The organism is Duganella hordei (assembly GCF_040369125.1).
Lineage (GTDB): Bacteria > Pseudomonadota > Gammaproteobacteria > Burkholderiales > Burkholderiaceae_D > Rugamonas > Rugamonas hordei.
Genome location: NZ_BPWI01000003.1, coordinates 1 through 225966 on the forward strand (window position 1 = coordinate 1; position 225966 = coordinate 225966).

Here is a 225966-nt window from a genome sequence, read left to right on the forward strand (position 1 = left end):
GCGCTGCTGCGGGCGCTGGCCGCGCGCGACGACCTGCCGGCCGACGACGCCGCGCTGCAGCAGCTGGCCGCGGCCATCGCCCGCGCGCCGGACGCCACGCTGCCGCGCCAGCTGCTGGTCGACGTCACCGCGATCGCCCGCCACGACCTGAAGACCGGCATCGAGCGGGTGGTGCGCACCCAGGTGGCCGAGCTGCTGCGCGAGCCGCTGCCCGGCTGGCGCGTGGAGCCGGTGTACCTGAGCGACGAAGGCGGCCGCTGGCACTACCGCTACGCGCGCCGCTACACGGCGCAACTGCTGGGCATCGCCACCGAGCTGCAGGACGCGGTGGCCGACACCAGCGCCGGCGACGTGTTCTACAGCGCCGACTACTCGCCGGGCGCGGTGGTGGCCGCGGCCCGGGCCGGCCTGTACGCGCACTGGCGCGCGCGCGGCGTGCACGTCAATTTCCTGGTGCACGACCTGCTGCCGGTGCTGCGGCCGGAGTTCTTCCCGTCCGGCGCCGCGCTGACCCACGGCGGCTGGCTGGCCTGCATCGCCGCCCAGGCCGACCGCGTGATCTGCATCTCCGACGCGGTGCGCCAGGAATTGCGCCAGTGGCTGCGGCAGCAGGACGCCGACGCCGTGCCGCCTAAGCTGGCGGTGCTGCACCACGGCGCCGACATCGGCGCCGCCGGCGGCGCGCCGGCCGCGCCGAACGCCGAGCTGGCGCGCTTTGCCGAACTGCCGAGTTTCCTGATGGTGGGCACGATCGAGCCGCGCAAGGGCCATCTGCAGGCGCTCGACGCCTTCGAGCAACTATGGGCCGGGGGCGTGCAGGCCAACCTGGTGATCGTCGGCGCCGAGGGCTGGAAGCCGCTGCCGGCGCAGGAGCGCCGCACCATTCCGCTGATCGTGCAGCGCCTGCGGCAGCACCCGCAGCTGGGCAAGCGGCTGTTCTGGCTGCAGGGCCTGGATGACGACGCGCTGCGGCAGCTGTACCGCGATTGCGCCTGCCTGCTGGTGCCGAGCGAAGGGGAAGGCTTCGGCCTGCCGCTGATCGAGGCGGCCAGCCACCAGCTGCCGCTGCTGGCGCGCGCGCTGCCGGTGTTCCGCGAAGTGGCGGGGGCGCATGCGCACTATTTCGACGGCGCCGACGGCGCCGCGCTGGCCGAAGCCGTGCGCGAGTGGCTGGCGCTCGATGCGCAGGGCAAGGCGCCGTCGTCGGCCGGCATGCCGTGGCAGACCTGGGCCGACAACGCGGCCGAGCTGCTGGCCGTGCTGCAGGGGCGGCGCGACGGCGCTTGACGCCGATCTCGAGGCCGCCGGGACCGCCGGTCCCGGCGGCGCCCGTTCAGGGCTTTTCGTGGAAGCGTTCCAGCCCGTATTGCAAGGTGCCCGTGGTGGCGCCGCCGTCGTGGTACAGGATCAGCAAGTCCATGTTCTCGCGGTCGCGGAACAGGTACTCCTTCAGGCGCCGGATCTGGTCCGTGCTCAGCTGCGAGATGTTGTTGGTCGCCACCTGCTCGACTTCCGAATAGTAGCGCGCATACCAGCCGGAGATCTTGGAGCCGAAGGAATCGGTCAGCATCACCAGCCGGCGCTTGGGCGCCTTGGGATTGCGGAAGCGCGAAATGTCGTACAGCGTCTCCGCGTATTCCTTGAATTCCGGGAAGCAGCGGCCGCCGTAGCAGGACTCGACGCCGGCCGCCGCGAAATCGGCCTCCTCCACGGTCCCCATCAGGTTCAGCCCCTCGAACAGATTGTGCACGTCCGAGCGGAACTCGGTCTTGACCACGCCGAACGCCGGCGCCGGCGTGCCGAGCGGCTTGCCCCACATCGGCAGCGTCAGCTGCGCCACCTCGTCCAGGCCCGGACCGTTCCAGTGGAACCAGTGCTTCGGGAACACCATCTTGCGGGTGCTGATCTCGCGCATTTCCGTGAGCGGATAGATGGTCGACCGGCGCACCAGCGGATCGAGCTCGTTGCCGCGCAACAGCCTGGCCATCGGCGTGTCGGTCGAGGCGCAGCGCGCCGAGATCCATTGCGGCAAATCCTGGTACTGCACCACCGGCCCGGACGGCACGATGATCATGCGCGGATCCAGGCCCTGGGCATGGAAATCGCGGAACAGGCGGTTGATGTATTCCGGCGTGCCGGCGCGCACCACGCCGTCGCCGGCGCACACCGACGTCACCGCCGAATACGGCGGCGAGTTGAGGTTGTGCGAGGTCAGGAACATGCGGCCGTGGCGGCCGGCCGTCACCTGGATCGACGGGAACTCATGGAACAGCCGGTAGCGCAGCCTGTTGTGGGCGCGCAGCAGCGCGCCGCGGAAACCGAAGTTGTCGTTGATCCAGGCGTCGAGCTTGGCCGGCAGCGCCAGCGTGGCGGGCCAGTCGGTGGGCCGGTCCGGCAGCGAGGCCAGCACGCGGTTCTCGCCGCGGCTGTCGGCCACGGCGCGCATGGCGCCGACGATGGCCGGGATGGACAGCAGCGCGACCAGCGCGATCTTGGCCGCATGGCGGCGCAGCGGACTGGTGGGGAGTGAGGACGTCATCATCAGAAACGGAAATAAATAAACGGGTTATAGGTGCCGGCGGCCATGTTCAGCACGCACAGCAGGAACGCCGCGACCAGCGCCGCCGACCGCAGCGGCGCCGCCTGCAGCAGCGCCGCCGCGCGGCTGCGCAGCGTTTGCGGCGTCAGGCGCACGGTGGCGATCAGCGTGCCGAGCACCAGCGCCGTGGCCGACGAGACGGTGAAGTCGATCTGCCACGGATGCGGCGTGGCCGCCGCGTCCTGCAGGCCGGCCATGGTGCGCAGGAAGGACAGCGCGTGCGGCACGCTGTCGGCGCGGAAGAACACCCAGCCCAGCATCACCATCAGCAGCGTGTAGGCTTGCGCCAGCAGCGGCGGCAGCCTGGCCAGCGCCGCGCCCAGGCCCAGCCGCTCGAGCACCAGCAGGGCGCCGTGCCACAGGCCCCAGATCACGAAGGTCCAGGCGGCGCCATGCCACAGGCCGCACAACAGGAACACCAGCCCCAGGTTCAGGTAGGTGCGCAGCGGGCCATGGCGGTTGCCGCCCAGCGGGATGTACAGGTAGTCGCGGAACCACGAAGACAGGCTGATGTGCCAGCGGCGCCAGAATTCCGTCATCGACAGCGACGCGTACGGCCGCTGGAAGTTGGGCGGGTAGCTGAAGCCGAGCATGTGGCCGATGCCGATCGCCATGTTGGAATAGCCGCCGAAGTCGAACAGGATCTGGATCGTGTAGCAGGCGATGCCGATCCAGGCGCCGGCGGCGGTCAGCTGGGCCGGGTCCTGGGCGAACAGGCGGTCGGCCGACAGCGCCACGGTATTGGCGATCAGCATCTTCTGCGCGAGGCCGACGACGAACTGGCGGAAGCCGGCCCAGATGCGCGCGTTGGGCAGGTCACGGTGCTCGATCTCGTGGGCGATCTGGCGGTAGCGCACGATCGGCCCGGCGATCAGCTGCGGGAACATGGCCTTGTACATGGCGAAGCGCCAGAAGCTGCTCTGCACCTCGATGTCGCGGCGGTACAGGTCGATCAGGTAGGAAATGCCCTGGAAGGTGAAGAACGAAATCCCCAGCGGCAGCACCACGGCCGGCACCGTCACGCTGTGGCCGAACGGCAGCGCCAGCTGGTTGAGCACGCCGGCGAAGAAGCCGATGTATTTGTAATACATCAGGAACGCCAGGTTGGCCGCCACGCCCAGCGCCAGCATGGCCTGGCGGCGGCGCGCGCCCCGCGCGGCGTTGATCAGCCAGCCGACCCCGTAGTTCAGCAGCGCCGACGCCAGCAGCAGCGGCACGAAGCGCGGCTCGCCCCAGGCGTAGAACAGCAGGCTGCCGACCAGCAGCACGCCGTTTTTCCACGGCAACAGGTAATATAAAAACAGGAACAAGGGGAAAAAATAGAATAAGAACGTGGCGGAACTGAAAACCATGAATAACCTCGAAGAGACCGGCCGCAATCGCTGCAATGGCATTTATATAACAAAGGGGGGCTATCATAAACCAAAACCCCCGGCGCGCCGCCAGCAGGACGAAAAAATTGCTGTGGTGAACATTATCTCAGACCTGCCGTATAATCACGTCCAACTATACTTGCCTTAAATGTAACGGGCTGTAACGACGCTTGCCGCCCGCCGGGCTGCCACTTACCGTACAGCCCCCCACCGCTTGCGCCACACATTATCGAACCCTATGCAGCCAACCAAAGCCCCCTCCATCGCCGTCGTCATTCCCAGCTATAAGGTGACCCGCCACATCCTCGGCGTGCTGGCCGCGATCGGCCCCGAGGTGGACCGCATCTACGTGGTCGACGACCGATGCCCCGACCAGTCGGGCGCTTTCGTGCGCAGCCATAACACCGACCCGCGCGTGGTGGTGCTGATGCACGAGGAAAACCAGGGCGTCGGCGGCGCCGTCATGACCGGCTACCAGGCCGCCATCGCCGACGGCGCCGACATCATGGTCAAGGTCGACGGCGACGGCCAGATGGATCCGGCGCTGATCCCGGCCTTCATCGCCCCCATCGTGGCCGGCGAGGCCGACTATACCAAGGGCAACCGCTTCTTCGACCTGGAGCAGATCGGCAGCATGCCGCCGATGCGCCTGTTCGGCAACGCCATGCTGTCGCTGCTGACCAAGCTGTCGTCCGGTTACTGGGACTTGTTCGACCCCACCAACGGCTATACCGCGATCCACCGCGACGCCGCGCGCCACCTGCCGTTCGGCAAGATCAGCCGGCGCTACTTCTTCGAGACCGACATGCTGTTCCGCCTCAACACGCTGGGCGCCGTGGTGCACGACGTGCCGATGGACGCCGTCTACGGCGACGAGGTCAGCAACCTGAAGATCTCCAAGATCGTCACCGAGTTCATGGCCAAGCACGTGCGCAACTTCTTCAAGCGGGTGTTCTACAACTACTACCTGCGCAATATGTCGCTGGCCTCGATCGAGCTGCCGCTGGGAACGCTGATGGTGGTGCTGGGCACGGTCTACGGCGGCGTGCACTGGATCGACTCGGCCCGCGCCGGGGTGCCGACGCCGGCCGGCACCGTCATGCTGTCGGCCATGCCGATCCTGATGGGCACCCAACTGCTGCTGGCCTTCCTGGCTTACGACATCGCCTCCGTGCCGCGCCGCCCGCTGCAGAAACGCAGCCTGCCGGCGCGCCGCCATGCTTAAGCGGACCTTCCTGACGCGCCAGTTCCTGCTGTATGTCAGCGGCGGCGTGCTCAGCGCGCTGGTCGACATCGGCCTGCTGCAGCTGCTGCTCACCGCAGGCGCCGGCGTGCTGGCCGCCACCAGCGGCGGCTTCGCGGCCGGGCTGCTGGTGAACTACGCCTTCCATGCCAAGCTCACCTTCCGCGACGGCGGCGGCGGCTCCGCCTTCCTGCGCTACCTGTGCGTGGTGGGACTGAACTACCTGCTGACGCTGGGCTGCGTCAGCGGCGCCAACACGCTGTTCGGCCTGCCGTTGGCGGGCAAGCTGCTGGCGCTGCCGCTGATCGCCGCCAACGGCTATGCGCTGGGTAAATACTGGATCTTCAAACGGGACTGACTCGAGCATGACCCTCTTCAAACGCACCCTCCCCACGCCGCCGATGGCGGCCATGTTCCTGGCCGCGCTGCTGGCCGTCTTCGGCTACATGACGCTGCGCAACGTCGGCATGTACCCGACCGTGTTCGGCGACGAATGGACCTACAGCAGTTTCGCAAGGCTGATGCCGTTCCGCGAGACGCTGATCCCGAACTACCTGTACTACACGGTGTACGGCCTGACCAGCGCCTGCGGCGACGGCTACCTGGAATGCGCGCGCCTGATCAACGCCGCCTTCGTGGTCGGCGCCGCCCCGCTGATCTACCTGATCGCCCGCCAATACATGACGCGCCAGGCGGCGGCCGTCGTCGCCGTGCTGGCGGCGCTGGCGCCCAGCAACACCTATACCGCCTACTTCATGCCGGAAGCGATGTATTTCTGGGGTTTCTGGCTGTTCAGCTGGAGCGTGCTGCGCGGCCACGGCCGCGCGGGCGTGCGCGCGGTGGCCATCAGTTCCGCCCTGCTCGGCCTGCTGGCCCTGGTCAAGGTGCACGGCCTGTTCCTGCTGCCCGGCTACCTGGTGTACCTGGTCTACGCCGCCTTCGCCCGGCGCGGCGCGGCCGGCGGCCGCCACTGGCTGCGCCAGGCGCTGCTGCTGGTGGCGGTGGCGCTGTTGACGGCGGCCGCGGTGCGCTTCACGGTCGGCTACCTGTACGCCGGCCGCCAGGGCCTGTACCTGCTGGGCACCATGTACGCCAACCAGGCGCAGACCCGGCCCGGCCTGGGCGTGCTGTTGCGGCTGGCGCTGACCAACCTGGAAGGCCACCTGATGGCGCTGGCGCTGATGTTCGGCATGCCGCTGGCGGCCGCCGCACAGCACTGCATCAGCCGCGCCCAGCGCGGTGTCGCGGCGCGCGGCAGCAGCACGCTGCTGGCCTACGCGGCGCTGATGATCCCGTCGCTGGTGGCGGTGACGGCGCTGTTTACGGCGCTGGTGGCCGGCGGCGGCGCCGAAAGCGGCGTGCGCCTGCACATGCGCTACTACGACTTCACGCTGCCGCTGTTGCTGATACTGGCCGGCGTCCAGCTGGCGCCGTCGCGCGCCGGCCCGGGCTGGCGCGCCAGGCTGCTGGTCGCCGTGCCGCTGCTGCTGGTCATGGGCGCCGCCTGCCGCTACCTGATCCCGTTCTACACCCCCAACCACATCGACAGCCCGTCGCTGTTCGGCATGATCCACGACCCCGGCAGCTACCAGGCGCTGATCGGCTTCAGCCTGGCGGCGGTGCTGCTGTGGATCGCCCGCCCGCGCAAGGCGGCGCAGCTGTTTGTCTACATCTGCACGCCGGTGGCGCTGGTGGTTTCCGGCGCCAACGTCAACCTGTACGCCCGCATGGCGCAGCGGCCGGACGCCTGGGTCAAGGCCGGCCTGTTCGCGCACCACTACCTGACGCCGGCCGAGGCCAGCCGCCTGACCATCGTCGGCGACGACATCCTCAACCTGTTCAAGAGCCGCTTCTTCCTCGACAACACCAACGTCGCCCTGCTGCAGCTGCCGCACGGCCAGCCGATCACGCTGGCGTCGCTGCCCTACCCGAACGGCTGGCTGCTGGTGGTCGGCGATTATCCGTTGCCGGAGGGCGCAGTGCGCCACAGCGGCCTGCGCGAGTACACGCTGGCGCGCGTCAAGCCACCGGCCGACGCCAAGCTGCACCGCTTCGCCGAGACCGAGGACGACAGCATGCGCAGCACCGGCTTGTCGGGCATCGAGGATTGGGGCCGCTGGTCCGAGGGCGGCCAGGTGACGCTGACGTTCGACCGGCCGTTGCCGAAAAAACTGCTGCTGCGCCTGGACGTGGCGGGCTACGGCCCGAACGCCGGCCAGGACATCCCGGTGACGGCCGGCGGCCAGACGGTGGCGCTGCGCGCCGACGGCAAGCATGGCGTCCAGGACCTGCGCTTCGACACCGACGGCAGCGTGCGCGTCATCACGATCAAGGTGCCGCAGCCGACCTCGCCGCACGACCTGGGATACGGCGGCGACCAGCGCAAGCTGGGCGTCGGCCTGTACAGCATGGAAGTGATCGATGCGGCCGCGCCGCGCCAGCCCCTGCCCCAGCCTTGACCGCGGCGGCCCTTATTTCCTGATCACCGCGCAGAACTGGTAAGGCAGGTAGTTGCGGCCGATGTAGGCCGGGTACACCCGGCAGCCAGTGGCCGGATCCAGCATCAGGCCGTGGCGCTCCAGTATCACGGCCGCCTCGGCGCGCACCGCGGCGTCGGCTTCCTCGCCCTGGCGCCGGCGTTCGGCGCGCGGCTTTTCCGCCGGGTCCTGCTGGATCGAGGTCAGCAGCACATAGAACGGTCCGCCGCGGTCGGCCATCATCGCCGCCACACGCTGATCATACAGCGCCGAACCCGGGAAGCCCCCGCTGATCGAGACAAACGCCAGCGGCGCCGGGAAACCTGCCGTGTACCAGCCGACCGGCGCCTGCGTGGTCAGCACCAGGCTACGCTCGGGATGGACCATGGGCGGCGTCTGCACCCGGAACGCCTCGGCGCTCCAGCGCGCGCGGCCCCAGTGCGGGGTCGGCAGGGCCAGCAGCACGGCCAGCAGCACGGCGCCGCCGGCCACGCGGCGGGCGGCCAGCGGCGCCAGCAGCCGGTGCGCCAGCAGCCACAGCACCAGCGGCGCCAGCAGCTCCAGCGGCACCAGGTAGCGGTAGATGCTGAACAGCGCCTGCCAGCCCAGGTAGGACAACACGAAGAACGCCAGCACAAAGCGCGCCTGCGGCGGCAGCTGCGCGGCGCCGGCGCCGGCGCGGCGGGCGCGCCAGCCACGCCAGGCCGCCACGCCCAGCAGCACGAAGCCCAGGTAGAGCAGCGGCCACAGCAGCAAGCGCATGCGGATCTCGGTCACCCGTTCCGGATGCAGCGCGAAGATGATGGGCCACAGCAGCTTTTCGGTCCAGCCCTGGGGCAGCCAGTGGGTGTCGCCGATGCCGATCGGCGCGGCCAGCGGCGCGTGGAAGATGTCGTTAAATTGCGGGAACAACGGATTGCCGAACTGCTGCCACATGCGCCAGTACCAGTGGCCGGCCGTCAGCGCGATGCCGGCCAACACGCCGGCGCCGAACACGAACGCGCGCGACACGGCGCGCCACCAGCCGCCCGGCAGCATCAGCAGCGCCACGCACAGCGCCAGCGCATAGGTGGCGTTGGTCAGCTTGAGGCCGGTGCCGACGCCCATCGCCAGGCCGGCCAGCAACGCCAGCGCCAGGCCGCGCGCCTGTGCCTGCGCCAGCGCCTGCCAGTGGCGCAACGTCAGCAGCAGCGCGCCCAGCACGGACAGCGCGGTCAGGTTGTCGCCCATCGAATTGCCCAGCTGGCTGAAGAAGGCGCAGCCCATGCAGCCCGCCAGCGCCAGCAGCAGCGGCGCGCGGATGGCCGGGGTGGCCGGCGTTGCTGCTGGCGCAGCCGCCGCCAGCAGGCGGCGCGCGATAGCCAGCACCAGCAGCGCGTTCAGGCCGTGCAGCGCCCCCATGACGAAGCCGCCCAGCGGCGCCGGCAACGCCCGCATCAGGCCGTAATAAACCAGGTCCAGCGTGGGATTGAAGTAGCTCTGCCACTGGCCCGGCGCCAGGTCCACGCCCAGCTTGCCGTTGACCAGCGCGTACGGGTTGTACAGGTGATAGTTGCGCAAGTCCCAGTTGTCGTCCTGGCCCAGCGCCAGCGACAGCAGGCCGAACAGCAACGGCAGCAGCCAGGCCGCGCGGCGGGCCGCCTGCTGCGTATCGAGCAGGCTCCAGTATCGTGCCGCAACGGCGGACAGGGCGTTAAACGGGCGCGACAACATAATCATGGGCAGTAGTTGATGGGCTGTAGTATCAGCGTTGAAAGACGAGGAATTTGGCGCTCAGGAAGTTCAGCACCAGGCCGGCCAGCGTGCCGCAGCACACCGCCAGCAACGGTGCGGCCGGCAGCAGCGGCGCCGCCGCCGGCCAGTGCGCCAGCAGCGCCATGACGGCGGCCGACACGGCATAGTTGACGGCGCCGCCGAAGGCCATCGCGCCCAGGTAGCGCCACCACTGGCGCCACGGCGAGGCGTCGACGGCGTCGAAGGTGTAGCGGCGGTTGATCTGCCAGGTCACCCACACCGCCGACAGGAACGACAGCAGGCGGCCGGCGTGGAAGCCGGTGCCCAGCGCCAGCGCCAGGTACAGCACCAGCACGTCCGCGGCCAGGCCGGCCAGGCCGGCGCCGGCAAAGCGCAGCAGCTGGGTGCGGGTCTGCCGCTTAATCATGCGTCATGCGGCGCCGGCGCCGGCACGGCCAGGTAGGCAAAGCGCTTTTGTTCGATGCGGCCCTTGGTGACGGTGTCGAGTATCAGTCCGCATGACAGCGACAGCACGCTCAGCATGACCAGGCCGGTGCACAGCACGGCCGTCGGCAGGCGCGGCACCAGGCCGGTGGCGAGGTAGGTGGCCAGCAGCGGTTCGGCCAGCACCAGCGCCAGCAGCGCGCTGGCGCCGGCGCCGATGGCGAAGAACGGCAACGGCTTCTCGTTCTTGAACAGCTTGACGATCATCCACAGGATGCGCACGCCGTCGCGATAGGTGTTCAGCTTGCTGACCGAACCTTCCGGCCGCGACTTGTAGCGCGTCGGCACCTCGGCCACCGGCATGCGCAGCTCCAGCGCGTGCACCGTCAGCTCGGTTTCGGTTTCGAAGCCGGCCGAATGGGCGGCAAAGGACTTGGCGTAGCGGCGCGAGAAGATGCGGTAACCCGACAGCATGTCGGTGAAGGTGTTGCCGAACACGGCGGCGACGCAGCCGGTCAGCAGGCGGTTGCCGAAGCGGTGGCCGAAGCGGTAGGCTTCCTGTTCGTCGGTATGGCGGGTGCCGACCAGCATGTCGAGGCCCTCGTCGAGCAGCTGGCGCACCATCTGCGGCGCCATGCCGGCGTCGTAGGTGTCGTCGCCGTCGACCATGACGTAGACGTCGGCATCCACGTCGGCAAACATGCGGCGGATCACATTGCCCTTGCCCTGCTGGCGCACGCTGCGCACGATGGCGCCGGCGCCGCGCGCCACCGCCTGCGTGTCGTCGCTGGAATTGTTGTCGAACACATAGACCGGCGCGCCGGGCAGGCAGGCGTTGAAGTCGCGCACGATGGCGGCGATGGTCAACGCCTCGTTGTAGCACGGTACCACGATGGCGATGCGGTGATGGGCGGCGGTAGTCAATTGGATCTGTCGTAGCATGGGGACGCGAAATTGTACATGAGAACCATGGCAGCGGACACCGCCGCAGAAATCTCTGGCCTTCGCGGCAATCTTGCCATATATTTCATGGCGATCTTCCGCAGCCATCCCCGCTTGTCGCCTGGAGCCGTTATGAAATGCCTAGTATGCAGTCACGCCACCGCCCCCGGTCTATCCTCCTGGCACCGCAGCTGCCCCAACTGCGGTTATGAAAGCGCGGCGCTGCAGCCCACGATCAACGACGCCGACGCCCACACCCAGCTGAACGAGGCCGACCGCGAGGCCGGCCTGAAAGCGCTGCGGCTGGAAAATTTCAAGACCATCGTCAACTGCGCGCTGCAGCTGACACCGCCCGGCGGCAAGCTGCTCGACGTCGGCAGCGCCCACGGCTGGTTCCTGGAAGCGGCCATGCCCAGCTTCGAGGTGCTGGGCATGGAGCCGGACACCGCGGTGGCCAACGCCACCGCGGCCAAGGGACTGCCGGTGCGCCAGGGCTATTTTCCCGATGCGCTGCAGGCCGACGAGCGGTTCGACGTCATCGTGTTCAACGACGTCATCGAGCACATTCCCGACATCAAGTCGGCGCTGGCGGCCTGCCGCGAGCGGCTGACGCAGAACGGCATCCTGATCCTCAACCTGCCCAGCAGCCGCGGCCTGTTCTACCGGCTGTCCAAGCTGTTCGCGCGGCTGGGATGGCGCGGCCCGTTCGAGCGCCTGTGGCAAAAGGGCCTGCCGTCGCCGCACGTGCATTATTTCGAGCCGGACAATCTGGCGGCGCTGGTCGGCCAGCAGGGCTTCGCCTTGCAGCGCAACGCCGAGCTGCCGGCGCTGCGCGCCGCCGGCCTGCTGGCGCGCCTGCGCTGCGCCGGCAAGCGCAGTGCAGTGGCGCTGTACGCGCAGTATGTGGCCATCCTGCTGGCGATCCCGGTGCTGCGCGCGTTCCGCAGCGACATCGTGCTGTGCGTATTCCGCCGCACCTGACCCGGCGGCCCGCGCGCCGGTGACATTTGGAGAGTTTGTGGCGCCGCCCAGCGGTTAGAATGGCGGCCCGCTCGCAAACCGAAAGTCAACGCCCGTCATGAACCACGATAGAAACCTGCACTGGATCCAGCTGCTGCGCGGCGTTGCCGCGCTGCTGGTGGTGCTAACCCATGCCAGGTATGCGCTGCTGGACACGCCAAGCTGGCCGCTGGCCGATGCGCTGCTGGGACCTGGCGGCATGGGCGTCGACCTGTTCTTCATCATCAGCGGCGTCATCATGTTTCACTCGACCGCCGGGTCCGACGGCGGCCCGGGCGACGCGGCGCGCTTCCTCATCAAGCGCTGGGCCCGCGTGTGGCCGGCCTACGCGGTGGCGACGCTGGCCTCGGTGTTCGTGCTGGGCGGCGGCATCGAGTATTTCCACGCCGCCGCCAACCGGCTGGCCTTCTGGCATACGCTGGGCATGCTGCCGGCCGATCCGCGCAAGGCGCCGTATTTCGCGCTGACGCTGCCGGTGGCCTGGACGCTGCTGTTTGAAATGTATTTCTACCTGAGCTTTGCCGCCAGCATGCTGTTCAAGCGCTGGCGCTGGGCGGTGCTGGGCGCCTGGGTGCTGCTGACAGTGATCCTGTTGCCGCTGGGACGGCGCGGCGTCGACATGAACGTCAGCCGCGACCCCGGCTATGCCATCGCCTACCTGAGCATCGTCACCAGCCCCTTCGTGCTGGAGTTCCTGGCGGGCGTGCTGATCGGCTGGCTGTACCGGCAACACTGGCTGCGCGTGCGCAGCCGCCAGGTGGCCCGGCATATGCTGGGATTGGCTGCGGCGTTCGCGCTGTGCGCGGTGTACAGCCTGGCAGTGTCGGGCAACGGGCCGACCAACTACGGCTGGCCGATGGCGCTGCTGGTGCTGGCGATGGCCGTGGCCAGCAAGACCGTCCAGATCCGCGTGCCGGCGCCTTGCCTCTGGCTCGGTTCGGTTTCCTATTCGCTGTACCTGTTCCACCTGATCGCGCAGGGACTGGTGCTGCGGGGACTGCAGATGGCGGGCCTTGAGAGCCTGTATCACAGCTGGTCGTACGTCGTGCTGTCGACCGCGTGCGCGCTGTCGCTGGCGGCGCTGTCGCACCATTACCTGGAGCAAGGGCTGTCGAACATCGTGCGCAATCACCTGCTCGGGCTGATAGCGAAACGGCCGCCGGTGCAGCCGGCCGGGGCGGCGACGGTCCGGCAAGCACGCAGGGCCTGAGGCCGGCGAAAAAAAACCGGCCAGGCCGGTTTTCGTTTTACTGCTTGGGCGCGCCGCCCAGCAGGAAGGCGATCTTCTGCTTGGGCTTGGACGCGGCCGCGCCGCCCAGCGTGACCGACGGCGCCGGCGCGGCGGCCTTGGCCGGTTCGTAAGGCTTGAGGAACCACGGGTCGACCTTCTCGCGGCGCGAGCCGTACGAGGAGGCGCCGGCGGCGCGCGGCGCGGGACGGTCGCCCCGGTCGCCACGGTCGGATGGACGGCCGGCCGACGACGAGGCGCCGCGCGGCGCTTCGTCGCGGCGCGGACGGCGTTCGCCGCGCTCGTCGCCGCCGTACGACGGCGCCGGGTTGAAGCCGTCCAGCTCGCCGCGGCGGATGGATTGCTTGATCAGTTTCTCGATGTCGGTCAGCAGGCGCTCGTCCTTGTCCGAATAGATCGAGATGGCGTCGCCGGAGGCGCCGGCGCGGCCGGTGCGGCCGATGCGGTGCACATAGTCTTCGGCGTTGTACGGCAGGTCGTAGTTGATCACGCACGGCAGGTCGGTGATGTCGAGGCCGCGCGCGGCGACGTCGGTGGCGACCAGGATGTCGATCTCGCCCTTCTTGAACGATTCCAGCGCGGCCATGCGCTCCTGCTGCGTCTTGTCGCCGTGGATGGCGACCGCCTTCATGCCCTCCTGCTCCAGTCCCTTGGCCAGGCGCGAGGCGCCGATCTTGGTGTTGGAGAAGATGATCACCTGCTTCAGCTCGCGCTGGCGCAGCAGGTGGGCGGTCAAGGCGTGCTTCTGGTTTTCCGGCACCTTGTACACCACCTGGGTGACCTTGTCGGCGGTCTGGTTGCTGCGCGCCACTTCGATCGTCACCGGGTTGCTGAGGAAGGTGTTGGCCAGTTTCTTGATCTCGGGCGAGAACGTGGCCGAGAACATCAGGTTCTGGCGCTTGGCCGGCAGCAGGTTGATGATGCGCTGCAGGTCCGGCAGGAAGCCCATGTCGAGCATGCGGTCGGCTTCGTCCATGACCAGCATCTGCACCTGGCCCAGGCTGATGTTCTTTTGTTCGACGTGGTCCAGCAGGCGGCCCGGGGTGGCGATGACGATCTCGACGCCGGCCTTCAGGATCACGGTCTGGCCCTTCATGTCCATGCCGCCGAACACCACGGTCGAGCGCAGCGGCGTGTGCTGGGCGTAGGCCTTGACGTTCTCGGCCACCTGCACCGCCAGTTCGCGGGTCGGGGTCAGGATCAGCGCGCGCACCGGGTGGCGCGCCGGCGAGGTGCTGGTGCTGGCGTGGGCCAGCAGCATCTGGATGATGGGCAGCGCGAAGCCGGCGGTCTTGCCGGTGCCGGTCTGGGCCGCGCCCATGACGTCGCGCCCCTGCAGCAGCACGGGAATCGCCTGCGCCTGGATCGGCGTCGGGTGCACATAGCCCTGGCCGGTCAGCGCGCGCAGGATGTCCGGCGACAGGCCGAAATCGGCAAAGCGGACTTGGGCGACGACTGGTTCGGCAGGCGCGGCGGCCACGGCAGGTTCGGCGGCAGGTTCGGCCACGGCTGGGGCTTCGGCGGCTGGCGCGGGAACGGACGGGGTGATGATCTCGGTTTCGGACATAATGTGTGCGGCGGCCCGCAGCGGACAGCCAAGCTTTCTTCAATTAACGACGTATTGTGCGCTGCCCGCCCGGACGGAGCTACAACTTGGAGGAAGTGCGGAAGGACTGACGGGGCGGCAGCGCGGCCACAGCAGGATACAATGAGCGCCGTAAACTATACCCTAAATCGGGGCAACTGCGCTAAAAACCAGCACTTATATACGGAATCAATTGCATCAATGGCATGTATAATAGCCATTCTGTACAGAAACTGCACGCCATCGGAAATCCCCACATGCCCCCGCTCTTGCCGGTTCTACGCCGCTTCCTGCCGCTATTCCTGTTGCTGATTTCGCTGTTCTCCCAGGCCACGCCGGCGCCGTCGCTGCGCTTCAAGAAGCTGGGGCCGCTGGGCGGCGACGAGCCGTCGATGCTGTCGCTGATGCAGGACCGCAAAGGCTTCGTGTGGGTCGGCACCCACACCAACGGCCTGTACCGCTACAACGGCTACCAGGCGGTCAAGTACATCAACAACCCCAACGACCCGGCCAGCCTGCCGCACGACCGCGTGTCGGCCATCTACGAGGACAAGCAGGGCCGCATCTGGGCCGGCACCCAGAACGGCCTGGCCCGCTTCAACCCGGAGAGCAACAACTTCACGCTGTTCGCGCCGCCGGGCAAGGCGCCGAAGAACCACCGCATCATCAAGAACATCATTTCCGACGGCAAGGACGGCATGTGGGTCGGCAGCTGGGGCGGCCTGCAGCACTTCAATCCCAACACCGGCAAGTTCACCGTCTACGCCCATGACGAGGCCGACCCGGGCAGCCTGGCCAGCAACGACCTGAACGCGCTGGCGCTGGACGCCAGGGGCGGCGTCTGGATCGGCACCTGGCCCGGCGGGCTGGACTACCTGGCGCCCGGCGCCACCACATTCCAGCACCACCAGGTCGACCCGGCCACCAAGCCGGACGCGCGCGTCAACATCGTCCGCGCGCTGCAGTTCGACAACACCGGCGCGCTGTGGATAGGCACCGAGTCCGGCGTCATCCGCTGGGACGGCAAGAGCGACTGGGACACGCGCAAGGCCGTGCCCTCGCCGTACAGCCGCATCACCAACTTCAACATCGACAACAAGGGCACCCTGTGGTGCACCACCCTGTCGGCCGGCCTGCTGCGCTGGAACGAATCGACCGGCGAGTTCGACCAGTTCGTGCACGCGGCCGACGACCCCTACAGCCTGCCCGGCGACAACCTGCGCGCCGTCATGCAGGACCGCGGCGGCATGCTGTGGATCGCCTCCTTCACCGACGGCATCAGCCTGGCCAACCTGTCGAGCGAGGGCTTCACCCGCCACGTGCCGTTCCGCATCGACAGCCGCTCGGCGCCGGCCAGCAACGCGCTGCTGAGCCTGGCCCGCGCGCCGGGCGGCCGCGTCTGGCTCGGCGGCAATGTCGGCATGAGCTTGTACGACCCGGCCACCAGCACCGTGGTGCGCAGCTACCACGCCGACGACAAGACGCCGGGCAAGCTGAGCCATTCCATCGTCTACAGCATGTACCAGGACGACGAGGGCAAGGGCCCGCTGTGGCTGGGCACGTCGAACGGCCTGAACCGCCTGGACACGCCGGACAGCCCGTTCCAGGTGATCCACTTCGGCAACACCGCCAGCGACTACATCAACGCCATCGCGCCCGGCGCCGGCGGCGTGCTGTGGCTGGCCACCGGCAACAGCCTGATCCGCTACGAGATCAAGACCGACGCCCGCAAGATCTATTACAACGACGCCCAGGACCCGACCACGCGCAGCGTCAACGGCACCTCCGCCGTGCTGGAGGACAAGGCCGGCCGCGTCTGGGCCGGCTCGGAATGGAACGGCGGCGGCCTCGACCTGCTGGACCCGGCCAGCGGCAAGTTCCGCCATTTCCGCCACGCCGGCAACGATACGGCCAGTCTCAGCGACGACAACATCGCCAGCCTGCACGAGGATGGCCAGGGCCGGGTCTGGGTCGGCACCAGCAAGGGCCTGAACCTGGTGGTGTTCAAGCCGGACGGCACGGTCCGTTTCAAATCCTACGCGGCGGCCATGCGTGCGCCCAAGATCCTCGCCATCGAGCACGACCTCGACGGCAAGATCTGGTGCAGCACCATCGCCGGCCTGTACCGCCTCGACCCGGCCACCGGCCAGGTCAGCCATTTCTCCGCGTCGGACGGCCTGACCGAGGGCTTCACCGTCAACTCCTCGTCGATGGACGCCAAGGGCGTGCTGTACTTCGGCGGCGTGCACGGCATGACGGCGGTGACGCCGGGCGCCGTGCGCTCGAGCTCGGTCGCGCCGCAGGTGGCGATCACCGACATCACCGTGTTCAACCACTCGCTGCAGGACGGCAAGCCGGGCGAGAACGTCAAGGCCGAGGGGCCGGTGACGTCGCCGACCGCGCTGACCTTGTCGTCGCAGGCGTCGGTGTTCTCGCTGGAATTCGCCGCGCTGCACTACACCGAGCCGGCCGAGAACCGCTATGCCTACCAGCTGCAGGGCTTCGACCGTGACTGGGTCGAGACCGACGCCGCGCACCGCAGCGCCAGCTACACCAACCTCAATCCCGGCCACTACGTGTTCCGGGTCAAGGCCGCCAACCACCTGGGCGTGTGGAATCCCGAGCCGGCCACCCTGCGCATCACGATCACGCCGCCGTTCTGGCAGCGCTGGTGGTTCCGCGCCGGCGCGGCCGCGCTGGTGCTCGGCTCGCTGCTGCTGGCCTACAAGATCCGCATCGCCCGCCTGACGCGCACCCAAGCCAAGCTGGAGCAGCTGGTGGCCGCGCGCACCGGCGAGCTGGAGGAATCGAACCGCAAGCTGGCCGCGCTGAGCACCACCGACGGCCTGACCGGCGTCAGCAACCGCCGCGGTTTCGACCTGGCGCTGGAAGCCGAATGGCGCCGCGCCGCGCGCACCGGCCAGGCGGTGGCGCTGCTGATGCTGGACGTCGACTACTTCAAGAAGTACAACGACCATTACGGCCACCAGGCCGGCGACGCGGCGCTGCGCACGGTGGCCGAACTGATCACCGCGCACGGCCGCCGCACCAGCGACCTGGTGGCGCGCTACGGCGGCGAGGAATTCGCGCTGCTGGCGGCGGCCACCGACACGGCCGACGCCTTCGGCATCGCTGAGGAAATCTGCGCCGAGCTGGCGCGCCGCAAGATGCCGCACCAGCAGTCGCCGTTCGGGCATCTGACGATCAGCGTCGGCGTGGCGGTGATGGTGCCAACCGAGGACAGCTCGCCGGAACTGCTGGTGCAGGCGGCCGACCGTGCCTTGTACCGCGCCAAGGAAAAGGGCCGCAACATGGCGCTGCTGGCCATCGCGGAGGAGTAGGCGGGAATGGACGGGCAGACCACGCCGGCGGCCGACGATCCGATGCCGGTGCCGCCGCAGCCGCCGCAGCCGGGCGACTGCTGCCACAGCGGCTGCACCTTCTGCGTCGAGGACATGTACCAGGATGAGCTGGAGCGCTACCACGCGGCGCTCAAGGCCTGGCGGGAGCGCCAGCCGGGCGGCGCCTAGAAGGTTTCCCAATCGTCGCCGGCCACGCTTTGCTTGACCGGGTTCTTCAGCGCGGGCCTGACCACGGCCGTCGCGGCGCGCGTGACAGCCTTCGCTGGCACAGCCGCCGGCTTGCGGCGCGGCGCGGATGGCGGCTGCGCCGTGCTGCTCGCCAGCAGCTTGAACACGCTGACCACCTCGCTCAGCCTGGCCGCCTGCTCCTGCATCGACTCGGCAGCCGCCGCGGCCTGCTCCACCAGCGCCGCGTTTTGCTGCGTCACCTGGTCCATCTGCACGATCGCGGTGTTGACCTGCTCGATGCCATGACTCTGCTCCGTGCTGGCCGCCGTGATCTCGCTCATGATGTCGGTCACCCGGGTGATGCTGCTGACGATCTCGCCCATCGTCGCGCCCGCCTGGCCGACCAGCTGCGAGCCTGCATCCACCTTCTCGACCGAATCGCCGATCAGCTGCTTGATGTCCTTGGCCGCCGCCGCCGAGCGCTGGGCCAGGTTGCGCACCTCGCTGGCGACCACGGCGAATCCCCTGCCCTGCTCGCCCGCGCGCGCCGCCTCGACTGCCGCGTTCAGCGCCAGGATATTGGTCTGGAACGCGATGCCGTCGATGACGGAAATGATGTCGACGATCTTGCGCGACGATTCGTTGATGGATGCCATCGTCACCACCACCCGCTCCACCACGTCGCCGCCCTTGACCGCGATGCCGGAGGCCGACTGCGCCAGCTGGTTGGCCTGGCGCGCGTTGTCGGCGTTTTGCTTGACGGTGCTGGTCAGCTCTTCCATCGACGACGCCGTTTCTTCAAGCGAACTGGCCTGTTCCTCGGTGCGCGACGACAGATCCTGGTTGCCGCTGGCGATCTGCGACGACGCCGTGGCGATGGTATCCGTGCCGCTGCGCACCTGGCTGACCAGGCCCTGCAGGTTGCTGGTCATGTCCTTCAGCGCCTGCATCAACTGCCCCGTTTCGCAGGCGGACCTGACGTCGATGCTGCGGGTCAGGTCGCCGTCGGCCACGCCGCGCGCCAGCGACACCGCCTCCCGCAGCGGCGCCGAAACGATGCGCGCCACCCACATCGCCAGCGCCATGCCGATGCCGATGCTCAGCACAAGGAACACTATGGCCGTCGTGCGGGCGCTGTTGTAGGTGGTGGTGGCAAGCTCGCTGGCGGCGTTGCCGCCGTCGGTATTGAGTTTGACCAGCTTGTTGACGGCAGCCGTCATGTCGCTGAGGAACTTGGCCGACTGGCCGCTGGCCACGGCGCGCGCCTCGACTTTCTGGTTGGCGCGCGACAGCGTCATCATCTTGGCGTGCTCGGCCATGAACGAGGTCCAGCCGGCATCGAATTCGCCGGCCAGCGCTTTTTCCTGCGGGCTGGAGATCAGCTTTTCGTAGCCGGCGCGATGGGCCTTCAGCGTGGCCATGGTGTCGTCCATGCGCTTCTCGTAGCCGGCCATGCCTTTTTCATCGTCGTTGAGCAGGTGGGCCAGCTCCCAGCGGCGGTAGTCGCCGACGTCCGCGCGCAGCTCCAGCACGGCGCGCACGCTGGGCATCCAGTTTTCCGCCAGGTCGGTGGAGGACTGGTTGACGCGCGCCATCGAGACGATGCCGCTGATGCCCATCGCCAGCGTCAGCGCCAGGACCGCGCCAAAGGAAACGATCAGCTTGGTGGCGATTTTCAGGTCATAAAACCATTTCATGGCGATCTCCTCAACGCGGCACTGGGTCAGTCAGTATGCAGCGTTGTGGAGCGCGGGGCAACAATGTCAGCGACGGGCGTTGGAAAAGTCAAACAAATTCATCAAATCGCCGATGGCCGGACGGTTGACCGGCACGTACGGGTCGGCCTTGCCGTGCACCGGGTTGGGCAGGTTGTCGCGGCTGCGCGGCGAGATCGGCGGCAGCGACCAGTTGCGCTCGATGAACTTGGCGATCGACGCGTGATCGTAGTAGGTGTGGTCGACCGCGCCTTTTTTGGCCCACGGCGAAATGGCGATCAGCGGGATGCGCGTGCCGTCGCCGAAGAAATCGATCGCCTGCACATAGCCTGAATCGTAGTAGCCGCCGCCCTCGTCGAAGGTGACCAGGATCGCCGTGCTCTTCCACAGCGCAGGATTGGCCTTGACCCGCTCCATGACGCCGGCCACCAGTTCGTCGAAGCTGGTTTCCATCGCATAGCCGGGATGGCCGGAGACGCTGTCGTACGGGGCGATCACCGCCACCGCCGGGAAGCTGGCGGCGTCCTTGACGTCGATATAGAACTGCATCAGGTCGACCAGCTTGTCCTTGTCCGGTCCGTTCATCGTCGAGCTGAAGAAGGTCGGCGTGTCGCACATGCCGCAGTATTCCTTGTCGAGCTTCTTGCCGTCGTTGCGGCCGCCGCTATACCACTTCCACGACACGCCGCCGGCCGTCATCGCGTCGCCGATGTGCGGCATCGACTGCGGCGGCAGCAGGAACTTGTCCGGGCCCAGCGGCAGCGGCTCGCCCGACGGCGCGTACGCCGGATCGAGGTTGTTGACCATGTAGTAGTGGCCGGGCGCGCAGTTGCCGTCGTTGAAGGCGCGGTAAGGCAGGCCGGCCAGCAGGGCGCGGATGCCGGCCACGCCGGGCTGTTCCGGGTCGGCGCAGTTGACGTAGGTGCCGCCGCGATAGCCGTCCTCGGTGTACCAGTTGTTGGTGCCGGGCTGGGCGTCGGGATTCTCGATCAGCTTGGCCGGCGGCACGGCGGCCTGGCCGTTTTCCGTGTAGTAGCCGACGTCGGCCGTCGCCAGCGCGAAGTAGTTGGCGGTGGTGCCGCCCATGATGGGCTGGTGGTAGTTGTCGGCGATCGCGTACTGGTCGGCCAGGCGCCTGAACAGCGGCGCGTCGCCGGTGGACATATTGTAGAAGCCCATCGCCACGCCGCCCTGCAGCGTCTTGCCCGGCGTCATCGGCGTCGGATAGGGATTGCTGGGGCCGGGACCGGTCTGGTCGGCCACCCAGACGAAGTAATCGTTCTTGCCGCCGTCGACCTGCTGCCACATCTGGAAGAAGCGGTGCGTCGGGTCGCCCGTGTGGGCGCCGTAGCTGACGTGGTGGGTGATCTGGAACGGACCGTTGGGCAGGTTGGACGGGAAGCGCGCGTCCGGCACGTCCTGGCGCTGGCCGAAGGCGCCGCCGGCCCAAGGCTGCGGCAGGACGCCGTAGACGCCGTTGAATTCCGGCGTCGGCGTGTAGGCGCCGGCGGACAGGCCCAGCTTCTGGGCCGCGTCGGCAAAGCGCGGACCCGGCGTGCCGTCCTTGTTGACGATTTTCTTCGACAACAGGTTGGACACCGTCTGTCCCTTGCGCGGCTGGTACACGCCGTACAGGTTGTCAAACGTGCGATTTTCGCCCACCAGCACGATGACGTGCTCGATAGGCGTTGTGCTCGCACCGGCCGCTGCGGCGGCCGAGGATATCAGGGCACCGCAGCAGGCCAGCGCGAGGCGGCGCATTACAGCTTGCCGTTCAAGGTGACGAACAGCTGGCGCGGCGCGCCGGTCAGCAGCGTTTGCGCGGTGCCGGTCGGGTCGCTGGCCTGGAAGCCGTTGGAACCGATGGTGCTGATGTACTGCTTGTCGAACAGGTTGGTGACGTTCACTTGCAGCGACAGGTCTTTCAGCACGCCCAGGTTCTTCATCTTGTAGCCGGCCGACAGGTTGGCCAGCCAGAACGATGGCACGCCGCCGTCGTTCAGGTAGGTGTAGTAGCGCTTGCCGGTGTACTTGCCGCCGACGCGGGCGAACCAGGTGCCGCTTTCATACGACGCTTCGGTGTTGAACAGGTTGCGCGGCGCATCGACCACGGTCTTGCCGCTGACGGCCACCAGGGTGCTGCCGTCCATGTAGTTCGACTTGTACTTGGAATCGTTGAAGGTGTACGAGTTGAACCAGCTGATTTCGCGGTTGAACTTCCACACGGCGATCGCTTCGACGCCCTTGGTGTCGACCTTGCCGACGTTGACAAAGGTCGACGGGCAACCGACGATGCCGGCGCAGGTGGCCACGCTCAGCTGGCGGTCGTCGAAATTGGCGCTGTAGACAGCCAGCGACCCCTGGATGTCGGCGCGCTTGAAGCGGTAGCCGAGGTCGACGTTGACCGAGGTTTCCGGCTTCAGGTTGGCCTTGCCGGCGTTGTAGGCGACCTGGGTCTGCGAGAACGGACCGGACACGCCGGGCTGGTGCGCGCGCATGTTTTTCGATGCGGAAGCGAACACCTCGTCGTCGGCGCTGATGGCGTAGTTGACGCCGGCCTGCGGCAGGAATTTCTTCTGCGCGTCCAGGTCGCCGGCGGCGCGGGTGCCGACGATGTTGGTGGCCTTGATGTCGACGTCCATCGCCTTGAAGCCGGCGTTGAACTTCAGCTTGCCGTCCATGGCGCTGACGGTGTCGGCCAGGTAGTACTGCGAGGTGGTGGTGATGAAGTTCTGCTTGAAGTCGGTGCGGAACGGATTGGCCAGGAAATACATGGTGTCGGCCGGACCGGTCACGCCGTAGTAGTTGCGGCTGACGGTGTGGTTGCTGCGCTCGCCCCAGACGCCGGCGGTGATGGTGTGGTTGCCCAGTTCCCAGCTCAGGTCGCTGGTGACGCCGTCGCGGCCGATCGAGTATTCGGTGGTGCGCAGCGAGATCGGATTGGCGGCGTCGGTCGCCACGTACGGGGTGTACCAGTGGCCCTGGCCGTCGTTGTCATGGTGGTAGAGCGTGGTCTTCAGGTCGAGCGACGGGGTCAGGTGCAGGTCCAGCGTCAGGCCGCCGATGGTGTCCTTGCGCAGGCCGCCGGCCGAGTAGTAGGCGTCGTCCAGGCTGTTGACGCCGCCGGTGTAGATGCCCTTGGCGGCATTGACCGCGCGCTGCCAGTCCGGCTGGTAGTTGTCCCAGCCGTAGCCCAGGCGGCGCACCATTTCCAGCGACACGTCCTGGTAGTCGACTTCGCGGCGGTCGGAGTAGTTGACGAAGCCGGTCAGGCTGTTTTCGCCGAAGTTGAACACGAAGCGCGAGTTCAGCTGGTCCTGGTCCTGGCCGCCGGCGCCCTTGGTCTTGTCGGTGCGCTGGCGGGTGCCGCTGATGAAGGCCTTGACCGCGCCGTTGATCAGGCCGGTATCGACGCGGGCGAAGGTGCGCGAGGTCGAATCGCTGCCGAAGGTTTGCGCGAAGGTCAGGCCGCGCTCGTCGGTCGGCGCCAGCGTGAAGAATTGCACGGTGCCGCCCAGGTTGCTGGTCGACGCGGTGCCGACCGAGCCGGCGCCCTGCGACACCGACACGCTGCCGATGTTTTCCGACGAGACGGCGCGGCTGATGTGCAGGCCGTTGTTGTTACCGTAGCTCATGTCGCCGAGCGGGATGCCGTCCAGCGTGAAGCCCAGCTGGTTCTGGTTGAAGCCGCGGATGCTGAAGCGGGTCGACCATTCATAGGCGCCGAACGGGTCGGAGGACTGGAAGTTCACGCCCGGCAGTTTTTCCAGCACCTTCAACGGGCTGGTGCCCGGCAGCGCTTCGGCCAGATCGGCCTTGTTGATGTTCTGCACCTGGCGCGACTGGCCGCGGCCGGTGATTTCCACCGTTTGTACCGGACCGACGATGGCGCCGGCGACCGAGCTGTCGTCGGCCGCGTCCGTTGCGTAAGCGTGGAAAGCCAAGGTTTGCAGTACCACCAGGCACAAAGGTTTCAAAGGGAAGCGCTGTTGCATGATTGTTTTTCTTTCTTGCTGGTTAGTGGAAACTAGTCTGGAACTAAACTGGCAAGATTGTAGGAAGCGCATATGACGTTGCGATGACGGCGCTGTGACATATTGGTGACATGGCAACATGTCCAGCGTACGCCAACGTACGGACTCTCCCATGGCGCCGACCTAGCATGGAACAAAGGGAGAGCACTATGGACATGAGCACACCGTCACCGGCACCGGCGGCAAAAGCGGGCTGGTTGAGCAAACTGGGCCCGGGCCTGATCACCGGCGCCGCCGACGACGACCCCAGCGGCATCGCCACCTATTCGCAGGCCGGCGCGCAGTTCGGCTACGGCATGCTGTGGACGGTGCTGCTGACGTATCCGCTGATGGTCGGCATCCAGGCGATCAGCGCGCACATCGGCCGGGTCAGCGGACACGGCCTGGCGACCAATATCCGCCGCCACTTTCCGGCGCCGCTGCTGTACGCCATCGTCGGCCTGCTGCTGGTGGCCAACACCATCAACATCGCCGCCGACATCGCCGCCATGGGCCAGGCGGTGCAGCTGCTGGCCGGCGGCGGCGCGCACTGGTATGCGGCGGCCGCCGGCCTGCTGTCGCTGGCGCTGCAGGTGACCTTGCCGTACAGCCGCTATGTGCGCGTGCTGAAATGGCTGACGCTGAGCCTGCTGGCCTATGTCGGCACCGCGCTGCTGCTCAAGCTGCCGTGGCTGACGGTGCTGCACGATGCGCTGCTGCCCAAACTGTCGTGGCAGCCGGTGTACATCACCATGGTGGTGGCGATCTTCGGCACCACGATCAGCCCGTATCTGTTCTTCTGGCAAGCCTCGCAGGAAGTGGAGGACTTGCGTGCCGATCCCCAGGCCAAGGCGCTCAAGCATGCGAGCGAGCAGGCGCCATCACAGCTGAAGCGCATCAAGATCGACACCGTGGTCGGCATGGGCTTCTCCAACCTGGTGGCGATGTTCATCATGCTGACCACCGCCGCCACGCTGGGCGCGCATGGCGTGACGCAGATCGAGTCGTCGGCGCAGGCGGCGTCGGCGCTGCGGCCGATCGCCGGCGACTTCGCGTTCGCGCTGTTCAGCATGGGCATCATCGGCACCGGCCTGCTGGCGGTGCCGGTGTTGGCGGGCTCGGCCGCCTACGCCATCGCCGGCGCGATGCGCTGGAAAAACAGCCTGGAGCTGGAGATGTCGGGGGCGAAAAAATTCTACGGCATCATCATCGCCTCGACGGCGATCGGCACCGCGCTGTGCTTCACCCATGTCGATCCGATCAAGGCGCTGTACTGGAGCGCGGTGGTCAACGGCGTGATCTCGGTGCCCATCATGGCGGTGGTGATGCTGCTGGCGGCGCGGCCGTCGGTGATGGGCAAGCTGGTGATCTCGCGCCGCCTGACCGTGCTGGGCTGGCTGTGCACCGGCGTCATGGCGGCGGCCGTGCTGGCGATGTTCACCACGATGGGAAAATAATCGGGTAAGCTTGGATTTTTCCATCGGAGCTGTTCATGGCGCGACCTATTGCATCGATTGCATCGATTGCCTTGCTGCTGTCTGGCCTGCTGAGCCTGTCCGCGCTGGCCTTTGAACGTCCCTTCCCCGCCAACGCGCTGCGCGGCAAAATGACGCCCGGCTATTTTCCCGACGTGACCATCGACGGCAAGGTACGCCAGCTGTCGCCGGCCGCGCGCATCTTTAACCAGGACAACATGATAGAAATGCCGGCCTCGCTGCGCGGCAGCGATATCGTGGTCAACTACACGGTGGACGGCAACGGCAATATCGACCGCATCTGGATACTGACGCGTGACGAGGCGGCGCAAAAACTGCCGGACGCGGCGGCGGCTGCCGCTGGCGTCAAATAACGAAATTGTCGACCAGCGGCTGCGCCGGCAGCTTGTCGGCAAACACTTGCAACTCGTCCGGCGGGATCGGGCGCGAGATGTGATAGCCCTGCAGGTAGTGGCAGCCCATCTTTTCCAGGATCGCCGCCTGGCCAGCCGTTTCCACGCCTTCCGCCACCAGTTGCAGGCCCAGGCTGTGTCCCATGGCGATGATCGCGTGCACCAGATTGTTGCTGCGCTCGCTATGTTCGATGTCCATGACAAAGGCGCGGTCGATTTTCAGCGTGTTGAGCTGGAATTGCGTCAGGTAGCTGAGCGAGGAATAGCCGGTGCCGAAATCGTCCAGCGAAATGCCGACGCCCAGCGTCCGCAGCTGCGCCAGCACCTCGCGCACCGTGCCGCCGTCGTCGATCAGCACGCGCTCGGTCAGCTCCAGTTCCAGCTGGCGGGCCGGCAAGCCATGGCGCTCCAGCGCCTGACGCACCAGGCCGACAAAGCCGGGATCGGCCAGCTGCCAGGCCGAGACATTGATGCTGAGCGTGATGTCGCCCAGCTCCCCCGGTTGCCAGCAGGCCACCTGCCTGCACGCTTCTTCCAGCACCCAGGTGCCAATTCCCACGATCATGCCGCTATCTTCCGCGACTGGGATAAAACGGTCCGGGGCCACGCGGCCCAATAAAGCGCTGTCCCAGCGCAGCAGCGCCTCCACCTTGGTCAGCTTGCCGGTGCGGGCATTGGTGATGGCCTGATAGACCAGATGGAATTCTCCGGCCTCGATGGCGCCGCGCAGGGCGCCGTCGATCACCAGCGCGTCCTTGGCGGAGGCGTTCATCGCGTCGTTAAAGAAGCGCAACTCGCCGCGTCCGCTCTTCTTGGCCTCGTACATGGCGATGTCGGCGTTGCGTACCAGTGTGTTGCTATCGCCGCCGTGCATTGGATAACAGGCAACACCGACGCTGGCCGATACGCCGATCATGTGGTGCGATACATTGAAGCAGGTGGCCATCGCCGCGATGACCTGGCCGGCGCAATCGGCCGCCATCTGCTCGGCCGCGCCGCGCGGCAGGCCGGGGATCAGGACGATGAATTCGTCGCCGCCAAAGCGGGCCAGCACGTCCTGCGGCCGCAGCACGTCATGCAGGCGGCCGGCCGCCTGGCGCAGCAGCTCGTCGCCAGCCGCATGGCCGAAGGAATCGTTGACGCGCTTGAACTTGTCCAGGTCGATGAACAGCAGCGCGCATTCGCCCTCCGTGGCGGCGGCGCTTTCCACCGCCTCCGCCAGCCGCTGCGACATCGCGTGGCGGTTGAAAAAGCCGGTGACCGGATCGATACGGGCCGCCCGGTACAGCAGGTCGTCCTTTTTCTTGCGCTCGCTGATGTCCAGCAGTTGTACCAGGCAGTACAGCCGGCCGCGCTCCACGTACGGCGACGCCAGCATTTCGACGGGCAACTTGTGACCGTTATGCAGCGTAAACATTGCCGTTTCCACCACGGGGTACTCGGCGCCTGGCGCCTCGAAACGGCGGAAATAATCGTCCGCCATTTGACGGGTCAGGCCGGGCAGCAACTCGCTGACATGGCGGCCGATCAGATCGGAAGGTTTATTGCATCCCAATAAGCGGGCGCAGCGCTCGTTGGCCACGATGACATATCCACGGCGGTCGCGTATCAGGAAACCATTGCTCAGGCTATCGATGGTGCGCGCGTAACGCTGCTGGATTTCCTCTTGAACCGCATAAATCAAACCCAGCATGCTGAGGGTTTTCAATATGGTGGTGCCGACGAACCAGATTAAATACAATTCCGGCCCCAGCGTGACGGCGCTGAGCAAATTAAACCCACCACGCAAGACCAGCGTTAATCCCAGCAGCCGATAGCGATTTTTCCCGCTCATTAATCTCTGACCACACCACAGCATCACGGTGCCGAGTGCAAAGGCGCTGCCGGGCGCCAATATGGCGGGATTATTATGCCAGATTAAATAGAATATTCCGGTGATCAATACGCCTGAGGGAAATATCCAGCGTATTTGAGTTGGAGACAATTCACCAAGAAAGAATTTGGTGCCGCTCCAATAACCCAGCATGCCGACAGTAAGAAGGAATGCACACAAAGGAATACGCAGCGATTCGGATAATATGGTGTCGCCAATGAACCATACGATGATTCCGCTCATCACGGATAGCTGGCCAATACCCCAGAACAGCGCATGTTTTTCCTTGCGCTGCATAAGCCAGAGAAAAACCAGCAATGAGCTCAGAATAGCGTCTGCCGCGAATGCGGCTGCTACTGCGGAGAGGTGGGCGTAATTACTGAGGTCCGTGCTCATATATATCTGCCGTTTCGGGACCAGGATCCTGGAGAGCGTATCAAAGTGACTATCTGCATTGTATGCCGAACGACAGCGGCAGCGGTATTCCATCCCGATTCCAGTGTTGCCTATTGGCACAATCAAGGTTTTGCCCCGGCTCCAATGCTGCAAGCATGCTTTTTATGCTAAAAATTGGCACGTACTTGCCAGTTTTGAGCTTGGAGCGCTTGGGTGCCGGGCTGCGCACTGCGCCACGTAGCGAAGACAAACGCACTGCCATCATTAATGCCGCGCTTGCCGAATTTGCCGCACGCGGCGTTTGGTCGACACGTCCATTGGGGTGCGCAAAGTCCGGTGAAAATGAAAGTGCCGGGGAATTACGCCTGTCCGATCAGATTACCGAAGAAAGCCGGGCCGCCGGGTCGCCTCCTTTTTCGGCTTTAATTGAATTAATGCAGAACAGCATCAACGATGAATTAATCCGGGATTATCCTGTAAATTTCATCGACGCCATGTTTAGCGTATTGGCTGAAACCACGATGGTTTATATAGAAAGTAGCAAAAAAAAGACGGCACAGATTATTGTGCCGCCGGCTTTGAAACTCTATGGCGAGGGTTGACGCTTTAACTGTTTTTCAGTCCCAGCACTTCTATCGCCTCTATCGTCGGCGCGCGCACGAACAATTCGTCCGCTTTCGCCATCAAGGCTTGAGCAATAGGCCCGTTCAAATGTGCCTGGCGGCCCGCTTCATTCTCGAACGCATCGAATACGCCAAATACGCTGTCGGACAACTGCAGGGCAAACCAAATCGGAGTTTGCGCCTCCTGGTTGGCCAGCGACAGGCCCAGTTCCAGGAATTGTTTAACGTCGGCTTCCTTCCCCGGCTTCGCTTCAAAACGGGCAAACAGTGCGTGCTTGATCATGCTGATCTCCTTAATGTTGCAATAAATCGCGGCTGCGATGGGATCCACTTTACAGAGGCCTCCACCGCTGCGATACTGGCACGATTGACATCTTTAGTATTGATCTTGCCGAAATCATGAACATCACTATCCTGGCCCTGGAAGGAGTGTTTGACACCGGCCTGGCGACCGTCCTTGACGCTTTCGGCACCGCCAACGAGCTCGTCGCGCTGCAAAACGGGCCCTCGGTGCAGTTCAACGTGACGATAGTCGGCGTCCGCCCGACGGTACGCAGCGCGCTGGGATTCGGCGTGCCGGTGGTGGCCGCAGCCGGCATGCCGGTGCCGGACCTGGTGGTCGTGCCCGCGCTGGGCTACAAAATGCCAGCCACGCTGCAGCCGGCGCTGGCCCGCGACGACGTCACGGAAGCCATCGGTTTGCTTAAAAATTGGGCAAGCAGCGGAACACGCATCGCCGCTGCCTGCATCGGCACCTTCGTGCTGGCGGAAAGCGGACTGCTCGATGGACAGGAGGCCACCACTACTTGGTGGCTGACCGCCTACTTCCGCCAGCGCTATCCGAAAGTCAGACTGGACACCAGCCGCATGGTGGTCGGCTCCGGCCAGTTTGTGACCGGCGGCGCCGCGCTCAGCCATCTGGACATGACGCTGTGGCTGATACGCCAGGCCAGCCCCGAGCTGGCGGCGCTGGTGGCGAGCTATCTGGTGATCGACTCCCGGCCATCGCAATCGGCCTATGTGATTTCCGACCATCTGGCCAATGCCGATCCGCTGATCCAGCGCTTCGACCGCTGGATACGCGACCACATGGATCAAGGATTCAGCCTCGACGAGGCCGCCACCGAACTGGCCACCAGCAAACGCACGCTGGCGCGCCGGTTACAGGAGGTGCTGGGCAAAACACCGGTCAGCTATGTGCAGGACTTGCGCATCGAACAGGCGGTGCACCTGATTAAGACCAGCAGCCACAATATCGACCGTATCGCGGCCATGGTCGGCTATGCGGACGGCGTGACATTGCGCACGCTGCTGCGCCGCCGGCTCGGCAAGGGCATACGCGAAATCCGGGCAAGTTAGCGTCAAATGAACAAAGATACAGCCAGGATCCACATCACTAGCGCGATGATGGCGTCCAGTATCTGCCACGACCTCGGCCGGGCGAAGACCGGCGTCAAATACCGCGCTCCCAATCCCAGGCCGCTGAACCATATGATGGAAGCGAGCATGGCGCCCAGCGCGAAATACATCCGGCCATTACCTGGCTGCTGCCCGCCGATCGAGCCAAGCAGAACTACCGTGTCCAGATAAACATGCGGATTCAGCAGGCTGAAGGCCAGCATGGCCGCAATGACTGTGCCGCGGTCGCCGGCCGGCGCCCCATCACCGGCCAGCATCGCGCCGGGATTCAGTGCGGATCGCGCCGCTCGCAGGCCGTACCAGAACAGGAAACCGGCGCCGGCAATCTTAATCCAGAACAGCAGTGCCGGCGCCTCGACGATCAACTGGCCCATGCCCGCGACGCCGGCGCCGATCAGCACGACGTCACAGGCGATGCAAATCGCGATGCAGGTCAGCACGAATTCGCGCTTGAGCGCCTGCCTCAACAGATAGGCGTTTTGCGACCCGATCGCGACGATCAGACTGCCGCCGAGTCCGATACCTTTCAAAAAAGCTGTGGCTTCCATTTTTTCTCTCCTGAACAATGGCGCCAGCTTAAATCCCGTGCGAAGATAAGTATAATTAATATTATTGAGTAAATATTAGAGACCCTAATGAAGCAAGTCGATTACCGGGGGCTGGCGGCACTGGATGCAGTGATCGATTACGGCAGCTTCGACAAGGCCGCCGCCGCGCTGTCGATTACGCAGTCCGCCGTCTCGCAACGGATACGGATGCTGGAAAACAGTGCCGGAGAGCTGCTGATCGTGCGCAGCCAGCCGCCCTCGCCTACCGAGGCCGGCCAGCGCCTGATTGCCCACTATCGCCAGGTGCGTTTGCTGGAGGCGGCCTTGTTCGAGCGTCCCGAGGCGGGCGAGGCAAAGCCGGAAATTGCCATCGCGGTCAATGCCGACAGCGCCGCGACATGGCTGCAGGAGGCCGTCACGCCGTTGATGAGCAGTGGCGACTGCATGCTGCACATCCGCCTCGACGACCAGGACCATACTTTGACGATGTTGCGGGAAGGCCGTGTTTTCGGCTGCGTTACGAGCGAAACGGCGCAAGTTGCGGGAACTACGTCCACTCCGCTCGGCGTCATGCGCTACCTGTGCGTCGCCGGTCCAGCGTTTGCCGCGCGCTGGTTCCCGGACGGCATGACGTCAATGGCGGTGCAGCAGGCGCCGGTCCTGGAATTCGACCGCAAGGACATGCTGCAGGAACGCTTTATCGCCCAACGCACCGGCTACACCGGCCACTATCCGCATCACGCGTTTGCCAGCTCCGATGGATTTGTACGCTTCGTCGAAGCGGGCTTCGGCTACGGCATGCTGCCGATACTGCAGTGCGAACCGGCATTGAAGGCCGGAACCCTGGTCGACCTGACTCCCGGCGACTACCTGGACGTGCCGCTGATCTGGCATATGTGGGATATCCAGACGCCGTTTACCCGCTTATTGTCCGACAACGTGATCTCTACTGCACGTAAATGGCTGCTTTAAGCTTTTCCGTCCAAGGCCGCCATATCCTGCCGGGCACGCTCTTCCCATGCGGCCGGGTCCGGCTCGTACGCGCCGCCGGTTTCCGCCAGCGGCGATGACTGCAACGGCCCAGTACGCTGGTAAAGCATGACGTTGGTCCACGCCACGGTACCGGCGGGGAAATAATGCAGCAGCTTGAATGCCGGATGTTTCAGCGCATAGGTGGTCGTACTCACCAGCGCGCCCTCCTGCATTTCGCGCGCCAGCTTGTCGCCCAAGGCATCCATCAGAGGGCCGAAGCATGTGCTGTACAGGAACACCAGGCTGGCGCCGCGCACATCCACCTTGAACATGTCCGCTTCGATGAAAGCGATGCGCGACTCCAGTTCAAGCAGATGGCGGCCGCTGGCCTGGGCGCCGAACGGCAGCTGCAGCGGTGCGTCCGGCAACAACGGCGCCGGCAAGGAGGCCAATCCCTGGCGCGCCAGGCCCAGCATGGTCTGCAGCCGCTGCACAGCCAGGCGATGACGGTAGCCCAGCAACTCCACGCCGATGCAGCGCTGAAAGGGAAACGCCAGCGCTGCGGACATCACCACCTTGCCCAGCCCGCTGCCCAGATCGACCATGACGCCGCCGGGACGGATCAGCGGAGCGATCACGTCGAAGTAATTTTCCAGTTCGTAGCGCTGCAGTTCGCCGTAGATGAGTCCCGCATCTTCGACCAGCCAGGCCCGCACTTCGGCATCGCCGATCTGCTCCAGCGAGCGGAAGCCGGCCGGCGCCGCGGTCCTCGGCAGCATGCCATGCGGCAGTATGCCGGCCGGCAGAGTCCCGACGATGACGCTTACATGGGGACGCAAGCGCTGCAGCAGATAGTCGCGGCGCGACCGGTCTTCCAGGCAGGCGCGCAGCGCGTAGCCCACTTCCATAAACTTGAGAAAAGGCGAATCCGGCACCAGTTCCAGCGGCGGCCGCGCGTGCTTCTCGCCACCCTGTATGCTTTGAAACAAGGCCTCGAACACATCACCAGTCTGCTGGAAACTGACGACGGGCTGGGTTGGTCTATCCCCGGTCCGCATGTCGCCAGCCTAGGCCCGCAAGGTCGCCAGCATTTGTTCGACGCCGTCGTGCGCGGCTTGCCAGCCGGAGGTGGCCAGCGCCGGCGCGCAGACCGGGCAGGTTTCGAAAGGATTGCAGTCATGCGGCAGTTCCATGTAGAACTTGCCGACGACCGACTTGCCGATGTACGAATCCACCGACAGCGGCTTGGCCTTGGGCGCCACCGACGCCTTGGCCGGCACGAAATCCGCGCCGCCCGGCGCCAGCCAGCGCTCGAACGGTTCGGTCGGCTTGCCGTCCGGGACATACCAGGCCTTGCGCTCGCCGTTCCAGCGCGCGCCCAGCGCCTTGGCTTCGTCTTTTTCCGCAAACGGAACTTTTAGAAACATCATCTTCGCTACTCCGCTAAGGGAAGGCGCCATTTTACATGCGCGGCCGTTGACTGTACCGTACACCGTGGATATAGTTGCCAAATGTCCCAGTCCTCCCCCGTGATCCGCGCCACAGCCGCCCAGCTCGACGATGCACGGCATCTGCTGTACGAATATTTCGACGTCATCGGTGTGGTTCTACGCGATGACGACGACGCCATCCGCGCCTTCCTCAACGACGCCAGCTCGGCCATGTGGATCGCCTATGTCGACGGCGCGCCGGCGGCCTGCGTGGCCATGCGTCCGCTGGCGGAAGTGGCCAACGCGACCGAATGCAAGCGCCTGTACGTGGCCGACAAATACCGTCGCCGCGGCTTGGCGGAAGCATTGATGCAGGCGCTGGAAACCCACGCCTTGCAAGTCGGCTACAACGCCGTCTATCTCGACACCAAGGACGACCTGCACGCCGCCATCACGCTCTACGGACGGCTGGGCTACGAACGCTGCGAGCGCTACAACGACAACCCGCAGGCCACCATCTTCATGCGCAAATTCCTGCGCTGATCAAGCGGACAATAATGCCCACCATAGAACCTATCACCCTGACGCTGGCCGAACTGGCTGAGCGCTGGAACAAGCCACCCAAGCAATTGCTGGAATCCGGACTGCCGATGTATTTTTATTTCGACGGCCTGGTATTCGATTTCAACGACAAATGGCACCGCGCCAACGGCGATGCCAACGAAGCGCAGGATCTGGAAACGCATCAGGCGCGTCTTGCCACTATCGAGATCGACTTGCAGCGCCAAAGCCTGCACAAGCGCGGACTGCTGAAGCTGACGCAGTGGGAAGAAGCGCTGGGCGACGATGAGCTGCGTCAGCTGCAGGCCGAGGTCGACCGCTTGAACGGTGAGATAGTCCGGCTGTCGGCACGGCTCAAGCAGCGCATCGAAGATCGCCAGCGCCACGTGCGCAACGGCCTGTTGCGCGCGGCGCCGCGCACCTTGCGCGACATCGCCCAGCACGGCAACGCCATCTTCCCGCATTTCGCCTTCATGCCGCACACGCCGACAGGCAGCGTCGCCGACGCGCTGATCGCAGACGGCGCGGTGGTCGCGCTGGAAGACGGCTTCCCGTTGAAAGCCCTGCTGGAGCAGGCCGACCTGGTGATCTCGATGTTCGACGTCAAGATCGCCGAAGCGGCCGGCACGCACTAAGCCTTGAGAGCGATCCGCTTCTGCTCCCGCGCGGAGCGGTAGATCGCCTCGATGATGCGCATGTCGCGCAAGCCCTCTTCGCCGGCGACGATGGGCTCGCGGTTATCGATCACGCACCGCGCCATGTGGTCCAGCTGGCCGGCCCATTGCGTCGCGCCGGGTCCCGGTGGCGGAGTGATCTCTTCGGTACGTCCGTTACCCACCCACAGCCGGTTGCCGTGATAGCCGGTGCCGGGTTCCAGCTCGATCCGGCCCTTGTCGCCCATCAGCAGGATGTGGTTCTGGTTGGCGCTATACATCGACATACAGGACGCGATCACGCCGGACGGGAACTCCAGTTCGAACTCGATCATGTCCTCGACCTCGCGGAAGCGCGGATCGGAACGGTCGGTGCGCTCATGCGCGTAGACGGCGATGGGTTCCTCGTTCGTCATGTAGCGCGCCGCCTGCAGCGCGTAGATGCCCATGTCCATCAGCGAGCCGCCGCCCGACATCGCCTTCTTGAGCCGCCATGCCGACGGATTGCCTTGGACGAAACCGTGCTCGGAACGGAAGTAGCGCAGCTTGCCGATCTCGCCGGCGCGCGCGCGGCGCCGAGCTTCCAGGTTGGTCGGCTCGAAGTGGCAGCGATAGCCGATCATCAGCTTCTTGCCGGCCTGTTTGCAGGCGGCGATCATGGACTCGCACTCCGCGCTCGACAGCGCCATCGGCTTCTCGCACAACACGTGCTTGCCGGCCTTCGCCGCGCGGATCGTGTATTCCGCATGCATGGACACCGGCAGGCAGACGTAGACGATATCGATGTCCGGGTTGTCCTTGATGCTGTCGTAGTTGTCGTAGTTATAGATGCTGCGCTCGGGGACGCCGTATTCGGCCGCAACGCGCTTCGCCTTCACCGGATCGCCGCTGACCAGCGCGACCAGCTTGCTGTGTTCGCAGTTTTTAAATTGCGGGATGATGACGCCCAAACCGTAGCCGCCAAGGCCGACAATCGCGTAGCCCAGCTTGCGTTGGGGAGTCGCGGCCCAGACAGGAGCGCCAACGGCACTTACAGCGATGGCGCCACCAGCAGCGAGAACAAGACCACGTCGGTTCATATCTGTCATTGCCAGTTCCTGTCGTTGAGAATGGAGCGGCAATTGTAGTATGAATACCAAGCGCGGGTTTGTCAGCTCGGTAATTTAGGAAAGCTTCTTCTGATGCTGCCGGGCAGTCTGACACAGCCAGGCATTTAAGTCGGGATCGCCGCAGTCAAATTCTTTGACATCATGTAACGCCGCCAGCGGCACTATCGAGCGCCCCATTTGTCACCTCATCCATGTACCGCTCAAATGCTCTCACCAGCTTGGCATTTGCGGGACGAGGATTATCAAGCATGTCGATGAATAAGGCTGCGTCTTCACGAGAATAGAAGATCGTTTGCTTATGGTCGATGACCTGATCAGCCTTCTCCATTGCGGCTTGGACCACAAACTGATCCAGAGTTGCGCCAGAAAGATCGGCAGCCCGCTGCAACCGCTCAATCGAGACGGTATCAAGTCGTGCCGAAATTCGGCCTTTTTCCACGATCGCGCTCATCGAAGGTACCTCGCATTGCGTACAGTTGAAACTTAGATTAGCACATTGACGCCAGAGTGACGTCAATCTTGGTCAGCACGCGGTAGCTTACGGAGCTTCGCAGAAATCTTTTCCGCATCGCTCTTTTTCGGGCGACCGCCAAGAGCCCATTTTTTCGAGCTGCGGCGCCCTTTACTGACGTTGTCGCTTTCCCTCCTACCCTGCCATTTTGAGCCGCCATCCAACGCTTGGAACCTAATAATCCCTCAATCAAGCTGGGCACATAAATATCCACATCGATCTTTGGAAAGTGAACGCCCAAGCCGGAAGGACTGATCTCCACAACGTCCAGATCTTCCGGACGTGCTGCTTCGAAGCTTTGAGCGTGGTGCGGGGAAAAAGATAAATCAAGGCCGGTATCGAGAGAGATCACGATGCGGGAAATTCGGCGGTCATAGCGGGCAGCCACAACGCTCGGGTAGGTAGCTTTTTTTGCCGCCCCACGGCGATTGGCGGCTTCAACTGTTTGGTCATTAATAATGTCCATGAACTTCCTCCCACATCTTGCAGAGCAACTCGATGTTGCCACTCAAATCGCTCGCGATTTGCGCCAAGGCTTTGTCCGCTTTAGCAGGACGACGATCGTCAGATAAATGACGACAACGCATGCCGCCGACTCTTAAGACTGTAGTCAGTGTAACAAAACCCAAACAGCTTGGGTTTTCTGACGCCAGAAATTTTATTGTAGCGAGGCCAGACGAGCTCAGTCTTGAGAACTAGGATTGAAGCGCAAAAAACAAAGGGCTGGCGCGAGGCCAACCCTTTGATTTCAAAACTGAATAAATTGGTGGGCCTCCCGTGAGTCGAACACGGCACCAACGGATTATGAGTCCGCTGCTCTAACCAAGCATGAGCTAGAGGCCCAGGGTATTGCTATGCGCTGGAAGCCTTGCCGGCCCCTCCTACGCGCGTCCGTTTATAAAACGAACTCGCGAGGATAAGGGCTAGCACAGCCACTAGTCAAGTCTTAGTTGCCTTCCAAGAAGCTTTTCAGCTTGTCGGAACGGCTAGGGTGGCGCAGCTTGCGCAGGGCCTTGGCTTCGATCTGGCGTATGCGCTCGCGGGTGACGTCGAACTGCTTGCCGACCTCCTCCAGCGTGTGGTCGGTCGACATCTCGATACCGAAGCGCATGCGCAGCACCTTGGCTTCGCGCGGCGTCAGCGAGTCGAGCACATCCTTGACCACGCCGCGCATCGACGCGTGCAGCGCCGCGTCGGACGGCGCCAGCGTGTTGTTGTCCTCGATGAAGTCGCCCAGATGCGAATCGTCGTCGTCGCCGATCGGCGTCTCCATCGAAATCGGCTCCTTGGCGATCTTCATGATCTTGCGGATCTTGTCCTCGGGCATCTCCATCTTGATGGCCAGCGTGGCCGGGTCCGGCTCGGCGCCGGTTTCCTGCAGAATCTGGCGGGAAATCCGGTTCATCTTGTTGATGGTCTCGATCATGTGCACCGGAATACGGATGGTGCGCGCCTGGTCGGCGATCGAGCGCGTGATGGCCTGGCGGATCCACCACGTCGCGTAGGTCGAGAATTTGTAGCCGCGGCGGTATTCGAACTTGTCGACCGCCTTCATCAAGCCAATATTGCCTTCCTGGATCAGGTCGAGGAATTGCAGGCCACGGTTGGTGTATTTCTTGGCGATCGAAATCACCAGGCGCAAGTTGGCCTCGGTCATTTCACGCTTGGCCTTGCGCGCCTTCATTTCACCGGCCGCCATCTGGCGGTTGATGTTGCGCAGGTCCGGCAGCGGCAGCACGACGCGCGCCTGCAGGTCGATCAGGCGCTGCTGCAGTTCCTTGATGGTCGGAATGTTGCGGCCCAGGATGGCGCTGTAGGCGTGGCCCGCGGCCACTTCGCCGTCCACCCATTCCAGGTTGGTTTCATTGCCAGGGAAGACCTTGATGAAGTGGGCGCGCGGCATGCCGCACTTGTTCACGGCCACGTCGAGGATCTGCTTCTCGATGTGACGCACTTCGTCGACCTGGCCGCGCAAGGTGTCGCACAGCTTCTCGACCACCTTGGCGGTGAAGCGGATGCCCAGCAGTTCGTACGAGATCGCTTCCTGCGCCTTGATGTAGGCCTTGGAGTTGTAGCCTTCCTTCTCGAAGGCGCGGCGCATCTTGTCGAACTGCAGGGAGATGGTGTCGAATTTTTCCAGCGCGGCGTTTTTCAACGCTTCCAGCTGTTCGGCCGAGAAACCGGCGGCGCCCGAAGCGCTCGCTTCTTCCTCTTCCTCTTCTTCCTCTTCTTCCTCTTCCTCTTCTTCCTCGTCCTCTTCGGCCGGCGCGGCCGCTACCGGCGCGGCGACTTCTTCGCTGTCGTCGACCAGGCCGTCGACGATCTCGTCGATCTTGATTTCATCGGCGCGGATGCGGTCGGAGGCGGCGATGATCTCGGCGATCGTCACCGGACAGGCGGAAATCGCCTGGATCATGTCTTTCAGGCCATCTTCGATGCGCTTGGCGATTTCGATCTCGCCTTCGCGGGTCAGCAGCTCGACCGAGCCCATCTCGCGCATGTACATGCGCACCGGGTCGGTGGTGCGGCCGAAGTCGGAGTCGACGGTCGACAGCGCCGCTTCGGCGGCCGCTTCGGCTTCGTCGTCGCTGGTCACGGTGGCGACGTTGTCCGACAGCAGCAGGGTCTCGGCGTCCGGCGCGTGCTCGTAGACGGCGATGCCCATGTCGTTGAAGGTGCCGATGATGCCCTCGATCGCTTCCGGATCGACGATATTCTCGGGCAGGTGATCGTTGATCTCGGCGTACGTGAGGAAACCACGTTCCTTGCCGAACTTGATCAGTGTCTTGAGTTTCTGGCGGCGGCGCTCGAGTTCTTCCTCGGTGGCTTCCGTGTCCGACGAGAAAGCGTCCTTCAGCAGCGCCTTTTCCTTGGCCTTGCGGTCCTTGGCCTTGGCCTTGTCGACGGCCTTCAGTTCCGCGCGTTCGACCGCGTTCAGCGCGGCGACTTCATCGTTTTCGGGCTGGAATTCTTTCGGTTTGCGCCCGCGCCGGCCCGGCACTTTGACCGACGGCAGCACGTAGCCCGAGGTATCGATGGCGGCGAGCGTCGCCGCGTCCGTGGTCTGGCTGACCACAGGCGGGTTGCTGGCGACACGCGTTTCCGGCTTGTCCGCCGTTTTCGCGGATTTTGCGGTCACTTTGCTCGGCTTTGCAGCCGCTTTGGATTCAGGTTTCTTGATTGGCACAGGCGCTTTCGATTACACAACGACTTGCTTATTTAGGATAAAGTTTCTTGCGGCTCTTGCGAACCTACGTCTTCGAACTTGCCGACTGCACAAGTTCGACAATACTACGACTTACTTACACCCGGTCAGGCCGACCGATCTCAACAGAACTCCACCGCGATTGGCAGAAATTCTACTGCATCAGACACGTGCGTGGGGGCAAGAAACCATGACTAGGTTAGAAAGCAAACAGAACGTTTGCTAAACAGCGCAGCGCGCTGAACTAAACCAAAGCTGGCCCTGGCCGCCGACACCTGTCTTTCCGCGTCGATCAAGAGCCTAACTTACTGAAAACAAACACACTCTGAACTGGAAAACGATGCCAAAACATACAACACTTAGCGTTTTATTATAGCACGTCACTTTTCAATTTCCAGAGGCGGAAACCCCACTTCCCGCCCCGGAAGAATGACAGAAACATTACATCACAAAACGCCCGACAACTATTGCCACAACCTACCTGCTAGCCAACTCCGCCTGCGCCTCGCGCAGCAACTGGTCCTGCTGCGACGTCAGCTCGCGGTAGCGCACGCCGATCTCGTCGGACGACAGCCCCGCCGCAAACAGCTGGCTCAGCTCCTGCTTCAGCGCGTCGTTCTTGACCTGGCGGATCGCGCCGCGCAGGAACAGCCGCACCGCATCGAAGTCCGACTCAGGCTCCTTGACGATCTCGGAGATGATGCCGTCGTACTCCTCGCCCTGCGACTTCAGATGTTGCGCAAAGGCCGCAAAACTGCCGTTCGGCCCCAGCGCCTGCGCCGCCCCGACCAGCTGCGTCAGCCGCTCGGCCGGTTCGGCGCCAAAATACTGGAACGCCGCCAATGCCGCCGTGTCGATGTCCAGCGCCAGCGGCGGATGCGCCACCAGCAGCCGCACGATCTGCAGCTCCAGCCCGACCGGCACCGGACGCCCGGTGCGGGGCGGCGCCTGGCGCGCCACGGCGACCGGCTTGGCCAGCTCGAACAGCACCTCGATCTCGGACGGCGTGCTCTGCGTCAACTGCGCCAGGCCGCGCACGATCTGCAGGCGCAGCGACGTCGGCGTCATCGACTGCAGCATCGGCTTGGCGTCGAACTGGGCGCGGGCCCGGCCCTCCGGACTTTGCAAATCGTGCTCGCCGACCGCTTCCTTGATCAGAAACTGCGACAGCGGCATCGCTTCGTGTATCTCCTGTTCGAACGCCTCGTTGCCGTAGGTGCGGACGTAGCTATCCGGGTCGTGCTCGGTCGGCAGGAACAGGAACTTGATGGTCTTGTTGTCCGTCACGTGCGGCAGACAGGCTTCCAGCGCGCGCCGCGCGGCGCGGCGGCCGGCCTTGTCGCCGTCGAAACTGAAAATCACCGTGTCGGTTTGACGCAACAATTTCTGTACGTGGTTGGTGGTGCAGGCCGTGCCCAGGGTTGCCACCGCTTGCGGGAAACCCATTTGCGCCAGCGCCACCACATCCATATAGCCTTCCGTCACCAGCACATAACCCGCATCGCGGATCGCCTGGCGCGCTTCGAACAAGCCATACAGCTCGAATCCCTTAGAAAATAAAGGCGTTTCGGGAGAATTCAAGTACTTCGGTTCACCGTGGTCGAGGACCCGGCCGCCAAAGGCGATGACCTGGCCCTTGGTGTTTTTAATCGGAAACATCACGCGCTCGCGGAAGCGGTCGTAACGCTTGCGGTTGCCGCCGTCCTCGTCCACCTTGTCGATCACCAGGCCGGCCTCGGCCAGCGCCACCGCCTCGTAATCGGGGAAGATGGAGCGCAGGTTGTCCCAGCCGGCCGGCGCGTAGCCGAGGCCGAAACGGGCGGCGATTTCGCCGGTCAGGCCGCGGTTCTTCAAATAGGCGATGGCGTCGGTGGCGCCGCGCAGCTGCGAGCGGTAAAAATCGCTGGCGCGCGTCATCGCCTCGGTCAGCGCCAGGCTTTGCGCGGCCATTTGCGCGCGCTGGGCCGGCGGTATCTTGTCATCCTGCTCGGGCACGACCATGCCGACGTTCTGCGCCAAATCCTTGACGGCGTCGACAAAGCCCATGCCGGAATACTCGATCAGAAAACCGATCGAGGTGCCGTGGGCGCCGCAACCGAAGCAATGGTAGAACTGCTTGGTCGGGCTGACCGTGAAACTGGGCGATTTTTCGCTGTGAAACGGGCACAGGCCCATGAAATTCGCGCCGCCTTTTTTCAGCTGCACATAACGACCGACGACGTCGACGATGTCGACGCGGTTCAGCAGATCGGAAATAAAGGATTGTGGTATCACTTGGCTATGCGGTCTTGTTATTGATCAGACTATACCGCCGCGCCGATCCGGCTTTGATGCGGATCAAGTCGCGGCAGAGCTCACAACAGAGCTGGGGCATTATGCCGGGGTCAGCGCTTTCTTGACCAGGGCCGACACGACGGTCATGTCGGCGCGGCCGGCCAGCTTGGGCTTGACGATGGCCATGACCTTGCCCATGTCCTGCGGACCGGCGGCGCCCGAGGCGGCGACGGCGGCGGCCACTTCGGCGGCCACTTCCTCGTCCGACAGGCCGGCAGGCATGTAGGCGGTCAGCACGGCCAGTTCGGCCTTTTCGATGTCGGCCAGGTCGGCGCGGCCGCCGGCTTCGAACTGGGTGATCGAGTCCTTGCGCTGCTTGATCATTTTTTCAACGATGGCGACGGTCTGCGCGTCGTTGACTTCGATGCGCTCGTCGACTTCCTTGCGCTTGATTTCAGCGATGATCAGGCGGATGGTGCTCAGTTTGCCCGCTTCCTTGGCGCGCATCGCGGCTTTCATGTCTTCGGTGATTTGTTCTCTCAAGCCCATGGCGTTTCTCTCAGAAAATTAGTGGAGTAAAAATGCGAAAACCCGCCGTGGCGAACCAGAGCGGGTATCTTCCAGATGCAACAAGATACAACCCGAGGCGTAAGCGCCGTACTGCCGGGTTGAATCTGCAAGAGCAGTCTTAGAACAGTTTTTTCGGCAGTTGCTGGCTGCGGATGCGCTTGTAGTGACGCTTCACGGCAGCTGCCAGCTTGCGCTTGCGCTCAGCCGTTGGTTTTTCGTAGAACTCGCGTGCGCGCAGTTCGGTCAGCAGGCCGGTTTTTTCGATGGTGCGTTTGAAGCGACGCATTGCGACTTCGAACGGCTCGTTTTCTTTAAGGCGAATAGTGGTCATGTAAAAATTCAAACCGTTTGAGGTTATAGGGAGAAAGAGACTATAGCAGGTTTTGCAGCAAAATGGAAGACGCTTGGCCATCTGGACGGCCATCGATGCGGCTTTCACTGCAAAAACAACGCGGCGTACTAGACAATCTTTCTACGCCGCCAACTTCCGGGAACCGAATTATATCAGACCGCCTGCCCGGCCGCCACACCCGATGCCCACGCCCACTGGAAGTTGTAGCCGCCCAGCCAGCCGGTCACGTCCACCGCCTCGCCGATGAAGTACAGGCCCGGCACCTTGTTGGCCATCATGCTCTGCTGCGACAGTTCGCGGGTGTCGATGCCGCCGCGCGTCACCTCGGCCTTCTTGTAGCCTTCCGAGCCGTTCGGCGTGATGGTCCACTGGTTGACCGCCGCGCCCAGCTTGCGCAGCTGCGCGTCCGGCAGGTCGGCCAGGCGCGCGTCCAGCGCGAAGCCGTGCGCCAGCAGCAGGCCCTCGGCCAGGCGCGCCGGCAGCCACTGCGACAGCACATTGCCCAGCTGCTTCTTGATCGTGCCCTTGCCCTCGATCAAGGTCGCCGCCAGGTCCAGCTCGGGTATCAGGTTGATGACGATGGGCGTGCCCGGCGTCCAGTACGAGGAGATCTGCAGGATCGCCGGGCCGGACAGGCCGCGGTGGGTGAACAGCAGGTCCTCGCGGAAGCGGCCGCCGGTCGGGTTGCGGCCCTTGAGGGAGCCGGTTTCCACGTCCACCTCCAGCGCGATGCCGGCCATTTCGACGAACGGCGCCCACTGCTGCGGGTCGAAGGTCAGCGGCACCAATGCCGGACGCGGCTCGACCATGCGCAGCTCGAACTGCTGGGCGACGCGGTAGCCGAAGTCGCTGGCGCCGATCTTGGGTATCGACAGGCCGCCGCTGGCGATCACCACGCTGTCGGCCTCGATGTCGCCGCCGTCGGTCTGCAGCAGGAAACCACCTTCGGCCGCCTGCTGCAGGCTGGTGACCTTGCACGGCATGCGCCAGTGCACGTCGCCGCCGGCGCATTCGTCCTTCAGCATGTCGATGATCTGCTCGGCGGAGTCGTCGCAGAACAGCTGGCCGCGATGCTTCTCGTGGTAGCCGATGCGGTGTTTCTTGACCAGCGCGACGAAGTCGGCCGGGGTGTAGCGCGACAGCGCGCTTTTGCAGAAGTGCGGATTCTCGGACAGGAAGTTGGCCGGACCGGCGTTGATGTTGGTGAAGTTGCAGCGTCCGCCGCCGGAGATGCGGATTTTCTCGGCCAGCTTGGTGGCATGGTCGATCAGCACCACGCGCTTGCCGCGCTGGGCCGCCGTCGCCGCACACATCATGCCGGCCGCGCCGGCGCCGATTACCGCTACATCAAACTTTGCCATGTCAAATCCAATCGTCCAAAGGCGTATTGTACTTGACTGGCAGGCCTTACTCGATGGGCTCGCTGACCCGCTGGCGCGACTGCAGGGTGCGCGACACCAGCAGACACTGCGCCACCTGCTCGGCGATCGATGGCGGCACCGGCACCTCGCCCTTCAGCACGGACGCGATCCACGCCGCCGTGGTGGCCGCATCCTTGCCCTCGGGCAGCAGCGGCAGTTCGCCGACCTGGGTCTGCTTCGGCACCAAGGTCGTGCGCAGGCCGCCGTGGAACCAGTCGATCTGCTGCGCCTTGTTGGCGTTGGCCACCGTTTCGCCCTCGGTGCCGCGCATCAGGAAGGCGTCGCCGCGCTCGTGCAAGGCCGCCGTGGTGAAGTATTCGCCCAGCATTTCCAGGTACTCGGGGTGCGTGTACGACACCAGCCGCAGCGCCGGTCCGGCGAACGGCTGCATGATCTTGACCAGCGTGTGGGTCGAGTTGCGCACGCCCAGCCGGCGCCGCAGCGACAGCAGATACGCCAGCTTGGGCGCCAGCGCGTCGATGGTGATGAAGGCCACATGGCCCTGCGCCATCGCCTCCTCCGCCTCGGCGCGGTGGCGCGCGGCCGGCACGCCCAGCGCCTCCAGCACCTCGGCGGTGGCGATGCGGCCCAGGTCGTGCGCGACGCCGTGCACCAGCACCGGCACGCCCTCGCGCGCCAGCAGCATCGCCAGCAGCGCGGTCAGGTTGGCCATCTTGCGGGCGCCGTTGTAGGTCGGGATGATGACCGGCGCGAACTGCCCCGGCGGCGCGGCCAGCGGTTCGAACGAGCCTTCGGCCGCGTCGAGGAAGCCGGCGATCTCCTCCACCGATTCGCCCTTGATGCGCATGGACAGCAAGATGCCGCCCAGCTCCAGGTCGGAAACGCGGCCGTCCAGCATGGCCTGGTAGAGGTCGTGGGCGTCGTCGCGGTTCATGCTGCGGGCGCCGTTTTTGCCGCGACCTATTTCTTTGATGAAACGTGCGGCGAGGAAGGGTTCGTGAGTTGATGTGGTCATGGCATCAGCTTAAACCACTACGCCACATTTCGGCTACACTATCCCTCCCCCGCAATAAATATACGTAGAGAATCATGATCTCCCCAGATATCGAAAACATCAACGTCACCTCGTTCGGCCCGATGCCGTCGCCGGAAGCCTTGCACAGCAAGCTGCCGCTGACCGACAGCGCCTCGGACACGGTGATGAAGGGCCGCGAAGCCCTGCGCAACATCATCGACCGCCAGGACAAGCGCCTGTTCGTGGTCGTCGGTCCATGCTCGATCCACGATCCCGTGGCCGGCCTGGATTACGCCCGCCGCCTGAAAGCCCTGCAAGCCGAAGTGGCCGACACCATGCTGCTGGTGATGCGCGTGTATTTCGAAAAGCCGCGCACCACCACCGGCTGGAAGGGCTATATCAACGATCCGGACATGGACGATTCCTTCCGCGTCGACGCCGGCATGGAGAAGGCGCGCCAGTTCCTGCTGGACGTGTGCGAACTGGGCCTGCCGACCGCGACCGAGGCGCTGGATCCGATCTCGCCGCAATACCTGGGCGACCTGATCGCCTGGACCGCCATCGGCGCCCGCACCACCGAATCGCAGACCCACCGCGAGATGTCGTCCGGCCTGTCCACGCCGGTGGGCTTCAAGAACGGCACCGACGGCGACATCAGCATCGCCATCAACGCCATCCTGTCGTCGGCGCATCCGCACTCCTTCCTGGGCATCAACAGCCAAGGCAACGTGTCGATCGTGCGCACCCGCGGCAACGCCTACGGCCACGTGGTGCTGCGCGGCGGCGACGGCCGCCCGAACTACGATTCGGTGTCGATCGCGATTGCCGAGCAGGCGCTGGCCAAGGCCAAGCTGCCGGCCAACCTGGTGGTCGACTGCTCGCACGCCAACAGCTACAAGAAGCCGGAACTGCAACCGCTGGTGATGGCCGACGTCATCCACCAGATCGTGCAGGGCAACAAGTCTCTGGTGGGCGTGATGATCGAGTCCAACATCGTCGGCGGCAACCAGAAGATCCCGGCCGACCTGAGCCAGCTGAAGTACGGCTGCTCGGTGACCGACGGCTGCATCGACTGGGAAACCACCGAACAGATGCTGCGCGAGGCGCACAAGCAGCTGAAGAACCGGCCCTAAGCCACGTCATTCCCGCTTTCGCGGGAATGACGGTTGGTTCGCTAGCCGAACGCCATCACCCTGGTGGCGACACCAAACGACCCCGCCAGCGCCGCCTCGGCCTTGCTGGCAGGGGCGCTCAGCTCAGCGAGGTCCAGGTAGACCTTGCAATCCTCGACCTTGACCGAATAGCGGCGCGTCGTGCTCTCGCGCGGGTCGACGTCGCCGCACTCGAGCACCGCATGTACGTGCTCTTCGTCGGTACGGAACAGCGCCACGCCCGGCAATTCCTGCCAAGCCAGTCCGCGCGGCACAAGGCGCGCGCCGCTCATGGGCACATCCCTCACTTTGCAAATCAGCTTCCATTGTCCGGACATCGCCCGTCTCCCTAGTCAACTTCTTGCAGTTGTCTAAGCAAAACCGATGCCACGCAAAAGGGTGAAAATTCTGACCATTTGGCAAAATCCCGCACTGCGCGGGTGCGGGCCGGGGCCGCCGTGGTGCATGCTTGCACGCACTTTCCATTACAATGGCGGATTCCCCTTTTGATTTGTGCATTCTTCATGATCGTACTCGGCGTCGAATCCTCCTGTGACGAAACCGGCCTTGCGCTGTATGACACGCAACACGGCCTGCTGTCCCACGCCCTGTATTCGCAAGTGGCGATGCATGAAGAGTACGGTGGTGTGGTGCCGGAACTGGCCTCGCGCGACCATATCCGCCGCGCCATTCCGCTGCTGACGCAGACGCTGGAAGGTGCCGGCAAGTCGCTCGCCGACATCGACGCCATCGCCTACACCCAGGGTCCCGGCCTGGCCGGCGCGCTGCTGGTCGGTTCGTCGGTGGCCTGCAGCCTCGGCCTGGCGCTGGACAAGCCGGTGCTGGGCGTGCACCACCTGGAAGGCCACCTGCTGTCGCCGCTGCTGGCCTCGCAGCCGCCGGAATTCCCCTTCATCGCGCTGCTGGTGTCGGGCGGCCACACCCAGCTGATGCGGGTGGATGGCGTCGGCCAGTACACGCTGCTGGGCGAAACGCTGGACGACGCCGCCGGCGAAGCCTTCGACAAGTCGGCCAAGCTGCTGGGCCTGGGCTATCCGGGCGGACCGGCGATTTCGCGCCTGGCCGAATTCGGCGACCCGGCCGCCTACAAGCTGCCGCGCCCCATGCTGCACACCAAGGATTTCAATTTCAGCTTCTCCGGCCTGAAAACGGCGGTGCTGACGGTGGTGAAGAACCACGAAGAGAAGGTCATCGCCAATATCTGCGAGCAGGACAAGGCCAACATCGCGCGCGGCTTCGTCGACGCCATCGTCGACGTGCTGACCGCCAAATGCGTGTCGGCGCTGAAGCATACGGGCTTGAAACGGCTGGTGATTGCCGGCGGCGTGGGCGCCAACTCGCAGCTGCGGGCGTCGCTGAACGCGGCGGCAGCCAAGAAGAAGTTCAAGGTCTACTACCCTGAACTGGAATTTTGCACGGACAACGGCGCGATGATCGCCTTCGCCGGCGCCATGCGCCTGATGATCAATCCCGACGCCGCGAAGAAGGACTACTCGTTCAACGTCCGGCCACGCTGGCCGCTGGACGACATCAAGGTCGTGTAATTAGCCTTGGGCGAAAGCCATCGAGGCCAGCACCGCCAGGCCGACCAGCGGTATCAGGTACTTGGCCTTGCCGGCGCCCAGGCGCACGCCGCGGGCGGCAATGCGCTCGCTGCGCAGACGGTGTTCATCGGCCGACGATTCGTGGGCCACGGTGCTTGCTTTTTGCTCAGTTGCGGTATTCATAACAGCCTCCATATCCGTTGATGATCTTCCTTTCTGGAAAGTAACGCAATTGTCGTGCCAACAAAATAGGCACAGATTGGCCTATACAGCTTGATTTCAGGCCCTTTTGTGGTGCACGCGCGACACGACGCCCTGTTGCGTGCCCAGCTTCTGCGCAGCCCGCTCCGAGATGAAATCAATGAAGTGGCGCACCCGCAGCGGCATCTGGGTACGTTGCTGATAGTACATGAAGACCCCGTTATTGCACGTTACGGTTCCGGGAAGCAAAGGAATCAGCAGTCCCTCAGCCAGTTCGCGCTCGATCATGAAGACCGGCATCTGGCCGATGCCGGTATCGTTCAGCACCGCCGTCAGCTCCCCCTCCACCGTATTGAAACTGGCCACCGCCGGCACGTCCTGGTAGACGGTGGCGCCGTCCACGTGCAGCTCCCACGGCAGCAGCCGGCCGGTATTCGGATGGCGGAAGCCGGTGCAGCGGTGGTTCGCCAGCTCCGCCACCGTCGTCGGCGTGCCATATTTCTGCAGATAGCCGGGGGTGGCGCAGACCAGCAGCAGCATCTCGCCCAGCTTGCGTGAAATCAGGTTGCGCTCGGGCGGGCTGCCGGCGCGGAAGCCGACGTCGATCTTGCTTTCCACCAGGTCGGTAAAGTGGTCGTCGAGCTGCATGTCGAAATGCGCGCCCGGATAACGCTCCTGGAATTCGCGCAGCAGCGGCACGATGATGCCGTTGCCGATCGACAGGGGCGCCGCCACGCGGATCAGGCCGTCCACCTCCAGCCGGCTGTTCTGGATCTGGTCCAGCGCCTCGTCCAGCAGGCGCAGGCCGGGATTGGCCAGCTCGAACAGGCGCGTGCCCTCTTCCGTCAGGCTCAGGCTGCGCGTGGTGCGGTGGAACAGCCGCACGCCCAGGTGATCCTCCAGCTGGCGCACCGCCTTGCTGATGGCCTGCGGCGTCAGGCCGGCCTCCACCGCCGCCTGGCTGAAACTCTTGGCGCGCACCACGCCGATGAACAGACTGATAACCCGGGCTTTATCCATATTAACAACCAGAAGATGATAATCAAACAGCTTTCCTATGGCTAGTGTAGCAGGTAACGACGACCTACACTGGCCTCTACCAACTCACCCAACCTGAAGGAAACGATCATGACTGCCACTGCACAAAAAGTATGGTTCATCACCGGCGCATCCCGCGGCTTCGGCCTGCTGACGGCGAAAAAGGCGCTGGAACGGGGCGATTTCGTGGTCGCCACCGCCCGCGATCCGCAAACCGTCATCGCCGCCCTGGGCGAGCATCCGAATCTGCTGGCCGTGCGCCTGGATGTGAAGCTGGAAGCCCAGGCCATCACCGCCGCCCAGCAGGCGGTGGCCCGCTTCGGCCGCATCGACGTGCTGGTCAACAACGCCGGCTACGGCCTGCTGGGCGCGGTGGAGGAAGCCAACGGCGAGGAAATCCGCGCGCTGTACGAGACCAACGTCTTCGGCCTGCTCAACGTCACCCGCGCGGTGCTGCCGGTGATGCGCAAGCAAGGCAGCGGCCATGTCATGAACATCTCGTCGGTCGGCGGCTACTCGGCCTACGCCGGCTGGGGCGTGTACAGCTCGACCAAGTTCGCCGTCGAAGGCCTGAGCGAAGCGATGTCGATGGAACTGGCGCCGCTGGGCATCAACGTCACGGTGGTCGAGCCGGGATTCTTCCGCACCGACTTCCTTGACGCGTCGTCGCTGGTGGCCACCCGCGACCGCATCGCCGACTACGCCGCCACCGTCGGCGCGATGCGCGACTTTGCCGAAGGCGCCAACCACCAGCAGCCGGGCGATCCGCTCAAGCTGGCCGGCGCACTGCTGCAACTGGCCGACAGCGAAAAGCCGCCGGTGCGCCTGCAACTCGGTTCCGACACGGTGGAACGCGTGCGCGCCAAGAACCTGTTCGTCGAAACCGAGATGGCGCAATGGCTGGAGCTCGCGGTATCGACCGACCACGCGGCTCCGCTCAAGCAGGCCGCTTAAGGCGACAGCAGGTCCGCTCGCGGATAGCCCCAGCCGGGCACGCCGTCGGGACATTTCAAGGCCTGCGAAAAATGCAGCGTCGTGAAATTCCCGCGCGGCGTGGCGGCGAAGCGGTAATCCGACAATTCGCCGGAGGCCAATGCCAGCAAGGGCGCGCGGCCAAACCGCAGCCACGCGTCGACCTGGCAGTTGGATTGCTTCAGCAGGCGCAGCGCCTGCAAGCCCGCCGACGCTGTGGCGAATTGCAGTACGCCGGGCGACAACGCTTGCGACGGCAGCTGTTCCACCAGCCCGGCCGGACAAGCCAGCGGTGCCAGCCACGCCGGCATGATGCTGGCCACGCCGCGCCGCAAGCGGTAACTGCCCTGCGCCTCATTGCTCTCCACGCTGACAAAGGACCAGCACAGAGGCTGCGACGGAAACGCCGTCATCGCCACATCGAGCACGCGCGATGCAGGATCGATGCCCTGCAACGCCGCCGTGATCTGCTGCCGTCCCGCGTGCGAAGCCACGCCCTGTACCGCGATGAGACCAAGACCGACGCCCAGCGCCAGCAGCAATCCCGCGCGGCCGCGCGTGCCTGCACGCCACTGCGCCGCGCCGCACAGCGCGCCAATCAACAGCAGCGCAGCAAACGACGTCCACCCCAGGTACCCCTTGACGGCAAACGCCACCAGCACCGCCAGCAAACCCGCCAGTCCCGCCATGCGCGCGAAACGCCAGCGCATGACGAGCGCCATCGGCACGCCGAACGCCACCCAGAACAGCGGTTCGACAATGAACACCATGTCGCCGTAGAGCCATCTTCCGTCGAACGGATACCACGGATGGACGCCGTAGGAATTGGTAAAGTCCAGCAGCAGGTGCAGCGCCAGGCCGGCGACTATGCTGGCCGCCAGCCCCCAGCGCGCCGGCATGCTGGCCCTGAGCAGCGCCCGCGCTGAGGGCCAGCATAACCACAACAAGGCTGCCAGCAGCAAGGCCTGCGGCAACGCCATCAAGGCCGTATGCGTGTGGCCGCGATGATAAAGCAGATAGCCCAGCGGATCGGGCAACAGCTTGCCAAGGAACAGATCGAGATCGGGAAAATTACTGGCCAGCGTACACGACACCAGCAGTAGCCGATGCCGCACCCGCTGCGACTGAGTGTCCGCCTCGTCGGGCAGACTGCGATGCACTACTTCTCCAACGCCGAAACCGATGATGCTGTGGGTGATATTGTCCATGTACCTATTCAGGTGTGAGCAGCTGCTCCAGCCGCCGCGGGTAGTGATTCAGGAAGTCGCGCGTGACGGAGTAGTGTTCGGTGTCTTCGTAGGCCACTTCGGAAATGCCGGTGCCGTCGAACAGCAGGATCTTCGCGTTGGGATAAGCCAGCAGGATCGGCGAGCGGCCGCCATAGCCTTGCAGGTAGCCCATCTCGTCCATGTAGGTGGCGACGTTATGGAAGCTCTCGGCGCGGAAGAAATAGCCATCGCGCGGCGTGCGAAAACTCTTGGACAGCTTGAGCGCCTTGTGCAGTGGCGCATACTCCCGCGCGGTGTTGAGCTGCACGCCCTTGGTGCCGCCCTCCATGCTGAAGCCCAGCGCCAGCGCGATCGATTCCAGCACGGTCGATTTGCCGGCGCCGTTTTCGCCGATGAAGAACGTCACATCCGGATGAAAGCTGATCGATTCCAGGTTGCGCACCGCCGGCACGCTATACGGATGGCGTTCCCAGTCGACATCGTCGCCGAACAGCGCCGTGATCCTTTGCAGATACGGCTTGGCCTGTAAGCCCATCGCCTGGCGGCTAGCGCTGCACGTCCACGCCGCGCCAGAAGGACACGTGATCCTTGATCTGGCTGGCCTTCTCGGACGGTTCCGGGTAGTACCAGGCGGCGTTCTCGTTGACCTTGCCGTTGACGTTCAGGCTGTAGTAGCTGGCCAGGCCCTTCCACGGGCAGCGCGACGTGTGCGCGCTGGGCTGCAGGTATTCCGTCTTGACGCTGGCCGGCGGGAAGTACACATTGTTCTCGACGATCTCGACTTCGTCATCGCTTGCCTGCGCGATGACGACGCCGTTCCAGGTTGCTGTAGGCATCAGGTACTCCCTCTCTTGGTCAGACGGGGCCGCACTCCACGCGATTGCGGCCGGCATGCTTGGCGCGGTACAGCGCGGCGTCGGCCTGGCGCAGCAGGCTTTCGGCGTCCGCGATTTCCATATGGTCGAACGCGCCCACGCCAATGCTGGCCGTGACCGGCAGCAGGCGCGGGCCGGCATAATGCAGTTGCGCCTCGATCTTGCCGCGCAAGGTCTCGGCAAACTTGACGGCGCCTTCGAGCGGCGTATTCGGCAGGATCACGCACAGCTCCTCGCCGCCGTAGCGGCCCGGCACGTCGATCACGCGCACGCTCTCGCGCAGCAGGCGGCCGACGTTGGCCAGCACCTGGTCGCCGACCGCGTGGCCGTATTCGTCGTTGATGCGCTTGAAGTGATCGAGGTCGATCATCACCGCCGACAGCGGCGAGCGGAAACGCCTGGAGCGCGCCGTCTCGAACTTCAGCTTGTGCAGCAGCGAGCGGCGGTTGTGCAGGCCGGTCAGCTCGTCGGTGGTGGCCAGCTGCTCCAGCTCGCGCACCGTCGACTCCAGCGCTTTTTCATTCGAGCGCAATTCGATCAGCGCCATCACCTGGCGCGCCAGCTTGACCAGCATGACCCGCTGCGCCTCGCTCAAGCCGCCCGGCTTGGTGTCCATCACGCACAAGGTGCCGATGGCATGGCCGTCCGACGAGGTCAGCGCCACGCTGCTGTACATGCGCATGTGCGGCTCGCCGACAGTCATCGCCATGTGGGCGGTGCGGTGGTCCTGCGTCAGGTCGGGAATTTCGGTGACGGCCTGGCCCAGCACGGCCAGCGAACAGTAGCTGTCGCCGCGCGGCAGCTCGCCCAGCTGCATGCCGGTGCAGGACTTGATCCACACCCGCTCGGCGTCGACCAGCGAAATGAAAGCGTAGGGAACTTCGCACACCTTGGCGGCCAGCTCGGTGAGAAAGCTGAAGTCTTCGCAGGCGGGGGTGTCGAGGATATGGTAACGGTGCAGCGCGGCCAGCCGGAACTGGTCGGCCTGCGGCCGGGCGGTGGAAAGTGTATGTACTTTTTCTGCGGCCAGCATAGGCCTCCCTGTGTAGCGACGGCGATCTTTTTTAGGGTCCCCGCGATGCTGCGGGTCCGAACTGTGGTGCTACCCGGTCAGTTTATCGCAAAACAGGGATGGCGGGAGCACTTGCCCCCGCCCGCGACCGCATTTTTTAAGCCTGCGCCATAATCTCGCGCAGCGCTTTTTCGAACACGGCGGCCGGCTGGCCGCCCGAGATCAGGTGGCGCTCGTTGATGATCACGGCCGGCACCGAGTTGATGCCGTGGCGCTGGAAGAATTGCTCGCGCTCGCGCACCTCGTCGGCGTACTGGTTCGACTGCAGCACCTCGCCGGCCACGCCGGTGTCCAGGCCGACCTGGCCGGCCACGCGCAGCAGCACGTCGTGCGAACTGGGATCCTCGCCCTGCGTGAAGTAGGCGGAGAACAGCGCCTCCTTCAACTCCCTCTGCTTGCCCTCCAGGTCCGCCCAATGAAGCAGCCGGTGCGCGTCGAAGGTGTTGTAGATGCGGTCACGCTTGCCCATCGCGAAATCGAAGCCGACTTCGGCGCCGCGGGCCCGTATCATCTCGCGCGCCTGTTCCTGCTGCGCCGCGGAAGAGCCGTATTTTTCGGTCAGGTGCTCGCCGATGTCCTGACCCTCGGGGCCCATGTTGGGATTCAGTTCGAAAGGCTGGAAGTGCAAGCTCACCGCCGCGTCGTCGCCGATATTGTCCAGCGCTTTTTCCAGCGACTTGAGGCCGATGGCGCACCACGGGCAGGAAACGTCGGAGACGAAATCGATTTTCAGGGGAGTGGTCATGGCGCGCCTTTGCTAAAGTAATTTCCAGCATATGGCGACACCCGGCGCAAAATCAAGCGCCGGGCACAGGGGACGAAACTACTTTTTTTTGCTTTTCGGCGCAGCCTGGGCGGCGTCCTTGCTCTTGCTGCCGATGCGGCTTTCCTTGCCGGCGATCAGGTTCGAAATGTTCTTGCTGTGACGGAAAGCCAACAGTGCGCTCATGACGAACACGGCCAGCAGCTGCGGCTCGAGGCCGAACAGCAGGCCGTAGTAAAACGGCGCGAACAGCGCCGCCACCAGCGCCGCCAGCGACGAGTAGCGGAAGGCGAACGCCACCACCAGCCAGGTCACCAGGGTCGCCAGGCCCAGCCAGGGATTCAGGCCCAGCAGCACGCCCAGCGCCGTCGCCACGCCCTTGCCGCCGACAAAGCGGAAGAACACCGGCCACAGATGGCCCAGGAACACGGCGATCGCCACCAGCGCGATGGTGGCGTCGCCGATCTGCAGCTGCTGCTGGTAGCGTATCGCCAGCCACACCGCCAGCCAGCCCTTGGCGCCGTCGCCGATCAGGGTCATGACGGCCGCGCCTTTATTTCCGCTGCGCAACACATTGGTGGCGCCGGGGTTTTTCGAGCCGTACGTGCGCGGATCGGCGATGCCGAACACCTTGCTCATGACGACGGCAAATGAGATCGAGCCGATCAGGTAGGCGGCGACGGTCATCCAAACTGTATTCATTATTTCCTCAAAGTCGTATCAATTCCCCTGCGGGAGGGTGAATATACACTGCCGGCGCTCAGTCGGCCAGAGCGCAATGCACCGGCTTGGCCTGCAATAAATCGACCAGCACCCGCGGCGCGATGCCGACCAGGTAACCGCGCCTGCCACCATTGATATAAATCGTTTCCAGCGCAAGGATGCTATCCTCGACATACACCGGCATGGCTTTCTTGGTGCCGAACGGCGAGGTGCCGCCTATCATGTAGCCGCTGTGGCGCTGCGCCACCTCCGGCTTGCACGGTTCGACGGCCTTGCAGCCGATGCCGCGCGCCAGGTTCTTGGTGGAGACCTTGCAATCGCCGTGCATCAGCACAATTAAAGGTTTGGCGGCGTCGTCCTGCATCACCAGGGTCTTGACCACGTGATGTTCGTCGACGCCCAGTTCGCGCGCGGACACCGTGGTGCCGCCGTGTTCTTCGTAGTCGTAGGGGTGCTCCGTAAAGGCCACCTTGTGCTTGCGCAGCATTTGCGTTGCGGGGGTTTCGGAGATGTGCTCTTTTTTGGCCATGCGTGATACGCTGTTGATGAAGTCTGTTGATTCCGGGAGTTGCCCATTATGCAGCAGGAAATTCGCTTTGCCACTTTCAATGTTTGCAATCTTTCCCAACCTGGGGCGAAATTGTACGACAATCTGCCGCCGCTGACCCCGGCGGAATACGAAGCGAAAGTCGCCTGGACCGCGCAGCAGCTGGACCAGCTCGACGCCGACGTGATCGGCCTGCAGGAGATCTTCTCGATGGACGCGCTGCGCGACGTGCTGGCGCGCAGCCGCCGCTACCGCGAGGCCGCGCTGGCCGGCTTCGATGCCGCCCCCGATCCGGACACCGGCGCGCCGCGCCTGATGCCGCAGGTGGCGCTGGTCTCGCGCCTGCCGCTGGCCGTGCCGGCCGCCGTCTACACCGACTTCCCCGACGGCGTGGCGCTGCCCGCCGGCAGCCGCGACGCCGGCCGCTTCGCCCGCGCGCCGCTGCATGCGCAGGTGGTGCTGCCGGACCGGCGCATCGCCGACGTCATCGTCATCCACCTCAAATCCAAGCGCCCCGACTACCGCAGCGGCGACGACTTCGCCGATCCGATGCAGTACGCGCAAGCCAACCTGCGCTCGCTGATACGGCGCGGCACCGAGGCGGTGGCGCTGCGCGCGCTGCTGAGCAGGCTGGAGGACCAGGCCCGCCGCCCGCGCATCGTGCTCGGCGACTTCAACGACACGGCCGATGCCGTCACCACCGCCATCGTCATGGGCTCCGGCGCGGCCGGCCTGCCGGGCGAGGAACTGAGCGGCCGCATGTTCGACTGCAACCAGATCCAGCAGGGCCGCGACACCTTGCGCCACATCGGCTACACCAACATCCACGAGGGCCACTACATGACCATCGACCACGTGCTGGTCTCGGAGGAATTCAATCCGGCCTCGCGCTACGCGGTGGGCGAAGTGCTGGACGTGACCTATCTGAACGACCACCTGCTGCAGCACAAGCCGGAAGCGTCGGACCACGGCCAGGTGCTGGTGCGCCTGCGCCTGTACGGCGCGCGCGACTTGGCGGCGGCGATGTAATCGTCATGCGCCGTCCAGCAGGCCGTTGAGGCCGTCGAGCTGGCCGTCCTGCCGCGCATAGTGCCCCTGGTACTGGTCGCAGCCGTGCCGCCGCAGGAAATGCAGCTGCGCCTGCGTCTCCACCCCCTCTGCCAACACCGTCAGACCCAGGCTGCGCGCCATCGCAATGATGGTCGTGACGGCCGGCGCCGCGCCGTCGCCATCGGGGATGCCATCGATGAAGGTCTGGTCTATCTTCAGCTTGTCGAACGGGTATTCGCGCAGATGGCCGACGCGCGTGTAGCCGGTGCCGAAATCGTCGATCGCCAGCCGCACGCCCAGCTCCCGCAAGGCCTGCAAGGTGGCCGGCGCGCTGGCGCTGTGCTTCATGATGACGGCCTCGGTCAGCTCCAGCTCCAGCCACTGCGGCGCCAGCCCGGACAATTCCAGCGCCTCGCGCACGCTGTCGGCCAGGTTCTTTTGCAGGAACTGCGTCTGCGACAGGTTGACCGCCACCGTCAGCGCATGGCCGGCGTCGTGCCAGCGCCGGGCCTGCAGGCAGGCCTGCTCCAGCACCCAGCGCCCGATCGGCACCATCAGGCCGCAATCCTCGGCCACGCCGATGAAGCGCTCGGGGCGCAGCAGGCCCAGGGTCGGGTGGCGCCAGCGTATCAGCGCCTCGGCCGCCAGCGGGCGCGCGCTGGCGATGTCGATCTGCGCCTCGTATTCCAGCACGAACTGCTGCTCGCGCAGCGCGCGCCGCAGTTCGTTCTCGAAGGCCACCCGCTCGACGATCTGCGCGTTCATCTCGGGACTGAAGAACTGGAAGCCGTTGCGGCCGCTTTCCTTGGCGTGGTACATCGCCAGGTCGGCGTTGCGTATCAGCGTGTCGATGTCGGCGCCGTCGTCGGGATAGATGCTGACGCCGATCGAGGTGCTGACATGCAGCCGGTGCGGCTCCAGCACGAACTCCTGGCTGATCGCGTTGAGCACCGAGGCCGCCACGTGGGCCGCCTGGTCGACGCCGCCCAGCTCGGACAGGATGATGACGAATTCGTCGCCCCCCTGGCGGCTGACGGTGTCGACGCTGCGCACGCAGCGCACCAGCCGCGCCGCCACTTCCTGCAGCAGCATGTCGCCCACGTGGTGGCCCAGCGTGTCGTTGATGTTCTTGAAGCGGTCGAGATCGAGGAACAGGATCGCCAGCCGGGTGCGCTTGCGGCGCGCCGTCGCCAGCGCCAGGCTGAGCCGGTCAAGCAGCAGCACGCGGTTGGGCAGGTCGGTGAGGAAATCGTGCTCGGCCAGGTGGCGGGTGCGCTCCTCGGAACGGCGGCGCTCGCCCACGTCGCTCAGCAGGGCCAGCGACAGCGCCAGCTGGTCCTGCTTGCGGGCGGAAATATCGTGCATGGTCGCCACCACCAGGTCCGGCGCGAGGGCCGTCAGCAGCACCTCGGCCCAGAACGGGCCGCCGTTGCAGCCGACGCAGTACCATTCGAAGCGGCAGTTGCCGTCGCGCCGGGCGGCGGCCATCAACTCGGCCAGCGCCCGCTCCGACAGCACGCCCTCGGCCTGCTGCAATGGTGACAAATCGGCAAGCCCAAGGCCGAACAGCCGCGCCACCCGGTCGCACTCGAACAGCGCCAGCGCCGCCGGGTTGGCCCCGCCGATGCGCCCGTTTTGCAACAGCAGCATCGCATCGCCGGTCTTTTCGTACAATGCGCGGAAATCGATTGCAGTCCTCTCCGCGCCCTCTTCCGCACCGTCATCCTGTTCGTCCACTTGGCCCTCTCTGGCGTACGCCTTTTCAGGCCTCATTCATTCTTGCCGCCCTCAGGAATCGACCATTGACCTTGCGCAAACGCGCTTGATCCCGTTTTTCTGCAGTTCAGCCGTGTTTTCTGACCGCCCGTCGCATTCCGGTGGCCGCCGGCCTTGCATTTTCATAAAGTGCCAACATGCGCAATCCCCGCTGCGGCAACCCTAGACCAGAAGAACGATATGAAACTTGAAACCTTGCCCATGTCCCCACAGCCCGTCGTCCGCAGCAAGCGCTGGCGCAAGCCGGCCGCGGCCCTGATCGTCATCGCCCTCGCCGGCGGCGGCTGGACCGTGATGCAGGCGAAGAAGGCCGCGCCGCCGGCCGCCGCGCAGGCCGGCAAGGACGACAAGAAGAAACAGGAAGTCTTCGAACTGGCCAGCGGCGACGTCGCGGCCATCGATGCCCGGTCATTGGCGGTCAGCTTGCCCTTATCCGGCTCGCTGGCGCCCCTGAGTTCGGCCACCATCAAGTCCAAGATCTCGGGCGTGGTGGAGGTCACCACGGTACAGGAAGGCATGGCCGTCAGCGCCGGCCAGGTGCTGGCCCGCATCGACCAGGCCGACCTGCGCGCGCGCCTGCAGCAACAGCAGGCCATGCTGGACGAGGCGCAGGCCAAGCTGTCGCTGGCGCTGAAGAACGAAGCCAACAGCCAGGCCCTGCTCAAGCAGAAATTCATCGCGCAGACCGCCTACGACACCACGCAGAACGCCGTCGACCTGGCGCGCGCCAACGTCAAGTCCACCGCCGCGATGGTGGAGATCGCCCGCCTGGCGCTGAACGACGGCATCATCAAGGCGCCGATCAGCGGCGTGGTCAGCAAGCGCCACGTGCAGGCGGGCGAGAAGCTGGCGCCGGACATGCCGGTCTACAGCATCGTCAACCTGTCCGAGCTGACCCTGGAGGCACAGGTGCCGGCGTCGGAAATCCCCCGCGTCAAGGTGGGCCAGGACGTCAAGTTCAAGGTCGACGGCTTCCAGCAGCGCGATTTCCACGGCAAGGTGGCGCGCATCAATCCGGCCACCGAAGCGGGCTCGCGCGCGATGCTGGTCTACATCTCGGTCAGGAACGAGGACAGCGCGCTGCGTGCCGGCATGTTCGCCAAGGGCAGCATCGTCACCGACCGGTCGGCCGTCGCGCCCATCGTGCCGCTGGCCGCCGTGCACGCGGACAAGAACAAGCAGATCGTCTACAAGGTCGAACAGGGCAAGCTGGTCGCGCAGCCGGTCAAGCTGGGCCTGCGCAACGAGGACGAGGGCTACGCCGAAGTGGTGGAAGGCCTGCAGGCCGGCGCCAACGTCATCGTCTCGCGGCTGGACAGCCTCAAGCCCGGCGCCTCCGTCAAGCTGCCTGCCGGCGCGGGCGGCGCGCCCACGGCCGAACAGGCCAAAGCAGCTGAACCAGCGAAAGGCTGATCATGTGGATTACCAAAATCAGTATCCGTAATCCGGTCTTCGCCACCATGGTGATGGTGGCGCTGATGGTGCTGGGCCTGTTCTCGTACAAGGGACTGGGCCTGGAAGCCATGCCCAACATCGACATCCCCGGCGCGGCCATCGAGGTGCAGTATCCGGGCGCCTCGCCGGAAGCGGTGGAGAACGACATCACCCGCCCGATCGAGGAAGCGGTCAACACCGTCAGCGGCATCAAGAACCTGCGCGCCAATTCGTGGGAAGGCCGCGCCGGCGTCTACATCGAGTTCGAGCTGACCACCAATATGGACCGCGCGATGCAGGACATCCGCGACAAGGTGGCGCAGGTGCGGCCGCGCTTCCCGCGCGAGGCCAAGGACCCGTTCATCGTCCGCTTCGAAGGCGAGAACGCGCGCCCGATGGCGCAGATCGGCATCACCGCCACCAACACCTCGGTGCGCGACATGTCGACCCTGGCCGACCAGGTCATCGCCAAGCGCTTCCAGGGCGTGGCCGGCGTCGGCCAGGTGCGCATCAACGGCATGACGGCGCGCCAGATCCTGATCAACCTGCGTCCCAACGACCTGAACGCGCAGGCGGTCGGCGTCGACGAAGTGCTGGCCGCGATCCAGAACACCAACGCCAACCTGCCGGCCGGCTCCATCAGCTACGGCGCCAGCGAGCGCCTGGTGCGGGTCGAAGGCAAGATGAAGGACCCGCGCGACTTCAACAAGATCATCGTGGCGCGCCGCGCCAACGGCCCGGTCTATCTGGAGCAGGTCGCCACGGTGGAGGACGGCGCGCAGGAAGAGCTGTCGATCTCGCGCATCAACGGCCAGCGCTCGGTCACGCTGGACATCATCAAGGTGCAGGACGCCAACGTGGTCGAAGTGGGCAAGCGCATTCAGAAAGTGGCGGCGGACCTGCAGAAGACGCTGTCCTCCGACATCAAGGTCGAAGTGCTGAACGATGAATCGCTCAAGGTGCAAAGCCAGCTCGACAACGTCAAGGAGACCATCATCGAAGGCGCGGTGCTGACCATGATCATCGTGTTCTTCTTCCTGCACTCGTGGCGCTCGACCATCATCACCGGCCTGACCTTGCCGATCGCGGTGATGGCCAGCTTCATCGCCATGAAGGCCTTCGGCTTCACGCTCAACTTCATGACTCTGATGGCGCTGTCGCTGTGCATCGGCCTGCTGATCGACGACGCCATCGTGGTGCGCGAGAACATCGTGCGCCACCTGGGCATGGGGAAGAATCACCACAAGGCGGCCGAGGACGGCACCAACGAAATCGGCCTGGCCGTCATGGCCACCACCTTCGCCATCGTCGCCGTGTTCGTGCCGGTGGCCTTCATGCAGGGCATCATCGGCCGCTTCTTCCTGCAGTTCGGCGTGACGGTGGCGGTGGCGGTGCTGGTGTCGCTGTTCGTCAGCTTCACGCTCGACCCGATGCTGTCGTCGGTGTGGCCGGATCCGGTGCAGGACCGCTTCAAGTACGTGCCGTGGCTGGGCCGCTTCATGCACTGGCTGGAAGGCGGCGTCGAAGCGCTGCACAAGGTGTACGGCAAGGTGCTGGCGCTGGCGCTGCGCTGGAAGAAGCTGACGCTGGCCCTGGCCTTCTCGCTGTTCGCCGGTTCGCTGCTGCTGGTGCCGATGATAGGCGGCGAGATGATGCCCGACCAGGATAGCGGCTGGGTCAACCTGCTGATCAAGACCCCGGTCGGCTCCAGCCTGGAATACACCGACAACAAGGTGCACCAGGTCGAGGACGCGCTCAAGGCCTTCCCGGAAATCGCCAACGTCATCGCGGTGGTGGGCACGCAGGACGGCCGCAACACGGCGCAGATCGACATGAAGCTGCTGGACCGCAAGCTGCACAAGCGCCGCTCGCAGAAGGAAATGGAAACGGCGATCCGCGCGCGCCTGGGCAAGATCGCCGGCATCACGCTGACGGTGGGCTGGAAGCCCATCTTCATCGCCATCCTGGGCACCGACGAGGCCAAGCTGGACGACGTGGCCCACCGCCTGATGGACAAGATGCGCAAGATCAAAGGCATCGCCGACATGGAATACAGCCAGGAGGGCGCCAACCCGTCCACCAACATCAAGATCAACAACGAGCTGGCCAGCGACCTGGGCCTGACCACGCAGCAGATCGGCGCCGCGCTGCGTCCGTTCGTGGCGGGCGACACGACCTCGCACTTCCTGGCCGCGGACGGCCAGAACTACGACGTCAACGTGCAGCTGCCGAAGTCCGGCCGGCAGAAGGTGGCCGACCTGGCCGACCTGTCGCTGGCGTCGAGCAAGCTGGGACCGGACGGCCGTCCGGTCATGGTGCCGCTGCGCCAGGTGGTCGAGTTCGTGCCGGCGTTCAGCCCGCAGGTGCTCAAGCGCCAGGCCCTGCAGCGCCGCGTGGCCGTGTACGCGGGCGTCGAAGGCCGTCCCGGCGGCGACGTCGACAGCGACGTCAAGAAGGCCATGAAGGAAATCGAGCTGCCGGCCGGCGTGCGCTTCGACGTCGGCGGCAACGCGCAGGACATGGAAGAGAGCATGGGCTCGGCCATGATCGCGCTGGGCATCGCCGTGATCTTCATCTACCTGGTGCTGGCGTCGCAGTTCGGCAGCTTCCTGCAGCCGGTGGCGATCATGATGTCGCTGCCGTTGTCGCTGATCGGCGTGCTGGTGGCGCTGCTGGTCACGGGCACCACCTTGAACATCTTCTCGGTGATCGGCTTCATCATGCTGATGGGCCTGGTGACCAAGAACGCGATCCTGCTGGTGGACTTCACCAACCATGCGCAGAAGGAAGGCATGAGCCAGCTGGAAGCGCTGATGTGCGCCGGCCAGGTGCGGCTGCGTCCCATCCTGATGACCACGCTGGCCATGGTGTTCGGCATGCTGCCGATGGCGATCGGCATGGGCGACGGTGGCGAGACGCAGGCGCCGATGGGCCGCGCGGTGATCGGCGGCGTGCTGACCTCAACCCTGCTGACCTTGGTGGTGGTGCCGGTGGCCTACACCTACCTGGACAGCCTGGGCAAACGCTGCGCGCGCTTCTTCAAGGGCAAGCATGAGGATGAACACAAGGATGACGGCGAACACCTGCATCAGGTAAAGCAGGAAGCCGAAGTGGCTTAAGCTAAAAACACAAACAAACACAAACCGGGCTGGCAGCCCGGTTTTTTTATTCCTCGGCAGGAGCGGCGTCGCCGGCTTCCTCGCCGTCGTCGTCCAGCTCACCAGGCTCAGCCAGCCCGGGATTCTGCTTCAGCTCGGCCTTGCGCCGGGCTTTCTCTTCCGCTTTTTTCTTCTTTTCCAACTCACGCTGCCGTTTTTCGTACGCGAAGTTTGTCTTTGCCATTTGCTACCTCTTTCAGAATTGCACTACGTAAGTCACATTATGACCGAAGTTGGTCATCCACGAGGATGATGTTGCGCATGCAAATGCTTCAGGCGCTCACGGGCGACGTGCGTGTAGATCTGGGTGGTGGAAATATCGGAGTGCCCTAACAGCAACTGTACCACCCGCAGGTCGGCGCCGTGATTCAATAAATGGGTGGCGAAGGCGTGGCGCAAGGTGTGCGGCGACAGCGGCGCCGTGATGCCTGCCTTCAAGGCATGTTTTTTAATCAACACCCAGAACATCTGCCGCGTCATCGCCCCGCCGCGTCCGGTGACGAACAGCGCGTCGTCGACCTGGCCGTTGAGGATCACGCCGCGCGCCTCCTTCAGGTAGCGCTCGATCCACACCCGCGCCTGCTGGCCGAACGGCACCAGCCGCGTCTTGGCGCCCTTGCCGGTGATGCGCAGCACGCCGTCGTTCAGACTCAGCTCCAGCATCTTCAGCGCCACCAGCTCCGACACGCGCAGGCCGCTGGCGTACATCAGCTCCAGCATGGTGCGCTCGCGCAGGCCCAGCGGCGTGGCCACGTCGGGCGCCGCCAGCAGCGCCTCCACTTGAATTTCGCTCAAGGTGTGGACGAAGCGCTGGGGCTGTTTGGCAGATACCAATTTCAGGCTGGGGTCGTCCGTGATGCGGCGCTGGCGCAGCAGCATCTGGTAGAAGCGCTTGATCACCGACAGCCGCCGGTTGGACGAGGTGGCCTTCTTGCTGTCCTCGTGGCGGGCCGCGATGTAGCCCTCGATGTCGTGTGCGCCGGCGGCCGCCAGCCCGGCCACGCCGGGCCGCATCTTTTCCAGCCAGCGGGCGAACAGGCGCATGTCGCGGCGGTAGGCCTCCAGCGTGTTCTTCGACAGGCCGTCCTCCAGCCACAGGCTGTCGCAGAACTCGTCGATCAGAGCAAGGTTGTCTGTTGCCATGCGTATTCTTTGGAACCTTCGTGCGCCAGCAGCCAGCGCTTTATGCCCAGCAGGTAGCCGTTGGGGTCGTCGCTGTTGGCGAAGCCGCCCAGGCCGGAGGCCGAGGTCACCCGGTGGCAAGGCACGACCACCGGAAACCAGTTGGCGCCGCAGGCCTGGCCAACCGCGCGCGGCGCCGAACCGATGTACCGGGCCAGTTCGCCATAGGTGCGCACGCTGCCGCGCGGGATCGAGCTGATGGCGTCCCACACGGATTGCTGGAAGGCGGTGCCGGCGCGCTTGAGCGGCAGGTCGAACTTGAAATCGGCGTCGGCGCAGTAGCGCCCGATCTGCGCCATCACCAGCTCGGCGATGGCGTCCTGTGGCGATTTCGCATCAAAATGGGGCGGCAGGTAACACAGCTCAGTTATCAGACCACTTTCCGTACGAACACCGAGTTTCCCGAATGGGAACGCTACCACGGCGGAAAAAATTTCATGCAGCTGTTGTATTTTCATCACAGGGATTTGCACCAAAAGAGAGCTAAAGTTGTCGAAATGCACCATGCCGTCGCATTCCCGCTACAGCATAAAAACCACAACATTCCGTGCCTTGGCCAGCATTGTAGAACGCCGGCCAAAAAAAAACGCACCTCGCGGTGCGTTTTCAAATCCTGCTTCACGTTCCCGGTCGTTTGCCTGTCCTCGTAGCGCGCTTGTGGCGGCTTGCAAGGGCTATAGCAACGACATTCTGTAAAACGTGTGTCTCCTCGATCTCGCCGGTATTCATTACCGTTTCTCTACACACTCCCCACCTACAATTCTTTGCTCTTGCTACCGGGCTGCATATCGATATGCATGGATCCCTGAGAGCGACGCAATCATAACGTATCTTTTTGGCTTTTTCCGCATTTTTTTCCGTACCGAGCCGCGCATGTTTTAAACATCAAACAAATTTGACGCGTATCAAGAAAGTTGTGGTATTAGCCTCGCTGTTGGCAACACTCTTGGCAAAACACCTAGTAGTACCCCTCATTGCCACGATGCCGGCAAAAATATAATTTATGGGCAAATGTCAGATTTCCTGGCATCAATAAAACCCATGAGACAACCTATGTTTACAAAAATACTGGATCATCTGGAGGAGTGGATCATCACCCTGCTGATGGCAGGGGCGACCCTGATCATCTTCCTGTCGGTGGCGCACCGCTACGGCACCGGCCTGCCCATCCCCGGCGTGCAGGACTACCTGCTGTCGCTGCACTTCGAATGGGCGCAGGAACTGGCCATCATCATGTTCGTGTGGATGGCCAAGTTCGGCGCCGCCTACGGCGTCCGTATGGGCGTGCACGTCGGCGTCGACGTGCTGGTGAGCCGGCTGCCGACCGCCTGGCGCCGCCGCGCCACCTATGTCGCGCTGATGTGCGGCATGCTGTTTACCGGCATCATCGGCACCCTGGGCCTGACCTTCGTCTGGGAAAACGGCATGCACTACGCCATCTTCAACAAGCTGGGCATGGACATGACCGACCTGACCGAAGGGCCGACCACGCCCGACCTGGAATGGCCGACCTGGTTCATCTACTCGGTGGTGCCGATGGGGTCCTACCTGATGTGCTTCCGCTTCATCCAGGTCTCGCTGATCTACTGGCGCACCGGCGAAATGCCGCACCATGACGAATCGCACGTCGAAGGACTCGACGATGCGGAAGACGACGACATGTTTGCCTCGGTCGCCCCAACCCCAGCCCACGGAGGTGCCAAATGAGCACATCGGCTATCGAACCAGGCAATGTCATGTCCAAGAAACGCGCCGCCACCTGGCTGATCGGCATCGCCGCCATCCTGCTGGCCGTGTGCGTCATCGGCGGCAAGGTCGGCATCGTGTTCGCGCTGCTGCTGGCGCTGATGCTGACCGGGATTCCCGTCTCCATCGCGCTCGGCCTGACGGTGCTGATGTTCATGTACCTGCTGACCCATGTGCCGGTCGAGGCGGTGGCGCTGAAGCTGTTCAGCGGCATCGAGAAGTTCGAGATCATGGCCATCCCGCTGTTCATCCTGGCGGGTAACTTCCTGACCCACGGCGGCGTGGCCAAGCGCATGATCAAGTTCGCCACCAGCCTGATCGGCCACTGGCACGGCGGCCTGGCGCTGGCCGGCATCATCGCCTGTGCCATGTTCGCGCTGGTGTGCGGCTCGTCCGTGGCCACCGTGGTGGCGATCGGCTCCATCATCCTGCCGGCCATGGTCAAGCAGGGTTATCCGAAGAAATTCGGCGCCGGCGTCATCATCACCGCCGGCTCGCTCGGCATCCTGATGCTGCCGTCGATCCCGAAAGTGATCTACGCGATCTCGACCAACACGTCGATCGGCGCGCTGTTCCTGGCCGGCCTGTTCCCCGGCATCCTGCTGACGGTGATGCTGTGCACCACCACCTGGGTGCTGGCCAAGAAGAACGGCTACCCGCGCATGCGCAAGGCCACCTGGGGCGAGCGCGTCAAGGCGTTCAAGGACAGCGTGTGGGGCCTGATGCTGGTGGTGATCATCATCGGCGGCATCACCAAGGGCATCTTCACGCCGACCGAAGCGGCGGCGATGAGCGCGGTGTACGCCTTCATCATCTCGGTGTTCGTCTACAAGGACATGCCGCTGAAGAAGACGCCGGAAGTGCTGAAGAAATCGGCCAGCCTGAGCGCGATGCTGCTGTACATCATCACCAACGCCGTGCTGTTCTCCTTCCTGATGGCGCACGAGAACATCCCGCAGGCGATGGCGGACTGGATCCTGGCCAAGGACCTGGGCCAGGCCGGCTTCCTGTTCTTCACCAACATCCTGCTGCTGCTGGCCGGTAACGTGATGGAACCGTCGTCGATCATCCTGGTGATGGCGCCTATCCTGCACCCCGCCGCGATCCGCCTGGGCATCGACGCCGTCCACTTCGGCATCATGATCGACGCCAACATGGAAGTGGGCCTGTGCCACCCTCCGGTCGGCCTGAACCTGTACGTGGCCAGCGGCATCTCGAAGATGAGCATCTCCGAGCTGACCGTGGCGGTGATGCCGTGGCTGCTGACGATGCTGGTGTTCCTGGTGATCGTGACCTACTGGCCCGGGCTGTCGTTGTGGCTGCCGAAGGCGATGGGACTGATGTAGCAACGTCACGCGCCGCAAGTAGCACGGAAGGGCAGGCCATCGCGGCCTGCTCTTTTTTATTCGCCGTCCGGCGGCACGATGCGGATCGGGCGGGTGCCTATCTTCGCGCCGGTCGCCTCGTCGATCGCCACCGCCCTGATCTCCGTGCCGGCTTCCTCGTCGAAGAAGCGTATCAGCTTGCCGCCGCCGCGATGCCGGCGCCCCCACTCCCCCATCACGAACAGCACCGGCAGGAAATCCTGCCCGGCCGCCGTCAGCACGTATTCCTCGCGCGGCGGGCGTTCCGAATACTGCCGTTTCTCCAGCATGCCCTCCTCCGTCAACGTCGCCAGCCGCCGCGTCAGGATGGTCGGCGCGATGCCCAGGCTTTTGCGAAACTGGTCGAAGCGCGTCAGGCCGGCATGGGCGTCGCGCAGGATCAGCATGCTCCACGCATCGCCCAGGAAAGCCACGCTGCGCGCGATCGGACAAGGATTTTCGTTGTTCATATCGTTTCGATAGTGATTTATTTTCAAATGAGTGGTACAGTCACTACGCAATCGATACTAACACCGATTACGTTGTCGCACAATCAACCACACGTGGAGAACCAACTATGAGCAAGAACGATATGGGCGTCGCCCTGGTGACGGGCGCCTCCTCCGGCATCGGGCGGGTCACGGCGCAGGCGTTGCAGGCGGCCGGCTACCGCGTCTTCGGCACCAGCCGCAAGGCGGCGCAAGCGGGCGACGGCATCACCATGCTGGTCTGCGACGTGACCGACGACGCCTCGGTGCGGAACGCGGTCGCCCAGGTGCTGGCACAGGCGGGCCGCATCGACCTGCTGGTCAACAACGCCGGCATAGGCCTGCTGGGCGGCGCGGAAGAGTCCTCCGCCGCGCAGGCCCAGGCTTTGTTCGACGTGAACGTCTTCGGCCTGCTGCGCGTCACCAACGCCGTGCTGCCCGCGATGCGCCGCCAGCGCAAAGGCCGCATCGTCAACATGAGTTCCATCTTGGGACTAATCCCCTCCCCCTACAACGCGCTGTACGCCTCGACCAAGCACGCGGTGGAAGGCTATTCGGAATCGCTGGACCATGAATTGCGCGCGGCCGGGATCCGCGTCGTGCTGGTCGAGCCGGGCGTGACCCGCACGGCATTCGAGGAAAACCTGACGCGGCCGGACCGTCAGCTGCCGCTCTACGATGCGGAGCGCAAGCGGATGGAGGAATTGATGCGCAGCTGGATAGAGGCGGGAGACGCGCCCGAAGTGGTCGCCGCGGCGGTGGTGAAGGCGGCGGCCGCGCGCACGCCGAGACTGCGCTATGCCGCCGGCAAGCAGGCCAGCCAGGTGAGTTGGCTGCGCCGTTTCATGCCCGAGTTCCTGGTGGATCGCAGCCTGAGGAAGTTCAACGGATTCCCCGCCTGAACGGCAGGGAATCCGGGATGGAGCCGACGCGTGATTACTTCGCCGCTTCCTTGTTGATCGCGGAGATCAGGTCCTTGCCGATACGGCCTTCCATATCCTTCTGCACCGGCAGCAGCGCCTTGCGCCACTCGGCCTGTTCTTTCACGCTAGGCGTATAGACCTCGGTCTTGCCGGTCTTCTTGATCGCTTCCAGCGCCAGGTCGTTGTCGCGCTGGGCGATGGCTTTTTCAAACGTCGTGGCCTCCTTCATCGCCTTGTCCAGCGCGGTGCGGATGTCCGGCGGCAGGCCGTCCCAGAACTTCTTGTTGACGATGACCGCATAGCCCAGGTAGCCGTGGTTCGATACCGTCACGTGCTTCTGCACCTCGTGCATCTTCTGCGTGTACATATTCGACGGCGGGTTCTCGGTGCCGTCGACCACGCCGGTCTGCAGCGCCTGATACACCTCGGAGAAGGCCAGCACCTGCGGGTTGGCGCCCAGCGCGCGCATCTGCGCGTCCAGCACCTTGGACGACTGGATGCGCATCTTCAGGCCCTTGAAGTCGGCCACGGAGTGCAGCGGACGGTTGGCCGACATGACCTTGAAGCCGTTATCCCAGAACGCCAGGCCGGTGATGCCCTTCGGTTCCAGCTTCTTCATCAGGCCCTTGCCGATCTCGCCTTCGGTCACGTTGTACAGTGCGGTCTTCGACGGGAAGATGTATGGCAGGTCGAAGGCTTCGAATTCCTTCACGCCCAGCGGGCCGAACTTGGCCAGCGACGGCGCCAGCATCTGCACGGCGCCCAGCTGCAGCGCTTCGAGTTCTTCCTTGTCCTTGTACAGCTGGCTGTTCGGGTACACCTCCACCTTGACGCGGCCGTTGGTGGCTTTCTCGGCAAGCTGCTTGAAACGCTCGGCGGCCTGGCCCTTCGGCGTGTCGGTGGCGACCACGTGGCTGAACTTGATGACGATGGGCGCTTGGGCGTAAACGTTGAAGCTCAGGGCGGCGCTCAGCACGAGCAGGACGGATTTCAGTTTCATGGAGTCTCCAGAGGGGTTTATAGTTACACTATTGTTTTATTCTGGAAGATTCTCACGAAACATCGGCCCGCTGGCAACTGTGGAAAACCACAATGCCCGCTCCCGGTGCCGATCGCGATACCCTGACGCCCCATGAGCAACCCGCCAGCCACGCCATCCGCCGCGCGCAGACCGTCCTCCAGCACGGCGCTGCGCTGGCTGCTGCCCATCATGCTGGTGTTGTTTTTCCTGGCGATTTTGATCTGGCTGCCGTGGCAGGCGCGCCAGATGGAAAGCAACGAGCGCCAGGAACAGCTGATCGCCGACACGCTGTGGGTCGAGCAAACCATCCGCTTCCAGCTGGGGCGCGACGAGGAAAGCCTGCGCGGCCTGGCCGCCGAGATCAGCGGCGGGCACCTGACGACGGCCCAGCTGCACGAGCGTCTGGCGCGGCTGCTGAAGAACGGCCACGAGCTGCTGCGCGTGGTGTGGCTGCACCCGGACGGCAAGCTGGCCGCCAGCAGCGACCCGCAGGCGGCGTCGGTGGAACTGACGGCCGCCTCGCGCGCCACCATGGAGCTGGCCCGCAAGACCCGGCACGCCAGCTACACCCAGCCGGAAGCGCAGACGCCCGACCAGGCCGCGGCGCCGGCTGCCGTGCTGATGGACTACCACGTGCCGCTGTACCGCGGCGACGAATACCTGGGCGACCTGGTCGCCACCTACCAGACCGCCACCATGCTGGAGGAGATGGTGCCGTGGTGGTTCGCCCAGGACAACCAGGTCTCGCTGATCGACCGCGACGACAAGGTGCTGGCGCGGCGCGCGGCGGCCGGTCCCGGCCACGGCGTCTACACCCACAAGCGCGCGCTCGACCTGCCGGGCGCCTCGATCACGCTGGTGACGGACAGCGTCAAGAGCGAGCCGCAACTGCTGCCTAATTTACTGGTCGGCTCGGTGATCGTGCTGTCGCTGGGATTGTTATGGAGCCTGCTGGCCCTGTGGGGCCACATCTCGCGGCGGCTGGCGGCCGAGGGTGCGCTGCGCCAGCAGATGTCGTTCCGCACCGCGATGGAGAACTCGCTGGTGACCGGCCTGCGCGCGCGCGACCTCGAAGGCCGCATCACCTACGTCAACCCGGCGTTCTGCCAGATCGTCGGCTATCCGGCCGAGGAGATCGTCGGCAAGCTGCCGCCCATGCCCTACTGGGCGCCGGAAGCGATGGCCGAATACCAGACCCGCTTCGCCTCCGTCCTCGCCGGCAAGGTGACGCCGCAATTCGAAACCATCTTCCAGCGTCCCGACGGCGAACGCGTGCCGGTGCTGATTTTCGAAGCGCCGCTGGTCGACAAGGACGGCAAGCAGACCGGCTGGATGGGCTCCATCCTCGACATCTCCGACCGCAAGCGCATCGAAGAACTGAACCGTCAGCAGCACGAGAAGCTGCAGGCGTCCGCGCGCCTGGCGACGATGGGCGAACTCGCCTCGATGCTGGCGCATGAACTGAACCAGCCGCTGGCCGCCATTTCCAGCTACACCACCGGCGCGCTCAATGTGCTGGGCCGCGCCGGCAGCGACGGCACGCCGGTCGATTGCGATATCCTCAAGCCGGCGCTGGAACAGGCCAGCGCGCAGGCGCAGCGGGCCGGCCAGATCATCCGCAGCGTGCATGAATTCGTCAAGAAGCGCGAGCCGCTGCGGCAGGAGATCGCCATCGCCTCGCTGCTGGACGGCATCCGCGCGCTGATCGAGCTGCAGGCGCGGCAAGCCTACGTCTCGTTCCAGACCAACATCCCGGCCGACTTGCCGCCGGTGCGCGCCGACCGCGTGATGATCGAACAGGTGCTGCTGAACCTGACCCGCAACGCCATCGAGGCGATGGCGCACATCCCGCCGCAGCGGCGCATCCTCAACGTGGTGGCGGCGTATGATGCGGCCACGGCGCAGGTCAGCGTGGCGGTGATCGACCAGGGGCACGGCATACCGAAGGAAGTGGCGGAACGTCTGTTCTCGCCCTTCTTCTCGACCAAGGCGGAAGGCATGGGCATGGGGCTCAATATCTGCCGCACCGCGATAGAATTCCACGGCGGCGCGCTGACCCACAGCGCCAATCCGCAAGGCGGAACCATATTTACGTTCGTGCTGCCTGCGGTGCTGGCGGCAACGGAACAGGAGACATAAAACAATGCTGCATATCGTCGATGATGAAGCGGTCGTGCGCGACTCCCTGACCTGGCTTGCCACTTCGCGCGGCATACCCTCGCGCGCCTACGACTCGGCGCCGCAGTTCCTCGCCCAGACCGAGGGCGGCCAGTTCGACGCCGACGGCGACTGCGTGCTGCTCGATGTGCGCATGCCGGACATGAATGGCGTGGCCGCGTTCGACCAGCTGTCCGCGCGCGGCCTGACGCAGCGCATGCCGGTGATCTTCCTGACCGGCCACGGCGACGTGCCGATGGCGGTCGATGCGCTCAAGCGCGGCGCCTTCGATTTCTTCGAGAAGCCGTTCAACGACAACCAACTGATGGACCGCGTGCAGGAAGGCCTGGCCAACTCGCGCAAGGCCGGAGCGATGGCGGCGGTGCACGCGCGCCTGGCCACGCTGTCGGCGCGCGAACGCGAGGTGCTGGACCTGATCCTGGCCGGCAAGATGAACAAGGTGGTGGCCGACCAGCTGGGCATCAGCATGCGCACGGTGGAAGTGCACCGCGCCCACATCTTCGACAAGATGCAGGTCAAGACCGCTGTTGAGCTGGCGGGGCTGCTCAAATAACCCACACCTCACGCCGCTTGATTCCCCTCAAGCGAACGCCTACTATGAAGTGACAAGATCGTCCCATGCTTACCTGGGACGAAAACAAGCGCAAGGATAACCTGAAGAGGCATGGCATCGACTTTGCCGAGTTGGAGTCGGTATTTGATTTACCGATGTACACCAACGAAGACAAGTCGGCAGCGCATTCCGAAAAGCGTCTTCGTAGCTTCTGCTTGTTTAAAGGCAGAGTCGTAGTCTTAATCTGGACCTGTCAGGGTGAGCTTACGAGACTAATTTCTTGTCGATATGGTGATAGACGTGAAACGCGAACCTACTTCCAAAATTCCCCCTTTTAGCCGTGAGGAAATCGAGGCGATCATCGCTGCGGCACCTGAGCACGTGGATGATCCCGATTGCCCATACGACACTGACGACCCAGTTGCCTTTGAAGCATACTGGTCAAACGCAAAAATGATTTTGCCTGGCGAGCACGTTTTCCAAAAAGAAGAACGCAAATCCCAGACAAGGAAATCGACGTTGACCAAGGAACAGCTGGAAGCGGCCATCGCGGCCGCCCCGGAATATGTCGATGATCCGGATTGCCCTTACGATCCGAACAACGAGGCTGAAGTGAAAGCATATTGGTCGAGAGCCATCGTCACATTCCCAGGCGAACATCCACACCAGAAGCCGCTCAGGAAATCCAAGGGATGAAGCTCCCGCACCTGAAACAGACACGACAGCCTGCAAACGCCCATTGCGGAAGTTCAACAGACCAGATCAGACTCATCACCGGACGGCAGACATCCAAGGTGGTAACCTGTCGGCCGCCCACTAAGCTGACGTAGCCGCTTGCTTGCCTATTTATGTTTGCTTGGCATCCAATAATCGACAAAGAGCAAACTTAATTCGTTCTTGTTGATATGGTTTTTGAATGGCATATATGCCTGCGACAACACTCACTGCCGCGGCAATGAGGACCAGTGCTGCTTTGAATGCCCTGAGGTTCATGGATGCTTTCTCCAGTTCGTAGATGGTTCGTTCTTTGATGGCAAACAGCGCGCTTTCAGCAATCCAACGGACTACTTCTCGCCGTGATTCGATATATGCGCACTCGTTGAGCATTGCCTGCGCCCATTCCTTACGATGCGGCGGCACTATCCAAATCGCCCGCCGAACCACAGCGCCGAGAAACCTATTGGCGTCTCTGGACATCAGGCTCGGCCTGGCGAAGGGAGTCGGGGGCTCATGCCTTCGAGCTCCGAATGCTCAATCGCATAAGAGACTCCTTCAGCATTAAGTCGATACAACTTTCTAGGCGGGCGGCCTTCATGCTGAGATGGCTCCCACTTGGATTCAAGCATGCTTCTGTCACTCAGCCGCATGAGGATAGGATAAAGTGTTCCCGAGCTGAGGCCAGTCTGCTCGGAAAGGTCATATCCGTGCTGCCATTGAACACGTTGCGACAGCAGAGCCGCAAGAAGCAACTTGGTCTGGGGAGAAGGTGATCTGATTCGTGTCATGCATCAATTCTATATATGTAGACTTAATGCGTCAAGCTCTCGCGTCGGTACTAACCCGCCAGCTTGGACAGAAAGCGCCGCATATGCGGGTCGCTTCGTTCGAAGGGTACTTCATCAAACGGAAACCACCGTATGGATTGAAATTCTTCTTCGTCATACTGAATCCGCTTTGTCCGGTCCGCATTGACCACATACCAGAGCGAGACATCCGTGTGGCCCGCGGTGAGCCCCACCGTTGTAGTGACGGTCAGCATCAGCGGGGCGCATATGGGATGCGAGGCCGCCATGCCCAGTTCCTCCGCAAGTTCGCGCGTCACGGTATCGCGCGGATGCTCGCCAATGTCGACATGTCCGCCGGGAGGCAGCCAGAGTTGGGCATTCCGATGGTCGACCAACAGCACGTGTCCACCATCCACCACCACGAAGTAAGACACGAGGTGTTTTGGTGGCGTGGCCGGTTTAATCAGGCGGTACAACTCTGCGCCTGAATCGATCCACTCAAGTGCATCGGTAATCTGGCATCGTTCCAGGTCGTCCAGGGGAACGATGGCGGACAATTCTTCGCGTATTTTATGACGCATCTGTGACTAGCCGGCCTTCTGTTTGGAGATCCACTCATCCACCATCTGCTCCAGCACCGGCAGCGGCACATTGCCGGTCTCCAGCACGACGTTGTGGAAGCCCTTGATGTTGAACTTGTCGCCCAGCGCCTTCTGCGCCTTGGCGCGCAGGTCGAGGATGCGCATCATGCCGATCTTGTAGGCGCAGGCCTGGCCCGGCATGGCGACGTAGCGGTCCACCTCCGCCGGCGGGATGCCGTAGTCGATGCCCTGCTGGCGCGTCCACTTCATCGCGTGCAGGCCGGTGTCGACCACCAGGCGGCGCGCGCGGAACAGTTCCGCATCCAGCTGGCCCAGATGGCCGACGACATCGCTGCCGTACCAGTTATTTTCAGCCGCCAGCTGCTCCGCATACAAGGCCCAGCCTTCGCCATACGCCGAGCCGACCGAGAACACGCGGTCGCGGCGATAACGCGGCAGTCCTTCGTTCTCCTGCTGCAGCGCGACCTGGAAGTGGTGGCCCGGCACGCCCTCGTGATACACCAGCGTGCGCATGCCGACGATGCGGAACACAGGCCCCGGCAACGGCGCCCAGAAGATGCCGGGACGCGTGCCATCCTTGGCCGGCCCGGTGTAGTGGGCGGCGGCGGTCTTCTCGGTGAACGGCGGCTCGCGCTTGACCACCACCGGCGCTTTCGGCGTGGCGTCGAACAGTTCTTTCGAACGCGCTTCGGCATCGCGCAGGATCTCGTCATAGCGGTTCAGCAGCGCCGGACGCGGGTCGGCTTCCTTCGGCTGCGAATCGACTTCCAGCTTTTCCATGCGCTGCTTGATGGTGCCGTCCTTGTACCCCAGCGACACCAGCAAACCGTCCATCTCCTTTTCGATGCGCGCCACTTCCTGCAGACCGATATTGTGGATCTGCTGCGGCGTGTAGGTGGTGGAGGTCATCTGCTTCAGCAGCACGGCGTAGGCCTTGTCGCCTTTCGGCAGGCGCCACAGGCCGGCGTCGTTGGTGGTGCGCGGCAGCTGCTCCTGCAGCAGCGTGCGGGTACGCAGGAACACCGGGATGATCGAGTCCTTGACGATGCCGGTCGCCTCGGCCGCGAACTTGGCCTGCTGCTCCGGCGTCACGTCCTTCAAGCCGCCCATGCGCTGCACCAGCGTGGCGACGAACACGTTGTTCTCCGGCGCGCCATCCAGGAAGCGATCCAGCTGCCCGATGGACGCCTGCGTCAAAAAGGTCGGCATCAGGATGCCACGTCCGGCGGCGCCGCGCGATTGCAGGATGCCGGTGTCCATCTTGCCGGAGACGGCCTTCAGGCGCTCCAGGTAGTTTTCGATATCGCGCTGATTGCGGATCGGGTGCGCCTGCGTCAGGAAGTTCACGATCTGCACATGCAGGCCGCCGAACTGGTTGAACACGAAGTTGTAGTCGGCGTACGGATAGGCGTCGACCGCGCCCTGCAAGCTCCAGGCGATGCTGGCGGCGCTGGCGCGCTGCTGCGGCGTCAGGTTTTTCTGGTCGATCTTCTTCAGCTGCGCCAGCGCCGCCTTGGCGCTGGCCACTTCCCCGGCGCGGAACACCACCGAGTTCGGCGTCAGCTTGCGGTCCAGCTGGTCCTGCTCACTGCCGCTGAAGTACTGCTTCTGCGTGGCCTGCTCCGGATCGTTGCGCACCTTGGCGTTGGCGACTTTGTCGGCCCAGTCGTCGAAGCTCACGGCATGTGCGGCGAGGGTAAGGGAAGCACCGGCAAGCAGCGCAATGAATCTGGTTGAAGTTTGCATGGGACGTGGGCCTTTTAAAAAGAACCGCACGAGTGTAGCGCAGTTCAAGCGTGGCAGGCCAGCGCCCATTCGACATGCTCGCGCACCAGTTCCGACGGGTCGTCGCGCCGCGCCTGCAGCGCCGCGACGATGGCCGCGTCGCCCCTGGCGCCTGCCGCCGCCGCGTTGCCCAGGCCGACGGCGATATTGCGCAGCCAGCGTTCGTGGCCGATGCGACGTATCGGACTGCCTTCCATCTTGCGGTTGAATTCTTCCTCGCTCCACGCGAACAGCTCCACCATCGAGGCGCTGCCCAGCCCATGGCGTTCGTCGAAGTCCGGCAGCACGGCGCGCTGGGCGAACTTGTTCCACGGGCAGGCGGTCTGGCAATCGTCGCAGCCGTAGATGCGGTTGCCGATCAAGGGCCGCATCTCCAGCGGTATCGCGCTTTTCAATTCGATGGTCAGGTAGGAGATGCAGCGCCGCGCATCGAGCCGCCCCGGCCCGAGGATGGCCTGGGTCGGACAGACGTCGATGCAGGCGCTGCACTGGCCGCAGTGGGCGCCGGTCGGCTGGTCCACCGGCAGCGGCAGGTCGACCAGGAATTCGCCCATGAAGAACATCGAGCCGGCGGTGCGCGACAGCAGCAAGGTGTGCTTGCCGCGCCAGCCCAGCCCTGCCTTCTCCGCCAGCGGCAGTTCCATCACCGGCGCCGAATCGGTGAACACGCGGTAGCCGAAATCGCCGATCTCCGCCTTGACCTTGTCGGCCAGCTGCTGCAGGCGGGCGCGCAGCACCTTGTGGTAGTCCCTGCCCCGGGCATAGACCGAGATGACGGCGGCGCCGGGGTCGGCCAGCCGCCGCTCCTCGCGCTCGCGCCAGTCATGTGCCCCACCCGTTTCCGTGTCCCTCGGCAGGTAGTTCATGCGGGCGCTGATCACCCGCACCGTGCCCGGCACCAGCTCTGCAGGGCGGGCGCGTTTCATGCCGTGGGCGGCCATATAGTCCATTTCACCGTGCATGCCGGCGTCCAGCCACGCCTGCAGGCCGGCCTCGGCGTGACTGAGGTCGATGTCGGTGATGCGGATTTCGGCAAAGCCCAGCTCCACACCCCAGCGCTTGATGCTGGAGGCAAGTTCGGCTAAATTGGATTCGGACAGGGACATCAGCGGTGTAGGTAGTGCGGTGGCGGTTACAATGGCTGGCGATCCAACCAACATGACATTCTAATTGATGCAGCACTTTACAGCCCATCTCCACGACGAAGCCGGCACCGCCGCCCTGGGCGCGGCGCTGGCGCGCGCGCTGGCGCCCGGCCTGGCGATCTACCTGCACGGCGACCTCGGGGCCGGCAAAACCGCCCTCACCCGCGCCCTGCTGCACGCCGCCGGCCATGCCGGCACGGTCAAGAGTCCGACCTACACCCTGTCCGAACCGTACGCCATCCAGCTGGATGGCCGCGCCGTCAACGTCATCCATTTCGACCTGTACCGCATGGGCAGCCCGGAGGAATTCCTCGACGCCGGCTTCCGCGAAGACTTCAACGGCGACAACATCTGCATCGTCGAATGGCCCGAAAAGGCCGACCGCGTGCTGCCGCCGGCCGACATCAACCTGTTTTTGACTGTGTCCGGCAACGGCCGTGATGTAGAATTGCAGGCATCCACCGCCCTGGGTAACTCATGCCTTCAACGCCTCAAATTCGCTCCCAACATGTGAGCGGCAAACCAGTCTCGCGCCGCACCGTCCTCAAGGCCGGCGCCACGCTGCTGCTGTCCGTGGTGGCGCCGATGCGCGCCATGGCGGCGCAAATCCTGGCGGTGCGGGTCTGGCCGGCGGAAGACTACACCCGCGTCACGCTGGAAAACGACGCCGCGCTCAAGGCCACCCACTTCATCGTCAAGGACCCGGAACGCATGGTGGTCGACATCGAAGGCCTGGAACTGAACCCGACGCTGAAAAGCCTGGTCGCCAAGATCCAGTCCAACGACCCGTACATCAAGCAGGTGCGCGTGGGCCAGAACCGGCCGAACGTGGTGCGCCTGGTGTTCGACCTGAAGGAAGAAATCACGCCGCAGGTGTTCACGCTGCCGCCCGCCGGCAACTACAAGCACCGCCTGATCTTCGACCTGTACCCGGTCCAGCCGGTCGATCCGATCGCCGCGATGATTGAAAAAGGCGACTGGTCCAGCGACGGCAAGGAAAAGGCCAGCACGGCCAAAACCGAGATGGCGCCGCTGAAGCCGGGCGAAGCCGACGTGGCCGCCGCCGCGCCGCAGCCGCCCAAGGAACAGCTCGAAGCGCTGAAGCCGGACACCAAGGCCGATCCGCGCGCCGAACTGAAAAACGAACTGAAGACGGCCGAAGCGCAGAGCAAGGCCAACGACAAGACCGGCAAGCTGGTACGCATGCTGACCGTGGTGCTGGACCCCGGCCACGGCGGCGAAGACCCCGGCGCCTCCGGCAAGAACGGCAGCCGCGAGAAGGACATCGTGCTGGCCATCGCCAAGCGCCTGAAGGGCAAGATCGAGGAATTCCCCAATATGCGCGTGATGCTGACCCGCGACGGCGACTACTTCGTCCCGCTCGGCACGCGCGTCGAGAAGGCCCGCAAGGTGCAGGCCGACCTGTTCGTCTCCATCCACGCGGACGCGTTCGTACAGGCGTCCGCGCGCGGCTCGTCGGTGTTCGTGCTGTCGGAAAAAGGCGCCAGTTCGACCGCCGCGCGCTGGCTGGCCGACAAGGAAAACCTGGCCGACACCATCGGCGGCGTCAACGTCAAGAACCACGACAAGCAGCTGGCCAGCGTGCTGTTCGATCTTTCCACCACCGCGCAGATCAACGATTCGCTCAAACTGGGCAAATCGGTGCTGGGCGAGATCGGCGGCATCAACCGCCTGCACAAAGGTTCGGTCGAGCAGGCCGGCTTCGCGGTGCTGAAGGCGCCGGACATTCCGTCTATCCTGATCGAGACCGCCTTCATCTCCAATCCGGAAGAAGAAGCCAAGCTGCTCGACGACGGCTACCAGAACCAGATGGCCGACGCCATCGTCAAAGGCATCCGCCGCTATTTCGCGAAGAATCCACCGCTGGCCAAGAACCGGCTGACTTAGTTAAAACAGACATTGGAAGAGACATGGCCGTAGTAACAATGACCCAGTATGGCGCCCTGCCCGCAGTACAGATCACCGCCGCCGACGGCGCCGAAGCGACGGTGTCGCTGTTCGGCGCGCACCTGCTGTCGTGGAAGACCGGCGACGGCAAGGAGCGTCTGTTCGTCAGCTCGCAGACCCCGCTGGACGGCAGCAAGGCCATACGCGGCGGCGTGCCGGTCATCTTCCCGCAGTTTAATGTGCGCGGCCCCGGCCTGCGCCACGGCTTCGCGCGCGTCAGCACCTGGCGCCTGACCAACAGCGGCGGCGACGGCGGCAAGTCCTTCCTCGAATTCAGCCTGAACCGGAGCGACCTGGCGCCGGAACACGCGCAAGCCTGGCCGCACGCCTTCGAGCTGTCCTTGCGCTTCACGCTGCACGGCGACGCGCTGGAGTTCGACTTCAAGGTGCGCAACAGCGGCGAGCAGACCTTCCCCTTCGGCGTCGCGCTGCACACCTATTACGACGTCGGCCACCTGGCGGCCACCAGCATCAGCGGCCTGCAGCACCAGCGCTACACCGATCATCACCTGAACACGCTGACGCAGGAGCACCCCGCGCTGCACTTCACCGAGAAGCACGACCGCCTGTACCAATCGACGCCGGCGCTGACGCTGAACACGGCCAACGCCACGCTGCGCCTGGAACAGCAGGGTTACGACAACTGGGTGGTGTGGAATCCGGGACAGGCCGATGCGGCCGCGCTGGTGGACCTGGCCGATGACGAGTACCTGCGCTTCGTCTGCATAGAACCGGCCCGTATCGACCAGCAGCCGCTGGATGCGGGCGCCGTGTGGACCGGCACCCACCGCATCACGGCAGATTAATTCGCTTAGTTCGACTCTTTGATGATGCGGCCGCCGCCGGGCTGGATCGGCCGCGCATTCAATGGATACAGGCGGCTGAACAGCGCCAGCTGCGCCGGCGAGGCCTGCACCGGCTCCTTCATCACCAGCCACAGCACGCCCTCCGAGCAAGGCGGCGTGGTCAGCGAACCCATGAAGGTAAAGTAGTCGCGGCGCGCCGGGATCAGCTCCATCGGATCGAGCACGGTCGACGGCGCCAGCGTCTCGAGTTTTTCCAGCGGCAGGTTGTTCCACACCTGCTGGATCACCGGCTGCGGACGGCCGCGCTCCAGCAGCAGCGCCACCACGGCCAGGCGGCCTTCGCCATCCTTGTGCACCAGGTGCATCACCATCTCGTAACCCTTGCCGTTGACGCGCTCCTCCGACGGCCGGTGGAAGTGGAACTGCACCAGCTCATACATGCGGTTGTTGACCGTGATGAAATTCCCGCCGCTGACCATCACCTGCACCGTGTGCCCGTTGTCGGTCACGTTGAACGAGGACGGATGGTAGTCGAAATTGATCTGCTCCAGCTCCACCTTCATGCCGTCGCGGATGTCGATCGGCGACTGGCGGCTGCCGGTGCCGCACTTGGCCCATTCCGGATTGATCTTGCCCCAGTTGGCGGGACCGTTTTCGCCTTCATACGACCAGTGGTTGCTGTACACCTTGGGCGCCGGCGGCGCGGCGGCGGCAATCGCCGCGGCCTTCTTGGCCTTGGCGGCGGCGGCCGCACGGGCGGCCTGGTTGGCGCGCATGATCGCCAGGCGGGCCGCGATCTTGGCCGACAAGTCGGCTTCCGCCTCGGCCTCGCGTTCGCGTTCGCTCAGCTTGCGCGTCGGGCCGGAGGCAGACGACGACGCCGAGGCGCTGCTACTGCCGGGACTGTTCGGACGGATCGACGAAATCGGGCCCGTGCCTCCCCCCACCGCTATTTTCGCCGACGGCGAAATGAGCGGATCGTTTGCAGCAGTGGCCATCGCGACGGCGCAGCAGCAGGCAATCAGGGTGAGCAGAGTACGCATGGGGATCCAGAAGTAAAAGAATTACATACTGGTTTACGGATGCATTTGGGCAAAACTTGAGAGGTGCGATCGAGGCGGGAAAGATTTATTTATAAAACGTCACACCGCGCGGGGAGCGCGGCGTGTTTTTTTAAACGGCGAAACGGCGGCTCAGCGGCCCAGCATGCGGCGCGACAGCTTCCACATGCCGCCCAGCGCCATCGGCACCACGGCCACGCCGACGCCGAACAGCACGATCTCGGTCAGGTGCTCGCGCACGATGGCGATGTTGCCGAAGAAGTAACCGGCGGTGGTCAGCAGCGCCACCCACAGCACGGCGCCGGTGATGTTGTACATCTGGAAGCGGGTATGGGTCATGTCCGACACGCCGGCCACGAACGGGGCGAAGGTGCGCACCACAGGCACGAAACGCGCCAGCACGATGGTCTTGCCGCCGTGCTTTTCAAAGAAATCGTGGGTGCGGCGCAGCGCATCCTTGTTGAGCCAGCGGTAATCGTGGGTGAACACGCGTTGCCCGATGGCCTCGCCTATCCAGTAATTGAGGGTGTTGCCGGTGACCGCCGCCGTAATCAGCAGCAACATCAGCAGGAACAGATTCATTTCGCCCAGCGCGCACAGGGCGCCGGCAATGAACAGCAGGGTGTCGCCCGGGAAGAAGAACAGCACCACCAGACCGGTTTCGCAGAAAATAATCGCGAACAGCACGGCGTAGACCAGGGTACCGTATTGCTGAATCAGAACTTCCAGTGTTTTGTCGACATGAAGGATCATGTCAAAAAATTGCATAAAATCCATATTCTTCCCATAAAGTGTGCGCCGGAATCATACACCACCCGTGGCGCCAAGGCGGAAGTTTCAAGCCCCTGTGTTCCGTCCATCTGATCCAGTTTACAATCCCCGCAGCGTCCGCAGCAAGCGGGCTCGACCAACCAAGGAGATAATGGATGTCCCTGACCCACCCGTTCCGCGCCCTTCCCCTCTCCGCCCTGGCGATCAGCCTGGCCACCCTGGCGCATGCCGCCGACCTGCCCATCAAGCCCAGCGTCGGCGACCTCGTCAAGAAATCCAGGCCGTCGGACTGGCGCCCGCTGGACCCGAACAACACCCTGTACATGGAGCTGCCCACCGGCCGCGTGGTGATCGAACTGGCGCCGGAGTTCGCGCCGCAGAACATCGCCAACATCAAGACCATGGTCAAGGAACAGTATTTCGACGGCCTGGCCATGCTGCGCTCGCAGGACAACTACGTGGCGCAGTGGGGCGATCCGAACAGCGAAACCACGCCCAAGCCGCTCGGCTCGGCCAAGGCCAAGGTGGTGGGCGAGTTCACCGTGCCGATGTCCAATGACAAGCACTTCGTGCGCCAGATGGACTTCGACGGCTACGCGCCGCAAGTCGGCCACTCGAACGGCTTCCCCGTCGGCCGCGATCCCAAGGCCAAGACCACCTGGCTGACGCACTGCTACGGCATGGTCGGCGTGGGCCGCGACAACGACACCGACAGCGGCAACGGCGCCGAGCTGTATGCGATCACCGGCCACGCACCGCGCCACCTGGACCGCAACATCACGGTGGTCGGCCGCGTGGTGGCCGGCATGCCGCTGCTGGCGTCGCTGCCGCGCGGCGGCGAGGCGATGGGCTTCTACGGCGCCAAAGACACGCGCCTGCCGATCAAGACGGTGCGGCTGGAGGCCGACGTGCCGGAGGCGGAACGCAGCCACCTGGAGGTGATGCGCAGCGAAGCGCCCATCTACAAGGACGTGATCGAGGCGCAGCGCAACCGCGGCGGCCCGTGGAACAAGTACGCGGCCAACTACGTCGAGCTGTGCAACGCGCCGATTCCGGTGCGCGAGCATCCGAAGGAGTAATTCTTTCCCGGGGAATCGGGCGCGGCGAACAGTTATAATCTCGTGATGAACGCGCCCGACACCACTCCCCGCACCCCACGCCCCATCCAGGCCCTGCCCGACCAGCTGATTTCGCAGATCGCCGCCGGCGAGGTGGTCGAACGGCCGTCCGCCGTGGTCAAGGAACTGCTGGAGAACGCGCTCGACGCGGGCGCCTCGCAGATCACCGTGCGGCTGGAGGAAGGCGGCGTCAAACGCATCGCCATCACCGACAACGGGCGCGGCATCCCGCCCGAGCAGATGCCGCTCGCGCTGGCCCGCCACGCCACCTCGAAGATCGCCTCGCTGGACGACCTGGAAAACGTCGGCACCCTGGGCTTCCGCGGCGAGGCGCTGGCCTCGATCGCCTCGGTGGCCGCCGTCACGCTGACTTCGCGCACCGCCGACGCGGCCCACGCATGGGAAATCGTCGGCTCGCACAACGGCGCGGTGGCGCCGTCCTCCGGCGCCCAGGGCACCACGGTCGACGTGCAGGACCTGTACTTCAACACACCGGCGCGCCGCAAGTTCCTCAAGTCCGAGCAGACCGAGTTTGGCCATTGCGCCGAAGTCGTGCGCCGCATCGCGCTGGCGCGGCCGGACGTGTCGTTCTCGCTGAGCCACAACGGCCGCACCATCGACCACTGGAACGTCAGCGAAATGGCCAAGCGCAGCGCGCACATCCTGGGCGAAGGCTTCGCCGAGGCGCGCCTGGCCATCGACGAGAGCGCAGGCCCGCTGCGCCTGCACGGCTACACCGGCCTGCCGACTGCCTCCAAGGCGCGCGCGGACGGCCAGTTCTTCTACGTGAACGGACGCTTCGTGCGCGACAAGGTGCTGGTGCACGCCGTCAAGGCGGCCTACCAGGACGTGCTGCACGGCGACCGCTTCCCTTCGTATGTGCTGGCGCTCGATCTCGATCCTGCGCTGGTCGACGTCAACGTGCACCCGTCGAAGATCGAAGTGCGCTTCCGCGACAGCCGCGCGGTGCACCAGTTCGTGTTCCACGCGGTGCAGCGCGCGCTGGCGCAGACCTCGGCCACGTCGCACGGCAGCGTGCCGTCGCCGCTGCCGGCGGCGGAAAGCCTCGGCAGCGCGACCTGGCGCGGCGAGCAGACTTCGTTCGGGCCGCTGCTGGCGCCCGACTACTCGCCGACCTTCTCGCCGTCGCCGTTCGGCCAGCGCGATGGCGGCGGCGGCAGCGCAGGTTTCGGCGCGCCGCGCTTCGGCGGCAACGAAGGCGGCGTCGCGCAGAGCACCGAGAAATACGGCGCCCTGTTCGGCGGCTCCGGTCCGGTCACCGGCTACCGCGCCGAATCCGACATGGCGCTGCCGCAGGCCAGCCCGTTCACCGTCTCGCCGGCCGCGATGGCGCAGGAAGAGTTCCCGCTCGGCTTCGCGCTGGCGCAGCTGCACGGCATCTACATCCTGGCCCAGAACGCCAAGGGCCTGGTGCTGGTCGACATGCACGCCGCGCACGAGCGCATCCTCTATGAACAACTGAAAACCGCGCTGGACAGCCGCGTCGCCGGCGAAGAGATGCAGGTGCAGCCGCTGCTGATCCCGGTCACCTTCTATGCCGACGCGGTGGAAGTGGGCACCGCATCGGAACATCAGGAAACGCTGCAGGCGCTGGGCTTCGACATCGCCACGCTGTCGCCGACCACGCTGGCGGTGCGCTCCGTGCCGGTGCTGCTGAAAAACGCCGACGCCCAGACGCTGGCGCGCGACGTGCTGCGCGACGTGCGCGAATTCGGCGGCTCGCGCGTGCTGATCGAGCGCCAGAACGAGCTGCTCGGCACCCTCGCCTGCCACACGGCGGTGCGCGCCAACCGCATCCTGTCGACGCAGGAAATGAACGCGCTGCTGCGCCAGATGGAAATCACCGAACGCGCCGACCAGTGCAACCACGGCCGCCCGACCTGGGTGCAGGTGGAAATCGGCGCGCTCGACAAGCTGTTCCTGCGCGGCCAATAACATGGGCAACACCGCATCAAAACCGCTGGCGGTCGCCATCATGGGACCGACGGCGTCGGGCAAGACGGCGTCCGCGCTCGCCATCGCGCAGCGCATCCCGTCCGAGATCATCTCCGTCGATTCGGCGCTGGTGTATCGCGGCATGGACATCGGCACCGCCAAGCCCACGCGCGAGGAACGCGCCGCCGCGCCGCACCACCTGATCGACATCATCGACCCGCTGGATTCCTATTCGGTGGCGCAGTTCCGCACCGATACGCTGCGGCTGGTCGGCGAGATCGCCGCGCGCGGCAAGCTGCCGCTGCTGGTGGGCGGCACCATGCTGTACTTCAAGGGCCTGGCCGACGGCCTGGACGACCTGCCCGGCGCCGATCCCGCGCTGCGCGCCGAACTGGAAGAGGAAGCGGCCCGCGTCGGCTGGCCGGCGATGCATGCCAGGCTGGCCCTGCTCGATCCCGAAACCGCCGCCCGCCTGGCGCCGGCGGACGCCCAGCGCATCCAGCGCGCGCTGGAGATCTGCGCCCTGAGCGGCAAGCCGATGTCCGAGCTGCTGGCCTTGCGCGAGAAGACCGAGCTGCCGTTCGAGCTGCTGTCGTTCGCGCTGGAGCCGTCGGACCGCGCCGTGCTGCACGAGCGCATCGCGCGCCGCTTCGACATCATGCTGGAGGAATCGGCGGACGGCAGCCTGATCACCGAAGTGGAAGCGCTGCGCCGCCGTGGCGACCTGCATCCGGGGCTGCCATCGATGCGCTGCGTCGGCTATCGCCAGGCGTGGGAATACCTGGACGGGACCATCAACTACCAGACCATGCGCGAAACCGGCATCATCGCCACCCGTCAGCTGGCCAAGCGCCAGCTGACGTGGCTGCGTTCCATGCCGCAGCGCGTGGTGCTCGATTGCCTCGCCCCCGCCCCGGCCGCCGCCATGCTGGCGCAGATCGGCGACCGGCTGGGTTAATACCAATCTGCCAATTTTTCGCGCCGCGATGCATTTTTTTGGAAAATTTTGGGGAACCATCCTTGACAGCCATGGCTCCAACCCCGATAATGCTGGGCGTTGCAGGTGATATAGCTCAGTTGGTTAGAGCACAGCATTCATAATGCTGGGGTCGGTGGTTCAAGTCCACCTATCACCACCAAAGAATACCCCACACAATTCAAGGCTTAGCTCACACCGAGCTAGGCCTTTTGTGTTTGTAGTCTGGTGAAATATGCAGTTCAGACTGCTTTTTCAGCATCTCGTCGCAAGGGCATGGCAAGGCCGGCTCCATCCGATACGATGCAAGACATGGAACCCACTCTATCCGCCCGGCCTGCCATGCTGCGTGTCCTCCTGTTGACCGCGGCGGCAGGCAGCGCGTCGCTTGCCGCGGCTGAATTCGATATCGGCGCGCGCATAGGCGATGGCCTGCAGCAGCGCGTGGCGATTGCCGGCGAGCCGGCAGCGACTTTTAATATTCAACAGCGCATGCAGCGCTATCGGGTTGCCAGCGTCAGCGTGGCCGTTATTCGCCATGGCAAGATAGCCTGGGCCGGCGTGTACCAGCAGCCCGCCGCGCCACGGATCGACACCGATACGGTTTATCAGGCGGCATCGATCAGCAAAGGCATCGCCGGAGCGCTGGCGCACCGGCTGGCGCGCGGCGGCAAGCTTGAGCTCGATGCGCCGGTTGACGGGTGTCTGAAACCGTTGGCTCTGCCGGCAGGAAAGCAGAGCACAGAGCATCCGGTGACCTTGCGCAACCTGCTCAGTCACAACGCCGGCGCGACGGTCTCCGGCTTTCCCGGCTATCCTCCGTCACAGGCGATCCCCACCGCTGTGCAAGTGATCAAGGGCGAGCCGCCATCGGTCACGCCGGCTGTCGCCATCCAGACCGTTCCGGGCAGCGCGCACGCCTATTCCGGTGGCGGCTACACCATTGCCCAAGTCGCCATGGAGCAATGCCTGAACACGCCTTTTGCCGAGTTGATGCAACAGCAGGTGCTAGAGCCGCTGTCGATGCGCCGCAGCAGCTTTGCCCAGCCGCTGCCGGCCGGAGAGCGCAATCGCGCACGCGGCCACTACACTGATGGCAGCGAGGTCGAGGGTGGCGCCCTTGTCTATCCGGAACTGGCGGCCGCCGGATTGTGGACCACTCCCAGCGATTTGGCCCGGTTTGCCATCGCCCTGCAGCAGTCCTGGAAAGCCGGCACGGCGTTCCTGAATACCGTTCAGGCACACGATCTTCTGAAGCCCGGTTTGAACAATTATGCGCAAGGCCTGTTCGTTGTCGGCGAGGGCGAACACCTGCGTTTCATGCATTCCGGCGGCAATGCCGGTTTTAAAAGTACCTATGCGATGTATCTCGAAAGCGGCGATGGCGTGGTGGTCATGACGGATGGCGACAACGGTTCTTATTTGGGCGGCGAGATCGTCAAGGCCGTGTCGTCGGCATATGGGTGGCCGGACTTCAAACCGCGTCCGGTGCAGCCGGCACCGCTCGATATCGCCGTGGCCAGGCGCTATGCGGGCACTTATCGCCTGGATGTATTCGAGGGCCGCTACGCCAACCGCTATGACTTGCAATTCGATGGCAAGGACTGGATGCTGGTGATGCCCGACATCGGCGCCACCCGCCTGGTGCCGACCGGAGCCGCCAGCCTGGTGGCCCCGGAAACCGGAGAGAGTATCGAACTGGCGCAAGATGGAACACAGGACGTGGTACTGATTGGCGGCCGCAAGGCTCACCGCGTCCCGCACAGTAAACTGCTGTAGTTGACAGCGCCCGCATTGCAGGGCAATCTGGCAGCGACCGGCGCAAATACGGCCGACTATCCGCAAGGCGCCGATGATACAACGAGACCAATTCTGGGAACGGCCGAACTGGCTGTTCTGCATGCTGCTGCCACTGTTCCATTTCGCCAGCGTCAAGCTGACTTTTTTCTGTGCCGTCACGCCGGAAAACGTGGTGGTGGTGTGGCTGCCCAACGCCGTGCTGCTGGCCGCGCTGCTGCGCTTCCGCGGCCAGCGCGCGCCGCTGCTGGCCGCCCTCACCTTCAGTTCCGACGTCCTCGCCAACCTGCCCGTCTTTCCATGGTACGAGGCGATACTGCTCAGCGTCGTCAATCTGCTGGAAGTCGTCTTCACCTACCAGCTGATGCGCCGCAGCGGCGCCTCGTTCCGGCTGCAGCGGCTGCAGGACCTGATCAAGTTCATCCTGTCCGGCCCTGTCGCCGGCGCGCTGCTGGCCGGACTGATGGCCGCCTTCGTGCTGCAGAAGGCCGGCGGCGTCACCACCTCCTACTTCACGCTGGCGCGCCTGTGGTGGTTCGGCGACGGCCTGGGCCTGTTGATCTATACGCCGCTGCTGCTGGCCTTCACCCATCCGTCCCAGCAGCCGCTGAAGCTGACGCGCCTCGACGACCTCGCGCTGGCCCTGACGCTGATACTGGCGGCGGCCGTGCTGTCGGCGCACGGCGGCGAAATCGACGGCGTCTCCGTGACGCCGACCTTGCTCATGCCGGCGGCGGCGGTGATCGCGTTCCGCTTCGGCCCGCGCCTGACGACGCTGTTCGTGGCGCTGGTCTCGCTGTCCACGGCGATGATGATGACCACCGGGATGAAGCCCTTCGGCGACGTGCCGGTGCACCTGGAAACGGTGCGCGCGCAGGAATTCATCCTGACGCTGTGCATGGTCGGCATCGGCTTCGCGGTGCTGCTGAACGAGCTGCAGACGCGCGAGCGCGAGCTGGAGAACCGCGTGCGCGAGCGCACCCGCGAACTGGAGGTGTCCAACCGCGCGCTGGCGACGATGAGCATCACCGACAGCCTGACCGGCATCGCCAACCGCCGCCGCTTCGACGAGATACTGGCCGCCGAATGGAGCCGCGCGCGGCGCGGCAAGCAGGCGCTGACGCTGGCCATGCTGGACGTCGACCTGTTCAAGCAATACAACGACAATTACGGCCACCAGGCCGGCGACGAGGCGCTGTGCAGGGTGGCTGAAGCGCTGACCGCGCACATCCGCCGCAGCGGCGATTTCGTCGCCCGCTACGGCGGCGAGGAATTCGCCATCATCTCGCAATCGAACGCGGAGGACCAGTCGCTGGAGATGGCAAGCATGGTGTGCCGATCGGTCGAGGACCTGGCGCTGCCGCACGAAACGTCGCCGTTCGACGTGCTGACGGTGAGCGTGGGAGTGGCGGTGATCACGCCGGACGAGGGAGACGCCATCGCCTCGTTCCTGAAAGCCGCCGATACGGCGCTGTACCGCGCCAAGCAGCTGGGCCGCAACCGCGTCGAGCAGGCCGACGTCGGCATGATGATTTAAGCGGACGAAGCGGACGTCTGCAGCTGGCGGTACTGGGTCGGCGTGACGCCGGTGGTGGCCTTGAACTGGCGCGTGAAGGCGGAGTGATCGCCGTAGCCGCAAGCCTGGGCGATCTCCGCCACGCTGGCGCCGCCCTTCAGCAGCCGCGAGGCGGCATCGACACGGGTCTGGATGATCATCTGGCGCGGCGTCAGGTGGAAGATGCGCAGGAAGTAGCGCTCGATCTGCGCCACCGACATATTGGCCGTGCGCGCCAGCTCCGCCAGCGGCAGCTGCCGGCCGTACTCCTCATGGATCAGCGCCACCGCCGCCGCCACCTTGCGGTAGGCCGGATTCTTCTTATCCGCCATCGCCAGGTCGCGCGACACGCCGGTCAGGCCGACGATGCGGCCGGCGGCGTCGCGCAGCGCAGTCTTGCGCGTCAGGCACCAGCCGGGATCGCGGTTCGGGTACAGGTGCAGTTCCAGCTGGTCCTCGATACTGGCGCCGCCGGCCAGCACCGCCATGTCCTGCGCCAGGTAGGTCTGGCCGAACGGACGGGCGAACACCTCCGCCGAAGTGCGGCCGAGCAGCGCGGCCTTGTGCCGCTGCCCGCAGCGCTGCACCAATGTCTGGTTGACCACCACATAGCGCCCCTGCACGTCCTTGACGAAGAACACCACGTCCGGCAGCGCGTCGAACAGCGCTTCGGCGAAGAAGGGATCGGCGATGCCGGCGCCCAGCGCGCGGCGCGCGCTGTCGTCCTGATGTGGGTTGGTGTGCATGGATTCGATTGTGCCAGCGGTGCCGGGCGGCGTCTCCAGTTTTTTGCCGATTGTGCAGAAATCGTCATCCATCGTGCGCAGACGGTGCAAGACGCGGCGGCGCCATGAGCATAAGATTTATGCATGAAAACCATCTCCATCATCGATTCCCACACCGGCGGCGAGCCGACCCGCCTGGTCGTCGCCGGCGGCCCGGAACTGGGCGCCGGTCCGCTGTCCGAGCGGCTTGCGCTGCTGCGCGCCGGGCATGACAACTTCCGTTCGGCGGTGGTGTGCGAGCCGCGCGGCTCGGACGTGCTGGTCGGCGCGCTGCTGTGTGAGCCGCACGCGCCCGATTGTGCGGCAGGCGTCATCTTCTTCAACAATGTCGGCTATCTCGGCATGTGCGGCCACGGCACCATCGGCCTGGTGGCATCGCTGGCCTTCATGGGCCGCATCGGCGCCGGCCGCCATCGCATCGACACGCCGGTCGGGGTGGTCGAAGCCGAACTGCACGCCGACGGCAGCGTCACGGTCGATAACGTGGCCTCGTACCGCAGCCGGGCGCAGGTCACGGTCGACGTGCCGGGCCACGGCCCCGTCACCGGCGACGTGGCCTGGGGCGGCAACTGGTTCTTCCTGGTCTCCAGCCACGGGCTGGAACTGGGCGTTCACAACGTCGAGGCGCTGACCGTCTACAGCGTGGCCGTCGGCGCGGCGCTGGAGCGCGCCGGCATCACCGGCGAAGGCGGCGCGCTGATCGACCATATCGAACTGTTCGCACCGTCGCGCAGCGGCGCCGACAGCCAGAGTTTCGTGCTCTGCCCCGGCAAGGCCTACGACCGCTCGCCCTGCGGCACCGGCACCAGCGCCAAGCTGGCCTGCCTGGCGGCGGACGGCAAGCTGGCCGAGGGCGCGCTGTGGAAACAGGAAAGCGTGATCGGCAGCGTGTTCGAAGCGTCCTACCGTTATCGCGGCAAGCAGCTGATCCCCAGCATACGGGGACGGGCCTGGGTCAACGCGCAGGCGCAGCTGATCCTCGACCCGACCGATCCCTTCGTGTGGGGCATACGGTGAATAAAACCGACGTCATCGTCATCGGCGCCGGCATCGTCGGCGCGGCCTGTGCCGACGCGCTCAGCGAACGCGGGCTGCGGGTGATGGTGATCGAACAGGACATGCCGGGCGGCGGCGCCACCGCCGCCGGCATGGGCCACCTGGTGGTCATGGACGACAATGCGGCGGAACTGGCGCTGTCGGCGTATTCGGTCTCGCTGTGGAACGACCTGGTGGGCGACCGCCCGCAGCGCCACGAGTACAGCCGCTGCGGCACCATCTGGGTCGCCGCCGACGAGGAGGAAATGCAGGCCGCGCGCGACAAGGCGCAGACCTTGTCGGCCCACGGCCTGGCTTGCGAGCTGCTGGCGCCGGCGGCGCTGTATGCGCGCGAGCCGCAACTGCGCCCCGGCCTGGCGGGCGGCCTGCTGGTGGCCGGCGATGGCCTGGTCTATCCGCCCAAGAGCGCGCGCATCCTGCTGGACCGGGCGATCCGCCGCGGCGCCGCCACGCTGCGCGGCAGCGTCGCGGCGGTCGAGCACAACGGCATCGTGCTGGCGGACGGCGCGCGCCACCAGGCGCAGTACGTGGTGCTGGCCGCCGGTTCACGCTCCGCCGCCTTGCTGCCCGAGCTGCCGCTGCAGCAGAAAAAAGGACATATCGCGATCACCGACCGCTATCCCGGCTTCGTCCACCATCAGCTGGTGGAACTGGGATACATCAAGAGCGCCCACGCGCCCAGCGGCGACACGGTCGCGTTCAATTTGCAGCCCCGTCCTACCGGACAAGTATTGATCGGCTCCTCCCGCCAGTTCGACACAATCGACCTGGCGGTGGAGCCGGCCATGCTGCAACGCATGCTGCGACACGCTACGACATTCACCCCCGCGCTGGCACAACTGAACGTGCTGCGCTGCTGGACCGGCCTGCGCGCCGCCACGCCGGACGGCCTGCCGCTGATCGGCCCCCACGCCGCGCGGCGCGGCCTGTGGCTGGCCACCGGCCATGAAGGATTGGGCATCACCACCTCGCTGGCGACGGCGCAGCTACTGGCAAGCCAGATGACCGGCACCGGCACGCAGATCCCGGCGGCCCCTTACCTGCCGGCGCGCTTCCATGCCTGATACCGTGAACATCATCGTCCTCAACATCAACGGCCGCGACATCGGCGTGGCGCGGGGCGTCAGCGTGGCCGCCGCGATCGCGATGGCCGGCAGCGCCGTCACCCGCCGCTCGGTCAGCGGCGCCGCGCGCGCGCCCTTGTGCGGCATGGGCGTCTGCCACGAATGCCGGGTGACCATCGACGGCCGCATGCACCAGCTGTCCTGCCAGACCTTGTGCGCGGACGGCATGCACGTCGTCACCGGCGCCGGCGCGGAAGAGGATCCGGCATGAATCACCACGACATCCTGGTCGTCGGCGCCGGCCCGGCCGGACTGGCCGCCGCACATGCGGCCGGCGCGCACGGCGCGCAGGTCGGCATCGTCGACGACAACCCTTTGGCCGGCGGCCAGATATGGCGCGGCGGGCCGTCGCAGCAGGACGACCCGCGTGCGCAGCGGATGTGGGCCGATCTGCAGGCGGCGTCCAACGTCAGCTTCCTGCCGCAGACGCGCGTGTTGTACGCGCCCTGCGCCGGACAGCTGCAGGTGCAGACGCCGTCGTCGTCGGCCACGCTGAGCTACAGGCAACTGATACTGGCCACCGGCGCGCGCGAGCGCCTGCTGCCCTTCCCCGGCTGGACGTTGCCCGGCGTGACCGGCGCCGGCGGCCTGCAGGCGCTGGCCAAGGGCGGCTATCCGCTGCGGGGCAAGCGCGTGGTGGTGGCCGGCAGCGGTCCGCTGCTGCTGGCGGTGGCCGCCACGCTGCGCGCGCGCGGCGCCGAGATCGTCGCCATCGTCGAGCAGGCGGCCTTGCCGGCGCTGGCGCGCTTTGCCGCCGGCCTGCCGGCGACGCCGGCCAAGCTGGCGCAAGCGCTGCAACTGGCGGGCCAGCTGCGCGGCATCCCGTATCTGCGCGACAGCTACGTGCGCTCCGCGCATGGCGACGGCACGCTGCAATCGATACAGCTGCAACGCGGCGACGCGCGCGAGCTGGAAACGCTGCAGTGCGACTACCTGGCCTGCGGCTACGGCCTGCTGCCGAATGTCGAACTGGCGCAGGCGCTGGGCTGCGCGACAAGCTCGCACAACGGACAAACATCGGTGACGGTCGACACCTGGCAGCAGACATCCATTGCCGACATCTACTGCGCGGGCGAAGGCACCGGCATCGGCGGGGTCGACCTGGCGCTGGCGGAAGGCCATATCGCCGGCCTGGCCGCCAGCGGCCATGTGACCGCGTCGCACGCGGCCTTTGCCGAGCGCACCCGCTGGCGCAAATTCGCCTCCCGCCTGGAGCGCGCGTTCGCGCTGCGTCCCGAGCTGCGCGAGCTGGCCGGCGACGACACCATCGTCTGCCGCTGCGAGGACGTCTGCCACGGCGAACTGCGCACCCACGGCAGCTGGCGCAGCGCCAAGCTGCAAACCCGCTGCGGCATGGGCCCCTGCCAGGGCCGCATCTGCGGCGGCGCCACCGAAGTGCTGTACGGCTGGCGTCCGGACGCGGTGCGCATGCCGATCTCGCCGGCCCGCATATCCACCCTCATCGATTAACGAACCACACCAAGGAGAACCGCAATGGCAGCAGCAAAATGGGAAGGGGTCTTCCCCGCAGTAACGACCAAGTTCAAGGAGAACGAGGATCTGGACCACGCCGAGATGGAAAAGCACTTCGCCTTCCAGATCGACAGCGGCGTGCACGCGCTGCTGACCTGCGGCTCGCTGGGTGAAGCCAGCACCTTGTCCTTCGACGAGAAACTGGCCGTGGCCAAGACCGCGCTGGACGTCGCCGCCGGCCGCGTGCCGGTGCTGCTCAACGTCAGCGAAACGCGCACCGCCACCGCATGCCGCTTCGTCGAGAAGGCGCACGAGATGGGCGTGCAGGGTTTGATGGTGATGCCGTCGGTGCTGTACGCGGCCGATTCGCGCGAGGCGATGGACAACCTGCGCACCATCGCCAAGGCGGCGCAGCTGCCGATCATGGTCTACAACAATCCGGTGTCGTACAAGGTCGACCTGACGCCGGACGACTTCAAGGAACTGGCCGATTGCGAATGGATCGTCGCCATCAAGGAATCGACCGACAACGTGCGCCGCATCACCGACCTGCGCAACGCCGTCGGCCACCGCTACCAGCTGTTCATGGGCGTGGACGACCTGTCGTTCGAGGGTTTGGCGGTGGGCGCGGACGGCCTGCTGGCCGGCCTGGTGGTGGCCTTCCCGAAGGAGACGGTGGCGCTGTACAAGCTGATGAAGGCCAAGCGCTGGGATGAGGCGCTCAAGCTGTACCAGTGGTTCATGCCGCTGATGCACCTGGACGTGTCGAACAAGCTGGTGCAGAACCTGAAGCTGGTCGAGACGCTGGCCGGCGTCGGCAACGAGAACGTGCGCCGCCCGCGCCAGCCGCTGCAGGGCGCCGAGCGCGCGCGCGTCACCGCCGTCGTCGAAAAAGCGCTGGCCAACCGTCCGGACGTCGGCGCGCTGTTTTAAAAAATCTAACGCCTGATGGTCGAGGCCCGCAGGATCAGCTGCGGGTCGATGGTGACGGTGTCGGTGGCGGGCTTGCCGTCGATGGAGGCGAGCAGTTTCTCCATCGCTTCCTCGCCCATGCGTTCGCTCTGCAGGTCCACCGTGGTCAGCGCCGGCGAGGTGTACTGGCCGTACAGGATGTTGTCGAAGCCGGCCACCGATATGTCCTGCGGCAGCTTGAAGCCCAGCGTCTGCGCCTCCTTCATGAAGCCCAGCGCGATCAGGTCGTTGTAGCAGATCAGCGCATCCGGATGCTCGGCGCCGAGCATGATGGCCGAGCATATGCGCTCGCCTTCGGCCGCCGTCGGCGCGCCGGCTTCATGCAGCGTCAGTTCCAGCTTGTGCGCGGCCAGGCATTCGCGTATGCCGCCGAGGCGCTCGCTGTCGCGCCGCGAACGCGGGAAGCTCAGGTAGGCGATGCGCTTGTGGCCCAGCGATACCAGGTGCCGCGCCAGCATGTAGCCGCCGCGGTGGTCGTCGCTGATTACCCACGGTATATCGAGCCGCGTCAGGCTGCCGAAGTAGACCAGCGGCTTGCCCAGCCCCATCACCCAGTCCATCTCCGGCTCCAGCATGCGCGAGAACATGATGATGCCGTCCACGCGCCGGCTCAGCGCCTCCAGCAACGGCCGTTCGCGGTCCGGGTTTTCCTCGGTGTCGACCAGCAGCACGGTGTAGCCATGCGCCTGCGCGACGCGGTTGACGCCCTTGACGATGCTGGTGAAGTGGGGATTGGCGATGTCCAGCACCGACAGGCCGATGCTCTTGGTGCGGCCGGTGATCATCGACGCCGCCAGCGGATTGGAGCGGTAGCCCAGCTTGTCGATCACTTCCTTGATGGTGGCCTCCACCGCCGGCGAAAACCGCTGCGCGCCGTTGACGTACTTCGACACGGTGGCGGTCGAGACTCCGGCCGCCGCCGCCACATCGCGTATGGTCGCTACATTTTTTTTCATGTTCAGACTATCGTAAGGCTCGGCGACAGCGCCGCCAAAGGAACAATCTTATCATGTCGGCATGAGCGCTCAGTCGCGGCGGCGGCCAGCCGAAAAGCGAAAGCTGGTCAGCGCGTGAAAAACCTGGCCCGGATACAGCGCCGTGGTGGGGAATTGCGGGTGGTTGGGACTGTCCGGCAGGTGCTGGGTTTCAAACGCAAAACCGTCGTAGCGGCGGTAGCCCACGCCTTCGCTGCCGATCTCGCCGCCGTCGAAGCCACTGGCGCTGTTCAGCTGCAGCGCCGGCTCGGTGGTGCGCACTTCCATGCGCCGGCCGCTGGCCATGTCCTCGATCAGCGCCACCCGCTGGTAAGCGCCGGCCCGCTTGGAAAACAGCAGGCTGTGGTCGATGCCCGGCAGGCCGCCCGGCGGCGCCAGCAGCGGCACCTCGGCGGCCGTGCGCAGACGCTCGCTGATGCCGCTGGGGCGGCGGAAGTCCAGCGGCGTGCCGGCCACGCTGGCCAGCGCGCCGGTGGGGATGCGGTTGCCGTCGGTCTCGGCGTAGCGGTCGGCGGCGATCTGGAAGCGGTGCGTGGCCATGCCGCCCGTGCCGGCGCCGGCCAGGTTGTAGAAGGCGTGGTTGGTCAGGTTGAGCACCGTCGGCGCGTCGGTCGCGGCGCGGTACTCGATCTGGAATTCGTCGCGCTTGCGCAGCAGCCGGTAGGTGACGCTGACGTCCAGCGCGCCGGGGAAGTTCTGGTCGCCGTCTGGGCTGTGCAGGCGGTAGATCGAGCCTATCGATACGGCGTCGGCGAAATCCTGGCGCCGCCAGACGCGCTTGTCGTAGCCGTCCGGGTCGCCGTGGATGGCGATGCCCTTGGCGTTGGGGATCAGCTGTACGGTCCTGCCGTCCAGCGTGTAGCGGGCGTTGGCGATGCGGCCGGCATAGCGGCCGATGACGGCGGCGAAGCGGCGCTGCGTGCGTTCGTAGGAAGCCAGGTCCGGCAGGCTGAGGATGATGTTGCGGCGCCGGCCGCGGCGGTCGGCCACTTCGGCGGCGACCAGCGTGGCGCCGTAGTCGATATAGGCCAGCCGCATGCCGCGATCGTTCTCCAGCACCACCTTGTCGACCGGCTGGCCGGCGCGGCTGGTGCCGAACGGCTCGACGCGGATGCCGGCGGCCGCCGGTGCCGGTCCGGCCACGGCCAGTAACGGCACCAGCCACAGCGCCACGCGCATCATGACGGTCACAGGTCGGTGATTTCCTTGTGCCGCGGGACCAGCACCTTCATCACACACCACGCCACCAGGTAGGCCAGCGCGCAGATGGCGAACATGATCATGTAGCCGGTATGGATGTCGTTGACCGTCTTGTAGTAGTCGAACACCCAGCCGCCCAGCTTGGTCAGCAGCACGCCGCCGATGCCGCCGGCCATGCCGCCGATGCCGATCACCGACGCCACCGATTTTTGCGGGAACATGTCCGACACGGTGGTGAAGATGTTGGCCGACCAGGCCTGGTGCGCCGAGGCGCCGACGCCGATCAGCAGCACCGGCACCCAGAAGCTGATCGCGCCCAGCGGTTGCGCCAGCAGCACCACCAGCGGGAAGAAGGCGATCACCAGCATGGCTTTCATGCGGCCGTCGTAGGGCGCGTAGCCGCGCGACATGAAGTAGGTGGGGAACCAGCCGCCGCCGATGGAGCCAACCATCGTCATGCTGTACAACACGGCCAGCGGCACGACGATGGCGTTGCCCTTCATGCCGTATTGCGCCGACAGGTAGGTCGGCAGCCAGAACAGGAAGAACCACCAGACGCCGTCGGTCATGAACTTGCCGAAGGCGAAGGCCCAGGTCTGGCGGTATGTAAGCAGCTGCAGCCACGACACCTTCCTGGCTGCGGCCGCCGATTCTTCCTCGGTCTTCTCGACCGGCGCCGCCTGGTCGCTGCGGATGTAGGCCAGCTCCCTGGCCGACAGGCGCTTTTGCTGCTCCGGTTTTTCGTACAACGTGATCCACACGCTCATCCAGATGAAGCCCAGCATGCCGATCATGACGAAGGCGGTCTGCCAGCCCCACACGCTGGCGATCAGCGGCACGCAGATCGGCGCCAGGATCGCGCCGACGTTGGCGCCGGAGTTGAAGATGCCGGTGGCGAAGGAGCGTTCTTTTTTCGGGAAGTATTCGGCGGTGGCCTTGATCGCGGCAGGGAAGTTGCCGGCCTCGCCGATGGCCAGCACGGCGCGCGAGATCATGAAGCCGACAATGGACGGCACCACCACGACGCCGGCCGCGCCCAGCAGCACGCGCACGCCCTCGCCCATCGGCACCGAGAACGCGTGCATCAGGGCGCCCAGCGACCAGATGCAGATCGCCAGCACATAGGCGGCCTTGGTGCCGATCTTGTCGACCACGCGGCCGGCAAACAGCATCGAGATCGCGTAGACGAACTGGAAGGCGGCGGCGATGTTGGCGTAGTCGGTGTTGCTCCAGCCGAATTCCTTGGACAGGTCCGGCGCCAGCAGGCTCAGTACCTGCCGGTCCAGATAGTTGACGGTGGTGGCAAAAAACAACAGGGCGCAGATGGTCCAGCGGTATTTACCGACGGTTTGTCCAGCCGCTTGCGCGTTCACAGGCTCGCTCAGGTTCATGGCATCACTTATTTTCTGGTTTTTGGTGATGATCTCTCGGTCTCCACGAGATCACTCTAGTCGTATGTCATCGTACAACTATAAAACAGCTTAAGCAAGCGGAAAGATGCGGCCGCTTCAGGGAATGCGTAGAACCTTGCCGGCCGCGCCGCCCGCGCATGGCGGGCGGCGCGGCCATTGTTATATGATGACTTTTATTGCAACTTCTTGCTGTCGCCGCCCGGCGCCAGCAGCAGCGCCACCAGGCTGATCACCGCCGCGCCCGACAGATAGTAACCGACGTATTGCAGGCCGTAATTGGTCGCCAGCCAGGTGGCGATGTACGGCGCCAGCGAGGCGCCCAGGATGCCGGCCAGGTTGAACGTCAGCGAAGCGCCGGTGTAGCGCACCTCGGCCGGGAACAGCTCGGACAGGATGGTGCCCAGCGGGCCGTAGGTCATGCCCATCAGGCCCAGGCCCAGCGACAGGAAGATGGTGACCTGCACGCTGCTGCCGGAGCCGAACATCGGCGCCATCGCCAGGCCGAACACGGCGATCGCGGCCGAGACCCAGATCAGCGTCGTGCGGCGGCCGTAGCGGTCGGCCCACAGCGCGGCCACCGGTATCGTCAGGCCGAAGAACACCACGGCGAACAGCTGCTGGATCAGGAAGTCCTTGCGGCTGAACTTGAGCGCGGTGGTGCCCCAGCTCAGCGCGAACACCGTCATCAGGTAGAACAGCACGAAGGTGGCCATGGCGATCAAGGTGCCCAGCACCAGCACGCGGCGGTGGTCGCGCCACACCGTCACCACCGGCACCTTGACCCGCTCGTTCTTGTCCAGCACCTTCTGGAAGTCCGGCGTTTCATGGATCTTCAGGCGGATGTACAGGCCGACGATCACCAGCAGCGAGCTGGCCAGGAAGGGAATGCGCCAGCCGTAGCTGAAGAATTCGGCGTCGCTCAGGGTCTGGCTCAGCAGCAGGAAGATGCCGCCGGACAGGAAGAAACCGATCGGCGCGCCCAGCTGCGGGAACATGCCGTACCACGCGCGCTTGCCCGGCGGCGCGTTCTCGGTGGCCAGCAGCACGGCGCCGCCCCACTCGCCGCCCAGCCCCAGGCCCTGGCCGAAGCGGCACAGCGCCAGCAGCGCCGGCGCCAGCGTGCCGATGGTCGCATAGGTCGGCAAGGCGCCGATCACCACCGTCGACAGGCCCATGGTCAGCAGCGCCGCGACCAGCGTGGCCTTGCGGCCGATGCGGTCGCCGAAGTGGCCGAACACGGCCGAGCCTACCGGGCGGGCGAAGAAGGCGATGGCGAACGTGGCCAGCGATTGCAGCGTCGCGGCGGCCGGATCGCTGGCCGGGAAGAACAGCTTGGGGAACACCAGCACGGCGGCGGTGGCGTAGATGTAGAAATCGAAGAATTCAATCGTGGTGCCGATCAGGCTGGCAAACAGCACGGTGGCGGGGGAATTGGTCTTGGGCGATCCGGGGTGGGACTGACTCATGCTTGACGCTCCTGCGATGGATGGTGCGGGCCATCATACACACCCCCTCCGCAGGTTGCCAAGCAGATATGGTCAGCCCTTGGGATCGATCTGGGCCAGGGCGGCGCCGATGGCGTCGGCCTTCAGCGGCCGCACCAGGCGCGCCACTTCCTGGCCGTCGCGCAGGAAGATCATCGTCGGCCACAGCTTGACCCGGTAGGAGCGGCCCAGCGCGCGGCCGGGGCCGTCCTCCACCTTGTAGTGCCTGACCTGTTCGTGGCCGGCAAAGGCCTGCTCCAGCGGCGCCTGCGCGGCCATGCAGTGGCCGCACCAGTTGGCGCCGAACTCCAGCAGCGTGGCGCCGCTCATGGCGTCGACGGCGGCCCGCTCCGGCGCGGCGGGGATGTAGACTTTTTCCATGCTGTCTCCGTTACGATTGGGATTTCATTTGGGTTTCACTTGCGCGCACGGGTCGGCGCGCGGCTGCGGCGGCACACTGTGCACGGCGTCGTAGCGCCCGGTGCCGTCGGTGCCTTCGACAAATCCTTCGCTGCGCACCGTCAGCGCCGGCGCCACCTCGTTGATCCAGTGCGCCACGCCGATGTCTTTGCGCACGTGGCCGTTGCCGGCGATTAGCACGACGTCGCGCGGCTGCTGGTCGCGCACGATCTTGGCCATCCAGATGTCGCGCGCCACCTGGGCGTTGACCATGCCGCCGATCATCATCTCCGGCAGCATATTGCAATGACCGGCCATGATTTCCTTATACTGGCCGCCGCGCACGTCGGCCGGCAGCGGCTGGTCCAGCCGGTAGTCCTTGATGCTTTGCGGATCGAAGGTGGCGGTGATGCCGTCGCGCACCACGCGCGAGGCGTCGCTGCGCGACAGGTTGGCGGCGATCAGCGGCAGCTGGTAGGTCAGCGCCAGCTGGATCACCGGATAGTACAGCTGCCAGTCCCAGCGCGGGCCGCCGACCACGCGGATCACGCATTGCGCGTCCAGGCAGCCTTTTTGCGCCTTGCTCAGCACGTCCTGGTTTTCCCGGTCGAACTGCTCCATGACGATGGCCGGGCGCCAGCCCGCTTCGATCCGCTGGCGCAGCAGCTCGTAGCGCAGCTTGTGGCCCTGCGCATTGTCGTGCACCTCGCCCAGCAGCAGCACCTGCGGATTGACGGACGCGGCCGCCACGGCGGGAGCGGCGGACGGGGGCGCTGCCGCCGGCGCCCTGGCCCCGCTGGCACAACCGGCCAGGACAGCCAGCGTGGCGACGGCCAAGCTTGGTTTAAATGTAGAATTCATCGGCGGCGACTGTTGTTGCGATGCAAAAATAAATTGTTTTGAGAGAAATAGAGATGGCAATGTGTCATGAAACATGTTCTAATATCAAAACAGTAGAGCACGGTACACCCAATCCGTGCCACACGCAGTATTAATATCCTGCCCATGCAGCATTGCCAGGAGTCATTTTGAAAATTTCGACCTTAATTACCGCCATTTTGCTGGCCGCAGGCCTGTCCGCCGCCGCATTGGCCCAGGCGGAAACGCCGGCAAAAGACAAAGTTGCAACCGCAACAATTGTACTCGCTCACTGCGACGCCAACGGCGCCGCCCCGTGCGACATCAACAACAACGCCGCCGCCACATCGCCTGAAGACAGCGATCCGGCCGCCCTGCCGCCCGACGATCCCAAGCGCCAGCAGCCGGTCGAGCCGATGACCCAGGTGCCGGAACCGCAAACCTTCATTTTGCTGATGCTGGGCTTGGTGGTACTGGGCTTTGCGTCGCGCGGCCGCAAAGTGTCGGAGAAGTTCGGCGACTGACGCCGGCGCCGGGCGCTACAGTCCGCATACCGCGTGGATATTGGTGATGGAAACGCCATGCAAGATGGCGCGCAGGATGCAGTAGAGTTTTTGCACGCCGTTGTCGGTGGCCAGCACCAGGAACACCGCCAGCGCCAGCGCCACGCCAGCCAGGATCAACAAACCTTTAATCGTGTCTTTATTCATGCGGCATTCTAGCGTGGCGCCGCCTGCTTAAGCAACGGCGGGCAGCGCATAGTCGAAATCGTAGTAGTGCTTGCCGCCCTCGATACGGATCTGCAGCTTGCCGCTGAGGCCGGCCAGTTCATCGCGGCCCGAATCGGCCACCACCAGCACCGCTAGGCCGGCCGCGCCGCGCTCCATGGTGCCCGTATGATGCAGCAGGAAGCTGCCGCGCCGCCCTTCCAGCGTCCCCTGCACCAACTCCATCGCCACATAGGCACCCGACATCAGCGCGCGGTCCATGAAGGCCAGCATCTCGCCCTTGCCGCTGGCCTCCAGCGGGCCGTGGTACTGCTTGTCGAGCGACATGCGGCCGAGGCCGGTTTCGGCCGCCACCGTGGACATCGCCTCGGGCGCCATCTTGACGCTGAATTCACCGCTAACGGTAGTCATGCTGATCCTGTCTAAGTATGCAGATGGGCTTCGGCCGCCTGCGCGGCCTGTTCGTCGACCGGCGTCACGCACGGCATGCGCAGCACGAAACTGGCGCCCTGCCCCAGTACGCTGGAGACGGTAATGGTGCCGCCAAACTGCTTGGCCATCAAGTTGAACACGATATTCAGTCCGAGCCCGGTGCCCCCCTGCCCGCGCCGGGTGGTGACGAACGGGTCGAACACCTTGTCGATCATGTCCGGCGGGATGCCCTTGCCATTGTCGGTCACCTGCATCTCGATCCAGTCCGCCTGCTGCGCCACGCCGATGGTGATGCGGCCCTCGTCGTCCGGATCGAACGCGTGCTCGACGCAGTTCAAGGTCAGGTTGGTGATCACCTGCGCCAGCGCGCCGGGATAGCTGTCGAGCATGATGTCCGGCGGACAGGCGATGCTGACGACGATGCGGGTCTTCTTCAGCTTGGGCTGCAGGCTGGACACCACCTCGTTGATGTAGTCGCGCAGCTCGAAACGGCGGCGCGCCTCGCTGACCTGGTCGACCGCGATCTGCTTGAAGCTGTGGATCAGGTGCGCCGCGCGGTAGGCGTTGTTCATGATCAGGCGCGTGCTCTCGGAAGCCGTGTCCAGGTAGCGCATGATGTCGGACTTCTTGATGTTGCCGCCGTCGACCGACTGCTTGACCTTTTCGGTGGCCTCCATCAGCACCGAGGCGCTGGTCAGCGCGATGCCGACCGGCGTGTTGATCTCGTGGGCCACGCCGGCCACCAGCCCGCCCAGCGAGGCCAGCCGTTCGGCCTGCAGCAGCGATTCCTGTGTGCGGCGCAGGTCGTCGAGCGCCTTGGCCGTGGTCTGCGCCGACTTGCGCGCCTCGTCCTCGGCCTCGCGGATGCGCTGGATATTCGATTTGACCTTGCGCTGGATGGCGTTGAAGCCGCGGATCACCTCGCCCAGTTCGTCGTGGCGGCTGTCCGGCAGTTCCTCGACCTCGTCGCTGCCGCGCGTGGCCAGGTCGAACAGGCCGTCGCGCAGCCGCTTGAGCGGATCGAACACGATGCGCAGCGACAGCGCCAGCGCGGCCACCAGGATCAGGTCCAGCAGCAGCACCTCGGTGACCTTGCGGCGCACTTCGGCGGCCAAGGTGGCGTCGATCTGCGCGCGGCTGAAGTTGACCACCACGCGGCCGACGATGACCGGCTTGAGCGAGGCGCCGGCGGCGCCGGAATCGCGGTAGGCCAGGTCCGCCACCACCGGCGAGCCGCCGACGGCGGCATCGTTCTCGATCGAGCTGACGCTGCCGTTTTCATTGCGCAGCTTGCCGGAGAACAGGCCGACCGAGGTGTCGTAGACGCGGATCGACACCAGCTCCGGCGGCAGCATCTCGGCGGCGACGATGTTGTCGACCTTGGCCTTGTCCAGGTCCCACAGCGCCGACGGCAAGCTGGTTTGCAGCCGGGTCAGCACGCCCTGGCGCAGCCGCTGGCTGCTGACTTCCAGCTCGTGTCCCAGGCTGTATTGGGCATACGTGCCGGAAATGCCGAGCACCAGCGTCACGATGACCACGAAAAGCAGCGTCAAGCGGCCTTGAATCCCGAACATCGGCTAACCTCCCTGGCAACATGGAATTGACGGCAACGTCCCAATGTACGGTATGGCATGAGACTTGGCAAGAATTAGGACATAACCCTTGGGACAAAACCGCCGGCAGACTTTGCCCGCTTGCAATGGTAAGATCAGGCAATGTAGATCAGGTGGCAAAACGGAGGACGTCATGACTAGCAATTATCAACCCTTGAACCTGGCGCAGGTGCGGCCGGGGATGGTCTTGTCCGACGAATTGCTGGACGTGCAGGGCCATGTGCTGTTGCCGCAGGGCACGGTCTTGACCGAGGCCATGCTGGCGCTGATGCCGCGCCACGGCATCGCCGTGCTGCCCATCCTGCAGCAGGAGGTGTCGCCGGAAGCAGTGCAGGCAACGCTGAACCATCACGAGGCCCGCATCGCCCAGCTGTTCCGTAAAAACGACGCCGACAGCGACAGCGACTGGGCCACCGCCACGCTGCGCCGCTTCGTCTCGGACTTCCGCCTGGGCACAGAGGAGACGCCGGAGCATGAGTAATACGCTGAGTTACGACGACGTCGTCCGCACGCTGGACGACCTGCCATCGCTGCCGGCGGTGGTGATGGAGCTGCTCAACAGCATAGACCAGGACGATGTCGATATTTCCGTGCTGGCCAAGAAGGTGTCGCACGACCAGGCGCTGACGGCCAAGACCTTGCGCCTGGCCAACTCGTCGCTGTACGGCCTGCAGGTCAAGGTGACCACGATCCAGCAGGCGATCACCTACCTGGGCTTCCAGACCACGCGCAACCTGATCACGGCGGCCGCCGTCACCGGCTGCTTTGCCGAGGGCCATTGCCCGGGCTTCGACCACAAGGCGTTCTGGCGCCATTCGATCGCCACCGCCGCCTGCGCCAAGGTGCTGGCGCGGCAGATGCGTTTCAACCAGGATTACGCCTTCACGGCGGGCTTGCTGCACGACATAGGCCGGCTGGTGCTGGTGTCCTGCTTCCCCAACCAGTATTCGGAAACCATCGCCTACCGCGCCGACCACGACTGCTACCTGCTGGACGCGGAGCGCGCCGTGCTGGGCATCGATCATGTCGACGCCGGCCTGGCGCTGGCTGAACACTGGAATTTTTCCGATACGATGCGGCTGGCCATCGGCGGCCATCACGATCCGGAGGCGCCGGGCGCAGGGTTCCTGGCCGCCATCATTCACGTGGCGGACGCCATAGTGCATGCGCTCGATCTGGCGCAGGTGCAGGACGATCTGGTCCCGCCCGTATCCACCGTGGCCTGGACTGCGCTGGGCCTCGATGAAGAAATCTATCTGCAATTGTTCCGCGAGACGGAACTGCAATATGAAGAAATTTCCATGGTGCTGCTGAGCTGACGAATCAGCTGTGAAGCGGCGGCTGGCTGCCGGCCGGGCTGGGGTCAGCCACGGCGACGGCAGCAGCGGATGCGCGGGCGCATCAGTGACGCGCGTAGGTTCCGGCTTCGGCCTTTTCAGTGCGTTCCTCTGGCTTCGGACGGCCCTGGGCATCGGACAGACGATACTTGGTGCGGCGGTCGCCCATCAGATCGCGCAGGTCGCGGATGCTCATGCCGGTCACTTCATGCATGCGGATCAGCAGCGAGGCGCCCACCGGCAGGCGGTGATGGCGGATCTTGCTGATGACCGGCGGCGCGACTTCCAGCAAACGCGACAGCGCGGCATCGTTTTTCAGTTGCATCTTGCCGAGCAAGATATCCAGGAGGTGGTTCGGGTTGTAGCTTTCCTGGGAAGCGAGAGCGTGGTGTGCCATGATTTTCCTCGTTGAGTTGGGTGATCGGATAGTGCTGGTTCGAACTTAAGGACAACTTAGATACTTTCAATAAAGTTCGTTACTGCTGAATTGCCTTTCGTGCAAGATTATTCTATGCTTAAAAGGGCCTGTTCCAGCCGGTACGCGCAGAGCGAAGATTGTTCGACATCAATCGCCGGCTAGAAACCTTAGCAACAATGCTATTTCATCACATGGGGCCCGAGGGTGTCGCACGCAAGAACTTGTAGGAAACTGTTACACAAAGCAAGTTCGTCTTTACACAGACGGGGGAAGGCGAAATGAGGCGGCAATGAGGCGATAACGCGGCGCGGACGGCGTTGCCGCCGTCCGGCGAAAGCGGGGTTTATGCGGTGGTGTCGATGTTGCGGCCGAGCGTGGTGTTGCCGCTGTCGCGGCGTTGCAGTTCGGCACGCTGGTCGGCCGCTTCGGCCTCGCGGCGCTGGGTCGCCGTGGCGTCCTCGTTAGCCTGGGCGCGGGTGCGCTGGGCGTCGGTATTTTTTTCCACGCGGTTTTGCACCGCACGCTCGGCCTCGCCGCTGCGCGCCAGGCCTTCGGCGCGTTCGGTCTGGCTGGCCTGCTGGGCGCGCTGCGTATCGCGGTTGGCGCGCGTCTCGCGCTGGTTGGCCGCCTGGATGCCCTCCAGCGGCGTGCTGATGCGCGACGACGAAATCGAATTAACCGCCATGAAACCCTCCGGAGTGCTGATCGATAGTGACGAATAATGACTATTGGCCACGCTTTAAATGTAGAAGCGCGGCGCGGCAAAATCAAGCACTATCGCGGTTGGCGCAGGCAAATTACGTTAAACTATCGGCTGCGCCGGTCCCGCCGGCCTCTCTCATAAAGCATTCCATTGAAAACCAAAACCCCAGTCCAGCCGTACTACTTTGTTCCGGAACCGCTCGACAACGCGCGGCTGGCACATTTGTGCGGCCCCCTCGACGAAAACCTGCGCCAGATTTCCGCCGCGCTGGACGTCACCATTTTCCGTCGCGGCGAGAAATTCATCGTCAGCGGCCACAACGCCGAACGGGCGGTGCAGATCCTCGAACAGTTCTACGCGGTCGCCAACAAGATCGTCCCGATTGAAGAAGTGCAACTGGCGCTGGTCGAGCAGCGCGCCGGCCTGGCGGTCGCCTCCGCCGCGATCGCCGCCGCCGCCGCGCCCGACCAGCCGCGCCCGCTGGAGGCGCCGTTCGTCGAACCCGAGATCAACAGCCCCATCCTGAAGACCCGGCGCGCCGACCTGCGCGGCCGCACGCCGCACCAGATCCGCTACCTGCGCAACATCCTCGAGCACGACATCAGCTTCGGCGTCGGCCCGGCCGGCACCGGCAAGACCTACCTGGCCGTGGCCTGCGCGGTCGACGCGCTCGAGCGCGACGCCGTCAAGCGCATCATCCTGACCCGTCCCGCCGTCGAGGCCGGCGAGCGCCTGGGCTTCCTGCCGGGCGACCTGGCGCAAAAGGTCGATCCCTACCTGCGCCCGCTGTACGACGCGCTGTACGACCTGCTCGGCTTCGACCGCACGCAGAAAATGTTCGAGAAGCAGGTGATCGAGATCGCCCCGCTGGCCTATATGCGCGGCCGCACGCTGAACCACGCCTTCGTCATCCTCGACGAGGCGCAGAACACCACCGTCGAGCAGATGAAGATGTTCCTGACGCGCATAGGCTTCGGCAGCAAGGCCGTGGTCACCGGCGACGTCACGCAGGTCGATCTGCACAAGAGCCAGAAGAGCGGCCTGGTCGACGCCATCCAGGTGCTGAAGGACGTGCGCGGCATCGCCTTCAGCCACTTCAACAGCGAAGACGTGGTGCGCCACCCGCTGGTGGCGCGCATCGTCGACGCCTACGAGACGGCGCACAACCACGAAGCGGAAATCGCTCCCCTACTCAAAGCCACGGCTCTCAAAAATGTCCGTAAAAAATAAACTGACGCTGTCGGTGCAGTATCCCGACGCCCGTTTGCAGGAAACCATCCCCCGTCCGAAGATCCGCCGCTGGGTGCAGGCCGCGCTGTTCGCGCCGGCCGAGCTGACGATACGCTTCGTCGACGCCGAGGAAGGCCGCACGCTGAACCGCGAATACCGCGAAAAGGACTACGCCACCAACGTGCTGACCTTCGCCTACAACGAAGGGGAGGAGTTGCCGGACGATGCGCCGACCCAGGCCGACATCATCCTCTGCACCGACGTGCTGCAAAAGGAAGCGGCCGAGCAAAAGAAGACCGTGGAGGAACATACGGCCCACCTGATCATCCACGGCGTGCTGCACGCCCAGGGCTACGACCACATGGACGACGAGGAAGCGGCCGAGATGGAAGGCATCGAAACCGAGATCCTGGCCGGCCTCGGCATGGCCGATCCCTACGCCGATTGACGCGCCGGGAGCTGTCTTTTTGACAAAAACGGCTCCTGCTCCCCATTTCGTGTATCCTATACCCCTTCGAAACAACGGCTCACGCCTCCTATGCAAGAGCACTCTAGTGGCGTCAAGACTGACGCCAAACCCCATCGGTCGCTGTTTGAACGCCTGACCGCACTGATTTCCCCCGAGCCAGAGAACCGCGCGGAACTGCTCGAAGTTCTGCACGACGCCCACGAACGCAACCTGATCGACGCCGACGCCCTGTCGATGATCGAAGGCGTGTTCCAGGTGTCGGACCTGTCCGCCCGCGACATCATGATTCCACGCTCGCAGATGGACGTCATCGACATCTCCAAGCCGATCGAGGAATGGCTGCCACTGGTGCTGCAGACCGCCCACTCGCGCTTCCCCGCCATCGAAGGCGAGCGCGACAAGGTGATCGGCATCCTGCTGGCCAAGGACCTGCTGCGCTACTACGCCGAGGAATCGTTCGACGTGCGCGACATGCTGCGCCCGGCCATCTTCATTCCCGAATCGAAACGCCTGAACGTGCTGCTGCGCGACTTCCGCGCCAACCACAACCACATGGCCATCGTGGTGGACGAGTACAGCGGCGTGGCCGGCCTGATCACCATCGAGGACGTGCTGGAGCAGATCGTCGGCGACATCGAGGACGAATACGATTTCGACGAGGAAGAGGACAACATCCTGTCGATCAAGGAAGGCGTGCACGGCCCGCGCTGGCGCATCAAGGCGCTGACCGAGATCGCCCAGTTCAACGAAGAACTCGACACGGCGCTGCCTGAAGACGACGTCGACACCATCGGCGGCCTGGTCGCCAAGCACCTGGCGCGCATGCCGCACAAGGGCGACGTCTTCGATTTCGAAGGCATGCGTTTCGAAGTGCTGCGCGCCGATGCCCGCCAGATCCATGTGCTGCTGGTGGAGAAACTGCCGCCTGCCGCGATCGACGGCGACGACGCGTGATGCGCTTTCGCCGCGCCAATCCGAACGATCCCCCCAAGCCGCAACGCCCGACCCGAGGCCGGATGATCATCACCGGCCTGGCCGGCGCCCTGTGCGTGTTCGCCTTCGCGCCGTTCGGCTGGTGGCCGCTGGAGATCCTCGGCCTGGCGACCCTGTTCTACCAGGTGCTGCGCAGCAGCGACGTCAGGGCCGCCGCGCTGATCGGCTGGGCCTTCGGCTTCGGCTGGACCGCCGCCGGCACCCACTGGCTTTACGTTTCCCTGCATACCTACGGCGCCATGCCGGCGCCGCTGGCGGTGGCCGCCGTGCTGCTGCTGGCCGCCGCCATGGGCCTGTACGTCGCGCTGGCGATGGGCGGCGCGGCCTGGCTGCGCAAGCGCTGGGCGCTGCCGCTGCCGGCCGCCAACCTGCTGGTGCTGCCGGCCATGTGGTCGCTGTTCGAATGGATACGCGGCTGGCTGTTCACCGGTTTCCCGTGGCTGTCGGCCGGCTACGCGCACAATCACAGCCCGCTGGCCGGCTACGCCCCGGTGATCGGCATGTACGGCCTGGGCTGGCTGGCGGCGGTCGTCGCCGGCGCCCTGCTGTTGCTGGCGCACCGCACCCGTTTGAAGGCGGCCGCGCTGATCGTCGCCATTCCGGCGGCCGGCTTCGGCCTGAGCCTGCTGCACTGGACCTACCCTGAAGGCAAGCCGATCTCGGTGCGCCTGCTGCAGGGGAATATTCCGCAAGATGAAAAATTCAACGGCGCCCACGTGCAGGCGACGATGAAGCTGTACCAGGACGCCATCATGGCCGCGCCGGCCGACCTGATCGCCACGCCGGAGACGGCCATCGTCATGCTGCCGCAGCAGCTGCCGCCGGACTACCTGCCGGGCATCGCCCAGTTCCTGAACAAGACCAACAGCAACCTGATCCTCGGCATCCCGCTGGCCGACAGCCAGACCGCCTACTTCAACAGCGTGATCGGCATCCCGTCCAAGCTGGGTTCGAGCTACTACCGCTACGACAAGCACCACCTGGTGCCGTACGGCGAGTTCATCCCGTTCGGCTTCCGCTGGTTCGTCAACCTGATGTCGATCCCGCTGGGCGACATGACCAGCGGGCGCGACATCCAGCCGGCGTTCGCCATCAAGGACCAGCGCGTGCTGCCCAACATCTGCTACGAAGACTTGTTCGGCGAAGAGATCGCCGGCCAGCTGAACAACCCGGCGCAGGGCCAGAAACCGGCCACCATGCTGCTCAACACCTCGAACCTGGCCTGGTTTGGCGACACCATCGCCATCCCCCAGCATTTGCAGATCTCGCAGATGCGCACGCTGGAAACGGGCCGCCCGATGCTGCGGGCGACCAATACCGGCGCCACCGCCATCATCAATGGCCAAGGCACCGTCGTCCAGCAACTGCCGGTGAACACCTACGGCACGCTGGCGGCGCTGGTGCAGGGCATGGCCGGCAGCACGCCCTACATCCTGTGGGGAAACAAGCTGTTCCTGGCGTTGGCCGCGCTGTCGCTGGCTGGCGCCTGGTTTTGGGCCCGGCGCGCAAAAAACCAGCCAAAAGCCGCTTAATCTCTACAGGCTCCCTGTAAAACCCGCTAAAATTGCCGCTTTAGCGAAACTGCAACCGCACGCCCCGATGTGTGCCACCGACTACACAAGATGCTGACATTTCAACAAATTATCCTGACCTTGCAAACCTACTGGGACCAGCAAGGCTGCGCCCTGCTCCAGCCCTACGACATGGAAGTCGGCGCCGGCACCTTCCACACCGGTACCTTCCTGCGCGCGATCGGCCCCGAGCCCTGGCGCGCGGCCTACGTGCAGCCGTCGCGCCGCCCGAAGGACGGCCGCTATGGCGAAAACCCGAACCGCGGCCAGCACTACTACCAGTACCAGGTGGTGATGAAGCCGGCGCCGGAAAACATCCTGGACCTGTACCTGGGTTCGCTGGAAGCGCTGGGCCTGGACCTGAAGCAGAACGACGTCCGCTTCGTCGAGGACGACTGGGAATCGCCGACCCTGGGCGCCTGGGGCCTCGGTTGGGAAGTCTGGCTGAACGGCATGGAAGTGACGCAGTTCACCTACTTCCAGCAAGTCGGCGGCCTCGATTGCAAGCCGGTGCTGGGCGAGATCACCTACGGCATCGAACGCCTGGCGATGTACCTGCAGGGCGTCGAGAACATGTACGACCTGGTGTGGACCACGTGGGAAGAGAACGGCGTGACCAAGACGCTGAAGTACGGCGACGTGTTCCACCAGAACGAAGTGGAACAGTCGGCCTACAACTTCGAGCACTCGAACACCGAGCTGCTGTTCGCCCAGTTCAACAACCACGAGTCGGAAGCCAAGCGCCTGATCGAGCTGCAACTGACCTTGCCCGCCTACGAGCAGATCATGAAGGCCTCGCACAGCTTCAACCTGCTCGACGCGCGCGGCGCCATCTCCGTGACCGAGCGCGCCGCCTACATCGGCCGCGTGCGCGCCCTGTCGCGCCTGGTCGCGCAAGCCTACTACGATTCGCGTGAGCGCCTGGGCTTCCCTATGGCTCCCGCCGCCGTCGCCGTTGCTGAATAAACGATATAAATAATATGACTCAAACTCTGCTCATCGAACTGCTGACCGAAGAACTGCCGCCGAAGGCGCTCGCCAAACTGGGCAAGGCTTTCGCGGACGGCATCGTCAACGGACTGAAATCGCGCGACTTCCTGGAAGCCGACAGCGTCGCCACCTCGTTCGCCTCGCCGCGCCGCCTGGCCGTCTCCATCACCAAGGTGCGCGCCACCTCGCCGGACAAGTCGATCCGCGAAAAAGTGCTGCCGGTCTCCGTGGCGCTGGACGCCGCCGGCAACGGCACGCCGCCGCTGGCCAAGAAACTGGCAGCGCTGGGCTTCCCCAACCTGACCGTGGCCGACCTGGAGCGCGCACAGGACGGCAAGGCCGAAAGCTTCTTCTACACCTACACCGCGGCCGGCAGCGCGCTGCAAGCGGGCCTGCAAGCCGCATTGGAAGACTCGGTCGCCAAGCTGCCGATTCCCAAGGTGATGAGCTACCAGCGTCCGGACGGCGCCACCGTGCAGTTCGTGCGCCCGGCGCACAGCCTGATCGCGCTGCACGGCGCCACCGTGCTGCCGTTGACGCTGCTGGGCCTGACCGCCTCCAACGTCAGCGAAGGCCACCGCTTCCTGACCGCGCCGGGCAAGCGCCTGGTCACCATCGCCGACGCCGACAGCTACGCCGCCACCCTGGCCACCGAGGGCAAGGTGCTGGCCAGCGTTGAACAGCGCAAGGAAAAAATCCGCGCCGAGCTGCTGGCCAAGGCCGGCGCCGACCAGGTGCTGATGCCCGAAGCGCTGCTGGACGAAGTGGCCGCGCTGGTCGAATGGCCGGTGGTCTACGAGTGCAAGTTCGAGGAAGAGTTCCTGGCCGTGCCGCAGGAATGCCTGATCCTGACCATGCAGACCAACCAGAAATACTTCGCGCTGACCGACACCGCCGGCAAGCTGCGTTCGCGCTTCCTGATCGTCTCCAACATCGCCACCGACACGCCGGCCGCCATCATCGACGGCAACGAGCGCGTGGTGCGTCCGCGCCTGTCCGACGCCAAGTTCTTCTTCGAGCAGGACAAGAAGAAAACGCTGGAATCGCGCCTGCCGCTGCTGGAAAAAATCGTCTACCACAACAAGCTGGGCACGCAAGGCGCGCGCGGCGAACGCGTGGCCGCGCTGGCCGCGTTCATCGCCACCGCCATCGGCGGCGACGCCGCGCTGGCAAGCCGCGCCGCCAAGCTGTCGAAGGCCGACCTGGTCACCGAGATGGTGGGCGAGTTCCCCGAGCTGCAAGGCATCATGGGCACCTACTACGCCCGCAACGACGGCGAGCCGGAAGACGTGGCGCTGGCCGCGTCCGAGCACTACCAGCCGCGCTTTGCCGGCGACGCCCTGCCGTCCACCGTCACCGGCACCGCCGTGGCGCTGGCCGACAAGCTGGAAACCCTGGTCGGCATCTGGGCCATCGGCCTGGCGCCAACCGGCGACAAGGATCCGTTCGCGCTACGCCGCCACGCGCTGGGCGTGCTGCGCATGCTGATCGAGAAGCGCCTGCCGCTGTCGATCTCCGGCCTGCTGGCGCACGCCTCGCAGCTGTTCGCCTCCGTGGCCGGCTTCAAGGATCCAGGCGCCGATGTCTATACCTTCATGATCGACCGCCTGCGCGGCATCCTGCGCGAGCGCGGCTTCTCGCCGAACGAGATCGAAGCGGTCGTGGCGCAGAATCCGGACCGCCTGGACGACATCGTGCAGCGCCTGGAGGCCGTGCAGGCCTTCGCCGCGCTGCCGGAATCGGCCTCGCTGGCCGGCGCCAACAAGCGCATCACCAACATCCTGAAGAAGAACGAGGAAGCGCTGGCAGCCGCCGGCAACAGCGGCGTCAACGTCTCCCTGCTGCAGGACGCGGCCGAGAAGAACCTCAACACCGCCGTGGTGCGCGTGCTGCCTGAAATCGACGCGGCGTTCAACCGCGGCGACTTCGCCGGCACGCTCAAAACGCTGGCGCAGTTGCGCGAGGAAGTCGACGCCTTCTTCAACGACGTCATGGTCATGGCCGAGGATGTCGCGCTGCGCAACAACCGCCTTGCGTTGCTGTCGTCGCTGCACGGCATGATGAACCGCGTGGCCGACATTTCGAAACTGGCGGCGTAAATGGGTACGCCGTCCATGAAACTGATCATCCTCGATCGCGACGGCGTGATCAACCACGATTCGCCGGACTTCATCAAGTCGCCGGCCGAGTGGATCCCCATTCCCGGCTCGATGGAAGCGATCGCCCGCCTGAACCAGGCCGGCTACCGCGTGGTCGTGGCGTCGAACCAGTCGGGCATCGCCCGCGAGTTCTTCGACATGACCATTCTCAACGCGATACACCAGAAGATGCACAACCTGGCGCAGCAGGTCGGCGCCGACATCGACGCGGTGTTCTTCTGCCCGCACGCGGCGACCGACAACTGCGATTGCCGCAAGCCGAAGCCGGGCATGTTCACGGAAATCTCGCAACGCTATAAAATCAGCCTCAAAGGCGTGCCGGTGGTCGGCGATTCGTTGCGCGACCTGCAAGCCGGCTATGTGAGCGGCTGCGTGCCCTACCTGGTCCTGACCGGCAAGGGTGAAAAAACCCAGGCCACAGGCGGCCTGCCGCCCGGTACAATGGTTTTCCCGGACCTGGCGGCCATGGTCAACCACCTGCTTAAAACCAGCGCCCCGCCGGTGCTGCAAGTCGTCAGCTAAACAGTTTTTGGAGTCTGCATTGGGTCATCCCGTCTTGTTTCTGCGTTCCCTGATTTTCACCATCGTCATGGTGGTATCGACCATCGTCTGGGCCTGCGTATGCTTCCTGGCAGCGCCGCTGCCGTACAACCAGCGGTTCTGGGTCACCTCCCGCTGGAACGTGTTCATGATCTGGTGCCTCAAGGTCATCTGCGGCATCCGCTACCAGATCAAGGGGGCCGAAAATTTCCCTGACGCGCCGGCCGTCGTGCTGTCGAAGCACCAGTCGGCGTGGGAGACCATCTTCCTGCTGCCCAACCTGCCGCGCCCGCTGGTGTTCGTGTTCAAGAAAGAGATCCTGTACATTCCATTCTTCGGCTGGGCGATGGCGCTGCTGCGCATGATCCCGATCGACCGCAAGCAGGGCAAGCACGCGTTCGCGCACGTGGTGCGTCACGGTAAGCGACGCCTCGCCGACGGCCAATGGATTATCATGTTCCCCGAAGGGACGCGCATTCCCGTCGGCCAGGCCGGCAAGTATAAAAGCGGCGGCACGCGTCTCGCCATCGAGACCGGCGCGGTGGTTGTACCGATTGCGCACAACTCCGGCGAGTGCTGGCCAAAAAATTCTTTCATCAAACGCCCAGGGCTTGTTACAGTATCGATAGGCAAACCGATTTCTCCGGAAGGTCAAACCCCGGACGGCATGATGCAACAGGTGGAAAATTGGATAGAATCAGAAATGCGCGTCATTTCGCCCCACGCCTACAACGCTGGCTAGATGATCTGGCCACGCTGGTGAAGCCGGCGTCGCCCAGCGACGCCAGCCAACTGGACCTGTTTGGACGGGAGGCGCAGTCGTCTCCCAAAGCTGTCTACACCGCGCCGGTATGGTCGGTTCCATCTCCCTCTTCCTCGAATACCCCGGCGCCGGTTTCTCCCTACGTCGATCCGCCGCAAACCGCCGTTCCCGTCAAGCCGCGCGCACTGGTGGCGCCGCCGACCGACCAGCCGCCCAAGCGCCAGCTGATGGTCGGCGAATTCATACTCGAATATGAACTGCGCCGCTCGACGCGCCGCTCGATCGGCTTCATGATCGACGACGACGGCCTGCGCGTGACCGCGCCCAAGCGCATCAGCATCGCCGAAATCGACAACGCCATCCGCACCAAGCAGCACTGGATCCTGGACAAGCTGAAGGAACGGCGCGAACGCCGCGCCGCGCGGCTGGAGAAACCGCCGGTGGAATGGAACGACGGCGCGCAGCTGCCCTATCTCGGCGCCGACATCACGCTGCGGCTGCTGGTCGGCGGCCGCAACCGCACCAGCTACAACCCGGCCACGCGCGAGCTGTCGATGGTGCTGATTCCCGGCGCCACCGAAACGCTGCTCAAGGAGCGGGTGAAGGCCTGGTACCAGCAGGAGGCCAAGCTGCTGTTCGAGCAGCGGCTGGACCTGTACGCGGCGCGGCTGGGCGTGCGCTACCACTCGTTCGGCCTGTCGTCGGCCGGCACGCGCTGGGGCTCGTGCACGGTGGACCGCAAGATCCGCCTGAACTGGAAGCTGATCCACTTCTCGCTGCCGCTGATCGACTACGTCATCGCGCACGAGCTGTCGCACATCCTGGAGATGAACCACAGCGCTCAGTTCTGGAGCACGGTGGGCCTGATCTATCCCGAATACGAAGAGGCGAAAAACCTGCTGCGCAAGCGCGCACAGGAGTTGCCGGTGCTGTTTGCGTAAAGTCGCTGAATTCCACACTGGCCGAATCAGTGCAAGCAAGTCGTCGATCTATGGAAAATCCTGGCGGGTGTGAATGAGCCGAATAATTTCCACCACCTGCCGTTTGGGACGAACGCGATATACAAGCACTATGTGATCCGCCACACGAAATTCAAGCGTGCCGTTTATTCGACCTTTGTGGCCGAGTGTCGGAAAGTCTGCGAGCAGTTTTGTCACTCGTCCGATTTCCACGTCTACTGATATCGTGCCCTGAATGCTACGCGACTCAAGATAGTCAAACAGGCGCTCCCGGTCTCGTATCGCACGAGCTCTCCAGTGCGCGATCATCGCTCAAACCCTGGCGAGTTTCTTTAAAAGTTCGGTGCGCCGCGCGGCGAATTTCTCTTCGACGACAGAATCGGGGATGGTTGGGCTGGAATCGTTCAGCGATTCCTGCACTTGCTGACGAAACCACGCATCATATTCTGCGGCTTTTTGGGCTTCACCCAATCTTTCGGCCGTCGCTGGGTCGCTGGCAGACCTGTCGAGCCCGCCTATGTCGACCAAGAAATGCGATATCCCACGCTCGCGAAGATAGTCATCCAGCCCGGCTAGGGCACGAAATAGCCGCAGGCTGCCGTCTTCTGCGGCGAGCGCCTTCGCCACCTTGCCGCGCCGAACCACCAAATGCCATCCTTCCCTTAACCCATAAGCGTATAAGTGAGATTTGTTGGCGTCCAACAGCGCCAGGAATGCGGCCTGATCTGTGGGTTTGAATGCAGCATCCATGATGCCTCCAGAAGACAACCAGCGGACTTTTGAGTATATCAAGAAGTGCACTGGACGGAGTCGAGCTACGTCAAGCCTGCGGCAGCGGCGGGTTGACCGGCGCCTTGACCTCGTGCAGCACGAACGAGGTGTAGATTTCCTTGATGCCGGGCAGGCCGTTGATGTGGGCTTCGGCAAACACGCCGTAGGCCGCCAGGTCTTCCGCCACCACCATCAGCTGGTGGTCGTAGCGGCCGGAGATGCGGTGGCAGGCCAGCACCTGCGGAATCGCCGCCACCGCGCGTTCGAAGACCTGCAGGTTCGCGGTGTCCTTCATCTCCAGCGAGATGTGGACGAAGGCCGTTACCTGGTAGCCCAGCTTGCGGGAATCCAGCCGCGCCTGGTAGCCGCGTATCACCCCCTCCTCCTCCAGCCGCTTGACCCGGCGCCAGCACGGCGAGGTCGTCAGCGATACCCGTTCGGCCAGGTCGGCACTTGAAAGCCTTGCATCTTCCTGCAGCGCCTCAAGTATCTTCATATCGATGCGGTCCAATTTCATTTCAGCACATCCATTTCATTCCCTCGTCAAAAGCATAGGATTTATTGCGCAAATTTACTTTCCTACAGAACAAATATAGCAAAATATTGTTGATTTCACCAGCTACAATCTTTGCATTCATTTCATTCATATAGCCATCTGGGAGAGTCAAGCATGTCCGCACCGCGATTAAAAATATCCAAATCCGCCTACGCAGTTGCCACCGTGCTCGGCTCCGGCCTGATGCTGCCGCACCTGGCCGCCGCGCAAGCCGACACCGAGGCGCCGAAAATGGAACGCGTGGTCGTCACCGGTTCCTCCATCAAGCGCATCGACGGCGAGACCGCGCTGCCGGTGCAGATCCTCAAGCGCGAAGACATCGAGCGCACGGGCGCCGCCACCACCGAGGAACTGGTCAAGCAGATCAGCGCCTTCAGCAGCGCCGGCAGCGTCAGCACTTCCGCCGCGGCCGGCACCCAGACCGGCTCGATCGCCGCGCTGTCGCTGCGCGGCCTGGGCAGCGCGCGCACGCTGGTGCTGATCAACGGCCGCCGCGCCTCGGTCTACGGCGGCGGTTCCGGCGGCCTGGCCGGTGCCTCGGTGGACGTCAACAGCATTCCGCTGTCGGCCATCGAACGGGTCGAGGTGCTGAAGGACGGCGCCTCCGCCGTCTACGGCAGCGACGCCATCGCCGGCGTGGTCAACTTCATCCTGCGCAAGGACTTCACCGGCGTCGAGCTCAACGCCATCTACGGCGCGCCCGTCGTGGCCGGGCCGCACGGCGGCCAGAAGCGCTTTTCCGTGCTGGCCGGCATCGGCGACGACAGCTACAACGTCACCTTCGGCGCCAACTACCAGACGGTTCAAGCCATCCTCGGCGCCGACCGGCCTTACGCGTCGCGCCTCAACGCCGGCCAGCAGAACGACCTGCTGTCGAACATCGCCTTCCCGTCCAATGTGAGGATTCCGGCCACCGGCGCGCTGAAGAACCCCAACCTGGCCAATTGCGGCCCGGTGTCGCAGGTGTCGCCGTACACGCCCACCATCTGCAGCTTCGACAACAGCCCCTACGTCTCCATCCTGCCGGGCTCGACGCACGCCAACCTGATGCTGAACGGCCGCAAGACGCTGTCGGCCGACGCCGAGGCCTACTTCGAAAGCGCCTACAGCCAGAGCCGCACGATGACGCAGACCCAGGCGGTGCCGATCGCCTTCAACACCAACCTGCCGGCCAACAATCCCTACAACGCCTACCTGGCCAACCTGGTCGCGACCAAGTATCCCAGCCTGGCCACCAAGCCGTTCACCGCCACCTTCGGCGCGCAATATCCGAGCGCCTTCCTGCTGCCGCCGTCGAGCCCCTACTACCCGCAGGCGTTTGCCGCCGCCAATGGCCTGGCCGGCCAGCCGCTGATCATCAGCTACCGCGACATGGCCAACGGCGTGCGCAACCAGACCGACCAATCGGACGCGGCCCGCGTCGTGGCCGGCGTGCGCGGCAAGCTGGCCGGCTGGGACTACGACGGCGGCTTGCTGTACAGCGAAAGCAAGGTCAAGGAGCTGCTGTATTCCGGTTTCCCGCAGTATTCGAAGCTCATGCCGCTGCTCGACAGCGGCGTCATCAACCCCTTCGGCGACACCACCGACAAGGCGGCGCTGGACGCGGCCAAGGCGGCCGAATTCGTCGGCGCCGTGTACCGCTCCAAGACCTCGATCACCAGCATCAACGCCACCGCCACGCGCGAGCTGGCGACCTTGCCGGCGGGCCCGATGAACGTGGCCTTCGGCGCCGAGGCGCGCCAGGAAAAATTCGCCTACGACCCGTCGCTGGCGGTGCAGACCGGCGACATCGCCGGCCAGGGCGGCAACCAGCTGCCGGTGTCGGCGCGGCGCAATGTGGAGTCGGCCTTCGTCGAGCTCAGCGTGCCGCTGCTGAAAAAGCTCGACGCCGACCTGGCGGTCCGCTACGACAATTACCAGAACGTCGGCGACACCGTCAATCCCAAGGCTTCGCTGCGCTGGCAGCCGACCGAATCGGTGCTGCTGCGCGGCTCGGCCGGCACCGGCTTCCGCGCGCCGTCGCTGACCGACCTGTACGCCGCCCAGGCGTCGAGCGTGACGGCCAACGGCACGCGCGACATCCTGCGCTGCCCGGATACCAAGACCGGCCTGCCCACCGACTGCAACAACCAGTTTCCCACCATCACCGGCGGCAATCCCGACCTGAAGCCGGAAAAATCCCAGTCCTTCACCGTGGGCGCGGTGCTGGAGCCGGTCAAGAACATGTCGCTGTCGATCGACGCCTTCCGCGTCAACCTGAAGAACGCCATCGTCGGCGGCGGTCTCAGCGCCACCTACATCCTCGGCACGGCGGCGCGCGAGCAGCAGTACGCCAGCTACATCCGCCGCGGCCCGGCCGATCCGTCCAACCCGAGCGGCCTGGGCGCCATCACCGCCATCCTGCAGACCAACGCCAACCTGTTCAAGACGCAGATGGCCGGCATCGACATCGACGGCAAGTACGACTGGCGCCTGGCGCCGGCGCAGAAGGTGACCTTCCAGCTGTCCGGCACCTACATGAGCAAGTACGACGTGCAGGGGCCGGACGGCAGCTACACCAGCTCCATCAACCAGGCCAGCTCCGCCGCCAACGGCGTGATCCTGCGCTGGAAGCACAACGCCAGCGCCACCTGGGCGCGCAAGGACTGGAGCGCCTCGCTGACGCAGAATTTCCAGCAGGGCTACAACGACATCCCGGGCAACAAGTCGGCCGCCGCGCTGCACAAGGTAGACGCCTACCAGACCTTCGACGCGCAGCTCAGCTACACCGGCTTCAAGTCCACGCGCCTGCAGCTGGGCGTCAAGAACCTGACCGACCGCAACCCGCCCTACACCAACTACTCGCCGAGTTTTGTCGGCGGCTACGACCTCAGTTATGCTGACGTCAACGGCCGCTACGTTTACCTGAACGCGACCTACAAGTTCTGATCCACCCCATGACCGATACAAGGAAACACATGAAGTTCTCGCATAAACTTGCCCTGCCGGCCGCGTTGCTGCTGTGCGCCGGCGGCGCCTGCGCGGCCGACGCGGAGCCCAACATCGCCGCCCACCAGGCGCAGATCGACCAGATCGTCAAGGAGATTTCGCCGCAGCGCATCGAAGGCTATGTGCGCAAGCTGGTCGGCTTCGGCACCCGCCACACCATGTCCGACACCGTCTCCGACACGCGCGGCATCGGCGCCGCGCGGCGCTGGATCAAGAGCGAACTGGAACGCTGCGGCGCTGCCGCCGGCGGCCGCCTGCAGGTCGGCTACGACAGCCACGTGCATCCGGTCACGCCGCGCCTGAGCCATCCGACCGAGATCGTCAACGTGGTCGCCACCCTGCCCGGCACCCAGGCCGAATCGGTGGACCGCATGTACGTGGTCAGCGGCCACTACGACTCGCGCGTGACCGACGTCATGAACGCCACCAGCGACGCGCCGGGCGCCAACGACGACGCCTCCGGCACCGCCGCCGTGATGGAGATGGCCTGCGTGATGGCGCGCCACAAATTCGACGCCACCCTGGTCTTCATGACGGTGGCGGCCGAGGAACAAGGCCTGTTCGGCGCCGAGCACTGGGCCGAGCAGGCCAAACAGAAGAACTGGAACATCGCCGGCATGCTCAACAACGACATCATCGGCAGCTCGCGCGCCGACGACGGCCATGTCGACAATACCCAGGTGCGCCTGTTCGCCGAGGGCGTCCCGGCCGTCAAGGAGATGTCCGACGCCAACCGCGCGCTGGTCGCCACCGGCGGCGAGAACGATAGCGTCACCCGCCAGCTGGCGCGCCACATCAAGGAAACGGGCGAGCGCTACGTCGACAAATTCGCCGTCAACGTGATCTACCGGCGCGACCGCTACCTGCGCGGCGGCGACCACAGCCCCTTCCTCGACCGCGGCTACGCGGCGGTGCGCTTCACCGAGCCGAACGAGGACTTCAACCACCAGCACCAGGACCTGCGCGAGGAAGGCGGCAAGAAAATCGGCGACCTGCCGGAATACGACGACTTCAACTACATCGCCCAGGTGGCGCGGGTGAACGCGGCGTCGCTGTCCTCGCTGGCGCTGGCGCCGGCCGCGCCGCAGCAGGTCAAGGTGCGCACGGCCAAGCTGGACAACAATACCGAGCTGACCTGGCAGGCCAACAAGGAGCCGGACCTGGCCGGCTACCGCATCGTGTGGCGCGACACCACGGCCGCGCAGTGGCAGGGCGCCGTCTTCGTCGGCAACACCACGCAGTACACCATCAAGCGCTCGAAGGACAACTTCCTGTTCGGCGTGCAGGCGGTCGACAAGGACGGCAACGTCAGTGTCGCCACCTACCCGCTGCCGCAGCGCTGAGCAAGCCGTCAACGAGCTGCCGGCCTTGTTTCCCCGACAATGCCGGCAGCATCATTATGGTTTTTTCGAATGTCCATTATCAGTTAAAAAAAGTTGCCGCACGGCATTTTCCATGTTAGTTTGTGCTGCATTGCAACATGGAGAATCCTCATGACTCAACTCAAAGTAACGAAGAAAACAGGCCTGGTGCTGGGTGGCGGCGCGCCGAATTCGCCGCTGATCGCGGGAGCGCTGGCGGCTTTCCTCGACCAGGAAGTAGAGTTCGACGTGATCTCCGCCTCGGGCGCCGGAGTCCTGATGGGACTGCTGTACACGGCGCCGCTGGAAGGCTCGCCGCGCGAGGCGCTGAAGCGCTGGGCCGACGCCGGCGTGGCCGACAGCATCTACAAAATGATGCCGGTCAACTACAAGATCTTCCACAAGCCGGGCAAGGAAGCCGACGCCTTCCGCGGCACGTTCAACCAGCCCGCCGCCGGTCCGGCCTTCCCGGGCATGCAAAACCTGTTCGCCAACGGCAGCGTGCCGTGGGCCGACTGGACCCAATTGATGATGTCGACCATGTCGCCGTCCAACCTGTCGGCAAAAAGCCTGGGGCTGTGCGCGCACGCGCCCTTCCTGGAAGGCGCCGTCGACTTTTCGGCCATCGCGCGGATGAAGCCCGAGTTCTACATCAACGCCTACAACCTGAACCAGCACCGCATGCAGATCTGGGACAAGCGGGAAATCCAGGCGCAGCACGTGCGCGCCGCGCTGTCCTTCCCGTTCCTGTATGCGCCGACGGAGATCGACGGCGAGGACTATATCGAGGGCGCCGCGCTGGAGACGCTCAATTTCGATCCTTTCATCGAGGGCAAGGGCGAGCATCACGACACCGACACCCTGATCGTGCTCGACATCCTCGGCGACGAACGCCTGCTGCGCAAGCCGCGCAACCTGTACGACGCCTGGGTCGGTTCGATGATCACGCCGCTGGTCAAGGTATCGCAAAACCAGCTGCGGCTGTTCGAGCTGGAACACAACACCGACCGCAAAACCGGCCTGCCCAAGCGGCGCCTGCTCAAGCTCGAGCTGATGGCGGCCGTGCCGGAGCAGCACCTGCCCTACACCATGGACTGGTCGACGTCCAACATGCAGCTGCTGTTCGATATCGGCTACAAGGCCGCGACCCGGTTCTGCCGTCAGCACTCCAGCGTGCTGCGCTACGCCGAAGAGACCGAGCTGGCAAGCTGAGAGACTCCGCGCTTTATGGCTTGAGCAGCGCAGGCAACAGCGCCAGTGTGCGGCGGGTGGCGCCGCGGTGCTGGTTGGCGAAGGCCAGCGCGCTGCGGCCCATCGCATCGCGCGCGGCGGCGTCGCCCAGCAGGCGCGCCGCTTGCGACATCAGCGCTGCGGCATCGGCGACGCGCTGTGCGCCGCCGGCGGCCAGCGCGTCTTCCGTCACCAGCGCGAAGTTGAAGGTGTGCTGGCCGATCAGCACCGGCTTGCCCAGGGCGGCCGGCTCGATCAGGTTCTGGCCGCCCAGCGGCAGCAGGCTGCCGCCGACGAAGGCGACATCGCAGGCGACGTAGTAGGCGAACATCTCGCCCATCGAATCGCCCAGCAGCACGGTCACCTCCCCCGACAGTACAGCCCCGTCCGACGCCAACCTGCTGCGGCGCTGGACGTTCAGGCCGCGCGCGGCGGTCATCTTTTCCACTTCGTCGAAGCGCTGCGGATGGCGCGGCACGATCAGCAGCAGCACGTCGGCCGGCAACGCCGCCCGCGCCTGCTGGAACGCCTCCAGTATCAGCTCTTCCTCACCCTCGCGCGTGCTGGCGCACAGCAGCACCGGACGGGCGCCGATGGCGCCGCGCAGCGCCGCACCGACGGCCAGCGCCGCATCCGGCACCACCACGTCGAACTTGATGCTGCCGGTGATTTCCACCCGTTGCACGCCGAGCGAGCGCACGCGCTGCGCATCGGCCTCGGTCTGCGCGGCGACCAGCGCAATGCCGCGCGCCGCGTCCAGCATCAGCGAACCAAGCCGCGTGGCCTTGCGCAGCGAGCGCTCGGACAGGCGCGCGTTGGCCAGCACCACCGGCACATTGCGCGCGTTGCACCCGGCGATCAGGTTCGGCCATACCTCGGTCTCCATCAGGATGCAGACGGAAGGCTTGAAATGGCCGATGAAACTGCCGACCATGAAGCCCGTGTCATACGGCAGGTAGGATTGCAGCAGCCGCTCGCCATGTTTGGCGAACAGCGCCTTGCCGGTGGCGCGGCCGGTCGGCGTCATGTGGGTAAGGACGATGCGGGACGACGGATACGCGGCCAGCAGCGCATCGATCAGCGGCTCGGCGGCGCGCGTCTCGCCGACGGAGACGGCGTGCACCCACAAGGTTTGCGCGGTGGATGGCGCGCCGCTGTAGAAACCCAGCCGCTCGCCCCAATGCCGGCGATAGCCCGGCTCCTTGCGTCCGCGCAGCCACAGGCGCGCCAGCACCAGCGGCAAGGCCAGCCACCACATCACGGAATAAAAAAGTCGCATAGTTATCAGTTCAGGCCAGCAGTTGCCTGGCTGCCGCCAGCACTTCGGACACCGGCGGCGGCGCGCCCTTGTCGCCCAGGTTGATGATGCGCGGCGACCAGTTGCCTTCGGTCTTCCAGCGCGGCGAGTCGGCGTAGATCTCCACGGTCGGCCGCACGAAGGCGGCGGCGATGTGGGTCAGGCCCGTGTCGACGCCGATCACCAGCCCGGCGTGCCGCGCCAGCAGCATGGCGTCGGCCATCGACAGCTTGGGCAGCACGCGCGCGTTCGGCAGGCCGGCGGCGATGAACTCGGCCTCCGCCTTTTCCTTCGGCGAGCCCCATGGCAGCAGGATGGGCATCGGCGCCAGTTCGCGTCCCAGCGCGATCCAGTTGTCCGGCGCCCATTTCTTCGGATCGCGCGCGGTGCCGTGGAAGTAGACGGCGTAAGGCTCGGCCGGCATCCAATCCGGACGAGGCTCGCCGGCCGGGACTTGCGGCAAGCCGAAATCGGCCGGCGTGTCGGCCGCATAGCCAAGCGCCGCTGCGGCGACGATGCGTCCGCGCGCCACCGCGTGCGTGCGCGGGTCGGTCGGAATGCTGAGATTGTGGAAGATGCGCGAGACGCCCTCGTAGCCGGAGCCCTCGCTGCCGTTGGCCAGGCCGACCTTGCGGCCGCCCTTCACCACCCGGGCCGCGCCCATGATGATGCCGGTCTTCAGCAGGCCCTGGGTGTCGAACACGTAGTCGTATTGCTGCTGGCGCAGGGTGCGGAAGAACGCCTTGATCTCGGCCCGCGTTTCCGGCTTGCCGAGGCTCTTGCGCCAGCGCCGCAGCGCAAACGGGATGACGGTGCGCACGCGCGCGTTGAGCCGCACCAGGCTGACGTAGCCTTCCTCCACCACCCAGTCGATATTCGCGTCCGGAAAATGGCGGGCGATATCGGCCACCATCGGCAGGTTGTGCAGCACGTCGCCCAGCGAGGACACGCGCACCAGCAGTATGTTCAAGGGCCTGCCGTGGCCACCCGTTTGCGGCGCCATGCGTTTAGAACGGCAGTTCCGCGTCAGGCTTGGCAGCCAGGATCACGCTCTTGAACTGGCCCTGGATGCGCTCCAGCGCGGCCGGGGTTTCCGCTTCGAAGCGCATGACGATCACCGGCGTGGTGTTGGACGAACGCGCCAGGCCGAAGCCGTCTTCGTATTCCACGCGCAGGCCGTCGATGGTGATGATCTGCTTGTGGCCGGGGAACCTGGCGTCGGCGCGCAGTTTGTCCATCACCGAGAAGTTCTCGCCTTCCTTCAGGTGCAGGTGCAGCTCGGGCGTGCTGTCCGATTGCGGCAGCGCGTTCAGCAGCGCCGACGGATCTCTTTCCCGGGTCAGGATTTCCAGCATGCGCGCGCCGGCATACAGGCCGTCGTCGAAACCGTACCAGCGGTCCTTGAAGAAGATGTGGCCGCTCATTTCGCCGCCCAGCGGGGCGCCGGTTTCCTTCAGCTTGGCCTTGACCAGCGAGTGGCCGGTCTTGTACATCAGCGGCACGCCGCCCGACTTCTCGATGTACGGCGCCAGGTGGCGCGTGCACTTGACGTCGTACAGGATCTGCTCGCCCGGATTGCGGCTCAGCACGTCCGCCGCGAACAGCATCATCTGGCGGTCCGGATAAATGATCTGGCCGTCCTTGGTGACGAGGCCCAGGCGGTCGCCGTCGCCGTCGAAGGCCAGGCCGATCTCGGCGTCGGTCTCCCGCAGGCAGCGGATCAGGTCCTGCAGGTTTTCCGGGTGCGCGGGATCCGGGTGGTGGTTGGGGAAGGTGCCGTCCACTTCGCAGAACAGCTCGATCACTTCGCAGCCCATGCCGCGGTACAGGTCGCCCGCGAACGCGCCGGCCACGCCGTTGCCGCAGTCGACGGCGATCTTGATCGGCCGCGAAATCTTGACGTCGCCGATGATGCGCTGCAGGTACTGCGCGCAGATATCGTGGGTGCCGTAGGCGCCCGGCGTGGCGGCCGCGCTGCCGTCATGGGCAACGATGCTGTCGTACAAACCGGTGATCGCCTCGCCGTGGATGGCCTCGCCGGCCAGCACCATCTTGAAGCCGTTGTAGTCGGGCGGGTTGTGGCTGCCGGTCACCATGATGCCCGACGCCGCGCCCAGCACATTGGTGCCGAAATACACCATGGGCGTGGCCACCACGCCCAGGTCGACGACGTCGACCCCGGCCGCCTGCAATCCCTCGGCCAGCGCCGCCGCCAGCGACGGGCCGGACAGGCGGCCGTCGCGGCCGATCACGACCTTTTTTTCGCCCTTGGCCAGCGCGGCCCTGCCGAAAGCTTGGCCGAGCTGGCGCGCCACGCCCGCGTCCAGGGTTTTATCGATGATGCCACGGATGTCGTAGGCTTTGAAGATCGTTTTGGATAAGGAGACCATAATGTAGGGAAGAGAGAGATGATGAGTGCGGCGCCGGCGACAGGCCCATCCTGCCGCCTTGTTGTCAGAACTTCAGCAGTTTAAACCTTTAAGCCGGCAATGTCTTTACCGGCCTCGAGCCATTCCTTGACCCACTTCGGTTGGCGCCCCCGGCCAGTCCATTGCTGGGACGCGTCGGCGGGATTGCGGTAGCGCGGCGCCACGCTGCCGGTCTTGGCGCGCGTGCCCGGGCCGGCCACCAGATCCTTCAGCGGCACGCCCACGCTCTGGGCGATCGCCATGATCTGTTCGCGCGCCTTGGCCAAATCCTGGCTTTCGCGCTGTTTTAATTCGCGTTTAACTTTTTCCTGCAGATCGCGCAATTCCGCAGACGACATATTAGACAGATCCATTGCATTTCCCTTTATGTGAGGTGATATAAAGCTTGGCCGGAATATATTACATCAACATAAAAAAATCAGTCTTTCTTATGACGTATCATCCAGCGCGGCGCTTTAAATCGGACGATGCGCACATAAATCCAGATGTAACTGCTGATAAACAAAATACAGAAACACATTAATGCCCAGGTATAGCGCCAGAATACGGTCGCCGGAATGACCGCCATCAGCGAAAACAGCCACAGATAAGGCGACGTCAGCGAATTGCGGCGTATCAGCGCGCGCGCCTCCTTGCGGCCGACCGCCCATTGCACGATGCGGCGGAAGATCAGGCTATGCAAATGGATGCCGTCCGGCATGGCCGGAGATTTTCCACGGACAAACATTCGTCGATAGACGGAAAATAAAGTTTCAAATGTCGGATAGATTAATAACAACGCGGCATACCAGGTGGAAACCTGCGGATTGCGCATCACCAGCAATAATGCCAGTTCGCCCAGCATGAAACCGATAAAATACGCGCCGCCGTCGCCGAGGAAAATCATGCCGACCGGATAATTCCAGATCAGGAAGCCGGCGGTGGCGCCGGCCACCATCAGCGCGGCGATCAGCACGAACATGTCGTTGACCTGCAGCGCCACGTAGCCGAGCGACAGCAGCATGCAGATGCAGACCACGCTGGCCAGGCCGTTAAACCCGTCGATGATGTTGACCGCGTTGGCGATGCCGGCCACCGCCAGCACCGTCAGCGGCAAGGTCAGCCACATGTATTGCAGCGGCCAGGCGGAAAATGCCCAGTCTATGCGGTCGATGCGGGCATCCAGCAGGAAATAGCCAAGCGCGGCGGCCGCCATCGTCAGCAGCAGCCGGCGGGTGGCGCTGACCTTGCCGGTGTAATCCTCGACGATGCCGCCGACAAATGCCACAGCCGAACACGCCAGCAGCGACATCAGCCAATGCGTCATGGCCGGCACGCGCCAGATGGAAATAAAGGAACTGAGCGCGACCGATAAAAAAATCGACAGGCCGCCGATACGGGCGACCTGATGCGCGTGCACTTTTTGCACGCCCAGGAAATCGGAATCGAGTGCCGGACCGTGCAATCTCGCTTCTTTAATGACCAGCAGGGTTAGTAGCGCGGAAGCGATAAAGCTCAGCAAAAATGAAAACATATCTTATCTATACAAAGTATCGGATGCGCTAACCGATATGTGACTTGGCGCCTTGCGCCGGATTGTCAGCACGCTAACCCGCGATTGTACCGGATTGGCAAGGCCGGTCTTGAATTGATAGCCGCTTATTGCCATTTCTCAGCCCGCTTGGGACGCATTTGCAACGTTGAAGGCCATACAAATGAATATGCCGGCGCCGCTTTCGCGGTGCGCCGGCATCATAGCAGCAGATAATTGGTGAGGCGGGATTGCTTACCAATCGATACAAATCAGCGCATGCACAGATGCAGCGCCTCTTTCCAGTCGGGCAAGCGGCAGAAGCGCGCCATCAGCCGCTCGGACGACATCACCGAGTACTGCGGCCGCTTGGCCGGCACCGGATATTCGGCGCTGGCGATCGGCAGCACGCGGCACGACAGTCCTGCTTCCTCGACGATGGCCCGGGTGAAATCGAACCAGGTGGTCTGGCCCTGCGCGCTCAGGTGGTAGACGCCGCTGTTCTGCACCCACCACTCGCGTCCGCCCGCATGGGCCTGCGACAGCACCAGCGCGGTGGTGTCGGCGATGGTGCGGCTCCAGGTCGGCGCGCCGTGCTGGTCGGCCACCACCTTGAGCTCGTCGCGCTCCTTGGCCAGGCGCAGCATGGTCAGCAGGAAGTTCTTGCCGCGCGTGCCATACACCCAGCTGGTGCGGAAGATCAGGTGCGGAATGCCGGCCGCAGCGATGGCCTGCTCGCCGGCCAGCTTGCTGGCGCCATAGACGTTCAGCGGGCCGATCGGATCGTCCTCGCGGCGCGCCGACGGCTGGCTGCCGTCGAACACGTAGTCGGTCGAATAATGCACCATGGCCGCGCCCAGCGCCTTGGCTTCCTGCGCCATCAGGCCCGGCGCCTCGGCGTTGACGCGATGCGCCAGCTCCGGCTCGCTCTCGGCCTTGTCGACCGCCGTGTAGGCGGCCGGGTTGACGATCAGCTGCGGCTTTTCGCGGCGGATGACGTCGCGCACCTGGTCCAGGTCGGACAGGTCCATGACGCCGCGGTCCACCGCCACCACCTCGCCTATGCCCTGCAGGCTGCGCGCCAGCTCGTAACCCACCTGGCCGGTACTGCCGGTCAGCAGGATTTTCATGCGAACACCTCGGCGTCGGCCAGCAGCACGGCGGCCGCGTCCTTGCCGGACAGCAGCGGAGCCGCCAGCTCGGCCGGCCATTCGATGCCGATCGCCGGGTCGTTCCACAACACCGAGCGCTCAAACTGCGGCGCCCAGTAGTCGGTGGTCTTGTACAGGAACTCTGCGTGCTCGCTGGTGACGCCGAAACCGTGGGCGAAGCCGGGCGGTATCCACAACTGGCGCTTGTTGTCGGCCGACAGTTCGAGGCCGTACCACTGGCCGAAAGTCGGCGAACTCTTGCGCAGGTCGACGGCCACGTCGAACACCGAGCCGGCGGTCACGCGCACCAGCTTGCCCTGCGCCTGCTGGATCTGGTAGTGCAGGCCGCGCAGCACGCCCCTGGCCGAGCGCGAATGGTTGTCCTGCACGAAGGCCAGATCGACGCCGGTCAGTTCGGCGAAGGTGCGGGCGTTGAAGCTTTCATAGAAAAAACCGCGGTCGTCGCCGAAGACGCGCGGTTCCAGCACCAGCAGGCCCTCCAGCGGAGTCTTGATCACATTCATCGTGGAATCACCTTATCTTCAAGAATCTGCAGCAGGTATAGTCCGTAGTTGTTCTTCTTCAGCGGCTCGGCCAGCTTGCGCAGCTGCGCGGCATCGATGTAGCCCTTGCGGTAAGCGATCTCTTCCGGGCAAGCCACTTTCAGGCCCTGGCGCTTCTCGATGGTGGCGATGAACTGCGACGCGTCCAGCAGCGAGTCGTGGGTGCCGGTGTCGAGCCAGGCCATGCCGCGGCCCATGACTTCCACGTTCAGCTGCTGCTTTTCCAGGTACACGCGGTTGACGTCGGTGATCTCCAGTTCGCCCCGCGCGGACGGCTTGATGCTGGCCGCGATGTCGCACACCTGCTTGTCGTAGAAATACAGGCCGGTGACGGCGTAGTTCGATTTCGGCTTGAGCGGTTTTTCCTCGATCGACACCGCGGTGCGCTTGCCGTCGAACTCGACCACGCCGTAGCGTTCCGGATCCTGCACGTGGTAGGCGAACACGGTGGCGCCGTCGACCTGCTCGGTGGCGTGGCGCAGCAGCGCGTCGAGGTCGTTGCCGTAGTAGATGTTATCGCCCAGGATCAGCGCGGACGGCGAATCGCCGACGAATTCCTTGCCGATGATGAAGGCTTGCGCCAGGCCGTCCGGCGAAGGCTGCACCGCGTAGCTGATGTTGATGCCCCACTGGCCGCCGTCGCCCAGCAGGTCCTGGAAGCGCGGCGTGTCCTGCGGCGTCGAGATGATCAGGATGTCGCGCATGCCGGCCAGCATCAGCGTGGTCAGCGGATGGTAAATCATCGGCTTGTCGTAGATCGGCAGCAGCTGCTTGGAGACGCTCATCGTCACCGGGTACAGACGGGTGCCGGAGCCACCGGCCAGGATAATGCCTTTACGGTTAGGGATGCTCATTGCTGGCCTTCGCGGTTAAAGTAATTGGTTTCCACCCACTTGGCGTAGCTGCCCGACTGCACGTCGGCCACCCAGGCCTGGTTGTCGAGGTACCACTGCACGGTCTTGGCGATGCCGGTCTGGAAGGTCTCGGCCGGTTTCCAGCCCAGTTCGCGTTCCAGCTTGCGGGCGTCGATGGCGTAGCGGCGGTCGTGGCCGGGACGGTCCTTGACGTAGGTGATCTGCGCGCGGTAGCTGCTGCCGTCCGCCTTCGGTTTCAGCTTGTCGAGCATGTCGCACAGCGTGTGCACGACGTCGAGGTTGGCCATCTCGTTCCAGCCGCCGACGTTGTAGGTCTCGCCCAGGCGGCCCGCTTCCAGTACGCGGCGGATCGCGGCGGCGTGGTCGCTGACGTACAGCCAGTCGCGCACCTGCTGGCCGTCGCCGTAGATCGGCAGCGGCTTGCCCGCCTGCGCGTTGGCGATGATCAGCGGGATCAGCTTCTCCGGGAAGTGATACGGACCGTAGTTGTTGGAGCAGTTGGTGGTCAGCGTCGGCAGGCCGTAGGTGTGGTGGTAGGAACGCACCAGGTGGTCCGACGCGGCCTTCGATGCCGAGTACGGGCTGTTCGGGGCGAACGCGGTGGTTTCGCTGAACGGCGCATCGTCCGGACCCAGCGTGCCGTACACTTCGTCGGTGGACACGTGCAGGAAGCGGAAGGCGGCCTTGTCGTCATCCGGCAGCGCCGACCAGTAGGCGCGCGTGGCTTCCAGCAGGCTGAAGGTGCCGTTGATGTTGGTGTTGATGAATTCGCCCGGCCCGAGGATGGAACGGTCGACATGGCTCTCCGCGGCGAAGTGCACGATGGCGCGCGGCTTGTGCTGCTGGAACAGGGCCAGCACCTGGGCCTGGTCGCAAATATCGCCACGGACAAAGATATGGCGGGAGTCCTGCTTCAACGAGGCCAGATTGTTGAGATTGCCTGCGTAGGTCAGTTTATCAAAATTGACTACCGGCTCGTCGGACTGGGCCAGCCAGTCCAGCACAAAGTTTGAACCGATGAAACCGGCACCACCCGTAACAAAAATCATTTAGTATCCCGTCGAGTAAGTAAGTAAAATTTGGCAATAACTGCAATTTTATGTGATCTTTCGAACACGAGTGAGAAAAATCGCTTGTGTGTAAGACCTTTCTGCGAATTTTTCACATCCCAAAAAAAATCTACGGCATATCGATGACAACCTACCTGATCGGCGACCTACAAGGTTGCCATGAGCAAACACTGGCGCTGCTCAAACTGGTTAATGCCGACGCCGCGCGTCGCGACAGCGATGCCGAACACACTATATTTTTTGCGGGTGACCTGATCAATCGCGGCCCTGATTCGCTGGCCACCTTGCGCCATGTGCGCGCGCTGTGCATGGCCAGCGGCGGCCGCATCGACAGCGTGCTCGGCAATCACGACCTGCACTTGCTGGCCGTCGCCTACGGCATCCGGCCCGAGCACAAATCGGATACGCTGGCCGAGATCCTGCACGCGCCCGACCGCGCCGAGCTGATCGACTGGCTGCGGCGGCGTCCGCTGGCGATCCAGGTCCAGGGGCATGTGCTGGTGCACGCGGGCCTGCTGCCGCAATGGACGCCGGCGCAGGCGATGGCGCTGGCCGGCGAGGTGCAGGACATGCTGCGTGGCCCCGAGTCGACGCTTGCCGATTTCCTGGCCGAGATGTACGGCAACCAGCCCGATCAATGGAACGACGCGCTGCAGGGAGCGGACCGGCTGCGCTGCATCATCAACGCGATGACGCGGCTGCGCTTCTGCAGCGCGGACGGCGTGATGGATTTCAAGATGAAGGAAAGCGGCAAGGCCGACGAAGGCTCGGGCCTGATGCCGTGGTTCGACGTGCCGGGTCGGCGCTCGGCCAGGACCACGGTGGCGTTTGGCCACTGGTCGGCGCTGGGCCTGACGCTGAAGCCCAACTTGATCGGACTCGACAGCGGCTGCGTCTGGGGCGGCCAGCTGAGCGCCGTCTGCCTGGAAGACCGGCAACTGCTGCAGGTGCAGTGCCCGGAGTTCCAGCAGCACGGCGGCAAGAAATAACTAATGCACGGCAGCCGTCACGCCCAGCGCGGCGGCGACGGCCTGGTGCGCCGCTTCGGCCACGTCGCGCCGGTGCGCATCGATGGTGGCGATGGCCGGCAGGATCGCCAGCTTGGCCCTCACCGGCGGACCGTTCAGTATCAGCATGATGCTCTCGGCGAACGAGGTCTCGCCGATGAAATCCACCGACGGATGCGACGCCCCGGCCGGATCCTCGTACGACAGCGCAAACGGCTGCACCGGCACCTTGGCGTCGATCGCCGCTTCGAACAGGTTGGCGTGGAACGGCAGCAGGCTGCCCTGCGCCGCCGTGGTACCCTCGGGGAAGAAGGCCACGCGCTCGCCGCGCTGCAGGCTGTGCACCAGTCCCTTGAAGATATGCCGCAGGTCGCGCCGGTTGCCGCGCGCGATGAACACGGTGCCGGCCTTCTCCGCCAGCCAGCCGGCCAGCGGCCACGCGCGGATCTCGGCCTTGGCGACGAAATGGCAGGGATGCAGGCTGTGGATGACGAAGATGTCCAGCCACGACACATGGTTGGCCACCACCGCCGCCCGCTCCAGCACCGCCGCGCCGCCGGCGCGCTGCTCCACCGTCACATTGCACATGCGCAGCAGCCGGGTGGACCAGCGACGGATGTGGCCGTTACGTTTTTCCTGTCCGAGCCACGGAAACACCGTGGCGCAGATCGCCATCCCAAGCAGCACGTGCAGGAACACCCGCACCAGGCGGAAGATCGTCAAGATGTTCATGCGGTGCGATCAGCTGCGTTGCCAGGCCACGTGACCGGCGACGATGGTGGTGTGCACTTGTCCCGCCAGGTTGTAGCCGAGGAAAGGCGTGTGCTTGCCCTGGCTGGCCAGCGCCGACGCTTCCACCGTCCAGCGCGCCTCCGGATCGAATAGGCAGACGTCGGCCGTGGCGCCGACCGACAGGGTGCCGGCGTCGAGGCCGGCCACGCGCGCCGCGTCGGACGTGATGCGGGCCAGCGCGCGCGCCAGCGGACGCACCGCGCCGGTGTCCTGGCTGGCGGCGTAGTCGTCGGCCCATTTCAAGGTCAGCGACAGCAGCAGCTCCAGGCCGGTGGCGCCGGGCGAGGCTTCGCCGAACGGCAGCAGCTTCTCGTCGTCGTCGACCGGCGTGTGGTCCGAACACAGCGCGTCGACGGTGCCGTCGAGCAGGCCGAAGCGGATCGCGTCGCGGTCGCGCTGGCTGCGGAACGGCGGCGTCACGCGCGCGTTGGAATCGAAGAAGCCGATGTCGGCGTCGGTCAGGTGGATGTGGTGGGCGCCGACGTCGCAAGTGACCGGCAGGCCTTCCTTCTTGGCGCTGCGCACCAGCTCGAGGCCGGCGGCCGACGACATGCGGCACAGGTGCACGCGCGCGCCGGTGGCGCGCATCAGCTCGAAGATGGTGTGCAGCGCGATCGTTTCCGACATCACCGGCACGCCGGACAGGCCCAGGCGCGAGGCCAGCGGACCGCTGGCGGCGATGCCGCCGCGGCCGATGTGCGCATCCTGCGGACGCAGCCACACGGTGTATTCAAACGTCTTGGCATACTGCATCGCGCGCAGCAGCACGTTGGTGTCTTCTATCGGCTCCTCGGCCTGGGCGAAGCCGATGCAGCCGGCTTCGGTCAGCTCGGCCATCTCGGTCAGCGACTTGCCCTTCAGGCCGACGGTCAGCGCGCCCAGCGGGTGCACATTGGCCTGGTTCAGCGTCTTGGCGCGGTGCTTGAGCATTTCCACCAGGCCCGGTTCGTCCAGCACCGGATCGGTGTCCGGCGGGCAGATCAGGCTGGTCACGCCGCCTTGCATGGCGGCCTGCATTTCCGATTCCAGGGTGGCCTTGTACTCGTAGCCAGGCTCGCGCAGGCGCGCGGACAGGTCGACGAAGCCGGGTGAGACGATCAGGCCGGCGGCGTCGATGGTCCGGTCCGCAACGAAGCCCGCAGGCGCCGAGCCCACAGCCAGCACCTTGCCGTCGGCGATATACAGGTCGTTCTTGGCATCGATGCCGTTGGCCGGATCGATCAGGTGGCCGTTTTTAATATGAAGTTTCATCCCTGCGTTCATCCCTGAGTCCCTGCCACTATGCTCATTACCGCCATGCGTACCGCAATCCCGAAAGTCACCTGCGGCAAGATCACCGCCTGCGAGCCGTCCGCCACCGCCGAGTCGATTTCCACGCCGCGGTTCATCGGACCGGGGTGCATGACGATCGCGTCCGGCTTGGCCAGCGCCAGCCGCTCCGGCGTCAGGCCGTAGCTCTTGAAGTATTCCTGCGCCGACGGCAGCAGCGCGCCGCTCATGCGCTCGTTCTGCAGGCGCAGCATGATGATGACGTCGACGTCCTTCAAGCCTTCGTCGATGTTGGTGAAGGTGCGCACGCCCATCTGCTCGAGGCCGCCCGGCAGCAAGGTGTGCGGGCCGATGGCGCGCACTTCCGGCACCCCCAGGGTGGTCAGCGCATGGATGTCGGAACGGGCCACGCGGCTGTGCAGGATGTCGCCGACGATGGCCACGCGCAGGTTGGTGAAGTCCTTCTTGTAGTGGCGGATGGTGTACATGTCCAGCAGGCCTTGCGTCGGGTGCGCGTGGCGGCCGTCGCCGGCATTGACCACGTGCACGTGCGGCTGCCTGGTCTCCATCAAATGCTTGGCGATCAGGTAGGGCGCGCCGGATTGCGCGTGGCGCACGACGAACATGTCGGCATGCATGGCCGCCAGGTTGTCGATGGTGTCGAGCAGCGACTCGCCCTTGCTGGCCGACGAGGCCTGGATGTTCAGGTTGATCACGTCCGCCGACAGCCGCTTGGCGGCGATCTCGAAGGTGGTGCGGGTGCGGGTGGAGTTTTCGAAGAACAGGTTGAACACCGATTTGCCGCGCATCAGCGGCACTTTCTTCACATCGCGGTCGGAGATGCCGACGAACGACGAGGCGGTGTCCAGGATGTGATTGAGGATGGACTTCGGCAGTCCCTCGATCGACAGCAGGTGCTGGAGCTCGCCGTGTTTATTCAGTTGCGGATTAAGCATAGTGGTGATTTAGGCGTTGTCTATGGTGAGCGTGAATTTTCCGTCGCCGGCGCGTTTCAGCACCAGCGCCTGCCCCGGCGGCACCTGCACGTGGCCGGCGACGAAGTCCGCAGCGACCGGCAACTGGCGCTCGCCGCGGTCGACCAGCGCGGCCAGCATGATGCGCGCCGGGCGGCCGTAGTCGAACAGTTCGTTGATGGCGGCGCGCGTGGTGCGGCCGGTGTACAGCACGTCGTCCACCAGCAGGATGTTGGCGGCGGCCACGTCGAAGGTGATGTTGGTCGGCTTGACGTCGGCCGGCAAGCCCTTCTTGGCGTAGTCGTCGCGGTAGAAGGACACGTCCAGCACGCCGCAGCGCGCGCTCAGGCCGAGGTCGGCGGCCAGGCGTTCGGCGATCCAGGCACCGCCGGAGTGGATGCCGACGATGGCGACATCGCTGACGCCGGCCAGGCCGGCCTTGACGTCGGCCAGCAGCGTCGCGTACAGCGCTTCGGCATCGAGTTGGTTGGGGTTCAGTGTGGACATGATTTTTTAGTTAGCGTCGAAATATTGTTGCAGGATGATGGCGGCGGCGCGGTCGTCGATGAGCTCGCCGCGCCGGGCCGAAATCACCGCCGAGGAGTAGCGCTCGTCGACCAGCTCCACCGGCAGGTTGAAGCGGCCGTGCAATTGATTGGCGAACTTGCGCGCGCGCGCGGTCATCTCGTGCTCGGCGCCGTCGGGATGCATGGGCAGCCCGACCACCAGCCGGGCCGGCTTCCATTCGTCCAGCAGCGCCTGGATGTCGGCAAAGCGGGTGGCGTTGTCGATGGCGGTAATGACTTTGACCGGTTCGGCCTGGCGTATCATGGTATTGCCCATCGCCACGCCGATGCGTTTGACGCCGAAATCGAAGGCGAAGACGGTCTCAATGCTCATTTAGGCATGACCCGCCTCGGAGGTCAGCATCAGCGGATCGATCCCCAGCAGGCGCATGGCGGCGGTGTAGCGCTCTTCTATCGGCAGGTTGAACAGGATGTCCGGATCGGCGCTGACGGTCAGCCAGCCGTTGCGGCTGATCTCGTCTTCCAGCTGGCCCGGGCTCCAGCCCGAGTAGCCGATCGACACCAGCATGCGCTGCGGACCGTCGCCGGCGGCCACGGCCTCCAGCACGTCGATCGAGGTGGTGAACGCCACGTCCTTGGTCACCGTCAGCGACGACGAATAGCGGCTGCCCGGCGTGTGCAGCACGAAGCCGCGGTCGTCCTGCACCGGGCCGCCGAACATGATGGGCTCGTCCACATCCACGTCCGATTCCAGCTTCAGGTCGATGCGCTCGAACAGCACCTGCATCGTCATGTCGGTGGGTTTGTTGATGACCACGCCCAACACGCCGTTTTCATTGTGTTCGCAGACATACACCACCGTACCGCCGAAGACCGGGTCTTGCATCGATGGCATTGCAATCAGGAAATGATTTGCCAGATTCAAGGTACCGGCCGCGCCGGAGCCGGCATCCTCGAGGGGATCGCTGGCTTCCTGCATCAGGCCGGGTACGGGGAGAGTTTTGCCGATTTTGCTTTTCTTCATATACGTGATCTTTCTGTGCTGCTAACAATTACTGTAGTATTCGCGCGGCTGGCAACTCTGTCTAAGCGATAGTTTACACTGAAATGCGGGGGCGGCCATGTTTGCGTTCCGCCACAAGATTGACACAGACCGAATGAAACTGAATTCCTCCCTGGTTTGGCTGCGCCGCGATTTGCGGGTTTTCGACCACGCGGCCTTGAGCCAGGCGCTGCAAAACAGCGCCCTCGTCCATTGCGTATTCATCTACGACAGCACCATCCTGGCCGGCCTGCCGCGGCGCGACCGGCGGGTCGATTTCATCCACGCCAGCATTGCCGAAGTGGCGCAGGAGCTGCGGCAGCTGGGCGGCCACCTGATCGTGCGTCATGCCGATCCGGCCACCGAGATCCCGGCGCTGGCGGCCGAACTGGGCGTGGACGCGGTGTACTGCAACCACGACTACGAACCGAGGGCGATCGCCCGCGACGACGCCGTCGGGCGCGCGCTGCAGGCCGATGGCCGCCGCTTCTTCAGCTGCAAGGACCAGGTCGTCTTTGAAAAAAGCGAAGTGCTGTCGCAGACCGGCGGCGTGTTCTCCGTCTACACGCCCTACAAGAACGCCTGGCTGAAAAAGCTGGAAGCCGATCCCTCGGTGCTGGCGCCCTGGCAGGTCGAACCGTACGCCGCGCATCTGGCGCCGCCTCCGCCCGCGCACGCCCCCGCCCTGCCGACGCTGGCCGAGCTCGGTTTCGAGCCGAGCAACCTGGCCGAGCTGAAGATCCCTACCGGCATGTCCGGCGCGGCCGCGCTGTTCGAGGACTTCCTGCCGCGCCTCGCCGGCTACAAGCAGGCGCGCGACTTCCCGGCAGTCAAGGGACCGTCGTACCTGTCGATGCATTTGCGCTTCGGCACGCTGTCGGCGCGCCACCTGGTGCGCACGGTGCTGGACCTGACGGCGCGCGGCGCCGGTGGCGAAGGCGCGACGGTCTGGCTGGCCGAACTGATCTGGCGCGAGTTCTACGCGATGATACTGTTCCACAATCCGCACGTGGTGGGCGGCGCCTACAAGCCGGCCTACGACGCCATCCAGTGGGAGACCGGTCCCGAGGCCGACGAGCTGTTCGCCGCCTGGTGCGAAGGGCGCACCGGCTATCCGCTGGTCGACGCCGCGATGGCGCAGCTGAACCGCACCGGCTATATGCACAACCGCCTGCGCATGGTCGCCGCCTGCTTCCTGATCAAGGACCTGGGCATAGACTGGCGGCGCGGCGAAGCCTACTTCGCGCTGCACCTGAACGATTTCGACCTGGCCTCCAACAACGGCGGCTGGCAATGGGCGTCCTCCTCGGGCTGCGACGCGCAGCCCTACTTCCGCATCTTCAATCCGGTCACGCAGTCGGAGAAGTTCGACAGCGAAGGCAAATTCATCCGCCGTTACCTGCCGGCGCTGAAAGACCTTGGCGACAAGGAAATCCACGCGCCATGGCTGGTGCCGCGCATGCTGCCGCTGGACTATCCCGGTCCCATCGTCATGCACGACGAAGCGCGCAAGCGCACGCTGGAGCGCTACGCGGTGGTGAAGAAAATTTAAACCCGGGGTCAGATCCGACATTTGGACACGAGCTCTGCCGTAGCGGCTGCTACGGCAGAGCTCGTGTCCAAATGTCGGATCTGACCCCGGGTTTAGCATTTGTGAGCGATTTGTGGGCCGCTCCCGACGACACTGGCAACACCAGGACTGCTGCAAACAGGCCTGAGGTCACCATTCCCAATGTCTACAGGAGTTCCCATGTTGCAAGTTCCAACGATCCCTACCCCGCTGCTCGGCTCGGTCGTCTGCACGCCCGCCGTGGCCGCCATCGGCGACAGCGTCTGCGTCGAAGTCAAGGCGCCGAACGGCCAGTCCTACGATAACAATGAGTCAGGCAACATCTGCATCAACGGCGTGCCCGGCTCGAAGCAGTACCTGGTGTGGAACCGCGCCGGCAAGAAGACCATCAACGTCACGGCCGGCAAGCGCGGCGCCATCGAGAAGCTGAAAGCCGAAGTCCAGATCAACGCCCCGGCCGACGGCAAGCAGCCGCCGACGCTGACGGTGCGCACGGCGCCGCACAATCCCACCGCGATGATACTGACGGTGGAGAACGCGCCGGAGCGCCGCACCCAGGGCACGCCGCGCACCCGTCCACCGATTCACATCGCGCCGCACAAAACGGCCATGGGTCTGCAGACCATCGCCGCGCGCGACGCGGCCACCCATCCCGTCCTGCTGCCGACCACGCAACCTCGCCTCGCCATCAATGCCGGCGGCGGCGCCACCGCGGCGGCCTACAACTGGGAACTGGGCACGGTGGCCATGGGCAGCACGCATCCGACGCTGCAGCACGATTTCGCCACGCAGTTGAATCCGAACCGTCCGCACACGGTGTTCCACGTCAAGGTGACGGTGCAGCAGCCGGGCGATGCGCCGCATGTGATACAGCGCAGCGTCAGCGTGGCCAATCCCTACTTCCTGACGCGCCAGCGCGGCGTGCTGCAGCCGCCGGTGGACAGCAGCGACTTCAGCGCCCAATTCATCGACGGCAGCTACCGCGCCAGCTTCACCGTGCGCAATCCGGAAGCGACCAACCTGACGCTGAGCAGCATGCAGCTGGAACTGGCGTATGAAGAGGGCCCGCGCGAATTCGAACTGCGTCCGGCCGCCGCCAGCGCCATCGTGCTGAAGGCCCAGGGCACGACCCGCATCGACGTGGCGATTCCGAAAGCGCAGGTGCCGCAGCAGGCCATCGCCTTCAGCGTTCACTACAAGGGCACGGCGCCGAACGGCCTGCCGGTGCGCGTCAGCGCGCACTTCGACCTGCCGCAGCACATGAGCAAGAAGCTGCTGGTCAACGCCGCCGCGCAAACCTTGCTGAGCGACCTGGCCAGCCGCCAGCTGGTGGCCAACCCCACATCGATCACGCTGGAGGAAGTGACGCGCCTGGGCAGCTACGGCATGCTGCCGGCCTCCTCCTCGGTGGCGCTGCACGGCCCGACGACGCTCACCGCGATGGACATGCATATGGCGCCGCCGTTCCCGGTCGACGGCCAGGAGTGCGATCCGTGGAACCTGCCGGACCACATCCCCGACGGCATGTTCTGCATGCCGACGCAGGAAAAACGCTGGATGCAGATGCCTGCGCGCTTCATGAACGCCAAGAAGGGCGACTTGATCCTCAATCCCAGCAATGGCAGCCTGATCTCCGCCGTGCTGCAAACGGTGACGCCGCCGCAGCGCTATTCGCACTCCGGCATCATGACCCGCAACCGCGATGAGATCACCCACTCGACGGCGTCGGAAGACCGCCTGATCGAATTCATCGGCGGCGACGGCGCCCGTCCCGACGTGCTCAAATACCTGTGGCCGGGCGTGGTCACGCAAACCGTCGCCCACGCCGTCGACGGCGAGGACATGGTCGATCCGGAGACCGGCAAGAAGTACCCGATCGCCGGCTTCGCCACCATCGAATCGAAAATGGACCTGGGCGGCGTGGCGCCGGAAATCGTGCCGGCCATGGTGGTCAAGCCCGATCCTCTGAGCGAGACGCTGGAAATCCGCCAGACCCTGCACGGCATCGCCGACTTCGCGGCGCAGCAGGCCGGCAAGAGCCACTACCGCTTCTACTGCTACACCAAGCCCGCCATCGGCCTGACCGACAAGGCGCCGGCCAGCGCCAAGTGGGCGGCCAACACCTTCCCGACGGTGTGCTCGTCGCTGCTGTGGATGTCGATCAAACAGTCCGGCGTGCCGATGGAAGGCGGCATGCTGGAACAGAGCGACCTGGCCGGCGGCGCGCAGATCGTGCCGTCGACGCCGGACGGCCTGTACGTCTACCAGTCCGACGAACGCATCGCCGCCGGCGAGATCCTGTATTCGAAGATCCACGAGATGGTGCTCGAGAGCGCCGGCTGGTTCGGCAACGCGCTGACCGACGCCGCCGACGACACCGCCAACCAGATGCTCAACGCCTTCGCCTCCGACTGGTGCGAATCCGACGCCAAGGACTCCGACGCCTGGCGCCAGACCGGCGACGCCAACGCCGTCAGCCCCGCCAACCTGTGCTTCTTCGACGCGCCGCTGTACGGCTACGCCGAACCGCTGATCTACCGCCCGGCGCGCTGGGAGGAAGTGACCATCTACAAATGGAAGAAGGTGGCGCAGACCGGCACGCTGCACGGCGTGGTGCATTTCGACGGCAAGGCGGCCGCCGGCGCCAGCGTGCAGATTTCGCAGAACCAGTTCACGCACAGCGCGGCCGACGGCAGCTTCACGCTGGCCAACGTCCCGGTGGGCAGCGTGCTGGTGACGGCAGACAAACAGGCGCTGCACGGCGAGGCCTCGGTGACCGTCGCGGCCAACAAGACCGCCAACGTCACGCTGGACCTGAAGCAGCCTTCACACCTGTTCCGCCGCCTGACCATCGACGGCTGGATGGCCACCACCGACTACGAATTCGCCGCAGCGACCTATCCGCACAGCGTCGGCGATTTCTACAACATCGCCCAACTGGGACCGTCGTCCAGCACCCACGTGGTCAAGGTGTTCGACCAGGTGGCCGACGACGCGATGGGGCGTCTGATCCTGACGCTGGACCTGCTGGCCAACGACGTCATCCAGGTCAAGGCCACGCTGCGCTGCTACGGCGAGGGCTATGCAGACGGCGACAACTACCAGGAAGGGCACCTGGCGCCGTTCACCATCGGCCCGGGCAAGACCGGCACGTGGTGGATGTTCGTCGACGGCGACAACTACGCGGAGGCGCACTTCACGCTGAGTAACAAGGTCGACCCTGGCTAAGGCAGGGACTTGCAAGGGGCGGCGCCCCTTGCAGTTGTCTGTTGCAAATAAATAGTTGTTGAAATTAAATATTTGTTCTTTTTATAATTAGAATTAAACTAGTGGTTCCTGCGCAGTTCGCTTCGAGGAATCACCATCATGGCATCACTCGCCAAAACCTCCCGTCCGGTCGCCCGCCTGATCGGCCGCCACAGCGCCGTGCAGACGGTGCTCGACTCCCCCGCCACGCTGACCTGGATCGCCGCGCCGGCCGGTTCCGGCAAGACCAGCCTGGGGCTGGAATTCTGCCAGGCCGCCGGTCCCACCGTGGCCTGGCTGCGGCTGGACGAAGCCGACACCGATCCCGCCAGCTTCCTGCTCTACTTCGAACAAGCCATCGTCAACGGCGCCGTGGCGCCCGGCTGGCAACCGCCGCCGCTGCTGCGCGAACACCTGCCGGCGCCGCAGGGCTATCTGCGGCTGTACGCACGCTCGCTGGGCGCGGCGCTGGCGCCGGCCAGCTGCATCGTCATGGACGACGCCCACCGCTGCCAGGACGCGCCGTGGTTCCGCCAGTTCCTCGAAACGCTGGCCACCGAGCTGCCGCCGGCCAGCAAGGTGGTAGTGCTGAGCCGCGCGCTGCCTCCGGCCGCCTGCGCGCGCCTGCTGGCGCATGGCGACATGCATGAACTGGACAGCACGGCGCTGGCCTTCACCCGCGATGAAACCGAAGTGCTGCTGAATGTGCTGGGCGTGGGCCAGGCCGACACCGTCGCCGACAGCGTCTATGCCTTCACCCGCGGCTGGGCCGCCGGCATCGCGCTGGTGGCGTCGTGGCTGAAGCGCCGCCCCGGCGCCGCGCTGGCGGCGGAGGACGTGCTGTCGGAGGCGATGATCGGCTACCTGGCGGAGGAAGTCTTCAGCGCCTACAGCGACGAGGAACGGGCGACGCTGCTGGCTGTCTGCTGGCTGCCGCACTTCAGCGGCGCCTGGGCGGCGGCGCTGTCCGGCGCGCCGCACGCGGCCGACATCGTCGCCCGGCTGGCCGCGCAGGGCGCGCTGATCTACGAATACCCCGGCCGCCAGTACGCGCTGCATCCGCTGTTCCAGGGCTTCCTGCGCAAATGGGCCGCCACCCGCGTCGGCGAAGAGCAGCGCCGCGCATGGATCGCCGGCTGCATCGACGTGCTGCTGGCCGACGGCAGCGGCGATGCGGCCATCAAGCTGGCACTGGAACACGGCATGCCCGAACGCGCGGCCGGACTGATCGAAGCCAGCGCCGAATCGATGTTCGCCAGCGCCCGCCACACCACGCTGGCGCGCTGGATCGACGCCCTGCCCGAAGCGCATCGCAATGCCTGGCATTACTACTGGCTTGGACTGGCCGTCTTCATGAGCGACACCGCGCGCGCCCGCGCCGCGCTGCTCAAGGCGCTGCAGGCGTTCACCGAACAAAACCAGCCCACGCACCGCTTCCAGGCGCTGAGCGCCATCATCAGTTCCTACTTCTTCGACGGCGCCGCCGAACAGCCGCTGCGCGCCTTCCTGCGGCAGCACGTCGATCCGGCGGAGGACTACGACCGCCTGCCCGGCTCCGCGCTCAAGGCGCACCTGACGCACAGCGTGTGGAGCGGCTTGTTCATGACCGATCCCGGCCACCAGGACATGGATTTGTGGGAACAGCGCGCGCAGGAAGTGCTGCGCCAGCCGGGCGAGCCGACATTGAAGGTGAGGCTGGGCGCGATGCTGGGCCAGCACTACTACCAGTCCGGCCGCTACGCCGCCGTGCACGCGGTGCGCGAGCTGGTGGACGCGATGCCGGAAGCGGCCGCGCTGCCGCCCTACGCGCGCTACCTGTCGCATCTGGTGCAGCTGTACGACGCCTTGACCGCCATGGACCACGACCGCTTCGACGCCACCTACGCGGCCTGCCGCGCAAGCTCCGAAAGCAGCGGCATCCGCATCATGGACAGCCACTACGCGCTGCTGCACGCCGCCGCCTGCCTGCTGCGCGGAGAGCCTGGCAAAGCGGTCGCCGTCATCGCCGAAGTGGCGGCGCAAACGCCGCCGCAGCACCACAACCTGGTGGCCCACCTGCAGCTGACGCGAACCTGGCTGGCCAGCTATAACGGCGACGGCCACAGCGCGCTGGCCCATGCCCACATGGCGCACGAGGCGGCGCTGCGCTTCGGCAGCGTGCCGTACGAGGTGTATGCGCAGGCCGCCGGCTGCGTCGCCTACACGCTGCTCGACCGCGAGCGCTGCGCAGCCGAAACCGCCGTGCTGCGCCGGCATGCCGTCGACTACCGTTCGCCGCTGGCGCAAACCTGGGCCGACCTGCTGGAGGCCTGGCTGTTCATCGCCGGCGCCGACGGCCACGCCCAGCCGCTGGCGCAGCTGCAGCGCGCGCAGCCGGTGCAGCTGCTGCTGGCGCAGGACAAGCTGCGCCGCGCGCTGAACCACGTCGCCGCTCAGGGCGGCGGCTACCTGACCTTCGCCACACCGCATATCCTGCAACCGCTGTGCGCCCATGCGCTGGCCGCCGGCATCCTGCCCGGAGCCGCCTGCATGCTGGTGCGCGCCTGGCGCCTGGCGCCGCCGCCCGACGCCGGCGACAACTGGCCATGGCCAGTGCAGGTGCGCACTTTCGGCGGCTTCGAATTGCGCATCGCCGGCGAGCCGTTGCGCTCGCAAGGCAAGTCCAAGCACCGCCAACTCGACATCCTGAAGCTGGTCGCCGCCCATGCGCCGGGTAGCGTCACGCTGGAACGGGCGGCGGAATTGCTGTGGCCCGACGCCGACGGCGATACCGCCCGCCATGCGCTGGAGACCACGCTGTCGCGATTGCGCGCGACCATCGGCGCGGGCAGCATCCTGCTGGAGCAAGGAGTACTGTCGCTGGCGCCACAGCAGTGCTGGAGCGACACGGCGGCACTGGAGCAACTGCTGCCACGCTTGCAGGAACTGACGCGCGCCTGGGGCGCCGATGCAGGTGCGGGTGCGAATGCGCCGCTGGAGACCGCGCTGCTGATGGCCGCCACGCAGGCGCTGTCGCTGTATCGGGGAGAATTGCTGGCCGGGGACAGCGCGCCATGGCTGCTGGCGCGGCGCGAACTATGGCGCGGCAAGCTGGCGCGAACCCTGGGCGACGCCGGACGCCAGCTGGCGCAGGCCGGCCGCACGGCCGCCGCCGTGCAGTTGCTGGAACGGGCGCTGGAAGCGGACCAATGCTGCAAGGCGTTGAACGCAGACCTGATGCGCATCCATCTCGACGGTGCGCGCTTTGAAGAGGGACTGGCGGCCTACCGGCGCTACCAGCGCGTGGCATTGAGCACGCTGGGCGCGCCGGTGGCGCCGGAGATCGAGGCGCTGGCGCAGCAACTGATCGCCGGCGCAGTTGCCGCGGCGAGGTCCGGACCTGCGCAACACGCAGTGCAGGCCGGACCCAAGCGTGCTACATGATGTATTTCAAATGCTCGGCCGGGATGTTCATGGCCCTGGCCAGTTCCGGATTGGCGCGCAGCTGTTCGGCGACGCCTTCCATCACCGGCACCTCGTGCACGTCCAGCCGCGCGGTGCGTGCTTCCGCCGCGCCTTCTTCGGTGCGGCGGCCGACCTTCTGCATGTCCGGCGACATCCGCAGCACCACGCCGCTACGTTCGCGGGTGGCGTTGAGCAGTGTGCCGTAGTGATCGTTCTGCACCGTCAGGCCGGTGTAGCCCGCCTCGCGCAGCAGCGCGCTGATATCGCTGACCAGTTTTTGATCCTTGTCCATTTTCGTTTTCCTTTAAGCTAAGAGCAGGCCGAGCGACGCGTCGCTGCTGGCGTTTTGTACGAAGGTGCCGGCCGTCTTGGTGCCGTTACCCGGCAAGAAGTAAGGCTTGGCGAATTTGACGCCGGAGATGGCGGACGTCAGCTGCGGCAGCAGGTCCTGCACCTGCTTGCGCACTGCCGGCATAGCCTTCTTCAGCGCATCCTTGGCGGGACCGGCGCAGAAAGGCGCGCCGCCGTCGAACGAGAACCAGGTGCCGTCGACCGTCACGTGCAGATGCTTCTGACTGTCGAGGAACATGAACAGGAACACCGAGATGGTGCCGTCGATATCGCTGCAGAACCACGGCGTTTCGATATGGAAGTCGAAATTGACTTTGGCTAGCATGTCGAAAGGCTTGTGCGCGGCCGGCGACTGCATGAAGTAGGGAACGCTGATCCAGGGCGTGGCCTGCACCCGCAGGCCGCTGGTCAACGAGGCGCCGGAGCTGATCAGCTGTGTGGCGACCATGCCGACGTTGGCGTTGGTGTTAATCAGCTTGCCCAGATCGACCAGGTTTTCGCCGTTGGGACGATGGACGACGAACACGCCGCTGCCCGGAGGCGATTCGGAAAACGGCTGGTCCGCCGCCTTGACGGTATTCTGGCCGACAAAGACTCCATTAAAGAAGCCCTGTATGAATGAGTAAGTGCTGGTGACTGACATGATGCTTTCTTCCTGTAAGAGAGCGCCACCGATGGAATATCGATGACCGCAGGAAGAAAGGTAATCTTGTACTACCCACAAATGGCTTGCAAATGCCTTACTGTTTCAGCAGCCCTTCGATCGCGTCCAGCAGCACCGGCTCCTGGAACGGCTTGCCGAAGTAGGCGTTCACCCCCAGTTGCAGCGCGTAGTTGCGGTGCTTGTCGGCGCTGCGCGAGGTAATCATGATGATAGGGATGTCCTTGGTGCGGTCGTCGCCGCGCACGTTGCGGGTCAGGTCGAAGCCGTCCATGCGCGGCATCTCGATATCGACCAGCATCAGGTCCGGCGCGCTGCCCTGCAACTGCTCCAGCGCGTCCACGCCGTCCTTGGCCAGGACGACGGTGTAGCCTTCGCGCTCGAGCAGGCGCTGCGTCACGCGGCGCACCGTCATCGAATCGTCCACCACCATGATGGAACGTCCGCGCTGATGCGCCGCCCGATCGCGCCCGTCCGCCTGTGCGTGCTGCGCCTTCAGTTCCGGATGATGCGCCAGGTGCTGCGCCAGCGCCACCGGGTTCAGTATCAGCACGATATCGCCGGAACCGAGCACCGTGGCGCCGGCGATGCCGACCATGCGCGCCAACTGCGGGCCGATGTTCTTGATGACCACCTCGCGGTTGCCGAGCACCTCGTCGACCTGCACCGCCAGCCGCTCGTTGCCGTTCTTGAGCATCATCACCGGCGAGGAGCGCTGCACCGGCGGTTGCGCACCGCCGGCGCCGAGCAAGACTGGCAGGTAATGCAGCGCCGCCTGCTGGCCCTGGATCGGCACGTGGCCGTTGCGGTGCGCTTCCGCCAGCGCGGCTTCCTTCATCTGCAGCACCTGCTCGACCAGGATGGCCGGCAGCGCGTATGTCTTGCCGCCCGCGGCCAGCAGCACCACCTGGGTGACGGCCAGCGTCAGCGGCAGGTGGATGGTAAATTTTGTGCCCTTGCCGCGTTCGGAGAACATGTCGACGCGGCCGCCCAGCGCTTGTGCTTCGGACTGCACGATGTCCATGCCGACGCCGCGTCCCGACAGCTCGGTCAGCGATTCTGCGGTGGAGAAACCGGGTTCGAAAATCAGGTCGGCGATCTGGGCATCGGTGACTTCCTCGTCTTCGCGCAGCAGGCCGTTGCTGACCGCCTTGGCGCGGATGCGCTCCAGATCGAGGCCAGCGCCGTCGTCGGTAAATTCGATGACGACTTCATTGCCCTGCTGGGCCACCTGCACCAGCAGTTCACCCGTTTCGTTCTTGCCCGCCTCGCCGCGGCCGGCACGGCTTTCCACGCCGTGGGCGATGGCGTTGCGCAGCAGGTGCTCGAACGGCGCGGCCATGCGTTCCAGCACGCTGCGGTCGATTTCAACGGCGCTGCCACGGATATCGAGGTTGACGCGCTTGTCCACTTCCTTGGCGCTTTGGCGGGCGACACGGAACAGCCGCTCCGAGATGCTGGCGAACGGCACCATGCGCACGCGCATCAGGTCGCGCTGCAGGTCGCGCGTCAGGCGCGCTTGCAGCACCAGGTCTTCGCCGGCGTTGTCGACGCTGCGGGTCAGGCTTTCATGGAAGGAGGCGACGTCGTTGACGCTTTCCGCCATCATGCGGGTCAGCTCCTGCAGGCGCGTGAAGCGGTCGAATTCGAGCGGATCGAATTCGCGCTCGCTGGAGATCGACATGCGCGAGGCGATCTGCGATTCGGCCTGCATTTCGACTTCGCGCAGTTGACGGCGCAGCCGGGTGAGGTTTTCCGAGAAGTCGAACAGCGAGGAGCGCAGCGTCTCCACTTCGTTTTCCAGCTTGGAGCGGGAGATCGAGACTTCGCCGGCCTGGTTCACCAGGCGGTCGAGGATGTCGGCGCGAACGCGGACCAGCGGCGATTTGGCGCCGGGCTGCGGATCGTCGATTGTTATCGGGGCCGGAGCGGTGGGCTTGGCGGTGTCGCCGGCGGGCGACTCGACGGCGGCACCGGCGTAGGCATCCACGTCGAGCGCGACGACGCCATCGGTGCCTGCGATCGCGGCGGCGCCGGCGTCCATGCTGCCGACATCGGCGGCCAGGCCGGAAGTGCCGGCCTGCTGCAGCGCCTCCGGGTGCTGCAGTTGTTCGAACAACAGCAGCGCGTGGTCGTAGTGTGCCAGCAGTTCGTCGAACGCTTGCGGCGTGGTGGAACCGGCGTGCACCATGTTTTCAATGTGGGTTTCGATTTCGTGCGCGTGCTGGCCGAGACGCATCGCGCCGGCCATGCGGGCGCTGCCCTTGACGGTGTGCAGCAGGCGCAGCAGGCTTTGCGCATGTGAGGGATCGGCAGGCTGATGCTGCCAGGCGCGCAGCGATTCGCCCACTTGCGGCAGCAGGTCGGCGCCCTCCTCCAGGAATACCGGCAGCAGGTCGGCGTCCAGTTCGTCGTGGAAGATCGCCGGCGCGGCGGTCAGGATTTCCGCTTCGGCGGGCGGCAGCTCGATGATTTCCGTGTCCAGCTCGGGCATCGGCTCGGGCGTTGAGTCAAGCGCCGGCGCGGCGGCTTGGGGCTCGGGTTCGGCCGCTTGCGGCTCTGGCTCTGGCTCGGGCTGAGGCTCTGGCTCCGGTTCGGGCTCGAGCGCGAGGACCGGCGGCACAGGCTCCGGCTCCGGCGCGAGTGGCGCGGCGATCTTGAGCGGCGGCTCGGCAAAGGTATCGTCGAAGGCGGCGTTGAACAAATCGTCTATGTCATCCGCAGGCGCCGGTGCTTTTTTCGGTGCCGGCTGCTCGGGCGCCTCCACGTCAGACTCCGGCACGCTGCCGCTGATTGCGTTATACGTCTCGCGGAACAGCTGATCCAGCGCCGACTCGACCGGTTCCGGCGGCGACGTGATGTTGTCCATCGTCTCGGCCACCAGATCATCCAGGCGCGCCTCGATATCGTTGCTGGCCGCGGGCGGCGTGGCCGCCAGTTCCTCGCGCAGGTCATGCAAGGCGGTCAGCAGCTCCGGCTGCGAAGCGGGCATTTCGCCGGCAGCAAAACTGTGCAGCATCTGGCGGATGCGTTCAATCGTAAAGTCCAGCAGGTCATGCTGCACCTGGTCCAGGTGCGGCGCCGGCGGCAGCAGCGCCTGCAGCGTCGACTCCAGCGCCAGCGCCAACTCGCGCAGCGCCTTGAACCCCACCGTGCCCGAAGTCCCGGCCAGCGTATGCGACGCCTGCAAGGCCGCTGCGTTCACCGGACGGCGCGGCTCGTGACGCCATTCGCCGAAGTCCTGCGTCAGCAAGCGAACCAGTTCGTCCGTCTCGTGCAGATAGATGTTGTACAGCGGCAGGGCGATCTCCAGATCGCCGATATGCTTGACGTTGTCGTCGCGCGGCACCGCCGGCGTGATGGTCGGGAATTCGATGACGTTGCCGCTGACGACCAGCGGCGCGGGAGCGATTTCCTCAACGGCCGGCACCTCGTCCTCCGGCGGCGGTGCCACGGCCTCGATCTCCTCGACCGGTGGCGCCGCGCCCTCGGCAGAAGGCGCCTCGTCGATGGTGAAATCGCCCCCCTCCTGCACCCGGGCAGCGGCTGCGACCAGCGCATCGGCATTGCGCGACGAAACGCCGCTGGCGACCAGCTCCGCCACCCACGCCCCCATGCCCTGCGCAGCCCTGCCGAGCAGGTCGAACAAGGCATCGCTAGCCGGCCGGGCTTCCGCCAGCCAGACATTCATCACCCGCTCTATCGCATGCGCGGCGTCGGCAAACTGGTTCAGGCCGACCATGCGCCCGCTGCCCTTGAGCGTATGGAAGGAGCGGCGCAGCATGGCCAGGCTCTCTTCGCCGCCCGACTCCGAACGCGGCTTGGCCAGCGTCCCATCGACAAACTGCAAAACCTCGCGCGCCTCGGCGATAAATATCTCCAGCAGTTCAGCTTCCACCGCCGCATCGCTGGGCGCAGGCGCGGGCGCCGCCAACGGCATCGACGACGGCGCAGGTGCCGGCACCTGCTCTTCCAGCACAGGGATCGATTCCGAAGCCGGCATCTTCTTGAACGGCACCGAGCGGAAGCTGCCATGCTCCGCGTCGAAGGCAAAGCGCTCGCGCGCACCCGGCGCGTTCTGCGCCAGCATGTCGACAAAGAAGCCCAGCGCGCCGACGTTCTGCGCAATGTCGTCCAGCGTCTTCGGCTCCAGCGACGGATCGCCGCCGCCGGCCGCCAGGCCCTGCACGGCGGCCTTCACATGCTGGGCCGCGCGCATCGCGTCTTCCTGGTCGAGGATCGCCAGCGCGCCTTGCAGCTGGTGCAGCACCGGATCCAGTTCCACCAGCGACGGGCGACGGGACGGATCGACGTAGTACTCGTCGAGCACCTTCTCCACCTGGCGCAGTCCGGTCTTCATTTCCATCGCCAGCGCGACCACCGTGTCGTCCTGCTGCAGCTGGCGCGCCAGGCCGTTCTGCCATTGGGCAGGAGCCGGCGGCGTATCGCCGGCCACCAGCGCCAGCAGGCGCGCGCCTATCGTGTCGGCATGCGCGGCGAAATCGTCCGGCAGGTGGCGGATCTGTTCCAGACCGTGTTCGGCGAACAGCAGCGCGGTCGCCATCTCCAGCGCCAGCTCCTCGCTGCGGCCGGCGGTGACCGCGGTGCGCGCCACGTCGGCCAGCTGGCGCAGCAGGGTGCACAGCGCCGGCAAGGCCAGTTTTTCGCATTCGGCGGCGGCATCGGCCAGGGCCACGCCGAAGGCCGCATCCAGTTCAGGATCGATCACCGCGTCGGCCAGCCTGTCCCATGCGGCCTTGGCTTGCGCCATGGCGGTCCTGGCGCGTTCCAGCGCTTCCAGGTCGATCTGGCCGTAGCGGCGGGCTTCGTAGTCGGCCGGCACCAGTCCATCGAGCGCAAAGACGCGGCGCAGCTGCTGTACGGTTTCCGACGCCGACGACGGTCCGGCGGCGGCGATGAAGAACAAGGCGTCGCGCAGCATCGCTTCCGGCTGGGCGGCGGCGCCCTGGCTCAGACGACGGATCTGCAGATTGATCAGGCCAAACAGCTGCTTGACGTACAGGCCGCCCGCCAGCTCGGCGCTGGCCACCAGCTCGGCGAAGCCCTGCATCGCCAGCCAGAAGGCGCGCGCCTTGCCGTCCTGCTGCGCGTCGGCCACCAGCTTGACCGCGTCGCGCAGCGCGGCGGCATGTTCCTGCTGCTGCGCCGCGTCGGTACTCTTCAGGTAAGGCAGCAGCGATTTTTCAAACCGCTGCCGGAATGCCGCATAGTCGGCGGCGCCGGCATCGGCCGCCAGCGGCAGGCCGGCCCCGCGCGACAGGTCCGGATAGAACAGGTCGGCCGGATGGATGCGCTCCACGCCCATCATCTGCTGCACCGCGCGGTAGTAAGGGAACAGCTTGACCGGCTGCGGCGGCGCGCCGTCCAGCAGCTCCTGCAGATACTCCGCCAGCGCCTGATACAGCTCGGCCAGCGTCTGCGCATGGTCGGTGCTGCACTTGAGCGTGCCGGCCTTGAAGCGGTCCAGCGCCTCTTCCGCCACCTGCGTCATCAGTGCCACGCCGTCCACGTCGACGATCTGCAGGGCGCCGTGCGCCTGGTGCAGGTGCGACTTGGCGTGCTGCAGCTGGGTCGCCTGATCTTCCGGTGCCCGGCCGCCCGCTTCGAACAGCGCGGTCTTCGAGCGTGCCAGCGACTCGCGGATTTCCACCATTACCCACGACAGGGGGCCGGTATCGAATTGCGGTTGCGGCGGGTTCGAAAAATCAGTTGTGGTCATGCTTGCCTCGGCCTTTCAATGATGGGCGGTTCAGGACGCGATGCGGAATCGCGCCACCGAGTTTTTCAATTCCTGCGCCAGCACTGACAGCTTATGAATCGATTGTGCGGTTTGCTGGGTACCGTCCTGCGTCTGCTCGGTCACCGTCAAAATGTGTTGGATGTTCTGCGCCACGCCGGTGGCCGACGTGGCCTGCTGGCCGGTCGCCAGCGAGATGCCGGAGATCAGTTCGGCCAGGCGGTTCGACACCTGCGAAATGTCGCTCAGCGCCGCGCCGGCCGCGTCGGACAGGCGCGCGCCCTCGACCACGCCCTGGGTCGACTTCTCCATCGCGGCCACGGCGTCGTGGGTATCGGTTTGAATCGTCCGCACCAGCGCGCCGATCTGCTTGGCCGCCTCGGCCGAGCGTTCCGCCAGGCGCTGCACCTCTTCCGCCACCACCGAGAAGCCGCGTCCCGCCTCGCCGGCCGACGCGGCCTGGATCGCCGCGTTCAGCGCCAGCACGTTGGTCTGTTCGGTAATGTCGGAAATGAGCTCGGTGATCTCGCCGATCTCCTGCGACGATTCGCCCAGCCGCTTGATGCGCTTGGACGTGTCCTGGATCTGCTCGCGGATCTCGTGCATGCCCTTGATGGCGTTTTCCACCGCCGTCGAACCCTGCTGCGCCGCCGCCACCGACTGGCGCGCCACGTCGGCCGATTCGCTGGCCGAGCGCGACACGTCGGTGATCTCGTTGGCCATCTTGACCACGGTGGCCGACGCATCCTGGATCTCGCGCGACTGCTGCTGGGACGCCAGCAGCAGGTCGCTGGAAATCGTCTGCGCATGGGTGGACGCCTTGGTCACCTGCTCGGCGGTGGCGGTGACGCGGCCGACCAGCCCGCGCAGCTCTTCGACCGTGTAGTTGACCGAGTCGGCGATGGCGCCGGTGATGTCCTCGGACACCGTGGCCTGCACCGTCAGGTCGCCGTCCGCCACTTCCTGCAGCTCGTTCATCAGGCGCAGAATCGCGGCCTGGTTCTGGTCATTCATGGCCTTCGCTTCTTCTTCCTTGCGCTGCGATTGCTGGCGCATGGCTTCCGCTTCCTGGCGGCGGCGGTCCGCGCCGCGGGTGCGGTTGTACGAATCCATCAGCAGCACGCGGCCGATGGCCGCCGCCGAGATCAGCGTCAGCATGCCGCCGACCACCATCAGCCAGAACGTCAAGCCCAGGGAATCCTGATCTTCGCGGTAGGCTTGCTGCAGCACCGACAGGCGCTGGCGCAGCGCTTCGTTGTCGTTAAAGATCAGCTCTTCGGCGGCCTTGGCGGCGCTGAACTTGTCCAGCCTGTCGAGGATGGCCGTGACCAGCTTCTGGTATTCCTCGAATTCGGTTTTCAGCACGATGATTTTTTCGCGCAGGTCCGGCTCGCGCACGGCGGCCAGCCCCAGCGGCGCGCTGCCGTTGAGGAAGCCGTCGACGGTGTTGCGGAACACGGTGGTGTCGCGGCCCAGCTGGAACGCGCTTTCCGATTTGACGCCGCCGCCGAGGAGGAACTCGCTGGCGCTGCGGCTCATGCGCTGGGTCAGCATGGTCAGCTTGCCGAGCGCCGCGATCTCGCGCGCCGAACCGCCGCGCTGCAGCTTGAGGGCGGAGATTTCCTCGGCGCGTGTCAGCAGTTCGGGCGACATCGCGTTGAGCTTTTGCAGCGTCTTGTCGACGCCGCTCAGGTCCGCCTTCAGCAGCAGGATGGTGTTGGCCGCCTTGTCCGTCTGGTTCCACTGCTTGCGCGCCGCGGCGACTATGGGCGCCAGCGACGATATCGGCTGGCCGATCTCGCGGCCCTGATAGCGGCCGCCGCGCGTCATCAGCGTGAAGTCGTTGTTCAACTCCTTGCGGCTTTCCTCCAGCTGGCGGAAGCCTTCGGCACTGCCCTGCACCGCGTTCGGCGTGGCCTTGCCGATGCGCTGCGAGTGCATCAGCGCGTCGCTGGCGATCTGGGTCTGGGTGGAGCGGTTGCCGCTGTGGATGGTGTTGAGGGCGACGAAGGCGGCGCTCAGCGCCAGGCTGACCGCCAGCGCCGTCGACAGCACGCTCAGTTGGCGCTGCGCCGGCAGGTGGCCGATCAGCGGCAGCTTGAAACCGCCCCCCGCCTCGGCGGCTGCGACGGGCGCGCCGCGACGGCCCAGCGCATCGCGCAGGCGCAGCGGCGCCGCGCTGTCGGTGCCGGCGTTGTTGTCGGGATGGTCGTCCTGTCCGGCGGCGGGGGCGGCGGAAGCTGCCGCTGCCGCGGCAGCTCCCTTGCCCGCCTCGGCGGCGTTCTGCATGAACTGTGAATCGCCGGCTTCGCCGAATTCTGAATTCGCTGCCATGTCCTGGCCGGCATTCCGGTTGCCACGCGAGAAAATACCCATGTTGAAAGCCATTACACCCTCTCCGGATTAGTTTTTACTACTCAGCTACACGAGACCAACTTGACTGAAACGGGGTTCGCGCACCAGTTGCGCGAGGTCGATACGGATCCACTGCTGGCCATCGGCGTCGGTGAACTGGTCGGGCGCGTCGCTGGCGGCCGTCATGTCGGCCAGCTTGCGCAGTCCCAGCACGCGCTCGACCAGCAGCGCGCAATTGAAGCCCAGCACGGGCGAAAATGTGATCAGGCGCCGCTCGGCCGCCGCCGTGTCGCCGGCGGACAGGCCCTGGTAGCGCGCCAGGTCGATCACGCCGGTCAGGTTGCCGCGTATATTGGCCAGGCCCTGGTACCAGTCCTGCGCCAGCGGCACCGGCGTCACCGGTTGCGGCGGCACGATCTCGCTGATCTGGGTCAGGTCCAGCAGGCAGTGGCGGCCGCCCAGCAGCACGCCGAGTTCACGGCCGCCGGCAGCGGCGCCGGTCTTGGCTGCCTGCATGCGTTCGAGCAGCTGCACCTGGTACTGGCGCAGGCGGCTGCGGCGTTCCGGGCCGGTCGCAGGGACGGGGGTGTCGGGCGTGTGGCTGCTCATCGCGCTCGTCGATTAACCGAGAGCCGCGATTTTGGCCAGCAGCTCGGCGGCATCGACCGGCTTGACCAGGTAGTCGCGCGCGCCCTGGCGCAGGCCCCAGATACGGTCGGTCTCCTGGTTCTTGCTGGAGCAGATAATCACCGGCACGTCCTGCAGTTCGGGATCGCGGGCGATCGAACGGGTCACCTGGAAGCCGTTCGCGCCCGGCATGACCACGTCCATCAGGATCAGCTGCGGTTTGTCGGCCTTGATCTTGGCCAGCGCCTCTTCGCCGTTCTCGGCGGTGGAGACGGAAAAGCCGTTCTTGACCAGGATGTCGGTCAGGTAGTAGCGCTCAGTGGGCGAATCGTCGACGATCAGAATTCTTTGTATGGCCATGGTATCCCCTGGGGCTTTCTTATTCGGGTGCGGCAGCGCCGCCGCCGGTGTGCTCGCGCACGGCGGCCAGCAGGCTGTCTTTGGTAAAAGGTTTGGTCAGATAGGCGGCCGAGCCAACCATGGCACCGCGCGCGCGGTCGAACAGGCCGTCCTTGGAGGAGAGCATCAGCACCGGCGTGGCGTGGAATTTGGCGCTCTTTTTAATCAGCGCGCAGGTCTGGTAGCCGTCCAGGCGCGGCATCAGGATGTCGCAGAAGACCAGCGCCGGATGGTGGTCGTTGATCTTGGCCAGGGCGTCGAAGCCATCCTCGGCCAGCACCACCTGGTAGCCGGCCTGGGTCAGGAAGATCTCGGCCGATCGACGAATCGTGCTGCTATCGTCGATCACCATGATTTTCAATGCCTTGTTTGTCAATTCAGCGTGCGGCGTGGTCGTCATAATCAGTTCGCAGGAATGGTGCTATACCATAGCACAGGAGGACGGCGACGGGCGCGGCGCTGGCAGGGCCGATCAGATGGCTACCATCTCGAAATCGTCCTTGCGGGCGCCGCATTCCGGGCAGCTCCAGTTCATCGGCACATCGGCCCAGCGGGTGCCGGCGGCGATGCCTTCGTCGGGCAGGCCGGCTTCTTCATCGTAGATCCAGCCACAGATCAGGCACATCCAGGTTTGGAACTCCTGCGTTGTTTCATTGCTACTCACGTTCTGCCACCCTTCAATCAAGTAAAATGCTGAATTAGGTATCTTAATCTACCCGCCGTGCAAAACCAAACTTCTCCTCTCATATTAAGCTTCGGCGCTGCCGATCCGGCCGGCGCGATAGGCGTCCAGGCCGACCTGGCGGCATTTTCCGCCCTCTCCTGCACCGGCCTGGCGGTGACCACCGCGTTGCTGATCGGCGACAGTGCCCGTGTCGAAGACATGCAGGAAATCGATCCCGACTGGGTCTCCGACCAGGCCCGTGTGGTCCTCGAGGACATGACGATGGCCGCCTTCAAGGTCGGCGCGCTGTCCAATGTCGAGCAGGTGGCGGCGATCGCCGAGATCCTGTCCGACTACCCGGACGCCCCGCTGATACTCGATCCCTTCAGTTCCCGCCTGCCCGATCCGGCCGACGCCGACGACGCCGAGGAACTGCTGACCGCCCTGCGCCAGCTGCTGGTGCCGCAGGCGACGCTGCTGATGCTGTCGCAAGTGGAGCTGGGCCGCCTGGCCGAAACCTGGCGCGAAGGCGGCGAGGACACGCTGGAATCGGATGTCGAGCACCTGCTGGCCCTGGGCTGCGAATTCGTGCTGGTCACCGGCACGGCGGCCGGCGCCGCGTCGGGCGACGCGGCCGCCTCTCCGCTCGGAGCGGCCACGCTGGCCAACACGCTGTTCGGCGCCGACGGCATGATCAGCCACGACGCCTGGCAGCACATGGCGGGCCCGTTCATCGGCGCCGGCGGCACCTTGTCGGCGGCGGTGACGGCCTACATGGCGCGCGGCGCCGACGTGCCCGAGGCGGTGGCGGCGGCGCAGGAATACACCGTCGGCGCGCTGGCGCATGCGCAGCGCTACGGCATGGGGAAATTCGTGCCGAACCGCTTTTTCCATCTGCAGCAGGCTTTACCAACTTGATATTGAAGATGCCATCATGACCACGATTTCGAAAAACGACGTGCTGTTCGAGCGCGCCCAGAAAACCACGCCAGGCGGCGTCAACTCGCCGGTGCGCGCCTTCCGCTCCGTGGGCGGCACGCCGCGCTTCATCACCCGCGCCGAAGGTCCGTACTTCTGGGACGCGGACGAGAAGCGCTATATCGACTACATCGGCTCCTGGGGCCCGGCGATCGTCGGCCACGCGCATCCGGTGGTGGTGAAGGCGGTGCAGGAAGCGGCCGCGCGCGGCCTGTCGTTCGGCGCGCCGACCGAGGGCGAGGTGCTGATGGCGGAAGAGATCTGCCGCCTGGTGCCGTCGATCGAGCAGGTGCGGCTGGTCTCGTCCGGCACCGAGGCGACCATGAGCGCGCTGCGCCTGGCGCGCGGCGCCACGGGCCGCGACAAGATCGTCAAGTTCGAAGGCTGCTACCACGGCCACGCCGATTCGCTGCTGGTCAAGGCCGGCAGCGGCCTGCTCACCTTCGGCAATCCGACGTCGGCCGGCGTGCCGGAGGACTTCGTCAAGCACACGCTGGTGCTCGACTATAACAACGTGCAGCAGCTGGAAGAGGCGTTCGCCTCGTTCGGCGACGAAATCGCCTGCGTCATCGTCGAGCCGGTGGCCGGTAATATGAACCTGATCAAGGCCAGCGAGGCCTTCCTCAAGTCGATGCGCGAACTGTGCACCAAGCATGGCGCGGTACTGATCTTCGACGAAGTGATGTGCGGCTTCCGCGTGGCGCTGGGCGGCGCGCAGCAGCTGTACGGCATCAAGCCGGACCTGACGGCGCTGGGCAAGGTGATCGGCGGCGGTTTGCCGGTGGCGGCTTTCGGCGGCAGCACGGAGTTGATGAGCAAGATGGCGCCGCTGGGCGCCGTGTACCAGGCCGGCACCTTGTCGGGCAATCCGGTGGCGGTGGCGGCGGGCATGACGACGCTGAAGATCATCCAGGAGCCCGGCTTCTACGACAAGTTGAGCGCCTCGGCGGCGCGCCTGGCGACCGGTTTGACCAAGGCGGCCAGGGATGCGGGCATCGTGTTCTGCGCCGACTCGGTGGGCGGCATGTTCGGCCTGTACTTCAGCGAGACGCCGCCGAACAACTACGCCGAGATGATGGCGGGCGACCGCGCGCGCTTCAACGTGTTCTTCCACGCGATGCTGGATGAAGGCGTCTACTTCGCGCCAGCCGCGTTCGAGGCGGGCTTCGTCTCGGCCCAGCACACCGACGCGGTGATCGACGAGACCATCGCCGCCGCCAGCCGCGTCTTTAAAAAGCTGGCGTAAGAATCCGGGGTCAAAAAGCGGGGTCAGTTCCGGCAACCTGCCACGCGTGGCAGGTTGCCGGAACTGACCCCGCTTTTTTTTAAACTTCGTCTTCCTCGTCTTCCTCGGCCAGCTGGATCACGCCGGTGTTGAAGTTGTATTCGAACAGATCGCCGTAGCGGCCCCATTCGATCGCCATGCGCAGCGCGCGTTCGGCTTCTTCTTCGCTCAGCGTGAAGCGCAACAGCTTCAGGAACAGGTCTTCCGGCAAATCGCCGGACTTGTCCTGCTCCAGGCCGTGGCAGATGTAGGCGATCAGCGGCACGTGCTCCAGCAGCTGCTTGCCGAACACTTCCTGGCGCTCGGTGTTGGTCGCGGCGACGTAGCGGCCGCCCAGCTCCGTCAGCAGGATGTCGCCGTTGGTCAGGTAGGCAAAGCCCAGCAGGATCAGCGCGTTCAAGACTTCCAGCAGCTCGGCGTCGGTCAGCTCGGTCTCTTCGGCCAGCTGCGGCAGGTCGGCGCGGCCGGAGAACGGCTCCTCGGCCAGCAATTCCAATATCCCCTCCATGTGCGCGATGTCGGCCTGCGGCAGGCGGTCGCCCAGCTGCAGCTTGACTTCCTTCTCGCTGATCAGCCCCCGCTTGCCGGCGCCGGCCGTCATCAGCTCGTACACCTTGTCGATCAGATGGCGCACTTCGGCGCCTTCGGCCTTGCGCGGCTGCGGCAGCGAAATCGGCAGCTCGGCGCGCACGCGGCCCGGATCGCTGGCGAAGATCAGCACGCGGTCGGCCATCATCACCGCTTCCTCGATGTTGTGCGACACCACCAGGATGGCCTTGGTCGGGATCTGGCCCGACTGCCACAGCTCCAGGATCTCTTCGCGCAGGCGCTCGCCGGTCAGCACGTCCAGCGCGGAAAACGCCTCGTCCATCAACAGCACTTCCGGCTCCATCACCAGCGCGCGGGCGATGCCGACCCGCTGGCGCATGCCGCCGGACAGCTCGCGCGGCAACGCGCCTTCGAAGCCGGACAGGCCGATCAACTCGATCACTTTTTCCGCGCGGCGCGCGCGCTCCTCGGCCGGCATGCCCTGCGCTTCCAGCCCCAGCTCGACGTTCTTCTGCACCGTCAGCCACGGGAACAGCGCGAACGACTGGAACACCATGCGGATGCCGCGCGCCGTGCCGTACAGGGGCATGCCGCGATAGAGCACCTGGCCGGCGTCGGCCTGGATCAGCCCCGCCATGATGCGCAGCATAGTCGACTTGCCGGAGCCGGACTGGCCCAGCAGCGCGACGATCTCGCCTTCGTTCAGCGTGAAGTCCACGCCTTCCAGCACCGAGCGCGCGGAGCCGTCGGCGCCGCGGAAGTGCTTGCCGACCGATTTCAATTCGACGATAGGAGTGCTCATGATTCTGTTCCTAGAAATGCAGCCGGCTTTCGGCCAGGGTGTACAAACGGCGCCAGACAAAGTGGTTGAAGCCCATGACGAAGATGCACATCACGCCGATGCCCAGCGCGATGCGGGGGAAGTCGCCGGCCACGGTCATCTCCTGGATGTAGCTGCCGATGCCGTGCGCCTTCAGCGTGGTCGGGCCCCAGCTGACGAATTCCGCGACGATGGCCGCGTTCCACGAACCGCCGGACGCGGTGATCGCGCCCGTGACGAAGCTGGGGAAGATGGCCGGCAGCAGGTAGCGGCGCCATTTCAGCCATCCGGTCAGGCCGAAGTTCTTGGCGGCGTGACGCAGCTCGGTCGGGATGGTCGAGGCGCCGGCGATGACGTTGAACAGCAAATACCACTGGGTGCCGAGGATCATCAGCGGCGACAGCCAGATGTCCGGATTCAGGTGGTAGCGCACGATCAGGATCACCGCCACCGGGAACACCAGGTTGGCCGGGAAGGCGGCCAGGAACTGCGCCACCGCCTGCGTGCGCGAGGCCCAGCGCGGATTCATGCCGATCCAGACGCCGATCGGGACCCATACTAGCGCGGCCAGCGCCAGCAGCAGCACCACTCGTATCATCGTGTACAGGCCGAGCGTGATCACGTGGCCCACTTCGCTCCAGCCCACTTCGGTGCTGATGAAGTGCACCAGGCTCCATAGGGCGTAGAACACGACGGCGGCGATCACCGCGTCCCAGACGCGCTGCGGCACCACCGATGCCTGGTCGCGGCGGGCGCGGATCGAGGTGCCGTCATGGCCGAGGCGGAACAGCGCGATGGAGCGCGACAGCATATTGCCGAACCATTCGACCAGCGCCTGCGTGCGCTCGGTGCGGCGCAGCCAGGTCAGCAGCCACGATTGCTGGCCGGCGTCGCCGCCGGTTTCCTCGAAGCGGAACTTGTCGGCCCAGGCCAGCAAGGGACGGAAGAACAGCTGGTCGTACAGCAGCACGCCGATCAACATGGCGGCGATGGCCCAGCCGATCGCGCCCAGGTTGCTTTGCTCGATCGCCAGCGCGATGTACGAGCCGATGCCGGGCAGCTTGATGTTCTGGTTGGAGACCGAGATCGCCTCCGACGCCACGACGAAGAACCAGCCGCCGGACATCGACATCATCATGTTCCACAGCAGGCCGGGCATGGCGAACGGCAGTTCCAGGCGCCAGAAGCGCTGCCAGCCCGACAGCTGGAACACCCGCGCCGCTTCCGACAATTCAGCCGGCACGGTGCGGAAGCCCTGGTAGGCGGAGAACGCCATGTTCCACGCCTGCGAGGTGAAGATGGCGAAGATGGCCGCGCATTCGACGCCCAGCAGGTTGCCGGGGAAGAGCGCGATGAAGGCCGTGACGGTGATCGACAGGAAGCCCAGGATCGGGATCGACTGCAAGATGTCGAGCAGCGGCACCAGCACTTTTTCCGCGACGCGGTACTTGGTGGTCAGCGCGGCGAACACGCAGCTGAACACCACCGACGCGCCCAGCGCGATGAACATGCGCAGCGTGGTGCGCAGCAGGTAGTACGGCAGGTAGCTCGGATCGAGCGACAGCGGCAGCGCCTGCCCCAGTTCATAGGGGCGCGCCATTTGCTGGCTGCCGTACGCCATCAGGACGAACACCGCCAGCACGATGGGCAGCAGCGCCCAGTCCCAGCGGTTACCGCCGGCTTCCACCACCTGGCGGGGGAAAAATTGCCGTTTTTTTGTCATTGCTTTGTACTTTCTCTGGCAACGGGCGTCGCGTGGAGACGGGGAAGGAAAATCCGGCCAGTATATGAGAGGCGGGTGACCGGATGGTGACACAGGCCGCCATTCTAAAGGAATATGGCCTTAAATATATTACGGTCGTGAAAGTTGGTGACTATTCAGCGGGGTTAACAAGCGCATAATAATGTGATTGATTTAGCCATGTTGCAGCAATATGAAACTGATCGCCGAAAAACGTTCCAGAACCGACAAATACGATGTGCTGCGCTTCGTGCGCAACAACGGCAGCGTGACCGAGGCGGTGATGCCGCGCCAGGGCATCCTGCCGCATGACCTGGTGCATTACGTGGTGGAGTCCGCGCTGCCGCTGCGGCATGGCTTCCTCAGCCTGCTGGCGCGCGGCGCCGATGCGCAGTTCGTCATGGTGGCGGTGCACGACCGGGCCAACAAGGAGGTCGAGACCGAGGCGGTGCAGGCGGAAGCCATCGTCGAGGGCTTGCAGACCCAGTTGTGGTCGGGCGCGTTCGACGAGCAAGCCTTCCTGGCCGGCGCCGCCAGCGCCTGCACGGCGCGCGACAAGCAGCCGTTCGACTTCAAGCGCTTCGGCGTCGACATCAAGGCCGCGCTGTACGACCGCGCGCTGGCGCTGCACCAGCAATGGAACAGCGCGCCCTACTACAGCACCTTGTCGCTGGAATTCAGCCCGCAGCCGGTGTGATTACCGGTGTGATTACTTCAGCCAGCCGCGGCGGCGGAAGTACCAGAACGGGGCGATCGCGCTGGTGATCATCAGCACGATGGCGAACGGATAACCGAGCTGCCATTCCAGCTCCGGCAGCCACTTGAAGTTCATGCCGTAGATCGAGGCGATCAGGGTCGGCGGCAGGAAGGCGACGCTGGCCACCGAGAATATCTTGATGATCTTGTTCTGGTTGATGTTGATGAAGCCGACCGTGGCGTCCATCAGGAAGTTGATCTTGTCGAACAGGAAGGAGGTGTGGCCGTCCAGCGATTCGATGTCGCGCAGGATCTGCCGCGCTTCCTCGAACTGTTCCGAATTGAGCAGCCGGCCGCGCATCAGGAAGCTGACCGCGCGCCGCGTGTCCATCATGTTGCGGCGGATGCGGCCGTTCAAGTCTTCCTCGTGGGCGATGGCGTTCAGCGCGGCGGCCGCGTCCTGGTCGGTGAATTCTTCCTGCAGCACGCGGCCGCTGACCTCTTCCAGGTTCTGGTAGATGCCTTCGAGCGCGTCGGCCGAATACTCGGCGTCGGTCGCGTACAGGTCCAGCAGCACGTCCATGTAGTCGGCGATCGAGCCGGGACGCGAGCGGGCGCGCATGCGCACCAGGCGGAACACCGGCAGGTCGTCGGTATGCACCGAGAACAGCATCTTGCGCGCCAGGATGAAGGCCACCGTGACGATGCGCGACGGGCCGTCCTCTTCTTCCAGCAGGAAGTCGGTGCGCAGGTGCAGGTCGCCGTTTTCCGCCTCGTAGTAGCGGGCCGACGCTTCGATGTCCTTGACTTCGTCCTCGCCCGGCAGGGTGACACCGTAGATGGCCTTGACCCATGCGCGTTCGTCATCCGTCGGGTCGGTCAGGTCGACCCAGACCGGCTCGACCTGTTCCAGGTCTTCGCGACTGTCGATGGGCACCTGGTTGAGCCGGCCATTCTGGAGAACGAAAACATTAATCATGGGTACGCAAGCCTTCTGGAAACAGCGCAAGTGTACCCGCAAAGCCCCTGCCGAGGCCAGCCTGCCATGCGGTTTTTCACCCTAGCGGGTGGCTTTTTCTATCATTTTGTCGGTGGCCGACTGTGGGGCGCTGTCGGCAGGGTCCGGCTTGGGGACTTTGGGTGCTTCGATGCCCCGGGTGTCGATGGCTTTGACCACCTGGCCGTCCTTGCATTCGACGTCCGACAGCACGGTCTTGCCGTTGATGACGCACTTGCGCAGCACGCCGGCCGGCACCACCGGCACGGCCGCGGCCGCCGATGCGGACGATGCGGCCGAAGCGCCTGCGGCCGGCACCGGCTTGCCGGCCAGCTTGGCCAGTCCTTCGGTGAAAAAGTTGCGCTCGTGGCGGGCCGACATCAGAAACGCCATCGCAATCGCCGCCAGCGTCGCCATGACGATGGCCACCTGGATCAATCCGAGTCCGCGCTGCTTGCTCAACATAGCTGCCTCCTAAGGTAATTCCGCCGATCCCATGCGGCGCAGGATTACGCCGGTGCGTCGTGCCAGGTAGCCCGAGTCGCGGTGCTTGTCGAAAAAGCGCGGATTGGGCAGCATCACCGCCAGCTTGGCGGCCTGGGCCGCGCCCAGGTTGGCCGCGCTGACGCCGTAGTAATGCCGCGCCGCCGCCTCGGCGCCGAACGTGCCGGTGCCGAACTCGACCACGTTCAGGTAGATCTCGAAGATGCGTTCCTTGTCCATCAAGGTTTCCAGCATGTAGGTGATGATCAGCTCCTGGCCCTTGCGCACATAGCTGCGCGAACCGGACAGGAACAGGTTCTTGGCCAGCTGCTGGGTGATGGTCGATCCGCCCGACACCACCTTGTGCTTCTTGTTGTTCTTCTCGTAGGCCTTTTGCAGCGCGTCCCAGTCCACGCCTTCGTGCTCGGAGAAGTTGGCGTCCTCGGAAGCGATGATGGCGCGCTTGAGGTTGTTCGAGATGCGGTTGTACGGCACCCACATCTGCTGGATGTTCGCGTTCGGGTTTTTCTCGCGCAGCGCCGACTGCTGTTCGCGCATGAAGCTGGTCATCGACGGGTTGTGGTCAACCCACCACCAGATCTGCAGGAAGAAATACAGCTGCACCACCGCGACCAGCAGCACCGGCACGATGAAGATCCACTTCACCCAGCGCCACTTGCCCGCCTTGGCCGCGCTCACAGCTTGGCCCGCAACGCTTGCAGTACTTCCGCCGTGTCCGGCCGCACGCCGCGCCACAGGCTGAAAGCCTCGGCGGCCTGCTCGACCAGCATGCCCAGGCCGTCGCGCAGCTTCAACTGTGCGCCGTGCCGGTCCGCGAACTGCAAGAATACCGTGGGGGAGGCTCCGTACATCATGTCCAGGGCAAGCGAACCGGGGCCGAAGATCGATGGCGATATCGGCGGCAGCTCGGCGCTCAGGCTGGCCGAGGTGGCGTTGATGACGATGTCGAACGCGCCTTCCAGCGCGCTGAAGCCACAGGCCGATACCACGCCCTCGCCGCCCAGCGCGGCAAACTGTTCGACCAGCGCTTCGGCGGTTGCCACCGTGCGGTTGGCGATAACCAGTTGCGCCGGACGGTGTTCCAGTATCGGCAGCACCACGCCGCGCGCCGCGCCGCCCGCGCCCAGCAGCAGCACGCGCTTGCCGGTAATCGTCACGCCGGCGTTGCTGACGATGTCCGTCACCAGCCCGGCGCCGTCGGTGTTGTCGCCGACGATGCCGTCCGCGGTGAAGTGCAGCGTGTTGACGGCGCCGGCCGCGCGCGCGCGGATGGTCAGCGCCTGCGCCACCTTGACCGCGTCCAGCTTGAACGGCACGGTGACGTTGGCCCCGAGGCCGCCCTCGGCGATGAAGGCTTGCACGGCGGCGGCGAAGCCGTCCACCGGTGCCAGGCGCTTTTCGTAACTGATGTCTTGCCCGGTCTGCGCCGCGAAGGCCGCATGGATCTCGGGTGATTTGCTGTGGGCAATCGGATTGCCGAATACGCAGTAGCGGTCCATCAACGTCCTCCGCCGCTTAAGTCGGCTTGTAGTTTGTCTTCGCGGGTGAATTTGAAGGTGGTGACGATCACCCACAGATCGTCCTTGTCGGTCGACAGCATGTTCGGCGGGAACTTGCCGAACGGTGCGGAACGGCGCACGATGTTCATCGCCGCCTCGTCCAGCGCCTGGTTGCCGGAACTGCGGTCGACCTTGATGCCGCCGTCCCGCTCATAAATCGTGCCGTCCTGGAACACCGGGATCGACAGCACCAGTTGCCCGTACAGCTTGCGGCCGTTGACGTTGGGGAAGTTCAAGGTCCCGGTGTCCTCGATCTTCTTCTGGATGGTCTTGTAGTACATCGCGTAACCCACGCCGCGCGTGCTCGGCGTGATGAAGGTTTTCTTCGGCCGCTTGTTCTGGTCTTCGATGGTCTCGCTGATCTCGGCGGCGCGGCGGGCGATGGCCTTGCTGGCGTCCAGCAGGTCGGCGCCGGTCGGCAACGGATCGGGTTTGCTCTTTTCCGTGACCGGCGGCGCGGTGAACGGCGTCTGCCTGGCCGCCTGCGTCAGCAGGTTCTTTTGCTGCTCTTCCAGCTCGGCGATGCGGCGCTTGGCGGCCTTGATGCTGTCGCCGGTTTCCATCTTGCGCATGTCCGGCAGCGGCGACTTGGAGCGCCCCTGGTCGACATTGCCGCCGCCGTCCAGGTTGGCCTGGGCCAGCGCCTCGGCTTTCAAGGGCGCCTTGCTGTGCTTGGCGTTGACCAGGATCACTTCCAGCCCCGGATCGGTCGGTTGCACGGGCGTGGGCTTGGGGGCGACAAAATGCACCGCAAGCAACGCGCCGTGGGCCAGCAGCGAGATGCCGGTGGCGAGGTACAGGAACCGATTTTCTTGAAAAGACTTCACGCGAGGCCGGGTTAAGAAAGATAGCGCTGTGATTTTACGTCAAAGCGAGCGCGGGGCTGCGGGTTTTATTCCGCAGCGGGCTCCTCGGCCGCGGCTTCCACCGCCACTTCCGGCGCATCGACCGCGTCTTCCGGGACTTCCTCGTCCTCGTAGTCCAGCTCGGCATCGGCGGCCACCGTTTCGGCGGCCGGGATTTCCAGGATGCGCGCTTCGATGGTCAGGTCGACCTCGTCCCAGCGCAGGATGTCCAGCTTGACCTGGGCGCCGCGCGCCACCTGCGGCATGCCCGGCAGGCGGATGATCAGCGGAATGTCGACCAGGCGCAACACCTCGTCCTTGAGCACCACCGCCTCGACCTGGCGCGCATCTTCCTGACCCAGCCAGCGCAGGCACCAGTAGCGCTCCATATTGGCCTGGTGGTCGCCATAGGCCGCGTAGGCCGCGTCGAACTGCGACACGATCGCGAACAGTTCGGCGTCCTTGGGCTTGAAGTGCGCGACCAGCGGCGCCGTCACGCCATGCTCGGCGCAGGCCAGGATCTGCCACTGGTTGACCAGGTCGGTATAGCGGCGCAGCGGCGACGTGCTCCACGCGTACTGGTCCACGCCCAGGCCCTGGTGCGGCGCCGCATGGGTGACCATGCGCACCTGCATCTTGGCGGCCCAGCCGCCGACGCCCTGGCCCTGGCTGCGATAGATGCCCGGCACGCCGTGGTCATGCATCAGCTTGCCCCAGGTGCTGTTGGCGAAGATCATCAGTTCGGCGACGATCTTGTCCAGCGGCGCGCCGCGCTTGCGGCGGCTGACGGTGACCACGTCGTTTTCCACGTAGAAGTTGAAGTCCACGCGGTTGTTCTGTTCCGGCTTGAGGCCGAAGCCTTCGCGCTTGACCATGCGCGCCGCCTCCAGCACCTGCGCCCATTTCCAGATCAGGCCCAGCTCTTCCTTGTGCTTGTACTCGCCCTCGCCGCTGGCCAGGGTTTCCTCGTTGACCAGGTCGTCCAGGTCGTTGTGGCGCAGGTTGCTGGCGATCGGCACCATCTCGGCGCGGGTCTCGGTGGCCAGCACCGACCAGTCGGCCGGGTTCAGCGTGGCGTACAGCGACAGCGCCGGGCAGGTCTTGCCCTCGGCCAAGGTGAACGCTTCGACGATGGCGTCCGGCAGCATGGTGATTTTGTCGCCAGGCATGTAGACGGTGGACATGCGCGCGCGCGCCATCTTGTCGACCGCGTCGTCCGGCTTGATGCCCAGGCCGGGCGCGGCGATGTGGATGCCGATCTTGACGTTGCCGTCGGCAAGCTTGGTCACGGAGAAGGCGTCGTCGATCTCGGTGGTGGTGACGTCGTCGATCGAGAACGCCTGCACGTCGGCCAGCGGCAGATTGGTCGGCGGCACCGGCACGGCGACATCCGGGAAACCGGCGCCGCGCGGGAAGTTCTCAAACAGGAACTTGGCCATGTGCAGCGCCTTCGGCGACGCCACGCCGCCGGCCGCCAGCATCAGGCGCTGCGGGTTGGTGTGCAGTTCATTGCACGCCGCTTCCAGCGCCTTGTATTCGATGGAGTTCTTGTCCGGCTTGAACAACAGCTGCATGACCATGTTCTGCATCGAGGCCGGCAGCTTGTTGGCCTTCAGCTCCTCGACATATTCGGCCTGGACCAGCGCCTGCTGCTTCTTCTTCTCGATGCCGGCCTGCGCGGCGCGCAGCGATTGCTCGGGCGCGGCCTTGTAGCGGCCACGGCCTTTTTTATAGAAGTAGATCGGCGCCGAATGCAGGCTCAGGATCAGGCCGGCGGCCTCGGCCGGCAAAGGCGCGTGGCCGAAGTATTCGGCGCCCAGCTCGGCAAAGCCGAACTCCTCCTCGCCCGCGACTTCCCACAGGAATTCGAGGTCGATGTCGGCGGCCACGGCCTTGGCCTGTTCCATCAAATCCGTCGGCGACGGCTTCTCGTACTGCAGCAGCACGTCCTTGATCTTGACCTTGGTGCGCTTGCCGCTGGCCATCTCAACCTGGTAGGCCTCGCCGGCTTGCGACATCATGGTGCCGACCTTGAAATCGCCGGATTCTTCGAAAAATAGATTCATTGCTAGCTTCTGTTCGTTGTTATTTGTTTCAATTCCAGTACGGAAGGCAAAAACACTTCCGTCACCAGCAGGGTACCTTGACGGCGCCTATATAGACAGCGCCGCGCATAGAGTATGAGTTCTTCCGGGCTGTCGAGCCCGAGGGCAGTGCGTGCGCGCTGTGCCAAGGGATGCCCTGCGCGCAATCTTGCAAATTCCAACACGCCGCGCCGTACCTGCGGGTCGCCGAACAAGGTCGATCCCAGCGAGCGCTCGCCCAGCGCGCTGAACAAGGGCCAATCCGCGGCCGTGGCCGACATCGGCACCACCGTGTGGGCGAACACCACAGGCGTATTATCACACCGCAGCAGCACTTCCCTCTCCCAAACGCGGCCGGGGCGATGCATGCCGATGGCCGCCGCCTCGTCGCTCAGGCAGCGCGCGGTGGTTTGATGCAGGCACTGCACGCGGAAATCCCGGCTGTGGGCCTTCAGCTTGGCGGTCAGCGAGCCGCCGGCCGTCAGCCACCGGCGGTATTGCTGCGGCGCGTTCAGCGCCAGCACGTGCGGCTGCCATTGCGTTTGCCGCAGCGACGGCGTACGTACCGTCACTGCGCCGCCTCGATGCCGCAAAATTCCAGTACTTCGTCCAGATAGTCGGGGAACTCGGAAATGCCATGGTCGCTGCCCTCGATCACGTGCTGGCGCGCGCCCGCATAGTGCGCCACCATGTCGCGATAGTCCAGCACTTCGTCGCCGGTGGCGGCGATCAGGAAGTAGCGTTGCTGGCGCGTGACCGGATTGACGGCCAGCGCGCGCAGCTCTTCTATATATTCCTGCTTGAACTCGAACGGTTCGTCGGAATGGTACTGGGTGGTGACGCCGACGTGCTGGTCCAGGTCCTTGAGCGGCACGATGGCCGGGTTCAGCAACACGGCGCGGCAGCCGATGCGCTCGGCCAGCCAGGTGGCGTAATAGCCGCCCAGCGAGGAGCCGACGACGGTTAAATCGTGGGCCGGGATGCCTTCTATTAAGGAAAGCGCCAGTTCCATCGCCAGTTTCGGCGAGGCCGGCAGCTGCGGGCAGATGAACTGCTCCGACAGGCCCAGCGCCGCCATGCGCTCGCCCATCACGCGCGCCTTCATCGACTTCGGCGAGGAGCGGAATCCGTGCAGATAGAGAATCATCAAGCCAGCGCTTCCAGGATTTTGTCGTGCACGCCGCCGAAGCCGCCGTTGCTCATGACGATGATCTGGTCGCCCGGCATGGCCGCCTTGACGATGGCGGCGACCAGCACGTCGATGTTGTCGTAGGCGGTGGCGACTTCGCCCAGCGGCGCCAAGGCGTCGCCCAGGCTCCAGCCCAGCGCCTGCTGGCTGCCGAAACCGAAGACCAGGTCGGCGTCGACCAGGCTGCCCGGCAGCGCATCCTTCATCGCGCCCAGCTTCATGGTGTTGGAGCGCGGTTCCAGCACGGCCAGGATGCGGGTTTGCTTGCCGACCTTCTGGCGCAGGCCGCCGACGGTGGTGGCGATGGCGGTCGGGTGGTGGGCGAAATCGTCATACACGGTAATATTGTTTACCACGCCGCGCACTTCCATGCGCCGCTTGACGTTTTCAAACGTGGCCAGCGACTTGGCCGCCTGCGCCACCGGCACGCCGACGTGGCGGGCGGCGGCGATCGCGGCCAGCGCGTTGGCGCGGTTGTGCTTGCCGGTCAGACTCCACTCGACGTGGCCGGCCACTTCGCCGCCGAAGATGACATCGAAACTGCCGTCATCGTATTCGTTCATGGTCCAATCGGCGTCGCCGGCGCGGCCGAAGCTTTCCTTCTCGCTCCAGCAGCCGCGCTTGAGCACGCGCTGCAGCGCCGGCTCGTCGGCGTTGTAGACGATCCGGCCGATGCCCGGCACCGTGCGCGCCAGGTGGTGGAATTGGGTTTCGATGGCGCCCAGATCGGGGAAGATGTCGGCGTGATCGTATTCCAGGTTGTTCATGATCGCGGTCTTGGCGTGGTAGTGCACGAACTTGCTGCGCTTGTCGAAGAACGCGGTGTCGTACTCGTCGGCCTCGATGACGAAGAAGATGGAATCCTTGTCGCCTTGCATGCGGGCCGACACGCCGAAGTTCATCGGCACGCCGCCGATCAGGAAGCCCGGCGCGTAGCCGGCGTCTTCCAGGATCCAGGTCAGCATGGCCGAGGTGGTGGTCTTGCCGTGCGTGCCGGCGACGGCCAGCACCCATTTGTCTTTTAATATGTGGTCGCCGATCCACTGCGGGCCGGAGACATACGGCAGGCCGCGGTTCATGATCTCCTCGATCAGCGGATTGCCGCGCGAAACCACGTTGCCGATCACGTACAGGTCGGGGTTGAGCTGCACCTGCTCCGGGCCGTAGCCCTGTATCAGTTCTATGCCCTGGGCTTCCAGCTGGGTGCTCATCGGTGGATAAACGTTGGCGTCGCAGCCGGTGACGCGGTGGCCCGCTGCTTTTGCCAGGACCGCCAGGCCGCCCATGAAGGTGCCGCAAATACCGAGGATATGAATATGCATAGTAATTAAGACGACGAATGAATACGGGATTTTACCCGACCCGCCGCCCTTTTCCCGGTTCAGAGTATTATCTCGTCCATGACGCCGAATGTTATCGAAGAAGTTCTGCTGCTGCGCGCGGAGATCGCCGCCGCCGCCGCACGCCTGATCGTCCAGGACGGCCAGGACTACAATTCGGCCAAGCGCAAGGCCGCCAAGCAAATCCTCGGCGACACCCAGCCGCCGCTGAACCTGCTGCCCGACAACGCGCAGATCGAGGCGGAAGTGCGGATCTACCAGTCGCTGTTCCATGCCGACACCCAGCCCGCGCGCCTGTTCCGGCTGCGCACGCTGGCGGTCGACATCATGGAAGGCCTGGCCGCGTTCCATCCCTACCTGACCGGCGCCGTCCTGAACGGCACGGCCGGCCCGCACGACGATATCCACCTGCAGCTGTTTGCCGACAGCGCCAAGGAGGTGGAAATCTTCCTGCTGAACCGCAATTTGCAAATCGACATCTCCGAGACGCCGCACTTCAAGGGACCGCGCCACGGCTCGGTCGAGACCGTCAGCTTCATGTGGCACAAGGAAGGCGTGCACGCCGCCTTGTATGAGCTGGACGATTTGCGCGGCGCCGTCAAGACGCGCGGCGACGGCAAGCTGATGCGCGCCGATATCGCCACCGTGCGCGCCCTATTAGTTAACAGTGTCCACCCAACCCCATCCGAACCGTCCACACCATGAACCAAAAACACCTTGCCGCCTACGTTGTTGTCGCTTTGGCATTTGCCGCCTCCGGCGCCTATGTCGGCTTACATAAGCAGGAGGCTGTACCACCTATAAGCACCACCGTAGCACCGGGCGTCACCGGCCCCGTCGCCGACCTGTATAAACAGACGCTGCCGGACGCCAAGGGCGCCGCCACCGCGCTGGCCCAATATAAAGGCAAGCCATTGCTGGTCAATTTCTGGGCGCCCTGGTGCGGCCCGTGCGTGCAGGAGATGCCGGAGCTGTCGGCGCTGGCCGCCGGAGATGAGGGTAAGAAGCTGCAAGTTATCGGAATTGGTATCGATTCGCCAACAAATATCGCCGAATTTAGCAACAAGTTCAAGATCACCTACCCGGTCTTCGTGGCCGGCATGGCCGGCACCGACCTGTCGCGCCAGTTCGGCAACAGCGCCGGCGGCCTGCCCTACACGGTGCTGATCGGCGCCGACGGCCAGGTCAAGAAGACCTATCTGGGCCGCCTGAAGTTCGACGAATTGCGCAAGGACCTCGCAACTCTGTAATCAGTTTCATAAGTTTTTTTCTCTTGCCAATGCCGGCAGTTGGCGGCAAAATGCGGAACTTTCGCGGAAAACGGTCTTGAACCCATGGCAAAAAACCTCCTACTGCTCAACGGTCCCAACCTGAATTTGCTGGGAACCCGCGAGCCCGAGGTCTACGGCGCTAGCACTTTGGCCGACATCGAACGCGCTGCCCAGGCTCAAGCCCAGGCGGCGGGCGCGAGCTTGTCCTGCTTTCAGAGCAACCACGAAGGGGCACTGATCGACCGCATCCATGCCGCCAGAACGGAAGGCGTGGACGCCATCGTCATCAACCCGGGCGGCCTGACCCACACCAGCGTGGCCTTGCGCGACGCCCTGGCGGGGGTGGCGATACCGTTTGTTGAGGTGCATATTTCGAATATTTACCAGCGCGAGTCGTTTCGCCACCACTCATTTCTAAGCGCGATCGCCATAGGTACTATTTGCGGGCTGGGTATCGAAGGATATCGGTTTGCCATCGACTTCGTACTTAAAAACCGTTAATCTACGCGATCTGCGCGCAATTCCGCACGGTTCCGCCCAAAAGGCGCTACCGCTCACACTTACATAACAAGACATTCCTGGGGGTTACATGGATCTACGCAAGCTGAAGACCTTGATTGATTTGGTCGCGGAATCGGATATCGCCGAGCTCGAAGTGACCGAAGGCGAGAGCAAAGTACGCATCGTCAAGTCGTCCGCCATGCCGCAAAACCAGATGGTGATGATGCAGCCGCAAGGCATGCACCAGTACCATGCCGCTCCGGCCCCAGCCGCAGCGCCGGCCGCCGCCGCAGCGCCGGTACCGGCCGTTGCCGCCGAGCCTGTCGGCCACATCGTCAAATCGCCGATGGTCGGCACCTTCTACCGTTCGTCGGCCCCGGGCTCCCCTGCTTATGTGGAAGTGGGCGCCACCGTCAAGGAAGGCGACACCCTGTGCATCATCGAAGCGATGAAGCTGCTGAATGAAATCGACGCCGACAAGTCCGGCACGATCACCCAGATCCTGGTCGAGAACGGCCAACCGGTCGAGTTCGGCCAACCGCTGTTTGTGATAGGCTAAGACCGGCCTGCGCCCTCCCCATCGGTGACGGGCGCGCCGGCTTGGTCCGCATTCCCTCCTCTACCTGACGTTACCGGAGCTACCGGTGCTCACAGACATACGCGAACCTATCATGTTTGAAAAAATCCTCATCGCCAATCGTGGCGAAATTGCCCTCCGTATCCAGCGCGCATGCCGCGAGCTGGGCATCAAGACGGTTGTGGTCCACTCGGAAGCAGACAAAGACGCCAAATACGTGAAGTTGGCGGATGAATCGGTATGCATCGGCCCCGCGCCGTCGACGCTCAGCTACCTGAACATGCCGGCCATCATCAGTGCGGCCGAAGTGACGGACGCGGAAGCGATCCACCCGGGCTATGGCTTCCTGTCGGAAAACGCCGACTTCGCCGAGCGCGTGGAGAAATCCGGTTTCGTCTTCATCGGCCCGCGCTCCGACTCGATCCGCCTGATGGGCGACAAGGTCTCGGCCAAGCAAACCATGATCAAGGCCGGCGTGCCGTGCGTGCCCGGTTCGGACGGCGCGTTGCCCGACGATCCAAAGGCGATCGTGCAAATTGCGCGCAAGGTCGGCTACCCCGTCATCATCAAGGCGGCCGGCGGCGGCGGTGGCCGCGGCATGCGCGTGGTGCATACCGAGGCGGCGCTGATCAATGCCGTGGCGATGACCAAGACCGAAGCGGGCACCGCTTTCGGCAACCCGGAAGTCTATATGGAGAAGTACCTGGAAAATCCGCGCCACGTGGAAATCCAGATCCTCGCCGACGAACACAAGAACGCCGTCTGGCTGGGCGAACGCGACTGCTCGATGCAGCGCCGCCACCAGAAGGTCATCGAAGAAGCGCCGGCGCCGGGCATCCCGCGCAAGCTGATCGAGAAGATCGGCGACCGCTGCGCCGAAGCCTGCCGCAAGATCGGCTACCGCGGCGCCGGCACCTTCGAGTTCCTGTATGAAAACGGCGAGTTCTACTTCATCGAGATGAACACCCGCGTGCAGGTCGAGCATCCGGTGACGGAAATGATCACCGGCATCGACATCGTGCAGGAACAGATCCGCATCGCCGCCGGCGAGAAGCTGCGCTTCCGCCAGCGCGACGTGATGCTGTCCGGTCACGCCGTCGAGTGCCGCATCAACGCCGAAGACCCGTTCAAGTTCACGCCGTCGCCAGGCCGCATCACCTCCTGGCACGTGCCGGGGGGCCCGGGCGTACGCGTCGACTCGCATGCCTATGCGGGTTATTATGTACCGCCGCACTACGATTCGATGATCGGCAAGGTGATCGCCTATGGCGCCACGCGCGAGCAGGCGATCCGCCGCATGCAGATCGCGCTGTCGGAAATGGTGGTCGAGGGCATCCAGACCAACATCCCGCTGCACCGCGAGCTGATGGTCGATGCCCGCTTCATCGAAGGCGGCACCAACATCCACTATCTGGAGCAGAAGCTGGCCGACATGCCGGACCTGCATAAACTGAGTTTGAGCAACAAGGCGCCACAATAATGAGCTGGACTGAAATCGTCATCGAAATCGCACGCGATCACGCGGAAGCCCTGTCGGACGCGCTGATGGACGTGGGCGCGCTGTCGGTCTCCGTGGAAGACGCGGACGAAGGCACCGACGCGGAAAAGCCGCTGTTCGGCGAGCCGGGCATGGAACCGACCGAGGCGGCGTGGGAACACAGCCGCGTGGTGGCCCTGACCAATGAAGATGACGACCAGGCCGTGATCGTGGCGGCCGCCGCCGCGCAGATCGGCCTGGCGACGCTGCCCAAGTTCGCCACCCGCAAGGTGGAGGAGCAGGACTGGGTGCGCCTGACGCAGTCGCAGTTCGCGCCCATCCATATCGGCAAGAACATCTGGGTCGTGCCGAGCTGGCACGAAGCGCCCGACGCCAACGGCCTGATCCTGGAACTGGATCCGGGCCTGGCTTTCGGCACCGGCAGCCATCCGACCACCCGCCTGTGCATGGAGTGGCTGGAGGCGCATCCGGCGCCGGGCAAGACCGTGCTCGACTACGGCTGCGGCTCCGGCATCCTGGCGATGGTGGCCAAGAAGGTCGGCGCCGGCGAAGTGGTCGGCGTGGACATCGATCCGCAGGCGATCGAATCGGCGGCCGACAATGCCCAGCGCAACAAGTGCGAGATCGAGTACTTCCTGCCGGACACGTTCGCGCAATCGCAGCACGCGACGCAGCGTTTCGACATCGTCGTGGCCAACATCCTGTCGAGCCCGCTGAAGCTGATGGCGCCGATGCTGTCGGGCCGCGTGGCCGACGGCGGCGCGCTGATCCTGTCGGGCGTGCTGGCGCGCCAGGCCGAGGAAGTGGCGGCCGCGTATGCGCCGTTCATCAAGCTCGGCGTTTGGGCTGAGCAGGACGGCTGGGTGGCGCTGCATGGCCGCCTCGGCAGCGATGTGGTTCCGGCTGCGCGCTAAGCCCGGCAATGGCACTCGCCACCAAATGCCCCCACTGCAACACGGTATTTCGGGTCGCCCATGACCAGTTGAAATTACGTGGGGGCATAGTGCGCTGTGGCTCCTGCAATGAAGTCTTTGACGGCAACGCGGCGCTGCTCGATCCCTCCAGCTCGCCGCTGAGCCCACCGCCGCCGGCCAGCCCCGCGCCGGCGCCCGTTCCCGAATACCCCGCATCTCCACTGCCCGAGCCGACGCCGCTCGATGAAAAACTGGCCGCGCTGGATACCCGCGCCGCCGAAGTGCTGGGCAGCGAACCGATCTTCACGCTGGAACTCGACACCGCGATGGACGCGGCCGAGATCGCCGGCGCCGACGATGCACCGGTCGCCGACAGCGAGCCGGCGCCCGACCCCGACGACAGCTTCGACGACGAGCCGATCGCCGCCGCGGCCATGCCGGCGATCGCGCTGCCGGCCGAACCGGCCGCCGTCCCGCCCGCCGCCGAGGAAGCGTTCGACCTCGATCTGGACGTCGAGCCGGAGCCGGAGCCTGAAGCTGAACCGGCAGCGGAGCCGGCCGCGGCCGATGCCGAGCCACCGCTCGAAGACGCGCTCACCATCGAAGCCATGTCCGACGAAGAGCTGGAGGCCGCGCTGCAGGCGGAGCTGGCGGTCATGGAAAACCGTGCGCCGGAGCACGAGCCGGAGGATGAGGAAGAACCCTCCCCCGACGCCTTCGCCGACATGCTGGCCGCGACCGACCGCCGCGAGCCGACGCTGGACGAGACGCCGGTCGAGGCCGCCGCAACCGCCGCTCCCGCCCCACGCCACGACGAACTGGACGAGGTGGATGAGGAAGCCCTGGTGCAGCTGTCCTCGGCCGGACTGGCCGAAGCCCAGGCCGCCCGGGTGCACACGCTGTCCGCGCCGGCCGTCGAGGACGCAGCCGTCGCGGACGAGGCCGCCGACCACGCCGATGTGGCGGCCGAGGACGACGCCGACGAGCCCGGCTTCGTCAAGCGCGACCGCCGCCGCCGGAAGTTCGGCAAGGCCGCCACCATCGCCATGAGCCTGGGCTCGGTGCTGCTGGTGGCCGCGCTGATCGGCCAGGGCCTGACCACCTTCCGCAACCAGATCGCCGCCGCGCTGCCGCCGCTCAAGCCCGGCCTGCTGGCCGCCTGCAACGCGCTCGGCTGCAAGATCGAACTGCCCACGCAGATCGACGACCTCACCATCGAACAGGGCGAGCTGCAGACCCTGAGCGAGACCACGTTCTCCTTCACCACGCTGCTGCGCAACCAGAGCGCCACCGCGCAAGCCTGGCCGCACATCGAACTGGTGCTGGACGACGCGTCCGACAAGGCCGTGTTGCGCCGCGTGTTCACGCCGCGCGACTATCTCGGCGCCGACGTCGCGCTGGACAAGGGTTTCGCCCCGCACACCGAGCAATCTGTCAAACTGTACTTCGAGCTGAACCAGCTGAAAGCATCCGGCTATCACATCGCAGTCTTCTATCCATAAAGACCTATCATGACTCAGACCTCCCTGATTTGCGGCTCGATCGCAATCGACACCATCCTGCAATTCCCGGGCCGCTTCGACAGCATCCTGCTGGCCGACCAGCTGCACAAGGTTAACGTCTCGTTCCTGGCGCCGACCATGCGCACCGAATTCGGCGGCTGCGCGCCGAACATCGCCTACAACCTGCAGATGCTGGGCGGCGATCCGCGCATCGTCGGCGTCATGGGCCAGGACAACGCCGCCTACATGGAACGCTTCCGCAAGCTGGGCCTGGCCACCGACAACATCCTGATCAAGCCGGAAGCGTACAACGCGCAGTGCTTCGTCACCGCCGACGAGGACAACAACCAGATCAACGCCTTCCACCCGGGCGCCATGTCATACGCGCACGAGAACGACATCGCCAAGGCGGGTCCGGCGCGCCTCGCCATCATCTCGCCGGACGGCCACCTAGGCATGAAGAAGCACGCCGCCGACCTGGCCAGGCTGCAGATCCCGTTCATCTTCGATCCGGGCCAGCAGCTGCCGATGTTTAACGGCGAAGAGCTGATCGAGTTTATCGACAAGGCCACCTACGTCACCACCAACGACTATGAAATCGAACTGCTGATGGACCGCACCGGCCTGACCGTGCCGGACATCGCCGGCCGCCTGGAAGCGCTGATCGTCACCCGCGGCGAGAATGGTTCGGAGATTTACACCGGCGGCCAGCGCATCGAGATCCCGGCCGTGCCGGTGGCCGAGGCGATCGACCCGACCGGCTGCGGCGACGCGTACCGCGCCGGCCTGCTGTTCGGCATCACCAACGGCTGGAAGTGGGAAACCACCGGCCGCCTGGCCAGCCTGCTGGGCGCGATCAAGATCGCCAGCAAGGGCGCGCAGAACCACAAGCTGACGGCCGCCGAGATCGCGGACAAGTTCGAAGCCGCCTTCGGCTACCGCTACTAAACGGCGCGGCGCATAAAAAAAGGGCAGACCGTCGGTCTGCCCTTTTGCTTTGGCCAGCGCGGTTTCAGCGGCTGAACAGCATGCCCAGCAGGATCTGGGCGATCTGCAGCAGGATCAGCGCCACCAGCAGCGACAGGTCCAGGTTGCCGACCAGCGGCACCATGCGGCGGATCGGCTTCAGCAGCGGTTCGTTGAGCGCGCGCACGAACGGCGCCAGCGGCGCGTGCGGATTGACCCAGCTGAAGATCGCCTCGATCACCAGCAAGGCCATGAAGCCGTACAAAATCCACTGCAGGAAGCGTTGCAGGGCCACCAGCAGCACCGCCTGGGTGGTCCAGCCGGCCAGGAACAGCACCGAGGTGGCCAGCAGCACGATCAGGAAGGCGCCGATCAGGCTGGCCCAATCATAGCCGCCCACACCGGGCACGATGCGGCGCAAGGGGCGCACCAGCCAGTCCGATAATTGAAAAGTGAATTGGGCCACCGACGACGGCGGGCGGACGCGGATCGCCTGCATCCAGAAGCGCAACAGCAAGGCCCCGCCCAACAGGGTGGCGATGGCGTCGACAATCAACATGACAATACTAAGCACGGGGTCCCTCCAATAAAAAAGCCGCTGTGTGATTGTCTCACACAGCGGCCGGTTGCCTCAGCAGGCACCCAAGCTATTTACCAGCTCAGGAAGGACGCGTGCTGGTTGGGAACGGCCATGCTGCGGCCGGTGCCAACACGGTTTTTGCTGCGGGCGCGGCGGCCGGAGCTGGAGCGGCTGGCTTGGCGACAGCTTCCTTCTTCGGTGCAGCCGGCTTTTTCGGCGCAGCTTTTTTCGCGGCAGGCTTGGCAGCAGGAGCGGCGGCTGCCACTGCTGGTGCTGCAGCTGGCGCGGCCGGTTTGGCGGCTACCGGTTTGGCGGCTGCTTTCTTGGCGGCTGGTTTGGCGGCAGCTGGCTTAGCTGCCTTAACCGGCTTTTTTGCTGCTGGCTTAGCCGCTGCCTTTGCAGCCGGTTTGGCTGCTGCTTTTACTGCTGGTTTTTTGGCGACAGCTTTTTTAGCTGCTGGCTTGGCTGCTGGTTTGGCGGCGGCTTTTTTCGCTGCTGGTTTAGCGGCTGCTTTTTTCGCTGCTGGCTTGGCGGCTGCTTTTTTAGCTGCTGGCTTGGCGGCTGCTTTGGCGACGACTTTTTTCGCTGCTGGTTTAGCGGCTACTTTTTTCGCTGCTGGCTTGGCGGCTGCTTTTTTAGCTGCTGGCTTGGCTGCTGCCTTGGCGACGACTTTCTTCGCTGCTGGCTTGGCGGCTGCTTTTTTCACAGCTGGTTTGGCTGCTGGTTTCGCTGCGGCTTTTTTCACTGCTGGCTTGGCAGCGGCTTTTTTCGCGGCTGGTTTCGCTGCTGGTTTAGCGGCAGCTTTCGCTGCTGGCTTGGCGGCGGCTTTCGCTGCTACCGGCTTTTTCGCTGGGGCGGCGGCTTTAGCGGCCGGCTTTTTTGCTGCTGGTTTCTTTGCGGCAGTTGCCATTTTTAGTTCTCCTTCATCGGGGATGGGAAAAATTCATAACAAGATTTAAACCCGTCCGGCCCGGAATTAGGCCAGGCGAATTATTCATCGGCACAAACGGACTACGGTTTGCGCTAATGAATTCGGCACCGGCTGAACTGCTGCCCCTCCTCACGAGTGCAGCACTGCAGCCATCGACCTGGTCGCCGTCCGTGGCCGGCGCGGCGCTCAGGTACAAATCTTGTTGCGACGTTTTGCGGGTGGTCGGGCGTGTACTCAGCTCCATGGACCTACGTCGCAGCCACATCACGGTTTTCGTTTTCAAAGAAAAAACCGCCCAGCCTGAACCTAATCAGGCGAGACGGCTATTCAAAAACGGTGGTGGTCTTGTGCATATCTGTGTGAATCTGTATCCCGTATCGCGATCATTTTGCGTGGCGCGCGCTTTCAAAAACCAGCACATTTACAAACACGCATTTTCAATCTCGTAAAGTACACGAAAACCTTGTCGGTGCGCAACCAGCACGATAGATATTCGCGCGCTTTTTTTCGACTTAAGCTCGCCAATTCACATACGCGCGCCGATTCGGACAGCTCGCTCGCGTCGTCGCGGCGCGATGTGCGCGCTCAATCGAGTTCGAAAAGGCGCTCACCGCGCCGCGCGAAAAAGGATCGCTTCAAAGCGCGCCTTGTGCCGCCTGGGCTTCTGCGATGCCGGCATCGCCGACGAAAAATCCGCACCGCCCGCTTCCGAATTCGAGAGCGCTTGCGCATCGCGTGCGCGCCGTCTCTGCTCACTGTTTTTTATTTCGTCGCGATTATGAGACAGAGTGCGACGAATGGCAAGCAGAATACAGCGGTGCGCCTTACTCGTCGGCGTCTTCGCCGCGTCGGCGCAGCACCCATTCGTTCATGTCGTTGGCGAAGCGCTTCATCAAACGCGCCAGATCGCGACGCTCGGCGTTGGTCCAATCGGCCATCAGTTCGCCGACCAGCTGCTCGCGCATACGGTCGATGGCGTCCGCCATCTCGCGGCCCAGCTCCGTCACCTCGGCTTCGCGCACGCGCTTGTCGCGGGCGCCGGAGCGGCGCACCACCAGACCCAGTTCGTCGAGTCGCGCCACTTGCCGGCTCACCGTGGTGTAGTCGCGGCCGACCAGGTCGGCCAGCTCCACCACGCCGATCGGACCGCGCCGGTCGATGCGCACCAGCAGCGGCAGCAGCGCGCGCTCGAGCGGCATCGACATGTCGGCCATCAGTGCGACGTCGGGCTCGGGACGGCTCATGAAGCCGATGATGTCGAGCAGCGCGTCATGCATATCGCGGATATCTTTATTCATATGTGCATTATACACATAGTTCTTGACACGATTTTCGAGCCGGAATAATATGTGCAAAATACACATATACAGGAGTTCATCATGCAAACCATCCACACCGGCGTTCTCATTTGCGGCGCCGGCGCCGCCGGCCTGACGCTGGCCATCGAGCTGGCGCGGCGCCATGTCGACTTCCTGCTGATCGATAAAACGACGACGCCGTTCGGCGGTTCGCGCGGCAAGGGCATACAGCCGCGCACCCTGGAAATCTTCGAGGCGATGGGCGTGGCCGACCGCATGGTGGCGGCCGGCGGGCGCTATCCGGCGCAGCGCAAGTACCGCGCCGACGGCGGCTACGACGACGTGGCGTCGGTGGAGGCGGCGGCGCCAAGCGCCGCCGAACCGTACGGCGAACCGCTGATGCTGCCGCAGCATCTGACCGAAGGGATACTGCGCGAGCGGCTGATGGAACTGGGCCACGCGCCGCGCTACGGTCATGCGCTGGCCGACTTCGAGCAGGATGAGCAAGCTGGCGTCAGCGCCCGGGTGGCGACGCCGGACGGCGACGTGACGGTGCGGGCACGCTACCTGATCGGCGCCGACGGCGGCCGCAGCTTCGTGCGCAAGGCGCTGGGCATAGACTTTCCCGGCGAGTCGATGAACGCCCGCGCGGTGGTGGCCGACCTGTCGCTGAGCGGATTGGAGGACGATGTCTGGCACCGCTGGAACGGCGGCGGCGCGCAGCAGATCAGTTTGTGCCCGCTGCGCGGCACGCCGCTGTTTCAGTTGCAGATGCCGATCCCGCTCGAAGGCGAATTCGATTTGTCGGACGCCGGCATCGCCGCCGCCATCGCCGCGCGCACCGGGCGTGCGGACATCGTGGTGCATGCCGTGCACTGGCGCTCGGACTATGCGATGAGCTCCCGCCTGGCCGAACGCTACCGGGTCGGCCGCGTGTTCATCGCCGGCGACGCCGCGCACGTGCATCCGCCGACCGGCGGCCAGGGATTGAACACCAGCGTGCAGGATGCCTGGAACCTGGGATGGAAGCTGGCGGCGGTGCTCGGCGGCGCGCCGGATGCGCTGCTCGACACTTATGAGGCGGAGCGGCGCGAGGTGGCCGCCGGCATGCTGGGACTGGCCAGCAAGCTGCTGGACGCGGCGCGTTTGCGCGGCGACCTGCGGCGCGGCCGGGAGACGCAGCAGCTGGACCTGGGCTATCCACTGTCCGCGCTGACGCTCGACGAGCGGGCGCACGACGCGTCGAACAGCGCCGTGCTGCGCGCCGGCGACCGCGCGCCGGATGCGCCATGCTGCGGCGCGGCGGGACAGTCCGTGCGTTTGTTTACGCTATCGGGTGGCGGCGGCTGGTTGCTGCTGCGCTATGAAGCGAGCGGGCCGTCGGCGATCGCCGCGCGCCCCGGCCTGCGCATCGTCGACGTCGGCGTCCGCGGCGAGCTGCGCGACGACGGCGGCTATCTGCGCGATGCCTACGGTTTCCAGCCTGGCGACATCGCGCTGATCCGGCCGGACGGGTACGTCGGCGTGCTGACCGGCGACGAGCACGGCGCGGCGCTGGCCAACTATATAAAGTGGCTGGGGTAAGGAAGCTCCCTGCTCGACAGTGGATTGACGGCCATGCGACAATCGCCGCCAAGTCCACCGGGAAGCTAGCGACAAATTGAAGACCATCCATCAGGCGGTACTGCGCAGTCAACGCTTCTACGCCCAACGCGGTCCACTCATCTTCATCCTGGCGTTTGTCGCCGCCAGCCTGATCGCATCGTTCGCGATAGGCGCGATCTGCGACCTGTTGTCGCTGCCCGGACGTACCGACATGGACAAGTTCGGCCCCGGCGAGCTGCTGTTCGTCGGCCTGATCTTTGCACCACTTACGGAGACCTTGTTCCTGCAGATGCTGCCGGTCGGGATTGTGCGTCGCTTCTTCCGCGCCGGCGACGGCTATTCATTTCTCGCCGCGTCGATTCCGTTCGCGCTGCTGCACGCCGGCGCCGGCCTGTCGACGCTCCTGGCGGCCGGCATTCCATGCGGCGTTTTTCTGGGGCTGGCTTATGTCAGCCTGCTGGACCAGGGCAAGGGACGCGCCTTCCTGATCGTTATGATCATCCACGCGCTGCACAACCTGCCGTCCTGCCTTTTGATGATCGCGGAATCTTGAAAGAGCACCTCAGTCATTGAGAGCCTCAATTCGACTTTTCACCTCCCACCAAAACTTCCCGTCGCGCCAAACGCTCCCTCGCTTCAACAAGTGCGGTATGCAGCTTGCGCTCCAATTCTGCTTTTGGTGGCAACTCAGTCCAATACTCGGCTACGGCGATGCCGTCTTTATGCGTTTGTAACAATTCTATTTGCTCGCGACAGGATTCGGCGCACAAGATCAAACCGATGGGTGCTTCTTCGCCAGACTGGCGCTCATGCTTGTCCAGCCATCTAAGGTACAGTTCCATCTGCCCTTTGTGCGACGCCTTGAAACGTCCAAGTTTTAATTCAATGGCGACTAAGCGGCGCAGACGGCGATGAAAAAATAGCAGATCGAGATGAAAATCCTCGCCATCTATGACCATGCGCTTTTTTCTCTCCACAAAAGCGAACCCGCGTCCCAGTTCCAAGATAAAAGCTTGCAGCTGCAGAAGAATCGCAGCTTCCAAATCGGCCTCGTCGTAGCCCTGGCTTAGCCCCAGGAAGTCCAGAAAGTACGGATCTTTAAAGATAGCGGAAGATATAACCTCGCCGGATACTGGCGGCATGGGTGTATCGGCGAGTTCGCTGCGCTCAAAGCCTTTGCGTTCAATCTGCCGTCGCAGTTCGCGCACGCTCCAGCACTCCACGACACATTGCTGCGCGTAGTACCAGCGGGCAGCTTCCACCTTCACCGGCAACAGTTGCAAGAAATGTGTCCAGCTCAATTGTCGCATCAGCGATGCGACAATTTCCACATCGGGAAAAGCTTGTACAAATTGCACCATGCGGCGCAGGTTTTTGACCTCAAAACCTCGACCAAATTCCCTCGCCAGTTTTTCTCCCAGACCTTGCATAAGTTGGGCGCCGTAGCGCGCACGTTCTCCCGACAGCAGGTCGGTGGATAGGCGGCGCCCTACTGTCCAATATAGTCGACTTAGCTCAGCGTTAACGGTGGAAGACAAACGCTGCCGGCTGGAAGCGATGAGAGCGCGTAATTCTGCGTGCAGAGACTCCAGGCTATTTTCCAGGTCATTTGTTGGCGTCGGATCGGACTTACTCATTAAGTTCTCCCTGGTTACGAAACCTGAGCTCACTCTTACTCGTATTCCCGCGCAGGATATTGACCTGCAATAGCAAAAAGCCTCGCAGTGCGAGGCTTTTTGTTTGACGCTCTATAACTTACAAGCTTAATCCCAGTTCAGCGCGCCGCCGGTCTGGTATTCGATGACGCGGGTCTCGAAGAAGTTGCGTTCCTTCTTCAGGTCGATCATCTCGCTCATCCATGGGAACGGGTTCTCTTCCTGTTCGAACAGCGTCTCCAGGCCGATCTGCGTGGCGCGGCGGTTGGCGATGAAGCGCAGGTAGCCCTTGAACATGGTCGCGTTCAGGCCCAGCACGCCGCGCGGCATGGTGTCTTCGGCGTAGGCGTACTCCAGGTCCACCGCTTTCAGGAACAGCTGCTTGATCTCTTCCTTGAAGGCCGGGGTCCACAGCAGCGGGTTTTCCATCTTGATGGTGTTGATCAGATCGATGCCGAAGTTGCAATGCATCGACTCGTCGCGCAGGATGTACTGGTACTGCTCGGCCGCGCCCATCATCTTGTTCTGGCGGCCCAGCGCCAGGATCTGGGTGAAGCCGACGTAGAAGAACAGGCCTTCCATCAGGCAGGCAAACACGATCAGGGACTTCAGCAGCTTCTGGTCGCTTTCCACGGTGCCGGTGGTGAAGGCCGGGTCGGTCAGCGTGTTGATGAACGGGATCAGGAACTCATCCTTGTCGCGGATCGACTTGACTTCGTTGTAGGCGTTGAAGATCTCCGCCTCGTCCAGGCCCAGCGACTCGACGATGTACTGGTAGGCGTGGGTGTGGATCGCCTCTTCGAAGGCCTGGCGCAGCAGGTACTGGCGGCACTCGGGGGCGGTGATGTGGCGGTAGGTGCCCAGCACGATGTTGTTGGCGGCCAGCGAGTCGGCGGTGACGAAGAAGCCGAGGTTGCGCTTGACCAGGCGGCGCTCGTCCTCGGTCAGGCCGTTCGGGTTCTTCCACAGCTCGATGTCGCGCTGCATGTTCACTTCCTGCGGCATCCAGTGGTTGGCGCAGCCGGCCAGGTATTTGTCCCAGGCCCATTTGTACTTGAACGGCACCAGCTGGTTGACGTCGGTCTTGCCGTTGATGATGCGTTTGTCGTCCGCGTTGACGCGCAGCGCGACTTGCTCGGCGCTGCCTTCGGTGGCGGCCAGAGCGGCTTGATTGACAACTTGCGATGCGGCCGGTGCGGCCTCTTCGTCCCAGGACAGCGACATGGTGGTTTCCTTCTGAATTCGGTGTCAAAAGAACCGCCCGGACGGGCCGGGACGGTTCACTCTATATATTAGTACGTTTTATGGCCAGCTTATTGGCAAGCTTCGCATTCCTCGAAACCGTCGTCGCCCGGACGCAGGTAGCAGGCCGCGCCGTCGGCTTCGGCTTGCGCCACCGACGATGCCGATGCCGCCGAGCCGGCCATGGCCGCCGCGGCAGGACCTGCCGCCGCCATGGCGCTGGCCGACATGCCGCCGTCCACGGACACCGCGTTCAGCGCGCCGGTCTTGGTGGTCGACTTCTCCATGTGGGTGGCGGCGATGGTGCGCAGGTAGTAGGTGGTCTTCAAGCCGCGCAGCCAGGCCAGCTTGTAGGTCTCGTCCAGCTTCTTGCCCGAGGCGCCGGCCATGTAGATGTTCAGCGACTGCGCCTGGTCGATCCACTTCTGGCGGCGCGAGGCAGCTTCCACCAGCCAGGTCGGCGAGACTTCGAACGCGGTTGCATAAATGTCACGCAGGTCTTGCGGGATGCGGTCGATCTTGGCCAGCGAGCCGTCGAAGTACTTCAGGTCGGAGATCATCACCTCGTCCCACAGGTCGCGCGCCTTCAGGTCGCGCACCAGGTAGGCGTTGATCTCGGTGAACTCGCCCGACAGGTTGGACTTCACGTACAGGTTCTGGAAGGTCGGCTCGATGCAGGCCGACACGCCGATGATGTTCGAAATGGTCGCGGTCGGAGCGATCGCCACGCAGTTCGAGTTGCGCATGCCGAACTGCTTGATGCGGTTGCGCACCGGGGTCCAGTCCATGGCGGCCGAGGTATCCTGCTCCAGGTAGCCGCCGCGTTCGTCGGCCAGCAGCTTGATCGAGTCCTGCGGCAGGATGCCACGGTCCCACAGCGAGCCCTTGTACGACTGATAGTGGCCGCGTTCCTCGGCCAGCTCGGTCGAGGCCAGGTAGGCGTAGTAGCACACCGCTTCCATCGAGGTGTCGGCAAACGACACGGCGGCGTCCGACGAGAACGGCACGCGCATCATGTGCAGGCAGTCCTGGAAGCCCATCACGCCCAGGCCGACCGGACGGTGGCGCATGTTGGCGTTGCGGGCCTTGTCGACGGCGTAGTAGTTGATGTCGATGACGTTGTCGAGCATGCGCATCGCGGTGCGGATGGTCTTCTGCAGCTTGACGTGATCGAGCTTGCCTTCCTTCATGTGGGCCGGCATGTTGACCGAGCCCAGGTTGCAGACGGCGATTTCGTCAGGGCCGGTGTTGAGCGTGATCTCGGTGCACAGGTTCGAGCTGTGGACCATGCCCACGTGCGACTGCGGCGAGCGGATGTTGCATGGGTCCTTGAAGGTGATCCATGGGTGGCCGGTTTCAAACAGCATCGACAGCATCTTGCGCCACAGGTCCAGCGCGGCGATCTTCTTGAACACGCGGATTTCGCCGGCGGCGGCCTTGGCTTCGTAGCCCAGGTAGGCTTTCTCGAAGGCCTTGCCGACCAGGTCGTGCAGGTCCGGGCAGTCGGACGGCGAGAACAGCGTCCACTCGCCTTTTTCCATCACGCGCTTCATGAACATGTCCGGGATCCAGTTGGCGGTGTTCATGTCGTGGGTGCGGCGGCGGTCGTCGCCGGTGTTCTTGCGCAGGTCGAGGAATTCCTCGATGTCCATGTGCCAGGTTTCCAGGTAGGCGCACACCGCGCCCTTGCGCTTGCCGCCCTGGTTGACCGCGACGGCGGTGTCGTTGACCACCTTGAGGAACGGCACCACGCCCTGCGATTTGCCGTTGGTGCCCTTGATGTGGGCGCCCAGCGCGCGCACCGGGGTCCAGTCGTTGCCCAGGCCGCCGGCGAACTTGGCCAGCAGCGCGTTTTCCTTGATCGCGTCGTAGATGCCTTCGAGGTCGTCCGACACGGTGGTCAGGTAGCACGACGACAGCTGCGAGCGCAGGGTGCCGGAGTTGAACAGGGTCGGCGTCGACGACATGAAGTCGAAGGTCGACAGCAGGTTGTAGAACTCGATGGCGCGCGCTTCGCGGTCCGATTCGTTCAGCGCCAGGCCCATGGCCACGCGCATGTAGAAGGCCTGCGGCATTTCGATGCGGATGTCGCGCACGTGCAGGAAGTAGCGGTCGTACAGGGTTTGCAGGCCGATGTAGCCGAACTGCAGGTCGCGGTCGGCGACCAGCGCCTTGGCCAGGCGGGCCAGGTCGAACTCGGCCAGCTTGGCGTCCAGCAGTTCTTCCTTGATGCCCTTGGCGATGTATTGCGGGAAGTAGGTCACGTATTCGGCCGCGGCCGCGCCCTGCGCGACTTCCTTGCCGAAGACTTCCTTGCGGATCGTGTGCAGCAGGATGCGGGCCGTCACCTGCGAGTAGGCCGGGTCTTTTTCCATCAGCGCGCGGGCGGCCAGGATGGCGGACTTGTGCAGCTCTTCGACCGGCACGCCGTCGTACAGGTTCTTGACCGTCTCGGCCAGGATGGCGTCGGCGTCGACGTGTTTTTCCAGGCCGATGCAGGCGGCGTTGATCAGGCTCGAGACGCGGTTCATGTCGAGCAGCTTGCGCTCGCCGTTTTCCACCACGTGGATCTGCGGCGCGTCGATCGCGGCGGCGGCGCCTTGCGCCTCCTTGGCGGCGCGGCGCTCTTCCATGTGCTTGGCGCGGTACAGCACGTAGGCGCGGGCGACGTCGTGCTCGCCGGAGCGCATCAGCGCCAGCTCGACCTGGTCCTGCACGTCTTCGATGTGGAAGGTGCCGCCCGATGGCTGGCGGCGCACCAGCGCGGTGACCACGCTGGAGGTCAGCTGTTCTACCAATTCGCGGATGCGGGCCGAGGCGGCACCCTGGCCGCCGTTGACGGCCAGGAAGGCCTTGGTCACGGCAATCGCGATTTTCGACGGTTCAAACGCGACGACCGCGCCGTTACGGCGGATGATGCGGTAGTCACCGAGGTCGCTGGCGGCCGTGATCGGGCTGCTGGCGGTACTCGCAGCGGCTGCTGGTACCAGCGCTGGATTGATGGTGATGTCTTGAGTAGATTGCATTTAAGCTCCCCGATAACAGCGTGCAGTCAGTGCTGCGCGACGTATGTTGTGTAAAAAAATGCCATAAAAGGGTGTGTAACCGGCCCGGCAGGCTTGTCATCCCCACAAGATTCAGTGTCTCGGCAATACGAGAATAACTACTAGATCTAGTGATTGATCAGAACCTATCCACTGATTGTAGTGGTCACACCGTAGCACGGCAAGTGAGAAATTTTGATATTTCCAGCAATTTTGCTCTTGACATTAAAGAAGCCCAATGGGGAAGCCAAGTTCAGCGCTAGCGCCTACTAACATTGCCTCTTTCCTAAGCAGCTTTTGATAGTATTCCCAGTCGAACATCGGCCCCGGATCGGTTTTGCGGCCCGGCGCGATGTGTTCGTGGCCCCGCACCTCGGCCAGCGGGTAGCGCGTTTGCAGCGCCGCCGTCAACCCGGCCAGCGCCCGGTACTGGGCCGCCTCGAACGGCGTGTCGTCGGTGCCTTCGAGCTCGACGCCGATCGAAAAATCGTTGCACCGCTCCCGTCCGCGGAACGCCGAGCGGCCCGCGTGCCAGGCCCGCTCGCCGGCGGCGACGTACTGCAGCACGCGGCCGTCGCGGCGGATGAGGAAGTGGCTCGACACTTTCAGCCCGCGCAGGTCGGCGAACGAGGGGTCGGCATTATAGTCGATCCGTCCGCTGAACAGGTCGGACACGTGCGGGCCGCCGTAGCGGCCGGCCGGCAGCGAGATGTTGTGGATCACCAGCAGCGTGATGTCGTCCGGGTCGGGGCGGGCGTCGCGGTGCGGGCTGTCGTAGCGGCGGGCGGCGGGCCACCAGCCGTCGGCGCCGACCGGCGGCAGCGGCGCGGCGGGCGGCGATAAAACGCTCACGCCTCCGGCTCCTGGATGTTCAGCTTCTGCATCTGGTAGCGCAGCTGGCGGAAGCTGATGCCCAGCAGATGGGCGGCCTGGGTGCGGTTGAACTGCGTCTGCGCCAGCGCGCGCAGGATGATGTCGCGCTCGATCTGGTTCAGGTAGTCGGGCAGGCTGCTGGGCAGCGCGTCCAGGTGCGGCAGCGGCGGCGGGGCCGGGGCGGCCGGGGCGCCATCACCGGCGGCCCCGCCCTCGGGCGCCGGCGTCGGCGGCAGGCCGAGCGCCGCCGCTTCGCTGGCGGCGAAGTCCGGCGAAGGATACAGCGGCGACGGCAGCGGCACCACCGCCTCCACCATGCGCGCGCCCTTGAGCGCCAGGTCGGCCACCTCGATCACGCCGTCGTTGGCGAAGGCCAGCGCCCGCTCCAGGATGTTTTCCAGCTCGCGCACATTGCCGGGGAAGGAATAGCCGCGCAGCGCGTCCAGCACGCCCGGCCCCAGGTGCACCTTGTGCTCGAAAGTGCCCAGCCGCTCCAGGATGGCGGCGGTCAGCACGCGCAGGTCGTCGAGCCGTTCGCGCAGCGGCGGCAGGCTCAGTTCAATCACGTTCAGGCGATAGAACAGGTCCTGGCGGAAGCTGCCCTGCTCCACGCACTGCGCCAGGTTCTTGTGGGTCGCGCTGATGATGCGCACGTCGACCGGCTCCTCTGACGTGGCGCCGATCTTGCGCACGCGCCGCTCCTGGATCGCCCGCAGCAGCTTGACCTGCATCGCCAGCGGCAGGTCGGCCACCTCGTCGAGCATCAGGGTGCCGCCGTTGGCCGCCTGGAAGAAGCCGTCGCGCTCGTCGGCCGCGCCGGTGAAGGCGCCCTTGCGGTAGCCGAAGAACTCGGCCTCCATCAGCGCCTCCGGAATCGCGCCGCAGTTGACGGCGATGAAGGGCTTGCCCGCGCGCGAACTTTGCGCATGGATCTCGCGCGCCGCCAGCTCCTTGCCGCTGCCCGATTCGCCGTTGATGGCGATCGGCGCCATCGAGCGCGCCAGCCGGGCGATCTGCGCCCGCAGCGCCTGGATCACGGCCGAATCGCCCTTCAGCCGGCCGCCCGCCGGCTCGGCGGCCGGCGCCTCACCGTCGGCCGCGGCCGGCCCGGCGCTCAGGCGCAGCGCCGATTGCACCATCACCCGCAGCTGGTCCAGCGCCACCGGCTTGGAGATGTAGTCGAACGCGCCGGCCTTGAGCGCGACCACCGCGTTGTCAGCGCTGCCGAAGGCCGTCACCACCGCGATCGGCGTGTTCTTGTAGGCGGCGCTGACCTCGCGCACCAGCTCCAGCCCCAGGCCGTCGGGCAGGCGCATGTCGGTCAGCACCAGCTGGTATTCGCGCTCCGGCGTGGCCAGCAGCGCGCGCGCCTGCGCCAGCGTTTCGGCGCTGTCGACGTCCAGCCCCATTTTCAGCAGCGTCAGTTCCAGCAGTTCGCGCAGGTCCGCCTCATCGTCGACGACCAGCACGCGCGGGGCGCGTTGGGAACCTCTAGCACTCATGGAACAGCCTTTCCTTGCTTCTGCGCCGGATGGGCGAAGGTGATCACAAATCGGCCGCTGGAGCGGGGAGCGCCATCCGGACTGTCGTTGGCGTCGAAACGGTATTCATAATCCAGCCTGGCCTCGTTATTCAAACACAATTCGCGCGCCAGATACAGCCCCAGTCCCGTGCCCTTGCTGGAGGTGGTGTAAAACGGCTCGAACAGGTGGGCCCGCACTTCGGGCGAGATGCCGGGGCCGTCGTCCTGCACGTGCAGCTCCATCAGCGCCATCCGGCGCGCCCGGTCGCTGACCAGGTCCACGCGGATCGAGCGCGGGCCGCCGCTGGCGTAGCGCACCGCGTTGTTGAGCAGGTTGAGCACCACCTCGCGCAGATGCAGCGCGTCGAAGCGCACCAGCGTGCCGGCCGGCACCGACACGGCGACGATATCCGGCGGCAGGCCGTGGGTCTCGACGAACTCCGTCTTCAGCTCGGCCAGGAACACGTCCAGCGCCAGCGGCTCGCTGTGCGGCTGCACCTTGCGCGACAGCTGCAGGATGTCCTCCACCATGCGGTTGACCCGCGCCACGTTGTCGCCGACGATCTTCAGCAGTCGCAGGTGGACGGCGCTGTCGAGGTCCTCGCCCAGCAGCGACGTCGCGTGGCCGATGGCCGACAGCGGATTGCGCACCTCGTGCGCGATGCTGGCGGTCAGCCGCCCCATCGACGCCAGCTTGAGCTGCTGCGCCTGGTTTTCGATGCCGGTCACGTCCTGCAGGAAGATCACGCTGCGCTCGGTGTCCATGCCGGCCGTGTCGGCCGCCGCGAAGCGCACCTTCAGGTGGGCCGACAGGTCGCGCCGCGCGCTCCAGGCGGCGGTGACGTCCTGCAGCGCGGCCTCGGTGTAGGGCTTGATGGTGACGAAGGCGGTGCTGCGCGCGGCGTCGGCGCGCCATTCGGCATAGGCCTGGGCCAGCGGCGCCAGCGCGGCGGCGGCCGACAGGCGGAAGCGCAGCTCGGGCCCGCCCATGCCCAGCATCTGCGCCGCCGCCGGATTGCCGGCCAACACCTGGCCGTCCGGGTCGACCACCAGGATGCCGTCGCCGATGTTGGCCATCACCAGCCGGTTGACCGCCTGCTGCACGTTGATCTCGACGCCGCGCCGGTTGGCCAGCTCCTCCTGGCCGATCAGCCTGGCGGCCATGCGGTTGACCACCAGCACGGTGGCGAAGAAGGCGGCGCCGTACAGGCCCGCCTGCAGGATCGCGTGGTCGCCCTCCATCATGAAGATTTGCCAGATGCTCTCGGCCAGCAGGAACAGCGCCACCAGCGCCGCGCAGAACAGCGACAGCAGCAGCGGCGCCAGGATGGCCGAGCCGGCCAGCGGGAACAAATACAGGATGGCCAGCCCGCTGCGCGCGCCGCCGCCGGCGATGTACAGCAGCGAAATGACGGTCAGGTCGCAGGCGATCTGCGACAGCAGCTGCAGCAGGAAGCGGCGCTGCCAGTAGACGGCGCTCAGCGCGAAGAACACCGACAGGCCCAGGTACACCAGGCAGATCTGCAGGTACAGATAGGGACCGGAGGCGCGCAGGCCGTGGCTGTCAAAGCTCAGGTAGACCAGCAGCACCAGCGCGATCACCACGCGGGTGGCGCCCAGCGTCTGCAGCGAGCGCCAGAAGGTCGCGCGCGACTCGGCCGACAACGCCGACAGCGCTTGCAGGCGCGCGATCACGCCAGAGGCCTAGGCGGCCGGCAGCGTGGCATGGGCCGCGCTGCAGTAGTCGCGCCCGCGCGCCTGCACGGTCTCGGAAGCGGGATAGAAAATGCCGCAGTGCGCGCATTGCAGCATGGTTTCCGCGTCGGCCGCCTGGGCGGCGCGGGCCGGACGGCCCGGCTGCGGCGGCGGCTGCGGGCCGGCAGCCGGCGGCTGGCGGAACTGCTGTTCGTGGCGCTTCTGCGCCTGGCGGATCTTGCTGCGCACGGCGAAGATCACCAGGAACGCCAATGCCAGCCAAAAGATAATACGGCTCATGCCCAACCCTTATGCAAAACCACTTCAAACACAAAACGGCTGCCGACGTAGGCCAGCAGCAAAGTGGCGAAGCCGGCCAGCGTGAAGCTGAGCGCGGTCTTGCCGCGCCAGCCGCGCAAGCGGCGCCCCGCCAGCAGCGCGGCAAACAGCAGCCACGACATCAGCGTAAACACCGATTTGTGGTCCCACTTGAGCGCCTGGCCGAACAGCTGTTCGGAGAACACGATACCCGACAACACGGTCAGGCTCAACAGCGCAAAGCCGAAGCCTATCATGCGGAACAACAGCTTCTCCATCGTCAGCAGCGCCGGCAGCTGGTCCAGCGCGCCGGACAAGAAGGTCTTGCGGTCGGTGCCGGCGTGCAGGCGTTTTTCCTGCAGCGACATCAGCACCGCGTGGAAGGCGGCGATGGTCAAGGTGCTGTAGGCCAGCGTGGCGATGGCGATATGCCAGCCGAACAGCGGCGACTTGCCTTCCAGCGGAATCACGTTGCCGGGAAAGCCGGCCTGCAGCGCGGCCGCCAGCGCGGCGTTCGGCATCACCAGGCGGCGCAGGCCGTCCAGGCTGAAGTTCCGGTTTTCGATCCAGTAGGCGGCCACCGACACCCACAGCGCCGACGACAACATGGCGGCGAAGCCGATGCGGATGGTGCCGGCGCCGCCGGCCACCTCGGACCACAGGCCGGCGCCGTGCAGCAGCCAGGCGGCGGCCGTCACGGCGGAAATCAGCCCGCCGCGGCGCGACGGCAGCGCGGCGCAGAAGAGATACAGCGCGACGGCTGCGAGGAATAAATAGGTCTGCATGTGCCGCAGTTTACACCATCGCTCAGTCGACGGCTGCCATGCGCAGCTCGTCGTGGTGATGGCGCTGCTGTTCCTCCATCACCAGCTGGCCCAGTTCGCGTTTCAGCGCGTTGAACTCGGCGGCCGCCGGGTCGCGCAGGCGCGGCAGGTCCACCATCAGGTCGCGCTTGACGGTGCCGGGACGGTAGGTCATGACGACGATGCGGTCGGCCAGGTAGATCGCCTCCTCGATGCTGTGGGTGACGAAGATGATGGTCTTCTTCAGCTCGGCCCAGATGCGCAGCAGCTCGTCCTGCAGGTTGCGGCGCGTCAGCGCGTCAAGCGCGCCGAACGGCTCGTCCATCAGCATGATGGGCGAATCGAGCGCCAGCACGCGGGCGATGGCGACGCGCTGGCGCATGCCGCCGGACAAGTCTTTCGGGTAGCGGTTGCGGAAGTCGGTCAGCGACAGCATGGCCAGCAGCTTGTCGACCACGGCGCTGATCTGCGCCTTCGGCATGCCCTTGATCTCCAGGCCGAAGGCGACGTTGTCGGCCACCGTCATCCACGGGAACAGCGCATATTCCTGGAACACCATGCCGCGTTCGGGGCCGGGGCCGGTCACCAGCTGGCCGTCGGCGGTGATGCTGCCCGACGACGGCAGCGCGAAGCCGGCCACCGCGTTGAGCAGGGTCGACTTGCCGCAGCCCGAAGGCCCCAGCAGGCAGACGAACTGGCCCTGCGGGATGTCGAGGTCGATGTCCTTGAGCGCGACCAGTTCGCGCTCGGCGGTCTGGAACACCTTGCTGACCTGCGAGATGACGATGTGGGCTGCGCTCATGTCAGTTCTCCAAACCACGGTGCCAACGCAACAGGTAGTTGTTCAGCTTGTTGACGCCGGTGTCGATGGCCAGGCCGATCAGGCCGATGGTGATCATGCCGGCCATGATCTTGTCCGACCAGAAGTACTCGCGCGCCTCGAGGATGCGGAAGCCCAGGCCGTTGTTGACGGCGATCATCTCGGACACGATGACGACGATGAAGGCGGTGCCGATGCCAATGCGCACGCCGGACAATATATATGGTACGGCGGCCGGCAGGATCACCCGCACGAACAGCGTGCCGCCGGTCGCGCCCAGGTTGCGCGCGGCGCGCAGGTAGATGCCGTCGACCTGGCGCACGCCGGCGATGGTGTTCATCAGCACCGGGAAGAAGGCGCCCAGCACGATCAGGAAGATGGCCGGCGCGTTGCCCAGCCCGAACCACAGGATGGACAGCGGGATGTAGGCGATCGGCGGGATCGGCCGCAGCAGCTGCATCAGCGGATTGAACCAGGCGTAGACGCGCGGCCGCGCGCCCATCAGCAAGCCCAGCGGCAGCGCCAGCGCGGCGCCGATGGCGAAGCCGACCACCACGCGGTACAGGCTGCCGAGCGAATCGACGATCAGCTCGCCCGACACGGCCCACGCCAGCCAGCTGCCCTGGGCCGCGTCGTACGGCTGGATCGGCAGCAAATAGGCGATCCAGCGTTCCAGCACCGCCAGCGGCGACGGCAACATCTGCGGGTTGGCCCAGCCCATCACGGCCACGACCTGCCAGACGGCGATCACCAGCGCCGGCACGATCAGGCCGACGCCGGCCTCCCTCCAGCGCGAACCAGCCGAGGCGCCGGCCATTACTTCACGCCCAGGCTTTTCTTGGCCGCGTCCAGCAGGTCGGTCTTGACCCACTCCTTGGCGGCGGGCGGCTTGGCCATGCGGCCGACGCCGGTCTTGAACATGACGTCGGTGGTGATCTGGATGTGTTCAGGCGTGATGTCGTAGGAATACGGCGAATTGCCGATCGCGTCGTCGAAGTCGTCCTTGGTGATCTGGCCCTTGAACACCGTCTCGCGCACGTATTTCTCGGCCACGGCCGGATTGTCGATGAAGGTCTTGGTGGCCTCGACGAAGCAGCGCATGAACTTCTCGGCCAGCGGACGGCGCTCCTTGTAGAACTTCTCGGTCATCACCATGGTGCGGATCGGCTCGCCGATCGGGGTGTTGTACGGCTTCAGGATCTCGGTGCCGTAGCCCTTGTTGATCGCCTGCGACGACTGCGGCTCGGAATTCATCATGGCGTCGATGTTCTTGCCCAGCATGGCCTGGTTCAGGTCGGCGTACGCCAGGTAGATCAGCTGCACGTCCTTGCCCGGCTGGTCGGCAAAGCTCAGGCCGGCCTGCTGCAGCTCGGCCAGCAGCAGCACTTCCTGGATGCCGCCGCGGGTGACGCCGACCTTCTTGCCCTTCAGGTCGGCAAGCGTCTTGAGCTTGAGATCGGCGCGTCCGACCAGCCGCGCGCCGCCCTTGGCGAAGCCGGCCACGACAAAGATGGGCGCGCCGCTGGCGCGGCCGGAGATGGCCGCCTCCGACGCCGTGGTGCCGACGTCGAGCTCGCCGGCGATGATGCCCTGCATGACGTCCAGCCCCTTGGCGAACACCCGCTCCTCGACCTTGATGCCGCACTTGGGCGCGATCTCCTTGATGTACGAGACGGCGCCGTAGTGGGCGAACTTCAGGTTACCCAGGCGTACCACCTCCTGGGCCTGGGCCGAACCCGCTGCGACGATCGCGGTGATTGCCAGAGTCTTGAACCATGCGTGCAGTTTCATACAGTCTATCTCCCAAAGAATAGTTTTCTCAGCACATCATACCAATTGTCAACAATTTTGCGCTCTTAATCCTTCAGGTATTTATCATAGATCGCACGATAGCGGCCGCTCTTATGCAGGTGCGCCAGGCCGGCGTTGAAGTCGTCGCGGATGGCGGCGTCGCGGAACACGGGACGGTAGTCGTTCGGATCGGCCTGGATGACGCTGTGCTCGTCCACCGCCGGCATCACGAAGCCGGGCTTGCTGCGGGCGTAGTAGCGGAACACGCTGCGGTCGCTCAGCACCACCTCGTAGCGGCCCAGCGCCAGCAACTGCGGCTGCACTTCCTGGTGGTTGTTCTCGACGTAGTCGTTGCGCGACAGCCCGGCCAGCCACACCGGATAGCGGTTGGCCGCGCCGACAAACGACATCACGCTGCGGCCGACCAGGTCCTGCGGCTTGCGGATCACCAGCCTGCGGCTCTTGAGCGTATAAAACACATTGTCGTACACCACCGGCGGCGCGCCGTAGTAGCCGCCGTGCGGCGTCATGTCCTCGCCGACGTCCATCATGATGGCGTCGACCTGGCGCGCCTTGAAGCTGGGCGGGATGCGCCCCATCGGCAAATAGCGCGCCTGCAGCGCGTGGCCGCGCCAGGCCAGCGCCTCGCGCACGATCTCGACTTCGATGCCGGCATCCTCGCGCACTAATATATAAGGCGGCAGGTTGTCGCCGAAGGCCATGCTGACGGTGGCGGCGCCGGCCCGCGCGGCGATCGCCGACGCCAGGGCCAGCGCCGCCGGCCGGAATAATCTGCTTGCTGGGTTCATCCGGCGATGATAGCAGGCTTGCCGCCCGCCGCCACGCCGGCCGCCGCCCCGATGGGGTAAAATGGCGGCCACTGTTCATTCCGGGTCCATCATGCTAGACAATCTTACCCAACGCCTTGCCAAGGTCGTTAAAACCATGCGCGGCGAGGCCCGCCTGACCGAAGCCAACACCGCCGAGATGCTGCGCGAAGTGCGGCTGGCGCTGCTCGAGGCCGACGTCGCCCTGCCGGCCGTGCGCGAATTCATCGCCAAGGTCAAGGACAAGGCCCTGGGCGAGGAAGTGATCTCGTCGCTGACGCCGGGCCAGGCGCTGGTCGGCGTGGTGCAGCGCGAGCTGGCCGCGCTGATGGGGGCCGACCTCGGGCCGGAAGCGTCGCAGTTGAGCTTTGCCCAGCAGCCGCCGGCGATCATCCTGATGGCCGGTCTGCAGGGTGTGGGCAAGACCACCACCGTCGGCAAGCTGGCCAAGTACCTGAAGGAAGAAAAGAAGAAGAAGGTGCTGACCGTGTCGGCCGACGTCTACCGTCCGGCCGCGATCGCCCAGCTGCAATCGGTGACCGCCCAGGTCGGCGCCGACTTCTTCCCGTCCACCGCGCAGGACAAGCCGGTCGACATCGCGCTGGCCGCGCTGGACTGGGCCAGGAAGCACTACCACGACGTGCTGATCATCGACACCGCCGGCCGCCTCGGCATCGACGAAGCGATGATGCAGGAAATCGCCGCCGTCCACGCCGCCGTGAAGCCGATCGAAACGCTGTTCGTGGTCGACGCCATGCTGGGCCAGGACGCCATCAACACCGCCAAGGCCTTCAACGACGCGCTGCCGCTGACCGGCATCGTGCTCACCAAGCTGGACGGCGATTCGCGCGGCGGCGCCGCGCTGTCGGTGCGCCACGTCACCGGCAAGCCGATCAAGTTTGCCGGCGTGTCGGAAAAGCTCGACGGGCTGGAAGCGTTCGACCCGGCGCGCATGGCCAGCCGCGTGCTGGGCATGGGCGACATCATGGCGCTGGTGGAAGAGGCGCGCAAGGGCGTCGACAGCAAGGCCGCGGCCGAGCTGGCCGCCAAGGTCAAGTCGGGCGGCAAGTTCGACATGAACGACTTCAAGGCGCAGCTGGGCCAGATGAAGAAAATGGGCGGCATGGCCAGCCTGGTCGACAAGCTGCCGGCCCAGTTCCAGCAGGCCGCCGGCGGCGCCAACATGGACCAGGCCGACAAGCAGGTGCGGCGCATGGTCGGCATCATCGACTCGATGACGCCGCAGGAACGGGCCAAGCCGGAGCTGATCAAGGCCACCCGCAAGCGCCGCATCGCGGCCGGCGCCGGCGTCCAGGTGCAGGAAGTGAACCGCATGCTGACCCAGTTCGAGCAGATGCAGACGATGATGAAAAAGCTCTCCGGCGGCGGCATGATGAAGATGATGCGCTCGATGAAGGGCATGATGCCGGGCATGCGCTAAGACGGGGAAAAGCCCCGGTTTACGCCCTGTGAAGGTGCGCTAGCCCGGGAAACCCCGTGTTTACGTGGTGTTTCCGGGAAAAAACGCGAAAAACACTTGCATAAGCCTTAAATCACCACCAATATTAGCCGGTGCGATCAATTGCGCAATTTTCCATGTGTTCGTTAAGGAGGCTCGAAGATGGCAACAGCCAAAAAAACCCCAGCAGCACCAGCTAAGAAGGCCGCAGCCGCGAAACCAGCAGCCGCGAAAAAAGCAGCACCAGCAAAAGCAGCAGCCAAACCAGCAGTGAAAAAAGCGGCAGCTCCGGCCGCAGCGCGCAAACCGAACGCCGCCTTCATGAAAGCGATGACGCCGTCGGCAACGCTGGCCGCCGTGGTCGGCGCCACCCCGCTGCCGCGCACCGAAGTGACCAAGAAAGTCTGGGATTACATCAAGAAGCTCGACCTGCAAGATCCGGCCAACCGCCGCATGATCAACGCCGACGACAAGCTGAAAGCTGTATTCGGCGGCAAAGCCCAAGTGTCCATGTTCGAAATGACCAAGCTCATTTCCGACCACCTGAAATAAGCGCAGCGGCCAGTACAGCCGCGCCGGGATGCCTCAATCGCTCACGCGCTTGAGGCATTTTTTAATCCGGGGTCAGATCCGACATTTGGACACGAACTCTGCCGTAGCTTCCGCTACGGCAGAGTTCGTGTCCAAATGTCGGATCTGACCCCGGATTTATTTCCAGTTGTTCCAGGCCGAGAGCACGGCGTTCGGGTAGTCGGGCTTGCCGCGGCTGCCGTTGTAGCGGCCCAGCGCCAGATACAGGTTGCCGGCCTCCATGTCGAGGTACATGCGCAGGATGGCGCAGCCGTAGCGCAGGTTGGTCTGCATGTTGAACAGCGCGCTGCGGTTGCGGTCGCCGATGATGTTGGTCCAGAACGGCATCACCTGCATGTAGCCGCGCGCGCCCACCATCGACACCGCGTACTTGCGGTAGGCCGACTCCACCTGGATCAGGCCCAGCACCATGCCCGGATCGAGCCCGGCGCGGCGCGCTTCGTACCACACGGTGGAGAGGAATTCGCTGCGGGTCTGCTCGTCGGGCAGCTTGCGCTTCAGGCGCGACGACATCTGCGCCAGCCAGCCCTGGTAGCGCAGGCGCTCGGCCTCGGTGCGGAAGGTCGGCTGCGGCGGCGTCGCATCCTTGATCGCGTTCGACAGCGCCAGCCGAACCGAATCGGCCAGCGCTTCTTCCTTCTGGTTGCCGGCGTGGGCGATGCCGGCGGCGGCCGCTGCCAGCGCCACCGCGATCCCGGCCAGCATGCGCTTCACGTTCACGCCGCCATTTTGCCTTTGACGAAGCTGACGATGTCGGCCACCGGCACGGCGGTCGCTTCGGCGTCGCGGCGGCCCTGGTATTCCAGGTTGCCTTCCTTCAGGCCGCGGTCGCCGATCACCACGCGGTGCGGCACGCCGATCAGCTCCCAGTCGGCGAACATCTGGCCCGGACGCAGGCCGCGGTCGTCGACGATGACGTCGATGCCGGCCGCCAGCGCGTCGGCGTACAGTTGCTCGGTCGCTTCCTTGACCGCCTCGCTGCGGTCCATGCCCATCGGGCACAGCACCAGTTCGAACGGCGCCAGCGAGGTCGGCCAGATGATGCCCTTGTCGTCGAAGTTCTGCTCGATCGCGGCGCCCAGGATGCGGGTGATGCCGATGCCGTAGCAGCCCATCTGCAGCGGCGCGGGCTTGCCGTTTTCGTCGAGAAAGGTGGCCTTCATCGACTCCGAGTACGCCGTGCCCAGCTGGAACACATGGCCCACTTCGATGCCGCGCTCGATCGCCAGCACGCCCTTGCCGTCCGGCGAGGCGTCGCCGGCGACGACGTTGCGCAGGTCGGCCACGATGGCAGGCTCGGCGGTATCACGGCCCCAGTTGGCGCCGGTGTAGTGGTAGCCGGCGTCGTTGGCGCCGCAGACGAAGTCGGCCATGTTGGCGACCGTGCGGTCGGCCACGATGGTGACCGGGGCCTTGGTACCGATCGGACCCAGGTAGCCAGGCACGCAGCCGTACACCTCGAGGATCTCGGCTTCGGTCGAGAAGCGGTGCGCCGCCAGGCCGGGCACCTTGCCGACCTTGACTTCGTTGAGCTCGTGGTCGCCGCGCAGCAGCAACATGAAATACTGTTTAGCTGTTTTGCCGTCTTTTTCGGTCTCCACCGTCAGCGCGATGGTTTTCACCGTCTGCGCCAGGTCCAGCTTGAGCAGTTCGGCCACCGCTTCGCACTTGGTGGCGTCCGGCGTGGCGGTCTTGGTCAATGCCTGCGCGGCGGCCGGACGGGTGGCGGCCAGCGGCAGCGCCTCGGCCGCCTCCATATTGGCGGCGTAGTCCGAGCTCGGGCAGTAGACGATGGCGTCCTCGCCGGTGCTGGCGATGACGTGGAATTCATGCGAGCCGGTGCCGCCGATGGCGCCGTTGTCGGCCGCCACCGCGCGGAACTTCAGGCCGAAGCGGTTGAAGATGCGGGTATAGGCGTCATACATGATCTGGTACGAGGCCTGCATGCCAGCCAGGTCGCGGTCGAACGAGTAGGCGTCCTTCATGGTGAACTCGCGGCCGCGCATCAAACCGAAGCGCGGACGGCGTTCGTCGCGGAATTTGGTCTGAATGTGGTAAAAATTCAACGGAAGCTGACGGTAGGATTTAATTTCCGAGCGAACAACATCGGTGATCACTTCCTCGGCGGTCGGCTGGAAAGCGAACTCGCGGCCGTGGCGGTCCTTGATGCGCAGCAGCTCGGCGCCCATCTTGTCCCAGCGGCCGGTTTCCTGCCACAGCTCGGCCGGCTGGATCAGCGGCATCAGCAGCTCTATGGCGGCGGCCTGGTTCATCTCTTCGCGCACGATCGCCTCGACCTTGCGGATGATGCGCAAGCCCATCGGCATGTAGGTGTAAATGCCCGAACCCAGGCGTTTGATCATGCCGGCGCGCATCATCAACTGGTGGCTGACGATCTCGGCGTCGGAAGGCGCTTCTTTAAGCGTGGAAATAAAAAATCGTGAGGCGCGCATACGGTGAATTCTTTTTAAAAAGAGAGAGTTATAATCAACCTAATTTTAAAGGATTAGCTGGCTGATGCGTCCATACTTTATACAAATGCGTTCAATTGATAGCTCCATGGCCGTTTTCGTACCCCGAAAACCCAGCCGTGGCGCGGTTTTGTGGGCAAAAATATAAGCAGGGAGCTCGGTCGCAGAAAGTTTGAGGTGCAATATGCTCGATCGTGAAGGGTTTCGGCCCAACGTCGGCATCATCCTGCTAAACGCCCAGAACGAGGTGTGGTGGGGCAAGCGGGTGCGCGAGCACTCATGGCAATTTCCGCAGGGCGGCATCAAATACGGAGAAACGCCGGAACAGGCGATGTATCGGGAGCTGGAAGAAGAGATCGGATTACGGGCAGAGCATGTCAAGATCGTCGGCCGCACGCGCGACTGGCTGCGCTACGAGGTGCCCGACCACTTCATCAAGCGCGAGATTCGCGGCCATTACCGTGGCCAGAAGCAGATTTGGTTCCTGCTGCGGATGTGCGCCCGCGACAACGACGTCAACCTGCGCCTGACCGACCATCCGGAATTCGACGCCTGGCGCTGGCATGAGTACTGGGTGCCGCTGGACGTGGTGATCGAATTCAAGCGGGAAGTGTATCAGCGGGCCCTGCAGGAGCTGTCGCGCTTCCTGACCTGGCCGGCCAACGGCCACGACCGCCGGCACCACGGCTCGCGCTACCTGCGCCAGCCGCATCCGCCGCGGCCGAATCCGGAACCGCCGGGTTCGACCTGCGGGACGGCCGAGCCGGCAGTGGCGGCCGAACCGGAAAAGAAAAGCGGTTGAAACGATGGGACAGCCTGGCTGTCCCATTTTTTTATTCAAACGATCTTGCAGGCCTCGTCGAACGCCAGCCGCGGCGCGCGCGGACGCACCTTGGCCACGTCGCCGTAGCCGAGATTGCACAGGAAGTTGGACTTGACCGTCGTGCCGGCAAAGAACGCCTGGTCCACCTTGGCGTTGTCGAAGCCGGACATCGGCCCGCAATCGAGGCCGATCGCCCGCGCCGCCATGATCAGGTAGGCGCCCTGCAGCGACGAGTTGCGGAAGGCGGTGGAGCGTATCGCCTCGTCCTTGCCGGCGAACCACGAGCGGGCATCGACGGCCGGCGACAGCTGCGGCAGCTTTTCATAAAACGCCAGGTCCATGCCGACGATGACGGTGACCGGCGCCGCCATGGTCTTGTCGGCGTTGCCGGCGGACAGGGCCGGCAGCAGCCTGGCCTTGGCTTCCGCCGAACGCACGAACACCAGCCGCGCCGGCGAGCTGTTGGCCGAGGTGGGCGCCCATTTAAGCAGGTCGTACAACAGTTCCAGCTGGGCGTTGCTGACTTCGCGGTCCAGCCAGCCGTTGTGGGTGCGGGCGCTGTAGAACAGCGTATCGAGGGCGGATTGGTTCAGCATGGCATATCCATCAAGGTTATTAAATAATTACGACCGAGGCCGCGGACATCGCTTATTTTATCGAGCGGGTACAATATCGGCATGTTTAATCCCTCCTCCGACGACGTCCGCCGTTTCTTCTGCGAGACTTTCCGCAAGCAGCGGGCCAATGAAATCATGACCCCCATCGAGACGATGGCGGCCGACTGGGTGCGCAACCATCCGGAGTACCACGACGTGCTGGGCGACGTCGACGCGGCGCTGGCGCGCGACTACTCGGTCGAGGGGGCGCAAGCCAATCCCTTCCTGCATCTGTCGATGCATCTGTCGATCGACGAGCAGATCTCGATCGACCAGCCGCGCGGCATCCGCGACGCCGCCACCGCGCTGACCCTGAAGCTGGACGACGCCCACGCGGCGCACCACGAGATCATGGAATGCCTGGGCGAGATGATCTGGAACGCCCAGCGCAGCGGCACCCCGCCCGACGGCGAGGCCTACATCGAAGCGGTCAAGCGCCGCCTGTAAAATCCGGGGTCAGATCCGACATTTGGACACGGTCTCTGCCGTAGCGGCCGCTACGGCAGAGACCGTGTCCAAATGTCGGATCTGACCCCGGATTGAAAAAGCCACGCATTGCGTGGCTTTTTCATAGGCATCGAAGCGGATCAGCGGTGTACCGCCAGCGTGCCCGGCAGGCTGTGCAGGTAGGCCGCCAGGTCCTTGATGTCCTGGTTGCTCAGCGGCTTGACCTGGCCGGTCATGATCGCGTTGTTGCGGCCGTTGGCGCCGTCGCCCCGCTTGTAGGCGGTCAGCGCGTGCTCCAGGTAATCCTTGTGCTGGCCGGCCAGCTTCGGATAGCTCGGGTCGATCGGGGTGTTGAAATCCTTGCCGTGGCAGGCGAAGCAGCTGTACTTGTCGGCCAGCGCCTTGCCGGCGTCGATATTGCCGCCAGCGAAGGCGGAGCAGGAAACGGCGGAGCAGAACAGCGCGGTGATCAGTTTTTTCATCATGTCGGTCCTCATTTCGCGGCGGCGGTGGTGGCGGTCTGCTGCGAGTAGAACGCGGCAACATCGGCGATGTCCTGGTCCGACAGGCTGCTGGCGATACCCTTCATCGACGGATGCTTGCGGTCACCTTTTTGATACGCCTTCAACGCGCTTTCGATGTACTTGGCCGACTGGCCGCCTATCATCGGCACCTGGAACACTTCCGGGAAGGTGGCCTTGTAGCCGGGAATCCCGTGGCAACCGATACACATTTCAATCTTGGCTTTGGCGTTCTGGGCATTGCCCACTACGTCGGCCGCCGTGGCGATTTGAGCGATGCCTGCGAGCACGAGGAGTGCGGTGATTTTTTTCATGGTGTCTGCAAGTAAGTAATCGGGTACTACCGCGCGGATGCAAAACTTGACTTTTGCACTATCAGCCTGCGATTCTAACCCAAGTATTTTTTCTAAGCTACAGCGAATCATTGCCAGAACAACATACCAGGGACTGAGCACGCCCTCTATCGAACTCCCCTATACTGCGCAAATCCCCTTCTTTTTGAGACAGAACCGTATGCAAGCCACCCACCGCTTTGAAGGCTCCGACCAGTACGTCGCGACCGATGACCTGAAACTGGCCGTGAATGCGGCCCTGACGCTGCAACGCCCGTTGCTGATCAAGGGCGAGCCGGGCACCGGCAAGACCATGCTGGCCGAGGAAGTGGCCGCCGCGCTGAACATGCCGCTGATGCAATGGCACATTAAGTCCACCACCAAGGCGCAACAGGGATTGTACGAATACGACGCAGTGTCGCGTTTGCGCGACTCCCAGCTGGGCGACGAGCGCGTGCGCGACATCCACAACTACATCGTCAAGGGCGTGCTGTGGCAGGCATTTACCGCGCCGGAGCCGGTGGTGCTGCTGATCGACGAGATCGACAAGGCCGACATCGAGTTCCCCAACGACCTGCTGCGCGAGCTGGACCGGATGGAATTCTACGTCTACGAGACCCGCGAAATGGTGCAGGCCAAACACCGTCCGCTGGTCATCATCACCTCCAACAACGAAAAAGAGCTGCCGGACGCCTTCCTGCGCCGCTGCTTCTTCCACTATATTAAGTTCCCGGACCGCGACACGATGGAGCAGATCGTCGCCGTCCACTACCCGAACCTGAAGAAGGAGCTGCTGGCGCAGGCGCTGCAGACCTTCTACGAGGTGCGCGACGTGCCGGGCCTGAAGAAAAAGCCGTCGACGTCGGAGTTCCTCGACTGGCTCAAGCTGCTGATGGCCGAGGACATCCCGCCCGAGGCGCTGCGCAGCAAGGACGCCAAGGCCATCGTGCCGCCGCTGCACGGCGCGCTCTTGAAGAACGAGCAGGACGTGCACCTGTTCGAACGCCTGGTGTTCATGTCGAGGACCAACCGCTGATGAATCAGCTCGCCCGCCCCGCCGCCCCCATCGCCCCGGTCACGCTGGAACTGAACGGCGTGCGTCTCGAACCACTGGGCCCCCAGCACGCCGACGGCCTGCGCGCGGCCGCCAGCGACGGCGCGCTGTGGCAGCTGCGCGTCACCTCGGTGCCGGAACCGGAGCAGGTCGACGCCTATATCGCCACCGCGCTGGAGATGCGTCCCGCCCGGCTGGCGTTCGCCGTCATCGACCTCGCCGGCGGCGCCGTGGTCGGCACCACCAGCTATCATGACATCGTGCCGACCATCGCGCGCCTGGAGATCGGTTATACCTGGTATGCGAAGCGTTTTCAGCGCAGCCACGTCAACACCACCTGCAAGCTGCTGCTGATGACGCACGCGTTCGAAACCCTGGGCGCGGCGCTGGTCGGCCTGCGCACCGACAACTTCAATTTCGCCTCGCAGGCGGCCATCGAGCGGCTGGGCGCGAAGAAGGACGGCGTGCTGCGCCACCACGCGCTGCGCCGCGACGGCACCGTGCGCGACACCGTCATGTACAGCATCGCCGCCGGCGAATGGCCGGAAATCAAGGCGCAGTTGCGCTACAAGCTGGAACAGCACGGAGCCCGCTGACATGCTGATCGATTTCTTTTTCACTTTGAAAGACGCCAAGATTCCGGTGTCGATCAAGGAGTTCCTGACCCTGCTGGAGGCGATGGAAAAGAACGTCATCGGCGCCTCGATGGACGATTTCTACTACCTGTCGCGCCTGACGCTGGTCAAGGACGAGGCCCACTTCGACAAGTTCGACCGCGCCTTCGCCCAGTACTTCAAGGGCATCAACGCCGCCTTCGAGACCAACAGCGCCATCCCGCTGGACTGGCTGATCAAGCGCATGGAGCGTGAGCTGAGCGACGAGCAGAAGGCCCAGCTGGAGAAATTCGGCTACGACAAGCTGATGGACCGCCTCAACGAGCTGCTGAAGGAACAAAAGGAGCGCCACGAGGGCGGCAGCAAGTGGATAGGCACCGGCGGCACTTCGCCCTTCGGCAACGGCGGCACCAATCCCGAGGGCGTGCGCATCGGCGGCAAGGGCGGCAACCGCACGGCGGTCAAGGTGTGGGAGGCGCGCGCCTACAAGGACTACGACGGCGAGCGCGAACTGGGCACGCGCAACATCAAGGTGGCCCTGCGCCGGCTGCGCAAGTTCGCGCGCCAGGGCGCCGAGGAGGAATTCGCGCTGGACGCGACCATCCGCGCCACCGCCAGCAACGCCGGCTACCTGGACATCAAGATGCAGCCCGAGCGCAAGAACAACATCAAGGTGCTGATGCTGTTCGACGTGGGCGGCACCATGGACGACCATATCGAGCGCACCGAGGAACTGTTCTCGGCGTCGAAGACGGAGTTCAAGAACATGGAGTTCTTCTACTTCCACAACTGCGTGTACGACTACATGTGGAAGAACAACCGGCGCCGCAACTCGGAGCGCTTCCCGACCTGGGACATCCTGCGCAAGTACCCGCCCGACACCAAGCTGATTTTCGTCGGCGACGCGACGATGAGCCCCTACGAGGTGCTGCAGCCGGGCGGCTCGGTCGAGTACAACAACGAGGAGGCGGGCAGCGAATGGCTGGCGCGCTTCACCCACGCCTTCCCCAAGTTCGCCTGGCTCAATCCGGAGCCGGAAGGCGTGTGGCAGTACCGCCAGTCGATCTCCATCATCAAGCAGCTGATGAACAACCGCATGTTCCCGCTGACGATGGACGGCCTGGAACGGGCCATGCGCACGCTGAGCAAATAATTATTTGGCGGTTTCCGGACGCCAGTCGTACTCCATGTAGTTGGCGGCCATCTTCGCGCGGTCGGCGCCCAGCTCGCGCTGCACCAGGGGGCAGCGGGGTCAGGGCAGCGGGGTCAGTTCCGCAGCGGGGTCAGTTCCGGCAATCTGCCAGGCGTGGGGGCAGCGGGGTCAGTTCCGGCAATCTGCCAGGCGTGGCACACTGCCGGAACTGACCCTAATGCCGCTCTGGAACTGACCCTAATGCCGCGCTAATGCCGCGGGAACTGACCCCGTTGTTTCGCGGTTTTAAGGCAGCTGCAGGCGGTAGCCGACGGCGGTTTCGGTCAGCAGGTAGCGCGGCTGGGTCGGATCGGCTTCCAGCTTGTGGCGCAGGTGGCCCATGTAGATGCGCAGGTAGTGGCCGTTCTCGGACTGCGACGGCCCCCACACGGCGCGCAGCAGCTGCGGGTTGGTCATCACGCGGCCGGCGTTGCTGACCAGGACCGCCAGCAGGCGGTATTCGGTCGGCGTCAGGTGCACGTTCTCGCCGGCGCGCGTCACGCGGCGGTTCTTCAGGTCCACCGCGACGTCGCCGAACTGGATCAGGCCGGAATTGTCGGCGGCCGGCTGGCGCTGGCGCCGCAGGGTGGCGCGCACGCGGGCCAGCAGCTCGCCCACGCCGAACGGCTTGGTCAGGTAGTCGTCGGCGCCGGCGTCCAGCGCGCGGATCTTGTCGGCTTCGTTGACCCGCGCCGACAGCACGATCACCGGCACGCTCGACCACTTGCGCACGTCGGTGACGAAATCGATGCCGTCGCCGTCGGGCAGGCCCAGATCGAGCACGATCAGGTCGGGCTTGCGGGTGCCGGCGTCGATCAGGCCGCGCTGCAAGGTCGCCGCCTCGTGCACCTGCCAGCCCTCCTCCTCCAGCGCGCTGCGCACGAAGCGGCGGATCTGCGGTTCGTCCTCGACCAGCAGGGCGACAGGCGCGGTCGGCAAGGTGGCGGCGTCATTCATGGCGATGTTCCTGTTCCAGCTCCGGCATGGCCGGCGGTGTGCCCAGCGGCAGCGTGATGGCGAAGGCGGCGCCGCCCAGCGGCGATGGCGCCGCCGCAATGCGGCCTCCGTGCGCCTCGACGATGGCGCGGCAGATCGCCAACCCCAGCCCGACGCCCGGCTTGGCCGATTCGCGCTCGCCGCGGGTGAATTTTTCAAAGATCGCTTCTTCGCGCCCATGCGGCAGGCCCGGACCGTCATCATAGACCATGATGTTGATCCAGGCGCCGTGCAGCTCGGCGGAGATCTCGATGCGCGAGCCGGGCGGCGTGTATTTGGCGGCGTTTTCCAGCAGGTTGCACAGCACCCGCTCGATCAGCACCGCGTCGTAGCGCAGCAGCGGCAGCTCGGGCGGCAGCCGGGTGCGCACCTGATGGCCCTTCAGCAGCGAGCCGACGGCGCGCAATGCGCTGCCGACCACTTCTTCCAGCGGCTGCCATTGCAGGTTGAATTTGACCTCGCCGCTTTGGATGCGCGCCATGTCGAGCAGGTTGGACACCAGTGCGCTCATGCGCAGCGCCTCGTCGTGCAGCGCGGCGGCCATGTCCAGCTGCGACGGCGCCAGCGCCGGTTTGGAGCCGGCCAGCGATTCGGACAGCCCGACCAGCGACGTCAACGGCGTGCGCAGGTCGTGCGACAGCGCCGCCAGCAGCGAGTTGCGCAACCGCTCCGACTCCATGTTGACCAGCGCGTTCTGCGCCACCTCGATGTAGTGCACCCGCTCCAGCGCGATGGCGGCCAGCGCGGCGAAGGTGTCGAGCTGCTGCCGCTGCTCGGGGATCAGGATCCAGCGCCGGTGTTCTGGCTCGATCGCCAGCACGCCGCGGGTGCGCATCGGCGCCACCAGCGGCAGGTAGAAGATGCGGCTGGCCGGCAGCGTGTCGGTGCCCAGGCCCGCGCTTTCGGCGCGGTCGTAGGCCCATTGGGCGATGCCGGTGTCCAGCACCGACAAGTGGGCGCTGGTGGCGATGTCGGCCGCGTTCAGCGGCGGCAGCCGCAAACGGCCGGCGTCGTCCGGCACCAGCAAGGTGGCGCGGGCGCGGAAGGCGCGCTGGATGAAGCTTTGCGTGGTCTCGAAAATCTGCTCGGTCTGCAGGGCGCCCGACAGTTCGCGGGCAAACTCGTACAGCGCGCGCGAACGCTTTTCGCGGTGCGAGGCGACGCGCGCCTGGAAGCGCAGGTCGGCCGTCAGGTGGCCGGTGATCAGCCCCACCGCCAGCATGACCACGAAGGTGATCAGGTACTGGAAGTCCGACACCGCGAAGGTGAAGCGCGGCGGCACGAAGAAGAAGTCGAAGCAGGCCACGCTGACGCAGGTGGCCAGCACCGACGGGCCGCGCCCGAAGCGCACCGCCACCAGCACCACCACCAGCAGGAACAGCATGGCGATGTTGGCCAAGTCCAAGTAGGCCAGCAGCGGCGTGGCCAGCAAGGCGGTGGCGAAGCTGGCCGCGCCGGCGACGAGGTAGCCAGCGGCGCGACGGCGCACCAGCGCGGTATCCGGCTCGCCGTCCGGCGAACCGTCGGCGGTGCCGGATGCATCCCAGCCCCAGCCTGCGCCCGCCGCCGCGCGCGGCACACCCGCGCCGGCCTCGTTGCGCGGCTCGCCGATTTCGATCAGGTCGATGTCCGGCGCGTACGCGGCCAGGCGCTTGATGTGCGGCTTGCGCCAGGGCCAGGTCGGATGGCCGCGTCCCATGACGATCTTCGACAGGTTGTGGCTGCGCGCGTAATCGACCGCCGCCAGCGCGATGTCGTGGCCGGAAATGACGGCGGTGGCAGCGCCCAGGTCTTCGGCCAGCTTGAGCGTCTTGAGGATTTGTTCGCGCTGGGCGGCGGGCAGCCGCTGCAGCGACGGCGTTTCGATATAGATCGCGTGCCAGCCGGTGCCCAGCTGGCTGGCCAGCCGCGCCGTGCTGCGCACCGTGTGCTCGCCGCCCGGGCGCGGGCCGACGCAGGCCAGCAGCGCGGCGCCGGTCTTCCATATCTCGGCGATGGACTTCTCCACGCGGTAGGCGCGCACGTCGTCCTCGATGCGGTCGGCGGTGCGGCGCAGCGCCAGCTCGCGCAGCGCGATCAGGTTCCCCTTGCGGAAAAAATTCTTCGACGCGCGTTCGGCCTGCTGTTCCTGGTACACCTTGCCGCTCTTGAGCCGCGACAGCAGCTCGTCGGCCGGAATATCGACCAGCACCACCTCGTCGGCCTGGTCGAACACCGTGTCCGGCACGGTTTCGCCGACGCGGATGCCGGTGATGCCGCCGACCACGTCGTTCAGGCTTTCCAGGTGCTGCACGTTGACGGTGGTGAGCACGTCGATGCCGGCGTCGAGCAGCTCCTCGACGTCCTGCCAGCGCTTGGGGTGGCGCGAGCCGGGCGCGTTGGAATGGGCCAACTCGTCCATCAGGATCAGCGGCGGACGGCGCTCCAGCGCGCCGTCGAGGTCGAATTCGGCGATGCGCTTGCCGCGATAGTCGACCGCCTTCGGCGGCAGCACGTCCAGTCCGGCCAGCATGGCCGCCGTCTCGCTGCGGCCATGGGTTTCCACCACGCCGACCAGCACGGCCTGGCCGTCGGCCTGCAGCTTGCGGGCGGCGGCCAGCATGGCGTAGGTCTTGCCGACGCCGGCCGAGGCGCCGAAGTAGATGCGCAGCTTGCCGCGCGCCGCCTTGCGCTCCTGCGCCTGCACCTGCGCCAGCAGCGCATCGGGGTCGGGTCGCACACTATCGTTGGGGAACATGGCCATCCGTCGATTTTACTGCTTCGTTGCCGGTTTTGCCCGGTCCAGCGCGAGATTAAGCTCCAGCACGTTGACGCGCGGTTCGCCGAAGAAGCCGAAATACTGCTTCAGCCGGCTGCCGTCTATCATCGCCAGCACCTGTTCGGCGGGCATCCGGCGGGCGGCGGCGACGCGGCCGGCCTGGTAGCGGGCGGCGGCGACGCTGATCTCCGGATCGAGTCCGCTGCCCGACGCCGTCACCAGGTCGACCGGCACCGGCAGCGTGTTGCCCGGGTCGGCGGCCTTGAGCGCGTCGATGCGGCCCTTGACGGCGTCCAGTTGGGCCGCGTTGTTCGAGCCCAGGTTGGAGCCGCCGGAACCGGCGGCATTGTCGGGCATCGGCCCGGTGGCCGACGGCCGGCCCCAGAAGTACTTCGGCGACGAGAACGACTGGCCGATCAGCGTCGAACCGACCGCCTTGCCGTCGATCTCGACGATGCTGCCGGCGGCCTGCGCCGGGAACGCCACGGCGCCGATGCCGGTGACGGCCAATGGGTAGATCACGCCGCAGATCAGCGTCAATGCGCCGAAGACGACGACGGCGGGGCGAAGATGGGACGACAGGGATGATGACATGATGACTCCTTAAACCAGGTTGAACGCCGACAGCAGCAGGTCGATCGCCTTGATGCCGATGAACGGCAGGATGATGCCGCCGACGCCGTACAGCAGCAGGTTGCGGCGCAACAGCGCGACGGCGCCGATGGCGCGGTACTGCACGCCCTTGAGCGCCAGCGGGATCAGCACGACGATGATCAATGCGTTGAAGATCACCGCCGACATGATGGCCGACGACGGACTGGCCAGGTGCATGACGTCGAGCGCCTTCAGCTGCGGATAGGTGCCGACGAAGGCCGCCGGGATGATGGCGAAGTACTTGGCGATGTCGTTCGAGATCGAGAACGTCGTCAGCGAGCCGCGCGTCATCAGCATCTGCTTGCCGATTTCGACGATCTCCAGCAGCTTGGTCGGATTCGAATCCAGGTCGACCATGTTGCCGGCCTCCTTGGCGGCCTGGGTGCCGGAGTTCATCGCCACGGCGACGTCGGCCTGGGCCAGCGCCGGCGCGTCGTTGGTGCCGTCGCCGGTCATGGCCACCAGGCGGCCTTCGGACTGGTAGCTGCGGATCAGTTTGAGCTTGTCCTCCGGCGTCGCCTCGGCCAGGAAGTCGTCCACGCCCGCCTCGGCGGCGATGGCGGCGGCGGTCAGCTTGTTGTCGCCGGTGATCATCACGGTCTTGATGCCCATGCGGCGCAGCTCGGCGAAACGCTCCTTGATGCCGCCCTTGACGATGTCCTTGAGCTCGACCACGCCCATCACCCGGCCGGCATCGACCACCACCAGCGGCGTGCTGCCGCGGCGGGCGACATCGTCGACGGTGCGCGACACCTCGGCCGGATAGGGCTGGCCCAGCGACTCGACATACTGGCGCACGGTGTCGGCCGCGCCCTTGCGAACAGCGCGTACCGAACCCGATTCGCCGATGTCGACGCCGCTCATCCGGGTCTGCGCGGTGAACGGCACGAACACGGCGTGCAGCGACGCCATCTCGCGTTCGCGGATGTTGAACTTCTGCTTGGCCAGCACCACGATGCTGCGGCCTTCCGGCGTTTCGTCGGCCAGCGAGGCCAGTTGCGCCACGTCGGCCAGCTGCTGGTCGGTCACGCCCGGCGCGGGGAAGAAGGCCGAAGCCTGGCGGTTGCCCAGCGTGATGGTGCCGGTTTTATCGAGCAGCAGCACGTCGACGTCGCCGGCCGCTTCGACCGCGCGGCCGGAGGTGGCGATCACGTTGGCCTGCATCATGCGGCTCATGCCGGCCACGCCGATGGCCGACAGCAGGCCGCCGATGGTGGTCGGGATCAGGCATACCAGCAGCGCGATCAGCACGGTGATGGTGATCGGCGTTCCCGAGCCGGCGGCGGCCACCGAGAACAGAGAGAACGGCAGCAAGGTCACGGTGACGACCAGGAACACGATGGTCAGCGCCACCAGCAGGATGGTCAGCGCGATTTCGTTGGGGGTCTTCTGGCGCTTGGCGCCTTCGACCATCGAGATCATGCGGTCGAGGAAGGTCTCGCCCGGATTGGCGGTGACCTTGACCACCAGCCAGTCCGACAGCACGCGGGTGCCGCCGGTGACGCTGGAAAAGTCGCCGCCCGACTCGCGGATCACCGGCGCCGATTCGCCGGTGATAGCGCTTTCGTCGACCGAGGCCACGCCTTCGATCACTTCGCCGTCGATCGGAATCACGTCGCCCGCTTCGACCAGGATGTAGTGGCCCTTGCGCAGGTCGAGCGCGGGCTGCGGCAGCCAAGTGGTGCCGTGCTTCGGCGTGGCCAGTTTCTTGGCGACGACGCTCTGCTTCAGGCTACGCAGCGAGGCCGCCTGCGCCTTGCTGCGCCCCTCGGCCATCGCCTCGGCGAAGTTCGCGAACAGCACCGTGAACCACAGCCAGATGGAGGTGGCCAGGATGAAGCCGGGCCGCGCCTCACCCTGGCCGAACAGCGCCTGCACGTACAGCAGCGTGGTGATGATGCTGCCGACGTAGACCACGAACATCACGGGGCTGCGCAGCTGCGTTGCGGGACTGAGCTTGCGGAACGAGTCGGCGATGGCCGGCATCAGCAGCTCCGAGTCGAACAGCCGCAGCTTCTTCGCAGGCGGATTGACAGGTGAACTGGAAGGTGGATTGGTAAAGAGGGTCATCTCTTTTTGCGTTGTGTCTGACATGGCGATTCCTTATTTTGCAAACAGCTGCAGGTGTTCAACCACAGGGCCGAGCGCCAGCGCCGGCACGTAATTCAGCACGCCGACCAGGGCGACCACGCCGCACAGCAGGCCGATGAACATCGGACCGTGGGTCGGCATGGTGCCGGCGTTGGCCTCCAGCCGCTTCTTGCCGGCCAGCGAACCGGCGATGGCCAGGATCGGCACGATCATCGCGAAGCGGCCAAACCACATGGCGATCGCCAGCGCGATGTTATAGAACGGCGTGTTGGCGGACAGGCCGGCAAACGCGCTGCCGTTGTTGTTGGCGGCCGAGCTGAAGGCGTACAGGATCTCCGAGAAGCCATGCGCGCCCGGGTTGAGGATGCCGGCCTTGCCGGCGTCGCACATGACGGCGATGGCGGTGCCGGCCAGCACCAGCGTCGGCGTGACCAGGATGGCGATCGAGGTCATTTTCATTTCATAGGCCTGGATCTTCTTGCCCAGGTATTCAGGCGTGCGGCCTATCATCAGGCCGGCGATGAACACCGCCATGATGGCGAAGATCAGCATGCCGTACAGGCCTGAGCCGACGCCGCCGAAGATCACTTCGCCGAACTGGATCAGCAGCATCGGGATCATGCCGCCGACCGGCATGAAGGAATCGTGCATGGCGTTGACCGCGCCGCACGACGCGGCCGTGGTCACCGCCGCGAACAGGGCCGAGGCGCTGATGCCGAAGCGGGTTTCCTTGCCTTCCATATTGCCGCCCGATTGCAGCGCGCTCATGGTCTGGTCGACGTGCAGCGCCTGCAGCGCGGGATGCGCGGCCTGCTCGGCGCCCAGCACCACCACCGTGCAGGCGACGAACAGCACCGTCATCGCGCCCAGCACCGCCCAACCCTGGCGCTTGTCGCCGACCATGCGGCCGAAGGCGAAGCACAGGCCGGCCGGGATCACGAAGATCGCCAGCATCTGCATGAAGTTGGCCAGCGGCGTGGGATTTTCATAGGGATGGGCCGAGTTGGCGTTGAAGAAGCCGCCGCCGTTGGTGCCCAGCATCTTGATCGCTTCCTGCGAGGCGACCGGGCCCATGGCGATGCTTTGCGTGGTGGCGGTCAGCGTTTCCGTGACCGGCTCGCCCTTGGCGTCCTTCAGCGGCTGGCCGTCGGCGCCCACTTTGGGCTGGGTGTAGGTCACGGCATCGAGCAGACGCACGTCCTTGTAGGCCGAGAAGTTCTGGATCACGCCCTGCCCCATCAGGAACACGGCGAACACCAGCGACAGCGGCAGCAGCACGTACAAGGTGGAGCGGGTGACGTCTGCCCAGAAGTTACCGATGGACTTGGCCGAGCGCGACGAAAAGCCGCGGATCAGCGCATAGGCCACGGCGATGCCGGTGGCGGCCGAGAAGAAGTTCTGCCCCGCCAGCACCAGCATCTGGGTCAGGTAGCTCATGGTCTGTTCGCCGCTGTAGCCCTGCCAGTTGGTATTGCTGACAAAGCTGACGGCGGTGTTGAACGAGGAGTCGGCGCTGACGTTGGCCAGGCCCTGTGGATTCAGCGGCAGGAAGGCCTGCACGCGCTGCAGGGCGTACACGGCCAGCGCGCCGATGCCGTTAAACAGCAGCAGCGCGATGGCGTAGGCTTTCCAGCCCTGGCCTTCGACCGCGCCATCCTTGCCTGCCATCCCGGCCAGGCGGTACAGCAGCTTTTCGATCCGGCCCATCCAGCCCATGCCCGGAATGGCGCTGCCGTCGCCGACGCGGGTCAGCAGGATGCCCAGCGGCCAGGCCAGCGCCAGCAACGCGGCCAGGAACGCCACCAGCAGTAGTATCGATTGCATGGTCATCACAGTTCCTCCGCTTTCAACAGCGCCACGACCAGGTACACCAGCAGGCCGGCGGAGGCGATTGCGCCGATCAGATAGAAGATGCTCATGGCTGGCCTCCCAGCTTGTCGCAGCCGGCGGCAAACGCCACGGTTACGGCAAAGAACACCACCATTGCACCGATAAATACTATGTCCATCACACCCTCACAGGTCTTGTTTTGATAATGAGAAGGTTAGCGGGAAGGGTCTAAAGATTTTGTAAAGACTTGGAGAGCGGGTGTAAACAAACCGTAAAAATCGCGGGGAGGATATGTATGGGGTGTTCGCGCGGAGTCCCTGTTCTGAAGTCTTCTGCTATTTCTTCTGAACCCTTCTGGCGGAACCTATTTCCGGAACAGAACAATCAGTGTGCAGTTAGCAGCCCATACCCTGCTCGATCTGATCGAACAGGCCGGCAGGAATGGGGCATCGCAGGATCCATCGGCGATCGTATTAACCGCCGTGGAAAGAAGCCACGCTCCGCGGAACCCGGCCCGGGTTGGACGCTGCCTGAGCGTCGCAAGTACCGCTTCCGTCTGGAGGATGTCGCCTTCGATTGAAGACCGTTTTTAAAAGGTTTTGTTAACAATCACCTGCAGCGCGGTCTTGCCGAGGAACTTGCCGTTGGCCGGCGAAGCGTAGGCGGTCTTGCTGGCGTTGGTGCCGATGACGGCCAGCGCGCCGGTCACCACGCCGAAGTCCCTGGTCACGCCGATTTTCCAGTCGGTGTAGCTTGCCGCGTCGTTGCGCCTCACTTTCTGGTGGCCCGCATGCAGGTTGACGGTATAGCCCTCGCCCGCATCGATATTGGCGCCGATATCGAGATAGCCGCTGTTCTTGCTGTCGACGAAGCCGAACAGGTTGGTCACCGCGTGCGAATACTTGACGTAGGCCGGCCCGTAGCCCAGCTGGCCGTAGATTTCGGCGGTGTTGGCGTCGACGAAGCCGGACACCTTATCGAGGCCGTTCGACGGGTACACATAACCCAGAACGCCGACGTCATACGACACCGCCTCGCTCACCTGTCCACGCTGGCCGGCGTAGATATCCCATTCGACGTCGCCGCCACCGCCCGCGTCCTTGGTCCACTTGATGGTCGACAGCCAGGTGCCGGCATAGAAGCCGGTCGGGTTGTTGACGTAGTCGAAGCCACCCTGCAGCGCCGGCTGCAAGCGGGTTTGCGAAACGCCGCGATATCGGTAATCGCTGACGACGGCGGCGTTGAAGCTGGTCTCGTTGTCCGGCTTCGCCGCCGGCGCGGCATCCTGCGCGCGCACGCTGCCGCCAAAGACAGCGGCAAAAATTGAGGCGGAGAGTATTAACTTCTTCATGATGCGGTCTTTCTGCTAGTGGGTAAAAACTTCGTGATAGAGGGACTCCATGTCGCCGTTGGCGCCCGCGTGCAGCACGGTGTGGGCCAGCGTCGCCGACATCACATGCGCCACATAAGCGCGCACCGCCGCCAGTTCGGCCGCATCGGCGTCGCCGACGAGCACGAACAGCACCCGCAGCCCCGGATTGAACATGCGCGCCGCGTTCAGCCGCGCGATCAGCGCATACTGCCCCGCCAGATCGGCCTGCGACGGCGCCAGCGGCACCACCGCCAGCCGGGCGGCGATCAGCGCCGCCCGGTTATCGGCGGAGTCACGGCCCGCGGTGTCGATGACGATGTCGCAGCGGCGGCTGCGCAGCCGTTCCAGCTCGGCCACCAGCTCGCGCCCCGAAACGGTGCGCGCGGCGGTGTCGATCAGCGTCACGGTATGGCCGCTGCGGGCGCGCAGCCGGGCCAGATGGGCGGCCACTGCGGCCCTGGCGGCGTCGTTCTGGTTGGCGATGGCGATGATCATGCAAGCCCCTGTTTTGATCGTTGCGATACAAAACAGCTTATCGACGCCGCCGTAAAAACGGTCTAAAAAGGCGGGCCGTCGTTGTAAACATCGTGTATAAATTGGCCCGCGCCTTTTTTTTGGCCCTTTTCCGCCGCGATTACGCCCGGTTGAGGATAGAATACGCAAACGCCCGCATAAAACTGTACATAAACCCAGTATTAAACCTCAAGCTTGATCACGTATGGCCACTAAAAAACCAGTTTCCGACTACAGCGAATCATCCATCCGGGTCCTCAAGGGCCTGGAACCCGTCAAGCAACGCCCGGGGATGTACACCCGTACCGAGAACCCGCTGCACATCATCCAGGAAGTGATCGACAATGCCTCCGATGAGGCGCTGGGCGGGCATTGCAAAAACATCATCGTCACGCAGAACGCCGACGGCAGCATCACCGTCGAGGACGACGGCCGCGGCATCCCGGTCGGCCTGCATCCGGAAGAAGGCGTGCCGACGGTGGAAATCGTCTTCACCCGCCTGCACGCCGGCGGCAAGTTCGACAAGGGTTCGGGCGGCGCCTACGCGTTCTCCGGCGGTTTGCACGGCGTCGGCGTGTCGGTCACCAATGCGCTGTCCAAGCGCCTGGAGATCACCGTCTGGCGCAAGGAGCCCGACGGCACCGGCCTGCACAAGCTGGCCTTCGAGCACGGCGACGTGGTCGAGCCGCTGTCCTCCATCGTCGCTCCGCGCGACGGCAAGAAGTCCGGCACCCGCGTCACCGCCTGGCCGGACGCCAAATATTTCGACTCGCCGGCCATCTCGCAGACCGAGCTTCAGCGCCTGCTGCGCTCCAAGGCCGTGCTGCTGCCTGGCGTCACCGTCACGCTGGCCAACGCCAAGACCGGCGAATCGCAGACCTGGCAGTACAACGACGGCCTGCGCGGCTACCTGACCGAGGCGCTGGCGCAATCGACCGACGGCGAAACCCTGATCCCGCTGTTTGAAGGCGCGCAGTTCGCCGGGCCGGACGCCGAAGGCTTCGCCGAGGGCGAAGGCGCGGCGTGGGTGGTGGCATGGACCGAGCAAGGCGCCGTGGTGCGCGAATCCTACGTCAACCTGATCCCGACGCCGAACGGCGGCACCCACGAATCGGGCCTGCGCGACGGCTTGTACGGCGCCGTGAAGAACTTCGTCGAGATGCACTCGCTGCTGCCCAAGGGCGTCAAGCTGCTGCCGGAGGACGTGTTCGCGCGCGTCTCCTTCGTGCTGTCGGCCAAGGTGCTGGACCCGCAGTTCCAGGGCCAGATCAAGGAACGCCTCAACTCGCGCGACGCCGTGCGCCTGGTGTCGACCTACTCCAAGCCCGCGCTCGAGCTGTGGCTGAACCACCACGTCGACTACGGCAAGAAGCTGGCGGAGCTGGTCATCAAGCAGGCGCAATCGCGCCTGCGCTCGCTGCAAAAGGTCGAGAAGAGGAAATCGTCCGGCGTGGCCGTCCTGCCGGGCAAGCTGACCGACTGCGAATCGACCGACGTCACGCGCACCGAATTGTTCCTGGTCGAGGGCGACTCGGCGGGCGGTTCGGCCAAGATGGGCCGCGACAAGGAATTCCAGGCCATCCTGCCGCTGCGCGGCAAGGTGCTCAACTCGTGGGAGACCGACAAGGACCGCCTGTTCGCCAACAACGAGATCCACGACATCTCGGTGGCCATCGGCGTCGATCCGCACAACGCCGACACCATGCCGGATTTGAGCGGCCTCCGTTACGGCAAGATCTGCATCCTCTCCGATGCGGACGTCGACGGCTCGCACATCCAGGTGCTGCTGCTGACCCTCTTCTTCAAGCACTTCCCAGGGCTGATCGCCAACGGGAACATCTGCATCGCCCGTCCGCCGCTGTACCGCGTGGACGCGCCTGCGCGCGGCAAGAAGCCGATCCAGAAGCTGTACGCGCTCGACGCCGGCGAACTGGTGGCGATCGAGGACAAGCTGCGCAAGGACGGCCTGAAGGAAGGCGCCTGGTCCATCTCCCGCTTCAAGGGCCTGGGCGAGATGAACGCCGAACAGCTGTGGGAAACCACGATGAACCCGGACACGCGCCGCCTGCTGCCGGTGTCGCTGGGCGCCTACGCGCACGGCGAATCGGCCGCGCGCTTCAATATGTTGATGGGCAAAGGCGAAGCCGCCGCCCGCCGCGCCTGGATCGAAGAACACGGCAACGAAGCCGAAGCCGATATCTAATTACTGACCGACTATGACTCATCAAGCAAATCTCTTTGACGAACCGGCGCCGGAAACGGCAGCCGGCCAGCAGGCTATCGCTACGCCGCCCGCTCCGCCCGCACCACCGATGCCGCCGCAAGGCGGCGACGGCATGGGCGGCGACGGCGGCATGGGCGCCATGGGTGGTGGCGGTGGCGGCGGCGATGACGCCGGCGGCCCGGGCGCCCCGCTGGGCGACGGCGACGGCGGCGATGGCGGCGACACGCTGACCTTGTCCACCTTCGCCGAGCGCGCCTACCTCGACTACGCGATCTCGGTGGTCAAGGGCCGCGCGCTGCCGGACGTGTGCGACGGCCAGAAGCCGGTGCAGCGCCGCATCCTGTACGCGATGAACGAAATGGGCCTGAACGCCACCGCCAAGCCGCGCAAGTCGGCGACCGTGGTCGGCGACGTGCTGGGTAAATTGCACCCGCACGGCGACCAGTCGGTATACGACGCCATGGTGCGCATGGCGCAGGACTTCTCGCTGCGCTACCCGCTGGTCGACGGCCAGGGTAACTTCGGCTCGCGCGACGGCGACGGCGCCGCGGCGATGCGATACACCGAAGCCCGGCTGACGCCGATCGCCAAGGTGCTGCTCGACGAAATCAACCTCGGCACGGTCGAATTCCAGGCCAACTACGACGGCTCGACCGAAGAACCGTGCCTGCTGCCGGCGCGCCTGCCGATGGTGCTGCTGAACGGCGCCTCCGGCATCGCGGTCGGCCTGGCGACGGAAATCCCGTCGCACAACCTGGGCGAGGTGGCGCAGGCCGCCGTCGCCATGATCCGCAATCCGAAGATCTCGCACAGCGAATTGATGACGATGATACCCGGCCCGGACTTCCCGGGCGGCGGCCAGATCATCACTCCGGCCTCGCAGATCAGCGACATGTACGCCACCGGCCGTGGCAGCATGAAGGTGCGTGCGCGCTGGAAGATCGAAGAACTGGCGCGCGGCCAGTGGCAGGCGGTGGTCAACGAACTGCCGCCGGGCACCTCGTCGCAGAAGGTGCTGGAAGAGATCGAGGAGCTGACCAACCCGAAGATCAAGATGGGCAAGAAGGCGCTGTCGCCGGAACAGCTGGCGCTCAAATCGCTGATCCTCAATTCGCTGGATACGATACGCGACGAATCGGGCCGCGCGGCGCCGGTGCGTCTGGTGTTCGAACCGAAGTCGAAGAACCAGGACCAGACCGAATTCATGCTGCTGCTGTTGGCGCATACCTCGCTCGAATCGTCGGCCTCGATCAACCTGGTGATGATCGGCGGCGATGGCCGCCCGCGCCAGAAGGGCCTGACCGACATCCTGCAGGAGTGGATCGAATTCCGCTTCATCACCGTCACCCGCCGCACGCAGTTCAAGCTGGGCAAGGTCGACGCGCGCATCCACATCCTGGAAGGCCGCGAGACCATCCTGCTGAACATCGATGAAGTCATCCACATCATCCGCAACTCGGACGAACCGAAAGCGGCGCTGATGGAGCGCTTCCGCCTGTCGGAGATCCAGGCCGAAGACATCCTGGAAATCCGCCTGCGCCAACTGGCGCGCCTGGAAGCGATCAAGATCCAGCAGGAACTGGCCGAGCTGCGCAAGGAAAAAGGACTGCTGCAGGACCTGCTGGACAACCCGTCGTCCATGAAGCGCGCCATCATCAAGGAAATCGACGCCGACGCCAAGCTGTATGGCGACGCCCGCCGCACCGTGATCGAGGAAGCGCAGAAAGCCGTGGTCGAGCAGAAGGTGGTGGACGAACCGGTCACCGTCATCATTTCGGAAAAAGGCTGGATACGCGCCCGTACCGGCATCGGCCACGACGCCACGCAGTTCACCTTCAAGGCCGGCGACGCGATCTACGGCGCCTTCGAATGCCGCACGGTGGACAACCTGCTGGCCTTCGGCAGCAACGGCAAGGTGTATTCGGTGCCGGTTGCGGCGCTGCCCAACGCGCGCGGCGACGGCGTGCCGGTCACCACGCTGATCGACCTGGCGCCGGGCGCCCGCATCCTGCACTACTTCGCAGGCAGCGGCGCCACGCAGCTGATGCTGGCCACCAGCGCGGGCTTCGGCTTCGTCGCCAAGGCCGGCGACATGGTCAGCCGCATCAAGGGCGGCAAGGCCTTCATCACGATGGAGGACGGCGACGTCCCGCTGCCGCCGGCGGTAATCGGCGAAGGCGCCAGCGCGGTGGCTGTGTTGTCGGCCAACGCACGGGTGCTGGTGTTCGGCATGGATGAGATGAAGGTGCTGACCAACGGTGGCCGCGGCGTGATCCTGATGGAGCTGGACGACAAGGAAACGCTGATCGCGGCCAAGCCTATCAGCCAGAAGGGCGTGATCGTCTCGGGCATAGGCCGTGGCGCCAAGCCGCAGGAAGAGCGTCTGTCGGCATCGGCGCTGGCGGTCCACTTCGGCAAGCGCGCCCGCAAGGGCAAGGCGCTGGCGACCAAGATCAAGCCAACCTCGCTGACGCCTATCGTCTAAAAAAACCCGGGGTCAGGTCCGGCAATCGGACACGAGCTCTACCGTAGCGAACGCTACGGTAGAGCTCGTGTCCGATTGCCGGACCTGACCCCGGGTTTATCCCGCTGCTAGTTAGTTCTTGGCAGCGGCAGCTTTGACGTCGGCAGCGCCTTTGGCTTTGACGGCGTCGGTCTTGTTGGCGGCGATCGCTTTGTCGGCGGTGGCGTCAACGGTTTCCTTGATCGCTTTGGCGTCGGCTTTCACTGCCTTTTTCTCGGCTTTTTCTTCAGCCTTGGCGACCGATTTTTCACCCTTGGCGGCGACCTTGGCTTTGTCTTCCGGATCGGCCTTGGCTACTTTTTCGTTGGCTTTGGCTTTTTCCACTTCAACGTGGGCGGCGGCGGTGTCGTGGGTCTTGTCGGCTTTGGCGATGGCTTTATGAGCCTTCTTGTCGGCCTTGGCGTCCACCTTCATTTCCTTCTGCTCGGCCTTGGCCACGTCCTTGTTCACGTCATTTTCAGCTTTGACGACAGCAGGGGTTTGTGCGAAGGCGGCGGTGGCGAACAGACCGGCGATCAGGGTAGCGATAATTTTGTTCATGGTATTTCCTCTCGATGTTGATTTGGATACGTTCTTATCATATGAAAGCGGGGCTTTCGATGTCACGTATTCAGAATATGCCGACGAGATAAAGCACTCTGTACGCTACCGTACCTAACTTGATTTTACCGCCGAGTCCCGGGGCGCGAGTACAGGTCGATGATGGTGCCGATCGCGTCGGCGCAGACGGAGCAGAACTTCTCGCTGCGGTCGAACATGATGCACTGCATCTGCGGGCGGTAGTAGCCCTTGGCCTCGTAGTTAGCCCCCTCGAACGCGCCCACCGTGTGGAAGTGCGGGTCTTTCGAGAACAGCGCATTGGTCGACTCCAGGTCCTTGCGGAACAAGGCGCTCATTTCCGACTCCGGCCGGTTGGCCGCCCGCAGCGCGGCGCGCTCCTTCTGGTAGGCGCGCGACGCCGTTTCATAGGCCTCCTTCGGCCACGGCGTCGGCAGCGGCGTGCCGGCTTTGACGAACTTCTTCCACTTCACATTGGCCGGATCGCGCAGCGCGGTCGCATTCGGCTCCCACGGCTCCTGGCGCGCGCCGGTCGACTGGTAGGCCACGGGCGAGGTGTAGTACTCGTCGGCCAGGCCGGCGAAGTGGTGGCCGAATTCATGCACGAACAGGTAGTTGGCCCAGTCGTTGTTGGCCGCCGCTGTGCTGAACTGGCCGAAGATGCCGCCACCGCCATAGGTCTCGTTGTTCACCAATATCTCGATGAATTCGTACGGCGCGTACTGCGCCAGCTCGCGCAGGGCGCGGTTGTCGGTGGTCAGCACATAGCGCTCGCTGCCGAAAATGTCGTAGCGCGCGCCCAGCGGCGACGCGTGATGCACGCCGGTCGACGGCCGCGACACGCCCGATTCCTCGGTCGGCAGCGCCAGCGCCCAGACGTTGAAGTCCTTCGCGCGTTCCTTGAACGGCGAGGTTTCAAACAGGTGGTCGGCCAGTTTGCGCGCGGTCGCTTCAAACTTCGCCATCTCCGCCTTGGTGTAGCCGTCGCCCAGGATCAGCAGGTCGACCTTGTCCGGCGATGGACCGTTGACGCGGATGCCGATCGGTTTGGCCAAATCAGGTGGAGGCGTCTGCCTGCGCACCACGTCCATCGCATCGGTGTCGATGTCGGCGGTCCAGACCACGGAGAACGCGTTGCGGTCGTCCCGCTTCAGGATGCGCACGCGCACCGGCCGGTCCGGTTTCGGAAAGCGCACCGACTCCTGGAAGCCGCGATTGGCGTGATTGGCCTCCTCGGTGCTGCGCCATTCGGCGAAGATGGTCGAGAAGCCGCGCGAGTACAGCAAATCGCCGGTCTTGGCGTCGACCACCTCCACCATGTTGTTGCCGCGATTGGTGTCGTCGATGGTGCGGCTCATGTCGCCCGGCCACGGCAACGGCTCGATCACCACGCGCTCCATCGCATACTGCTCGTTGAGCGCATTGCCGCTGTGAAGATAGTCGAGGCGGACCGTGGCCGGCTGCGCGGCAGCGGCCAATGCGGGCACAGTGACGGCCAGCGCCAGCACGTAAGAGATAAAGCGGTTCATGGGACTCCCGGCGGTCAGTGAAAAGTGACCGCCATTGTAATCCCGCGCCTGGCCAAAATGCGCTTCTATGTCCGCCATTTTCCGTTGCGGACCAACTCGGCCACGGCGTCGGCGAACACTTTCGGCGCCTCCTGCGACAGATTGTGGCCTGCTCCGGGAACGCGCCGATGGCTGCGCGGACCGCTGAATTTTGCCGCCGACGCGCTGCCGTCGGTGGCGCGGATCACGCCGTCATCAAGGCCGTCGAGCGTGATCGCCGGTACCGGAATCACCGGCCCGGTGGCCAGCTTCGCTTCCTGCTTTTCATAGTCCGGATAGCCGGGCGCCGCGCCCAGCCGGTGACGGTACGAATGCAGCACCACGTCGACGTAGTCCGGATTGTCGAACGCCTTGGCCGATCGTTCGAAGGTCGGGCCGTCGAAGCGCCAGCTCGGCGAATTGTTCTCCCACAGGATGCGGGCGACGTCGTTGCGGTTGGCCGTCAGTCCTGCGCGACCGCGTTCGGTCAGGAAGTAGAACTGGTACCAGAAGCCCGCCTCCACCTTGGCCGACGCCGGCAAGCTGGCCTTGGCGATGTCCTGTATCAGATAGCTGTTGACCGACACCAGCCCGACCACGCGCGTGGGCCGCAGCGCCGCCGCCACGCAGGCGGCGCGGCCGCCCCAGTCGTAGCCGGCCAGCACCGCCTCCGGTATGTGCAGCGCGTCCATCAGGTCGATGACGTCCTGGCCGATGGCCGCCTGCTGGCCCGAGCGCGGCGTGGCGTCGTCGAGGAAGCGCGTGGTGCCGTGGCCGCGCAGGTGCGGCACGATCACGCGGTAGCCTTGCGCTGCCAGCATCGGCGCCACTTCGACGTAGCTGTGGATGTCGTACGGATAGCCGTGCAGCAGTATCACCGGCCGGCCGTTCTCGGGCCCGGTTTCGTGATAGCCGACGTCCAGCACGCCGGCCTCCACCTGGCGCACAGCCATCACCGGCAGCGGGCCGGTATTCGGTTTGACGGGTGGTGGCAGGTCCTTGCCCTGCGCGGCGGAGGCCACGCCGCCCAGCGACAACCCGGCGGCGCCGGCGGCGGCCGACAGCAAAAAGCCGCGGCGGTTCAGTACAGAGTCAGACATGGTGAAGCTCCTTTGAGGTGAATGCGGTCATGCCGCGTCGATACCGGTAATCAGTTCACTGGCCAGCCAGCTGGCCAGCAGTTCGCCGGCCCTGGTCACGCCCCATGCCTCGCCCAGACGTTCGACCAGCCAGTCGCACAGCTCCGTAAAACTGCCGCAGGCCTGCAGGCGCAGCAGCGCCTCGTGCTCCAGCGCGTCGACCTGCTTCAGGCAGGAGGTATAGCCCCGCCGCCAGACCAGCAAGCCGACCGGCCGCGCCAGCATTTCGCTTTCCGGCGGCGTCTCTTCGGCCCACAGCGCCGACCAGATTTGTTCGGCGTTGGTGATGGCGACGGCGCTCATGAACGAGGGCGCGACGCTCAGCACAGCCTTGTCCCAGTCGACCTGCGCCAGGCCTTCCAGCGCCAGCGGGCGAGCGTCGGGCGCAATGAAGGTCGCCGACAAGGCGTGCTCTATCCACGCCAGTTCGTACACGTCAGGGTTGTCGGGGAACAGCGCGGCCAGCGTGCGGTCGAAGCCGTCGGCGTACGCATCCAGCGTCCACGCATGCGGCGGATGGCTGTCGATATGCTTGATGGCGGCGGTGCGGAACGCCCCGTCGCCTATCCACGCGCGCAGCCGCGGGTAGGACTGCTCGAGACAGCCCACCAGCTGCGCGCGGTAGTTGTTCTGGTAGACCGCCAGCCCGGCCATCGCGCGCGCATCGGTGCCGATGGAGGCGCTGGGCTCGGCGGCCACCAGCCATGTCTGGAAATCCCGCTGCAGGTCGGCCAGCATCATGCGGCCTCCCGGTGCCATGCGCGCAGCGCGCCCAGCGAACGCGCCGTCGACACCTCCCGCATCAGGTCCGCCAGCGGCGGGATGTCGTCGTCGCGTTCTATCATGGTCGCCACCGGTCCGGCCAGCGCCA

211 protein-coding genes and 2 tRNA genes (1 of these 213 only partly in view) are annotated in these 225966 nt (G+C 65.0%); 84 read left to right on the top strand and 129 right to left on the bottom strand.

Annotated features, from left to right (window positions below; all coding sequences use genetic code 11):
* The coding region (locus ABWW33_RS08060; protein WP_353400717.1) for a glycosyltransferase family 4 protein at positions 1–1287 on the top strand (1287 nt) is incomplete at its 5' end.
* 46 nt (positions 1288–1333) lie between these two features.
* Here ABWW33_RS08060 and ABWW33_RS08065 read toward each other — a convergent pair.
* Together ABWW33_RS08065 and ABWW33_RS08070 are read right to left on the bottom strand one after the other, a co-directional pair.
* Positions 1334–2542 carry an alginate O-acetyltransferase AlgX-related protein gene (locus tag ABWW33_RS08065; protein WP_353400719.1) on the bottom strand — a complete coding sequence of 403 codons (1209 nt, stop codon included), beginning with the start codon at positions 2540–2542 and terminating at the stop codon, positions 1334–1336.
* The gene (locus ABWW33_RS08070; RefSeq protein WP_353400720.1) at positions 2542–3951 is read right to left on the bottom strand and encodes an MBOAT family O-acyltransferase; all 1410 of its coding nucleotides are present in this window, start codon (positions 3949–3951) and stop codon (positions 2542–2544) included. The genes ABWW33_RS08065 and ABWW33_RS08070 overlap by 1 nt, the downstream gene beginning before the upstream one ends.
* Here ABWW33_RS08070 and ABWW33_RS08075 point away from each other — a divergent pair.
* The 4 genes from ABWW33_RS08075 to ABWW33_RS08090 all read left to right on the top strand — a co-directional run bounded on the left by ABWW33_RS08075 (position 3950) and on the right by ABWW33_RS08090 (position 7674).
* Positions 3950–4120 (top strand): hypothetical protein, encoded by a 171-nt coding sequence (locus tag ABWW33_RS08075; protein WP_353400722.1) that lies wholly within the window; start codon positions 3950–3952, stop codon positions 4118–4120. The genes ABWW33_RS08070 and ABWW33_RS08075 overlap by 2 nt on opposite strands.
* Before the next feature lie 90 nt (positions 4121–4210).
* Positions 4211–5197, top strand: a complete 987-nt coding sequence (locus ABWW33_RS08080; RefSeq protein WP_353400724.1) for a glycosyltransferase family 2 protein — start codon at positions 4211–4213, stop codon at positions 5195–5197.
* A complete protein-coding gene (locus ABWW33_RS08085; protein WP_353400725.1) occupies positions 5190–5573 on the top strand; it encodes a GtrA family protein in 384 nt (127 codons plus the stop codon). The genes ABWW33_RS08080 and ABWW33_RS08085 overlap by 8 nt, the downstream gene beginning before the upstream one ends.
* A 7-nt stretch (positions 5574–5580) precedes the next feature.
* The gene (locus ABWW33_RS08090) at positions 5581–7674 is read left to right on the top strand and encodes a DUF7024 domain-containing protein (RefSeq protein ID WP_353400727.1); all 2094 of its coding nucleotides are present in this window, start codon (positions 5581–5583) and stop codon (positions 7672–7674) included.
* Between the two features lie 12 nt (positions 7675–7686).
* On the opposite strand, the gene ABWW33_RS08095 is transcribed toward ABWW33_RS08090, so the two are convergent.
* Genes ABWW33_RS08095 through ABWW33_RS08105 form a run of 3 tightly spaced genes read right to left on the bottom strand, consistent with a single transcriptional unit; the run spans position 7687 to position 10812 of the window.
* Complete coding sequence (locus tag ABWW33_RS08095; RefSeq protein ID WP_353400728.1) at positions 7687–9411, bottom strand: hypothetical protein; 1725 nt, start codon at positions 9409–9411, stop codon at positions 7687–7689.
* 25 nt (positions 9412–9436) lie between these two features.
* Entirely contained in the window at positions 9437–9853 is a 417-nt protein-coding gene (locus ABWW33_RS08100) for a GtrA family protein (protein WP_353400729.1), read from the bottom strand.
* Entirely contained in the window at positions 9850–10812 is a 963-nt protein-coding gene (locus ABWW33_RS08105; RefSeq protein ID WP_353400731.1) for a glycosyltransferase family 2 protein, read from the bottom strand. The genes ABWW33_RS08100 and ABWW33_RS08105 overlap by 4 nt, the downstream gene beginning before the upstream one ends.
* Positions 10813–10944: 132 nt before the next feature.
* Between ABWW33_RS08105 and ABWW33_RS08110 the strand changes: the two genes are divergently transcribed.
* Both ABWW33_RS08110 and ABWW33_RS08115 read left to right on the top strand, forming a co-directional pair.
* Positions 10945–11793: a class I SAM-dependent methyltransferase gene (locus tag ABWW33_RS08110; RefSeq protein WP_353400733.1), complete on the top strand. Its 849-nt coding sequence runs from the start codon at positions 10945–10947 to the stop codon at positions 11791–11793.
* 97 nt (positions 11794–11890) lie between these two features.
* Positions 11891–13042 (top strand): acyltransferase family protein, encoded by a 1152-nt coding sequence (locus ABWW33_RS08115; RefSeq protein WP_353400735.1) that lies wholly within the window; start codon positions 11891–11893, stop codon positions 13040–13042.
* Positions 13043–13079: 37 nt separating this feature from the next.
* Here ABWW33_RS08115 and ABWW33_RS08120 read toward each other — a convergent pair whose 3' ends face one another.
* A complete protein-coding gene (locus ABWW33_RS08120; RefSeq protein ID WP_353400737.1) occupies positions 13080–14648 on the bottom strand; it encodes a DEAD/DEAH box helicase in 1569 nt (522 codons plus the stop codon).
* Between the two features lie 275 nt (positions 14649–14923).
* Between ABWW33_RS08120 and ABWW33_RS08125 the strand changes: the two genes are divergently transcribed.
* Positions 14924–18007 carry a diguanylate cyclase gene (locus ABWW33_RS08125; RefSeq protein WP_353400739.1) on the top strand — a complete coding sequence of 1028 codons (3084 nt, stop codon included), beginning with the start codon at positions 14924–14926 and terminating at the stop codon, positions 18005–18007.
* Positions 18008–18013: 6 nt separating this feature from the next.
* Positions 18014–18196, top strand: coding sequence for an oxidoreductase-like domain-containing protein (locus ABWW33_RS08130; protein ID WP_353400741.1), 183 nt, complete (start codon positions 18014–18016; stop codon positions 18194–18196).
* Here the strand turns inward: ABWW33_RS08130 and ABWW33_RS08135 are convergent.
* The 3 genes from ABWW33_RS08135 to ABWW33_RS08145 form a co-directional block, all read right to left on the bottom strand.
* A complete protein-coding gene (locus tag ABWW33_RS08135; RefSeq protein ID WP_353400742.1) occupies positions 18193–19893 on the bottom strand; it encodes a methyl-accepting chemotaxis protein in 1701 nt (566 codons plus the stop codon). The genes ABWW33_RS08130 and ABWW33_RS08135 overlap by 4 nt on opposite strands.
* Before the next feature lie 66 nt (positions 19894–19959).
* Complete coding sequence (locus ABWW33_RS08140; protein ID WP_353400744.1) at positions 19960–21672, bottom strand: alkaline phosphatase family protein; 1713 nt, start codon at positions 21670–21672, stop codon at positions 19960–19962.
* Complete coding sequence (locus ABWW33_RS08145) at positions 21672–23906, bottom strand: TonB-dependent receptor (RefSeq protein WP_353400746.1); 2235 nt, start codon at positions 23904–23906, stop codon at positions 21672–21674. The genes ABWW33_RS08140 and ABWW33_RS08145 overlap by 1 nt, the downstream gene beginning before the upstream one ends.
* 188 nt (positions 23907–24094) lie before the next feature.
* Between ABWW33_RS08145 and ABWW33_RS08150 the strand changes: the two genes are divergently transcribed.
* Together ABWW33_RS08150 and ABWW33_RS08155 are read left to right on the top strand one after the other, a co-directional pair.
* Positions 24095–25381, top strand: a complete 1287-nt coding sequence (locus ABWW33_RS08150; RefSeq protein WP_353400748.1) for an NRAMP family divalent metal transporter — start codon at positions 24095–24097, stop codon at positions 25379–25381.
* 35 nt (positions 25382–25416) lie between these two features.
* Complete coding sequence (locus ABWW33_RS08155; protein WP_353400750.1) at positions 25417–25773, top strand: hypothetical protein; 357 nt, start codon at positions 25417–25419, stop codon at positions 25771–25773.
* Here the strand turns inward: ABWW33_RS08155 and ABWW33_RS08160 are convergent.
* Positions 25766–27646, bottom strand: a complete 1881-nt coding sequence (locus ABWW33_RS08160; protein ID WP_353400752.1) for a putative bifunctional diguanylate cyclase/phosphodiesterase — start codon at positions 27644–27646, stop codon at positions 25766–25768. The two genes, ABWW33_RS08155 and ABWW33_RS08160, sit on opposite strands and share 8 nt — an antisense overlap.
* A gap of 497 nt (positions 27647–28143) precedes the next feature.
* On the opposite strand from ABWW33_RS08160, the gene ABWW33_RS08165 reads away from it, so the two are divergent.
* Positions 28144–28683, top strand: coding sequence for a hypothetical protein (locus ABWW33_RS08165; protein ID WP_353400754.1), 540 nt, complete (start codon positions 28144–28146; stop codon positions 28681–28683).
* 4 nt (positions 28684–28687) lie between these two features.
* On the opposite strand, the gene ABWW33_RS08170 is transcribed toward ABWW33_RS08165, so the two are convergent.
* Entirely contained in the window at positions 28688–28987 is a 300-nt protein-coding gene (locus tag ABWW33_RS08170) for a putative quinol monooxygenase (protein ID WP_353400756.1), read from the bottom strand.
* A 116-nt stretch (positions 28988–29103) separates the two neighbouring features.
* Between ABWW33_RS08170 and ABWW33_RS08175 the strand changes: the two genes are divergently transcribed.
* A complete protein-coding gene (locus ABWW33_RS08175; RefSeq protein WP_353400758.1) occupies positions 29104–30063 on the top strand; it encodes a GlxA family transcriptional regulator in 960 nt (319 codons plus the stop codon).
* Between the two features lie 2 nt (positions 30064–30065).
* Here ABWW33_RS08175 and ABWW33_RS08180 read toward each other — a convergent pair whose 3' ends face one another.
* Positions 30066–30671, bottom strand: a complete 606-nt coding sequence (locus ABWW33_RS08180) for a LysE/ArgO family amino acid transporter (protein ID WP_353400760.1) — start codon at positions 30669–30671, stop codon at positions 30066–30068.
* An 87-nt stretch (positions 30672–30758) separates the two neighbouring features.
* Here ABWW33_RS08180 and ABWW33_RS08185 point away from each other — a divergent pair, with 87 nt between their 5' ends.
* On the top strand, positions 30759–31643 hold the full coding sequence (locus ABWW33_RS08185; RefSeq protein ID WP_176652613.1) for a LysR family transcriptional regulator ArgP: 885 nt from the start codon (positions 30759–30761) through the stop codon (positions 31641–31643).
* Here ABWW33_RS08185 and ABWW33_RS08190 read toward each other — a convergent pair.
* Together ABWW33_RS08190 and ABWW33_RS08195 are read right to left on the bottom strand one after the other, a co-directional pair.
* Positions 31640–32632, bottom strand: a complete 993-nt coding sequence (locus tag ABWW33_RS08190) for a class I SAM-dependent methyltransferase (protein ID WP_353400762.1) — start codon at positions 32630–32632, stop codon at positions 31640–31642. The genes ABWW33_RS08185 and ABWW33_RS08190 overlap by 4 nt on opposite strands.
* Before the next feature lie 78 nt (positions 32633–32710).
* Positions 32711–33073 (bottom strand): DUF5710 domain-containing protein, encoded by a 363-nt coding sequence (locus ABWW33_RS08195; protein ID WP_176652611.1) that lies wholly within the window; start codon positions 33071–33073, stop codon positions 32711–32713.
* A gap of 81 nt (positions 33074–33154) precedes the next feature.
* Here ABWW33_RS08195 and ABWW33_RS08200 point away from each other — a divergent pair, with 81 nt between their 5' ends.
* On the top strand, positions 33155–33616 hold the full coding sequence (locus ABWW33_RS08200; RefSeq protein WP_176652610.1) for a GNAT family N-acetyltransferase: 462 nt from the start codon (positions 33155–33157) through the stop codon (positions 33614–33616).
* Between the two features lie 14 nt (positions 33617–33630).
* Complete coding sequence (locus tag ABWW33_RS08205; protein WP_176652609.1) at positions 33631–34269, top strand: hypothetical protein; 639 nt, start codon at positions 33631–33633, stop codon at positions 34267–34269.
* On the opposite strand, the gene ABWW33_RS08210 is transcribed toward ABWW33_RS08205, so the two are convergent.
* The 10 genes from ABWW33_RS08210 to ybiB form a co-directional block, all read right to left on the bottom strand.
* Positions 34266–35375, bottom strand: coding sequence for a Gfo/Idh/MocA family protein (locus ABWW33_RS08210; protein ID WP_353400765.1), 1110 nt, complete (start codon positions 35373–35375; stop codon positions 34266–34268). The two genes, ABWW33_RS08205 and ABWW33_RS08210, sit on opposite strands and share 4 nt — an antisense overlap.
* A gap of 160 nt (positions 35376–35535) precedes the next feature.
* Positions 35536–35847, bottom strand: coding sequence for a type II toxin-antitoxin system TacA family antitoxin (locus ABWW33_RS08215; protein ID WP_176652606.1), 312 nt, complete (start codon positions 35845–35847; stop codon positions 35536–35538).
* Positions 35848–35884: 37 nt separating this feature from the next.
* A complete protein-coding gene (locus ABWW33_RS08220; protein WP_353400768.1) occupies positions 35885–36373 on the bottom strand; it encodes a DUF2442 domain-containing protein in 489 nt (162 codons plus the stop codon).
* A 298-nt stretch (positions 36374–36671) separates the two neighbouring features.
* Positions 36672–36750, bottom strand: a tRNA-Ile gene (locus ABWW33_RS08225).
* Between the two features lie 103 nt (positions 36751–36853).
* Positions 36854–39094: an RNA polymerase sigma factor RpoD gene (rpoD, locus tag ABWW33_RS08230; protein WP_176652590.1), complete on the bottom strand. Its 2241-nt coding sequence runs from the start codon at positions 39092–39094 to the stop codon at positions 36854–36856.
* A 495-nt stretch (positions 39095–39589) separates the two neighbouring features.
* A complete protein-coding gene (gene dnaG / locus ABWW33_RS08235; protein ID WP_353400772.1) occupies positions 39590–41386 on the bottom strand; it encodes a DNA primase in 1797 nt (598 codons plus the stop codon).
* A 99-nt stretch (positions 41387–41485) separates the two neighbouring features.
* Positions 41486–41935: a GatB/YqeY domain-containing protein gene (locus tag ABWW33_RS08240; protein WP_176652588.1), complete on the bottom strand. Its 450-nt coding sequence runs from the start codon at positions 41933–41935 to the stop codon at positions 41486–41488.
* A 139-nt stretch (positions 41936–42074) separates the two neighbouring features.
* Positions 42075–42287 carry a 30S ribosomal protein S21 gene (gene rpsU / locus ABWW33_RS08245; protein ID WP_008451879.1) on the bottom strand — a complete coding sequence of 71 codons (213 nt, stop codon included), beginning with the start codon at positions 42285–42287 and terminating at the stop codon, positions 42075–42077.
* A gap of 173 nt (positions 42288–42460) precedes the next feature.
* Positions 42461–43669: a BaiN/RdsA family NAD(P)/FAD-dependent oxidoreductase gene (locus ABWW33_RS08250; RefSeq protein ID WP_176652587.1), complete on the bottom strand. Its 1209-nt coding sequence runs from the start codon at positions 43667–43669 to the stop codon at positions 42461–42463.
* Positions 43670–43715: 46 nt separating this feature from the next.
* Positions 43716–44705: a DNA-binding protein YbiB gene (gene ybiB / locus ABWW33_RS08255; RefSeq protein WP_176652586.1), complete on the bottom strand. Its 990-nt coding sequence runs from the start codon at positions 44703–44705 to the stop codon at positions 43716–43718.
* 74 nt (positions 44706–44779) lie between these two features.
* Here ybiB and ABWW33_RS08260 point away from each other — a divergent pair, with 74 nt between their 5' ends.
* The gene (locus ABWW33_RS08260; protein ID WP_176652585.1) at positions 44780–45838 is read left to right on the top strand and encodes a 3-deoxy-7-phosphoheptulonate synthase; all 1059 of its coding nucleotides are present in this window, start codon (positions 44780–44782) and stop codon (positions 45836–45838) included.
* Between the two features lie 41 nt (positions 45839–45879).
* Here ABWW33_RS08260 and ABWW33_RS08265 read toward each other — a convergent pair whose 3' ends face one another.
* Complete coding sequence (locus tag ABWW33_RS08265) at positions 45880–46194, bottom strand: Rieske (2Fe-2S) protein (protein WP_353400775.1); 315 nt, start codon at positions 46192–46194, stop codon at positions 45880–45882.
* Positions 46195–46380: 186 nt separating this feature from the next.
* Between ABWW33_RS08265 and tsaD the strand changes: the two genes are divergently transcribed.
* Entirely contained in the window at positions 46381–47421 is a 1041-nt protein-coding gene (tsaD, locus tag ABWW33_RS08270) for a tRNA (adenosine(37)-N6)-threonylcarbamoyltransferase complex transferase subunit TsaD (RefSeq protein WP_176652583.1), read from the top strand.
* Here the strand turns inward: tsaD and ABWW33_RS08275 are convergent, their stop codons facing one another.
* Together ABWW33_RS08275 and ABWW33_RS08280 are read right to left on the bottom strand one after the other, a co-directional pair.
* The gene (locus ABWW33_RS08275) at positions 47422–47604 is read right to left on the bottom strand and encodes a hypothetical protein (RefSeq protein WP_353400777.1); all 183 of its coding nucleotides are present in this window, start codon (positions 47602–47604) and stop codon (positions 47422–47424) included. It lies immediately after the preceding gene.
* A 96-nt stretch (positions 47605–47700) separates the two neighbouring features.
* Positions 47701–48642: a LysR family transcriptional regulator gene (locus ABWW33_RS08280; protein ID WP_353400779.1), complete on the bottom strand. Its 942-nt coding sequence runs from the start codon at positions 48640–48642 to the stop codon at positions 47701–47703.
* 108 nt (positions 48643–48750) lie between these two features.
* On the opposite strand from ABWW33_RS08280, the gene ABWW33_RS08285 reads away from it, so the two are divergent.
* Positions 48751–49614 (top strand): oxidoreductase, encoded by an 864-nt coding sequence (locus ABWW33_RS08285; protein WP_353400781.1) that lies wholly within the window; start codon positions 48751–48753, stop codon positions 49612–49614.
* Here ABWW33_RS08285 and ABWW33_RS08290 read toward each other — a convergent pair.
* The 7 genes from ABWW33_RS08290 to ybaK form a co-directional block, all read right to left on the bottom strand.
* Positions 49611–50840 carry a metal-dependent hydrolase gene (locus ABWW33_RS08290; protein WP_353400783.1) on the bottom strand — a complete coding sequence of 410 codons (1230 nt, stop codon included), beginning with the start codon at positions 50838–50840 and terminating at the stop codon, positions 49611–49613. The two genes, ABWW33_RS08285 and ABWW33_RS08290, sit on opposite strands and share 4 nt — an antisense overlap.
* 4 nt (positions 50841–50844) lie before the next feature.
* Positions 50845–51396 (bottom strand): AAA family ATPase, encoded by a 552-nt coding sequence (locus tag ABWW33_RS08295; protein ID WP_353400785.1) that lies wholly within the window; start codon positions 51394–51396, stop codon positions 50845–50847.
* Positions 51397–51406: 10 nt separating this feature from the next.
* Positions 51407–51697 carry a DUF427 domain-containing protein gene (locus ABWW33_RS08300; RefSeq protein ID WP_353400786.1) on the bottom strand — a complete coding sequence of 97 codons (291 nt, stop codon included), beginning with the start codon at positions 51695–51697 and terminating at the stop codon, positions 51407–51409.
* Positions 51698–51716: 19 nt separating this feature from the next.
* Positions 51717–52769, bottom strand: coding sequence for a sensor domain-containing diguanylate cyclase (locus ABWW33_RS08305; RefSeq protein ID WP_176652576.1), 1053 nt, complete (start codon positions 52767–52769; stop codon positions 51717–51719).
* Between the two features lie 136 nt (positions 52770–52905).
* Positions 52906–53553, bottom strand: a complete 648-nt coding sequence (locus tag ABWW33_RS08310) for a DsbA family oxidoreductase (RefSeq protein ID WP_353400788.1) — start codon at positions 53551–53553, stop codon at positions 52906–52908.
* Between the two features lie 78 nt (positions 53554–53631).
* A complete protein-coding gene (gene plsY / locus ABWW33_RS08315) occupies positions 53632–54273 on the bottom strand; it encodes a glycerol-3-phosphate 1-O-acyltransferase PlsY (RefSeq protein WP_176652574.1) in 642 nt (213 codons plus the stop codon).
* Between the two features lie 58 nt (positions 54274–54331).
* Positions 54332–54823: a Cys-tRNA(Pro) deacylase gene (gene ybaK / locus ABWW33_RS08320; protein WP_353400790.1), complete on the bottom strand. Its 492-nt coding sequence runs from the start codon at positions 54821–54823 to the stop codon at positions 54332–54334.
* A gap of 48 nt (positions 54824–54871) precedes the next feature.
* Here ybaK and ABWW33_RS08325 point away from each other — a divergent pair, with 48 nt between their 5' ends.
* A complete protein-coding gene (locus ABWW33_RS08325) occupies positions 54872–55870 on the top strand; it encodes an endonuclease/exonuclease/phosphatase family protein (protein WP_353400792.1) in 999 nt (332 codons plus the stop codon).
* A 3-nt stretch (positions 55871–55873) separates the two neighbouring features.
* Here ABWW33_RS08325 and ABWW33_RS08330 read toward each other — a convergent pair whose 3' ends face one another.
* Positions 55874–57628, bottom strand: a complete 1755-nt coding sequence (locus tag ABWW33_RS08330; protein ID WP_353400794.1) for a putative bifunctional diguanylate cyclase/phosphodiesterase — start codon at positions 57626–57628, stop codon at positions 55874–55876.
* A gap of 240 nt (positions 57629–57868) precedes the next feature.
* Here ABWW33_RS08330 and ABWW33_RS08335 point away from each other — a divergent pair, with 240 nt between their 5' ends.
* Both ABWW33_RS08335 and ABWW33_RS08340 read left to right on the top strand, forming a co-directional pair.
* Positions 57869–59080, top strand: a complete 1212-nt coding sequence (locus ABWW33_RS08335; protein WP_353400796.1) for an efflux RND transporter periplasmic adaptor subunit — start codon at positions 57869–57871, stop codon at positions 59078–59080.
* A gap of 2 nt (positions 59081–59082) precedes the next feature.
* Positions 59083–62220, top strand: a complete 3138-nt coding sequence (locus ABWW33_RS08340; protein WP_353400798.1) for an efflux RND transporter permease subunit — start codon at positions 59083–59085, stop codon at positions 62218–62220.
* Positions 62221–62266: 46 nt separating this feature from the next.
* Here ABWW33_RS08340 and ABWW33_RS08345 read toward each other — a convergent pair whose 3' ends face one another.
* From ABWW33_RS08345 to ABWW33_RS08355, 3 genes are read right to left on the bottom strand one after another with little or no spacing between them, the layout of a single operon-like run.
* Positions 62267–62443, bottom strand: a complete 177-nt coding sequence (locus ABWW33_RS08345; RefSeq protein ID WP_176652569.1) for a hypothetical protein — start codon at positions 62441–62443, stop codon at positions 62267–62269.
* 53 nt (positions 62444–62496) lie between these two features.
* Complete coding sequence (gene xerD, locus ABWW33_RS08350) at positions 62497–63402, bottom strand: site-specific tyrosine recombinase XerD (RefSeq protein WP_176652568.1); 906 nt, start codon at positions 63400–63402, stop codon at positions 62497–62499.
* Positions 63378–63899: a methylated-DNA--[protein]-cysteine S-methyltransferase gene (locus tag ABWW33_RS08355; RefSeq protein ID WP_353401409.1), complete on the bottom strand. Its 522-nt coding sequence runs from the start codon at positions 63897–63899 to the stop codon at positions 63378–63380. The genes xerD and ABWW33_RS08355 overlap by 25 nt, the downstream gene beginning before the upstream one ends.
* A 595-nt stretch (positions 63900–64494) precedes the next feature.
* On the opposite strand from ABWW33_RS08355, the gene ABWW33_RS08360 reads away from it, so the two are divergent.
* Complete coding sequence (locus ABWW33_RS08360; protein WP_176652567.1) at positions 64495–65148, top strand: TRAP transporter small permease; 654 nt, start codon at positions 64495–64497, stop codon at positions 65146–65148.
* Positions 65145–66533: a TRAP transporter large permease gene (locus ABWW33_RS08365; protein ID WP_436144551.1), complete on the top strand. Its 1389-nt coding sequence runs from the start codon at positions 65145–65147 to the stop codon at positions 66531–66533. Before ABWW33_RS08360 ends, ABWW33_RS08365 begins: the two co-directional genes overlap by 4 nt.
* Positions 66534–66589: 56 nt before the next feature.
* Here the strand turns inward: ABWW33_RS08365 and ABWW33_RS08370 are convergent, their stop codons facing one another.
* The gene (locus ABWW33_RS08370) at positions 66590–67021 is read right to left on the bottom strand and encodes a winged helix-turn-helix transcriptional regulator (protein ID WP_353400801.1); all 432 of its coding nucleotides are present in this window, start codon (positions 67019–67021) and stop codon (positions 66590–66592) included.
* 107 nt (positions 67022–67128) lie between these two features.
* On the opposite strand from ABWW33_RS08370, the gene ABWW33_RS08375 reads away from it, so the two are divergent.
* A complete protein-coding gene (locus ABWW33_RS08375) occupies positions 67129–67941 on the top strand; it encodes an oxidoreductase (RefSeq protein ID WP_176652564.1) in 813 nt (270 codons plus the stop codon).
* A gap of 34 nt (positions 67942–67975) precedes the next feature.
* On the opposite strand, the gene ABWW33_RS08380 is transcribed toward ABWW33_RS08375, so the two are convergent.
* Positions 67976–68962, bottom strand: a complete 987-nt coding sequence (locus ABWW33_RS08380; RefSeq protein ID WP_176652563.1) for a TRAP transporter substrate-binding protein — start codon at positions 68960–68962, stop codon at positions 67976–67978.
* A 132-nt stretch (positions 68963–69094) separates the two neighbouring features.
* On the opposite strand from ABWW33_RS08380, the gene ABWW33_RS08385 reads away from it, so the two are divergent.
* The 4 genes from ABWW33_RS08385 to ABWW33_RS08400 all read left to right on the top strand — a co-directional run bounded on the left by ABWW33_RS08385 (position 69095) and on the right by ABWW33_RS08400 (position 72410).
* Positions 69095–71122 (top strand): two-component system sensor histidine kinase NtrB, encoded by a 2028-nt coding sequence (locus ABWW33_RS08385; protein WP_176652562.1) that lies wholly within the window; start codon positions 69095–69097, stop codon positions 71120–71122.
* Between the two features lie 4 nt (positions 71123–71126).
* Positions 71127–71714, top strand: a complete 588-nt coding sequence (locus tag ABWW33_RS08390; protein ID WP_176652561.1) for a response regulator transcription factor — start codon at positions 71127–71129, stop codon at positions 71712–71714.
* Between the two features lie 65 nt (positions 71715–71779).
* Positions 71780–72052, top strand: a complete 273-nt coding sequence (locus tag ABWW33_RS08395) for a BrnT family toxin (RefSeq protein WP_176652560.1) — start codon at positions 71780–71782, stop codon at positions 72050–72052.
* Positions 72015–72410, top strand: a complete 396-nt coding sequence (locus tag ABWW33_RS08400) for a hypothetical protein (protein WP_353400804.1) — start codon at positions 72015–72017, stop codon at positions 72408–72410. Before ABWW33_RS08395 ends, ABWW33_RS08400 begins: the two co-directional genes overlap by 38 nt.
* 150 nt (positions 72411–72560) lie before the next feature.
* Here the strand turns inward: ABWW33_RS08400 and ABWW33_RS08405 are convergent, their stop codons facing one another.
* The 5 genes from ABWW33_RS08405 to queG form a co-directional block, all read right to left on the bottom strand.
* Entirely contained in the window at positions 72561–72911 is a 351-nt protein-coding gene (locus tag ABWW33_RS08405) for a hypothetical protein (protein ID WP_353400806.1), read from the bottom strand.
* Complete coding sequence (locus ABWW33_RS08410) at positions 72911–73219, bottom strand: PadR family transcriptional regulator (RefSeq protein WP_353400808.1); 309 nt, start codon at positions 73217–73219, stop codon at positions 72911–72913. The genes ABWW33_RS08405 and ABWW33_RS08410 overlap by 1 nt, the downstream gene beginning before the upstream one ends.
* A gap of 50 nt (positions 73220–73269) precedes the next feature.
* Complete coding sequence (locus ABWW33_RS08415; RefSeq protein ID WP_353400810.1) at positions 73270–73800, bottom strand: NUDIX hydrolase; 531 nt, start codon at positions 73798–73800, stop codon at positions 73270–73272.
* A 6-nt stretch (positions 73801–73806) separates the two neighbouring features.
* Positions 73807–75501 carry a DUF885 domain-containing protein gene (locus ABWW33_RS08420; RefSeq protein WP_353400811.1) on the bottom strand — a complete coding sequence of 565 codons (1695 nt, stop codon included), beginning with the start codon at positions 75499–75501 and terminating at the stop codon, positions 73807–73809.
* 110 nt (positions 75502–75611) lie between these two features.
* The gene (gene queG, locus ABWW33_RS08425) at positions 75612–76712 is read right to left on the bottom strand and encodes a tRNA epoxyqueuosine(34) reductase QueG (RefSeq protein WP_353400813.1); all 1101 of its coding nucleotides are present in this window, start codon (positions 76710–76712) and stop codon (positions 75612–75614) included.
* Positions 76713–76779: 67 nt separating this feature from the next.
* On the opposite strand from queG, the gene tsaE reads away from it, so the two are divergent.
* Genes tsaE through ABWW33_RS08440 form a run of 3 tightly spaced genes read left to right on the top strand, consistent with a single transcriptional unit; the run spans position 76780 to position 79525 of the window.
* The gene (gene tsaE, locus ABWW33_RS08430; RefSeq protein ID WP_353400815.1) at positions 76780–77265 is read left to right on the top strand and encodes a tRNA (adenosine(37)-N6)-threonylcarbamoyltransferase complex ATPase subunit type 1 TsaE; all 486 of its coding nucleotides are present in this window, start codon (positions 76780–76782) and stop codon (positions 77263–77265) included.
* Positions 77229–78659 carry an N-acetylmuramoyl-L-alanine amidase gene (locus ABWW33_RS08435; RefSeq protein WP_353400817.1) on the top strand — a complete coding sequence of 477 codons (1431 nt, stop codon included), beginning with the start codon at positions 77229–77231 and terminating at the stop codon, positions 78657–78659. The genes tsaE and ABWW33_RS08435 overlap by 37 nt, the downstream gene beginning before the upstream one ends.
* Positions 78660–78682: 23 nt before the next feature.
* Positions 78683–79525: a D-hexose-6-phosphate mutarotase gene (locus ABWW33_RS08440; protein ID WP_353400819.1), complete on the top strand. Its 843-nt coding sequence runs from the start codon at positions 78683–78685 to the stop codon at positions 79523–79525.
* A gap of 5 nt (positions 79526–79530) precedes the next feature.
* Here the strand turns inward: ABWW33_RS08440 and ABWW33_RS08445 are convergent, their stop codons facing one another.
* Both ABWW33_RS08445 and ABWW33_RS08450 read right to left on the bottom strand, forming a co-directional pair.
* Complete coding sequence (locus ABWW33_RS08445) at positions 79531–80568, bottom strand: carbonic anhydrase (protein ID WP_353400821.1); 1038 nt, start codon at positions 80566–80568, stop codon at positions 79531–79533.
* 150 nt (positions 80569–80718) lie between these two features.
* Positions 80719–81363 (bottom strand): VTT domain-containing protein, encoded by a 645-nt coding sequence (locus ABWW33_RS08450; RefSeq protein WP_116991549.1) that lies wholly within the window; start codon positions 81361–81363, stop codon positions 80719–80721.
* A gap of 149 nt (positions 81364–81512) precedes the next feature.
* On the opposite strand from ABWW33_RS08450, the gene ABWW33_RS08455 reads away from it, so the two are divergent.
* From ABWW33_RS08455 to ABWW33_RS08480, 6 genes are all read left to right on the top strand, one after another.
* On the top strand, positions 81513–82436 hold the full coding sequence (locus ABWW33_RS08455) for a peptidylprolyl isomerase (RefSeq protein WP_353400823.1): 924 nt from the start codon (positions 81513–81515) through the stop codon (positions 82434–82436).
* A gap of 45 nt (positions 82437–82481) precedes the next feature.
* The gene (gene mutL / locus ABWW33_RS08460) at positions 82482–84431 is read left to right on the top strand and encodes a DNA mismatch repair endonuclease MutL (protein ID WP_353400825.1); all 1950 of its coding nucleotides are present in this window, start codon (positions 82482–82484) and stop codon (positions 84429–84431) included.
* Between the two features lies 1 nt (position 84432).
* Positions 84433–85389, top strand: coding sequence for a tRNA (adenosine(37)-N6)-dimethylallyltransferase MiaA (gene miaA, locus ABWW33_RS08465; protein WP_353400827.1), 957 nt, complete (start codon positions 84433–84435; stop codon positions 85387–85389).
* A gap of 104 nt (positions 85390–85493) precedes the next feature.
* Positions 85494–85570, top strand: a tRNA-Met gene (locus tag ABWW33_RS08470).
* A 149-nt stretch (positions 85571–85719) separates the two neighbouring features.
* Entirely contained in the window at positions 85720–87186 is a 1467-nt protein-coding gene (locus ABWW33_RS08475) for a serine hydrolase domain-containing protein (protein WP_353400828.1), read from the top strand.
* Between the two features lie 73 nt (positions 87187–87259).
* Positions 87260–88741, top strand: coding sequence for a sensor domain-containing diguanylate cyclase (locus tag ABWW33_RS08480; protein WP_176652546.1), 1482 nt, complete (start codon positions 87260–87262; stop codon positions 88739–88741).
* Here the strand turns inward: ABWW33_RS08480 and ABWW33_RS08485 are convergent.
* The gene (locus ABWW33_RS08485; protein WP_353400830.1) at positions 88738–89505 is read right to left on the bottom strand and encodes an AraC family transcriptional regulator; all 768 of its coding nucleotides are present in this window, start codon (positions 89503–89505) and stop codon (positions 88738–88740) included. The genes ABWW33_RS08480 and ABWW33_RS08485 overlap by 4 nt on opposite strands.
* A gap of 123 nt (positions 89506–89628) precedes the next feature.
* On the opposite strand from ABWW33_RS08485, the gene ABWW33_RS08490 reads away from it, so the two are divergent.
* From ABWW33_RS08490 to ABWW33_RS08510, 5 genes are read left to right on the top strand one after another with little or no spacing between them, the layout of a single operon-like run.
* Positions 89629–90561 carry a 4-hydroxyproline epimerase gene (locus ABWW33_RS08490; protein WP_353400832.1) on the top strand — a complete coding sequence of 311 codons (933 nt, stop codon included), beginning with the start codon at positions 89629–89631 and terminating at the stop codon, positions 90559–90561.
* Positions 90558–91664: an NAD(P)/FAD-dependent oxidoreductase gene (locus tag ABWW33_RS08495; protein WP_353400834.1), complete on the top strand. Its 1107-nt coding sequence runs from the start codon at positions 90558–90560 to the stop codon at positions 91662–91664. The genes ABWW33_RS08490 and ABWW33_RS08495 overlap by 4 nt, the downstream gene beginning before the upstream one ends.
* Positions 91657–91935, top strand: a complete 279-nt coding sequence (locus ABWW33_RS08500; RefSeq protein WP_353400836.1) for a 2Fe-2S iron-sulfur cluster-binding protein — start codon at positions 91657–91659, stop codon at positions 91933–91935. The genes ABWW33_RS08495 and ABWW33_RS08500 overlap by 8 nt, the downstream gene beginning before the upstream one ends.
* Positions 91932–93194 carry an FAD-dependent oxidoreductase gene (locus tag ABWW33_RS08505; RefSeq protein ID WP_353400838.1) on the top strand — a complete coding sequence of 421 codons (1263 nt, stop codon included), beginning with the start codon at positions 91932–91934 and terminating at the stop codon, positions 93192–93194. Before ABWW33_RS08500 ends, ABWW33_RS08505 begins: the two co-directional genes overlap by 4 nt.
* 24 nt (positions 93195–93218) lie before the next feature.
* Positions 93219–94130, top strand: a complete 912-nt coding sequence (locus tag ABWW33_RS08510) for a dihydrodipicolinate synthase family protein (RefSeq protein WP_353400840.1) — start codon at positions 93219–93221, stop codon at positions 94128–94130.
* A gap of 5 nt (positions 94131–94135) precedes the next feature.
* Here the strand turns inward: ABWW33_RS08510 and ABWW33_RS08515 are convergent, their stop codons facing one another.
* The 6 genes from ABWW33_RS08515 to ABWW33_RS08540 all read right to left on the bottom strand — a co-directional run bounded on the left by ABWW33_RS08515 (position 94136) and on the right by ABWW33_RS08540 (position 100520).
* Positions 94136–95125: a LacI family DNA-binding transcriptional regulator gene (locus tag ABWW33_RS08515; protein ID WP_176652541.1), complete on the bottom strand. Its 990-nt coding sequence runs from the start codon at positions 95123–95125 to the stop codon at positions 94136–94138.
* 69 nt (positions 95126–95194) lie between these two features.
* On the bottom strand, positions 95195–96346 hold the full coding sequence (locus ABWW33_RS08520) for an aldose epimerase family protein (RefSeq protein WP_353401411.1): 1152 nt from the start codon (positions 96344–96346) through the stop codon (positions 95195–95197).
* Positions 96347–96351: 5 nt separating this feature from the next.
* A complete protein-coding gene (locus ABWW33_RS08525; RefSeq protein ID WP_176652539.1) occupies positions 96352–97755 on the bottom strand; it encodes an MFS transporter in 1404 nt (467 codons plus the stop codon).
* 194 nt (positions 97756–97949) lie between these two features.
* Positions 97950–99242 carry an MFS transporter gene (locus ABWW33_RS08530; RefSeq protein WP_353400842.1) on the bottom strand — a complete coding sequence of 431 codons (1293 nt, stop codon included), beginning with the start codon at positions 99240–99242 and terminating at the stop codon, positions 97950–97952.
* 72 nt (positions 99243–99314) lie between these two features.
* Entirely contained in the window at positions 99315–99641 is a 327-nt protein-coding gene (locus tag ABWW33_RS08535) for a thioredoxin family protein (protein ID WP_176652537.1), read from the bottom strand.
* Positions 99642–99665: 24 nt separating this feature from the next.
* Positions 99666–100520, bottom strand: coding sequence for a ChaN family lipoprotein (locus ABWW33_RS08540; RefSeq protein ID WP_176652536.1), 855 nt, complete (start codon positions 100518–100520; stop codon positions 99666–99668).
* Positions 100521–100687: 167 nt separating this feature from the next.
* On the opposite strand from ABWW33_RS08540, the gene ABWW33_RS08545 reads away from it, so the two are divergent.
* Positions 100688–101041: a PEP-CTERM sorting domain-containing protein gene (locus tag ABWW33_RS08545; protein ID WP_353400844.1), complete on the top strand. Its 354-nt coding sequence runs from the start codon at positions 100688–100690 to the stop codon at positions 101039–101041.
* Positions 101042–101056: 15 nt separating this feature from the next.
* Here the strand turns inward: ABWW33_RS08545 and ABWW33_RS08550 are convergent, their stop codons facing one another.
* The 3 genes from ABWW33_RS08550 to ABWW33_RS08560 are packed head-to-tail and all read right to left on the bottom strand — an operon-like array spanning position 101057 to position 103251.
* The gene (locus ABWW33_RS08550) at positions 101057–101227 is read right to left on the bottom strand and encodes a hypothetical protein (protein WP_353400846.1); all 171 of its coding nucleotides are present in this window, start codon (positions 101225–101227) and stop codon (positions 101057–101059) included.
* 27 nt (positions 101228–101254) lie between these two features.
* On the bottom strand, positions 101255–101656 hold the full coding sequence (locus ABWW33_RS08555; RefSeq protein WP_353400848.1) for a DUF3224 domain-containing protein: 402 nt from the start codon (positions 101654–101656) through the stop codon (positions 101255–101257).
* A gap of 11 nt (positions 101657–101667) precedes the next feature.
* Entirely contained in the window at positions 101668–103251 is a 1584-nt protein-coding gene (locus ABWW33_RS08560; RefSeq protein WP_176652532.1) for a sensor histidine kinase, read from the bottom strand.
* Between the two features lie 172 nt (positions 103252–103423).
* Here ABWW33_RS08560 and ABWW33_RS08565 point away from each other — a divergent pair, with 172 nt between their 5' ends.
* The gene (locus tag ABWW33_RS08565) at positions 103424–103771 is read left to right on the top strand and encodes a hypothetical protein (RefSeq protein ID WP_353400850.1); all 348 of its coding nucleotides are present in this window, start codon (positions 103424–103426) and stop codon (positions 103769–103771) included.
* Complete coding sequence (locus tag ABWW33_RS08570) at positions 103764–104609, top strand: HDOD domain-containing protein (RefSeq protein WP_176652530.1); 846 nt, start codon at positions 103764–103766, stop codon at positions 104607–104609. Before ABWW33_RS08565 ends, ABWW33_RS08570 begins: the two co-directional genes overlap by 8 nt.
* A gap of 82 nt (positions 104610–104691) precedes the next feature.
* On the opposite strand, the gene ABWW33_RS08575 is transcribed toward ABWW33_RS08570, so the two are convergent.
* Entirely contained in the window at positions 104692–105024 is a 333-nt protein-coding gene (locus ABWW33_RS08575) for a hypothetical protein (RefSeq protein WP_176652529.1), read from the bottom strand.
* Between the two features lie 364 nt (positions 105025–105388).
* Positions 105389–105730: a hypothetical protein gene (locus tag ABWW33_RS08580; RefSeq protein WP_353400853.1), complete on the bottom strand. Its 342-nt coding sequence runs from the start codon at positions 105728–105730 to the stop codon at positions 105389–105391.
* Positions 105731–105898: 168 nt separating this feature from the next.
* On the opposite strand from ABWW33_RS08580, the gene ABWW33_RS08585 reads away from it, so the two are divergent.
* The 9 genes from ABWW33_RS08585 to ABWW33_RS08625 all read left to right on the top strand — a co-directional run bounded on the left by ABWW33_RS08585 (position 105899) and on the right by ABWW33_RS08625 (position 115404).
* Positions 105899–106978, top strand: a complete 1080-nt coding sequence (locus tag ABWW33_RS08585) for a PhoH family protein (protein ID WP_176652527.1) — start codon at positions 105899–105901, stop codon at positions 106976–106978.
* Positions 106962–107426 (top strand): rRNA maturation RNase YbeY, encoded by a 465-nt coding sequence (ybeY, locus tag ABWW33_RS08590; protein ID WP_353400854.1) that lies wholly within the window; start codon positions 106962–106964, stop codon positions 107424–107426. The genes ABWW33_RS08585 and ybeY overlap by 17 nt, the downstream gene beginning before the upstream one ends.
* A gap of 90 nt (positions 107427–107516) precedes the next feature.
* Positions 107517–108401: a CorC family transporter gene (locus ABWW33_RS08595; protein ID WP_176652525.1), complete on the top strand. Its 885-nt coding sequence runs from the start codon at positions 107517–107519 to the stop codon at positions 108399–108401.
* A complete protein-coding gene (gene lnt, locus ABWW33_RS08600) occupies positions 108401–109972 on the top strand; it encodes an apolipoprotein N-acyltransferase (protein WP_353401413.1) in 1572 nt (523 codons plus the stop codon). Before ABWW33_RS08595 ends, lnt begins: the two co-directional genes overlap by 1 nt.
* 90 nt (positions 109973–110062) lie before the next feature.
* Positions 110063–110977 carry a glycine--tRNA ligase subunit alpha gene (gene glyQ, locus ABWW33_RS08605; protein ID WP_353400856.1) on the top strand — a complete coding sequence of 305 codons (915 nt, stop codon included), beginning with the start codon at positions 110063–110065 and terminating at the stop codon, positions 110975–110977.
* A gap of 14 nt (positions 110978–110991) precedes the next feature.
* Positions 110992–113100: a glycine--tRNA ligase subunit beta gene (gene glyS / locus ABWW33_RS08610; RefSeq protein WP_353400858.1), complete on the top strand. Its 2109-nt coding sequence runs from the start codon at positions 110992–110994 to the stop codon at positions 113098–113100.
* A gap of 15 nt (positions 113101–113115) precedes the next feature.
* Positions 113116–113682, top strand: a complete 567-nt coding sequence (gmhB, locus tag ABWW33_RS08615; RefSeq protein ID WP_176652522.1) for a D-glycero-beta-D-manno-heptose 1,7-bisphosphate 7-phosphatase — start codon at positions 113116–113118, stop codon at positions 113680–113682.
* A 67-nt stretch (positions 113683–113749) separates the two neighbouring features.
* Positions 113750–114442, top strand: a complete 693-nt coding sequence (locus ABWW33_RS08620; protein ID WP_436145093.1) for a lysophospholipid acyltransferase family protein — start codon at positions 113750–113752, stop codon at positions 114440–114442.
* Positions 114443–114459: 17 nt separating this feature from the next.
* Positions 114460–115404, top strand: coding sequence for a M48 family metallopeptidase (locus tag ABWW33_RS08625; protein WP_353400862.1), 945 nt, complete (start codon positions 114460–114462; stop codon positions 115402–115404).
* A gap of 48 nt (positions 115405–115452) precedes the next feature.
* Here ABWW33_RS08625 and ABWW33_RS08630 read toward each other — a convergent pair whose 3' ends face one another.
* From ABWW33_RS08630 to ABWW33_RS08640, 3 genes are all read right to left on the bottom strand, one after another.
* Complete coding sequence (locus ABWW33_RS08630) at positions 115453–115731, bottom strand: type II toxin-antitoxin system RelE/ParE family toxin (protein WP_176652519.1); 279 nt, start codon at positions 115729–115731, stop codon at positions 115453–115455.
* A gap of 3 nt (positions 115732–115734) precedes the next feature.
* Positions 115735–116172, bottom strand: a complete 438-nt coding sequence (locus ABWW33_RS08635) for a hypothetical protein (protein WP_353400864.1) — start codon at positions 116170–116172, stop codon at positions 115735–115737.
* Between the two features lie 70 nt (positions 116173–116242).
* On the bottom strand, positions 116243–116710 hold the full coding sequence (locus ABWW33_RS08640; RefSeq protein WP_176652517.1) for an Lrp/AsnC family transcriptional regulator: 468 nt from the start codon (positions 116708–116710) through the stop codon (positions 116243–116245).
* A gap of 153 nt (positions 116711–116863) precedes the next feature.
* On the opposite strand from ABWW33_RS08640, the gene ABWW33_RS08645 reads away from it, so the two are divergent.
* The 3 genes from ABWW33_RS08645 (at position 116864) to ABWW33_RS08655 (ending at position 122310) form a co-directional block, all read left to right on the top strand.
* Complete coding sequence (locus tag ABWW33_RS08645; RefSeq protein WP_353400866.1) at positions 116864–119677, top strand: TonB-dependent receptor; 2814 nt, start codon at positions 116864–116866, stop codon at positions 119675–119677.
* A gap of 29 nt (positions 119678–119706) precedes the next feature.
* Entirely contained in the window at positions 119707–121080 is a 1374-nt protein-coding gene (locus ABWW33_RS08650; protein WP_353400868.1) for a M28 family peptidase, read from the top strand.
* Positions 121081–121230: 150 nt separating this feature from the next.
* Positions 121231–122310 (top strand): patatin-like phospholipase family protein, encoded by a 1080-nt coding sequence (locus ABWW33_RS08655; RefSeq protein ID WP_176652514.1) that lies wholly within the window; start codon positions 121231–121233, stop codon positions 122308–122310.
* A 13-nt stretch (positions 122311–122323) separates the two neighbouring features.
* Here ABWW33_RS08655 and waaA read toward each other — a convergent pair whose 3' ends face one another.
* The 9 genes from waaA to rfbB form a co-directional block, all read right to left on the bottom strand.
* Positions 122324–123607: a lipid IV(A) 3-deoxy-D-manno-octulosonic acid transferase gene (waaA, locus tag ABWW33_RS08660; protein ID WP_353400870.1), complete on the bottom strand. Its 1284-nt coding sequence runs from the start codon at positions 123605–123607 to the stop codon at positions 122324–122326.
* 10 nt (positions 123608–123617) lie between these two features.
* Positions 123618–124628 (bottom strand): lipopolysaccharide heptosyltransferase I, encoded by a 1011-nt coding sequence (gene waaC / locus ABWW33_RS08665; protein ID WP_353400872.1) that lies wholly within the window; start codon positions 124626–124628, stop codon positions 123618–123620.
* A 4-nt stretch (positions 124629–124632) separates the two neighbouring features.
* Positions 124633–126015: a phosphomannomutase/phosphoglucomutase gene (locus tag ABWW33_RS08670; protein ID WP_353400874.1), complete on the bottom strand. Its 1383-nt coding sequence runs from the start codon at positions 126013–126015 to the stop codon at positions 124633–124635.
* An 80-nt stretch (positions 126016–126095) separates the two neighbouring features.
* On the bottom strand, positions 126096–126407 hold the full coding sequence (locus ABWW33_RS08675; protein ID WP_353400876.1) for an H-NS histone family protein: 312 nt from the start codon (positions 126405–126407) through the stop codon (positions 126096–126098).
* A gap of 65 nt (positions 126408–126472) precedes the next feature.
* Positions 126473–127567, bottom strand: coding sequence for an MraY family glycosyltransferase (locus tag ABWW33_RS08680; protein WP_353400877.1), 1095 nt, complete (start codon positions 127565–127567; stop codon positions 126473–126475).
* Between the two features lie 269 nt (positions 127568–127836).
* Positions 127837–128694, bottom strand: coding sequence for a dTDP-4-dehydrorhamnose reductase (gene rfbD / locus ABWW33_RS08685; RefSeq protein ID WP_353400879.1), 858 nt, complete (start codon positions 128692–128694; stop codon positions 127837–127839).
* Entirely contained in the window at positions 128691–129239 is a 549-nt protein-coding gene (gene rfbC, locus ABWW33_RS08690) for a dTDP-4-dehydrorhamnose 3,5-epimerase (protein ID WP_353400881.1), read from the bottom strand. Before rfbC ends, rfbD begins: the two co-directional genes overlap by 4 nt.
* On the bottom strand, positions 129236–130132 hold the full coding sequence (rfbA, locus tag ABWW33_RS08695) for a glucose-1-phosphate thymidylyltransferase RfbA (protein ID WP_353400883.1): 897 nt from the start codon (positions 130130–130132) through the stop codon (positions 129236–129238). The genes rfbC and rfbA overlap by 4 nt, the downstream gene beginning before the upstream one ends.
* The gene (gene rfbB / locus ABWW33_RS08700) at positions 130129–131202 is read right to left on the bottom strand and encodes a dTDP-glucose 4,6-dehydratase (protein WP_353400884.1); all 1074 of its coding nucleotides are present in this window, start codon (positions 131200–131202) and stop codon (positions 130129–130131) included. The genes rfbA and rfbB overlap by 4 nt, the downstream gene beginning before the upstream one ends.
* Before the next feature lie 143 nt (positions 131203–131345).
* Between rfbB and ABWW33_RS08705 the strand changes: the two genes are divergently transcribed.
* Positions 131346–132212: a symmetrical bis(5'-nucleosyl)-tetraphosphatase gene (locus ABWW33_RS08705; RefSeq protein ID WP_353400885.1), complete on the top strand. Its 867-nt coding sequence runs from the start codon at positions 131346–131348 to the stop codon at positions 132210–132212.
* On the opposite strand, the gene ABWW33_RS08710 is transcribed toward ABWW33_RS08705, so the two are convergent.
* From ABWW33_RS08710 to ABWW33_RS08735, 6 genes are read right to left on the bottom strand one after another with little or no spacing between them, the layout of a single operon-like run.
* Entirely contained in the window at positions 132213–132962 is a 750-nt protein-coding gene (locus ABWW33_RS08710) for a lysophospholipid acyltransferase family protein (RefSeq protein ID WP_353400887.1), read from the bottom strand.
* Positions 132963–132971: 9 nt separating this feature from the next.
* Positions 132972–134273 (bottom strand): dihydroorotase, encoded by a 1302-nt coding sequence (locus ABWW33_RS08715; protein WP_353400889.1) that lies wholly within the window; start codon positions 134271–134273, stop codon positions 132972–132974.
* Positions 134274–134281: 8 nt separating this feature from the next.
* Positions 134282–135247, bottom strand: a complete 966-nt coding sequence (locus tag ABWW33_RS08720) for an aspartate carbamoyltransferase catalytic subunit (protein ID WP_353400891.1) — start codon at positions 135245–135247, stop codon at positions 134282–134284.
* 9 nt (positions 135248–135256) lie between these two features.
* Positions 135257–135772, bottom strand: a complete 516-nt coding sequence (gene pyrR, locus ABWW33_RS08725) for a bifunctional pyr operon transcriptional regulator/uracil phosphoribosyltransferase PyrR (protein WP_176652500.1) — start codon at positions 135770–135772, stop codon at positions 135257–135259.
* A 6-nt stretch (positions 135773–135778) separates the two neighbouring features.
* Entirely contained in the window at positions 135779–136165 is a 387-nt protein-coding gene (ruvX, locus tag ABWW33_RS08730; RefSeq protein ID WP_176652499.1) for a Holliday junction resolvase RuvX, read from the bottom strand.
* Positions 136166–136816, bottom strand: coding sequence for a YqgE/AlgH family protein (locus ABWW33_RS08735; protein ID WP_176652498.1), 651 nt, complete (start codon positions 136814–136816; stop codon positions 136166–136168). It lies immediately after the preceding gene.
* 133 nt (positions 136817–136949) lie between these two features.
* Here ABWW33_RS08735 and ABWW33_RS08740 point away from each other — a divergent pair, with 133 nt between their 5' ends.
* From ABWW33_RS08740 to ABWW33_RS08750, 3 genes are all read left to right on the top strand, one after another.
* Entirely contained in the window at positions 136950–138386 is a 1437-nt protein-coding gene (locus ABWW33_RS08740; protein ID WP_353400894.1) for a cryptochrome/photolyase family protein, read from the top strand.
* Between the two features lie 198 nt (positions 138387–138584).
* A complete protein-coding gene (locus tag ABWW33_RS08745; protein ID WP_353400896.1) occupies positions 138585–141632 on the top strand; it encodes a carboxypeptidase-like regulatory domain-containing protein in 3048 nt (1015 codons plus the stop codon).
* Positions 141633–141770: 138 nt separating this feature from the next.
* Positions 141771–145073, top strand: a complete 3303-nt coding sequence (locus ABWW33_RS08750; RefSeq protein ID WP_353400898.1) for an AfsR/SARP family transcriptional regulator — start codon at positions 141771–141773, stop codon at positions 145071–145073.
* On the opposite strand, the gene ABWW33_RS08755 is transcribed toward ABWW33_RS08750, so the two are convergent.
* The 8 genes from ABWW33_RS08755 to ABWW33_RS08790 all read right to left on the bottom strand — a co-directional run bounded on the left by ABWW33_RS08755 (position 145066) and on the right by ABWW33_RS08790 (position 155870).
* Positions 145066–145386 (bottom strand): hypothetical protein, encoded by a 321-nt coding sequence (locus ABWW33_RS08755; protein WP_176652494.1) that lies wholly within the window; start codon positions 145384–145386, stop codon positions 145066–145068. The genes ABWW33_RS08750 and ABWW33_RS08755 overlap by 8 nt on opposite strands.
* A 12-nt stretch (positions 145387–145398) precedes the next feature.
* On the bottom strand, positions 145399–146088 hold the full coding sequence (locus ABWW33_RS08760) for a hypothetical protein (protein WP_176652493.1): 690 nt from the start codon (positions 146086–146088) through the stop codon (positions 145399–145401).
* 97 nt (positions 146089–146185) lie between these two features.
* Positions 146186–151846: an Hpt domain-containing protein gene (locus ABWW33_RS08765; protein WP_353400900.1), complete on the bottom strand. Its 5661-nt coding sequence runs from the start codon at positions 151844–151846 to the stop codon at positions 146186–146188.
* Between the two features lie 30 nt (positions 151847–151876).
* Positions 151877–154198: a methyl-accepting chemotaxis protein gene (locus ABWW33_RS08770; RefSeq protein WP_353400902.1), complete on the bottom strand. Its 2322-nt coding sequence runs from the start codon at positions 154196–154198 to the stop codon at positions 151877–151879.
* A gap of 87 nt (positions 154199–154285) precedes the next feature.
* The gene (locus ABWW33_RS08775) at positions 154286–154828 is read right to left on the bottom strand and encodes a chemotaxis protein CheW (RefSeq protein ID WP_176652490.1); all 543 of its coding nucleotides are present in this window, start codon (positions 154826–154828) and stop codon (positions 154286–154288) included.
* 12 nt (positions 154829–154840) lie between these two features.
* Complete coding sequence (locus ABWW33_RS08780) at positions 154841–155206, bottom strand: response regulator transcription factor (protein WP_176652489.1); 366 nt, start codon at positions 155204–155206, stop codon at positions 154841–154843.
* A gap of 19 nt (positions 155207–155225) precedes the next feature.
* Positions 155226–155597 (bottom strand): response regulator, encoded by a 372-nt coding sequence (locus ABWW33_RS08785; protein WP_444550985.1) that lies wholly within the window; start codon positions 155595–155597, stop codon positions 155226–155228.
* 120 nt (positions 155598–155717) lie between these two features.
* Complete coding sequence (locus ABWW33_RS08790) at positions 155718–155870, bottom strand: rubredoxin (protein WP_176652487.1); 153 nt, start codon at positions 155868–155870, stop codon at positions 155718–155720.
* Between the two features lie 96 nt (positions 155871–155966).
* Here ABWW33_RS08790 and thiD point away from each other — a divergent pair, with 96 nt between their 5' ends.
* Together thiD and hemL are read left to right on the top strand one after the other, a co-directional pair.
* The gene (thiD, locus tag ABWW33_RS08795) at positions 155967–156827 is read left to right on the top strand and encodes a bifunctional hydroxymethylpyrimidine kinase/phosphomethylpyrimidine kinase (protein ID WP_353400904.1); all 861 of its coding nucleotides are present in this window, start codon (positions 155967–155969) and stop codon (positions 156825–156827) included.
* A gap of 16 nt (positions 156828–156843) precedes the next feature.
* The gene (gene hemL / locus ABWW33_RS08800; protein WP_353400906.1) at positions 156844–158133 is read left to right on the top strand and encodes a glutamate-1-semialdehyde 2,1-aminomutase; all 1290 of its coding nucleotides are present in this window, start codon (positions 156844–156846) and stop codon (positions 158131–158133) included.
* 79 nt (positions 158134–158212) lie between these two features.
* Here the strand turns inward: hemL and ABWW33_RS08805 are convergent, their stop codons facing one another.
* Positions 158213–159523 carry an ABC transporter ATP-binding protein gene (locus tag ABWW33_RS08805; protein WP_176652484.1) on the bottom strand — a complete coding sequence of 437 codons (1311 nt, stop codon included), beginning with the start codon at positions 159521–159523 and terminating at the stop codon, positions 158213–158215.
* 10 nt (positions 159524–159533) lie between these two features.
* Positions 159534–161264, bottom strand: coding sequence for an ABC transporter permease (locus ABWW33_RS08810; RefSeq protein ID WP_176652483.1), 1731 nt, complete (start codon positions 161262–161264; stop codon positions 159534–159536).
* Between the two features lie 211 nt (positions 161265–161475).
* On the opposite strand from ABWW33_RS08810, the gene ABWW33_RS08815 reads away from it, so the two are divergent.
* The gene (locus tag ABWW33_RS08815) at positions 161476–161979 is read left to right on the top strand and encodes a hypothetical protein (RefSeq protein ID WP_353400908.1); all 504 of its coding nucleotides are present in this window, start codon (positions 161476–161478) and stop codon (positions 161977–161979) included.
* 12 nt (positions 161980–161991) lie between these two features.
* On the opposite strand, the gene corA is transcribed toward ABWW33_RS08815, so the two are convergent.
* From corA to mpl, 9 genes are all read right to left on the bottom strand, one after another.
* The gene (corA, locus tag ABWW33_RS08820) at positions 161992–162957 is read right to left on the bottom strand and encodes a magnesium/cobalt transporter CorA (RefSeq protein ID WP_008452071.1); all 966 of its coding nucleotides are present in this window, start codon (positions 162955–162957) and stop codon (positions 161992–161994) included.
* Positions 162958–163038: 81 nt separating this feature from the next.
* Positions 163039–163440 carry a DUF4124 domain-containing protein gene (locus ABWW33_RS08825; RefSeq protein WP_353400911.1) on the bottom strand — a complete coding sequence of 134 codons (402 nt, stop codon included), beginning with the start codon at positions 163438–163440 and terminating at the stop codon, positions 163039–163041.
* A 9-nt stretch (positions 163441–163449) separates the two neighbouring features.
* Positions 163450–164157 (bottom strand): monofunctional biosynthetic peptidoglycan transglycosylase, encoded by a 708-nt coding sequence (gene mtgA, locus ABWW33_RS08830; protein WP_176652479.1) that lies wholly within the window; start codon positions 164155–164157, stop codon positions 163450–163452.
* Positions 164154–164978: a shikimate dehydrogenase gene (gene aroE / locus ABWW33_RS08835; RefSeq protein ID WP_176652478.1), complete on the bottom strand. Its 825-nt coding sequence runs from the start codon at positions 164976–164978 to the stop codon at positions 164154–164156. Before aroE ends, mtgA begins: the two co-directional genes overlap by 4 nt.
* Entirely contained in the window at positions 164978–165865 is an 888-nt protein-coding gene (locus ABWW33_RS08840) for a TonB family protein (RefSeq protein ID WP_176652477.1), read from the bottom strand. The genes aroE and ABWW33_RS08840 overlap by 1 nt, the downstream gene beginning before the upstream one ends.
* A 65-nt stretch (positions 165866–165930) precedes the next feature.
* Positions 165931–167949 (bottom strand): ribonuclease catalytic domain-containing protein, encoded by a 2019-nt coding sequence (locus ABWW33_RS08845; RefSeq protein WP_353400914.1) that lies wholly within the window; start codon positions 167947–167949, stop codon positions 165931–165933.
* A gap of 2 nt (positions 167950–167951) precedes the next feature.
* Positions 167952–168539, bottom strand: coding sequence for a chorismate--pyruvate lyase family protein (locus ABWW33_RS08850; RefSeq protein WP_353400916.1), 588 nt, complete (start codon positions 168537–168539; stop codon positions 167952–167954).
* A complete protein-coding gene (locus ABWW33_RS08855; protein ID WP_176652869.1) occupies positions 168536–169114 on the bottom strand; it encodes a YqiA/YcfP family alpha/beta fold hydrolase in 579 nt (192 codons plus the stop codon). The genes ABWW33_RS08850 and ABWW33_RS08855 overlap by 4 nt, the downstream gene beginning before the upstream one ends.
* Positions 169114–170478 (bottom strand): UDP-N-acetylmuramate:L-alanyl-gamma-D-glutamyl-meso-diaminopimelate ligase, encoded by a 1365-nt coding sequence (gene mpl / locus ABWW33_RS08860; RefSeq protein ID WP_353400918.1) that lies wholly within the window; start codon positions 170476–170478, stop codon positions 169114–169116. Before mpl ends, ABWW33_RS08855 begins: the two co-directional genes overlap by 1 nt.
* A gap of 78 nt (positions 170479–170556) precedes the next feature.
* Here mpl and ABWW33_RS08865 point away from each other — a divergent pair, with 78 nt between their 5' ends.
* The 8 genes from ABWW33_RS08865 (at position 170557) to ABWW33_RS08900 (ending at position 177707) form a co-directional block, all read left to right on the top strand.
* Positions 170557–171201, top strand: a complete 645-nt coding sequence (locus tag ABWW33_RS08865; RefSeq protein WP_176652474.1) for a hypothetical protein — start codon at positions 170557–170559, stop codon at positions 171199–171201.
* Positions 171198–171746, top strand: a complete 549-nt coding sequence (locus tag ABWW33_RS08870; protein ID WP_353400920.1) for a TlpA family protein disulfide reductase — start codon at positions 171198–171200, stop codon at positions 171744–171746. Before ABWW33_RS08865 ends, ABWW33_RS08870 begins: the two co-directional genes overlap by 4 nt.
* Positions 171747–171830: 84 nt before the next feature.
* Positions 171831–172268: a type II 3-dehydroquinate dehydratase gene (gene aroQ, locus ABWW33_RS08875; RefSeq protein WP_176652472.1), complete on the top strand. Its 438-nt coding sequence runs from the start codon at positions 171831–171833 to the stop codon at positions 172266–172268.
* An 88-nt stretch (positions 172269–172356) separates the two neighbouring features.
* Complete coding sequence (gene accB, locus ABWW33_RS08880) at positions 172357–172827, top strand: acetyl-CoA carboxylase biotin carboxyl carrier protein (protein ID WP_176652471.1); 471 nt, start codon at positions 172357–172359, stop codon at positions 172825–172827.
* Between the two features lie 112 nt (positions 172828–172939).
* Positions 172940–174325 (top strand): acetyl-CoA carboxylase biotin carboxylase subunit, encoded by a 1386-nt coding sequence (gene accC / locus ABWW33_RS08885; RefSeq protein ID WP_152806774.1) that lies wholly within the window; start codon positions 172940–172942, stop codon positions 174323–174325.
* A complete protein-coding gene (prmA, locus tag ABWW33_RS08890; protein WP_176652470.1) occupies positions 174325–175257 on the top strand; it encodes a 50S ribosomal protein L11 methyltransferase in 933 nt (310 codons plus the stop codon). Before accC ends, prmA begins: the two co-directional genes overlap by 1 nt.
* An 8-nt stretch (positions 175258–175265) precedes the next feature.
* Positions 175266–176759 (top strand): DUF3426 domain-containing protein, encoded by a 1494-nt coding sequence (locus tag ABWW33_RS08895; protein ID WP_353400922.1) that lies wholly within the window; start codon positions 175266–175268, stop codon positions 176757–176759.
* Positions 176760–176768: 9 nt separating this feature from the next.
* Positions 176769–177707 carry a carbohydrate kinase family protein gene (locus ABWW33_RS08900; RefSeq protein WP_176652468.1) on the top strand — a complete coding sequence of 313 codons (939 nt, stop codon included), beginning with the start codon at positions 176769–176771 and terminating at the stop codon, positions 177705–177707.
* 64 nt (positions 177708–177771) lie between these two features.
* On the opposite strand, the gene ABWW33_RS08905 is transcribed toward ABWW33_RS08900, so the two are convergent.
* The 3 genes from ABWW33_RS08905 to ABWW33_RS08915 form a co-directional block, all read right to left on the bottom strand.
* Positions 177772–178284: a YggT family protein gene (locus ABWW33_RS08905; RefSeq protein WP_176652868.1), complete on the bottom strand. Its 513-nt coding sequence runs from the start codon at positions 178282–178284 to the stop codon at positions 177772–177774.
* Between the two features lie 100 nt (positions 178285–178384).
* A complete protein-coding gene (locus tag ABWW33_RS08910; RefSeq protein ID WP_353400924.1) occupies positions 178385–179215 on the bottom strand; it encodes a hypothetical protein in 831 nt (276 codons plus the stop codon).
* Positions 179216–180060: 845 nt separating this feature from the next.
* Complete coding sequence (locus ABWW33_RS08915) at positions 180061–180534, bottom strand: MarR family winged helix-turn-helix transcriptional regulator (RefSeq protein WP_353400926.1); 474 nt, start codon at positions 180532–180534, stop codon at positions 180061–180063.
* Positions 180535–180615: 81 nt separating this feature from the next.
* Here ABWW33_RS08915 and ABWW33_RS08920 point away from each other — a divergent pair, with 81 nt between their 5' ends.
* Positions 180616–182118, top strand: a complete 1503-nt coding sequence (locus ABWW33_RS08920) for an FAD-dependent monooxygenase (protein WP_353400927.1) — start codon at positions 180616–180618, stop codon at positions 182116–182118.
* A 76-nt stretch (positions 182119–182194) separates the two neighbouring features.
* Entirely contained in the window at positions 182195–182692 is a 498-nt protein-coding gene (locus ABWW33_RS08925) for a CPBP family glutamic-type intramembrane protease (protein WP_176652464.1), read from the top strand.
* Between the two features lie 25 nt (positions 182693–182717).
* On the opposite strand, the gene ABWW33_RS08930 is transcribed toward ABWW33_RS08925, so the two are convergent.
* The 12 genes from ABWW33_RS08930 to ABWW33_RS08985 all read right to left on the bottom strand — a co-directional run bounded on the left by ABWW33_RS08930 (position 182718) and on the right by ABWW33_RS08985 (position 196711).
* Positions 182718–183776 carry a PDDEXK nuclease domain-containing protein gene (locus ABWW33_RS08930; RefSeq protein WP_353400929.1) on the bottom strand — a complete coding sequence of 353 codons (1059 nt, stop codon included), beginning with the start codon at positions 183774–183776 and terminating at the stop codon, positions 182718–182720.
* 126 nt (positions 183777–183902) lie between these two features.
* Positions 183903–185018, bottom strand: coding sequence for a ribonucleotide-diphosphate reductase subunit beta (locus ABWW33_RS08935; RefSeq protein WP_353400931.1), 1116 nt, complete (start codon positions 185016–185018; stop codon positions 183903–183905).
* Between the two features lie 89 nt (positions 185019–185107).
* On the bottom strand, positions 185108–188062 hold the full coding sequence (locus ABWW33_RS08940) for a ribonucleoside-diphosphate reductase subunit alpha (RefSeq protein WP_353400933.1): 2955 nt from the start codon (positions 188060–188062) through the stop codon (positions 185108–185110).
* A 243-nt stretch (positions 188063–188305) separates the two neighbouring features.
* Positions 188306–188932, bottom strand: a complete 627-nt coding sequence (gene ampD, locus ABWW33_RS08945) for a 1,6-anhydro-N-acetylmuramyl-L-alanine amidase AmpD (RefSeq protein WP_353400935.1) — start codon at positions 188930–188932, stop codon at positions 188306–188308.
* Positions 188929–190455, bottom strand: coding sequence for a sigma-54-dependent transcriptional regulator (locus ABWW33_RS08950; protein ID WP_353400937.1), 1527 nt, complete (start codon positions 190453–190455; stop codon positions 188929–188931). Before ABWW33_RS08950 ends, ampD begins: the two co-directional genes overlap by 4 nt.
* Positions 190452–192170 carry a sensor histidine kinase gene (locus tag ABWW33_RS08955; RefSeq protein WP_176652459.1) on the bottom strand — a complete coding sequence of 573 codons (1719 nt, stop codon included), beginning with the start codon at positions 192168–192170 and terminating at the stop codon, positions 190452–190454. The genes ABWW33_RS08950 and ABWW33_RS08955 overlap by 4 nt, the downstream gene beginning before the upstream one ends.
* Positions 192171–192179: 9 nt before the next feature.
* The gene (locus tag ABWW33_RS08960) at positions 192180–192470 is read right to left on the bottom strand and encodes a PP0621 family protein (RefSeq protein WP_353400939.1); all 291 of its coding nucleotides are present in this window, start codon (positions 192468–192470) and stop codon (positions 192180–192182) included.
* Positions 192467–193273, bottom strand: a complete 807-nt coding sequence (locus ABWW33_RS08965) for a cytochrome C assembly family protein (protein ID WP_353400941.1) — start codon at positions 193271–193273, stop codon at positions 192467–192469. Before ABWW33_RS08965 ends, ABWW33_RS08960 begins: the two co-directional genes overlap by 4 nt.
* 22 nt (positions 193274–193295) lie before the next feature.
* Positions 193296–194093, bottom strand: a complete 798-nt coding sequence (locus tag ABWW33_RS08970; protein ID WP_176652456.1) for an ABC transporter ATP-binding protein — start codon at positions 194091–194093, stop codon at positions 193296–193298.
* Position 194094: 1 nt separating this feature from the next.
* Positions 194095–194928 (bottom strand): ABC transporter permease, encoded by an 834-nt coding sequence (locus ABWW33_RS08975; protein WP_176652455.1) that lies wholly within the window; start codon positions 194926–194928, stop codon positions 194095–194097.
* The gene (locus ABWW33_RS08980) at positions 194928–195902 is read right to left on the bottom strand and encodes an ABC transporter substrate-binding protein (RefSeq protein WP_353400944.1); all 975 of its coding nucleotides are present in this window, start codon (positions 195900–195902) and stop codon (positions 194928–194930) included. Before ABWW33_RS08980 ends, ABWW33_RS08975 begins: the two co-directional genes overlap by 1 nt.
* Before the next feature lie 65 nt (positions 195903–195967).
* Positions 195968–196711, bottom strand: a complete 744-nt coding sequence (locus ABWW33_RS08985) for a substrate-binding periplasmic protein (RefSeq protein WP_353400946.1) — start codon at positions 196709–196711, stop codon at positions 195968–195970.
* A 91-nt stretch (positions 196712–196802) separates the two neighbouring features.
* On the opposite strand from ABWW33_RS08985, the gene ffh reads away from it, so the two are divergent.
* On the top strand, positions 196803–198170 hold the full coding sequence (gene ffh, locus ABWW33_RS08990) for a signal recognition particle protein (RefSeq protein WP_176652451.1): 1368 nt from the start codon (positions 196803–196805) through the stop codon (positions 198168–198170).
* A 180-nt stretch (positions 198171–198350) separates the two neighbouring features.
* The gene (locus ABWW33_RS08995; RefSeq protein ID WP_176652450.1) at positions 198351–198740 is read left to right on the top strand and encodes an SWIB/MDM2 domain-containing protein; all 390 of its coding nucleotides are present in this window, start codon (positions 198351–198353) and stop codon (positions 198738–198740) included.
* Between the two features lie 156 nt (positions 198741–198896).
* On the opposite strand, the gene ABWW33_RS09000 is transcribed toward ABWW33_RS08995, so the two are convergent.
* Complete coding sequence (locus tag ABWW33_RS09000) at positions 198897–199484, bottom strand: lytic transglycosylase domain-containing protein (RefSeq protein WP_353401416.1); 588 nt, start codon at positions 199482–199484, stop codon at positions 198897–198899.
* An 11-nt stretch (positions 199485–199495) separates the two neighbouring features.
* Positions 199496–201232: a proline--tRNA ligase gene (locus tag ABWW33_RS09005; protein ID WP_353400949.1), complete on the bottom strand. Its 1737-nt coding sequence runs from the start codon at positions 201230–201232 to the stop codon at positions 199496–199498.
* 202 nt (positions 201233–201434) lie between these two features.
* On the opposite strand from ABWW33_RS09005, the gene ABWW33_RS09010 reads away from it, so the two are divergent.
* Entirely contained in the window at positions 201435–202052 is a 618-nt protein-coding gene (locus tag ABWW33_RS09010; protein WP_176652448.1) for an RNA pyrophosphohydrolase, read from the top strand.
* 35 nt (positions 202053–202087) lie between these two features.
* Here the strand turns inward: ABWW33_RS09010 and ABWW33_RS09015 are convergent, their stop codons facing one another.
* Positions 202088–202669: a malonic semialdehyde reductase gene (locus tag ABWW33_RS09015; RefSeq protein WP_176652447.1), complete on the bottom strand. Its 582-nt coding sequence runs from the start codon at positions 202667–202669 to the stop codon at positions 202088–202090.
* Positions 202670–202750: 81 nt separating this feature from the next.
* Here ABWW33_RS09015 and ABWW33_RS09020 point away from each other — a divergent pair, with 81 nt between their 5' ends.
* Positions 202751–203176 carry a DUF1841 family protein gene (locus ABWW33_RS09020; protein ID WP_176652446.1) on the top strand — a complete coding sequence of 142 codons (426 nt, stop codon included), beginning with the start codon at positions 202751–202753 and terminating at the stop codon, positions 203174–203176.
* A gap of 140 nt (positions 203177–203316) precedes the next feature.
* Here ABWW33_RS09020 and ABWW33_RS09025 read toward each other — a convergent pair whose 3' ends face one another.
* The gene (locus ABWW33_RS09025; RefSeq protein WP_176652864.1) at positions 203317–203658 is read right to left on the bottom strand and encodes a c-type cytochrome; all 342 of its coding nucleotides are present in this window, start codon (positions 203656–203658) and stop codon (positions 203317–203319) included.
* Positions 203659–203669: 11 nt separating this feature from the next.
* Positions 203670–204011: a c-type cytochrome gene (locus ABWW33_RS09030; protein WP_176652445.1), complete on the bottom strand. Its 342-nt coding sequence runs from the start codon at positions 204009–204011 to the stop codon at positions 203670–203672.
* Between the two features lie 199 nt (positions 204012–204210).
* Between ABWW33_RS09030 and ABWW33_RS09035 the strand changes: the two genes are divergently transcribed.
* The 3 genes from ABWW33_RS09035 to ABWW33_RS09045 are packed head-to-tail and all read left to right on the top strand — an operon-like array spanning position 204211 to position 206850.
* Positions 204211–205065, top strand: a complete 855-nt coding sequence (locus tag ABWW33_RS09035; RefSeq protein WP_176652444.1) for an AAA family ATPase — start codon at positions 204211–204213, stop codon at positions 205063–205065.
* Positions 205065–205679 carry a GNAT family N-acetyltransferase gene (locus ABWW33_RS09040; RefSeq protein WP_176652443.1) on the top strand — a complete coding sequence of 205 codons (615 nt, stop codon included), beginning with the start codon at positions 205065–205067 and terminating at the stop codon, positions 205677–205679. Before ABWW33_RS09035 ends, ABWW33_RS09040 begins: the two co-directional genes overlap by 1 nt.
* 1 nt (position 205680) lies before the next feature.
* Positions 205681–206850, top strand: a complete 1170-nt coding sequence (locus ABWW33_RS09045) for a vWA domain-containing protein (RefSeq protein WP_353400952.1) — start codon at positions 205681–205683, stop codon at positions 206848–206850.
* 285 nt (positions 206851–207135) lie between these two features.
* Here the strand turns inward: ABWW33_RS09045 and kdpE are convergent, their stop codons facing one another.
* From kdpE to ABWW33_RS09090, 8 genes are all read right to left on the bottom strand, one after another.
* On the bottom strand, positions 207136–207846 hold the full coding sequence (kdpE, locus tag ABWW33_RS09050; RefSeq protein WP_353400954.1) for a two-component system response regulator KdpE: 711 nt from the start codon (positions 207844–207846) through the stop codon (positions 207136–207138).
* Positions 207839–210622: a two-component system sensor histidine kinase KdpD gene (gene kdpD / locus ABWW33_RS09055; protein ID WP_353400956.1), complete on the bottom strand. Its 2784-nt coding sequence runs from the start codon at positions 210620–210622 to the stop codon at positions 207839–207841. The genes kdpE and kdpD overlap by 8 nt, the downstream gene beginning before the upstream one ends.
* A 15-nt stretch (positions 210623–210637) precedes the next feature.
* Positions 210638–211225, bottom strand: a complete 588-nt coding sequence (gene kdpC / locus ABWW33_RS09060) for a potassium-transporting ATPase subunit KdpC (protein WP_353401418.1) — start codon at positions 211223–211225, stop codon at positions 210638–210640.
* A gap of 21 nt (positions 211226–211246) precedes the next feature.
* Entirely contained in the window at positions 211247–213367 is a 2121-nt protein-coding gene (gene kdpB, locus ABWW33_RS09065; protein ID WP_353401420.1) for a potassium-transporting ATPase subunit KdpB, read from the bottom strand.
* A 33-nt stretch (positions 213368–213400) separates the two neighbouring features.
* A complete protein-coding gene (gene kdpA, locus ABWW33_RS09070) occupies positions 213401–215218 on the bottom strand; it encodes a potassium-transporting ATPase subunit KdpA (protein WP_353400958.1) in 1818 nt (605 codons plus the stop codon).
* Positions 215218–215307, bottom strand: a complete 90-nt coding sequence (locus ABWW33_RS09075; protein ID WP_176652437.1) for a potassium-transporting ATPase subunit F — start codon at positions 215305–215307, stop codon at positions 215218–215220. Before ABWW33_RS09075 ends, kdpA begins: the two co-directional genes overlap by 1 nt.
* 500 nt (positions 215308–215807) lie before the next feature.
* A complete protein-coding gene (locus ABWW33_RS09085) occupies positions 215808–216569 on the bottom strand; it encodes a TorF family putative porin (protein ID WP_353400961.1) in 762 nt (253 codons plus the stop codon).
* Positions 216570–216584: 15 nt separating this feature from the next.
* Positions 216585–217085 (bottom strand): P-loop NTPase family protein, encoded by a 501-nt coding sequence (locus tag ABWW33_RS09090; RefSeq protein WP_176652435.1) that lies wholly within the window; start codon positions 217083–217085, stop codon positions 216585–216587.
* A 223-nt stretch (positions 217086–217308) separates the two neighbouring features.
* On the opposite strand from ABWW33_RS09090, the gene ABWW33_RS09095 reads away from it, so the two are divergent.
* Both ABWW33_RS09095 and parC read left to right on the top strand, forming a co-directional pair.
* Positions 217309–219306 (top strand): DNA topoisomerase IV subunit B, encoded by a 1998-nt coding sequence (locus tag ABWW33_RS09095; protein ID WP_353400963.1) that lies wholly within the window; start codon positions 217309–217311, stop codon positions 219304–219306.
* A 13-nt stretch (positions 219307–219319) separates the two neighbouring features.
* On the top strand, positions 219320–221812 hold the full coding sequence (gene parC, locus ABWW33_RS09100; protein ID WP_444550986.1) for a DNA topoisomerase IV subunit A: 2493 nt from the start codon (positions 219320–219322) through the stop codon (positions 221810–221812).
* A 111-nt stretch (positions 221813–221923) separates the two neighbouring features.
* Here parC and ABWW33_RS09105 read toward each other — a convergent pair whose 3' ends face one another.
* From ABWW33_RS09105 to bufB, 5 genes are all read right to left on the bottom strand, one after another.
* The gene (locus ABWW33_RS09105) at positions 221924–222391 is read right to left on the bottom strand and encodes a hypothetical protein (RefSeq protein WP_353400964.1); all 468 of its coding nucleotides are present in this window, start codon (positions 222389–222391) and stop codon (positions 221924–221926) included.
* A 125-nt stretch (positions 222392–222516) separates the two neighbouring features.
* The gene (locus ABWW33_RS09110; RefSeq protein ID WP_353400965.1) at positions 222517–223938 is read right to left on the bottom strand and encodes an IgA Peptidase M64; all 1422 of its coding nucleotides are present in this window, start codon (positions 223936–223938) and stop codon (positions 222517–222519) included.
* 65 nt (positions 223939–224003) lie between these two features.
* On the bottom strand, positions 224004–225056 hold the full coding sequence (locus ABWW33_RS09115) for an alpha/beta fold hydrolase (RefSeq protein WP_353400967.1): 1053 nt from the start codon (positions 225054–225056) through the stop codon (positions 224004–224006).
* Between the two features lie 27 nt (positions 225057–225083).
* Positions 225084–225836 (bottom strand): HvfC/BufC family peptide modification chaperone, encoded by a 753-nt coding sequence (locus tag ABWW33_RS09120; protein WP_353400969.1) that lies wholly within the window; start codon positions 225834–225836, stop codon positions 225084–225086.
* A protein-coding gene (gene bufB, locus ABWW33_RS09125; protein WP_353400973.1) for an MNIO family bufferin maturase crosses the window boundary here: on the bottom strand, positions 225833–225966 show its end. 712 nt of this gene lie beyond the right edge of the window; only the last 134 of its 846 coding nucleotides appear in the window; the start codon falls outside the window, past its right edge; it ends in the stop codon at positions 225833–225835. The genes ABWW33_RS09120 and bufB overlap by 4 nt, the downstream gene beginning before the upstream one ends.

Coding starts and splice junctions, on each gene's coding strand:
- ABWW33_RS08580 (WP_353400853.1), bottom strand. CDS start 105,730: ATGGCGGTTAATTCGATTTCGTCGTCGCGCATCAGCACGCCGCTGGAG.
- ABWW33_RS08520 (WP_353401411.1), bottom strand. CDS start 96,346: ATGATGCGCGTGGCGCTGTGGCTGGTGCCGTTACTGGCCGTGGCCGGA.
- accB (WP_176652471.1), top strand. CDS start 172,357: ATGGATCTACGCAAGCTGAAGACCTTGATTGATTTGGTCGCGGAATCG.
- ABWW33_RS08720 (WP_353400891.1), bottom strand. CDS start 135,247: ATGCTTAATCCGCAACTGAATAAACACGGCGAGCTCCAGCACCTGCTG.
- ABWW33_RS08065 (WP_353400719.1), bottom strand. CDS start 2,542: ATGATGACGTCCTCACTCCCCACCAGTCCGCTGCGCCGCCATGCGGCC.
- ABWW33_RS09035 (WP_176652444.1), top strand. CDS start 204,211: ATGCAAGCCACCCACCGCTTTGAAGGCTCCGACCAGTACGTCGCGACC.
- ABWW33_RS08370 (WP_353400801.1), bottom strand. CDS start 67,021: ATGAACAACGAAAATCCTTGTCCGATCGCGCGCAGCGTGGCTTTCCTG.
- ABWW33_RS08485 (WP_353400830.1), bottom strand. CDS start 89,505: ATGCACACCAACCCACATCAGGACGACAGCGCGCGCCGCGCGCTGGGC.
- ABWW33_RS08295 (WP_353400785.1), bottom strand. CDS start 51,396: ATGGGCTTACAGGCCAAGCCGTATCTGCAAAGGATCACGGCGCTGTTC.
- ABWW33_RS08265 (WP_353400775.1), bottom strand. CDS start 46,194: ATGTCCGGACAATGGAAGCTGATTTGCAAAGTGAGGGATGTGCCCATG.
- ABWW33_RS08975 (WP_176652455.1), bottom strand. CDS start 194,928: ATGGCCGGCGCCTCGGCTGGTTCGCGCTGGAGGGAGGCCGGCGTCGGC.
- ABWW33_RS08200 (WP_176652610.1), top strand. CDS start 33,155: ATGTCCCAGTCCTCCCCCGTGATCCGCGCCACAGCCGCCCAGCTCGAC.
- ABWW33_RS08185 (WP_176652613.1), top strand. CDS start 30,759: ATGAAGCAAGTCGATTACCGGGGGCTGGCGGCACTGGATGCAGTGATC.
- xerD (WP_176652568.1), bottom strand. CDS start 63,402: ATGGCAACAGACAACCTTGCTCTGATCGACGAGTTCTGCGACAGCCTG.
- gmhB (WP_176652522.1), top strand. CDS start 113,116: ATGAAACTGATCATCCTCGATCGCGACGGCGTGATCAACCACGATTCG.
- ABWW33_RS08325 (WP_353400792.1), top strand. CDS start 54,872: ATGCAGCAGGAAATTCGCTTTGCCACTTTCAATGTTTGCAATCTTTCC.
- ABWW33_RS08090 (WP_353400727.1), top strand. CDS start 5,581: ATGACCCTCTTCAAACGCACCCTCCCCACGCCGCCGATGGCGGCCATG.
- ABWW33_RS08710 (WP_353400887.1), bottom strand. CDS start 132,962: ATGAACATCTTGACGATCTTCCGCCTGGTGCGGGTGTTCCTGCACGTG.
- ABWW33_RS08870 (WP_353400920.1), top strand. CDS start 171,198: ATGAACCAAAAACACCTTGCCGCCTACGTTGTTGTCGCTTTGGCATTT.
- ABWW33_RS08375 (WP_176652564.1), top strand. CDS start 67,129: ATGAGCAAGAACGATATGGGCGTCGCCCTGGTGACGGGCGCCTCCTCC.
- plsY (WP_176652574.1), bottom strand. CDS start 54,273: ATGAATACAGTTTGGATGACCGTCGCCGCCTACCTGATCGGCTCGATC.
- tsaD (WP_176652583.1), top strand. CDS start 46,381: ATGATCGTACTCGGCGTCGAATCCTCCTGTGACGAAACCGGCCTTGCG.
- ybaK (WP_353400790.1), bottom strand. CDS start 54,823: ATGGCCAAAAAAGAGCACATCTCCGAAACCCCCGCAACGCAAATGCTG.
- ABWW33_RS08135 (WP_353400742.1), bottom strand. CDS start 19,893: ATGAAATGGTTTTATGACCTGAAAATCGCCACCAAGCTGATCGTTTCC.
- ABWW33_RS08785 (WP_444550985.1), bottom strand. CDS start 155,597: ATGGTGATCGACGATAGCAGCACGATTCGTCGATCGGCCGAGATCTTC.
- ABWW33_RS08775 (WP_176652490.1), bottom strand. CDS start 154,828: ATGAGCAGCCACACGCCCGACACCCCCGTCCCTGCGACCGGCCCGGAA.
- ABWW33_RS08310 (WP_353400788.1), bottom strand. CDS start 53,553: ATGACCACTCCCCTGAAAATCGATTTCGTCTCCGACGTTTCCTGCCCG.
- ABWW33_RS08410 (WP_353400808.1), bottom strand. CDS start 73,219: ATGACACGAATCAGATCACCTTCTCCCCAGACCAAGTTGCTTCTTGCG.
- ABWW33_RS09030 (WP_176652445.1), bottom strand. CDS start 204,011: ATGAAAAAAATCACCGCACTCCTCGTGCTCGCAGGCATCGCTCAAATC.
- ABWW33_RS08805 (WP_176652484.1), bottom strand. CDS start 159,523: ATGAGCACTCCTATCGTCGAATTGAAATCGGTCGGCAAGCACTTCCGC.
- kdpD (WP_353400956.1), bottom strand. CDS start 210,622: ATGTTCCCCAACGATAGTGTGCGACCCGACCCCGATGCGCTGCTGGCG.
- ABWW33_RS08335 (WP_353400796.1), top strand. CDS start 57,869: ATGTCCCCACAGCCCGTCGTCCGCAGCAAGCGCTGGCGCAAGCCGGCC.
- ABWW33_RS08385 (WP_176652562.1), top strand. CDS start 69,095: ATGAGCAACCCGCCAGCCACGCCATCCGCCGCGCGCAGACCGTCCTCC.
- ABWW33_RS08480 (WP_176652546.1), top strand. CDS start 87,260: ATGATACAACGAGACCAATTCTGGGAACGGCCGAACTGGCTGTTCTGC.
- ABWW33_RS08175 (WP_353400758.1), top strand. CDS start 29,104: ATGAACATCACTATCCTGGCCCTGGAAGGAGTGTTTGACACCGGCCTG.
- ABWW33_RS08490 (WP_353400832.1), top strand. CDS start 89,629: ATGAAAACCATCTCCATCATCGATTCCCACACCGGCGGCGAGCCGACC.
- mutL (WP_353400825.1), top strand. CDS start 82,482: ATGAACGCGCCCGACACCACTCCCCGCACCCCACGCCCCATCCAGGCC.
- ABWW33_RS08220 (WP_353400768.1), bottom strand. CDS start 36,373: ATGGACATTATTAATGACCAAACAGTTGAAGCCGCCAATCGCCGTGGG.
- ABWW33_RS08790 (WP_176652487.1), bottom strand. CDS start 155,870: ATGTGCCTGATCTGTGGCTGGATCTACGATGAAGAAGCCGGCCTGCCC.
- ABWW33_RS09010 (WP_176652448.1), top strand. CDS start 201,435: ATGCTCGATCGTGAAGGGTTTCGGCCCAACGTCGGCATCATCCTGCTA.
- ABWW33_RS08825 (WP_353400911.1), bottom strand. CDS start 163,440: ATGTTGAGCAAGCAGCGCGGACTCGGATTGATCCAGGTGGCCATCGTC.
- ABWW33_RS08415 (WP_353400810.1), bottom strand. CDS start 73,800: ATGCGTCATAAAATACGCGAAGAATTGTCCGCCATCGTTCCCCTGGAC.
- ABWW33_RS08745 (WP_353400896.1), top strand. CDS start 138,585: ATGTTGCAAGTTCCAACGATCCCTACCCCGCTGCTCGGCTCGGTCGTC.
- ABWW33_RS08070 (WP_353400720.1), bottom strand. CDS start 3,951: ATGGTTTTCAGTTCCGCCACGTTCTTATTCTATTTTTTCCCCTTGTTC.
- ABWW33_RS08930 (WP_353400929.1), bottom strand. CDS start 183,776: ATGAGTAAGTCCGATCCGACGCCAACAAATGACCTGGAAAATAGCCTG.
- ABWW33_RS08935 (WP_353400931.1), bottom strand. CDS start 185,018: ATGTCGCTGTCCTGGGACGAAGAGGCCGCACCGGCCGCATCGCAAGTT.
- ABWW33_RS08535 (WP_176652537.1), bottom strand. CDS start 99,641: ATGGAAAAAGTCTACATCCCCGCCGCGCCGGAGCGGGCCGCCGTCGAC.
- ABWW33_RS08205 (WP_176652609.1), top strand. CDS start 33,631: ATGCCCACCATAGAACCTATCACCCTGACGCTGGCCGAACTGGCTGAG.
- glyQ (WP_353400856.1), top strand. CDS start 110,063: ATGCTGACATTTCAACAAATTATCCTGACCTTGCAAACCTACTGGGAC.
- kdpB (WP_353401420.1), bottom strand. CDS start 213,367: ATGACCCTCTTTACCAATCCACCTTCCAGTTCACCTGTCAATCCGCCT.
- ABWW33_RS08120 (WP_353400737.1), bottom strand. CDS start 14,648: ATGTCCGAAACCGAGATCATCACCCCGTCCGTTCCCGCGCCAGCCGCC.
- hemL (WP_353400906.1), top strand. CDS start 156,844: ATGACCACGATTTCGAAAAACGACGTGCTGTTCGAGCGCGCCCAGAAA.
- ABWW33_RS08395 (WP_176652560.1), top strand. CDS start 71,780: ATGCTTACCTGGGACGAAAACAAGCGCAAGGATAACCTGAAGAGGCAT.
- ABWW33_RS09120 (WP_353400969.1), bottom strand. CDS start 225,836: ATGATGCTGGCCGACCTGCAGCGGGATTTCCAGACATGGCTGGTGGCC.
- pyrR (WP_176652500.1), bottom strand. CDS start 135,772: ATGTCCACACTGAACCCCAACCAACTCGATGCCGAAGCGCTGTACGCG.
- ABWW33_RS08145 (WP_353400746.1), bottom strand. CDS start 23,906: ATGCAACAGCGCTTCCCTTTGAAACCTTTGTGCCTGGTGGTACTGCAA.
- ABWW33_RS08340 (WP_353400798.1), top strand. CDS start 59,083: ATGTGGATTACCAAAATCAGTATCCGTAATCCGGTCTTCGCCACCATG.
- ABWW33_RS08855 (WP_176652869.1), bottom strand. CDS start 169,114: ATGATTCTCTATCTGCACGGATTCCGCTCCTCGCCGAAGTCGATGAAG.
- waaA (WP_353400870.1), bottom strand. CDS start 123,607: ATGCGACTTTTTTATTCCGTGATGTGGTGGCTGGCCTTGCCGCTGGTG.
- ABWW33_RS09085 (WP_353400961.1), bottom strand. CDS start 216,569: ATGAAGAAGTTAATACTCTCCGCCTCAATTTTTGCCGCTGTCTTTGGC.
- ABWW33_RS08510 (WP_353400840.1), top strand. CDS start 93,219: ATGGCAGCAGCAAAATGGGAAGGGGTCTTCCCCGCAGTAACGACCAAG.
- ABWW33_RS08900 (WP_176652468.1), top strand. CDS start 176,769: ATGACTCAGACCTCCCTGATTTGCGGCTCGATCGCAATCGACACCATC.
- ABWW33_RS08530 (WP_353400842.1), bottom strand. CDS start 99,242: ATGAGTCAGTCCCACCCCGGATCGCCCAAGACCAATTCCCCCGCCACC.
- ABWW33_RS08910 (WP_353400924.1), bottom strand. CDS start 179,215: ATGGCAACTGCCGCAAAGAAACCAGCAGCAAAAAAGCCGGCCGCTAAA.
- miaA (WP_353400827.1), top strand. CDS start 84,433: ATGGGCAACACCGCATCAAAACCGCTGGCGGTCGCCATCATGGGACCG.
- ABWW33_RS08085 (WP_353400725.1), top strand. CDS start 5,190: ATGCTTAAGCGGACCTTCCTGACGCGCCAGTTCCTGCTGTATGTCAGC.
- ABWW33_RS08250 (WP_176652587.1), bottom strand. CDS start 43,669: ATGGCAAAGTTTGATGTAGCGGTAATCGGCGCCGGCGCGGCCGGCATG.
- ABWW33_RS08170 (WP_353400756.1), bottom strand. CDS start 28,987: ATGATCAAGCACGCACTGTTTGCCCGTTTTGAAGCGAAGCCGGGGAAG.
- ffh (WP_176652451.1), top strand. CDS start 196,803: ATGCTAGACAATCTTACCCAACGCCTTGCCAAGGTCGTTAAAACCATG.
- mpl (WP_353400918.1), bottom strand. CDS start 170,478: ATGCATATTCATATCCTCGGTATTTGCGGCACCTTCATGGGCGGCCTG.
- ABWW33_RS08305 (WP_176652576.1), bottom strand. CDS start 52,769: ATGCTGGCCGCAGAAAAAGTACATACACTTTCCACCGCCCGGCCGCAG.
- ABWW33_RS08960 (WP_353400939.1), bottom strand. CDS start 192,470: ATGAGCCGTATTATCTTTTGGCTGGCATTGGCGTTCCTGGTGATCTTC.
- ruvX (WP_176652499.1), bottom strand. CDS start 136,165: ATGAGCATTGAGACCGTCTTCGCCTTCGATTTCGGCGTCAAACGCATC.
- ABWW33_RS08130 (WP_353400741.1), top strand. CDS start 18,014: ATGGACGGGCAGACCACGCCGGCGGCCGACGATCCGATGCCGGTGCCG.
- ABWW33_RS08450 (WP_116991549.1), bottom strand. CDS start 81,363: ATGGATTTTATGCAATTTTTTGACATGATCCTTCATGTCGACAAAACA.
- ABWW33_RS08360 (WP_176652567.1), top strand. CDS start 64,495: ATGTTTACAAAAATACTGGATCATCTGGAGGAGTGGATCATCACCCTG.
- ABWW33_RS08655 (WP_176652514.1), top strand. CDS start 121,231: ATGACTCAACTCAAAGTAACGAAGAAAACAGGCCTGGTGCTGGGTGGC.
- ABWW33_RS09105 (WP_353400964.1), bottom strand. CDS start 222,391: ATGAACAAAATTATCGCTACCCTGATCGCCGGTCTGTTCGCCACCGCC.
- rfbC (WP_353400881.1), bottom strand. CDS start 129,239: ATGAATGTGATCAAGACTCCGCTGGAGGGCCTGCTGGTGCTGGAACCG.
- ABWW33_RS09115 (WP_353400967.1), bottom strand. CDS start 225,056: ATGTCTGACTCTGTACTGAACCGCCGCGGCTTTTTGCTGTCGGCCGCC.
- ABWW33_RS08575 (WP_176652529.1), bottom strand. CDS start 105,024: ATGGCACACCACGCTCTCGCTTCCCAGGAAAGCTACAACCCGAACCAC.
- ABWW33_RS08390 (WP_176652561.1), top strand. CDS start 71,127: ATGCTGCATATCGTCGATGATGAAGCGGTCGTGCGCGACTCCCTGACC.
- ABWW33_RS08180 (WP_353400760.1), bottom strand. CDS start 30,671: ATGGAAGCCACAGCTTTTTTGAAAGGTATCGGACTCGGCGGCAGTCTG.
- queG (WP_353400813.1), bottom strand. CDS start 76,712: ATGTCCCTGTCCGAATCCAATTTAGCCGAACTTGCCTCCAGCATCAAG.
- ABWW33_RS08365 (WP_436144551.1), top strand. CDS start 65,145: ATGAGCACATCGGCTATCGAACCAGGCAATGTCATGTCCAAGAAACGC.
- ABWW33_RS08540 (WP_176652536.1), bottom strand. CDS start 100,520: ATGAATTCTACATTTAAACCAAGCTTGGCCGTCGCCACGCTGGCTGTC.
- ABWW33_RS08555 (WP_353400848.1), bottom strand. CDS start 101,656: ATGACTACCGTTAGCGGTGAATTCAGCGTCAAGATGGCGCCCGAGGCG.
- ABWW33_RS08650 (WP_353400868.1), top strand. CDS start 119,707: ATGAAGTTCTCGCATAAACTTGCCCTGCCGGCCGCGTTGCTGCTGTGC.
- ABWW33_RS08115 (WP_353400735.1), top strand. CDS start 11,891: ATGAACCACGATAGAAACCTGCACTGGATCCAGCTGCTGCGCGGCGTT.
- ABWW33_RS08455 (WP_353400823.1), top strand. CDS start 81,513: ATGTCCCTGACCCACCCGTTCCGCGCCCTTCCCCTCTCCGCCCTGGCG.
- ABWW33_RS08770 (WP_353400902.1), bottom strand. CDS start 154,198: ATGGCAGCGAATTCAGAATTCGGCGAAGCCGGCGATTCACAGTTCATG.
- ABWW33_RS08970 (WP_176652456.1), bottom strand. CDS start 194,093: ATGAGCGCAGCCCACATCGTCATCTCGCAGGTCAGCAAGGTGTTCCAG.
- ABWW33_RS08210 (WP_353400765.1), bottom strand. CDS start 35,375: ATGACAGATATGAACCGACGTGGTCTTGTTCTCGCTGCTGGTGGCGCC.
- ABWW33_RS08570 (WP_176652530.1), top strand. CDS start 103,764: ATGAGTAATACGCTGAGTTACGACGACGTCGTCCGCACGCTGGACGAC.
- parC (WP_444550986.1), top strand. CDS start 219,320: ATGACTCATCAAGCAAATCTCTTTGACGAACCGGCGCCGGAAACGGCA.
- ABWW33_RS08705 (WP_353400885.1), top strand. CDS start 131,346: ATGACAACCTACCTGATCGGCGACCTACAAGGTTGCCATGAGCAAACA.
- ABWW33_RS08630 (WP_176652519.1), bottom strand. CDS start 115,731: ATGATCGCGCACTGGAGAGCTCGTGCGATACGAGACCGGGAGCGCCTG.
- corA (WP_008452071.1), bottom strand. CDS start 162,957: ATGATTAATGTTTTCGTTCTCCAGAATGGCCGGCTCAACCAGGTGCCC.
- ABWW33_RS09020 (WP_176652446.1), top strand. CDS start 202,751: ATGTTTAATCCCTCCTCCGACGACGTCCGCCGTTTCTTCTGCGAGACT.
- ABWW33_RS09075 (WP_176652437.1), bottom strand. CDS start 215,307: ATGAGCATCTTCTATCTGATCGGCGCAATCGCCTCCGCCGGCCTGCTG.
- ABWW33_RS08950 (WP_353400937.1), bottom strand. CDS start 190,455: ATGAGTGCTAGAGGTTCCCAACGCGCCCCGCGCGTGCTGGTCGTCGAC.
- ABWW33_RS08920 (WP_353400927.1), top strand. CDS start 180,616: ATGCAAACCATCCACACCGGCGTTCTCATTTGCGGCGCCGGCGCCGCC.
- ybiB (WP_176652586.1), bottom strand. CDS start 44,705: ATGACCACATCAACTCACGAACCCTTCCTCGCCGCACGTTTCATCAAA.
- ABWW33_RS08645 (WP_353400866.1), top strand. CDS start 116,864: ATGTCCGCACCGCGATTAAAAATATCCAAATCCGCCTACGCAGTTGCC.
- ABWW33_RS08515 (WP_176652541.1), bottom strand. CDS start 95,125: ATGAAAAAAAATGTAGCGACCATACGCGATGTGGCGGCGGCGGCCGGA.
- ABWW33_RS08940 (WP_353400933.1), bottom strand. CDS start 188,062: ATGCAATCTACTCAAGACATCACCATCAATCCAGCGCTGGTACCAGCA.
- ABWW33_RS09000 (WP_353401416.1), bottom strand. CDS start 199,484: ATGCTGGCCGGGATCGCGGTGGCGCTGGCAGCGGCCGCCGCCGGCATC.
- ABWW33_RS08915 (WP_353400926.1), bottom strand. CDS start 180,534: ATGAATAAAGATATCCGCGATATGCATGACGCGCTGCTCGACATCATC.
- lnt (WP_353401413.1), top strand. CDS start 108,401: ATGCGCTTTCGCCGCGCCAATCCGAACGATCCCCCCAAGCCGCAACGC.
- ABWW33_RS09110 (WP_353400965.1), bottom strand. CDS start 223,938: ATGAACCGCTTTATCTCTTACGTGCTGGCGCTGGCCGTCACTGTGCCC.
- aroE (WP_176652478.1), bottom strand. CDS start 164,978: ATGGACCGCTACTGCGTATTCGGCAATCCGATTGCCCACAGCAAATCA.
- ABWW33_RS08715 (WP_353400889.1), bottom strand. CDS start 134,273: ATGAAACTTCATATTAAAAACGGCCACCTGATCGATCCGGCCAACGGC.
- rfbD (WP_353400879.1), bottom strand. CDS start 128,694: ATGAAAATCCTGCTGACCGGCAGTACCGGCCAGGTGGGTTACGAGCTG.
- ABWW33_RS08195 (WP_176652611.1), bottom strand. CDS start 33,073: ATGATGTTTCTAAAAGTTCCGTTTGCGGAAAAAGACGAAGCCAAGGCG.
- ABWW33_RS08995 (WP_176652450.1), top strand. CDS start 198,351: ATGGCAACAGCCAAAAAAACCCCAGCAGCACCAGCTAAGAAGGCCGCA.
- ABWW33_RS08435 (WP_353400817.1), top strand. CDS start 77,229: ATGCCTTCAACGCCTCAAATTCGCTCCCAACATGTGAGCGGCAAACCA.
- ABWW33_RS08500 (WP_353400836.1), top strand. CDS start 91,657: ATGCCTGATACCGTGAACATCATCGTCCTCAACATCAACGGCCGCGAC.
- ABWW33_RS08565 (WP_353400850.1), top strand. CDS start 103,424: ATGACTAGCAATTATCAACCCTTGAACCTGGCGCAGGTGCGGCCGGGG.
- ABWW33_RS08285 (WP_353400781.1), top strand. CDS start 48,751: ATGACTGCCACTGCACAAAAAGTATGGTTCATCACCGGCGCATCCCGC.
- ABWW33_RS08680 (WP_353400877.1), bottom strand. CDS start 127,567: ATGTTTTCATTTTTGCTGAGCTTTATCGCTTCCGCGCTACTAACCCTG.
- ABWW33_RS08560 (WP_176652532.1), bottom strand. CDS start 103,251: ATGTTCGGGATTCAAGGCCGCTTGACGCTGCTTTTCGTGGTCATCGTG.
- ABWW33_RS08380 (WP_176652563.1), bottom strand. CDS start 68,962: ATGAAACTGAAATCCGTCCTGCTCGTGCTGAGCGCCGCCCTGAGCTTC.
- ABWW33_RS08075 (WP_353400722.1), top strand. CDS start 3,950: ATGAATAACCTCGAAGAGACCGGCCGCAATCGCTGCAATGGCATTTAT.
- tsaE (WP_353400815.1), top strand. CDS start 76,780: ATGCAGCACTTTACAGCCCATCTCCACGACGAAGCCGGCACCGCCGCC.
- ABWW33_RS08280 (WP_353400779.1), bottom strand. CDS start 48,642: ATGGATAAAGCCCGGGTTATCAGTCTGTTCATCGGCGTGGTGCGCGCC.
- ABWW33_RS08670 (WP_353400874.1), bottom strand. CDS start 126,015: ATGGTCTCCTTATCCAAAACGATCTTCAAAGCCTACGACATCCGTGGC.
- ABWW33_RS09040 (WP_176652443.1), top strand. CDS start 205,065: ATGAATCAGCTCGCCCGCCCCGCCGCCCCCATCGCCCCGGTCACGCTG.
- ABWW33_RS08760 (WP_176652493.1), bottom strand. CDS start 146,088: ATGTCAGTCACCAGCACTTACTCATTCATACAGGGCTTCTTTAATGGA.
- ABWW33_RS08110 (WP_353400733.1), top strand. CDS start 10,945: ATGAAATGCCTAGTATGCAGTCACGCCACCGCCCCCGGTCTATCCTCC.
- ABWW33_RS08755 (WP_176652494.1), bottom strand. CDS start 145,386: ATGGACAAGGATCAAAAACTGGTCAGCGATATCAGCGCGCTGCTGCGC.
- ABWW33_RS08150 (WP_353400748.1), top strand. CDS start 24,095: ATGGACATGAGCACACCGTCACCGGCACCGGCGGCAAAAGCGGGCTGG.
- aroQ (WP_176652472.1), top strand. CDS start 171,831: ATGGCAAAAAACCTCCTACTGCTCAACGGTCCCAACCTGAATTTGCTG.
- rpsU (WP_008451879.1), bottom strand. CDS start 42,287: ATGACCACTATTCGCCTTAAAGAAAACGAGCCGTTCGAAGTCGCAATG.
- ABWW33_RS08815 (WP_353400908.1), top strand. CDS start 161,476: ATGAAACTGATCGCCGAAAAACGTTCCAGAACCGACAAATACGATGTG.
- ABWW33_RS09095 (WP_353400963.1), top strand. CDS start 217,309: ATGGCCACTAAAAAACCAGTTTCCGACTACAGCGAATCATCCATCCGG.
- ABWW33_RS08215 (WP_176652606.1), bottom strand. CDS start 35,847: ATGAGCGCGATCGTGGAAAAAGGCCGAATTTCGGCACGACTTGATACC.
- accC (WP_152806774.1), top strand. CDS start 172,940: ATGTTTGAAAAAATCCTCATCGCCAATCGTGGCGAAATTGCCCTCCGT.
- ABWW33_RS08675 (WP_353400876.1), bottom strand. CDS start 126,407: ATGGATCTGTCTAATATGTCGTCTGCGGAATTGCGCGATCTGCAGGAA.
- ABWW33_RS08475 (WP_353400828.1), top strand. CDS start 85,720: ATGGAACCCACTCTATCCGCCCGGCCTGCCATGCTGCGTGTCCTCCTG.
- ABWW33_RS08405 (WP_353400806.1), bottom strand. CDS start 72,911: ATGTCCAGAGACGCCAATAGGTTTCTCGGCGCTGTGGTTCGGCGGGCG.
- ABWW33_RS09090 (WP_176652435.1), bottom strand. CDS start 217,085: ATGATCATCGCCATCGCCAACCAGAACGACGCCGCCAGGGCCGCAGTG.
- ABWW33_RS08550 (WP_353400846.1), bottom strand. CDS start 101,227: ATGAATAAAGACACGATTAAAGGTTTGTTGATCCTGGCTGGCGTGGCG.
- ABWW33_RS08735 (WP_176652498.1), bottom strand. CDS start 136,816: ATGAAGAAAAGCAAAATCGGCAAAACTCTCCCCGTACCCGGCCTGATG.
- ABWW33_RS08845 (WP_353400914.1), bottom strand. CDS start 167,949: ATGAATCTATTTTTCGAAGAATCCGGCGATTTCAAGGTCGGCACCATG.
- ABWW33_RS08165 (WP_353400754.1), top strand. CDS start 28,144: ATGCCGAACGACAGCGGCAGCGGTATTCCATCCCGATTCCAGTGTTGC.
- ABWW33_RS08965 (WP_353400941.1), bottom strand. CDS start 193,273: ATGCAGACCTATTTATTCCTCGCAGCCGTCGCGCTGTATCTCTTCTGC.
- ABWW33_RS08345 (WP_176652569.1), bottom strand. CDS start 62,443: ATGGCAAAGACAAACTTCGCGTACGAAAAACGGCAGCGTGAGTTGGAA.
- ABWW33_RS08525 (WP_176652539.1), bottom strand. CDS start 97,755: ATGAACCTGAGCGAGCCTGTGAACGCGCAAGCGGCTGGACAAACCGTC.
- ybeY (WP_353400854.1), top strand. CDS start 106,962: ATGTCCGTAAAAAATAAACTGACGCTGTCGGTGCAGTATCCCGACGCC.
- ABWW33_RS08980 (WP_353400944.1), bottom strand. CDS start 195,902: ATGAAACTGCACGCATGGTTCAAGACTCTGGCAATCACCGCGATCGTC.
- ABWW33_RS08595 (WP_176652525.1), top strand. CDS start 107,517: ATGCAAGAGCACTCTAGTGGCGTCAAGACTGACGCCAAACCCCATCGG.
- kdpA (WP_353400958.1), bottom strand. CDS start 215,218: ATGACCATGCAATCGATACTACTGCTGGTGGCGTTCCTGGCCGCGTTG.
- ABWW33_RS08275 (WP_353400777.1), bottom strand. CDS start 47,604: ATGAATACCGCAACTGAGCAAAAAGCAAGCACCGTGGCCCACGAATCG.
- ABWW33_RS08100 (WP_353400729.1), bottom strand. CDS start 9,853: ATGATTAAGCGGCAGACCCGCACCCAGCTGCTGCGCTTTGCCGGCGCC.
- ABWW33_RS08125 (WP_353400739.1), top strand. CDS start 14,924: ATGCCCCCGCTCTTGCCGGTTCTACGCCGCTTCCTGCCGCTATTCCTG.
- glyS (WP_353400858.1), top strand. CDS start 110,992: ATGACTCAAACTCTGCTCATCGAACTGCTGACCGAAGAACTGCCGCCG.
- ABWW33_RS08445 (WP_353400821.1), bottom strand. CDS start 80,568: ATGCGTACTCTGCTCACCCTGATTGCCTGCTGCTGCGCCGTCGCGATG.
- waaC (WP_353400872.1), bottom strand. CDS start 124,628: ATGGCGCCGCAAACGGGTGGCCACGGCAGGCCCTTGAACATACTGCTG.
- ABWW33_RS09015 (WP_176652447.1), bottom strand. CDS start 202,669: ATGCTGAACCAATCCGCCCTCGATACGCTGTTCTACAGCGCCCGCACC.
- kdpE (WP_353400954.1), bottom strand. CDS start 207,846: ATGAATGACGCCGCCACCTTGCCGACCGCGCCTGTCGCCCTGCTGGTC.
- ABWW33_RS08140 (WP_353400744.1), bottom strand. CDS start 21,672: ATGCGCCGCCTCGCGCTGGCCTGCTGCGGTGCCCTGATATCCTCGGCC.
- ABWW33_RS08765 (WP_353400900.1), bottom strand. CDS start 151,846: ATGACCACAACTGATTTTTCGAACCCGCCGCAACCGCAATTCGATACC.
- ABWW33_RS08620 (WP_436145093.1), top strand. CDS start 113,750: ATGGTGGTATCGACCATCGTCTGGGCCTGCGTATGCTTCCTGGCAGCG.
- ABWW33_RS08155 (WP_353400750.1), top strand. CDS start 25,417: ATGGCGCGACCTATTGCATCGATTGCATCGATTGCCTTGCTGCTGTCT.
- prmA (WP_176652470.1), top strand. CDS start 174,325: ATGAGCTGGACTGAAATCGTCATCGAAATCGCACGCGATCACGCGGAA.
- ABWW33_RS08290 (WP_353400783.1), bottom strand. CDS start 50,840: ATGGACAATATCACCCACAGCATCATCGGTTTCGGCGTTGGAGAAGTA.
- ABWW33_RS08105 (WP_353400731.1), bottom strand. CDS start 10,812: ATGCTACGACAGATCCAATTGACTACCGCCGCCCATCACCGCATCGCC.
- ABWW33_RS09005 (WP_353400949.1), bottom strand. CDS start 201,232: ATGCGCGCCTCACGATTTTTTATTTCCACGCTTAAAGAAGCGCCTTCC.
- ABWW33_RS08640 (WP_176652517.1), bottom strand. CDS start 116,710: ATGAAATTGGACCGCATCGATATGAAGATACTTGAGGCGCTGCAGGAA.
- ABWW33_RS08750 (WP_353400898.1), top strand. CDS start 141,771: ATGGCATCACTCGCCAAAACCTCCCGTCCGGTCGCCCGCCTGATCGGC.
- ABWW33_RS08260 (WP_176652585.1), top strand. CDS start 44,780: ATGATCTCCCCAGATATCGAAAACATCAACGTCACCTCGTTCGGCCCG.
- ABWW33_RS08865 (WP_176652474.1), top strand. CDS start 170,557: ATGACGCCGAATGTTATCGAAGAAGTTCTGCTGCTGCGCGCGGAGATC.
- ABWW33_RS08810 (WP_176652483.1), bottom strand. CDS start 161,264: ATGACAAAAAAACGGCAATTTTTCCCCCGCCAGGTGGTGGAAGCCGGC.
- ABWW33_RS08740 (WP_353400894.1), top strand. CDS start 136,950: ATGAAACTGAATTCCTCCCTGGTTTGGCTGCGCCGCGATTTGCGGGTT.
- ABWW33_RS09025 (WP_176652864.1), bottom strand. CDS start 203,658: ATGAAAAAACTGATCACCGCGCTGTTCTGCTCCGCCGTTTCCTGCTCC.
- ABWW33_RS08440 (WP_353400819.1), top strand. CDS start 78,683: ATGGCCGTAGTAACAATGACCCAGTATGGCGCCCTGCCCGCAGTACAG.
- ABWW33_RS08985 (WP_353400946.1), bottom strand. CDS start 196,711: ATGAACCCAGCAAGCAGATTATTCCGGCCGGCGGCGCTGGCCCTGGCG.
- ABWW33_RS08355 (WP_353401409.1), bottom strand. CDS start 63,899: ATGAAAATACAACAGCTGCATGAAATTTTTTCCGCCGTGGTAGCGTTC.
- ABWW33_RS08080 (WP_353400724.1), top strand. CDS start 4,211: ATGCAGCCAACCAAAGCCCCCTCCATCGCCGTCGTCATTCCCAGCTAT.
- ABWW33_RS08505 (WP_353400838.1), top strand. CDS start 91,932: ATGAATCACCACGACATCCTGGTCGTCGGCGCCGGCCCGGCCGGACTG.
- ABWW33_RS08905 (WP_176652868.1), bottom strand. CDS start 178,284: ATGTTGATTGTCGACGCCATCGCCACCCTGTTGGGCGGGGCCTTGCTG.
- ABWW33_RS08300 (WP_353400786.1), bottom strand. CDS start 51,697: ATGCCTACAGCAACCTGGAACGGCGTCGTCATCGCGCAGGCAAGCGAT.
- ABWW33_RS08635 (WP_353400864.1), bottom strand. CDS start 116,172: ATGGATGCTGCATTCAAACCCACAGATCAGGCCGCATTCCTGGCGCTG.
- ABWW33_RS08895 (WP_353400922.1), top strand. CDS start 175,266: ATGGCACTCGCCACCAAATGCCCCCACTGCAACACGGTATTTCGGGTC.
- ABWW33_RS09045 (WP_353400952.1), top strand. CDS start 205,681: ATGCTGATCGATTTCTTTTTCACTTTGAAAGACGCCAAGATTCCGGTG.
- ABWW33_RS08095 (WP_353400728.1), bottom strand. CDS start 9,411: ATGATTATGTTGTCGCGCCCGTTTAACGCCCTGTCCGCCGTTGCGGCA.
- rfbB (WP_353400884.1), bottom strand. CDS start 131,202: ATGATTTTTGTTACGGGTGGTGCCGGTTTCATCGGTTCAAACTTTGTG.
- ABWW33_RS08160 (WP_353400752.1), bottom strand. CDS start 27,646: ATGAGCGGGAAAAATCGCTATCGGCTGCTGGGATTAACGCTGGTCTTG.
- ABWW33_RS08780 (WP_176652489.1), bottom strand. CDS start 155,206: ATGGCCATACAAAGAATTCTGATCGTCGACGATTCGCCCACTGAGCGC.
- ABWW33_RS08240 (WP_176652588.1), bottom strand. CDS start 41,935: ATGGGCTTGAGAGAACAAATCACCGAAGACATGAAAGCCGCGATGCGC.
- rfbA (WP_353400883.1), bottom strand. CDS start 130,132: ATGAGCATCCCTAACCGTAAAGGCATTATCCTGGCCGGTGGCTCCGGC.